The following is a 169,993-nucleotide window of genomic DNA, read 5'->3' as shown; positions in this document are numbered from 1 at the left end:
TATTTATATTTATATTTATATTTATTATATTTTTTGGGCTAGATATATGTGTGTTAAACATAGAGTCTAGCCTTTACTTTATAAAACAGCCAAAAAGTGTTTACAAGAGGGTAATAAATTGCCTAAAGAAAGAATATAAAGGTTATCCATTAAACTAGACTTTATTACGAAATAAAGTCTAGTTATTCATAAATAGCTTTTTACCATAGACGCCATACATGCTGGTAACTGTAGACTTATCAATCAAAAATTTATATCCGAAAACGTTCGTAACCATTAATTCCATAATAGAATTAAAAAGTACTGCTTATTCCAAACTAGCATAAAAATACTTTTTAAAAAGATTGGCTTGTTGTACTAAATCACACTTAAAGAACTAAAAGTTAACAGTAAAATTACATTGAATACAATATACAACGCGATTCGTCGTTAATTTTTAGCAACTCATCGCTTATTTGCTGAGATTTTACTATTATTTTTATATACAAGTAAGGTGGTAGGAAGAGACTTAACGTAGCAAAAAAATTCATCAAATTAAGATGAAAGATAGAAAGTGGATAAAAATGTTGAAATTTAGCCCTATAAATAAAAAGGCGCTGGCTATAAATAGCCAGCGCCTTCGATATTAATATTTAACATTAATTCGCTGGTAATATTACTGCTGATACTGCGCCAAAGCCAATGCGAGCTGCACCATCTTTTTTACACCAACCTTTCATTATTACGTTGTCGCCATCTTCAAGGAAAGTACGTTTTTCACCATTAGGTAAAGTAATAGGGTCAGCACCCGCATTTGAAAGCTCTAACATTGAACCAGCTTCTTCTGGATTGGGTCCAGACTGCGTTCCGCTACCAAACATATCACCGGCACGAAGGTTACAACCGTTAACCGTATGATGAGCAACCATTTGTGCAACTGTCCAGTAAGAGTCTTTAAAATTAGATTGTGACATCTCTACTGCTTCTTCACTTTTCTCACGCATGTTTTGTGTTTCAAGCAGTGCTTGTAACTGAATATCAAATGAACCTATTGCACGATTTTTTTCTGATTCAAGGTATGGCATAGGTTGAGGGTCTGACTCGACGCGAGTCCATGATGAACGATATGGAGCCAGTGCTTCTGTTGTTACAATCCAAGGAGATACCGTTGAAGCAAAGTTCTTTGACAAAAATGGCCCTAAAGGTTGGTATTCCCATCCTTGAATATCGCGAGCAGACCAATCATTAAATAAACATAAACCAAAAACATGGTCTTCAGCGTTATCAATAGAAATGGCATCACCGAGGTCGTTACCTTTTCCTATAAAAATACCCACTTCTAATTCGTAATCGAGACGTTTACAAGGCCCAAATGATGGTTCAGTTGCTGTTGGCGCTTTGGTTTGTCCGCAAGGACGCTTAAAGTCACGACCTGAAACATCAATTGAAGATGAACGACCATGGTAGCCAATAGGTACCCATTTGTAGTTAGGTAATAATGGATTGTCTGGACGAAACTTCAAACCCACAGACGTTGCATGGTGAATAGAAGTATAAAAATCAGTGTAGTCGCCAATATTACAAGGTAATGCATATTCAACATCAGCTTGAGCAATTAAACAGCCGGCTATTTTTTCTTGTAAAGCTGAGCCTTCTTTCAAAGCATTTGAAAGCGCTAAGCGTAAGGCACTCCATGTTGCTTTGCCCATTGCCATATAATCATTTAGCTGCGGTGCGCTACAAGCTTTAACAGCATCTTGAGCAAGGCCATCAAAAACATTAGTATGACCCAGAGCCGTCAAGTCTATAACTTGGTCACCGATAGCGACGCCACCACGAAATGACTCTTCGCTATTTGCTCGTTTGAAAACAGCAAAAGGTAAATTCTGAATAGGAAAATCGGTATCTGCTTGGTTAGCAGTAACAAGCCAGCTAGCTAGGGCTGGATTATGAGTTTCATTTAATAAGTGCTTAGTAGACATTGATTGAACAACTCCTGAAATTTAAGGCTTGCCTTGATAAAACGTCAAAATACGCTTTAAAATACAAGTAAGTATAGAAGATAACGATATAATATTGCGATATTATACCAGCGAGCACAGTAATTGGAATTAATGATAACATTGAGTTATTTTTTTGACGGTTAAGCTGTCAACAAATTGTTGCACCAAAAAGTTTACAGTCTTAGATGCTACCTAAAATAAAGGCTTTGATATGATTTTGTAGGTGGTGGTATTAAGTGAGCGATAGAAAAATATCAATATATATTTTTCGTTAAAAAATGAGATGCATACAAAATAATGCAGCCAAACCTGCAATAATGTCATCTACCATAATACCTAAACCGCCATGTAAGTTTTTATCGATATAGGAAATAGGCCAAGGTTTAAAAATATCAAAAATTCGAAACAAAATAAAGCCAACAACGATACTTTGCCATGACAGAGGCACCATAAACATAGTAATTAAAAAACCAACAATTTCATCCCAAACGATCGCACCATGATCGTGTACACCCGCGTCTTTTGCGGCTTTGCCACAAATATATATACCTGCAATACTCATGATAATAACAATAGTTAAGTAAGTACTCATTGATGTCGGTGCTAACAATAAATATAGAGGGATCGCAGCAAGCGTGCCATAAGTGCCTGGCGCTTTAGGCAATAAACCACTACCAAAACCTAAAGCAAGGAAATGGATTGGGTTTGCTAGACGAAAATTCTCAGTAGATTTGCTCATCAATGCTATCTTAAATTACTTGTTAGAAGGAGTGCCAGAGAAATGTTGGAAACTCTGCACATTAATATTAACCGTTTTTTTATTTAATGTGGTGGTAATTTTTCCTGAGCCATTCAGTTGGCCTATACAAGTAATTTTATTACCGGTATTCGCTAATGCGGTTTCCATACCTACTCGGTTATCTTCGGTAACGCTAAATAATAGCTCGTAATCATCACCACCTTCTAAAGCGATGTTATAGGCATTATCTATACCTACCGTTTCACTTAATGCCAAAGGAAGAGGTAAAGCATCGAGGACAATATTAGCCCCCACACCCGAAGCTTTACAAATATGACTAAGGTCTGCTATTAATCCATCAGATAAATCGATAGCTGATGTCGCGTACTTACGTAATGCTTGCCCTGCTAAGACCTGCGCTTTTGGGAAATCTAAACGCTTTTGTATTTCATCTTGGTATTTAGCCGCTACTTTCACTTTACCTTGAATATGTTGTAATGCGAGCGCCGCGCCGCCTATTTCACCTGTTACGTATAACCATTCTCCGGCTTTAGCACCCGACCGAGAAATATGCTGTTTAAAAGGAATTTGTCCTTGGGCTGTAACCGTAATACTCAGCGGCCCTTGTGTGGTATCACCACCAATGAGTTGTACATTATAAAATTCACAAAGGTCAAAAACACCTTTACAAAATTCACTCATCCAATTTTCATCAATTTCAGGAAGCGTTAAGGCTAAAGACACCCAACTCGGCTCTGCACCCATAGCGGCAAGATCAGATAAATTAACGGCTATTGATTTATGACCAATAGCACGAGCGGATGTATTCAAAGGAAAATGAACACCTGCAACTAATGTATCTGTTGTTACAGCAATATGCTGGCGTTCACCTGGGGTAACTAATGCACAATCGTCACCAATACCTAAATGAACATCTTTACGCTTTACTACTTGTTCAGTAAAATAACGACGAATGAGTTCAAATTCTTTCATAGAACAGCCAATCCTTTGCTTCTCGAATACAAGAATGAATTATTCTTCTGGACGAATAAGTTTAACCGCTTTATCAAGCACACCATTGACGAATTTATGACTATCGTCGGCAGCAAAAGATTTTGCTAATTCGATGGCTTCATTAATAACAACTCGGTATGGCACATCTTTACAGTCTTTCAATTCATAAATAGCAACACGTAATATTGCTTTCTCTACTGGGTCAACATCGTTTAAAGGACGATCAACATGAGGAGAAATAGCTTCATCGATAGAACCAACTGACTTGGTTACACCATGTAATAACTGTTGAAAATATGGAATATCAAAACGGCGTGCACTGTTATCAGTTAAGAAATTAACTTCGATATCAGTCACTGAGTTTTGGCTAAGCTGCCATGAGTAAATAGCTTGAACCGCTAACTCACGAGCTTTCCTTCTAGGAGATGGTTTCACAAAAGTACCCGCTTATATCTTATCTAAAACATTAACCATTTCTAAAGCACTTAAAGCCGCTTCTGCGCCTTTATTACCTGCTTTAAGTCCGGCACGATCTATCGCTTGTTCTACGGTATCGGTAGTAATAACACCAAAAGCAACAGGAATAGTATATTCCATTGAAACTTGCGCTAGGCCTTTGTTACATTCCCCAGCAACAAAATCAAAATGTGGCGTTCCACCACGAATAACAGCGCCAATAGCAATAATGCCATCGAATTGGCCTTTGCTTGCTATACGTTTCGCTGCTACGGGTAATTCATATGCGCCAGGGACACGAACAATCGTAATGTCGTTATCTGCAACATTGCCGTGGCGTTTAAGTGCATCGACAGCACCCTCTAATAAACTTTCAACTACAAAACTGTTAAAACGAGAAACAACTATGGCAAACTTTTTACCTGCTGCGTCAAAATTGGCTTCAATGACATTCATTTATAATTCACTCACAAAAAATTTGCGGCAATTCTACCAAACCCAGAGACAATTCGGTACTTGTTTGCTTAATTATTAACAAAAATACTGTAGAATGCCGCTATTATTCATTAAATATACGATACCTATGGCTTTTATATTTTCTACAAACAAAATCCCTGAACTCGAAAGCTATTCTCTACAGCAACGCCAGCAAATTTTAACATTGGCGGCACATAAATTGACGGCTCCTGAGAAATTTGTTTTGAACATTTTAAAATTAATTATGTTGGTGCCACCCTTTCTTTTTTTGGCGCAATTAGATGGGATATTATTCGTGGTATCGTTGTTTGGTGTTTTAGGTGTTTATTTTATTTTACTTCGCCCGATATCATTACTCTTTACACGTAAGTATCTCAGTGATGCAATAAAGCAATATAATAAATTAGCTTAAGTTAATTGTTTTTGTATTTAATTATTTAGCCTTTGACTCACCTTGCTAGCATTAACTATAACCACGCTTATATAGCAGTGCCAATACTGTAATTACCCAAATCAGTGAAGTTTAGCAAACACCAAACTTCACTTTATTTAAGTATACCGATATATATCGACTACTCTATATCACTCATCGCATCAAGTTCGTCTAAAAACGCATCAATTTCATCTTCACTTTCATCATCGATCACAATAGGCGGGTTGCCATCATAAACCTTAAACTCCATATTTTGAAAATAAGCATTTTTAACAAATTCATAAGGGTCAATTGAATCATTAATAATTTGTTCTTGGTCAGTTAGAGCAACACGTTGTTCGAGTCCAAGTACTGCTTGGCGAAGAAGGTTTGGCCAAAAATCAATAATGGCTAATGGCCAATAGTAGCGGTCAACGTAATCACCCACTTCTTCACGAACTGAACTTGGTCCGAGCCCAGGCACAACAATATAAGGTCCATCGCCTACTCCATAAGAGCCTAATACTTCTCCAAATTCTTCTTGTTCTCGAGTCCAATCGAAATCACTTGCAGGGTCAAAAAAACCAAACAAACCTATTGTAGAGTTAAGAACAAAACGTCCCGTACTTTTCCCCGCCTCGCTAAATTTTCCTTGCAGAAGATTATTAATAGCTGCTGATGGCTCATTCAAATTTAACGCAATATTATGAAGACCTGTTCTAAAGCCTGTCGGCATATACTCAACATAGACCTCTGATGCAGGTTTAAAAACATATTTGTCAGCATAGTCCCATGTAAAGGTCCAAAATGGACGGTTAATAGACTCTAATGGATCTTTAGGATCAGACGTATTAACACCATCGTTAGACGGTGTTGAAGAACAGGCAGAAATAAATAAAGCCAGAAGAATGATAACAATTTTTTTAGTTTGAAGGTTGAACAAATAAGAAAACATAGCGGCGACTTTCACTTAACGTCCTTGAGATGAAAAAAATAAAAATGCAGTTTACCATGGAGAAATGTAATGCAACATAAAAGGTTTAAATATTTACACTTAAAAATAAAGCACAGAACAAATAAAACTTAAGATGAGGATGTTTTATTTCTGTGAACAGAAATTAACATTTCAGCTTCAGCAAGCGGAATATCACATTCACGTACAACTTCTTCAATGTCAGCACCTAGTTCAACAAGTTTAAAGGCACGGGAATAAAGTTTATCTTGGGGTTGTTGATTTTGGAGTTGTTCTAATAAATGTTTTTGTAGCGCACTCTCTTGCTGGAGTGTTTTTATACGGTGTTCAAGCTGCTTACTAACTTGCTCGTTTTCTAGATAATAATTTTTAAGCTTATCTTCGACGTCAACAAACTGATTGTTTACTGTTTTTTGAGCTGATTGTAACTCGTTAATAAACAATTCTTGCGTTTCAATTTGTGTTTTTAGCATCTTATTTATTCGATAAAAATGAGATTTTTGACGATAAATAAACACGCTAAGCACTATAAAAAGCACAAAACATATAGATAAAATAATAAGTGGAGAGAGAATAAACATAAAATCTTCTTGAACAATTACAACTAAATAAAGCCTGAATTAGTCAGGCTTTATTTGTAGAGACCTATCCAACAGTTTTATAAATGGTTAAAACTGTTTAAGCTCATCCCATTCGTCGTCAGATAGTAGCTGATTTAGATCAACCAAAATAAGTAGTTCACCTTCTCTGTTTGAAACACCCTGAATGAATCGTGCACTGTCATCATTACCTACATTCGGTGCATCATCAATCTCTGAATTCTTTAAGTAAACCACTTCAGCAACGCTGTCTACTAAAATACCAATGACTTGTTTCTCAGCTTCAATAATGACAATACGAGTATTATCAGAAATATCAGCAGGTTTAAGACCAAAGCGTTGTCTTGTATCAATAACAGTAACAACATTACCTCGCAGATTAATGATACCTAATACATATGTAGGCGCTCCTGGCACTGGTGCAATTTCACTATAACGTAAAACTTCTTGCACTTGCATCACATTAATACCGTAGGTTTCACTGTCAAGTTTAAAGGTTACCCATTGCAACACTTTATCGTTGTCTACGTTTTCATTTGTATTACGTCTATCATCAGCCATACAGCCTGCCTCTTAAATATCTTATTGAAAATCAATCTGTTTGATTATTCGTCTAGTGTCCATAGTATAATACTATCTTGAGATCTAGCCATTAATCTTGGTTAATATTTGCGCCTGCGTCAAGTAAGTTAATTAAAGACTCCACATCAAGCAGTGCACACATACGTTCTTTGACTAACCCGGCTAACCAAGGTCGCTTGTTCGGTACATCTAACCATTTTACATCTTCTTGCTCTAACGTCACCGTATCTACTAAGGTTTCGGCTGATAATCCCCAATTACTATTACCAAGCATGACGATATATTGATAGTTTAGCGAATTTCTCAATGCTTCGTCACATTTTTCTGGCATTACCCATAAAGCCGTATTTACAACATTGATTTTTTCATCGCGGTGTAGCATTACACCCGTAAACCATTCAGGTTTACCCATCAAACTTGTTGTTTTGTCTTCGTTATGTATTCCACCTAACTCAATTAAAGGTACAGCGATAGTTAAACCTGCGACATTGAAGAACATCGCTTGAAAACTACCCTTACGATAATTTTTAGTTTGCTTAACAATTAAAGGCTGATCACTTTTTCTTGTTTTAAGGGGCTGTTCGACATTCAGCTGTTCTTTAACTTTTTCTTTGATTTTTTCTTTAGCAAGTGGCGGTGCTACTTTCGATATTTCATGACTTACTTTACTCTTAACCGTATGGATAGGTTCATCTGATGGGTCAGCAATATGTTCAGTAATATCAATTTTTTGAAGAAGCTTTTCTAACGGTTGATGTAATTTTTCTTTTACTGGCGTAATTGGCACTTCAGATTCTTGTTGTTCTTCAGTCAACAATTCTGATAAATAATTCTGCATAAGTTTTTTACTTGCAGCGAGTGATTTTGCCATGGGACGATTAACCTAATTTTTGCAGTTCTAATAAACTGCTTAATAATTTTTTATAAGCACTAACACCGCGTGTTAAAGGTGCATAATCTGACGGAACCTGCAGCGAATAGCTCGCATTTCTAAAATTAGTATCTACAGGTATTACACCGGCCCAAACACTGTCATCGTATAACTCTTGTAGTTTTCGGTAAGTCAGCAATGAAGCCTTAGTACGTTTATCAAACATCGTTGGTACTATAGTGTACTTAAATGGTTTATCTTGCTCTACCTGCATAATGTCCATTGTTTTCATCATGCGGTCTAAACCTTTTAAGGCTAAGAATTCAGTTTGTACCGGAACAATGATGCGCTGTGAAGCTGCTAAAGCATTCACCATGAGTACACCTAGAATCGGTGGACAGTCAATCAAAACATAATCATATTCACTGGCTATTTTTATCATGGCTTTTTTCAAAACCAAACCCATTCCACCTTTATTGCCCAAAGATCGGTCTAGCGTCGCTAAGCCCATTGTTGCAGGCAGTATATCGATATTCTCATATTTCGTTGGACATAAACTTTGCATTATTTGTTCTTTAGTTGACACTTGAACAAATAAATCATAAACACTTAATTCAAGATCTTCAGATTCAATGCCAAAATAATAGCTCAAAGAAGCATGTGGATCGGTGTCTACAAGCAAAACTTTATAACCCTGCTCAGCTAATAAGCCGCCTAAGGATATTGTTGTTGTGGTTTTACCAACACCACCTTTTTGATTTGCTACGGTCCATACTACCAAGTTTGTATCCTACTTATTTTGTTACGCTAATTATTGTTCTGCTGAGAAGATGACTTATCATCGTCTCGCGTAGTAATGCGAATACCACCGTTATCTAGTCGTATAATACGAATTTCGTTTTCCTCGTCATTAGCACTATCTATCTGTTTTATTGCCTCAACATCTTGAACACTGATGGTGGGTGTAGCAAGTAAATTTGACTTTTCTAACCCATACTTTGATATAGCTATAACAACGCGTCGATTTTGTGCTCGACCTTCGGCAGTTTTATTATCTTCACGTGGATAATATTGTCCGTAACCTTCAATTGCCATGCGAGCAGGGTCAAGGGTAAGGTCTTCAAGTACTCTTAAAATAGCTGTCGCCCGAGAAACTGACAATTCCCAATTCGATGAAAATATTTCAGTATTTATCGGTTGATTATCAGTATAGCCTCTCACACGAATAAAATTGCTTGAAGAACCAATAACATCATAAATAACAGCTAATACCGTAGTCGCATTGTTTGTTGCTGATGATGAACCACTAGGGAAAAGCATGTTGCTGTTTAATTCTATTTCTAACCAATCACCATCAATTTGTAATTGCGCAAAGCCCGACTCTATTAAATCGTATAGTGCTGTATGCAATTCTTTTTCTAGTGAGGTTAAATTAGTGCCAACTTCGCTGTCAGAAACATTTGAAAGCGTAATTTCACCATTAACGAGTTCAGGTCCGGCAACATCTAAAATGCCATTACCGTATAGGCGTTTATTCGTTTTTGAAGTATTAACATCAAGGATATCGTCGCCATGACCACGGTTCTTAGGTAAGGGTTCTGTTGCCTGAAAAACTTTGCCTATCGACTCCGTCGCCGTTTCAAAAGGCTCTTCATCAACCATTGCCATTGCATATAAAACGACAAATAACGCAAAAAGTAATGTCATATAGTCAGCATACGAAACAAGCCAACGATCGACATTATCATGTTCGACAAAATGCCGACGTTTTCTTAAGTGGTTCATTGCTCTAACCGAAAGGCCGACAACTTATTTTCAATGGCATGTGGGTTTTCAGCTAATGCAATAGAAATGAGGCCTTCAGCAATCATTTCTCGGTACATGGTTTGTTGATGGATAATCGCCTTTATTTTATTTGCAACGGGTAGGTAAATCAAATTGGCAAAACCAACACCATAAATTGTGGCAATAAAAGCCGTTGCAATACCTTGACCTAATAATGTTGGATCGGTGAGGTTGCTCATCGCATGAATCAAACCTAACACCGCACCTAAGATACCAATCGTTGGACTGTAACCGCCCATCGATTCAAAAACATGAGCCGAGCGTAAGTTATGTTCCCGATATAAATCTAAATCTAATTCTAATGAAACACGTAAGTTATCAACTTCAATACCATCAACTAATAAGTTAAGTGCTTTGTTTGTATAGAAGTCCTGTTCTTCCTCTGCAACATTTTCAAGAGATAAATAACCAGATTCTCGCGCTTTTTCTGACCAAGAGACTATGGAATCGATACCTTGATTAATATCATACTTGGGTGGATAGAATATCCATTTCAACAAAGACAACGCATGAAAAAACTGAGCTGATGATGACTGCAACATTACAGCGCCAAGCGTTCCACCAAAAACGATAATAAACGCAGGTAATTCAAATAATGCAGCAAGAGAACCACCATCAAGAATAAAGCCTAAATATATAGCCGTAATTGCAACAAAAAGCCCTGCTATTGTTAGCTTATCCATGATCAATTTCCTTGATAATACTTTGGCTCATGTCTTCTAATGCTAAGGATAAAACTGAAATACCGGCAACTTTTACAGCTTGTGGCATTCCATAAACAACACATGAAGCTTCGTCTTGAGCCCATATTGTTGCGCCTTTACCTTTTAACATTCGAGCCCCTTCCCTACCATCAGAGCCCATACCTGTTAAAATCACGCCAAGTACTGAGCCACCAAAAACTTTGGCTGCTGAGCCGAAACTTATATCAACACTTGGCTTAAAGGCTATTTTTTCTGAATTGTCGTCTATAATTTTTAATTTTGCCAATGTCGCCGTACCATCAATAATCATTTGACGGCCACCAGGCGCAAGATAAGCACAACCAGGTTTTAGAATATCTCCGTTCTCTGCTTCCTTTACGTTAATATTGCATAATGTATTTAGTCGGTTAGCAAAAGCAAAAGTAAAAGCAGCAGGCATGTGCTGTATTAAAATAATAGGTAGTGGAAAATTCTGCGGTAATTGCGTTAATATCTTTTGCAGAGCTATGGGTCCACCTGTTGATGTCCCTATAGCAAGTAACTGGTATTTTTTTCCTGAACTTCTTTTAACGCTCTGGTTGCGAATGCTTTCGCTGTGAGTGGTATCCACTTTTGTAGTACGAAGTGTATTTCTAGGCTGAGTTTCAAATTTACTTACGGGTTTAGCCACAGAGGAAGCCAAGGTGACACGTGAGGATTGCGCTTTGATTGCCAGTTTTCTTTTCAGCGAACCGTTCATCTTTGCTAACTCAACGACGCGCTGACGAAGTAGACTACCGGCGTCGTCTGATGTTTTAGCTATTTCACTGAACTTTTTCGGCAGAAAATCAAGAGCTCCAGCATCTAGAGCTTCTAACGTTGCATTAGCACCTTGATGTGTCAGCGATGAGAACATTAAGATTGATGTTGGCGCTTTTGCCATTATCTGTTTCACCGCTTCAATACCATTAAGCAATGGCATTTCTATATCCATTGTGATCACATCTGGTCTTAAAGACACTGCTTTTTCAACAGCATCTATACCATTTACAGCAACATCAATAACGGTAAGGTTCGGATCTTTATTTAAAATATCCGTAACGCGACGTCTAAAAAAACTCGAGTCATCAACAACCAACACCTTATAGGGCATTTATTCTCTCTTTTGTTTTATAAATTTAAAAGCCCTATTAAAACTCAATAAGGCTTTATTATGTGCTAAGAGTGTAATTTTTTATTAACAACAGCTTTTTTTGCATAGAACTTAAGCATATTAGCAACATCTATAATTAGCGCTATTCCACCATCACTGGTGATTGTTGCACCAGCCATACCTGGAGTACCATGTAATAAACGGTCAAGTGGTTTAATAACAACCTCTTCCTGACCAATTAAACTATCAACAACAAAACCTATTTGTTGATTGCCCAATTGAACGATAACCACATGACCTTTCTCTCTAGGCTTATCAACAAAGTCACGTACTAACCATTTATCTAAATAGAATAACGGAATAGCTTTCTTACGAACGATGATGGTTAATTGCCCGTCAACGACGTTGGTAGTGGTTAAATCAAGATGAAATATTTCATTGACACCAGCAAGTGGTAAAGCAAAAGTCTGCTTTCCAACAATAACCATGAGTGTCGGTAAAATGGCTAAGGTTAACGGTACTTTTATCTCTAGTACTGTACCTACGCCCATTTCAGAATCTATACTTACCGTACCATTTAATTGGGTAATTTTAGTTTTTACTACGTCCATGCCAACACCACGGCCTGAAACTTCAGAAATCTCTGTTTTAGTAGAGAATCCAGGGGCAAAAATCAAACTAAAAGCTTCTTTATCTGTCATTCTAGCGGCGGCATCAGTATCAAGAACACCGCGTTCAATAGCGATTTCTTTTAACTTTTCTGCATTCATACCTGCACCATCATCTTTGATGGTTAACAATATATGGTCACCTTCTTGAGAGGCAGAAAGAACAACGACACCTTCTCTAGGTTTACCCATAGCTTCACGTTTATCAGGTAATTCAATACCATGATCAACTGAATTTCGCACTAAATGCACTAAGGGATCAGCTAATGCCTCAACTAAGTTTTTATCTAGATCGGTTTCTTCACCTACTAGTACTAATTTAATATCTTTATCTAAACTTCGTGCTAAATCTCGGACAACACGAGGGAATCGTCCAAAAACTTTCTTGATTGGCTGCATACGGGTTTTCATTACCGCACCCTGCAAATCTGTTGTTACAGCATCAAGATTAGAAACAGCTTTTGTTAAATCTTCATCTTCTTTAGTCAAACCTAAACTTGTTAAGCGATTTCTGACTAATACTAGCTCACCTACCATATTCATGATTTGATCAAGACGTTTTGTGTCAACCCTAACCGTTGTTTCACCTTGCATTGCTTTAGCAGGTGCTTTTTCTGGAACTGGTACTTTTACTGCTGGCTTAGCAGCGGCAACTGGTGTTGGCTTAGCGGCTTGAGTTTGAGCAACAGGTGCTGGTTTTGGAGAACTGGGTGCAGGTGGCGTAGATAACTTTGGCGCTTGACCTTGACCATGCAATTCATCTAATAAGGCTTCAAAATCATCATCGCTTATTTCATCAGACGACGCACTATTTGATGAGGGTGCATTACCGGTTTTGTTAGTCGCAAGTTCAGATGAAAATGCACCTTGGCCATGCAATTCATCAAGTAGGGATTCAAATTCGTCATCTGAAATATCATTACTGTCTGAAGAAGCTATCGTCGATTTTTCAGCAGGTGCTGGTGTTGAAGCCGCCCCACCACCATGAAGCTCATCGAGAAGACGCTCAAATTCATCCTCTGACATTTCATCACCAGAGGAAGAACTTTCAGTTTCCACAACGGATTGAACAACCTCAGGTTCAGGTGCTTGTTCTTTACCTTCAGGTTGGCTTAGTCGATGCAACTCAGCAAGTAACTCTGCATCGGCTTTATCAAGTTTTTCACCATTTTGGACTTGTACAAACATTTCATTTACAACATCAAGTGCTTGTAAAATAACATCCATTAAGCTTGCACTAACACTACGCTGGTTTGTACGTAGCAGATCGAAAATATTTTCTGCACCATGACAAACATCAACTAAATTATGTAACGCTAAAAAGCCTGCACCACCTTTAACGGTGTGAAAACCTCTAAATATAGCGTTTAATAATTCGGCATTATCAGGGTCGTTTTCAAGTTCTACAAGTTGTTCCGAAAGCGTTTCAAGTATTTCTCCGGCTTCAATTAAAAAATCCTGAAGAATCTCTTCATCTTGCTCAAATGACATCCAGCAACTCCTATTAAAATCCTAAACTTGATAAAAGGTCATCAACATCATCTTGATCAGCGACAACATCATCACGTTGTGCTGCATTAATGATAGGGCCTTCAACTAAGTTATCACCTACTTTGGGTTTACTTCGTTCTAAATTATTTTCTGTTGTAATACCAAAAGCGGTCAGCATACCAATTAAGCTATCTTCTACTTCACGAACTAGATCAATAACTTTACGAATAACTTGTCCGGTTAAATCTTGAAAATCTTGTGCCATTAAAACATCAGTCATTAAATCATGCATGCGAACTGATTCTTTATCTGTCGTTTTTAATAATAAATCTATATCGATACATAAGCTTTTAAATTCAGTTAACTCCAACTTGTTATGCATGAGTTTTTGCCATAACGGGTTAACTGCCTTTATCTGCCGTTGTATCGTATCAACAACTGGGAAAATAGATTCTACAGCATCCATGGTTTTATTAGCGGCTTCTTCCGTGCGGGTAATAACGTAGTTTAAACGTTCTTTAGCATCTGGAATATCTGCTGTCGCTAAATCATTCAACCGAGAATCTAATTGAAAATTATTTAATGAATCATGTAATTGACGCGTTAATTTGCCTATTTCAGCAAACAACTCTGAATTAATTGGGTTTTGAATTTCTGCAATTAATTCATCTGCCTTATCTTGTTGACCACTTTCTAAATATTCGACCAACAGTTTTGCTTCTTCCAAAGAAACATGCACATTTGTATTCACACTCATGCAACAACCTCTCGTATAGATTAATTAATGAACGAGCTAAAGAATTAACCTAAACGTTCAAATATTTTATCTAACTTAGCGTTTAGCGTTGCTGCTGTGAATGGCTTAACAATATAACCATTAACACCTGCTTGGGCCGCCATAACAATTTGTTCTTTCTTTGCTTCAGCAGTAATGAGCAATACAGGAATATGAGATAACTTAGCATCTGCACGAATTGCTTTAAGCAAATCAATTCCTTGCATACCAGGCATATTCCAATCTGTTACAACAAAGTCAAAAGAGCCTTCTTTTAACATGGGTAAAGCAGTGCTACCATCATCTGCTTCTGAAATGTTAGTGAAGCCTAAATCGCGCAACAAGTTTTTCACGATACGTCTCATGGTTGAGAAATCATCAACAACAAGAACTTTCATATTTTTATCCAAGGCACCCTCCGGTGAGAACATTTTAAAATTTAATTATATTTATATTCTACTTAACTTTGCCAAGATTGCATACGTCCTTTTAACCTATGCATTGCTTGGCTATGAATTTGACTAACACGTGACTCACTTACATCAAGCACTTGACCAATTTCACGTAGATTTAATTCTTCGTCGTAATATAGTGACAGTACTAGAGCTTCGCGTTCGGGTAAAGTGGAAATGCATGCCGATAGCGATTTTTTAAAAACTATTTTTTCAAAATTATCATAGGGATCGTTATTATTAACATCTTCCATATTCGACAAAGAATCCTCACCAACACCAAGATCTTCTATACCGATTATTTTACCTGTACTAACTTCACTAAGAATATGATGGTAGTCATTTAACGAAATATCAAGTTTTTCAGCAACTTCAATATCCGTAACATCTCTTCCTAGGTCAGCTTCTAGCTTTTTTATGGCTTCGCTGACCATGCGACTATTCTTATGAACTGAACGAGGAGTCCAGTCTCCACGGCGTATTTCGTCAAGCATAGCACCACGAATACGAATGCCAGCAAAGGTTTCAAAACTTGCTCCTTTGCTGTGATCAAAATTATTTGAAGCTTCAAGCAAGCCAATCATACCCGATTGGATAAGATCATCAACCTGCACGCTAGCAGGCAATCTTGCTAATAGGTGATAAGCGATTCGTTTCACTAAAACTGTGTGCTGCGCAATTATTGCAGATTTATCAGTTTGAATACTGTAAGCATTTGGTTTTACCACTATCGCTCACTCGCTAAAATTATGTGAAAATTAAGCACTTTAAACAAAGCACTCTTATCTTTTTGTTCATTGTTACTAATTTTCTAACAACTGCTCAATAAAAAACTCTAAATGACCAGATGCTTGTTTAGGCATTGGCCATTTAATTAAGTTAGCTGCTAAAGATTTAAACGCAACGGCCGCGGGTGATTGAGGATAAGCTTCAACAATTGCTTTTTGTTTTCTAACAGATTTTCTTATATTTTCATCAAATGGGATCACAGCAACCAATTCGAGTGCAACGTCTAAAAATCGATCGGTTACTTTTGATAACTTGCCAAACAGTTGCTGACCTTCTTTTGGTGTTCGCACCATATTAGCAACAACTTTAAATTTGAATACACCGTGGTCACGACTTAATAGTTTCATTAAAGCGTAGCAATCAGTTATAGAAGTAGGTTCATCACAAACAACTAGCATCACATCTTGTGAAGCGCGACAAAAGCTCAGTACCATATCTGAAATACCTGCAGCGGTATCGACAATAAGTACATCAAACTTTGTGTTCATATCACTAAAAGCGCGAATTAAACCAGCATGTTCAGCAGGCGTTAAATCGACCATAGATTGTGAACCTGACGTAGCAGGAATGATATTAATGCCAGCGGGACCTTCAATAATTATATCGTCTAATTCACATTCGCCAGAAAGTACATGTGATAAATTGCGCTTTACTCGTAAACCGAGCATGACATCAACGTTAGCTAAACCTAAATCGGCATCTAAAACTAAAACGCGTTGTCCTAATTGTCCTAGTGCAATAGCGGTATTGAGTGAGACGTTAGTTTTACCTACTCCGCCTTTACCTCCTGAGACTGCGATGACTTTTACTGGTTCGGAACTTTTCATTTTTCTTAAGCCACTTGCTTGATCATTCATTTATCGTATTTCTCTACTTTCTTACGAAAATCCATCAATTAAATTTAGTATAACCCTATAATCATATAACCTGCATATTTTTATAGGATTAAAATTCACATATTAGAACAAGTTATGGGAATACAGTGATATTTACAGTGATGTACATTTGATTAAGCATGCGCTCAACTTTTTTATGAGGAAAAAAAGATAAACACCTAGCATAAAAGTTGTCTGTAATCATTCTACTGATCAATTGTAATACCTCAGTATTATTCGTTTTAGGTATTAAAAATAAGCCCGTTTATAATCAACTTGATACCATAGGTGCTGTTCGCCAATTTATTGGTTTAGTAACTTGATTTTTCGCTGACATTTTATCTGCTAGCGTAACGAGTTTTTCAGCATTTGCAACTTTAATATCTTCTGGAACTCTTTGTCCATCAGTAAGGTAACCTATCGCTAAGCCATTTTGAATAGAGGTAGAAATAATTTCACCTATACTAAGACTTTCATCAAGTTTAGTATAAATACAGCCAGCCAATGGTACTTTTTTAAAGCGATCTACATTCTCTTGCATCACGCGCTGCTGAGTATTAGCCGCTAACACTAAGTAATTACGAATTCTTACCCGTGCATTTGAAACTAACGTTGTTAAGTGTTTAGCTAAACGCATGTCACGTTGCCCCATGCCTGCGGTATCAATAAGTATCAACTTCTTTTTAGAATATTGTTGTAACAGGGTATCTAACGTTTTTGCATCACCAGCAAGTTTTACTTCGCAACCAATAATGCGCCCATAAGTTGCTAATTGTTCAAACCCAGCGATACGGTAGTTATCGGTTGAAATCATCGCAACTTGGTCTGCACCATGGATCTGTGCAAATCGGGCGGCCAATTTTGCTACTGTTGTGGTTTTACCCACGCCAGTGGGCCCAACTAAAGAAACAACACCACCACGATGAATAATGTCATTGTTTGTGGTATTTATTTGTTGGCTTATAAACTTTTTAGCTAATTGCCATGTATCCTGATCATTCTTTTGTGCGGGGATATAACCGGCAATTTGATCGGAAACTTCTTCATTCATTCCCAATGACATTAGTCGGTTTACCAACATAGCGCGAGCAGGATCCTTTTGCGCCATATCCTGCCACATCAAACCAGAAATTTGATGTTCTAATAATTCACGAATTGAAGACATTTCATGTTTCATTTTCTCTAAGTCTTCGTTATTTACATTTTGTGCAGGTGGCAAATTCATTTCTGAAGTGCGAGACTGCTCCTCAATAGCAGGTTGCTGATATTGACTTGCTGTTTGCTCGTTACCTGTCTCTTGACTACTTTGCTCTAAGCGATCGGTAAAACTTTTAAATTGTTGCTCTATATTACTTGATGGTACTGGCGTTGATGATTGCCCGAGGTTGGTTGTATTATTTTGAGTTAACTTGGCCGCTGCTTGTGAAATTTTATCATGCTGAACTTGATTAATACCCTGGCCATTAAGTGCTGGAGCTTGTTGCACTTGACGATTGAGTAATGCCGCTAGGCTATCGGAGGGGATTACACCTTCTTCTCCACCTCTATTATTTTGAATAGAGGCATTCGTCATTGGATTATTTTGACTAAGGTTAACAACATCATTGTCAATCGCACGGGCTGAGCTATTACTCGCTGTAGCCGTAGATCTATTTTCAGAGGTATGTGTCGCTGCAGCGGTTGGCTTGGTCGCATTAATTTCAACGTTATTATCAACCGCAGCCATTAATTCAACACCTTCAGGCACACGTTTATTTGACATGATCACAGCGTCAGCGCCTAGCTCTTCTTTGATTTGTGTCAGAGCACTTCTCATATCTTTTGCTACAAAACGTTTTATTTTCAAAACTAACCCCTTATCAACTGCAATCGCTGTTAATGACATATTCATTTAACGGCCAAGATTCTCTGCTGTTCATTACCGATATCGTAATTATTGACCAATGGCGCTTACTATCTTTATCTGCTTATCATCAGGAATTTCTTGGTAAGAAATTACGCGTAAGCCAGGAATAGTATATTTAACAAATTTAGCGAGTACTGCTCGTAAAATCCCTGAGGTTAACAATATCGGCGTATCTCCCGCCATTTCTTGTTGTTGAGCACCCTCGGTTAAAGATTTTTGTAACCGTTCTGCTAAACCTGGTTCAATGCCTGCGCCATCGTCTCCAGCCATTTGCATAGACTGGTGCAACATCTGTTCCAACTCTGGCGCCAATGTTATGACAGGTACTTCGGTAACCGGACCTACCAACTCTTGTACGATGAATTTCCGCAAGGTTATACGTACCGCAGCAGTCAGTATTTCGGGGTCTTGAGACTTAGGTCCATATTCAACAAGCGTCTGAATAATGCTGCGCATGTCGCGAACCGCAACACCTTCAGTCATCAAGTTTTGCAAGACTTTAACCAGTGTGCCAAGAGTTAAAACATCAGGGATAAACCCTTCAATTAATTTAGGGTAACTTTTACCAAGCATATCAAGCAGGTTTTGTACTTCTTCATGGCCAAGTAGCTGAGAAGCATTGTTTGTGAGTATTTGACTTAAGTGGGTCGCAAGGACGGTGGAAGCATCAACCACGGTGTAACCCAATGATTGCGCATGTTCGCGCTGTGCGTTTTTAATCCATACCGCTTCTAATCCAAAGGCCGGATCTGTAGTAGCCACGCCATCTAATTTTCCAAAAACTTGTCCTGGATTAATCGCTAACTCATGATCATGGCGAATTTCAGCTTCACCAATAGTGACACCCATCAGTGATATTTGATAAACATTAGGGTCTAAATCGAGATTATCACGAATATGTACGGCTGGAACCAAAAAGCCAAACTCTTGAGAAAGCTTCTTACGTACCCCTTTTATTCGATTAAGTAACTCTCCACCTTGAGATTTATCTACCAGTGGTATCAAGCGATAACCGATTTCCAAACCAATAATGTCAACATGGTTGACGTCATCCCAACCTAAATCTTTAACTTCGGCTTCTTGTTGCTGTGTTTCAACCTCTGCAGCTTCTGACTTATCAGCTAACTCTTTTTCTTTTGCTACTTTATATTTTCCACTAAAAAAGGCTGTTCCTGCTACCATGAAAGCAAATAATAAAAAAGCAAAGTGAGGCATGCCAGGAATAACACCCATTACAAACATAACCGCAGCAGCAATATACAACGAACGTTCTTGGCCTAATTGACTACTGACCTGTTCGCCCATATCTTGTGAGGTATTTTGTCGTGTAACAACAATCGCCGTACCTACGGATAAAAGTAAACCTGGTATCTGAGCAACCAGACCATCACCTATCGTTAACAGCGTATATATTTCAACGGCACTGTCAAAACTTAAGTCATGTTGGACCATACCAATGACCAGTCCGCCAATAATATTAATCAATAAAATTAATATACCTGCAACCGCGTCACCTTTTACAAACTTACTTGCACCATCCATCGAACCATAAAAGTCAGCTTCACTGGTCACTTCAATGCGACGTTCTCTTGCTTGGTCTGCAGTAATAAAACCCGCATTCAAATCAGCATCTATTGCCATTTGCTTTCCTGGCATAGCGTCAAGGGTAAAACGAGCCGTTACTTCAGCAATTCGCCCAGCACCTTTAGTTACAACAACAAAGTTAATAATAATCAGGATAACAAAAACCACTAAACCTACGGCATAGTTTCCGCCAATAACCACAGAGCCAAAGGCTTCAATGACTTTACCCGCAGCATCAGGGCCTTTATGTCCCTCGAGCAAGACAATTCGAGTACTGGCGACATTTAGCGCTAACCGTAGAATGGTCGCTATCAGTAGCACCGCAGGAAAGGAGCCAAACTCAAGGGGTTTTAAGGTATAAACGGTGATCAGTAATACCACCAAAGATAAGGCAATATTAAAAGAAAAGAGTATATCGAGTAAAAATGAAGGCATGGGCAAAATAACCATACCCAGTGCCGCCATAATTAATAGTGGCGTACCTAAACCAGAAAATAAGTTTATTTTATTTTTTTTGAATTTGTTAAATGAAGTAATTAACTGCATATTACTCTTATGATATATTTTTGACGCATACCATGAAATAGCAATAAGCAGACCAACACTCGCTTAAAAGTGGTTGGCTTGGATAATAAACCAACAAAAAAAATTTAAACCATTAATAAATAAGTTAATTAATATTTGAAATCATCAGGGATAGGCAGATTCTTTGCAATAGGTGTTGGTTTTTTAGCCTTACCTTTTTTGTGTTCGTTAAGTTGAAATATAAAAGCTAATACTTGGGCGACCGCAGCAAAAAGTTCTTCTGGAATTTCTTGATTGGCTTCCGCACAATAATATAAAGAGCGGGCTAATGCCGGAGACACAATAATTTCGACATTATTCTCTTTCGCTATGGTACGAATGTGCATCGCCATTTCGTCGATACCTTTCGCCACTAACATCGGTGCTCCACCTTCAGCGACATCATATTTCAAGGCTACAGCATAATGCGTTGGATTCGTGATAACCACATCAGAATCGGGGACTTCTTGCATCATTCTTCGCTGCGACATTTCATACTGAGTGCGACGAATACGTCCTTTTATTTCAGGGCTACCTTCTGAATTTTTCATTTCATCTTTAACTTCTTGCTTAGTCATTTTTAATTGACGGTTGTGGTCCCACGTTTGGTAAGGCGCATCAATAGCGGCAATAATACCAACCGATAAAGCAAGTGCTAGAAACATCCACTGCAATAAAGTTACCGAATGCTCTAAGCTCAACGGTATAAGTTCTAAGCTAAGGCCAAGTATTTCTTCGAATAAGCTACTCAATAATAAATAAGCAACAATAAAAACGACAAAGAATTTCATCAGTGATTTAACTAATTCAACGAGCGCTTTAATACCAAACATACGTTTAAAGCCTGCTAATGGCGACATCTTACTGGCTTTTGGCGCCATAGCTTCGGTAGAAAAACTCATCCCCCCTAGCATGGTATTACCAATAAAAGCGGCAACGATAATGATCGAAAATATCCATAACATCGGTGCGACTAAACTTCCTACTGAGCCTCTAAGTACATTATACAATGCATGAAAGTCCATCACTTCAGCACGGCTCAAACTAAATGAACGCTTCATGATGCCTGCTAAGCTTTCCGTTAACATTCCACCAACCAGCATGATAGCAACAGCACTCCCAACCAAGACAAACATAGTCCCTAAATCTTTAGAACGCGCTATTTGACCTTTTTTTCTGGCGTCAGCAAGTTTTTTTTCTGTAGGTTCTTCTGTTTTTTCACCGCTACCTGCATCAGCCATTAGTTCGCCTTACAATCAATGAGGTAACAACTAAAATCAAGTGCACGTTGCCATTGCAATTCATAGTGCGTAAAAAAGTTGCCCATCGTTAACCACATAATAAGTAATCCTGCACACATAGTGACAGGAAAACCTATTGCAAAAATATTTAATTGTGGCGCAGCACGTGTCATTACCCCAAAAGAAAAGTTAATTAATAACATTGCGGTTAAAGGGGCTAACGCTAATGATAACGCTGTAGCAAACATCCACTCGCCCCATTCAACCACTTCTTTAAACTTATCTGGAGTAAATTTATATTCCCCTATTGGCAACGTGTCGAAACTCGCCACAATAAAGTGTAGATAAGCTAAGTGCCCATCCATTGCCCAAAACATAAGGGTTGATAAAATTAAGAAAAATTGGCCAACCGCAGGGACATTCATACCACTAACAGGATCAACGAGAGAAGCAAAACCTAAGCCCGTTTGCATCGCAATAATTTGACCGGCAAGCGTAAAAGTATTAAGAACCATTACGGTCACAAGACCGAGTGCAATACCAATAACCATTTGTTCAAAAATAAGCAAAGTGGTTTGAAAAGAAAGAAGACTATCGACTTGTGTTGGTGGAATGGCTGGCATAATAGCAACCGTTAATGTCATACACAGAAACACTTTAACTTTTCCAGGTATGATTTTGGAACCAAAGCCGATCATTGACATTATAAGCGCAGAAATACGCGAGAAAGGTAAAATAAAGTCAGCGATATATTGCATAACAACTGACTCGGTGAACTCCACTAGCTCACCACACTGGGAATACTTGAAATCAGCCGGATAGTGAAATCCATTAATTTTTGTACTAGCCAATGTCCTCCAAAAATAAGCGCTAGAAGCGTCACAATCAGGCGAGGCAAGAAGCTTAACGTTTGTTCATTTATCGACGTGGCGGCTTGGAATACAGCAACAATTAAACCCACACATAAACCAGGAATAATAATAGCTGAGACCAGTACAATAACTAAAAAAAGCGCATCACTGAGTATGTCAACAAAGACTTCTGGATTCATTAGCCACTCCCCATTCCGTAGCTGGTAGCAATGGTACCTATCACTAAATTCCAGCCATCAACCAATACAAACAGCATCAATTTAAAGGGTAATGAGACGATCATTGGCGATAGCATCATCATACCCATTGCCATTAAAATACTAGCGACCACTAAATCTATAATCAAAAAAGGAATGAATAACATGAAACCTATTTGAAAGGCCGTTTTTAACTCGCTAATAATAAAAGCGGGGATAATCACTGTCATGGGTAAATCAGTGGGTTCATCAACCGCAACAATTCCCGCCATATTCGCTAACGTTTCCAAGTCTTTAATTCTGGTTTGTTCAAGCATAAAAGCGCGCAAGGGTATTTTGGCACTTTCCATCGCTTGAACAGATGTCATTTGATCAGCTAAATATGGTTCAATCGCACGTTGATTTATTTCGTTATATACCGGCGTCATAATGAACATGGTCATGAACAACGTTAAACCTATAACCACCTGATTAGACGGTGTTTGTTGTAGTCCTATGGCCTGTCTTAAAATGGCCATGATCACAACAATACGGGTAAAAGAGGTCATCATAATAATCGCAGCAGGAATAAAGCCTAATGCGGTCATAAACATTAATATTTGCAGGGTTACCGTATATTCTTGTGAGCCATCAGGGTTAGTGGTCAGCTTTAATGCCGACATACCTAAGTCATCAGCAGCTAATACTGTTTGGCTCGCAAAAAAAGCAACCAACAGTAGAAATAAGAAAATAAAACCTTTAACGGAAAATAATCTGATGAGTAAATTTTCAATAGCATTTCTTTTTACCCTGCTGTTAGCTGGATATGCTGTTTTTTTTGGCGCTTTAGTTAACGGTGGAGCTGTCATGAGAATTTTTCACTCTTGGCTTTATCGGTAGAGTTACGGCTAAATCGCGCTAGCTTTTGGCTAAGTTCTATTGGGACAACGCTTTTAATTTCAATAGGTTCAGCTAAAGTTTCAAGCAAATTAATTTGCTGCCCAGTAACACCCAATAATAATTGTTTTTTACCGACTTGTACCACAATTAATCGTTCTTTAGCGCCTAAATTTAGGCTCGTCACAACTTTAAGACCATTAACGACAGAGCCACCACCTACTTGAAGTTTTTTTAATATCCACGCAACGACCACAATAGCCAATAACACCGCAAGTAATGAAAGTATCATACTGCCAGCATCAAGGTTACCCATAACATGTCGACCTGCTTCAACTGTGTCGGGTGTTGTTTGATTCAAATCAGTGGCAGCGTTTTTTTCAGCAACCGTTGGCACGACTAAATTTTCTTCAGCACTGTTTTGAAAAGTGATAAAAATTAAGCTGATAAAAAGCAATAAGCGCATAAGCTTTACTTCAACTTTTTAATACGTTCAATTTGGCTAATAACATCAGTTAATCGAATACCAAATTTATCATTCACCACAACAACTTCACCATGTGCTATCAACGTACCATTAACTAAGACATCAAGCGATTCACCAGCAACCCTGTCAAGCTCTACAACGGAGCCTTGATTTAACTGTAATAAATTGCGAATACTTATGTGGCTACGTCCTACTTCCATAGAAATAGTCACAGGAATATCTAGAATTGCGTCAAGTTTACGCTTTTCTTCACCTGTGATCGGCGCATCTTCTTCAAGTTCTTCTAATTCAACTGTTTCGGCTTTGGCTGCAGCTTCGGCTTGTTCATCCATAGCCTCGTCCCACATACCTAAATCGTCATCTTTATCGCTCATGCCATTGGCCTCAAATTTACTTTATTATCTACTTTTGCTTTAATAAAATTATTAATAATCAAAATCATCTTCTAAAAGGTGTAACTCTGCATCACTATCTAAGCGCTTACCCCCTTTGGTTAATATGGTTAATTCATTTTTCACTGACTCTGGACGTTTAATTTTTTCAGATATCTTAATCGCAACATTATCACGACTACGTCCTAATTTAGCTCTAAATGACGGTAGACCTTCAATTAACACCGTAATATGCTCTGGCATTTCAATAGGAATAATATCACCCTTCTCTAAATCCATAATTTTCTGTAAAGAAAGATCTACAGAGATAAATTTAGTGGATAGCTCAACAGGTACATCCATGATTTCATCACGAAGTGCTTTTGACCAACGCATGTCAGTGTCTTCTTTATCACTTTGTACACCGGCATCAAGTAACTCACGAATAGGCTCAAGCATTGAATACGGTAAAGCAATGTGAAAGTCGCCACCACCACCATCAAGTTCAATATGAAAAGAACTGATCACTACAACTTCGGTTGGACTAACAATATTCGCCATTGACGGGTTGACTTCAGAATCTAAATACTCAAAAGATACGTCCATAACCGGAGACCATGCTTCTTTGTAATCTTCAAAGATCAACTTTAAAAGCATTTGAATAATACGTCGTTCGGTTGGCGTAAATTCACGCCCTTCAATTTTCGCGTGGTAACGTCCATCACCACCAAAGAAGTTATCGACGAGAATAAAAACTAATCGCGCTTCCATGGTAATTAATGCGGTACCTTTTAGTGGCCTAAAACGAACCATATTCAAACTTGTTGGCACAAATAACGTGTGAACATATTCGCCAAATTTGATCATCTGAATACCATTAATAGATACTTCAGCCGTACGGCGCATCATATTAAATAAACTAATACGCATATGACGAGCAAAACGTTCGTTGACCATTTCCAGTGTTGGCATTCGGCCACGCACAATACGATCTTGTGATGAAAAGTCATAGTCAGACGTACTGCCTTCTTCTTTGGCAAAGTCCTCTGATACTTCCTCTTCTTCAACGTCGTCAACACCATGTAATAGCGCATCAATTTCGTCTTGAGATAATAAATCACTCACTGAATAGTCTCTTTAGTTAAATGCATTGTCTTATCGCATAGTCTTATTGCATTACAAAACCGGTAAATAATACTTTTTCAACCACATTACTACCTTCAACATCTTTCATAATTTTATGAACTTCAACCAAAGATTTTTGTTTTAATGAGATTTTTCCTGCACTGGTTGATAAATCATCAGCATTTGACTGAGAAAAAACCGCCAGCAAGGTACTTTCGATTAAGGGTACATGTTTCTTGGCTGCTTCTTCATTGTCAGAGCCTCTTACTAATAACTGCACTCTTATTTCAACGAATCGATCACGAGAAGCACCCGGTACATTAAAACGGAATGGTCTTGGCATTGGCACATATAATGCTGAACCTGTACTTGGCGCAACAACTTCTTTTGCTTCGCCTTCGGCACTGTCATCGCCACTGTTACCATCAAGTTCAGCTTCAAGTTGTTCTTGAGAAACAGGGTCGTCTCCTCCCATAAAGAAGTAAACTCCACCACCTACAGCAGCCAATATCACAACCGCAGCAATGATAATGATCATTTTTTTGCTTTTGCCTTTGCTGTCTAATTCTAATTCTTTACCTTCGCCTTTTTCATCAGCCATCATCGAGCCTTTAATATCTATTTAAATGTTAGGTTTACGTTTAATCAACTATATCGTTGAATCGCTAACTAGCCAATGAGTTTTCTCATTTAAGCGTAGTAATCTACGCCAGTTGATGAACCTTTAACCAAATTTAGTGTTTGCGTATCACTTAACTCTGATAATTCATTACCGGTAACATCGCCCTCACCACCTTGACCACCACCGCCAAGTTCATCTTCATTATTTTGTTTGCTTTGTTGTTCAACATTGGCATCGCCAACATCAACACCACTTTCAGCAAGCATCTCTTTTAATCGGCCTAAGTTTTGATCAAAAGCTTCTTTTGCTTGCTGGTTTTGCACCGTAAAATTAACAACAGCCTGCTCATTTTGCATATTAATTTTAACGTTAACATTACCTAATTCTTGAGGATCAAGGCGAATTTCAATTTGTTGAAGTTTCTGATTCATCATTACCATGACTTTATCTTTCAACGCGCCAGCAAAATCTTTACGGTATACCGATAAAGCTTCATTTTGTAATGAAGTCGCTTGCTTTGCATTCGTGACTGATTGCGCCGTAGATTGAACATTTTCACTGCTCAGTTTGGTGATCATCTCTTCAGTGAAAGCTGCTGATTTTGTCGCTTCATTAACTTGAAGAATATCCCTGTTAAGCGCATTATCAATACTGGTATTCATTTGTTTTTTATCAAAAATATCACTAAATGGTTTTTCTTTAACTGGTACTTCATTGTTGACCAATTTTTCAGCGTTAGTAAAATTTTGTGCCATTTTCTTGTTTTGTTGCTCTGACGACTGCTCTTGAGATTGTTCGCCGGCACTTGAGTTTTGTGGTTCAAGTACTTTATGGGTTGCTTGATTGATCACCCGGCTTTGATTCTGGTTACTTTCTTGAGCTTGTTTTTCGCCAGGAACACTCACTCCAGCAAAAGCGACTTTATCTGTATTGATATTATTAGCATCAATTTCACCCACCAAATTTTCGTTTTTAACTGTTACAGGTAATGCCGTCTCGGCTCCCTCTTTCGTTACCGAGGTGTTATTTTGCGCTTGACTTTGTGGCGTTTTATCATGGGTTGTCGCTTTATCTTGGCTACCTAAAAACGCTGTTTTGTTTTTTTCTAATTCATCTTCAGTCGCTGTATTTTCTTCACCAACCGCAAGGGTTTCAAGATCACTTGCTGACATTTGCTGCTTTGTAGCATTGTTAACGGCAGTTTCTGTTTTCAATGATGTTTCAGTTTGCGTTGACAGCGGGGTCTTAAGATCAGTCAATTTCATTGGTGAAACTTGCTCATTTCCTGCTTTTTTCTCAACTACAGCAACGTCTAACTTACTTTCACTTTTAACCGCTTCAACGATGGGTAGGCTTTGAGCGTCAGTTTTATTTATCAATGCCGCACTTTTGCTAGCTACCTGCACTTTTAATTGCTCAGCTACGTTTTTATCGGTGTTAGATTTTACTGAATTATCTTCAATTGTTTCTGTTTTTACCTTATCGTTTCCACCAAGTACTTGCTTTAAAAGTACTTCTAATTCAGTTTTTTCTTGCTGCTTACCTGCACTCTCTAGGGTTGATAATTTTTCATTATTTATTGGCGTAACCGTGTTCTCACCTTTTACGCCATCAGATAATATTTTTTGAGAAGCCGACAAGAACGACATAAGTTGCTCGGTACTACTTTCTGTATTTTTAGAAGTCGGCGATTCGTTATTAACATTTACAACTATTGCACTTTTCTGCTCAGGCTCTTCTTTTTGAGCATTTTCTAGCTGATCTTTTCTTTCATTGATATCTTGATCATCACTAGGCAACTTCTCTGCTGATTCACTCTCATCAATTTCAGTATTGATTTCTTCATCAGATACCGTACCTAACTCTTTATCTTTCGATGGAGCGCTTTTATTTACTGGGTTACTTTCTGCATCAACTTTCGTTTTATTGCCACTTGTTTCTTGTTTTTTGCCGCTTTGTTGGTTTTGATAATGTTGGTCAACCATTTGCGCAAAATCTTTATTTGAATTTTTTGACGAGCCTGTTGCTCCTGACTGAACAGAACTAAAATCCTTACTTGGCGCTATATCTATGGCTAATGTATTAACTTGCGGCATAGTAAACCTTTTCATTTCAACGGTAAGTTTGAGCTATATTTAAAAGAGTTATAGCATTTTTTATGGCTAATTTTATTTCTAACACATAAGTAAGCAAGTATTGTTCCAATGAAGATCATAATCTTTTAAAATAGCTTTATCTCTGCATTTTTCGTCGCACAAATTGTTGAGTAGCAATTTCATCAAACATTTTTTGTTCTTGTTTGTTTGCAATAATGACCAGTGCGTCTCTTTTTTTATCAAGAAGTAATTCCACTGCTTGAATTTTTTGTCGCTGAGCAAACCACTGTTGTTTGCTCTGTTCGACTATTGCCTTACTTTGCGTTATGGCAATATCTACTTGCTGAGCTGCGTTGTCTAGCTTGGCAATAAAGGCATGAAAATGGCTAAATGTTGCGCTATCGATACCGACCATTGAACGTTCATTTAACCGTTTCATATACTCAAGCCGATACTCGCTAACACTGTTTAACCGTTCAATATTCTGCTGATATTCAAACTCAGCAGTTTGCAATGCTTGCGCTGCTTTTTTTTCTTTGTCTTGTTCATAACGATGTAAGGTATCAAGTTGCTTTAATGGCATAAGTTACCCTTTTGTAATAGTGAATTGCCAAGAAGCGTTACTACACTTTCTTTAACAACACGATGCTGGAACATTTTATTATCCCTGCGCTGTTTGTGCGTGTGCTTGCGCTGCAGAAAATATTTCTTGGAGTTGCGTTAAACTTTGATCATAAGGAATAACTTCTAGCATTTTTTGTTGTAAGAAAAATTTTATCACAGGCATTAAGTCAATTGACTGATCAATACGAGGATCATTGCCACGGCTATAAGCACCAATAGCAATCAAATCTTTGTTTTGCTGGTATAGCGAATAAACTTGTTTTAATTGTCGAGCGAGTTGCTGATGCTCTTCACTGGTCACCATTGGCATTACACGACTAATAGAACCTTCGATATCAACCGCAGGATAGTGGCCTGAATCAGCTAAAGCACGAGATAAAACAATATGCCCATCTAAGATTGCCCGAGCAGCATCTGCAATAGGGTCTTGTAAATCATCACCTTCTGTTAATACCGTAAAAAATGCGGTTATTGATCCCTGACCCTCACCACCATTACCCGCTCGTTCTACGAGTTGTGGTAACTTTGAAAATACTGAAGGCGGATAACCTTTGGTTGCTGGAGGCTCGCCCACAGCGAGTGCTATTTCTCTTTGCGCTTGTGCATAACGTGTCAGCGAGTCGACCAATAATAAAACATTTAAGCCTTGATCTCGAAAATACTCAGCAATTTGTACCGCTGTTTCACAGCCTTTTAGACGCATTAATGGCGAATTATCTGCAGGCGCAGCAACGACAACAGAACGCGCACGCCCTTCTTCACCTAAAATTTCTTCGATAAATTCTTTAACTTCTCGGCCACGTTCACCAATTAATCCCACCACAATTACATCAGCAGTTGTACCACGTGTCATCATCCCTAACAAAACACTTTTACCGACACCTGAGCCTGCGAACAGACCCATACGCTGACCTACACCTACGGTTAAAAAGCTATTAATAGCACGTACACCAACATCTAAAGGTTCGGTAATTGCCCGTCTCGATAAAGGGTTAATAGGTTTATTATTTATTTGGTAATGACCCGAGTTTTTGATTGGCCCCTTACCGTCTAAGGGTTTGCCTACGCCATCAACGACTCGGCCAAGCAAATCCATTGAAAAAGGTAAGCGAGCTTTTGTTGCTAGTGGCACAACGCGCGCGCCAGGTAAAACGCCTTGTAAGCTTTGTTCTGGCATTAAAAAGGTGATGTCTTTGGAAAATCCGACAATCTCGGCGATTAAATCGCCCTGTGCGGTTTCGACTAGACATTGGCTTCCTACAGCGGCTTTAACACCCACCGCTTCTAAGGTTAAACCCACAACTCGTACTAAACGCCCAGCGACAGAAACTTTATGCGGATGCACAAACTCTTGACAGTTTTTTAGTCTTTCATTTAGGCGAGAGGTATCAACCATAGCGGTATTTTGACTCTTTTATACAAGAAGTTACTGATGTAGTGCATCTTGCAAAAATGAGTCCAATACTTCTTTCATCCGTGATTTAACACTTAAATCTACGTTGGAAGTACTGTTTTCAATTTGACAACTACCGGGAACAAGTTGCGGTGCAGCAAGTAAGCGCCAACCTTGCTCTTGAACATGATCCGCACCAAATTGCTTTTCAACACGTTTAATATCATCTGGGTGCAATAAAATTTGTGTTTGTGCTTCTTGGCTAGGTAAAGCTTTTATGCCAGCAGAAATTGCGCCTATTATGATATCAGGATTTGTTTTAGCTTCTTGTAGGGTAATAGCTTCGGTAAGTTGCACAACAAGATGAAGAAGTTGTTGTTCGACATTTTTTTCTACATCGAGTAACGGCTTATGAAGCTGTTCAGTGAGCGACTGCCATGCGGCGGACTGTTCTTCTATACTTTCTTTTCCCTCTGCCAAGCCTGTTTCAACCCCTTCTTTATGCCCAAGTTCCACACCCTCTTCGTGGCCTGACACCTTTCCTTCCTCATGACCTTTAGCAAAACCTTCTTCTTTACCTTGACTAAAACCTTCGTCAAATGCCGCTTGACGAATGTTTTCAATATCTTCTGCTGTTAGCGGCGCTATTTCCTCTTCAACTATATCTTCAGGGGGTTCGAAGCGCCAAGCAGCTTTCTTACCCATAGCATTAGTGGTTTCATCTTTAACTTTATTTTCAGATTCTACGCTAGGCAATGACCATACATCGGTTTCTTGTTCAAGATTGGGCTTAATAATGTCAGCGTTGGTTTTATTTAATATTTTCATAATATGTTATAACAGTCTTTATCAAACGAACTACATATAGGAGGTCCTAAAGTGGCTTCAGGCGCTAAATGTTTACATGAGTAACGTTATTGGATGACTCTATTTTTAGCACAAGTCATTTGAAAACTGGGGCATCATTGAGTTATAGGAACTCATCACCGCCGCCAGCCCCCCCTAGCATAATTTCTCCCGCGTCAGATAAACGTCGAGCCACAGACAAAATTTCTTTTTGCGCGGCTTCAACTTCACTGATACGAACAGGTCCCATGGCTTCAAGGTCATCGGCAAGCATTTCAGCAGCACGTTTCGACATGTTGGCCATAATTTTTTCTTTCAGAGCATCATCAGCTCCTTTAATGGCTTTCATCAGCGCATCTTGCTGCACTTCACGCAATATTGCTTGGATACCGCGGTCGTCAACATCAGCGAGATTTTCAAAGACAAACATTAGGTCTTGTATTTGCTGGCTCATTTCTTCATCGTGCTCTCGAATAGAGTCCATCAACATACCTTCAACATTGGTATCAAGAAAGTTCATGATGTCGGCAGCTGCTTTCAAACCACCCATTTTAGCGGCTTGTGCGCCCGCTTGACCGGCAAATTGTTTTTCCATAATTTCATTAAGTTCTTGCAGTGCTGCAGGCTGAACTTCTTCAAGGTTGGCAATACGCATCATTAAATCAAGACGTACTTTTTCCGCGAACTGGCTCATAATTTCAGCAGATTGATCAGGGTCTAAATAGGAAAGTACAATGGTTTGAATTTGAGGATGCTCGTTGCGAATAATGTTCGCTACTTGTTTTGAGTCCATCCACTTCAACGAATCTAAACCTTTTGCGCCACCACCCATAACAATTTGATCAATTAAATTGCCGGCTTTGTCTTCACCTAATGCAGCGGTTAACGCTTTACGAACGAACTCTTCACTTTGGAAGCCAATTGTACTAAAGTTTTGTATTTCATGAATAAAAAGTTTATGTACAGCGGTAATCTTCTCTTGCGTGAAGTCTTCCATCGCGGCCATAACCATACCCACTTGTTGAACCTGTTTAGGTTCTAAGTGTTTTAATATTTGCGCGGCATCTTCTTCAGATAAACTGAGTAATAATATCGCAGCTTTCTCTGCGCCATCAAGTTTGTCAACGTCAAACCCTTTAGGTGCAGGGCTTAGCTCTTGCATTTCATCACTCATCTTCGTTCAACCAACTTTTAACTACTTGAGAGGAAAGTTCAGGCTCGTTAGCAACAAGCGCTCGAACAGCTTTTAATATATCTTCATCGCGATGTAGGTCGGGTAATTGTAAACTCCCATCAGGAGCAAACCCTACTGCCGCGGCGTCAAAGTCTGATGTTAGCATATCCATGGTTTCATCACCCAAATCAATATGACTATCAAGCGATTTATCACCGTAGTCGTCAGGAGTTTGGTCTGGATTAATGAGACGTTTGAGCATAGGTTTAACAACAACGAATATCAGTACAATAATAACTAATGCGCCCATACCTAATTTGAAAAACTTCAAGATGGTGGTATTTTCATAAAAAGGTACTTTTGGCGCTGGCTCAAGAATTTCACGAGAAAAGGGTAAAGTAACAACCTCTAAAACATCACCACGTTGTAAGTTAAAGCCAATACTGCCTTGTAATAAGCGGCGAATGTTTGACATTTCTTCCACACTTCTTGGCGATTCTGTAGTCGCACCTTCTGCTCCTGGCACTGACAAATAATCAAGAGCAACAGAAACACTGATCCGGCGAACAACACCTGCTTGTTGTTTAGTATGGCTTATTGCTTCGTCTAATTCATAATTTTTAGTGGACTCGAGATGTTTACGACCTGGCATTGATTTTTGCTGCGCACCACCATTGGCGTTCTCTGGAATATTTGAGTCAAGTGGCGGTTGATTACTCAGCGCACCTGGGATTCCCCCTAATAAACCACCAATAGTGTTGTCTTCAATTTTCATCTCACTGCGCAGAGCAGGTAAATCGGAATTATAGCGACGCTGCATTTCTTCACTTGAGGTGAAATCCATAGTGACATTAACTTGGGCAGTGTAATTTCCTAAACCCACAACAGGGATTAATATACTGTCAATTTTGTTTAAGTACTCATTCTCTCTTTTTTTCTCCATTTCAAATTCTTTGCGTGAACGAGAAGAGACTGAAGTTTGTGAGCCTGAGTTAAGTAAGCGACCATTTTGATCTGTAACGGTTACTCGGTTAGGCTCCATGCCCTGAACCGCAGAAGCAATAATATCGACAACAGAATCAACTTCTTCTTCTGATAACAAACGCCCTTTGCGTAGCGTTAAAACAACGGTACCCGATGCACTTCGGGTGCGTTTGGCAAAAATATTTTCACGCGGTATCGCCAGTAATACTTTTGCTCTAGAAATAGCTTGTAATTCTTCAATGGTCCGGGCGAGTTGTTGTTCACGAGAAAACTTAAGACGTTCTGTTTCAAGGCGTTGACTAACACCAAAGCCCATATCTTGCATAATAATTTCATTACCTGCTGAGGGCTCATCTGATAAACCTTCTCGTGCTAATAAAATTTTAATGTCTTGATATTGATCACTGGGAACTGAGATAGTGTTATTTTCTTGACGGTATTCCACTTGGTTTGCGTCGAGAAAATCCATTGTTTTGATTAGTTGTTCAGTCGGCTGCTTAGCAAGAAATCGGTATTCCGCTTGATTTGCCCACATAATAACAAAGACAGCAATGGCTAAACATATCGCCAGCGCCATAATTAAGGTAATTTGGCGTAACAAATCAACATTACCCATTGCAGAGGCAAAGCCTGACTTTTGTTCATCAGCCATGCTTTCGGAACCGTCGCTTGCCATTAGCCCCGTGCCACCATCTGCAGCAATCATTGAATTATTATCAGTATCAGCCACTTACTCTCTCCACTACCACTTAATTTTTATTATGAAATACGGTCTATTTTTGTTTAATACCAAAGGCTCATTAAACAGGCATATTCATTATTTCTTTGTATGCTTCTACAAACTTATTACGTACTTGTACGGTAGCGTCAAAGGCAATACCCGCCTTTGCAGAAGCAACCATGGTGTCAGCGAGGGTAACGCTCCTGTCACCCATTTCAAAAGCAGTACGCTTAGCACCTGAATCTTTTTGAATATCATTAACATTATTTACAGCATCTTTAAGCATATCGCCAAAGCTACTTGTAGATTTATTGACGGCCGGAGATGCGTTATCTCCCATTGCGAGGTCATTACCCATTTTTTCAAATGAGACACCTTGCGTTGATGAGTTTCCAAGCGACATACTTTGCATTTGTGCGTATAAAGAATTGGTATTGATATTCATGGTCTACTCACCTGTGTCAATTTTTTGCTACTAACCCTGAAAATAACGGCTTAGTTAACGATATAACCAGATATTGCAAGCATGGTGCCAGTATTATAATTATGGAAGAAGTGGTTATTTAAAGGGACTGATAGCAGTAAACCCAACATTTTAATAAAAAAGTTGGGTTTATAAGTGAGGTTTTAATCGTTGTCGTTATCTTATGCGGGTATTTGAATACCTGAATCACGCATTCTGGCTATTTTATAACGCAGTGTTCTTGGGCTGATCCCTAATCGTTCAGCAACATCTTTTCGGCTACCTTGACAGGCGGTCAGCGTATCAAGAATAATTTGATGCTCTTGTAGTTTAAGTTCATTGCCTAGTTTGTCTTCATTATTATTTTCTAACGGTATCTCAGTAACAATTTCACTATCAAAATTTTCAATTAATAGATCACCCGCATCAATAAGGTGGTCACTGTGTAAAATAATAGCTCTTTGAATAACATTGTCTAATTCTCGGACATTACCCGGCCAATCATAACTGGCCAGTTTATTTCTAGCTGAAGCAGTCAGTTCCGGAATTGCAAGACCATTAGCGACCGATGCTTGGGTAATTAAGTGCTTAGCTAAAGGTACAATATCATCTCTACGTTTTTTCAATGGTAACCACGTTAATGGAAAAACATTCAAACGGTAATATAAATCTTCACGAAATATTCCGTCTTTTACCGCAGCATGTAAATCACGGTTACTGGTTGCTATAACCCGAACATCAAGCTTAATCGTTTTACGCCCCCCTAAACGTTCAACTTCTCGCTCTTGCAACACCCGTAAAATTTTTGCTTGTAAGCCAAGATCCATTTCAGTGATTTCATCTAATAAGATAGTACCACCCTGCGCTTGTTCAAACTTACCTGGGCATGCTTGAATAGCTCCCGTAAAGGCGCCTTTTTCATAACCAAATAAAGTCGCTTCAAGCATATTCTCAGGAATTGCGGCACAATTTATAGCAACAAAAGGCATGTCACTTCGGTTTGAATTATAATGTACATATTGCGCAAGTACTTCTTTACCTGAACCGCTTGGGCCAAGCACCATAACGGAAGCATCTGTAGTCGCCACTTTTTTAGCCAACACTAATAATTCAATGCTGCGTGCATCTGCCACTACGGGCTCATGACGTTTCGTCACGTTTAATGGCACATATTGATTAACCATATTTAACAAAACTTCAGGAGCAAAAGGTTTCGCCATATAATTACAAGCGCCATCACGCATTGCTTGTACTGCATCATGAATCGTGCCATATGCTGTCATAATAAGCACAGGTAAATTTGGCCACTTTCTCTTGATACTGTTAAGCAAAGTTAAACCTGACATCCCACCCATTTGTACGTCACTCACCACAAGATCAACACTTTGTTCTTTGAGAATAAGTAAAGCCACTTCACCTGAATCAGCTTCAATACACTGATAACCTGATAATTTTAAGGTATCAATGAGTGCTTCGCGTAGTCCCGCATCATCTTCAACCACTAATATTTTACTCTGATCCATTAGTGTTCTCCCCATTAACATGGTTTGTTTCTAAAATAGGTAAGTGAATACAAAAGTGTGCACCCTCTCCTGGCTTACTCACTAAACGCACATCACCTTGATGCGCCTTTGCTACTGATTTAACAACCGCTAAACCTAAACCTGTACCTTGTGCTCTTGATGTATAAAAAGGTTCAAAAATTTTACTGGCAAGTTCTTCATCAATACCTTGCCCATTGTCTTGTACGCTAATGTAGGCATATTCATTTTGGCAGAAAGTCGTAATCGTAATTTCTGCTCCTTGTTTGATCACTTGCAAACTATTATGAATCAAGTTTTCAATTGCCCCGCTCAAAGCGCGCTTATTACCCAAGATTTGGCAATCATCATCACAAAGTTTAATATTTACTTTCGCTTTAGCCTGCAAAATTAAAGCTTCAACACTGTTAACTGAATACGTAATCAATTGATTAACACAAAGCGGTTCAACAACTTTCTGCTTGCCACTTTTGGAAAAGAGCAACATGTCATTTACTTGTTGCTCTAAGTCGTGCAAACGCGCCATTAATTTTTCTTGAAAACTACCGCGATCATCTGGAGAAAGTTTTTTATTTTTTAAATTTGCGCCATATAACATTGCTGCAGAAAGTGGAGTGCGAATTTGATGAGCAAGTTTTGAAACCAAGTGACCTAATGAAGATAAACGTTGCATATGGCTAAGCTTGTCTTGTAATAAACGTGTTTCCGTGAGGTCGGTGATCATAATTAGCTGCCCTGGTTGGTCACCCAAGGCGGTAATTTCTAGCTTAACTCGGCGACCATCTTTTAATGACACTTCATGCCAATCGTCTGCGCGTGGTTTAAAAGAGCGTTTAATCACATCAAACCACGCTTGACCCAAAATAGGTTCGTCAAGTAACAGGCTAGCAATTTTATTGGTTTTAATCACAATGCCATCACCATCAAGCATTATCATCCCGGTAGGCATGACATCGATAATTTGTTCAAGTTGATTTGATTTTTGACGAAGTAAGGAAAGCTCACCACGGTATGCTTCACTTTCTAAAGTATCACTTGCAGAAAAAGGCTGCTGAGTAAAAGCAAACTTAGCTTGATGAAATAAACTATCTTCCACACAATTAATGGATGAAGATAAGGTTGAAGATGCTAATGAATGTGAAACTGCAACGGTCATATACTTTACTCAATTTAAAAATACCAACTGAATAAAGCATTAACTATGCCAAAGAGGCTTTGTATTAATTTACATGAGGTTACAGGTTGTTTTACGTACAAAAAACGTTGTCAAAGATTTGGCTTTAGCGTGTACTAACAAAAAAAACTCAACGAAGTAGTCGCTAAGTGTCATCCTACGTAAAGATAAAAGCGCAAAAAAAACGGTTAGCCGTTATGCTTTTGTAAACTATACTTTCGCATTTTTTCCACTAACGTGGTTCTGCGCATCCCTAGTAATTCAGCAGAGCGAGCAACAACCCAATCATTTTTATCAAGTGCTTGGTTTATCATCGAAACTTCTAAATCTGCTAAGTACTCTTTTAAATTTAAACCCTCATTGGGTAGCACATCAACGACTGATTCACCTTTAGGTTCATCATCAAAACCCGTGGTGTCTTCTTCGTCATCATCGTAATCAAAACCAGCAAACAGCTCATTTATCGCATCACGTTCTTGCAACTCATCTGGATATGCTGGTTGATACTCTTCAACATCAATATGACGATATTTTGCAGGTAGTTCACTGACATTCACAACTTGCTCACCAAACATAATAATCATACGCTCAATCAAGTTTGATAGTTCACGAACATTACCCGCCCAAGCATGTAGTTTTAACGATTCAATCGCTTGCTCAGTAAAACGAACACTTTGTCCTTGCTCGGCTTCAAAACGAGAAATAAGTTCTTTGATCAGCAAAGGAATATCTTCTTTTCTATCACGCAGTGCCGGTGTTTCAATAGGAAAAACATTCAGACGATAAAACAGATCTTCACGAAAGGTTCCTGCGGTGATCATATCTTCTAAGTGTTGGTGCGTCGCGGCAATGATACGGACGTTAGTTTTAATACTTTTTGCACCACCTACGCGTTCAAAAGTACGCTCTTGTAGCACACGCAGAAGCTTTACTTGCATGGGTTGTGGCATATCTCCGATTTCATCAAGAAATAAGGTACCACCTTCTGCCATTTCAAAACGGCCTTTGCGCGTAGAAATAGCCCCTGTAAATGCCCCTTTTTCATGGCCAAATAATTCACTTTCGAGTAATTCACCAGGAATAGCTCCACAATTAACCGGTACAAAAGGTCCTTTTGCACGATCAGACAAATTATGAATATTACGTGCAACAACTTCTTTACCCGTACCTGACTCTCCTAAAACCAACACACTGGCTTGAGTACTTGCCACTTGCTCAATTAAAAATCTAACTTGTAGCATAGGTTCGCTGGTACCCACCAAAGATCGGAATAACAGATTAGGACCATTGTGGTTTCTTTTTGAAGGTAATTGGTTGTGGTATTGGTGGCAGTGATGTACTTGCTCGGTAAGTTGAGCATAATTCAATGGCACAGCCAAACTGCCTAATACATTTACCGCTTCATTAAGTAAACTAGCATCAAGCACATCATGTAAAATAAAGGGGGTTGCTGGGTGCTTTTTAACAAATTCGACAAGTAACTCACTGACCTTACCGCATAAAATAACGGTAAGAATATGATCAGATTCGTTAAAATACTGATTAATATCTTCTTCAGGGCAAACATAAAAGTGTTCGCCTACAAACGATAATACGGTGGCTATTTGATCGCGCCTGGTAATGTCGTTATCCACGACAAGAACATGTTTTTGACCCTGCATAATCTTGATAAACCAATATTTTTATTAACTAATAAACAGATTTTAGCGTGATATACTAAATAAGCAACAAAAAATTGACGCTACAGGTCATTAATTTGACAACATATCTTTTTTATTGCTTATGACAATATTTTAGGTATTTCAAATTTCATTATGTCAGCCAAATAAATCATATCTCTTCGTTGCTGGGCATCAAGCATTACCTGTAGTAATTGCGATAACGTCTGTATTTTTTCAGCACTGAGCATCGGGGTTATTTTCAGTAATTCATCATATATTTTTGCAAGTGATTTATTTGCAGCTCCCTCTTGTCCACATAAGATCAATCGATAAGTTTCGCTAATCAAGGCGTTGATATGACGTATATTATTCATGGCCACCTGCTCCTGTTTGTGTTTTTTTACAAAAATCAGGCCACAAAGGTGCTCCTATTATATTTGCACCATCAAGGCTACCAGTAAAAAATTGTGTTTGATGCTGTTGCTCAATGTAGCTTTCTAAATCTCGTAAATAACCACGAAAATTTAAATACGTGGGCACTTTCTTTCCGCGACCATTAAAAATCCAGTGTGGTGTATCTTGTGGGGAAAGCAGCTCACGCTCTGAGAGAATTTCAGTGTGACTAACATGAGTTTGTTGGCGAATTAAAGAAAAGTCAGCACCCAACAACAGTATTTTTCGAGCTAAAAGTTTCACCGCAAGGTCAATCGTAGGGTGAATAACACTGCCCGCAGAAAATAACCGTGTGTGTGTAAAGTTTACTGATAACGTGTCAAATTCAGTGTTACTTGAAAGACTAACAAAGCGAGGTCCAGGCCAATTTTGCAAAAATTTATTATCGAGTAAAGGAAAGTAGACTAAGGGGACACCCGCTAATTCTTTCATATTAATATCAGCAAAAAGCTGATGCGCAACTTGATCAATTGAAACAATAATATCTGGGATTATTTTTTCTGCTAAAAGAGGTTTTACACTCGCATCAACAGCAATAATAATCATATTATCTTTATGTTTATTTTGCTTTAACCAATGGTAATGATCACTTAATGAAGGTCCTGCGGCGGTTACAACGACCAGGCTGTCTGGCTTAGACATTTTACTTTTTAGGCGTTCAAGGTTACTCAGCTCTACAATGTCAGCGTCTATCGTCAGTAGCTGGCTGTTTTTATTAATACTATTGACAACTTTTTCGGCGCTGACACTATTGGTTTTACTGATAAATTGCTGATCTAATTCTAAACAAAGGCGATCACGTAACGAGGCAAAGCGATCCTCTACCGTAACCAGCTCTGCCGGTAGTGCAATAAAAGGAAATTTTACTTTTGAGCAACTCGTCGAAATGTGTAATTGAACCCGTTCATCTTCCAACCATTGACATTGATCAACATGAGAAAGACAGAAAGCGAGTAGATAAAAATTCATAACAACAATATCTAAATTTTCTATTTTCTCTCGTGCAAGGAGTAACTGTTGTACCTGACCTAAACCCATGCCATAAAGGTAAGCTTTTTTACTCGCGAGGGGAATTTGCTGACACTGAATTTCAGCTTCAGCATAAGCGTCATAACTACTGCTAATTTGAATACCTTCAAAAACGACAGTATTACATTGCCCCGTTAGCCATTGTGCATCAATTAATGAAAGGTCGATAGCCTCTAATTCTTTAACAATGTTTGGCCAACGCTTGTTAATAATGATCATATTTTTTTCAAAATAATTCATATTATTATTTTTATTTCCTTTTAATTACTGAGACATTTAGCTTAAAAATATATCTTTTTGGACATTGATTTTTGAAGGTATAAATTCACATGAGGGGTGCACGCCAACAACTGCGTGTGCTGATTCAACCTGAGTATTTAAGATAAAGGCATTCGCGCCGACCAAAACATTTTTGCCCAGATGACAATCACCAAGAATGGAAGCTTTTGAATATAGAACACAGCCCTCAGAAAATGTTGGGTATTGTCCTGAAAGCGTAGAGCCCACCGTAACATTTTGATAGACCACAAGGTAGTTTTCATATTTAGCATGACCTAATACAGTACCAACAGGATGAACCAGCATGAAGATCTCTGGTAATTCAATACTATAAAAACAGTCAAAACTATTAAGCGCTTTATTTAAATAAAATAATTTTTCAGCAAGAACAATAGCGTTTTCACGCCACGCTTGGTTACTTAAGATATAAAGAAAACTTGCGTAATGATCACTATTTAAGTGATTAAAGACTGTATAATTTTGGTTGTCACTGGTTTTTTCTTGATAATACTTACGATTGATATGCTTAAAACAGTTATTCAGTCGTTCAAGAGCCTTAGGCATAACCAAGGCTATTTCTGCTTTATGTTCAAACTTATCGGGGAAGAAATTATTCAATTGCGTTAACAAGTAATCCGTTAACGCTTGTTCATTCAAAGAAAGCTTTATCATCTACTTAGCCTTAATATCAAAGTGTGAAACCATCATCTACGATGATATTTTGGCCATTAACAAACGTAGAAGCGTCACTCAATAAATAGATTAAAGAACCACAGATATCTTCAGGAGACAACATACCTTTATTGAGGCTGTTCTCTTTATATTTATCAAGGAATGATTGCGGTTGTGCGTCTAAAATGCCTCCGGGGCTTAACGCATTGACTCTAATATGCTTCCCCTTTAGTTCTTTTGCCATATATTTAGTTAAATGGATTAATCCTGATTTAATCGCTGCGTATTCAACCGGCATGGTCATATTCGTCTCTTGGTAAAGTTCGAACTTTGGTGCTATTACGCCATAAATAGAGGCAATATTAATGATATTACCGTAACCTTGTTGACTAAAATAGCGGGAAAATTGCTGTGACGTGAGAAAGTATCCCCCTAAATTAATATTCAAGTTATCACAGAAATCTTCATATTTAACGTCTAAAAATTTAGCGCCATAATTTTTATTACGCGGGTAAGCATTATTAACAACAGCATCTATACGATTAAATTTTTGCGCGAGCTGGTTTATTAATACCTGTAATGATTCGAGGTTACAAATATCAAGATGATAAAATTCTGCGCGAGCTGATGAATTATTTTTTTTCGCTAAAACATTAAGTTCAAGCGCTAACTGTTCACCTTTTTCTGGGTCAATATCTGCGATAATAACATGGCCATTTTGTGTAATAACACTTTGACAAAAGTGTTGACCTAAATAGCCACACCCTCCTGTAATTACAATCACTTTATCTGATAACAAATGGTATTCTCCTGCTGTAGTCACACTAATTAATTCGGCGAAAAACAGGTTTAATAGCTTCACCGATAAGAAAATTTTCAACACCTTGTTCAAGTGCTTTTTTATATATACTAAATGCTGACGTCAATGCTGTTTTAGTTATTTCAAGTTCAACTTCACCATGACGATAAGAAAGTGCAATCCATGGCATTAAAACGCCTTTTTTGATCATTTCCTGTGAAAATAAGGTTCTCATTGCCAAACAAGGATGACCCTTTTTATCTAAGGTTGTATAACTTGGCGAGCAAGCAATACCCGAACAAAAAATATATTCACTGATACCAAATGAATGCGCTAATTGGTTAAATAAGTCGATGAGCTTTTGTCCATATGTCCAAAGGTGATCGATAACAGGTTGTTCATGCATAAATTTAATTGTTGCGACAAAAGCCCCAAGACAAGACATTTCAGCGCCATGTGTCGTTGATAAGAGAAATAATCGTTCACTTCCTTGTTTCTCGATTGAGCCCAGTGACATTATCTCTCTTTTACCGCCAACAGCCGCCACAGAAAAGCCATTAGCCATCGCTTTACCAAATGTACATAAATCAGCTTGTATATTGTAATAATGTTGAGCGCCCTTTAGATGCCAGCGAAAACCCGTAATCATCTCATCAAGAATAAAGACAATACCGTGTTTATGACATAACCTTTTTACGTCATGTAAGTAATTATCCCCTGCGTGAGTTTGTGAGGCACATGGATGAGTAATAGTACTTGGCTCTAACACCACACAGGCAAATTTTTCTGGATAGTTATCAATAAGTTCAGCAAGGGAAGCTAAGTTATTATATGTAAAAGTTTTAGTCTGTTCTATCGTCGTTTTAGGGATACCAAGCGTGATCGGAGTAGAGGCAATAAACCAGTCGTCATATGAAAAAAATGGATGATCAACACAGCGTGCGATCATTTCTCGCCCAGTGTATGCACGAGCCAATTTAATCGCTGCAGAGACCGCTGTAGAACCATTTTTAGTAAATTTAACCATATCAACAGAATCAATTAAGTCAATTAATAGCTCTGCCGCTTCAAGTTCAACTAATGAAGCGCGTGTTAAGTTGTTACCGTTATTAATTTGCTCAATAGCTGCCATATTAATGGCTTGCTCAGCATAACCTAAATGCACGGCTCTTAAAGCCATACCATAATCTAGAAAACGGTTATTATCTTGGTCAAAAGTGTAAGCACCTAAGCCATTTTTTAAGATTTGTGGAGCGTTTGCTGGAAACTGGTCAAAACCGCGAGAGTAGGTATGAGCGCCACCGGGTATCGCTTTAAGTAATCTTTTTGTATATGCATCATTCATTGTGAGTACTCGGATAAGAGGCTTTGATGAGATTTAAATTATTCATTATGGCCTCAACACAAATAAAATCAGTTAAATCATCAATTTCAAAAGCTTGCCATTTGGGAACAAGGTAACCTATAGTTTGCTGATGATAAAAGCTTTTTTCTTTTTTTAACGTAACAATATCAGAACCATAAAGAGAGCCTTCATAACGATAACACGCAGGTAAATCTTGCCGGCGTAGCACTTCAAAATTTTCTTGATAAGGTTCAAGGAAGCCTTGCCTATTTATTTTAACGCTAAAAGCTGGATGACCTTCTTCATTCGCGCATAAACCAACAATTGCTTTGGCGTTATCTTCGTTATCAATTAAACGCTCTATCGCTAAATCTATATCATTTGTTTGGGTAAGCGGTGAAGTGGGTTCAAGTAAAAAAAGATAATCAAACGTTTCACCTTCAAGCGCCAGTGCTTCAAGAGCATGTGCAATAACATCAAACGATGAAGTACTATCCTGTGCCAGGTGACTTGGTCGAATAAAAGGAACTTCCGCTTGATATTGCAAAGCAACCTCTGCAATTTTTTGACTATCGGTTGAAACAACAACTTTATCAATATATTTAGATAACTGTGCTGATTGAATAGGCCAAGCAATTAAAGGTTTTCCACACAATAACTTGGTATTTTTACCTACGAGGCCTTTACTGCCACTTCGAGCTGGTATCAGCGCAATAATTCGCTTACCCTTTATCATTAGAAGTCTCTTTCATAATCATGCTGTGCGCGCTCAAAGTCATTCATTTTACCGATATCTAACCAATATTCATGTAATGGAAAAATAGCAACTTTTTCGCCTTTTTCCATTTGCAGTTCCAATAAAGTTGGCATATCAACACGGGTATTGGTTGCTAATTGACGGATTAATTTGGGTTCTACAACATAAATACCCGCATTAATAAAATACTTTTGTAAGGGTTTTTCAACCATCCCAGTAACACGTTCACCATCACTTTCTATGACACCGTAAGGTACTTGAAACTCATACTCTGTGCCACACATTGTACAAATAGCATCTTGTTGATGGTGGTAATTAAGTAAGTTTTCAAAATCGACTTTTGTTAAAATATCACCATTCATCATAATAATGGGTGAGTTGGGTAAGTCGTTAGGCAGAAGACTTAATGCGCCTCCTGTACCTAAAGGTGATTCTTCATGGATATAATTTATGATGACATCCCACTTTGAACCGTCCCCAAAATATTCACGGATCATATCGGGTAGAAAATGCGTTGATATATAAAAATTATAGAAACCTGCCGCAATAAAACTCTCTAAAATAGTTTCGAGTATCGGCTTACCTCCCACTTTTAATAAGGGTTTAGGGCAAGCATCGGTTAAGGGTCTGAGTCGAGTACCAAAGCCACCAGCCATTAAAAAGACAGGGGTTTCATAGCGGCGAACATTAATAACGTGATGGAGTGTTTCAAGGTTGGTGAGAACACCTTGCTTATCAATGATGGGAATAGATAAAATATGTTCTCGTTTCATTAACGATAACAATTGTGCACTTGAGCTTTCGATACCGGCTGTTTTGGGATGCGCATTCATTATTTCGGTAACGGGTGTCGTCAAAGCCTTATGAGCAAGCAAAGCACGACGCACGTCACCATCGGTAATAATACCCACTAATTTAAATAATTCGTCAACCACTAGCGCGACACGAAGACCTTCCGCATTGATTGCTTCTATAGCATCGACCATTGTCGATGTTTTCAAGAGTGTGACATTTTTCCACTTAGAGCTCATCAGCGAACCTTTACATCAATGAATTTATTGCTAAATATTTGCCTGAGTAACAATACAGTGTGTTAATAACCAAGGCTTGAATTAATAATGTACTTTTAAATCATAGCATAATATATGCCATTATTTTTCCACTTATTTGACGTTAGACAAGGGCCAAAATAAAGCATATCCGCAACGTTTACTCCAATCAAAAAAATAAAGCCTTTAATAGGTTATTGGCTTAATACTTGCTTTTTTAACTATAGTGATAACAAACAAACTTCTATACGTTTAAAAGGCTAATACATGTCAACATTTGATAGTGCTAAAATAACACCAACGGTTATTGAAGGTATCGATTACTTACTAAAACCCAATGCCGATAAAGACCTAAGTCAATATATGGAAGTTAAACACAATTACCGCGAGTTAGCGCGACAGGCGAATAAAAGCTTTACTCGCCAAAAGCAATGTTTATCAACATCTTTACAAGACGACCATATACATGTGTTACGTAAACATTTCCCTGAAGAACTTTGCCAAAGTATTATTGAAGAGTATGAAAATAACCCTGATGATATAAAGTCATCGAATGTTATTGCTGTGCTGCTACCGCAAGTTTTTAATCAATTACTCGATGAACAAGTTATCTCTTATTTCAACAGTGAGTATTGCATTTTTTGGTGGTCTATTTATAAAATTAACGACACGGTAACGTCAACAGATTATTCGTGTAAATGGCACTGTGATGCAGGACCTAAAAATCACTTAAAAGTACTGATATATCTTAATGGCATTGAAGAACACGGCAGTGACACCAGCTATTTGTCCCCTGAATCAACTCAACAACTCAAAGATGTTGGCTACATTTTCAATGATATAAAAAATCGCGAGACTGATTTATCAGCATTATGCCAACATTTTGACATTGACTTCACCCCTAAATACGCAAAACCCAATGCGGGTGACACTATTATATTTAACCCAAATCAAATAGCACATCGTGCTTTACCAACAAAAGGTGCTAAACCACGTTATGTTATGGATTTTTGTTTATTACAAAATGAAGTACCTTGGCGAGAAACAGTTGAGAATGATTATGTCCCCGTTTATGGTGGCAGACAATTTGAAGGTTTTGCTAATAAGCTGTTGAAATTTAATAAAAGAGCCAATACTGACTCGGTCTCTTATATAGAAATCCCTCAAAAGAATGAAATAAAATATCATCAGCATGTGCAATATTTACTTAATAGTATTTTTTCAGACCAACAAATTTCTACTGCGCTTTTCGATCGTATAAAACAACAAGATACAAAATTACTTGTTTGCACTGATGTCACGGCATTAATCTATTTTTGTAAAAACATACTGCAATCACAACTTAACCCCGATCCGAGCGTTATCATAAACAAAACCATCATTCAGGCAATGATGGATTTAGCTGATTATCAACTCACGTTTAAAGATAGCTACCAACGTTATAGCCCACAGAACAAACCAAATCCTAATGGTATCTTTTGGCCAAACCCTGATCATGCAAAGCACCCGCAGTCTCAGTTTGAACAACTTCCCTATGTGAAAAAGACCCCCATAATGACCCTGAGAACACCCATTGGTTCAGCAGGAAGTTGCTTTGCGTTTGAGATATCAAAATATTTTCAAGAAAATAATTATAACTATGTCGTTACCGAGCGGAATGATTCAATTAATTCTGGTTTAGTGATTGATGGATATCAACCAGGAGATAGCATTGCAAAATTCTGTGCAAATTATGGCATTTTATTTAATAGTCCAAGCTTTAGTCAATTAGCTGAAAAAGCTTTCGGACTCCGTTCTTTTGAAAAATTACTGATCGAATCAGAACAAGGGGTTTACCTTGACCCTTACCGGGAAAATGTTTTCTTTAGATCGCAACAAGCCTACTTAGAAGACTACGACAGGCATATTGCAGCGGTAAAATCATCCTTTCTTAACTGCGAAGTCTTTGTCGTGACCATGGGCTTAAATGAATGTTGGGAATTACATGATGGAACAGTTATGTCGCGTAATCCACGAGAAAACATGTTTCAACTTGTTAAGCATAAAATATTAACCGTAGAAGAAAACGTTTTTCATATTCAACGTTTTTTCGATATTATCAAAGCTCACAACCCTGATTTCAAGCTAATTATTAGCGTTTCTCCCGTACCCTTTCTCGCTACTGGGCGCGCAGATGAACACCATATAATAACAGCCAATGTGCATTCAAAAGCAGTGTTATTGGTTGCAGCAGAAAAGTTAGTTGCAAATAATGCTGATATGTATTATTTGCCAAGTTACGAGTTAGTCACTCAATGTGAGAAAGAGGCATGGCACCCAGACAGACGCCATGTAAAAAGCGAAGTTGTCGCTCGTGTTGTCTCGATGTTTGAAGAAATTTTTGTTAAGTAACATAATGCTTAAGTGACAAATACTTCCATATTAATACCATGTAATAGCATAGAACAAACTTAAAGAGAGGGTTCGTTTAACAGGTCGCCGTGCTGATAGTTTTTACTGGCCGGTTGACCTAATAACGTCCAATAAGCATAGGGAGACATGCCATTTCCTGGACGCATAATGACAACATTTTTGTCATCAAATATATCACCTTTACTAATAGAACCACTAGCAACGAGACTCTTTCGCGCAATAGCTGCATTTTTCAGTTCAATAGCACTGGGTTTTTTGACACCATCACCTAACGCCTGTTCAACGATGCGGATCCCGTGGGTCATTGCCGTTAACTCCTGTGGATCAAGAGAGGCTTTATGATCAGGCCCGAGCATCGCTTTATCTAAGGTGAAATGCTTTTCAATTAATACCGCGCCTTTCGCAACAGCCGCTATAGGTATTTCTATACCTGCGCTATGGTCCGAATAGCCAACACTAACACCAAATTCTTTTGACAAACTGTTCATTGCATTTAGATTTATCTCACAAGGATTTGCTGGATATTCAGTCGTACAATGCAATAAAGTCACATGGTCTATCAATAACGCTTTACCATGTGAGCTATCGAACGCTTTGGCAAATGATTCATTGTTGGGTTCATCAAACAATAATTCGCCGTTAAATTGCAACAAACCAAAAGCGATAACACTTAATGCCTGTTTAACTTCTGCCATGGTTGCCATACCTGTTGACACAATCAACTGGGCTCCAGAAAGTGCATGAGCCAAAACAAAAGGTGCATTGGTTAACTCTCCAGAAGGTATTTTTAAGGTTTTCAAACCAAGATCTTCTATTAAAAAATGTAAACTTTCAAAATCAAAGGCTGTTGACAAATAAGTAATATTTTTATTTTGACAGTATTTTTGTATACGTTGATGTGCAGAAAAACTCAACTCCAATCTACTTAACATTGCATATTGGCTTTCTTTCTTACCGATATTTTTTGTTTGGTATAATGCTTGTTCAGCGGACTCAGTAACTAATTGACTTGCTTTAAAGGTTTGAAACTTAATAATATCAACACCCGCATTAACCGCTGCATCCACTAATAAAAGTGCTAACTTTTCGTCACCATTATGATTAACGCCCGCTTCAGCAATAATAGTGGTACTTTGTTTATTCATCGTATTTTACTCAAAGGTTATTATTTGTCAGTGGTGTTAATGGATTTCATGGCTACTGGTAAATCATAAAAATGTTTGATGGTGGAAAAATTAAATCTTTTTATTTTATCGAGGATCATGTCGCTAGTACTTAATGCCGTTTTTCCTGGGGTTGAATTTACCGAGGCATAAGGATTTAATCCATAGAGGTCAACCTTTCCAGCAAAAACATCCTTAATAGCATTTGTAATATCAGTTTGCTTTACGCCGCAGTGAATCACTGAATGAGCAGACATCCGACCTTGTTGGCGTTGTCCAATATTAATTGTTGGCACACCTAACGAAGGCACTTCAATAATACCACTCGATGAATTACCAATAACCGCAGTTGCATATTTTACCGCAGACAAGAAACGATCTAAGCCCAGCGTGGGGATCAGTAACACTCGGCTTTTATGCTTGTTAGCATATTCATTAAGAAATGAAATTATTTTTCGACCGCCGTCATCAGCATTTGGATAAGTAATGATAACTTGATGGTCAACAAACGACTCCAGTGCGGCTAAAATATTTTGACACGTTTCAACAGGGTCTTCATTTGCGAGTGTTACGCTATGATACGTTACTACGAAATAATGGGTTTTTAAGTCAAAACCAAGCGATGCTTGTAATGCTTTTTTTGATAAAAAAGACTTTTTCAAGGTAATATTTTCTAAGCCTAAAGCGCCAACATTAAAAACACTTTCTGGCGCTTCGCCCATTTGAATAACACGCTGGCGGTAAGCCTCATTCGCGGTGAAGTGCAGGTTAGATAGTTTTGTTATCGCATGGCGAATGGCGTCATCTTTAGCACCTTCAGTGATTTCACCACCATGCAAGTGCGCTATAGGTATATTCATCAGCATAGCGGTTTGCACAACAGCTAGTGCCTCAAACCTGTCGCCAAGGACCACGAGAACATCGGGTGAAAGTCGCTTTAACGCATCAGCAAAACCAATAACACCTAGACCAACGCTTTTAGCGCAACCTGATGCTGTATCTGACGAGAGCAACATTTCAACTTCCTCATCAATATGATACCCATCATTAATAATTAATGATTTTGAAAGACCAAACTCTGGCGATAAATGCATAGCAGAGACCAAAATTTGCAGCGTTAGCTGTTCATCGTGTTTAATTTTAGATAATAAGGGTCCAAGAATGCCATACTCTGCACGGGTTCCAGTAAATACAGCTATTTTTTTCATCGATGAGTCTTATACATTATAAATGGAATGTTTATATTTACTTAGATTTTCAGCTTGAGTAAACCATTGAATCGTTTTTTGTAAGCCCTCTTTAATCGCTATTTCTGGCACAAACCCCGTTAGATTTAAAATTTTACTGTTGTCACACCACAATCGAAAAACTTCTGATTTTTCAGGTCGTAAACGCTGTGACTCGGTAATAAATTCAACATCACTGTGCATTAATTCTTTAATAATCCCTAACGTATCAGCCATACTTATTTCAAAATTTGAACCTATATTAATTGTTTCTCCAATCGTGTTGTCGCTTTCGAGTATTGAAATAAAACCATTACAAGTATCTGACACATAGTTAAAATCGCGCGTTGGCGATAAGTCGCCCAACTTTATTTGTTGCTCACCATTAGCTATTTGACTAATAATTGTTGGAATAATTGCACGTGCAGACTGTCGAGGTCCATATGTATTAAAGGGGCGAGCTATGCTTATGGGTAAATCAAACGCATTAAAATAGCTCATTGCCATAGCGTCAGCACCAATTTTAGAAGCACTATAAGGTGATTGTGCCTGTAAAGGATGTTTTTCATCTATAGGCACATATTGAGCAGTTCCGTAAACTTCACTCGTTGAGGTATGAATAATACGGCTAACACCATTATCTTTTGCTGCTTGGCAAATATTTAATGTGCCGGTTATGTTGGTCGATACATAACTTTCTGGCGCAACATAAGAGTATGGGATAGCGATTAGTGCAGCTAAATGAAAAATAATGTCGACATTCTTAGTAATATGTCGGCAATAATGTGGATCTCTAATATCACCATTGAGCACTTCAATATCATTCAAACAATTAATATCTTCAAGCCAGCCCCAATAATTAAAGGAGTTATACAATGATAAGGCTTTCACTTTATAACCACGTTTAACAAGCATTTCAACTAGATGAGAGCCAATAAATCCGTCGGCACCGGTGACTAAAACCGTTTTTTTCACTGTCTGATCCTTTGATAAAAAGCTCTGCTCGTTAAGCTCAGAGCAGAGTAAACCTTAGTTTATTACTTTCTAAGCGCTTCTAAATGGGAAGTTTCCCGATACATCGGGGTTTTATAATGCGCTAAATAAATAGCTGGTGCTTCTTGAAGAAATTCACGGTAATGTACCAAACCAGCTTTAAAATCAGCTAATGCGACACTTTCATCAGCTGCCTCATACAACAAACGCACTAACATCGCCTGCATATGCAAAACACTGCCATTTATTAATAAAGACAAATGCCTTCTGCCCGACACTTCAACTTCGCGTACAATATGGGACTGACTGCGTAATCGTTGTACGCCATCTTCCATCGTATCTATGGGTAGATCTAAATCATCAATTAACCATTGGCACATGTCTGAAAAACCTTGGGTATCAACGCTAGCATCTAATAATTGATAAAGTTGGCCATCATCGTGATAAGCCGATAATTCATAGGCACGATCAACTAGTTTAGTTTTATCAATATTTTCCAATAAAGCTAATTTATCAATAAGTTGCTTTTGTGATAACGCTAAAGCTCCTTTAATAAAAACACCATCACTGATATTGTTACATTGGATATGCGTATTTTCAGCAATAAAACTTTCAAGTGCGATTTTAGACATATTAAAAATAGGATCTGAAATAAACTCTCCTGAAAAATTACCTTTATTAATAAACTCATTTTCCATTTCAGGGTAAAGATCGATATCTTTCCCTTCTTCATCATAATAAAAACTATGCTTACTGTGGTGCTTACCTGCTTGCTTACGACCTAAGTCCACACCAATAAAATAAAATTGTCTAAAGCCCATCTTTGTTGCTAAAACAAGAGCCGTATTAGCAACAGTAGGTGTTATATTTGTCGCTTGTTCAAATAACGCTTTGCCTATTTCACTTTGCAATAATAAGCTTGTTGACGGTTCACTCGCTTTTGGCGCCATGATTGCTCGAGCAAATTTTTCATAAACGGCAGGGTGAACGGTTGATGGCGCTAGCAGTGTTTGTTTTTTAATATAATCAGCTGGTGCATAGTAGTCGACTTTTTCAGCAACGGCGAAAATTCGCTCTTGTTCGCAATGAAGATCAATATCGACACCACATTTATACAACGCACTTAATGCCGAAGCACAACTGATAATAACCGCCTTGTCACTGTGCGCTTTAATGAAATCAATATTTTCATCTAACGATGGGCCATTACCGACAATAAATACCGGAACGGTGGCAATATCAACATCAAATGGAACTTTTTTCTTAACAATGGGTACACCCATTTTCAAACTGGCTAAAAAATGAGACATAGCCATAATGCCATCATCAAAAAATCCCCAGCCTTGGATCATTTCAAAAAAACGGGCTTTGTATTGTGTCACTAAATTGCTTATTTCTGGTGTATTGTAGTGAACATATAAGTGAGCTTTAGCGACTTCATAGCGACCATTGATATAGGTTTCTTTTAATAACCGTTCAAAAAAATCGTCTTCTTGAGGCCCTAATGAGAAGTGTAAGTTACCGCCTTTTTGATCCAAGGTCATCAGTATACTGTACCAATTGGCACTAAACAGAGAGGCATAAAAAACGTCTAAATCGGGCTCTATAATATAAACAGAACCTACACTGTGCTGTTGCAGTAATAATTCAATTTGGTATCCAAGACCCACACCAAAGAGGGTTAACGCATTTAAATGCTGAGGTAAAACTTTACTTTTTTCAACTTCACTATCAACTCTATTTTGTAGTATTGAAATGATAGGGTTTAATTTCTTAGAATGTAAAAACTCTCCTAACTTTTCGTCATGAAGAAAGAACTTTGATGTCGATGCTAATGGTGAGGCTTGATAAGCTTCGACTTGCGCTAAGGCCATCAAATACCCTGGGAAATCGTACATCATTTTACCCGTTTCATCATCATGAATATTGGCAAAGTTTTCATGAATGCAGAGATGTTTTTTATCGGGATTGTAATTTTCGAAGAATTGGTGGATATCTGGAAAGTGTTGTTCGAAGGCTTTCATATTTAAAGAAAACCGTGTCATTAATGTGTGCTCTTCATCAACAAGCAGTGACATTTTATCAGCTAAAAGTTGTAATTTTTCTTCGGTGTTTTTTTTCGCCACTAACGAATTTTTTAACCGTGTTTCTTGATTTTCATAATCGTGAATTTTATTTAAAATATCTTCACTAATTTCAATGCTCTTAGACAAAATAGCCTCCAATAAATAGAGATTTTGCCAACTGACTCCTGGTCACGAAGTTAAGTTTTAGCAATATCTACTGAGTTGGTTTTATAAATTTCAACGAGATGGTCTCAATGACATATGCTAATATTACTTTGAAAGTAATACGTTATGATAGGCATTCATTGCTTTTTTTACTTTAGATTGATGTTTGAATTTGCCTTGCATTTCTAATCGCTGCTCAGATAGATATAACATCGCCGCTTTATCTTCTAACTTTAACGTTTGAATGAGCTCAACATAAGCACTTTTTACAAGGTTATCGTGATTTAGCAATCCTTGCTGCTCAAGCGTTTTATTCAAACGCTCTAATAGTATTTGTCTTTCCATCAATTTTTCTAAGCAACATTCAAAATCAGCTTGTTTAGCATGTTCTTTAGCTTTATCCGTCAATGTCATGACGGAGTTAAAAAGCGCCTGGTGAGCCAAATTAATTACCCGCAGCGGCTTGTGTTAGATGCTCATCTCTATTTTTCAGCAATGACATACCTTCTTGTTTTGACGCTTCAGGCATTTGTGACCAAGCATCACGTAGTGGTTTAATAAAATCACTAATTGCTTGAAGCCCATCAAGATCAAGTGAGATGCTTAAATCAATTAAGGTATTAATACAGTAAGCATAAAGGTTATCAAAATTATCTGAAATAACAGGTTCAGACTCTTTGTCTAATGACTCTCTTAACGCACTAAAAATGTTTATCGCTTTGGTAATAGCTTTTGACTTTGCTGCTAGATCTTTACGTTCAATAGCACCTTTAGCTTCAGCTATGCCCATGAGAGCACCGTCAAACATCATTAAAATAATTTGATGTGGATCAGACGAGAGTAAACCACTTTCGATATTAACCTGTCTGTAAGTTTTTAAATTTTTTCTCATTAGTATTCCCCTAGTACAAATGAATACCTGTGATTAAGTTTCAGGGTTAGTTCTGTAATAATTAATCTTTATTATTACTTAAACCAGCTAACGCTGAATCAAGGTATGTGCCTGTTGCATTATATTGAGCAACGGTATTATCTAAAAATGTAAATCGTTTTCGCAAGGTATCTTCATAGTTTCTGAGATAAGCTTCTAGATTTTCATATTCAAGTGTAATGCCGCTTAACTGTTCGTTCAAACTCGATTGTCGCTGCGTCAACGTACCACTGGTACCTGTATATGTACTGATAATATCAGTCATACTCGTTGCGACACCATTAGTGGATGCAAATATCTCGCCAACTTCTGACAAATTATTTTCTAAAGCATCCGCCAACCTATCTTTACCGCTGGATAAAGAAGTAGAGCTAGAAGAAGAGACCTCTAACGTACCCGATCTGGTAATGTCTATACCTATTTTACTCAGGGAATCTAAGCCACCGGTAAGTCCTGATACCTTATCAATGACTAAATTAGTTAGCTGCTGTTTTACTTGCCTTAAGTTAGGATCAAAGGCTAATCGCCCTTGTTTTGGAGCGCCAAGCCCCGTTAGATTATTGACTAAGGCATTAAAGCCATCAACAAACTCATTAATTAATTTAGTGCCACTTTCTTCATCTTGCGATACTGAAAGTGTAGCAGGACTACCCAAATTTTCCTTTTTTGCCGTTATCGTTACATCTTCAATAACATTCTTAAATTCATTGCTACTATTGGTGACTTTATTACCGTCAATATAAATTACGGCATCTTCCGCGGTCTGTTCAACGGTATTATTAGTCGATATGCCTGCCAGAGAGGGATCTGACGTAGAGATGGTCAAATTATTGGCAGCGCCTGTTATTTCTGAGTTAAACACCAAAAATGAACCACTATCACTGTTGATAATGTTGGCAGTAACACCAAAGTTTTCACTTTGCTCGTTTATCTTGTCACGAATAGCGGATAAATCATCTGAAGCATCGATCACCACATCAAAAGTATCTGCGCCAGCACCTAAGGTTAAGGTACCTGAACCAACCGTATCAGTAGAACTGCTATATACTTGAGATTGAAGTCTGCTGCCTGTTGCTAAGGTTTCTACCTCAATATTAAAACTACCATTACTTGCGAAGCCGTTAGTCGTCACCTCAACAGCATCAGAACTAACATCAATGATTTGCTTATTGAAAGCGTCAGGAGCAGCTAATTTTTTTAAAATGCTATCAAATTCAGAAAGAGAAGATTTAAAACTTCCGACACCTGATAATTCAAGGGTGAGTTTTTCTTCTTTATTTTGTAAACGAATTTCTCGAGGAACAGCTTCAGCATCAACGAATGCAGTGACAATTGATTCTAAGTCTATGCCTGAGCCTACCCCTAAAGATGTAAGATTCATACTTCCTCCCAATATAAGATAATTTTATAGCAGTAAAACTTGTGAGATACTTATTAATGAAGAGAATTTACTATGACTTAAAAGATAATAACTTTCTCAACCGGTTAGATTCTCTTATCAAGAAATATGCCAGATCTTTCAGCAACTTCTTGATGTAACGTTTGAATTTTTTGCGCTATTGATATTAATTCTTCTGAAGGAAACTGTTTGATTAACTCTTTAGTTTCCAAATCAAATACTTTGATCACTGTTTTACCAGAGTCATTGTCTTTGGTAAAGTTAACATTTCGAGGCGGCTGATTCATAAATGAGGAGACAACTTCAATAGCAGCATCAAGTGCTTCTTCGGTATTTTTGTCAACTTTATCATTTACAGATGCTGTCTCTAAAGATCGGCCAACCGTATTTGAGATAATATCTTGCGCTAATAAGTTAGACGTTTTATTTGAAGTCTCTTCTACTTTACTGTTGTTTTGTTTTTTCCCTCGACCTAATTCATTTTCAGTCGCGGTAGACTTGGTACGTTCGACATCTACAAGCGGTAGCCCCCCCATTGAAGATACTATATTTGACGACATACTGATTCTCCTTCAATAGCGATTTAATCACTATAAAAATGATAATGAGCCCTCATTACTGAGCGCTCATTATTTTCACTTTACTAACCTACATTATAGATGCGGTATTATAATAATGATAACGCTATTTGTGGCTGTTGGTTCGCTTGCGCAAGCATTGAGCTTGAAGCCTGCTGTAATACACTACTACGTGCTAATGATGCTGACTCTTTCGCAAAATCAGTATCTTCAATACGTGAACGTGAAGCTGATAAATTTTCAGTTGTGTTGTCATTACTACGAACAACTGAGCTGAATCGATTTTGTTTCGCACCAAGATCTGCACGAGTCGTGTTTACTGACTTAAGTACAGAATCTAAATCTGTAATTGCTGTCTGTGCAGTAGCAAACGTACTAACCGTAACATCAGCACCGATTGCAGCCGCTGAAAAACTTGTACCGATAGTAATTGAAATAACTTGCCCTGCATCAGCACCAACTTGGAATCGCTCTGTATAAGCACCGTCAAGTAGTTCAACACCACCAAAAGATGTTTGCTCTGAAATACGTGTTAATTCTTTAGTCAGCTCTAATACTTCTGTATTCAATGCCGTTCTATCAGCGGTAGTGTTTGAACCGTTTGAAGATTGAACCGCTAATGTACGCATACGTTGTAAAGTGTTTGTGTATTCATCTAATGCACCCTCAGCTGTTTGCGCTAGAGATATTGCATCGTTTGAGTTACGTGTTGCTTGGTTTAGACCGTTTATTTGTGCGCCTAAACGACTAGAAATTTGTAGGCCAGCAGCATCATCTTTTGCACTGTTGATTCGCTTACCTGAAGACAAACGTTGGTATGAAGTGCTCAAATCATCAGTCGCACGAGACAATTGACGCTGAGAATTAAGTGATGCAACATTACTATTTACTACTAAAGCCATGATTATGCTCCTGGGTTATTTAACCCTTCAAAGTTATTAAGAGATAAAGCGATTATTTAATAATGAATAAATGCTTCATGTATCCTTTATCGGACGTTCATAACTTTACTTTAAAGTTTTTTTACTTTTTTTTATAAAAAAACACAAAAAAAAAGCTAACTCACTAAATATAAAGTATATTTTTATATTTTATAATATCGAATAATTTAATTTTTTGTGGCTGTGGAAGCATATTCATCATAACCATATGAATTTTTTTCTCCTTAACGCAATCATTAGTATTATTTATTTTACGTGTTAAAACAAAAAAACCTCCGAAGAGGTTCTTAAAAATATTAAACAAAAGTATTGTGTTACTAATGCTAGCGCTCTATTGCAGTAAAGATAGTGCAATTTGCGGTTGCTGGTTGGCTTGAGACAACATCGAGCTGGCAGCCTGCTGTAAAACACTACTACGTGCTAACGCTGCCGATTCTGCAGCATAATCGGTATCTTGGATACGCGAGCGTGATGCTGAAACGTTTTCTGCTGTATTAGTATTACTACGAACAACTGAGCTAAATCGATTTTGCTTCGCACCAAGGTCGGCACGGGTCGAGTTGACTGTTGATAACACTGAATCTAAAGCAGTAATTGCTAGTTGGGCAGTAGCAAACGTACTAACTCCAACATTCGCACCAATAACAGTTGATGAAAAGTTTTGTGCTATGGTCAGAGAAATAACCTGTCCGGCATTAGCACCGACTTGAAATCCTACTGAATAAGTACCGTTAAGAAGGTCTACACCACCAAATGATGAATCTGTTGCAATTCTATCGAGTTCAGAAGTTAACTCTGTAACCTCTGAGTTTAGTGCTGCTCGATCAGAGGTAGTATTTGAACCGTTTGATGATTGCACCGCTAAAGTACGCATACGTTGAAGAATATTTGTATATTCGTCTAATGCCCCTTCAGCTGTTTGAGCGAGTGAAATACCATCATTAGCATTTCGTGCTGCTTGGTTTAAGCCATTAACCTGTGAAGTTAAGCGACTTGAAATTTGTAAACCAGCAGCATCATCTTTAGCACTGTTGATTCGTTTACCTGAAGACAGGCGTTGGTATGAAGTACTCAATTCATCAGTTGCACGAGTCAATTGACGTTGAGAGTTCAAAGATGCGACATTACTATTTACGACTAAAGCCATTGCTATCATCTCCTAAGGTTAGGGTGTGGTTCTATTGCTGATAACAACAGTACTTGGAACCACGTTAATATATTTATTGACACATACAGTACAAAGCATATAGCGTGCCAAATAATTTAAATTAGATGTAATTGAATAAAGATAAGTCTTTTATTTGAACAAAAGTTTGTTGCGCAGCCTGTAAAGCCACTTGTGACTGTTCAAAAGTTGCCACTGCTTTGGCAAAATCTATATCTTCTAAGTTTGACTGTCCTTTTGCTAAATTAAGCTCTCTATCTAAATGATTAGAGTCTTGATTTTCAACAAGTTTCAGCCTTACACCTGCATCGGTGCGTCGGCTAGTCATATGGTTTAAACTTTTATCGAGTTGCGTTAAAATACTGCCATAATCAACACCTCGTTGTACGTCGCCCCCTGGTGGTGAGCCCGCATTCATCCAGTCAATCGCACTTTTTATCGTTTCAAAAATACTGATATCTTCTTCTGGTGTTAAGGTAAACTGATCCAACGGCAATGGGTTGCCACTTATTTGAACTTCAACACCACCAAAGGCAATCGTTTGCCCAGCGGTATAAGGTGAATTTGGATATACTACCGTTCCATTGCCGTCAGTAACGGTTAAATTATTCGGCGCTGAAAAGTCAAAGGTAAAATCTGGTGGATTAGTTATATCGTCATACATACTAGGATCAGCAATCACCGCTTTAGTGACTGACAAACCTGAAGTGTTTGTTACATAATTAGGACTAAAGTCTCCAATTGAATTAGGGACTTTTTGAAAAGCGGCATCACCGGGTTGATTAGTTGCTACCGCAACATTTTTAGCTATTTGAACCTCTCGTACTCCACTATCACCCATATAATTAACACTTTTATCAGGCTGAAGAGCGAAAGGTTCTGCATCAATTTGAAAGCCAGCAAAAATATAGCCACCCGTTTCATCTTTACTATTAGCAATATCAAGCAACTGTGCCTGACTATTTCCTGCTAGTTTTCCTAACGCAGCTAAATCTTCATTCGATAATGTACCGTTATTAGCCTGAATAAAGAGTGTTTTAAGCTCTTGCATCAAACCTTCAGCATTCGCAAATGACGTTTCTTGTAAACTATTACGATTTTCCGCTTGCGTTATATTGCGTTGGTACTTTTCAATATTCATCAAGCCATCTTTGTAACCTGATAATGTACCAAAAGAAACAGCGTCATCTTTAGCCGTTAATATGCGTTTTCCGCTAGAAAGATAACCAATTTGATCATTAACATCTGACTGTTTATTGCTCAGTTGTTGGCTATTTTGAAAATAAAATTGGGCAGTAGATACACGCATGATTTTTTCCTAGCGAGACGCTTGTAGTAAGGTGTCGAATATAGTGTTAGCAATAGAAATAATTCTTGAAGAGGCTTGATAAGCTTGTTGGAATCTCATCAAGTTAGCCGCTTCTTCGTCAAGGTTAACCCCTGATATTTCTTGGTTACGGTTATAGGCTTGGGTAAATAGTGCTTCAGCGGTCTCTGATACTAATTCTGCAGAGCTTGCTTTAGCCCCAACATCAGATGTAGAAATAGCTAAGCTTTGACTAAACGTTTCTCTGCCATTATTTACGACACCTTGTTCTTGAGTGAGCGCCATAAAAGCAGCATTACTGCCATTACCTAAACCAAATGCATCACCAATGGTAAATTCTTCGGGTGCTAAAGTACCTTGACCTTTAGGTTGACCCGCGATTTCAATTTGAAAAGCGGCCGTTGCAGGCGAAGGAGGCATATCAATTAATGCACTGTTACCTGATAAAAAGGTACCTGAGGCAATGGCACCAACAACCGATGGGGGGGTTGGTGGAGGTGATAAAGGGTCAGCGTCATAAACACGATAAGAAAAAACACCCGCAGAGCTTTCATAAACATCAACTAATAATCCCTTATTGGTTGTATCAGCGAATGTTCTTGCTGTAACTGGATCGGTAACGTTCACAATACTAACTTTGCCATCACTGACATTATTATCGGAAACAGCCACACCTACCGAGGTGCTAGCCGCAATGCCTTTACCATCAGTTAACGTCACTTTCATTAATGAGGCACTGTTTTCTGTTGGTCTAATGAGGTAGTTATCATCTAACGTTGGTGTTCCTGATAATTCAGTAAACTCAAAGCCATAATCAGGATTTGTTGCATAAGTACCAGAGCCAGGAGGTCCAAGATTTTGCACACTACCGTCATTTAAATTGGTCATCAGATAATCACTACCATCATAACGAATTTCAAATTCATCAGTGGGTACTTTAGAAATATCAGTAATATTGACACTAGCCGCTAAACTGCCCGCATTGGTTGACGGTGAAAGTACACGCCCAGCTTGTAAAGCGGTGGAATTTATATCGGTAAAGATATTAAGTCCTTGTTGAGCATTTATATCTAAACCTTGAGATTGTGCTTGGTTTAGAGTTTGTGAAATAGCCATGGCCATGCGATCAATTTCACGACTTAACTGAGGTAAATGTTGATCTCTAAATTCAATTTTTGCCGCCAGTGAGCCACCCAATGCAGAACCATTTATTGCAACAGAGCTATTGGGACCCATTAGCCTCAACTCTGTAGCTTTAGGATCAGGATCCCCAGCGTTAACCGTTAATGAAAGTGGTGTTATACCTGCAACCAAAGTCGCGCCACTGCCTATCATTACCGTCATAACACCACTGCTATCAACAATCGTGTTGACAGAAGTAAACTCACCCAATTGTCCAACAAGTTGATCACGTTTATCAAGTAAATCATTGGGCTGACCATTTACAGATAAATCTTGATTATTTAATATTTGTTCATTTATTTTGGCGAGTTCGACCGATATTTCCGAAATTTTCTTTGCCATCTGTACGATTTCACCGTTGGCAGACTTTTCTAATTGATCAATATTGGCATTTAATGAACTAAAATCACTTGCCAAAATTTCTGCTTGGTTTAGGGCAATACTACGCAAGCCTAAATCACTTGGATTATCGGCAATACCATTCATGGTTTGATAAAATTTATCGATAGAGTTGTTAATGGCTCCACCTGAGAAGGACATAATTTCGTTCAGTTGATCTAAATCTTTATGCAAAGTATCGGCATTGCCTAAATTACTTTGATTATGTAATTGTTCTTTATAAGTAAATTGATTATAGATGCGAGTAATATCTTGAACATAGGTACCAGAACCAACAAAGTTACCTCCGCTGTATAATCCAACAGATGAATTTTGTTCTGCACGTTGTCGGTTATAACCTTCGGTATTAACATTGGCAATATTATGACCCGTTGTCGCTAGCTGTTGCTGAGCGGCAAGTAAACCACTGACACCTGTGTTATATAAGTTAACCGACATGAATTCACTCCTTACCTAACCAAAACTCAGTTGTTCTGTATGACTGAGCTATCTATTTATTCAATAAACTGGTTACGGTGCGAAGTGTTCCCATAATTTTTTCTGCGTATTTGGGATCCGTCGCATAACCAGCACTCTGTAGGTTATGCAGGAAGTGTTCCACATTATTAGCTTTATCTAATGCACCCTTATAGCGGTCGCTATTTGAAAGGAAATTAATATAGTCATTAACACTGTCACCAATGCTTTCATAGACTCTAAACGGTTCACGTTTTTTAACCATCGCGCCTTGTTCGAATTCTAGTGTTTCTTTATTGGTTTTATCGCCGTCCCAACGTTTATCAGCTTTGATATTAAATAAGTTATTAGAACTTTGACCATTTTCAGTTTTGATTATTTTTTGTCCCCAGCCAGTTTCTAATGCCGCCTGAGCAATAACTACTTCAAAAGGTACATTCAGCTTTTCTTCAACACGTTTAGCATCTTTGACCAATGCAGTTACAAAGTCTTTCGGCTGCTTATACTGAGGTTCTTGCAGTGCAAGTGTTTCATAAACTGATGGTTTATCATTTAACGCATTCACACTATTTGACGATGACGGAGCGCGTTGCGGCATACTAAATAATGCGTTTTGGTTTTTGCCTTGATGACCACCAGAGTCATTAGTTTGACGATCCTTAGCAGAAATAAGGATCCCTTCTGCGACAATAGATTTACCTTGATTAACGTCTTCGGTTAATAAGCCATTATTTTTACTAAAGCGAGTATCGCTGCGCAGAAAAGACTGTGAGGTGAAACTTTCAGTATCACCACCTAATTGGCGAACAATTAAATCAGATAAACCTAATGAGCCATTATTTGATAACTCTAGTGACATTTGTTGGTCGTGCATATCACGGTAGAATTTTGTACTTTCAGAATTAAATGGACTATCCGACTCTAAAACCTCTTGCGCTTTACGCATGCTTTTCATCAGCATTTGCATAAAAATCGCTTCAAACTGCTTAGCAGCTGTCTGCAATGCCGCATCTTTGGAGCCTTTATCAGTTTCTTTAGACTGCTGGCGAATAGAATTCAAGCCATTGATGTCTAAAAAATTCTGCGAGTTAGCTGTCACCGATGCTTGCGGTGCAAATGAAGATAATGAAGATTGAGTCGGTGAAGTCATAAGCGATATTGATCATTAAATAATGATCAATTCTCCTCGAAGTGCACCCGCTTGTGATAAGGCTTCTAATATTGCCATAACATCACCAGGGCCAGCGCCAATTTCGTTGATAGCACGAACTAGGGTATCTAAGCTTACACCGGGGTTAAAAACAAACATTCGGTTATCGTCTTTGTTAACGTTGACTATCGATTGGTTTGTTGCAACGGCATTACCATCGGCAAAGGCGTTAGGTTGGGAAACATCTTGAGTTTCATTAATCGTAACAGTGATCCCGCCATGAGTAATGGCCGCTGGTAACAAACGTACATCAGAGCCGATAACGATAGTGCCTGTTCTTGAGTTAACAATAACTTTTGCGGCTGGACGTGAAGGCTCAAATTCTAGATTTTCTAATGCCGCCAAAAAACTCACTCTTTGGCTTGCATCTCTTGGCGCATTCACTTGAATTGAGGTTGCATCTATAGCACGAGCGATAAAAGTTGCCGGATCGTTAATGTTAGCAAATTCACTATTAATGACTCGTTCTAGACTTCTCGCACTACTAAAGTCAGAGTCTCGAAGATTAAAAGTAATATAATCACCGTTAGTAAAAGGTGAAATAACTTCTCGTTCGACCGTAGCACCATTTGGAATGCGACCCACTGTTGGCGTGTTTACAATAACTTTTGAACCATCTAAACCTTCTGCACCTAAGCCACTAACGACTAAACTGCCTTGGCCTACCGCATAAGCATTTCCGTCAATACCCATCAAAATAGTTTGTATTAATGTTCCGCCACGCAAGCTTTGAGCACTGCCCATAGAGGAAACTGTAATATCTATTCTTTGCCCAGGTTTAGTGAACGCAGGTAATTCGGCATGAACAGCAACCGCGGCAACGTTTTTAATTTTTGGTTTTAAATTTGCTGGCATAGTAATGCCAAAATTACTTAACATCGTTTTAAAACTTTGCTCTGTAAAAGGACTTTGTTCACCTGTACCAGGTAAACCAACCACTAAACCATACCCTATTAGCTGATTACTACGTACACCTGCAACATCGGCTAAATCTTTGATTCGTTGCGCATAGCTCATCGAGCTAAGTAAAAGTGTTACAACTAATAAAGTCACTTTTATGTTTGTTGGAAGAGTTTTCATAATAATACCTATTGAAAGTCTATATTGAGTTAACGCTACAGTGGCCACCAAGAGCTACTAAAGAAACTCGATAACCAACCTTGTTCTTGTACGTCAGCAAAGGTGCCTGTGCCTGCATATTCAATGCGAGCATTAGCAATTTTGCTAGAAATGATGGTATTACCTGCGCTTATATCTTGTGCGCGAATAACCCCGGTCAGACGAATAAATTCATCACCGTTATTTAAGCTCATCCATTTTTCACCACGGATCATCAAGTTGCCATTAGGTAAAACGCGCAAAACATGAACAGAAATATCACCGCTTAAGCTATTGCCTTGGTTTGATTTTGAATCACCTTTAAAATTAGAATCTTGGTTATAGCCAAATTGTATCGCATCATTTTTAAAGTTAACGGCTGCGCCACCTAAACCAATAATAGGGTCTAAGCTGGCACCGTTTTCTTTTTTCAACTCAGTTTTAGCGCTCTTTTGCGCTTGAGTACTTTCATTCAAAATAACTGAAATAATATCTCCAACACGGTGCGCTTTTGAGTCAGAATAAATATTATTGACATAATTAACCCTAAAAAGTGAACCCGTTGGAATAATTGACGCTTCTTCCATTTCTGGCATAATTGGCGCAAAATCAGGATCATCAGGTAATGTTTTTGCTTGTTCAATACTGGCACAGCCCGTCATTGATAAAGACAAAATAAGTAATGCTAAGAGCGTTTTCATAAGAAATTCCTTAAGCGCTATAACTGCTGATTAATATAACTAAGCATTTGATCTACAGCTGAAATAACTTTTGAGTTCATTTCATATACACGCTGGCTTTCAATCAAATTAACGAGTTCTTCTGTTGTATTGACGTTCGAGGTTTCAAGTGCACCTTGAACTATCATGCCAAAACCTTCTAAACCAGGTACCCCTTCTTGTGGTGCACCACTGACTGCAGTTTGAATATATAAATTTTGTCCTATCGGCTGTAAGCCCGTAGGATTCACAAAATTAACGGTGTTGATTTGGCCAACGACAGCAGGATCTGGCTGCCCTTGCAAGGTTACTGAAACTTCACCATCTTGCGAGACAATAATGCTTAAAGCATCTGGCGGAATCGTTATTTGCGGCTGAATTAAATAGCCAGCGCCTGGCGTTACCATATTGCCTTCTTCATCCATGGTAAACTGACCATTTCGTGAATAAGATGATGTACCATCGGGTAGCTGTACTTCAAAAAAACCTTCACCTTGGATCATTAAATCTAAAGCGTTATCTGTGGTTTGCATATCACCTTGGGTATGAATCTTTTGTGTAGCAACCACTTTTGTACCTGCACCAAGCATCAAGCCTGATGGCATTTCGGTATCTTGAGCTGAACGTCCACCTGGTTGATTAATCGTTTGATAGAGTAAATCTTCAAATACCGCACGACTTTTTTTAAAGCCAATGGTACTGGCGTTCGCTAAATTATTAGAAATTACCGCAATATCTTTAGTCTGCGCATCTAATCCTGTTTTACTTATCCATAATGCTGGGTTCATAAATCACCTAAAAAATTATTTATTTAAATTAAAAAGCGCGTAATAAAGATGCAGAACTGGCATCAATTTCTTCGGCCGTTTTCATTAACTTTAATTGCATTTCAAACTGACGTTGCAAAGAAATCATCGCGGTCATTTCCCCAATAGGGTTTACATTACTTGATTCAACCATGCCACTTTCTACTTGGACATTGATGTTTGCCTCTTCATCTTGCCCGTCTTTGCGGCGAAACAAACCATCATTACCTTTGGCTAACTCTTGTACTCTCGGATTCACCATTTTGATTCGACCAACTTCTTCTTGTACAGAACTTGGCGCACCTTCAGGCTGAACCATAATAGTGCCATCTTTGCTGATATTAATGTTATTGACAGGAAGTGGTAAAAATATGGGGCCGGTATTCCCCATAACTAGTTCACCTTCAGCGGTTTCTAAAGCGCCCTCTTCGTTAAGGCGAAACTGGCCATTTCGCGTATAACCTTCGCTACCATCTTCAGCTTGAACCGCAAACCAACCGGGTCCTTGAATAGCGAGATCTAAATCACGAGAAGTTTGCATTAAAGCGCCACTGTCAAAGTTTTGGCTTGGTTTTTCTGTCATGGCAAACACGCGAGAAGGTAACCCTTCTCCAAAAGCTTGCATTGAACGCGCTTGTGCTAAATCAGCCTTAAAGCCTGTAGTCTTAGCATTGGCAAGGTTGTTAGCATTTATTGCAAGCGATTGCATATTTTGTTTTGCACCGCTCATCGCGATATAAAGCATTTTATCCATAACAGTTCTCTGAAATTGTATCTTATCGTTAGAAATGCAATAACAGTGCCAGAAGAAATATAACAAGGAGGAAATAAAAGATAAGCGCTATCGTCGTTCTTTGCCAGCAACATGCGGCAGCACTAATGCAGTAAAGGCATGGATACCTAAAAGCTGTCATAGGCCTTTAACGTAGAGGGATGTACTAATGTATTGAAGACAAGATATCTAAAAAAGACCATCCTGAACATAAAAAGAGATAAAACACTGGCTATGTTTTATCTCTTTATTTTGATGTGAAGATTAAATCACGTTAACAATTTATTTATCGTATTTGTAAAATGGTTTGATTCAGTTGGTTATCAACTTCGAGTGCACGAGAGTTCGCTTGGAAATTTCGCTGGGCTGAAATCAAGTCAATTAGTTCTGTGGTTAAATTAACATTCGATTGCTCTAATGCCGAAGAATTAATCGTACCAAAAGTACCTGAACCTGCTTCACCTGCAAGAGCTTCACCCGAACTGATACTCTCTTTCCAAGAAGAGTTACCAATTTGTGTTAGCCCCTGTTCATTAGCAAAATTAACTAACGAAATACGTGATAATGGCTCAGAAGTACCATTACTATAAGTTGCTCGAATTAATCCATCAGTGCCAATATCTATGCCCGTTAATCGCCCTACTGCTAAACCATCTTGCTCTAGTGCGGTAACTTCGAAGTTTGAAGCAAACTGTGTTGGTTCATTTGGGTTTGGTCCTAAAACATCTAGGTTAAAATCAACCTCAATTGTTTGAGAAGCCTCTGCACCATTTGATAAAATAGTACCACCAAGAGGTTCAGTTACAATGCCGCCTTCGGCTGGCGTTGGTATTTGATTAATAAAATCCCCTGAACTAGAAAACTCTAAACGGGCACCGGTAACACCACCGGGAAATAACCCACCAGAAACAAGACCACCTACCGGGTTTGTTGTGCCACCTGCAGGGTCAACAATGTTAACGGGGATGCCATCAACACCGGCAAACATCATCCACTCGTTCGGATTAGTTGCTGGATTATCTTTAACAAAGTAATAAGTCATAATATGACTATCACCTAGTGAATCAAATGTAGTCACTGAAGTAGAGTGATTAAAGGTCCCTGGATCTTCTGGATCAAAATTACCAGGGGCCCCTGTGATATAGGAGTCGCCTGCAGGTAGATTCATACGAATATCTACTTTGCTACTCGGTGTTGGAGCACCAGAAGAGGTTGGAATTAAAATAGGTTCGGCAGTACTTAAACTCACCGATGAAGAAGACCCGTCTGCATTAACAGGAAAGCCCAATAAGTAACCACCACCAGAATTAACAACAAAATTACTGTCGTTAAGTTTAAATTGTCCAGCACGCGTGTAAGAAGTTTCTAAACTGTCAATTTCAGGCACTGTCGCATAAAAGCCATTACCAGTAATCGCTAAATCTAAAGCGTTGTTAGTAAATTGAATACTTCCTTGGGAAAATTGCTGAGCAACGTCTGCCGTCAAAACACCGTCACCAACCTTAGTTTTACCCGAAGAAAGCAAAGACGATGCATACACATCAACAAATTCAGCACGTGACTCTTTAAAACCCGTGGTATTTACGTTGGCGATGTTATTTGATGTAACATCCAAATCTTTTTGAGCAGCGTTTAATCCGCTCAACGCTATATTAAATGACATAATTGCACCTCATATAAAAACTGTTTATCTTAATTATTTCGAGTATTCACTCTTTCTTGAAATAACAGTGGCGTAAATTGAATTGATCAATTTACCCTTCTGATACTTCCACCACATCTGCTAGTGCCATGGAACTGCCACCATTAAGATTTAATAAAATATTTCCACCTGCTCCTGCCAACGTCACACTATCGACTTTACGATAAGTCATCGCTTGCAACTCTGATGCTTGCCCATCAACTAAACCTGCGATTCTAAAGCGATAGGCGCCTTCTTTAGCCGGCTCTCCGTTGGCCATTTTACCGTCCCAACTAAAGGTAAACTCTCCTGCGGCAACACTGCCAACAGGAACGGTTTGAATAAGTTCACCTGCTTTATTTTCAACATAAATATTAACGTTGCTAGCCGCCTTATCAGTGACCATTTTTCCTTTAACACTGTCACCTTCAGCCATACCAAAAACATTATCATCAACTAATACGCTTCGCCCTACTAATGAAGAAGCTTGCAATGCTTGGCTAGATGACATTGATGCGGCAAATGACGTAAATTGGTCATTTAATGTTGCCACGCCATCAGTGGTTGAAAATGCGGTCATTTGAGAAATCATCTCATTATTTTCAACAGGCTTAGTCGGATCTTGATGTGAGAGCTCTTTTGTTAACAATGCAAAAAAATCTTCTTGCGTTAACATGCCCTTGTTATTATCAGACTTTGTTATTTCTTCCTTCTGCCAGCGCATGCCATCTAAAGGTTTACTTCCACTTACTGTTTCCATTTTTCATTCCACCTTTGATTGTTACTTGCCAAGCTGCAAGGTTTTATTCAGCATGTTTTTTGCTGATTCAGCCAACTGAACATTTGTTTGATACGAACGTGATGCCGAAATCATATTGGTCATTTCTTCAATCACATTCACGTTTGGTTTATAAATATAACCATCTTTATCTGCCATTGGGTGCCCTGGGTTATGTTCAACGGTTAAAGGTTTATTGCTTTCCACAATACCTAAAACTTTAACACCCACTCCTGAGCTATCTTGTCCAGCGGCAGCTTTTTGCATCTCTGCGGCAAAAACAGGGTGCCGTGCTCGATAAGTTTCATCAACACTACTGCTAACACTATCAGCATTAGCTATATTACTTGCTGTGGTATTTAAGCGTACAGATTGAGCGCTCATACCCGTGCCAGATATAGTAAATACGTTAAATAAGCTCATAATTATTGCCCCGATCCGGTAATAGCTTTTTTCAAGCCTTTTATCTTACTACTAAGAAATTGAATACTAGCTTGATACTGCATTGAGTTTTCTAGATACAAGTTTCGTTCCACTTGTGCATCTACAGTATTACCATCACCTGTATCTGGTTGATTAGGTGTTCTAAACTGCACGCCATTGTTGAGTTCAGTGCGAACATCAAAATGTTTTTCATTGGTTCGAGACATACCTGATTGTTGTTTACTGGAGGCTTGAGCTAGGGCCGTCTTAAAGTCCATACCTCTAGCTTTATAGCCAGGTGTATCTGCATTTGCGATATTACTCGCAATAACTTCTGCTCGCTGAGCGCGAACGGCAAGTGCTTGTGGGTGAATGCCAAGTGCTTTTTCAAAACTGATAGCCATAGTGTTACCTCCAAATCAATGAAGATAACTATACAATATTTATGCCATATGAAGTTTTTGAGGGAGGTTAATTCTTTTTCTGGTAAATAATACCGGGATTACAACGAACCATATCAAAATTTTGGTTCAAACCGGTGAGTGATTCTGATGCACCAAGAAAGAGGTATTTTTTAGGGTTTAATACACCTTCAAACTGAGCTATTATTTGTTTCTTTATTTCAGGTGCAAAGTAAATCAATACGTTACGACAAAAAACGATATCAAACTTACCCATCAAACTATAACTATTTAATAGGTTAAGTTGTCTAAAACTCACCATCTTTTTAATTGAATCTTTAACTTTTGACATGCCTTTATCGCCATCTTCAAAAAACATTCTTTTGCGTTCGGGAGATAAACCACGCGACAAAGCTAAGCTGTCATAATGACCATACTTACAATGTTCTAGCATCGTATTTGATATATCAGTGCCAATAATTTGAACACCACCAGAAAACGCGCCAGGATTGCTTTGTTTAAATTCTTGTACCGCCATTGCAATAGAGTACGGTTCTTGTCCCGAAGAACTTGCCGCTGACCATATTTTTAAGGGCGTTCTTTGATTTTTAAACTCTGGGAGTAAGCGCTTTTTCAGCAATTCAAAGGGATACTCATCACGAAACCACAAAGTTTCATTCGTTGTCATCGCATCTATGACTGCCGCACGCAACTGTCTTTCTACGGGGCTGAGAGTACGTGTGACTAAGTCACCCAATGTGGCAACATCGAATTTAGTCATTAAAGGCGCTAAACGGCTTTTTACTAGGTATTGTTTATTTTCACCTAACACGATGCCACATTGTTTCTCGAGAAAAACTCTAAACTGATGATAGCTGCTATCATCAAGCTGTCGGTCTGACACTACGATATTCCACCTTAAATTATTATTGTGCTAGTTTATCGGGTATAAAATACGCTAAACAAAGTACGGGTTAATTGACATCTTTCGCTATTTCATCTTTCTTTAACCATTTTTTTACTGCTGTGGCTAATTCATCAGGATGAAATTTTGGAATAAAGTCTTCTGCACCTACTTTTGCAACCATGGCATTGTTAAAGACACCACTTAGTGAGGTGTGTAAAATAACAGGCATAGCTTTAAGTCGGTCATTATTTTTAATTTCTGCGGTTAAGGTATAACCATCCATTTCAGGCATTTCAATATCTGATATCAGCAGAGCCACTTTTTCAGTTATTGACACCTTACATTCAGCTTCTAAAACGAGTAATTGGTCCAAAGCATCTTGGCCATTTTTAGCTAACAGCATATTTAAACCCAAAGGCTCTAAAGCGCGTTTAACTTGATTTCGTGCGACGGTTGAATCATCAGCGATCATTATGACTCGTTCGCCGAGGCTTTCACCAACAGTTGCATCAGCAACATCTTCACTTAATTCGGTTGAAATGGGGCTAATTTCATTTAGGATTTTTTCTACATCTAAAATAGAGACCATTTTTTTATCTATTTCAGTAACCGCTGTTAAATAACTAGACTTACCCGTACCTTCTGGCGGTGGCATAATATCTTTCCAGCTCAACGTTACTATTCTTTCAACGCCTCCGACTAAAAACCCTTGTACGCTGCGATTATACTCAGCAATAATAACAAAAGAATTTTCATCAGGAATTATTTCTGGCCCACCTGTAGATTTGCTTAAATCAATCACTGAAATGGTTTGACCACGAATATGTGCAACACCTTTAATGAAAGAGTCTTGCCCAGGGAGCAAGGTTAAACGCGGACAAGGCATTACTTCACGTACTTTGAAAACATTAATACCAAAACGTTGTGACCCTATTAAACGAAAAAGTAATAATTCAAGCCTATTCTGCCCAACCAACTGAGTACGTTGATTTACTGAATCTAAAATTCCTGCCATACAAACCTCATTTTACTTAATTCACAAAAAGGCACACTTCTTGATTGTGCTTATATATACGATATTTGACGTTCAATTTTTTGACGTTTGGTGCGTATTCATCTGTTTTTACTTGTTGTTAAGTTTACATATTAATTAAGCATAGACGAGTATTTTAATTTCCCTAGCAAATAGTTGACAAATTTATGAGCATATTAAAGATTTCTATCATTATTTCACTAATATTAGCACTTTTGCCTAATTTAACTTTTGGCCAAACAATTAACCGCGAGCAACTTCAAAATTTTGTCATACAATTTATTGAAAATAACATTGCATTACCGACTCAAGGAAAAATGACGGTATCAGTCTCCACGCTAGATCCTAGAATTACTATCAAACCTTGTTTATCTGCTCTAGAAGCAAATATACCTGAAAATCATAATGGTAGAAACGTAAATGTCAAAATAAATTGCAATGATCCAACACCGTGGTATCTTTTTATTCCTGCAAGGATCCAAGTAGTTGTGCCAGTAGTCGTCGCAAAAAGTATCATTAGCAAAGGGAGTAGAGTTGATGCATCAAATGTAATCATTGAATATCGTGACACACTCAGGATACGCGGTGAGATCCTCGATGATACCAAAATTGTTATTGGTACTAGAGCCAAAAGAAAAATATCTGCAGGTGCTATTCTGACCAGAAAGAATATTTGTTTCGTTTGCAAAGGAAGCCATGTCACGCTTATTGCTAAGTCAGGAACGTTAATGATAAAAACTTCAGGTATAGCCCTTAAAGACGGTGCTCTTGGAGAACAAATACAGGTTGAAAATGACAGCAGTGGCCGAACGGTAACAGGGCGAGTATCCGCTATCAACAAAGTTGTAATTAATTTATAATAATGGTTAAGTTATTAGGTTAATTGCCGATAACAAGATAGTGAATATCAACCCGTTATATTAGGATAGTATTATGGCTATAAATATCAATAACTTGTCAAACAATAATCAAGTAAAGCAAAAACTTGATCAACAAGTACAAGTAAAACAGCAAGCCACACAAAATGCAGCCAGCAGTGAACAAGGAAAATCTGCAGGTAAAGATTCGGTGTCTTTAACGCCACAAGCTCAGCAACTGAATGAGTTACAAAAGAAATCGAATGATGCACCGGCAGTAGACCAGAAAAAAATTGATCAACTGAAAAAAGCGATTGCAAATGGTGAGTACAAAGTTAATCCAGAAAAGCTTGCCGCCAGCATAGCAAATTTCGAATTTAAACTAGGTTAATAGTAAGCTGTTAACCTAATCACAGGAGTTCATAAGTGATGGCAGCGTTAGCAGCAGAGCAATTAATTGCCCAACAATTACTTAACCTACAGCAGCTTGAACATCTGCTCAGCGTTGAAAAAGAAATATTACAACAACAAGACCCCGAAGCCTTAATTTCTGTCACTGAGCAGAAAAGAGCTTTGCTTGAAGCCATACAAAAACTTGATGAGCAAAATGCTCAAAACATACTTGTTAAAAATGAAATAGCATCAGGTATTCATCATAAAGACATTACTGAAATTGAAGCTATTCTTCTCCGTTGCAAAGACAAAAATCATATCAATGGTCAGATAATACAACACTCATCGCTTGCCGCTGAACGCATGAAAAACTCCCTACTTGAGAATCACAACCGTTCATCAATGACTTACAATAGTAAGGGCAAAAAAAGTGGTGGTCTCAGCAGCTTAGGCATTAAAGCTTAATGGTTAATAAAGTAAACGTTGATACCATCGCTCATTCCCCCTAGCTCTTGCGTCATTGCATTCATTCTGAATATAAAAAGCCTCAACTTAACAATAAGCTGAGGCTTTTTTATAGGTATATTATAGTAATTTATCTCATTTACTGTCCCGTTCACTTCGACGGAAAACAAGTCAATAACACCGAGTCATATATCGCGTGACCCTTTTTAAAGGGTCGAACTAAATGTCTAACCAAATAACTTACCTAGTTTTTTCTTTACTTTATCTTCGAGCTTTTTCTTTTGCTTGTCTTCAAACTCTTTCTTTTTCGCTTTTACAACATCTGAATTAATCAGGTTATCTAAAGCTTGATCAGTCTGACTAATCAGTCCTTCAACATCGACTAAAGACTGCGCTTCATCATTACTCATTCCTAACGCTTTACTGAGTTTAGTATTCAAACCTGCTTTAACATCCGTTTTAAAACTCGTCAGTTTATTTGATACCTGCTTCACCATTGAATTTTTTAACTGTTTATCAAGTGGCGATGAAATAGACAGCTTTGGAGCCGTCATTTTACCTTTTGCTGTAATCGTTAACGATAATGTCTTTAAAGACTGAACTGTGTCAATAAAGAGCGTACTTAAATGAGATGTACCCGCACCACTATATTGAGTATTATCAAGGCTTAGGCTATTTTCACTATCAAGTTGTTCATCAAGTAATGAAAAAGTCCCCTTTCCTGACAACAAGCCACTATCAAGTTGCAAAGTAAAAGCGCTTGATTCCTGGAGTGAAACCGCATTCAAATCAACATCTGAGAGTTTCCATATACCATTACCACTTAAAATACGCTGCTTGTCTAATGAAAAATCGAGTGCTAATGCTAATTTCCCAGATCCCTGTACGTTGTCGCTCTCAACGTTAACTACGCTGTTGTTGCCACGAACCCAGTGTTGATGTGTCAATTCTTTGCCGCTGATGGCAAATTCACCTTGCGGTAAAATCAAAGAAAACTTTGCCTGTTCAATCAGCACATCAGGTAAAGGTGTGTCATCGTTAAAATGTATATAGCGCCCTTCACTTGTTGTTTTTTCAGCTTGCTTATCTACTTTAGAAGATTTAATTAATGGGGCTATTTTTTGATAAACCGCATCGGCATAGCCAAAATATTCACGTGCTTGCTCACCAAACAGCATATGTGCAAAATCAGCACCTTCTACGCTATCAAGTTGATACTTACTTTCAATGATTTTCCAATCAGCTGAAGGTGCCTCTTTCAATGCCTGTGTTTGCTTGGTCAATAACGCTTTAGAAGTGCTGACTTGTTCTTTAGCTTGTTTAACAATCGCTTGGTCAGCATCAAACTGTGCCTTCAGCGCTGTAAAGTCTTTATTAAGCTTTTCAAGATCGGCTAAGCTGTTAATCTTTATATTTGTGAGTGCTTCAACTTGTTTTTTGTAGTCAGCTAACGTGTCTTTATTAGGGAGCGTCTCATAAATACCTTGCAGCTTTTTCTTTTCTATTTGATAACTTTGTTCTAAAATTTTACCCTGCTTAACCGTTAATAAATCGCTATTATTAAGTAATTCATCCACTGTAGGCAAGCTAACATCAAGTCCGGGTAAAACAGAGTTGTCCGCCCCTTTGTTGCCATTTTCAGCATTTTGGTCAATAAGAGTGAATACTTGCCCTACCGACAATCTTGGCTGATCTATACGTAACTCCGCAACGGTTAAGTCACTGATGTATAGTTTGCCAAATAAGTATTGCCATACATCAACACCGGCTGACGCTTGAGAAAAACTCACTAAATTATGCGTTGGTTTTTCTGGATCTGTTGCTTGAAAACCTTCAATATTGAGTGTTAACGGGGCATACATTATTTCAACATTTTCGACATTAACTTCAGCACCTAAATACCATTCTCCTGACTTCTCTATACCTTTCTTAACTAACGCATCAGCAAAAAAATATATAAAAGTCATGATTAATGCTATCACCACAAAAAAACTAACTAACCCTTTCCAGCGAATAAAACGACTCATGACAATTCTCCTTGACCAGAAACTTGGCAATAAAGACGATAAAACTTGGATGCTTTCAATGCTTTCACAATACGGAATTTTTCAAAGAAGGCTTTAATATGCAGACGATATTTTTCAATTAAAAAATTACTGATAAAATAAAGTGGAATAGCCAATAAACAACCAATTACTAGGGCACCTAAAGTGTAGGTATGATGTAGATGAGCGAGCTTGAACAATGAAAATTGGTAAAACGCATCAAACATTGATTGTAAAGACTCAGCCGTAAGTAAAGATTCACCCACTTTAACAATTAACGGTGATAATAAGTAACTTAGCCCTTTAAAAAATCCCCAAGCGACTATAAATCCACCTATATTGACTCGTAAAAATAAAACGATAAACAAAAAAACGATATTATGTAAGGTTAATAGTGGAGATAAACCCACAATAAAACCTAACGCAATGGCCAATGATATTTGTCTAGTTGAACTTTCTGAGTTCAATGCATTAAACAGTTTAGCGAGTAATGAAAGCATTCCTTTTCCTTTTGTTGTTTTCTTTTTCTATAAGTTATCACTGTAATGATAATGGGTAAGTAACTAAGCGGTTCCTTGCCCAATAATTTCAGCCGACTATTCAGTTTCTTTGCGGGTAAATACCCAATCATTCCCTTGACTCAAATCTTCACTGTATTGATAACCTGCAACATCGAATGCTTTAAGTTGTTCTACATCAGTTAAGCGATGCTCAATAATATAACGTGCCATTAGACCTCGTGCTTTTTTAGCAAAAAAACTGATCATTTTAAATTGACCGTTCTTCCAATCTTTAAAAGCGGGAGTTATGATCTCACCTTTAAGGTTTTTCTTTTTCACTGACTTAAAGTATTCGTTTGATGCAAGGTTAATTAATACGTTATCACCTTGTTCTTCTAAAGCTTGATTAACGCTGTCTGTAATAATATCACCCCAAAACTGATATAAGTTACTGCCACGTTCATTCGCTAACCTTGTGCCCATTTCTAAACGATACGCTTGCATTAAATCAAGCGGTTTAAGAAGGCCATATAAGCCAGACAAAATTCTCATGTGTTTTTGGGCAAAATCAAAATCGTCAGCACTAAACGTTTTTGCGTCTAATCCCGTATAAACATCGCCATTAAAAGCTAATACTGCTTGGCGGGCATTATCAACCGTAAAAGGCATCGACCATTCACCAAATCTAGCGGCATTTAACCCGGCAAGTTTATCGCTAATGCCCATAAGTGTTGATATATCAACAGGCGTTAATTTTATACAATGCGAAATCAATGTTTTACTGTGCGCTAAAAGCTCTGGTTGAGAATATTTATCAGTAGGTAATGGTGACTCAAAGTCTAAATTTTTAGCCGGGGAAACAACAAGTAGCATAAAGGATCCGTTTATTGACTGTATCTGAATATATAAACCATATAATACAATAAAACCGCTAAACATGAAGCGAAATGATAAGCCAATTGAAATAGCTTTAAAAAAATGTCAAACATACTTGCTATATATTGAAAATTTGTTACAAATATAGTCATATCAGGCATTACATCAATGATTTATCGCTTTTTCAGCCATTTATGTTGTAATAATACTCCAATCTCAAGTTTCACGTTAAAAAGGTAAAGGACATGACAAATCAGCTTTCACAATTAAAAAAAATGACCACAGTAGTCGCTGACACTGGCGATATTGAAGCGATCGCAAATTTTCAACCGCAAGATGCAACGACAAACCCATCATTATTATTAAAAGCAGCTTCATTAGAAAGCTATCAGCATTTACTCACAGAAGCGGTTACATGGGCAAAAGAACAATCATCAAGTGCAGAACAACACGTTATTGATGCCGCTGATAAATTATCAGTATTGATCGGCTTAGAAATTTTAAAAACAGTCCCTGGGCGTATTTCAACAGAAGTTGACTCACGCTTATCATTTGACACCGAAGCTTCAATCGCCAAAGCGCATAAGCTAATGGCGATGTATAAAGAAGCGGGAATTAGTAATGAACGTATTCTTATTAAGCTTGCGTCAACTTGGGAAGGTATCAAAGCTGCTGAACAACTCGAAAAAGCAGGCATTAATTGTAACCTAACATTATTATTTAGTTTTGCTCAAGCACAAGCCTGTGCAGAAGCCGGTGTTTATTTAATATCGCCTTTTGTGGGCCGCATTTTAGATTGGTACAAAAAAGACAGCGGTAAAAGTGAGTACGCTGGCGATGAAGACCCTGGTGTTATCTCAGTCACTAGTATTTATAACTACTACAAAGGTAAGGGTTATAAAACAGTAGTGATGGGGGCAAGTTTTCGCAACATCGACGAAATACGTCAACTGGCCGGTTGTGACCGTTTAACAATTAGTCCTAATTTATTAGATGAACTATCAAAATGTCATGAAACACTTGAGCAAAAATTATTTAGTGAACAACCTACATTAGCCAGCCAAGACAAGTTATCAGAAAGTAGCTATCGCTGGGCAATGAATGAAGATGCCATGGCGACAGAAAAACTTGCCGAGGGGATCAGAAATTTCACCATTGATCAGATCAAATTAGAAAAACAACTTGCTGAGCTACTTTAACAGCTAATTATCATACAGTTAGTTCAAAATAAGACCTAAACCGAGCTACTTTACCATCAAACGTTGCGGTTTTTTATTGCTTTAATTATTTGCTTATCACCTTGAATGTGTTATTAAAAAGATGCTGTTAAATAAAAAGGAGTGTTCTATGGAAAAACTTCAACAAGTATTGGGCTCATTTGGTAAAAGATCTAAGCCCTCAGAAAGCACTAATAAGAAAAGAAAATGGCGTGAAATAGAACTAATAAAGGAAAGGTTCCAACTTGAAAAAGAACTGAAAGCGTATGAAGACTCGTTAGAGTTTATGTTGGAAGATTTCTAGCTTTATTTCAAAATGAAAAAACCCAGTTTTTTAACTGGGTTTTTTATTATTTACACTTGGATGAATTAAAAACTAAGCTTGCTCTAAAGTTTGATGAGTGGGTTTCACACCTATTAATTCCTTTAGTCGCTCAACAATTAAATAGTTCACTGGCACTAAAATTAACGTAATAAAAGTCGCAAACAAGATACCAAAACCAAGAGAAACAGCCATTGGAATAAGAAACTGTGCTTGTGTCGATTGCTCAAAAAGTAACGGCATTAAGCCAATAAAAGTGGTTAAGCTCGTTAACATCACCGGACGAAAACGCGAAGCACCCGCGGTAAGCACCGACTCCATAAGTTTTATCCCCTCTGATCGCTTTTTATTAATAAAGTCAACTAACACTAGAGAGTCATTTACCACAACACCAATGAGTGCCAACATCCCCAGCAAACTCATAATAGTTAACTCCATACCCATTATCCAATGACCTATTACCGCGCCTATCATGCCAAAAGGAATAACACTCATAACAATAAGGGGCTGTATGTAAGATTTAAATGGAATAGCCAGTAAGGCATAAATAATAAAGAAAACAAAGAGCAATGCCCAAGCTAACGAACCAAAAGATTCACGTTGCTCTTTCGCTTCTCCTTCTAGAGAATGACTGACACCAGGATATTGTAGCAGCAGTTCATCTAAGTAGGTTTTAAGATCAGCCTGTAATATTGTCATGTTGATATTCTCTTTTTCAACATCAGCACTAACACTAGCGGTTCTGTAACGATCAATTCTAGAAATAGTTGAAGGACTCTTTCCTGGAATTAACCTAGCCACATGTGCCAGAGGCACCGAACCACCATTGGGGGTGCCAACAAGAATACTTTCTAAATCAGCGGTCGTTCTTCGTTCATTTAATGGTAGTCGCACCATTACACGTACATCGTCTCTACCTCTTTGAATACGCTGAACTTGTGATCCAAAAAAAGAACGGCGTACTTCATTAGAGATACTCACTCTGGTTAGCCCCAAAGCTTTGCCTTGCTCAGTTAACTCAATTTGTAGCTCTTGCTTACCATCTGACAAGCTATCTTCTATATCAAAAACGGTTGGATATGTTGCTAAACGCACCTTAACTTTATCAGTAATTTCTTTAAGTGAGTCTAATGAACTTGCTTTCAATTGCACTTGAATAGGATTGGATGACCGACCTATTTCAGCTCTAAAAGTCATACTTTCAGCCCCAGGAATTGGCCCAATCATTTCCCGCCACTCCCGCACTAATTGCGCAGAGCCAATAGATGAGTGCCTAGACTCTGGCGGTGTTATTTCAAAGCGCACACTTCCTTGATTTGTCGTACCACCTCGACCACCAGTCGTGGCTAAAATATTAATGATGATGCTTTCATTAGTTTCTTCATCAATATATTTAGCACGTAACACTTCTGCTTTTTCGGTCATTTTTAAGATATGTTTATTGGTTACCTCAAATGGCGAGCCCGCGGGTAAAGTTAATGACGCACGTACAGTTTCACTGGGGATTCTGGGGAAGAAAATAAATTTAGTCCAGCCACTCATGACCAAGGTAATAATGATTAAGAAAATCCCGACAAAACCAAAAAACGTAGCCGTTTTAAAATTAATCGCTTTTTGTAATAACGGCTGATAATAACATAATATTGTACTTTCAAAGCCATCGGCAAAACGTTGTTGAAATTGACTAAATTTAGATGTTTTTGTTTTTTGACTACGTAACTTTAAATGCTTTAAATGCGACGGTAAAACAAATTTTGATTCTATTAAGGAAAACAATAATACCGGAATAACAATGACAGGAATTTGTGCAAACAATGCGCCTCGTGCACCTTCAATAAACGCGAGAGGCAAAAATGCAGCAACGGTGGTTAATACCCCAAAAGTGACCGGAGTTGCCACTTCTTGTGTGCCTCTAATAGCCGCTTCTTCACCTGAGCTAGCTGTTTTTAAATGGGTATAAATATTTTCTCCGGTGACAATGGCGTCATCCACCACAATACCGAGTACTAAAATAAAGCCAAACAAACTCATCACATTAAGCGTAATACCAAAAAATGGCATCGCGATAAAAGCGCCCATAAACGAAATAGGAATACCAAGAAATACCCAAAACGCGATCGATGGGCGTAAAAATAAGCTCAATAATGCGAGGACTAAAATGCCCCCTTGCAGCGCACTTGTTGTTAGCGTGGAAATACGATTTTTTACCACTTGGGAATCATCATCCCAATAGCTGAGTTCCACACCTACAGGCACGTTACCTTGTTGTTCATCAATATAGTTTTTTACTGCATCAGCAACATCGATAGCACTTTGTGGGCCAATACGGTAAATATCAATAAAGGCTGCTTGTTTGCCATTAAACCTTGTTCTTACCGGAGTTTCTTCAAAAGCGTCGGTGATCAATGCAATGTCAGACAAGCGTAAAATAGAACCGTCAGTGTGGGTCTTTATTGCTATCTCAGCAAACTCATCTTTACGATAGGCTTGGCCTTTGGACAACAATAAAATATCACCACCTTGTGTTCTTAAATTACCTGCAGAAACGTCAGTGCTAGCATTATTAATTGCAGCTGATACTTGGGCAATAGTTAAGTTATATTGTTGTAATTTGTCTTGCGGAATTTCAATAGAAATTTCGTAATTACGTACACCACTCAGTTCAGCCTGGGTAATTGAAGGTACTTTTAACAGCTCGTCACGTACTTTTTCTGCGTACTCTCGTGTTTCTTTTTCGCCATATATACTCGCGACACTTACCGAAATAACTTCCCGCTTTCGCGTAGCTAGAGAAACAACAGGCTTTTCAGCCTCTGCTGGGAAAGTGTTAATAGAGTCGACTCGGCTTTTAATGTCAGCCAATACTTCTCGTGCATCATAACCGCTTTCAACTTCAATATTAACAGAAGATGCCCCCTCAGAAGAGCGACTAGATATTTCTTTAATACCCTCTAAGTCTTGTATGGCCTCTTCAATACGAATAGAGATACTTTTTTCTACATCTTCGGGTGTCGCGCCACGTAATGAAACGTTTACGTTGATACGATCAGAGGCAAATGAGGGAAAAACCTCTACGGGTATCCTTACGGAAAGACTAAACAAACCTAAAATCAATATGGTTATTAATAATAGATTCGCCGCTACGTGATTTCGAGCAAACCATGCAATCATTGTGATTCATCCTTTGCTTGTTTAGCTGCTTTACGTTTCTCTTGTTTATCTGCTTTACGTTTCGCTATTTTATCTTGTTTTTTTGAGCCTTGTTTATTACCTTGGCTTGACACACTGCCTTCAATGGCAACAGGCGTTCCTGAACTTACTTGACCTAACGACGTTAGCACCAACTCGTCACCAGCAACGAGCCCAGACTCAACAATTGACTGTTTACCATTTTGCCAACCGAGAGTAACTTCTTTACGCATCAACAAGCCCTTTTCTACCGTATAGACATAACTGCCTTGATAAATAGCACTGCTAGGTATAACCAACGAATTACTTAATGCTTTACCTTCAATTTCAGCGGTAACATATTGGCCTATTTTTATCGGTGATCCATCAGAAGTTTTTGCGTCATAGGGGCGATTAATTTGTGCAACGACATAAAGTTGCTGCGACTGCTCATCAATAGCACTTTCTGTGCGAATAATTTTACCATTCCACGATTGATGTCCAATTAGATCAGAGGTTAATTTCACGTCATTTTTACGGCCCTGTTCGCCAATATCACGATACACTTCAGGTAAGTTCATCAGGGCAAGATCTTTATTTTGAATCGGGAGTCTAATTTCTACATAATCGACAGCAAAAATGGTTGCAAGTTGACTATTGCTTGAGACAACTTGACCAATACCAACTTGTTTTTTTAGAATTCGCCCAGCATAAGGGGCAACGATTGCCGTACGCTCGAGTGATAACCTTGCTTTATCTAATTGTGCTTGAGCAGAAAGCATTTTTGCTTTTGCAGATTCAAGCTGCGGCTGTCTTAGCACAAGCACATTAGCCGTTTTACCATTTCCTAAACGTTGCCAGTCGGCTTGAGCTTGTTGCACTCGAGCTTTTTCTTCAAGTAAGACTTGGTTGGCAGACAAAAGGTTTGCTTGAGAGACTTTAACTTCTGACAGGTAATCTCTATCATCAAGTTGAACTAATACATCGCCTTTCTCAAAAAAACCACCATCACGAAATTGCTCACTTACCTGGGTAATTTGTCCTGAAACTTGCGAAAAAAGTATACTTTCAGTGCGAGGTTTTACCGTACCAAAACTTTCTACCATCACTTGATAACTTTCTGGTACTAAAATTTTTGTTTCCACGGTCATCTGGGGTGCTTTCGAGGGTTTAAAGCGTTTTGATTGTGGCGGATTATTAAAAATCAAAGCAACTAACAGCAGTGTCACACCAATAATTGCGGCTAAGAGTATCAGTTTTTTCTTTCTACTTGGTTTTTGAACTGTTGCATGATTTAGAGAAGAGTGTGAAGACATAATTATTTAGCCTTTGTATAAGTAGTAGTGACAATTTTTTCAGACACAGTGAAGTCGCCACCGAGTGCTAAGTGAAGCTGTATTCGATTGGCAATTAAGCGATTTTTAATTTTGATCAGTGTAGTTTGTGCGTCAAACGAACGCGTTTGTGCATCAAGTACCGTGGTATAATTGACTAGACCACTTTGATATTGTTCAAAAGAAAGTGTAGCCGCAACCTTGGCATTTTCTTGTGCTGCCAACATACTTTGATAACTATGCTTTAAGCTTTTCTCTTGTGTTATGGCGTTTTCAACGTCAGTAAAAGCACTATATAAATGATCAAGGTATTGCTGTTCGTTTTGTTTTAGCGATAAACGTGCTTTCTCTTCATTAGCCGCTAAGCGACCTGCATTAAACAACGGGGCAGAAATATTACCAAGTAATGACCAAGCTAACGATGAACCTGAGAGTAAATCATCAATATCAGTTCCACTGTCCCCTAGCGATGCTGTTAAACTCAAACTTGGAAAACGCTGCTTATGTGCATAAGCAAGGCCGGCATCTTTAGCAAGAAGCTGATACCAGCTTGCTATTAACTCAGGTTTTCTGCTGATAAGTTCTGATGGAAGTCCTAGCGGAATATCTGAAGTTAATAGCGGTAAATCAGCATCAACTCGTAGCTTTCCTGCGGGGTAATCACCGACTAAACGCTCAAGTTGTCTCACTAACTGCTTTTTTGTAGATTTTTGTTCTGAAACACGAGTTAGCTCATTGTTTAATTCATTACGAGTTAAGTAAACATCGAGCGCCTCTCCTAGCCCGCTGTTGTAACCTGACTCAATAATATCTAAATTTTGTTGTGAATTGTTAACTCGGCTTTCATACAAGGATAATAGTTTTTCAGCTTCTACTACTGCAAACCAAGTGGTTACTACATTAACAACCAATTGCTGCTTACTTTGCTCAAAACGTGACTGCTCAGCCATAAAAGTTAAGTTAGCTTGCTGGTCAGCTGCAGAAAGCTTCCCCCATAAATCAAGCTCATAAGTCAAATTCAAATTAACCGAACTTGAATTAGCGTAACTATCATTGTTATTATTTTTATTTCGACCTGAACGCAAAGATAAATCAAGGGACGGCCACAACGAACTACCCGAAATAATCAGTTGCTGCTTTTGTATTTCAACATCATACGCTTGAATGCTTAATTGATGATTAGAGGCGAGTGCAGATTTCACCAGCTGGTGAACTTGCGGACTATCTAATTGATATAACCAATTGTCTTCAACAGGTAACTTTTCATTACTTTGCTGCCAAGTTGTTGGTAAGTTGATATTTCTAATATTTTCATCAAGTTCTGAAGTACTAGAGCAAGCTAACAACAGACTTGTTGTTAGGCCAACAATAATACCTTGTTTGACATTCGTTCTCAGACGATTTTCCATAAAATATGAAACCACTACTGCTATTTTTAATGGCTTAATTGTATTCAATAATGATAAAAAATAGTAATGACTTTACAAAAGTTTACTTTCAGTAAAAGTGTTGCGATGAATAGCAGATATTAAAAGGTGAGTGGTAATTTGTTACGCTATTAACTTAGTGGGTGCAGTAAAGAAAATAAACGTAGATATTGAATTCACTTAACATAAAACGAAAAAAGCCCACAATCACTTGTGGGCTTTTTAGTCTCAATAAAGAGAAATATGGTGCCTTGACCCGGAATCGAACCAGGGACACGAGGATTTTCAATCCTCTGCTCTACCGACTGAGCTATCAAGGCAATTTGAATTTCTGATGAATTTCAAAGAAGCGCCATAATATAGGGTAATCATCTTTCAGGCAAGCATTACCTAACCACTTTTAAATTATATTGCTCTCTAACCAAGCAGTTAATCATTTCGCTATTTTTTAAAATATTATCAATAAAAAAACGACTGTACGTAAACTTTTTATTTTACTATTTAAAGCCCATAAAAAAACCAGCATCTCTGCTGGTTTCTTAAATTAACATCGTTAAATGTTAGGTGAAAATTGCCACCATTCCCCAGAAGAAAATAATGGATAAACCAGCACCTACCGGTAAAGTAATAACCCACGAAACAACAATATTACGTACTACGGTTAAGTTAATTGCCGCAATACCACGCGCCATTCCTACACCTAAAACAGCACCCACTAATGTTTGTGTGGTTGAGATAGGTAAGCCTGTACCTGAAGCAATAACAACCGTACAAGCAGCCGCTAACTCTGCTGCAAAACCACGGCTAGGTGTTAAATGCGTAATACCATTACCAATGGTTGCAATAACTTTATGACCAAACAAAGCCAGACCAGCAACAATACCAAAACCACCTAGCGGTAATATCCACCATGCAATAGCAGATTTAGCCGCAATTTCGCCGTCATTACCGACAATACTTACAACAGCAGCTAGTGGACCAATAGCATTGGCTACATCGTTTGAGCCATGAGCAAATGCCATTGCACACGCAGTAACAATCATTAGAAGTGCAAATACTTTTTCTACGTTAGCATAATGCGTCTTCTTCGCTGCATTCTCATCAAACTTTAAGCGGTTGATAAAAAGCTTGCCAATAAACGCAACTAAAACAGCAACGATAATAGCGTACATATAACCTTCAACTGAACCTATATCTAAACCTAAATGCTTTAAACCTTTCTTAATAGTGACTAAAGCAAGTACGAAGCCCGCTAAAAACATGTAAAAAGGTACCCAACGTTTAGCTTGTATCAGAGGATTTTCTGTATCAAAAATTAATTTTTGTGCGCTGTTAAAAATAAGAAACGCAATAATACCAGAAATAAGTGGTGTTACGATCCAACTACCCACAATGCCAAGTACTTTGCCCCATTCAACTGCATCAGGACTTACACCAACAGCAGCAAAACCAACAATAGCACCAACAATTGAATGTGTAGTAGATACCGGCCATCCTAAAATAGAAGCAATAAGTAGCCAAGTAGCCGCAGCAAACAAGGCAGAGATCATACCAAATACAAGTAATTCAGGGCTGTCAACGAAGTAAGCAGCGTCAATAATACCTTTTCGAATCGTTGAAGTAACTTCACCACCTGCTAAATAAGCACCGGCAAATTCAAAAACCATTGCAATAAGAATCGCTTGTTTAATCGTTAGGGCTTTAGAGCCAACTGATGTACCCATCGCGTTAGCAACATCATTCGCACCGATGCCCCACGCCATAAAAAAGCCAACTACGCCAGCCATAATGACCAACATTGGGCCATGTGTTAATATAATATCCATGAATAACCTTTATTTTCTAGCGAGTAAAATTTCTAATCGGGCACCAACACGCTCGGCTAAATCAGCTAAATCACCTATCCATTCAATAATTTGATATAGAAACATTACATCAATTGGATTTAAGTCATTTTCAATAGCCAACAAGTCGCTACGCAATTTAATTTGCATACCGTCAGTATCATCTTCTATTTCATCTAATTGATTGATCATTTTTTCAACCAATGCTACTTCTCGACCACGAAATCCAGTTTCTAATAAATCGTCTAATTCATTAATAGCGTCAGCTGCTTTTTCCGCTGCGTCTATATTTCTAGCTACATAAGTCACAAAAGATGCTTGTAGTGTTTCAGGTATAACAAGTTTACGCCCTAAAATACGTCCGGCAATATCTTTTGCTTTGTTAGCTATTTTATCTTGTTGGGAAAGTAATTCTAATAAGTCTGCTCGGTCAACCGGCATAAACAAGCCACCCGGTAATTCTAAACGGATTTGGCGTTTTAAGGTGTCAGCGTCACGTTCATATTTTGAAATTTTACTGCGAAGCTTTCCTGCTGTAGACCAATCTTGTGCAGCACAAGCAGCAAAAAAAGGAGTGAGTTGATTACAACACTTAGTGACCAATCGAATGTGTTTTTCTAATGGTTTAATAGGTGACTTTGCAAAGACACCTAGTATTGAATTTGTAGCCATAATTTATTCCCAGAGCCAAATTGCTCTTTGTTATTATTCGCCGCGGATATTAACCCATTTAACACGATCTTCAAGCGTTTTATGACGATCACGTGACAATATCTGTACTTTTAGATAGATATACCTATCATTTGTTAAAACAGTATAGGTATATATAAAGTTATTTAAACGTAGCGGCTTTTTATAAATTTACAAAGATTTAATATCTTCAGCTGTTGTGTGGCGCACATCTTTGCCTTTAACGAAATAGATGATGTATTCGCAAATATTTTGACAGCGGTCACCAATTCGTTCTAAAGCTCGTGCTGACCATATAACACTCATTATTTGTGGAATTGAACGTGGGTCTTCCATCATATAAGTCATTAATTGACGCATTAACGCTTCATACTCACGGTCAATTTTCTCATCATTGCCGTGTGTTTTAACCGCAGAATCTACATCCATTCGAGTAAAGGCATCTAAGGTCGCTTGCAAAAATTCTAAAACTTTACGCCCTAAATTGTCCAAATTAAGTAGCAGCGCTTTTTGCTCCCCAGAGAAACTCTCTAAAGCAACCCGAGCAATTTTTTGTGCTTCGTCGCCGATACGCTCTAAATCTGCAATTGTTTTTACAACTGCCATAATCAAACGTAAATCACCTGCGGCTGGCTGACGTTTAGCAATAATGCGCGTACATTCATCGTCAATACTAACTTCTAAAGCATTAATTTTATAATCGTTCGCTAAAACATTTTTAGCCAGTGCTTCATCTGCATTATAAACAGCAGTAAGTGAATCACTTAATTGCTTTTCAACTAAGCCACCCATGTGCATGACATGGTTAATGACATTTTCTAAATCTTCATTAAATTGGCCTGAGATATGACGACCAAGATTGATGTTATCCATTATTTTTCCTTACAATTCTACAATAAAAGTAGCATGTTAATCGTCTGTGTTAACCGTAACGGCCAGTAATATAATCTTCAGTTTTCTTTTTCGCGGGTGTAGTAAACAGCGTATTCGTATCGCTGTATTCAATTAAGTCACCCATGTACATAAAAGCGGTTTGATCTGAAACACGTGCTGCTTGTTGCATATTATGCGTAACAATCACCACGGTGAACTGCTTTTTCAAATCGTTAATCAATTCTTCAATGGTTAAGGTTGAAATAGGATCGAGTGCAGAGGTAGGTTCATCAAGTAACAGAACTTCGGGCTTAATCGCAATGGCGCGAGCAATCACTAAACGTTGCTGTTGACCACCAGAAAGTCCTAAAGCACTGTCGTGCAAACGGTCTTTTACTTCATTCCACAATGCGGCACTGCGTAATGCTTTTTCCGCAGCTTCATCTAGAACACGTCGATTATTTTCACCCATGATGCGCAAACCATAAACAACATTTTCATAAATACTTTTAGGAAATGGATTCGGTCGCTGAAATACCATACCTACTTGGCGACGTAACGCTGCAACATCAACTTGTTTACCATAGATATTTTCGCCATGAAGATTAATTTCACCTTCAATCTTACAAATATCAACCAAGTCATTCATGCGGTTAATACAACGTAAAAGTGTCGATTTACCACAACCACTAGGGCCGATAAACGCAGTAACTTGCCCTTTAGGAATAGACATACTGATATTTTGTAGTGCTTGTTTGTCACCATAATAAAGGTTCAAATTCTTAATTTCTAGCGCCACTTGCTCTGGCGATAAGTTATTGAGATCAAGTTTAACTTTTGGGTCTAATGTTCTTGGCGTGACTGAAATCATAATATTCTCTTTCAATGCTTAAATTTTGTTCGTTACGGTTAAAGTGTTAATTATTAATATTTTTTCCTATTGAAATAAGAGGAAAGTGTCACCCTGACTAAGCCTAATAATGAGGGTGAACGATAAAATTAATGCTCTAACATGCGATATTTTTCTCTTAAACGGTTACGTATAGTAACAGCTGTCATATTCAGTGAAACAATGATGGTCACCAATAAAAATGCAGTAGCAAACACTAATGGACGTGCCGCTTCCACATTAGGGCTTTGGAAACCGACATCATAAATATGAAAACCTAAATGCATAAACTTACGATCTAAATGTAAGTATGGAAAGTTACCATCAAGCGGTAAATTCGGCGCCATTTTTACAACACCTACTAACATTAACGGAGCAACTTCACCTGCTGCACGAGCAATAGCTAAAATAATACCGGTCATAATCGCAGGGCTGGCAATAGGGAGAATAATACGCCATAACGTTTCTGCTTTTGTTGCCCCTAAAGCTAAAGAACCATGACGCATTGCTGATGGAATGCGAGACAAACCTTCTTCGGTTGAAACAATAACCACTGGTAATGTTAATATCGCTAATGTTAATGCAGACCACATAACCCCTGGCGTACCAAAAGTTGGGCTAGGTAAGGTTTCAGCGTAAAACAATTGGTCTAAACTACCACCCACCATATAAACGAAGAAGCCTAAGCCAAATACACCATAAACAATTGACGGTACACCCGCTAAGTTAATTACCGCTATACGAAGTAATTTCGTTAGTGCATTCTTTCCAGCATATTCATGCAAATAAATTGCGGCCACCACCCCAAGAGGAGCAACAACAACTGTCATCAATAAAACCATTAATACTGTACCGAATATAGCAGGAAATACGCCACCTTCCGTATTAGCTTCTCGAGGGTCATCAACTAAGAAGCTGCCGATTTGCTGAATAAAGACAGATGCACGACCAAAAAAAGATAATTTATTGTTATAAGTTACTTTGAGTATTTCTTCAAAATTTATCTCTATAACTTCGCCACCCATAGCACGAACCACTAATTGGTCACGAGATACTTTGTCGCGAATAGCCATTAGCTTAGTTTCTAATACTTGGTAATCAGCGTTATAACGAGCAACTTCGTCATCAATTTCTTTTTCACGTTCTAGCGTTAATGTTTCATCAAGTATGTGCTTACGTTTTTTCAAACGTAAGCGCTCTATTTGATAATTAATAGCGCCAATATCAACTTTTTGTAATTCTTCCATTTCTTCTTGAAAGTCATCAACGCGCTCAACCAGCTCAGCCATTTTATCAATACTTTCAGGCTTACCGTCTAAAACTATCCCTTCAATGTAGCCATAGAAATTACCATTGGTACGACGTTCAACCACTACTAACTCTTCAGGTTTCGACGTTTTGTTAATCAATGGTATTAACAACCAACGAAAATCTAAATTGACTAATTCACGGTTACCCGTTTTAACCAAGATACGTTCAATGGTTTCTTTATTTGGATCTAAGCCTAAATTTAAATGCGACAACTGTTTAGTCGGCAAGCTCTCACGATCGTATATCTCGCCGATAACCGTGACTGCTTGTCCTTTTTCATTGACCGTCTCAAATTGATAAATGTCTGCAGGCCAAAAGTACGATAATCCGCGTGAAGCAATTAACCACAATAAACCCAGAACTGAAATTAAACTGATACTTACTCCGCCAGCAGATAACCACACCCACGGAGAACCAGATTTAAACCAACTATTCATAAACTCAGTTCCTTAACTATAACGAGCTGTATTTTTCACGTAAGCGCTGACGTATCAGCTCAGCAAACGTGTTAAAAATAAAGGTGAAAACAAATAAAACAAAAGCGGCTAGAAATAGAATTCGATAATGCGAACTACCGACTTCGGACTCTGGCATTTCAACAGCGATATTGGCTGCTAACGTACGCATGCCTTGGAAGATACTCCAATCTAAAATTGGGGTATTACCTGTTGCCATAAGAACGATCATAGTTTCTCCTACAGCGCGACCTAATCCCATCATTACCGCAGAAAATATACCTGGGCTAGCAGTTAACAAAACCACTTTTGCAAGCGTTTGCCACTGCGTTGCACCGAGCGCTAAAGAGCCACTGGTTAAGTGTTTTGGTACACTAAAGATTGCATCTTCTGCCATAGAAAAAATGGTTGGTATTACAGCAAAACCCATTGCTAAACCAACAACTAATGAATTGCGTTGGTCAAAGTCAACACCAAGGTCATTGGTAATATACTGACGAACATCACCACCAAAAAACAAAGATTCGAAGAAGGGTGATAACAAAAAGGCACTGCCCCCTGCAATCAATAACACAGGAACAAGTATGATCGGTGCCCATGTTTCAGGAATAGTGTTTTTCATTTCTTTGGGCAATTTATGCCAAGCAAATGCGGTAACAAATACCGAAAGTGGCAACATAATTAATAGCATTGCTATTGCAGGTAAGTAATTTTCTATTATCGGTGCTAACCATAGACCCGCCAAGAAGCCTAAAATAACAGTAGGCAATGCTTCCATTAGCTCAATAGTCGGCTTAACTTTTCGGCGCATGCCTGGTGTCATAAAGTAAGCGGTATAAATAGCAGCACTTAACGCGATAGGAACAGCAAATAACATCGCGTACATGGCTGCTTTCATGGTACCAAATGAAATAGGTACTAAAGAAAACTTCCCTTCAAAATCATCAGAGCCCGACGTTGATTGCCAAATATATTCAGGCTCTGGATAACCCTCGTACCAAACTTCTTCCCATAACGCGCTCCATGTAACTTCAGGATGCTCATTTTCAACGCTAAATATTTTTAACTGCTTATCATCAATAATCACTAAGCCATCAGCACGAGGTGAAATAGCAAATACTGTTGGTTCACTCGTTGTTAATTGGCCACGCCATAAATCAGCTTCACTGGTGGTGTAAAAAACACCTATATTTCCAGATGGCGTTAGGGTGTAAAAGCTTTTACGAAATTGTTCGGTATGAATTTGGGTAATAGCTTCAGTATCACTAACGTCAAAAGTACGAACATTTTTAAATTGACGACCATTGTCAGTGGCTACTTCAAACCACTGCGACACTTTACCGGCACTACTGCCCAGTAAAATGGAGCTACTACCTGAAAGTAATGCCATGGAAGTAATATGATGAGGTTTAGTGCTCGTTTGCTCTAATGATGGAATAATTGTCGCTTTAAGTTCAACATCGTTTTCATCCGAGAGATCAAAAACAAAAATTTGATCATCACTGCGAACAAAAGCTAACCGCATATCTGGTGTAACCAAAATGTCGCTAACATGATCAACTGGAAAATCAATTTCTTGATAAACCGCCTCAAAAGCGCTGTCGTAAGTAAAGTCATCTTCGGCGATTAAACTTGTTTTAATTAAGCGCTGGTCTTGGGTAAAAGCAACAAAAACTGCTTTTTCATCATTCATGCTAAAGGCAAGTTCGGTAAAATTTTCGCCGTTCTCATCAACAGGTATTGAATTCTCACCTAATGGATAAGCTACGCTTGGAATAATTTCACGCGTACCAGAGTCAAAATTTGAAAAGAATTTAGCCGCAACAAGTTGTACGCTACCTTCACTATCAATCAGTAATTTATTTTCTCTACCTGCATGAATAACTTTAGCGAGGGTCCTATTATCACTCAATAGTTTTTCATTGAGTACTAACGTCCCTTTTTCATGAGCAGCGCTTTTAACTAATTGATAAAAATTAATATCACCTTGTTGGGTAATTTGAAAAGCAACTTCTTTGAGTTCATCAACACCTGTAGATAACGTGGGTGCAGCCGTACTTATTTCAAATTGACTAACAGGTTCTATTGTTGCCGACTCAAAAATAGGTTTTATCACATAGAGTAAATATAAAAAGATGAGCACCAGTGTAAATAAAACACTTATGCCACCTAATGTTATTAACCATTGTGCTAATGTATTTTTCAACTGACGTGGGCCAGTCGATTTTAATGCAATTGCCACTTAAAACACCTTCAATTATGGAAACTTTAGTACGATGCAAATTATAAGACAGTTGTATGACATTTTTGTTACAGCCAGCAATTACTTTAAATATAAATTATAAAACCTGTTATTTTAGTCAAAAGGTGATTGTTAACTAAGAAACTTTTGTTTATCTTGATGATGAGATAAAAATAAAATATGAGGATGAAATAATGAGCTTAAGCAAAGTCATGTCGACAAAATTAATTACACTCGAAATTGATGACGATTTAAGTAAAGCAAAAGCAATATTTGACCAACATAACATTCACCATATTTTAATAATCTGCGATAAACAGCTGGTTGGGGTAGTGACAGATAGAGATTTATACAAGCATTTAAGTCCAACCATTGGCACTAAAAACGAAACACCTCGTGACCATTCAATGTTACAAAAAAAACTGCACTTGATCATGAACCGCAACTTGATAACTGCCAAAAAAGAGACGAGTTTGAATGACGCTGTATTACTGTTTTATGACAACCGTATTTCATGTTTGCCCATTGTCGATGATAACATGCAGCCTATTGGAATTATTAGCTGGCGAGATATTTTAAAAGTTCTCGCTCTGCAGTACAGACTTAAGTTAGCGACGACTAAATAATTGCGGTGATAAATAGTAGAGTGGCTTATTTCACTTTAGCCAAGTAACAAATAAGGCCAATTGAGTGCGGTGCATTCACTTAAATAATCTTTCACACAGCTGTTTATCCTCACGATTTCTTATGAACACGCTTTAACAAAGGAATAATAATGTATTTTACGCTCACTTCCTCTCCTTATGGCGACATAGCTTTAACGGCTAATGAACAAGGTTTAACCGCTCTAGCTTTTCAAGAAGGCGCACTGCCCTTGATCATTAATGACAATTACACCGAAAGCCCCAGCCACTTCATCGAAGTATGCCAACAACTTAAAGAGTATTTTTTAAGTAAACGAACCACTTTTGATGTACCTCTTGCGCCACAAGGCACTCCTTTTCAACAAAAGGTATGGCAAGCATTACTTACGATTAAGCAAGGTGATACAAAAAGTTACTTATGGATAGCCAAAAAAATTAATAATGAAAAAGCCGTAAGAGCAGTAGGTGCGGCAAATGGCAAAAATCCTATCGCGTTAATTATACCTTGTCATCGCGTTATTGGTGCCAACGGAAAGTTAACCGGTTATGCCGGTGGTTTAGCCTTAAAAGCAAAATTGCTGATGCATGAAAAAGCACAATTTAATGTTTAATTTAGGCCATAAATAGTTGAAAAAGCAGCCTATTTAACGTTAACTCAAGTCAACGCTATAAAATAAGCTTTAGCCAAATTGAATTTGACTGATAAGATGCTTATACCAATTTCATAACGCCGTAGTTGGCGATTTTAACCGGTATAAATGATCACATAATGAGTGAGATTTGGTATTAATATTTTTAGAGAATAAATAAGTCATGAGTATAGATATTGTATTTTTTTTTGCCATAGCCGTTATATTGTGGATGGCGTGGTTATTAGTTAAAGCAAAACGCTTTACTAAATTTAAGCAACGAATCGAAGAAGAACTAAAACCGAAAGTCATCGCTGATATCTTAGCTGAATTAGAAGAAAGTAGAAGTGAGGTATTTCCAAATAACGAGGCTCATCAACAGGCGACTATTTATTATTGGTCACAGTATAAAGCACGTATTTTACAAGCCGCTTTACAGCGAGAGATTATTAGCACGCAATGGTTAAAAGATACTGGCAACTTACGTAATAGCCAGCATCTTTTTCACGTTGAACAAGAATACTTAAATTAGTTGTTCACTTTAGGTTAATCTTGGCGTTTAAATTGAATATCCCAAACGCCATGGCCTAAATTATTACCGCGGTTCTCAAATTTTGTTAATGGGCGAGAATCTGGGCGCGGTACAAAATCACCATCGGTCGCTAAATTTTTATAGCCCGGTGCTGAATTCATATCTTCTATCATACATTCCGCGTAATTTTCCCAGTCAGTAGCCATGTGAAAAACACCACCTACTTTAAGCTTTTGGCGAATAGTTTCTACAAACTCTAAAGAAACAATCCGACGTTTGTGGTGCTTCTTTTTATGCCACGGGTCAGGGAAAAATAATTGCACCGTCGTTAGCGAACTATTAGGAATACAATCAGCGAGCACTTCTATCGCGTCGTGTTCAAAAACCTTTAAATTATCAACGCCTTCTTCTTTTGCTAATGAAATACAAGCGCCAACGCCTGGACGATGTACTTCAACACCAACAAAGTTTAGCTCAGGGGCATTTTTTGCCATCTCAACTAAAGATTTCCCCATACCAAAACCGATTTCTAAAATAACAGGGTTACTGTTATTAAATAGCTGAGCAAAATCAATCATTGCGTCTGAATGGTTCAAGCCCATTGTTGCCCAAAACTGCTCTAAAGCACTCGCTTGTCCTTTTGTTAAGCGCCCTTCGCGCTTAACAAAACTACGCACTTTACGAATATATTTGCCTTCTTTCTCAGCTTGTTCAACGGTTTTGTGGCTATTTTCTGTTTTATCTGTCATACATTTCTTCAATATAATCCAAGTTTAATTCTAAATAAATGCGCTTTAAACAAAGCTGTGAAAGTTTCAGAGCCTGCGCTTATGCTACATAAATAATGGCACTAAAAAATGCTAACAGTGCCAAACAAAGCTCATTTATGAAAAATAAAGTTATTCAGCCCACCAAACATCGTAAAGCTCGCTAACAGCGACGGCTGTAGCGCCATTTTTGTTTAACCATGATTCAACAGTAGTACGATGTTCATCGGTACATTTACCAATATTTTGAGTACATACGATACCGTGCCATAACACGTCGCCTTCGCCGCCAAAACCTAAGCCGTTAGGTTGGATAACTTCATTGAAGAAGTCATTTAAAAACGTATCAACGGTATCATTATCAGTGCCGTCAGCTAATTTAAAAGCAACATCAAAACCTAATTCTTGATATTCATCAACACGTAATTTTTTACGTAAACGGCGGTTACGGTTTTTAGCATTTAATTTCATTTTAATTCCTTAAGACTTGGGGAGTAAATTTCGAGTAATAATCTCGATGTTTATATGGACGAGAGCATAATGGCATTATAAATTTTTGCAATAAAAAATGCACATTTATTCGTGTCCACTTATTAGGTAAACTAAGCGCCTATGACAAATAAAACTCAAATATCATCAAAATCAGCGCAGTATTTTGCCACGCAAACACTCGACTGGTACCAAGCCCAAGGTCGAAAACATTTACCTTGGCAGCAAAATAAAACCCCATACCGCGTATGGATCTCAGAAATAATGTTGCAACAAACCCAAGTGGCAACCGTTATTCCTTACTATCAACGTTTCATGGACAGTTTTCCAACCATTGCAGATTTGGCCAAAGCAGATGAAGACAACGTGTTACATCACTGGACAGGTTTAGGTTATTACGCTCGAGCACGTAACTTACATAAAACAGCAAAAATCATTCATCAACAATTCCAAGGGAATTTTCCCGAAGACATTGAGCAAGTGATTGCCCTACCCGGCATTGGCCGCTCGACCGCTGGTGCTATTTTAAGTTTGGCGCTCAACAAACATCACGCCATTCTAGACGGTAATGTAAAACGTGTGTTAGCACGTTGCTATATGGTTGAAGGCCATAATGGCCAAAGTAAGTATGAGAAAGCCTTGTGGCCTATTGCTGAAGCACTAACCCCCAAAGAAGGTGTTGCGCAGTTTAACCAAGCGATGATGGACTTAGGCTCACTGATTTGTACGCGCAGTAAACCTAAATGTGAACTTTGCCCATTAAATGAAGGTTGTTTAGCTTTTTCGTTGGGCGAACAAAGTAGCTATCCACAAAAGAAACCAAAGAAAACCATTCCTGAAAAACAAACGATCATGGTAATACCTCGTATTAACCATCAAGTTTTATTAGAAAAACGTCCACCGAGTGGAATATGGGGTGGCTTATGGTGCTTTTTAGAAGTTCAGCACGAAGATGAGATTGCCATTTTATTAGCAAAACTACACCTGAAACAAACTTCAGTGCAATCGTTAACAAAGTTTCGTCATACCTTTAGCCATTTTCATTTAGATATTGAGCCAATAGTGATTGACTGTGAACAATTACCTATAAAAGAAATCAACGAAAACAGCCAACAACAGTGGTACAATTTAGCCACAACAGCATCGGTTGGCTTAGCAGCATCAACACAAAAACTGATCACTTTATTAAAGCCATGATGTTTTCGAGTAGTATTTGTCGAAAATTTATAACCAAGAACAAGAGAAATAATTTATGAGCCGTATAGTATTTTGTCAAAACTTAAAAAAAGACGCTGAAGGATTAGGATTTCAACTTTACCCAGGAGAAGTGGGTAAACGTATTTTTGATAACATTAGTCAAGAAGCATTTAAAAACTGGCAACAAAAACAAACCATGATTATTAATGAGAAAAAAATGAACATGATGGAGCCAAATGACCGTGCTTTTTTAGAAACAGCCATGATCGCTTATCTTTTTGAAGGAAAAGAACCAGAAATTGAAGGCTACGTTCCACCTAAAAAGTAGTGACGGAACAACTTTTTTTATTGAATATTTTGATTAAATGACGATTTTACGCTGACTATTCCGACAATAAGCAGAAAAAACAAGCAAACAAACATTTATTTAAAAAAAAGGGTTGACGAACAAAACGAAAAACAGTTTAATACGCCCCGTCTTCAAGGCAAAGCCGAAAAGACAGCAGATTAGACACTGCCTCGATAGCTCAGTCGGTAGAGCAGAGGATTGAAAATCCTCGTGTCCCTGGTTCGATTCCGGGTCGAGGCACCATCTATTCAAACAATATTTGAATATTTGTTGCTTAGTTTTAAAAGAAACATTTATTCGGTGCCAAAGTATTATTCGTAACTAAATAATACTGCACACGTTCTTCGTGTGCCGACTTAGCTCAGTTGGTAGAGCAACTGACTTGTAATCAGTAGGTCGCCAGTTCGACTCCGGCAGTCGGCACCATTCCTTCGTAGGAAGCAATAAGCCCTAACCTCGGTTAGGGCTTTTTTGTATCTATCGATTGGTCGAATTCTATAGTAGATTCTATTAGCACCAATAAAACCACCTACCCCACCTATTCTGCACGCTATACGTGATTTAACCCTGTCATACAGATAAGTTAATAGGCACGAAAACCACGCCTTTTTGAATTACCCTGACTAGGGCACTAATTTTAATTAGGGTAAATCGGTTTGGTTTGATTAGTTTATCTATGGATATAATGTTTATTTGGTAATTTTAGCGAGTAAAAAAGGATTTAATCCGTTGGTTAGGGTAAATGGGTTATTGTATAGCCCACTAAAACTGCGGGTGTTATTTATTAGGGTAAGTTAATTGATGGTGTAAATATCCGAACTGGGTATTAACACCAGTGATAGCCGTTGGTGTTCATGTTAAAGCTTATCGTTATTTACCGTTACGGATTAGTTTCAGAGCCAGCCGTTGAACATCTTCAACTGGTAACTTGGATTCATCTGTCAATCGGCCATGAGCTATATCATTTCTAATACTAATTAACTTATCAAACAAAACTAAATCATCATCTTCTACATCTTTCCAAATAGTAAGAGCACACCATTTAAATTTAGCTTTAGGTGCATTAGCATCATCTTTTAATTTATTAAGAAAACCTCCCCCTTGACTTGATAACCTGTCAGGAGACTTAAACAAAACACTAACATCTGCATTATCAATCTTTGTGTATTGAGCATTTATAAATTGCTCTAAAAAGAAAAAATAAAATAGAAACTTTTTAAACCCATCTTTTTCAGCTAATGCTGCTGCTATATGGCGCTGAGATTTATCTTTAACCTTGCCATAAAGAGAGGTAGATTTAATCATTAATTTTTCAATATCATCAATACTTTGATGTTCTACTCTTGATAAAGTTACAGGGCCTATTGTTACCTTAATATTATGCACTGTGACATTTTCAGCAGTTAAACCAAACCGAGTGACATCTACTGGTTTTATTTTAAAACTACTAAATATTTCTGAAAAAATAGCTGATGTTGAAGACAATATATTAGGAAGTTCATTCTTTTCCCATTTAGTAACATCGTTAGTCTTATCATCAATAAAAGCATCATAAATGTAAATATCTCCATTTAATTCTGTTTTTCTATATTTTCCTTCAATTATTCGAGGTACAGATTCCTTAAAATAAATAACCAAAAATGGAGCCTGAGCTTTTTTTTGTTTTATGTAATCTTCAAGATCATCTTTAGAGTCACTAAACATACCACCAGTTAAGGCTATACAAGCTTCATCAATGCAATCTGAAAATATGGCTTTGCAGTTTAAACCAAAATCAAACGGCTTGGTTAAAAACCCGATTGAATCATCAGTAGTTAAATACGGGCCTTCGATAGAATATATACACAGTGCACCAAAGGTAGCTTCCAAAATATTTTCATTAGGGTATTTTTCAAACCCCATACTCACAATACCAGCTTCTGTTATCATTATTGTTCCTTGTTCATAAATTAATACCCATAATAAAGAATCTTAAATTATTGCTAAATAAGCTAAGATTCTTAACAATAAACAAACTTACAATTCAATGATATTGTTACATAAAAAATATCTGTCAGGAATATTATTTCGCCGCAGACAAAACAGATGGAATTTTTATAAATTACTTCCATTTATTAACGTAGTATCACTTTTTATTAATAAGTTTATTAAAACTACTGTCTGTTTCATCTGCTTGAATAATTTACTAAGTTAGTTGTTTATTAACTAAATTTTTAATACATTAATTCAACAACAATAATGGATCTGTAAAAAACTCAAGGAAGCGGTAAATGAAATGGATGTTGTTATGCTTATTCTTCATATCAGCTAATACATATGCAGCTGAACAGTTTACAGAAGCTGAATGTATATTACTCAAGCATCATATAACCGATTATAAACGTCGTTTAGGTGTTAACTCACCTCTTTACCAACAATCAAATACAAGCGCTAAAAACCATTGTAAAACGCCTATATCAACAGTTAAAAAAACCAGCCCAGTATTAACCACATCACTAGTTAAGAATGACTCTTCAATAACCACCAACAGCTCTGCATTATCATTAGTTGATACTAAAAATCCTAATAGCTCCATTGCTTTCAATCCGCTAGATATGATTATTAAAGTATTTTCATTCAGTTGGCCTATTTGGATAGTGTTGTTGCTGCTTACAATTTTAAGGTCACCTTCTGTTAAAGGTAAATTAGGTGAGCTCTAGTCAGTAAAGGTTTAAGAAAGAAACTGCCTAGTAATCAATACAGCATTATTAATGATGTTACTTTACCGCTAGATGATGGCGGCACAACACAAATAGATCACATTATTGTTTCACCATTTGGTGTTTTTGTTATTGAAACTAAAAATATGAAAGGTTGGATCTTTGGCAATGAAAAACAAGCAAAGTGGACGCAAACCATTTACCGCACTAAGCACTCTTTTCAAAATCCATTAAGACAAAACTACAAACATGCTCAAACACTAGCTCAACTATTAAACTTACCAGCAGAGCTATTTCATTCAGTAATAATTTTCACGAAAAATGCTGAGTTTAAAACCAATATGCCACTTAATGTAGGGCATTTGAAAGGTATGATAGCTTTCATCATGAGCTTTAAATCAAGCTTAATTAAACCTGAAGTTCAACTAGAGGTTGAAGAATGTATAAGCAATACTAGCTTAAAGCGTGGATTTAAAACCAATAAAAACCATGTTAATTACTTGAAATCAAAACATGGATATTCTAATAACAAATAAACGTGAATAATTAAAAATGTCATTTTCTACTAATGCTGAGAACATAAGACGCAGTCTTAAAAAATATACTAAAAACTCTATCATTCATGGAGAGATAAAACGATTATCAAAATCGACATCTGATGGATTTGAAGAAACAAAGAAGATGCCTTGGCTATCTTTTTTGTTAATAGAATGGCTCTACCAGGTCGAAGAAGCTAGTTATGCGATAGATGCTACTGATAAAGATCTCTATAACATTTTAAATAGTATGTATAAATTGCAAGACGAAGCATCAAACTTTAAAGATGATGTAAACCTTCATTTGGCATTAAGGCGCATGCTTCTTGGGCAATTGTGGTGTCAATTAAATCCGTTGTACCATCAATTCACCTTAATTCGCCTTTACAGTTTGATGATCATTGATGGTAAGACACCATATTTTCAAAAAACCTTTAAAAAAATAACCGGTATTGAATTATTTGATTTTTTTCAAGTTTCTCTTTGGCTAAGTTTTGCATCAGTACAGCAAAAAGGAATTATTAAATATGATCAAATACTGAAAGAATTTTATCCTAAATATTCTACACATTACCTTGCTACTATACTGAAGTTAGTATCCGGTGGACCAGCTAAACTGACTAAAGTAATGAATGCGGTAAAGTTACCTAAAATATCTAACGAACGTTACTTTGCTACCCCCACGTTATTAGACGTCCCATTTTTTAAATTTGAGGATAGACTCGGCTCCTTGCATAATTCAGTATCTTGTAAAGGGTTAGCTGAATTCGTCTTAAATCTATTTAAAAGCAATGATCATGAAAAATTTAGACAGCACTTTTCACGTCATTTTGAAGCATATGTCGGCACAATTATTGATGAATCAAAACTAACTTACATCAATGAAAGAGATATTGAAGCAATATATAAAGCTAATGGCTTAAAAGGTAAGGTTATCGATTTTTTACTTACAGATATAGATTCAAGTATTTTTATTGATGCAAAAGCGATAGAACCACCGTTAAAGTTAATGGTATCTGATAACCCTACAATAATTAGGCAAAGGCTCAAGGGGAGTTTCACGAAAGGTATTGAACAGTCCTTTGAATGCGCACAATTATTAATGAACTGTAAAGAAATTCAATTAAGCAAACAGGAAGATAGGTTCGTTATCGTTGTAACACATCAGGATTTTTACCTTTCAAGCGGGGCTTCATTAAAAGAGCATATTTCCAATGATTTTTTCTCTGATTTAATAGTTAAATATGGTGATCATATTCCTATTGAAAATGTTCACTTTTGTTCTATTGAAGATTTTGAAGGAATAATGATGATGTGCTCAGATCATAGTATTGAATTACCAGAGTTTTTAAGATTCTGTAGTGTTCAAGACTCTATAGCACAAACAAGAAAATTTGATATTCGACAACATTTGCAAAGTTTTATGACTGAAAAGGGAATAGTTAAAAACTCCCCTATAGGTACTGATTATTTATTGAAAAGAAAAGACGAGTTGTTTGGAGCACTAGAAGAAACATTAAAATCAAACGGTAAGTACTGGAAAGTAAATGGTATTAATGCAATCCCTGAGTACCTTGAAAAGTTTTCTGAACTTAAAGAGTTGGTGCGTTTATAGGACAGATAATCACCTGCCCTATCATATTAACTAATCATTAAACCGATCAATCACTGCTTTCATTTTCTCAGCCACCTGATTCTTCTCAAGATGCGCATAGCGCATGGTGGTTGCGATATTTGAATGCCCTAAAATATGTGCTGTTTCCTGAACCGTCATACCATTTTGTACTAATCGACTAGCACACGTATGACGAAAATCATGTACTCGAAAATCTTCTATACCAGCATTTAGAATTGCTCTACGAATAGCGATAGTAGAATGCTTACGTGGATTATTACCGCTTTTATCAGTGAAAACCCATTTGTGATGTACCTTCTTATCATTTCTAGATTTCAACACCTGATACACGCGATTTGACATGTATAACACCGCTTCATTATTTGTTTTTGAACGTTTTAAAAGAATAGTTTTCTCTTTCAGATCAACTTGCTGCCATGTTAACTCAGCTATCTCACTGTAACGTGCGCCTATATCTAATAACATGATCACTAAGTCCCAATTATCTTGACGTTGCTTCATCAATTCTGGTTTATCGGTGAATGGTGTTAGTTTTTTATAATATTTGGTGTTATCTGGTACTAACTCCGCTAATAAACGAATTTCTTCATCACGACTTAATGAACGTATACGCTGGTTTTGTACCTTAATTTTAGGAAACTTAATTATTGGTACTTGGTAATCCAAACGATCCATATATTCAACACAACCACGTAGCTGAATAATTCCATGTTCGATTGTTTGTGCTGCCCTTCCTTCTTGTCGACGTGTAAGAACATAATGCTCAACATCAGAAGTAGATAATTCATGTAGTGGTTTGTCATCAAAATACAGCTTTACACCACGAACTTTATTAGCAATATCATCGTAGCTCTTTAATGCTATTTTAGATGTTAGAAACGTGTCTAACGCGCTATACAAGTTAATTGAATCCTTAGTACCAAGTAACTTTTTGTCTAGTATTTCTTGATGATATTGACGCTCTACTTGTTGTGCTTTGGCTTTGTTTTTTGATTGTGATGATTTCTGATACGTTTTACCGTCAACCATGAAGCGTACTTGAAATATACCCGATTTTTGTTTAATTAATGTCATTACTTTATTCCTGAATTATCCGTTGTTATGACATTACTATCCCTCCGTTGCTCGGCTACTGACAACAGCTAATACAAGGAATTACTTACCCAATATTTAGTGAATATTCGTTGTCTAAATAACCAATCGGTTTGATGCTTACCCTAGTTAAAACAAACAACACAGGTAACTTATGAATCCAACAATATTAAGAAATGCAGATGCTACAGTTCGTGGTTATATTCATTATTTAGGTGATCACAGAACTGAAATTAGAAACGCTAACGGTCAAACGCTTGGATGGTATAGCCCATCATCTAATATCACGTATTACATCAATGGCTATATGGTAGGTTTTGGTAACTTACTAGCAAGTCTGGTTTAACTCATTTATCTATAGATAGTTATGTTGTCGCTAACGCTCCAACAAGTGACGATAGTTGTACCAACTACCACCACTGCCTTTTATAAAGGAAGGCATACCCGACATACTCGAGTAAATACGGATTTATCTTTAAACTACTTCCATTAAAAAAGTAAATAATAAAAAAATATATAGTCGAGTATGTTGGGCGATTAAATTTATATTGGTAGATTTAAGTAAGTCATTGGATAAATAAAATAATTATCAAGTCAGTTATATTAGAAATTAACAGAATTTGTTAAACTCTTGCCTAATAATACCGAAAATAAGAAACATACTTGAATAAATTAAGAACAGGGGAAACATTGTATTCCATCGAAAATATCATTAATGGGACAACGTCTTTTGAGAAAATCAAACAAGCATTAATCACTTCTAATCAAGCCCACTTTAGCCAGCTCATTGATGAAGCTTTATTAATAATCTTTGGCAATAACAACGTGGATATTGAAATAATTGAAGCATTACATCGAGGTCTAGAAGAAGTTTCTATATACGGTGTTTACAATGATTCAAGAATGAACGATGAGTATTATCACATTGATCAAATATTATTTACACAAACTAATAACAAACTTAGCAAGCTAATTCACCAAGATTTACCAGCAATAGATAGCCCTTACCTAGCTTTGTACTCAATAAACTTATCAATAACTGTACTAAATGATCATGTTCAACAATCATTATATATATATAAAGAAGCAATAGAGGCATTGTCTATTGCACGATATTCATCAGCCTATTTAGATTTATGTGATTCATTGTATGTGGAAATACACCGAGATCGCCTTAAAAAAGAATACAACATTAAAAAAAGCCAGAGACTTAAGGCAATTAAAAAAGCTAAAGATGAACGTGTTATGCGCGACAAATACGCAAAAAAAGTTTATCAAATAGCTGAAAAAGTTTGGCAAATAGAGCCTTATGTTCCCATTGGCATCCTTGCAGATGAAATTAATCAACAAATGTTTGTGAATAGCGATGCATATAGCAGGGGCTACTTAAAAATGGAAAGTAGTAAACTTATAAAGGCATTCAAAACTTATCCTAATACACCATCAACTGCAGTTATAACAGGACCGCCATCTAAACTAAGAAAACAAAATAAACATTTGGGGAAATCATTTATTGATTTTGTTCCTGAACTAGTCAAATTCAATCTAGTAAGTCTCTGAGCTGCCCAACCACCATTCGGTAGTCACAATATTTAAAGTCATATAAATCCTTAATATACGTGTTGTCAAAACAACATTATCAAAAGGAGATAAATCATGACGACACAAACTAACACTACACCTGTTCCAACCTTAACATCTAACCAAACAGTGGGTAACGTTTTTGAACACCCTTCAGATGTTTACAATATTATGAAAAAACATGGCGATGAACTTTGGCAACTTACTCCTGTTCAATACCATGAACCTTATTGGTTAAGTGCTAACTCTGAAACCAAAAAGTTGAAATTTGACTTATCTGCTGCTCCTATTTGTTTTTCAATGGAGTTTTGGGAGTGGATACAACTGGTACTTAAACCGCAGTTAGAAGGTGAGTTTGAAGGGTTGCGATTAATCGATTCCTACTCTAGAACCCCCATTGAATATCAAATACACAACCTAGAATCACCTTCATTACAAATCATTGTTTTATGCTACGAAACCGATGCAGAAAACGAAGTAATAGAAGAGACGCACGATTTAGAAATTAGTATCCATTGGCATAAGGATATGACCAACACAGATAATGCCATTTTAATTGAAAATCTATTATCTGAAATGTGCAACGATGATTTTACTATCGCAGAACTCAACCACTACTTAGCACTAATCGGTAATCCTGACGAATAGTGTTATTCACTAAATAATTTAACTAAATGAGCGCAATTACTCTGACATTGAGTAAGGGGTAATTGCATCAAAAACCGCCAATAATGGCATGAACTAAGGCTTAATCAGGTGGTTAAGCCTTTACAAACAAAAGGTAAATATCATGAACATAACTAAAAAAGCAATCGTAGAAGCAATCGAAGCTGGCATTAACCCACAACCTGAGCAACAAGTAGCAAATGTTGCAGTTGAGTCGGCTAACGACGATAAACCGCTAACATTAGAGCAGGTTAAAGAAAGAATGACTGAATTTAACGATGCGGAACGTCCCGCTGGTATTCGAAACGTACAACTTTCAGAGGCTATATCTAGAAATGGCAATCCATTCATTAAAATACAGTGGCAGAGTATGTACCTTGATATACAAACGCCTGAATGGCGCGATAAAAAAGGCGTAATATTTGATGGTCAAGGTAAGTTAGTGTTCGAATACCTTTCTGAGTTTGGAATTGACGAAAATGAAACTTATATCGTTAGAAGTAAGAAAGTAAAAGGTGCTGATGGTCGAGAGTATAGCCAGTGGGTAAGCTTGTGTCATATATCAGCATTTGACGAGGCTGCATAATGTCCCTGATAACGAAGCACACTAGGGGCAAGCTACAAAACTTGGAAACAGGTGATACTGATTCTTTGATATTAGCTAAGCGTGAATGCATGAAGTTAGGATTGCCTTGGCAATCAGCGTTAGATTGTATTCCAAAAGCAACCTATGATTCGTTATCTCCCGCTCAGCTAGAAATAGCTGAGTCGGGGCTTGAATCTAGCGTAATATCCCCAGAACTAAACAGCGACAATCCCGTTTCAATGAACATTGCCGCAAGCTATTTACTATCAAATTTTAAATTAAGTGAGGTAAACGGCCAATTAACACTATATTCGGTAACATCCGAAAAAGATAAAACATTACTACCACTATATGAACGCGATAACGATAAATTACTTGTACGTGAAATATCTACACGTTGGTTAAAAGAGGCTGGAGTACCGTTACCACCTAGAAAAGCTAATGAGCTAGTTAAATATTGGTTTAATCATACTGAACTCATTGAAGTACCGAACATCATGGGGTTACTTGGTGATGATCATTGGTGTTTGCATCGAAGCAATTACTTCCCTGACCCAACAGTAGAATATCCAACATGGAAAAAAATACTTACCAGAATGAATGATCCTGAAGCATTTTCTTCTTGGCACTATGGGGTTTACACCGGTGATTATAAAGGTCGTCAAATGATGTGGTGGCAAGGAATTCACGGTGAAGATGGCAAGTCAACCGTTGCCAAAGTTATAGGTCAGAAACTGTATGGCCCTGCTCACAATGCCATATCAAATGCGTCGATTAGTTCAAATGAAAAACGTTTCCTTAATAGTTTTTTCGAACATGCTGCATTAGTTATATACCCTGATGCCAGTAACCGTAAATGCTTAGCAAGTGAAGAATTTAAAACTCTAGCTTCTGCTGGTTCAGATCCTGTGCTTATTGAAAGAAAAGGTAAACCAGCTTATACCGCATATTTAAATGCAAGGATGTGGATTTGCTCTAATTTTGCACCCGAAGTAACCAACGATAATTTTATGACTAGCCGTTTGCTATACATCAGTATTAGTCCACTGGTAGATGAGGCTCCTGATCCTTCTATATCAGAACGATTAATAGCTGAATTATCTGGCTTCTTAGCGTATGCCAAAGAATGTTATGAAAAACGTTGCCCTGATAACTACCGTATACGGACAGATACGGATAATGCAGTGAAAGAACTAGCTGATAATTTTTACGAAGATTATGACATTATTTTTGGTAAGTATTGGCAACAAACCGATAAACAATCTGAAGTTGAAGCATCAGTACTTAAAAACACTTTGTTTAACGAAGGTATTAAAACTAATGTGCAATATAGTAAATTCGTAGAATGGTTAGTGAAATACAAGGGTGTAAAAAAACAAAAACGTTCAAGTGAAGGAGGTCGTATATTTTACACTGGTATCAAACCTATCATAGAACGAAAGTTATCTTTAGCAGAAGTCATCGCAATAACCGATAAGCAAGGGCAATAATATGAAAACTTTGTCACTTGTCATTAAGAAAAAACAGCACAGCAATAACTTATTACTCAGTTATTGTTGCGCTGAATCCCCTATCGTTCAAGTTGATATAAACAACAAGGATGAATTATTAAACGAGCTAACAAAGTTAAAAAAAATTCATGGAAGCAAAGTATGGTTAAGTGAAAATTTGAGCAGACTATTGGAATTTAGCTACAAAGCAGGTTTTTACTATAAAGATACCAATATGATTGATATCTCAACTGAAGTTAATATGCTGATGCAAACTCACCATGACTTTGTAGATAATGCCCTACCTTCGTGCGTTACAAAGACAATTAATTTATTAGATAAGGTAATAAGTACTCACTTACAAGCCAAAGACCAACAGATAGCTAAACAAGTATTATTCGCTCAAATGATAACTAGAGCTGATTACATTAAAGCTATCGTTAAATTGACTGTTAATGGCAAAGGTTTCCCCATTGATGAACATGCATTAAAAGCAATATTCACTAAGAAAGAGCAAACGATTAATGCGATTCAAGAACAGGTCAACGATCACTACGGCACTTTATTTTTAAAAAATAAAGCAAATAATATTAAAGCACTTGCTCACGATAAATTGAAGATATTAGCTAATAATGAAGGCTATCAATGGCAAGCATCTGTATCTGGTCATTACCTAAAAATGGATAAAAGCTACCTAAAACAACTAGCAGATCAATATCCAAAATTACGCTTTTTCTATGATGCACTGACCACGATAAGGAGTATTCTGTCTACTGATTTACTTAATTTAGAAGCTGATGGATTTATTAAACCTAGTTTACACTTGATGACTCAGAAAACAGGACGTAACAGTCCAAAACCGTCAGAAGGTTATTTGCTAAATGCCAGTCATTGGATTCGAACGTTAATTAACCCCAAGCGGGATCACTGCATTATTGCGATTGATTGGTGCCAGCAAGAAATAGGCATCGCTGCGGCACTATCCAATGATAAAAAGCTTATTGATATCTATAATGCACCTGAGTGTGATGTATATTTAGCCCTTGCTAAAATGGCTGACTTTGCACCAAACTCTGCAACTAAGAAAAGTCACCCTGAAATACGCCAGTTATTTAAAACAATGCAAATTGGTTTAGGTTACGGTAGAACAGTTTGGTCATTAACAAAAGATATAAAACAACTATCTAACAGCATTACTTTCTCTGATGCGTACAATAAGGCTCAACAAATTCATCATTGGCATAAGACGACTTTTACTGGTTATTGGCAATGGACAGAAAACACTATTAACCAAGCAAGACAATCTGGTTTTATGCAGTCGATAGATGGTTGGACTTACTTTGTCAATGACGCTGTTCGAGATACACAACTGCTTAATTTTCCGATGCAAGCCAATGGCGCAGCGTTAATGCGACTAGCTATTTTGAACCTAGCAAAATACCAAGATATTGATTTAATTTGCACTCAACATGATGCCATTTATGTTAATACTGATGTTTGCAATAAAGAACGTGTTATAGAGCATATACAACAGAGCATGGACAAAGCTTGTATTGATTTATTCAAAGGTAAAATTACGCTAAGAACAGAGCTAACCATTTATGATGAATTTACAGGCTTTAATCAAAATAAAGCGACAACACCTTTTGAACGGATCATTAATCAATTAAAAGCTGTCGCTTAGCCAATGAAGCGTACCCGACATACTCGATGAAATTCACATTAACTAATAATATATTATTAAAAAAATTTAAAGTTAATAAATGGCAATATACTTGAGTACATAGAGTATATTCGGCAAAACAATACTGGGGGGGTCGTCCGCAGATTTATCGATGATTGATACGGTTATCGTTACTTAATGGCAAGGATTTAGTCAACGGATCTCGATATCCGCGATAGGTAATAAAGCACACGCGTTTATATACGACTACGTGCTAGGGCGGGAAAGGTTTTGTAAGCAATTTAACTGTTTTTCAAAGCTGATTGTACATTCATTTGTATCTTCGTTAGTTCATCTTCAGTTATACACTCAAAACCAGCGATATCTTCGAGTAACAAACCAAAATATTCATTTACTGCATCAATGTTTTGTACATCAATTTCAGCTTCATTAACTAGCTCTGCTAATTGTTTTATTTGTGATGGTGTTAGCATAGAAATGTCCTTTGATTAAGTCAGAACACTATCCATTGATTAACTTTTAAAGCCAACAATCAAACCGTTGTCTTTTATCCTTATTACTTTGATGGTAGCCCTAACAAATAATTAAGGAGTTACCATGACAAAATCCAACCCACTACAAGGATTAACTTTTACAACAAAGCCAAAGGTCGAAACTGTCAACCCTATCGAAGTAAAACGAGCTAAGTTAATCATCCGATTAAACGAACAACGCGCTATGGTCCAATGTTTATTAGAAAACACCGAATTCATTGCCTATAAAGATGTTTACGTTATTGACGAAGAAACCAATGAAAAACGAAAAGTTAAACGCCCTAAACGTATTCGCCCTTGGTTTTATCAATCTGCTGATAAGTATTACTTTGAAATCAAATACGGCACTAAATCGCTAGAAATTCAGAAGAACAAACCAGCAATTGATGTTGGCAGTAAGGATAATTTGTTAACGGTGATTAATGCCGTTATAGATGCTGTTAAACAAGGTTTTTTAGATGTTGAATTGAAAGCCGTTAAAGGGCCAACTAAGAAGTAAATAATACAGACGAAACAGAAAAAATTTTCAAAATTTTTATTAATTAACTACTAAATTATTTTTATTAGAAATAGTTTACTTAAAAACTGTCTGTTTCATCTGTTGTTTTATTATTTTTAGAATCATCTGGTTTAACTGGAGTAATTAATTTTCTAGGTTTAACTGGTTTTTTCGGTTTTACAGTTTTTATCAATTTAATTTCTATAAGTTTCATATTTGTTGGCTATGTGATTGCTGATAATGGTATTTATAGAAATCATACCTAACAATTTTAAAAAAAAAGTGGTCTAATTAACTATAATTACTTAAACAATAATGCATGATTATGAGAGCTATTAACTCAATTTTAATGAGACTCGCTAAACGAGCAGAGAAGTTACAACCGGAGCATTTAGTTAAGTCATTTGTTGATGTTGGCCCTACATACATGTTGCTCTCAAGCACAGACAATCAAATTATGTTTGGGCGAAGAGGAACAGGGAAAACTCATTTTTTAGCTGTGCTTAATAATGAAATTTTTAACAAGGGCATTATCAGTGTCCCTATTGATATGCGATTAATCGGCTCCACTGGTGGTATATTTTCTGATCAAAACATCCCTCTAAGTGAGAGAGCCACAAGACTTCTATCGGATACATTATGCATTATTCATGAAGTAATTCTTGAGTATGTTTTTGAAAATAATTTAGAAAACTCAACCGAAATAGCACAACTATTAAATGATTTTATCGAACAGGCAACAGCCTTAAGTATCGATGGTATATCAGAAGATGAAACAGGGTCATCTAATCAGTTTACTAATAACTCGACAGCAAAAGCTGGTTTTTCGAACACTGGTATATCTGTTGGATTATCTGTTTCAGAGCAAGCGAAATCAGGTGATACCTCAAAAAACAAAGTCACAGGCAAAAAAGTTCTAAGAATTCACTTCGGTGCAATAACTAAATTACTTAATAAAATCGTTTCAAAATTACCTAATAAAGAACTTTGGATCTTAATCGATGAATGGTCAGAAACACCGCTAGATCTTCAACCGTATCTTGCTGAACTTTTACGCAGAATTTTATTTCCTATTCCTGGGATCACTGTAAAAATTGCTGCTATAGCTCACAGATGTAACTTTATGGAACATGACTTAGAAACAAACGTTAGTATTGGTATAGAGTTAGGGTCTGATACTTCATCTGTAATAAATTTAGACGAATATATGGTCTTTGATAATGATAGTGAAGCCGCTAAAGAGTTCTTTAGAAATTTACTTCATCGACATGCCATTGCTTTAGATAAACACTCGATTTGCGATCAGGAAACTAGTCTATTCATAAATGATGTTTTTAGCCAAACTTCAGCTTTTGATGAATTTGTTCGTGCCGTCGAAGGTGTTCCACGTGATGCTATAAACATCATATCATTAGCAGCACAAACAGCCCTTGCTAGTAAAATATCAATTGCACATATTCGTAAATCTGCACAAAAGTGGTTTCAAGTGAATAAGCACGCCGCACTTAACAGCAGACCAGCTGCAGTTTCATTATTAGATCGAATTATCAATGAAGTCATCGGTCTTAGAAAGTCTCGTGGTTTTTTAATTAGTAATGATAAAAGCTATGAATTAATTGACTATCTTTACGATATGAGAATTATTCATGTGTTAAAGCAAGGCATATCAGCACAAAATGCTGTAGGTAAAAAATACACTTTATATGCTTTAGATTACGGTTGTTACGTTGAGTTAATGTCATCTAGAAATGCACCACTTGGTTTGATTATTGAATCTGATGAAAATGATGAAGTTCAATATATCGAGGTGCCTAAGTCAGATTATAGATCTGTCAAAAACTCAATATTAGATTTAGAAATTGATCATGGGCAATCAAGGCTTGAGTTAGTAACTTCTACAGAGCATTTACAATTACCAAACAAGCAAAAGAGAACTACGATAGCTGTTGAGAAACCTCTTGATAAAAAGCTTCTCAGTGCTATTCCCAAAAACATTGGCACTTTAAAAATCACTGGCACTATCTATATTCCTATTATCCTAGTTGCATTAGTCCTAAGAAAAGCCAAAGGTTTTGATACTAGTTGTGCTTCTGATTTAACTAAAGTAATCAATGAACATATAGTTATCAATATCAACAGGCCTAAAATCGCTACAAATAATATGTCTCGTGAACTAAGAAAGGATAATACTTTAGATTTAGATTGGTTGGTTTTTCAAAAAAATGGTAGAAACCCATTATTTTCCTTAAACGACAAATGGAGGAAATATTGGAAGCTATATTTCGGAAAGACACCACCAAAACTTTAAGTAATTGTTACTCGCTTAATTATCTCTTTAGGTATTATTTTTGATAATGTCATTATTGATACCTTTTAAAGATTTACTAAGGTGTTTATGACAATCAGAGGTGATTTTACCGCTAAAAATAGGGTCTTGGTGCCAGAATTAGTGTTACCTAGCTTGAACCGCCAGTGTTTATGCTAGTAACTAACGGATTGGATGTCAGTTGTTCGGTATAGCTAGGGTAAATATTGTAGCTTCAAACTAAGATCAATCACCTACCACACAACCAAGTAGCTACTTAGGAATCAGTTACTTTCAGTTTTAGGGCTTCAAACTAATATCAATCACTTACCACGCAACTAAGTTGCTACTTGAGTATCAGTTACTCTGAATTACTAATGAAATTTTTAATACCTCAAGTTAATATCAACCATTTACAATCATAAAGTTGAGTAAACTTGGATCTCCTATGCATTTTTCTCAACTATCAAAGCAATTGTTATAATTAACTACTCAAGAATAAACTCAGTGTGCGATAAAACTATGAATCACACACTGTATAACTAACAACTAAAATATTAAATAATCTTCTTTTAGGGTATCTATATCCACTGTATCTTTATTAAAGTGAATATTTTTCGATAGTAGTTCACTTACTTTTTTTCTATCAGATCTTTTAAGCGATATTCGCATCGATTCTAAGTTTATTAAGTTGGGAAAGATGCTTAAGTTATTCTTAAAATATATAAATTGGTTGTTGATCGATGTTTGTTTCTTATCCCAAATATCAGTTACTTTGTAAGATAGACCGAATTTTGAGTTTAAGTCATCAATCACTGTCTTTTTATTACTTTGACTTAAACTTTCAATCATTGGGTAATTATCCCTTATATAATCGATTATTTTTATTGAATTCAACAGTTCTGTTCGGCTTGAGCCTTGAGATGAATATAAAGCATAGACAAACTCTAAGAATGTTAATCTTTCTCTTTCATACAAAACATACAAACATACAGCATACGGAAACAAAACACCTTCTTTCCCAACAATATGGTATAAAACCAACTGCCTTTGATACAACCCTTCAAATGTAATTTTTTTATCAATTAAATCTTTTGTTATTTGGGTAACTAAGTATTTTCCTCTACCGTTTTCTTTAAACATACCTATTTTGGTACAGTGAGATAAAGCATTTCTATGAACATTCATTTGCTTGGTTGTGACTTCGTCACCAACTTTTGCTGATAAATCTATTAGCCTATCTAAAGTAGGAGTTATGAGGTTATTTTTAAATGCTTCTGTCCCGTAATCTGCTATCGACTTAAATATCCTTTTAACAGAAGCTTTTCGATCATTTTTCCCATAAACCTTTAATTGTTCATACTGGCTCGAATGTGACTTTGCATTAATAGTGGCGATTCTTAACGCTATTTGAGATGAGAAAGCCTCTAGATTCAAACTGTAACCTAAGATCTTAACTTTGTTATTCGATTGTGTATTTTTTCCCGTAAATTGAGGACAAGATACAGTTCTTCCCGCAACATGATTCAAGTTAATTTCTTCAACCCAATCCGCGAGCCTTGAATCTTCATCTCTCAATGCCTGAATAATATTATGTATTGTCGTGAAGTCTTGTGAATTAATAAATTCTTCTTCTGAAACTGAATCATCAATCAATATAGGTATTACAAAATATGCTTTGTCCTTATTTTCTCCATTTCTACTTTTTCGGAGAGCCCTTCCACAAGCTTGTATAATATCAATCATGGAATGTTTAGAGTCGACAAAGTATACACAATCAACTTGAGGTAAATTTACCCCTTCTGTAAGGCACTGTGAATTGGAGACTAATGACAACGAAGCATTTTCGAATTCATCTAATATCTGTTTCCTCTGTCCCGCCGACATCCCCCCATTAACATGGCCAAAAAAGAACTCATTGCTATTTTCATTTCCAACTTCCATTTCGACAAAGCTTTTCAATTCATAATCACCAACACCAGAGCCTGTAACGAATGCTTTAGCTTGATTAATACTTGAATGAAAAGATATTGCTTTCTTGATATTCAATTCGTCAAAACACTTTGCAATCAACAGCTGTTTAAAAATAGATTGAGCATGAGTAAATACATTATTAGAGCTGAACTCTTTTGCTATAAACTTAGGGTTATTTTTGACTTGATCAAATATTTCTGAACTTTTAACTGTAGCTATTACAATTTCATAATCAGATATTATTTCTTGTTGAATTGCTTGTCCAAAGTTGAGTTTAGAAAAAACTTTCCCATACTTGTCTTCGTCATTCATAGAAAACAATTCAACTTCTTCTATATTTTCTTGTGCTCGCTCCAGCACTCTTGGTTTGATAAGCTTTTCAGTTGCTGTCATAAACAATCTTTTAGTTATTTTAATGTTATCATCGCTTAAACCATAGCTGAACATACCAGAAGCTTTAATACCTGCTGTTCTATGAGCTTCATCAAAAATAGAGAGATCAAAACTGAAATCAGATAGATCTCTTGTCGCCTCTCCCACTGAAGATAACGATTGATATGTACTAAATACGATGGAAGTAATTCCAATATCATCATGCTTTGAAAGAAACTTGTTTAAATCATTACTATTTGTTGTGACAGAGAAGTCTACATCTTGGATTTCTAAATCACCTATTTCATCATTAAAGCGATCTTCATATTCACTTGCCACTGTCCTATCAGAGCAAATACAGACATACCTAAACGGTTGTTTTATTTGATCGCTCCATTCCATTAATGTTTGCTTTATTAATGATAAACTAGGTGCTACAAATAAAATGGTCTTAGAATTTAGTGCTTCGGATATCCAAAGAGATGTCAATGTTTTCCCTGTGCCACAAGCAGCAATGACTTTACCTCTATCATTTTCTGAAAAACCATGAATCACATCAGTGATGATCTTTTTCTGATGAGGCTCAGGATCAAAAAACAAGTGTTTTTTCTTGGAGACTAATATTAGCGATCTAACTTCATCAAAAAATGAAGCAGGTAAGCCATCAAATGTATCAACTAATATTTTATAGTTTTCATCCTGTTGCTCAGCTAAAACAGTTATTGAGTCGCAGTTTGCAATACAATATGTAGCGTCTGCTTTTTTTGCTTCTGCCCATAACTTTGCCCATTCTTCATATTTAGGTTTTGCTCTGTCTGTTCTAAACTTCACCTGGTAAGCAGCTAATCTACCATCAATAAATTCTATGACTCCATCAATGCCTGCATCATATTTAACTATACCTAACTTATCTTTTATTCGGATAGGTATAGGATGCATATACACTTCTTTTATTTGATAATAATTCTTCTTAAGTAAAAGAAATAAATATACAAATTCTTCGAATGCATCCCCTTTGTCTTTAGTGCTAGACAGTAATTCAATTTTTTTCTCAAGCTCTTTCCAAGTTGAGACATCAGATAAAAAAAGTCCCTTAAATCGAAGATTCATATTTACTTTATTTCCTTAATTTTATAATACTTTCCCTCATATTAAGTAAACAAGTATCTTTTACAGACATTTGCTGACTAGAAGCTCTTATCTTTCTAACTTCTTCTATACCTTCAACTTTAAAACCAATATTGTGTCCAATACTAGCCAATAACGCATCAGTCGGGATCAATACACTTTTATAACATGAGTTTGCCACTATAATATAAACTGGACTATTATTGTGTAATTGATCGTACAATTTCATTAAAACCTTTGTCATATCATCAAAATAGCCTTTAATCATCAAAGGTATTTTTTCATTCCATATATCAAAAGTTGATAAATAATCACAAATCAAATTAACGTGATTGTTCGGATGTTCAATTGTATGACTAAACTTACAGTTGATTGAAGATCTAATCATAATATCTCTATAAGCTCTGAAATCTTTGACATGCGAGACAAATCCACCTAACCACATCTCTAGTTTGTATACTTCAGTGTAATCAAAGCAATTAGGATATGGCGGAGAAAAAATCACTCCATCAAATTTATCTTTCGAGTAGATAGAGTTATTAATATTGAGTATAGAGTCATTAACACAGTTAGTAATTACCGGTTTTGGTTCTATTGGCAAAATATTAATGTCTTGGAGGTATTCATCAATTTTACGTCTAAAAATGGGCATCAACGAACTGGGTGGATTATATTTTTTTCTCTTTTTAAGCCCATTCCCATCTTTAACTCTATTGCTAAATTCACCAACAATACTTAAATATGCAAGTTTAAATAAATTCTTAGCTTTTTCATTTAAGCAGCTTTCATAAAAGCCTTTTATTCTCAATAAATCTTTTGTTAAGTTTTCTGGAAATAGGTCATTAAATTTCCCATAAGGTGGCTCATTTTTACTGGGAGATAGTGAGTCGTCGAAATATTGTTCCATATAATCACATATGAACTCAACATCTTTAGAATCATAATTATTACATTTAACATTGCTAACAAAGCTAGCAACTGGCGACATATCAAAACCTACAGCGTTAACTCCATTTTTCTTACACTCTAATAATGTTGTACCTACCCCACAAAATGGATCTAATATCGATTGACCTTCAGATATTTGATTTTCTCTGAGAAATTTTTCGACCACTATAGGTGAATATGCCTCTTTATAATAAAACCAACGAGCGATAGGGATGTTTTTATTACCTGAAAAATTAACTCCTTCCTTAGTAATATCACTTTGATTAACTGGGTATTGCCTATACAAGCTTTCAATTAAAGAAACATATTCCGGATATAAGGATTCATTCAAATCTAAATGACGTACAACATTAACACTCATACTTTCGACTTCTCTTCGAATAACTCTAAAGTTATTTCATCAATTGATTTATTTTTATCAATTGAATTTAAATAAATCCATAGTTTTGGTAGTAACTCTTTATAGTAAAATACAAAGTGTGCCTTATATTCTTCTGGTTCTATAAAGCTTTCTGAATTAATTGCTAATAAACTACTTTTAATACTTAAAGATAGTCCTTCCAAGTTCTCATTTTGGATTGGTAATTTTTTCGATAAATCTTTTTTAAAAAATAAAATAAAATCGCCATGTATAGTGCCATTAGAAATGGTGTGTGCTGTTTGTTTATAATTTTTTATACCTGTTTGAAAGTGCAGTTTATCTTCTTCAATTAAAAAACCAGCTTTACAAATAGAAAATAAAATACTTATCCAAGATTTAAAATTATTATTATTAAAAGTTAAGATCATATAACTTTTATTTTTAAGTACTTCGTAGTTTTTCATCATTATATCTGTCAGTACAGCTTCGTAATGTTCAAAAGTCTTACTATTAGGTATATTTTTTTTCCTGTTAACTACAGCTTCCCTAGGTTCATAATAAGTACTTTCATAAAGATCTTTATTCCAGACATGCCAATATGAGCTCAATTCATTATATTGTACGTTACTACCGTATGGAGGATCAGTTAAAATCAAATCGACCGATTCCGCTGGAATATTTACACTTGCTGAATCTTGATTTAGCAACAATGCGGAGGTACCTGAAGAGTCAAAAAAATCAGATGTATTATTAAATAATGTTACTTCATCTAGATTGTCTTTATTGTAACGGCATGATTTTATAAATCTATCTGTAGCTCTTTTAAAAGCACTCTTTACGTTTACTTCACAAAATTGAGATGGTATCCAGTAAGCATGTTTAGACCAAGTTACTGGTTTACCTTGCTGCCAATCATCTGTAACCATACTAAGCCTGCTTGTATCCTTCAATGAGGAACTAAAAACAAGCCTAAGGTTTTTATATGTATATTCAGATACATCAATTTTTTTTATTTCATTTAATAGACATGCATTTATTAATAAGTTCTTTTGAGTAAATAGGTCACAGAAAAGACGAAAGCCTTTCTTTCTTAAGCCATCTTCGGCTTGCCGATCCCAGTAATCAGGAATTTCATCCTTTGGCCAATAGATACCTTCCTTCTCACAATGATTTCTTAACTCCTCTACGCCACTTATCACTTTTTCAATTTGTATTTGAGTAAGTGATTTTTTATGAAATTCTTTTTGACAGCTACAATAGTATTCAGCAGTAAGATAGGCATCTCCTATTCTCTTGCACTTGGATGCTGTTGAATCAAATGAACAGCTCTTACAATGGTAAGTAGCTGTTTTAACTTTGTTCCTGTTACTAAACTCTATGGGTTCTTGACAGTTTGAACATTCTGCAATGTAGCACGCCTCCATTAGCTCTGGAGCAACATTTTCCCCACATTCACATTCAACAGAACAATATTTTTCATATAAATTATCTAAAAAACCATATAAGTAATCGATTTTTTCATAAAACAAATCGCCTTCATCTCTTAAAACCATTGTCTCAATAATAAACTTTGACAGTGGGTTTATATCACAACCAATACCTTTCCTATTCTGGCGTACAGACTCATAAACAGATACACCACCACCAGAAAAAGGATCATAAATAACATCACCTTTTGACGAATATTCCGTGACGAGATGTTCAAACACACTGTAGGGCCTTCTCGCAAAGTACTTATGAATGATGTAGGGGGCTGTATGAGCTTTTGATTTTACTGATTTCATTTTTAAAATTCTATAATAGTACCGTTACGTACTGTGTCTGTTGTTAATTTAAAAGCGGACTCGTTCGATTCTAACTGCAATTCTAACTGCAAATCTGAATAATCTAGCTCCGACTCAATTCGTTTAATAGCGCTTTCTATATAATAAGGATCCAATTCTATACCGATGAATTTTCTTTTCTCTTGTAGACAGGCAATAGCGGTAGAACCACTCCCCATAAAAGGATCCATTACTGTTTCTTCCTCTCTAGTAGATAACCTAATTAACCATGAAGGTAACTCTATAGGGAAAATAGCTGGGTGAGACAGTCCACTTTTTACCTTTTGTGTACCAACACTTATATAGTCTTTAGTACGAGAAATCCCTTTTTTTAAACCGGTTCCATTTTTAATGTCAGGCTGATGTTTTTTAGATGAAAGGAAGCCAATTCTCTGACTAGCAATCTTATCACATTTTGTATCACAGTATACTCCTCCCGATTGCCCGTACCATAGAATTGATTCCCAACTTCGTCTAGGTCGATTTATTGAACCTAGTGGAGCGCTATTAGGCTTTATCCATATTAATTCTTCACATTCTGTCCACTTCTCTCTAATCTTAAGTCTCGTTCTTAAGACGAAATCATCAATCTCTCCTTTACTTATATTTGGCCTTATCACCACAAAGATACTTCCATCTATATTTAATAATGGCCTTATTGCTTCAAAATACTCAGAAGTAAACGATGGATAAGAATCAGGAGAAATACTACTATATTCAGATTTTCTTTGATTTGCATAAGGAGGGCTTGTCACTACACTAGATATCCTTAAACTTTTGTTTTGCTTAAGGCTATGCATTACCTCAATGCAATCTCCCTGATAAATATTTATTCCTCGATTTGAATATACCGGTTTCATTTTAAGCACCACAAAGACTGTACATAAACACAGTATATTACTATTTTACGATCTGGACAATTAACTTACTATTTATATTTTATTATCAGGTAAAAATACAAATTAGAATGTTAGGATACGAATTACTAAACAATGATTTAGAGCACTTGTCATGCAGAACTCAAAATACTCTTAATGAATTGCAATTAGTTAAACGACATATCGATGGATTTAAATCGCAGCTTACAAAACGTGATAAACAACCTATCTATTCAATTAGAATCAAATAAGTTATGAGCATGACAGAGCTATCAATAACTTTAATTTATAAGTATAAAAATAGAGGTCCGTTTCCTAACCCGATACAATTATTTTCTCATTATGTAGCATGGGTTAGAGCTGATGTTGAACAATTAATTTTAGATAAGATAAATCAAATATACTGATTATATGAGCCCTTGCTGTTTTAGCTTTTCCAACATAAGTATTAGCTCTTCATCTTTTTTGTAATCCAAAATAATTGGAAATGAATGCGCATCTCGTTGCTCGTAATTTAATCCTGTGCGAGTCGATTTAAGCATGTGTTGTATATTACATACCTTACATTGAACGACCTTTTTACCGTTCGTCATACCATAATCTTCTTCTATCGATTTGGCTTGTTCAGCTTTTAGGTTAGGATGTGCTTTAAATGTTAATTCAACGGTATCATTCCATTTATCATCATTGTCTAATGCACCAGAGGCATCATAAGTTAACTCTGATTTTTGGTACTGATTCATTCTGCTTAGCACAAAATCTCTATACCTATCTTCGCCTACTACATAAGATCTAACATGCCAACGAAAGCCATTGTGAACCAGTGCTAATGGTTGAATATTATAATGTGCTTCCTTTTTTCTTAAGCCTGAATAGTTAATGCTCAATACTTGTTTTCTAGTTATCGCCCTATTGATTACAGCCCATAAATCGATACTGGGTGCGGTTAAGAATGGTTGAGATATATGCTCTACTTGATGAAATGGACTAACTTCATCATTGTTTGCTATCAAGTCATCAACATACTTTTGATAGGCAAGTAGAGCTTGAGGATTATCAGGCAGAAACTTAGGTGTAAACTCACTGGTTGGTATGTATCGCTTCAACGATTTATCGTATTCGATATTATCATTACATTCGTCTTCATATGCCCTTAAGTCCTTTCTATGCTGTGCCTTTTGCGTATCAAACAGCAAATGAAAGTAACCCTTTTTAAATTCACCTAATAAGAGTAAGCACAACTCCAGAAATTTTAATCGTTCTTTTATATCTGCTTTCATTTTGATTACACACTAAGAATTAGTACTTAGCATTGTAATCATTATTAAGAACAGAATAAACAAAATGGTGCTATTTAATGACATTATTATTGACAATCAAATTATGGTGCTATAAAGTGACACCAAGATAACAACTAAGCGCTGATTTAAACACAAATTGCTGGCGCATAAACCAAAACAGCTAAAAAGTGAGATAACTATGCAACAAGTAATACTAGAATATTTTTGCGGTGATGATGAATGGACAGATGAAAAAAGAGAAGTGTTACCAGAAGTTATTCTTAACGCTGGCTTAGAATATCCTGAGGAGCATTACCTCATGCCAGTATCGGAGAGTGAACTTGATATTGAGCAATTACTAAAAGTAATAAAGGATTGGGAAGAAGCAGTAAACACTACAGTTGATTGGTATGAGCAAGGTCAAGAAAGTAGAGCAAACTTTCATTTGATGAGAGTGCTAACACCATTAAACGAAATGGTTGAATTAAATCAAGTCAAACACAATGCAACAGCACTAATTTCTGCTCAAGGCTCAAAGCTTCCCCGTGATGCCAGAAATGATTTCATCCGTAAACCCACTATTCTTCATCTAGCGCTACTTACCATCGCACTTAATCACAATATAGATAATGAAACGCTTGTGCCATTATTTGAAGAAAGATTGCAATCCGTTATTCAGTTAGGCTTATCGGGTGGTGGACGTTCACCAGAAGATTTATTGTTATGGGCAATTGAAGTACTTTCTGTAGCAGGAACTTTTACCCTAATTAAAGAACGTTTTGCTAAAGAAAAACATCTTAATTGGATATATAAACTAACCGAACACTGTAAAAATATTAAAGCGCGTAATACTGATACGCTAGAGCCTATGAGCGTAGGTTACGTTAATACTAATGATAAAAATTTAGCTGCATTTGGAATTGATAATTTAACCAAAAGCATGGAGCCAATGTCTCGCCTTAGGTTTCATCACGAAAGAATCAGTGATTATGAAAAGTCTGTTCAACACTCTCTTTTACTGCAACTTATAAGCGAAGAATACAAATCAAATGTATTTGATTTGGCAAAAAGTTACGTTGCTGAAAATAGGAATCAATTACTTGATTCAGCAGAGCAAGTTCGTCCTAAGCATCAAGTGCTTTCATCAAAGCGACATGAAGTGTTTTTAAAACCAATATTAGCTAACAAAATTACCGATTTTGAAAGCCGATTCTCAGTGTTACTTGAGAAAGTTCCAGAAGGTAGATTTTATAACATTAAGCATAACGTTGAAGAAACAAAAGCCTTCCTAAAGCATCAAGACTTTATTGGTATGGGTTGTGGTTTTTTCGATTGGCAAAACCTATTTGAAAATGCACCTAAACATACAAAGATTTATATTCGCCATGTAGCAATGGAAAATGATTGCAGTTTAGGTATTTACTTGCAACTAGTGGTTAGTTGATAACGGTTATATTGATGATCATTTGTCTTCAATATCTAAGTAGTATCCATCGTCAGCATAGAAGAACAATTCACCATCCGTTAATTGGTAGTCGTTAGTCACATGACTAACATCTTGCCAAAAAGTCGATGTATTGATGAGCTGCTGTTTTAAATCAAGCAGCTCTGGTGTTGATAGAACAGTTGATATTTCATCACTACTTAGTAAGGGAATGAATAGCTGTCCACAAAGTTGTTTATTCTCTAACGCACTATCAAGCCAGTTTTGGCCTAGATACTTTGTTATAAGGCGTGGAAGCTTTTTTACATCAGGGTGAAGTTTGGCATCTTGGTATTGACTTATTTGCACAACATTAGCTTGTCCTGCGAACCTAATTGAACAGAGTAAATCGTTAGATGTTGCATACTTAAGCGCTAGTTCTTTAAAAGGTGAAGCACAAACAGTTAAACGACGAGTTGGCATATTATCAGGGCGTAACCATTCCCAGATATTATCAACAACGTATGGCACATTGCTTGGTGCTCGTTTAGTTGTTTTATGATGCTTCAAGTCATTAGAGTACGAGCTTTCAGACAAACTACGGAAAAATTTATTAGGCATAATGCACAGTACTGGTATTAATTAAGTTACTAATAATGCTTCATTTTCCAGAGAAAAAGCAAGCTATTTAAATGCAGCTTATTACCTGAAGTTAAATCCTTAGCAGTACGTAATTAAAGGGGTGAACGATAAATGCAAGAAGATAAAGATATAACTATCTATATTGGTGTTACTGATAACTGTGATGGAGTAATAGTTGAAGAAATCAATAAATGTTGCCATCAACTTACCAGTAAAAATTCGAATGGAGGACAGTTCCTTTTAGCACATGAAAGTGACAGTAACTACTTACTAGCAGACTACATCATAAACATTGAGGAAGGTGAAATATTCCTTACAAGGGGTGACAAAGCGTTTAACGTTAAGTTACACAGTAATAATTCACTTTCTGATGTATTACATGCCCTAACCGCTTCTTGGTTTTTAGCAAACTTAGTGGGTCATGATTATGCTGATTATGTTAGTTGCTTTAAAGCAAGTAAAAGCTCACAACTTGATATTATTGAAGTTAACAACGCCGATGATTTAAAGTCTTTCTTACTAGTAAATAAACGAGGCAGATCACCTTCTGCGATAACTTGTTATATTGAAGCTGTTGAAAAAAACATGACATACGAATGGTTTGAAGAATTAGCAGTAGCTTTACAGCCACTTGCCTTTGATGATGAAACATTATGTGTCATGACTTTGTCAGCAAAACCAATTCAACATTCTAAGAGTAAAGTTTATTTAACTTGGTTTGATAAGTGAGGTCATTGTGAATAAATTAAAGATATGGTTTGAGCAGCAGCTTCACGATTTGGACGTTACCAAAGTAGAAGTAGTTAAACGAATGAATTACCAAAACACTGATAAAGGGTTAAGGCGACTTAGTGAATTTCTAGAATATCCGAGTAAATCTACCAATGAATTCATTCAGCAACTGTGCTCTGTGTTAAACATTGAGTTAGCCGTATTACATCAAAAAGTAATTCAGAGAAAAAAACAGGTTAAAGGTATTCGTAAAGCCTTTATTCAATTAACTTACCCTAGGCTTGATAGCATATCACCATTATTTCACAGGGGCTGGTTAAGGGAGTTTCTTAGGGAAGATGTTCCTGAAATAATTCAACGATTACCATTTAATGAAAGAAAAAAGCAATTGAAACACCTTTATGAAAGAAAACTGAAAACACTTGATAACAGCTTATCGTCTACCATTACTGGTTTCACTTATTATGATACTTAGTGATAAAGTAATCGTAGCCGTTTGAACAAGCTGTCAAACTTTGGTTTAATTTATGCACACAGCTAAACACTAATCGATTAAAGGACTATTTTACAATGAATCGACAAAAACAAGAAGAATTGAAAAACTTCCGTAATGATACCAAAGGTATGAGTCCTTCAGAAATCGAAAAATATAAATTAAATCTGGCTGAAGATAAGGAACGTCAAAATCATATTCACTTTCTTCATGTAGCTATTTTTCCTGAAGAATATAGCTATCAAGGTGATAGTTACTCAGCTACCAAAAAACGTAAACGAGGTATTAACCCTTTATCTGAAATATACATAAAAACTGTAGATGAACGCAGATTGAAGCTTGGTGTTGAACCATATATTTGTAACCAAGAGCATTATCAATCAACTAAAGATTACTGCCTACAAAAAGCAATAAACCTCAGTAATGATGAAATTAAAGCATTAACCAATGAAGTTAAAAAAGAATATCAAAACAACAATCCTGCAAGTGTGACTTTGTCATCAAAGCCAATGACTGAAGCTGAAGAAGATATGCATATGTGGCTTTCGTAACATCTATGATTTCTGTGGATAAAAACACAAAGACTAAAACTTATTAGTTAAATACCTAAATTACAACGATAGTAAAAGCTTTTGATATGAAGGCACCTGACATGAATAATTTAGAGTTTGAACTTCTTAATGGGTATTTAGAACAACTATCATTTAAAACCCAAAACACTATCAATGAGCTACAGTTAGTCAAACGACATATTGACGGGTTTAAATCACAGATCACAAAACGTGATATATCTGAACAAACTCGAGCAAGTATTCCTGAACAAATACTGAGTATTGAACAAACTCAAACTCGTGATAAGCAACCCAGTGATTTAATCCGAATTAAAGAAGTAATGAGTATGACTGGGCTATCAAGATCTTCAATTTATACTCAAAAAAATAAAGGCGAATTCCCTAGACCAATACATTTGACTTCTCACTCGATAGCATGGGTTAGATCAGAAGTTGAACAGTGGATTTTGGATAAGATAAACAACAGGTAATCTTGTCAATAAATCATAGGGCTATTATTGTATTTTAAGCAATTATTCATGTAGTTAAACCTCATATTTAGTGGTGTTACCAATACCAAGCCGCTACCTTGTAATCAGTAGGTCGCCAGTTCGACTCCGGCAGTCGGCACCATTTATTCTCTTCGGAGAAGAAACGAAACCTTAACAGCAATGTTAAGGTTTTTTTTCGTCTGCAATTTAACAAACTATAGAGAATATCTCAGTAGTAACGATTAGCACCTTTACCTCACCTACTCTGTACTTTGTGCGTTATTTACATCGTTTATACTAATAAGCTAATAGTCACGACACACTTTACTATCCACTCCCCTGCTAGGACACTGCATTTCTCTTAGTCCAATTTTCAGTACTAAAAAACGAATGTTGTGTAAATGATGCTATTCAACCCAGAACATTAATATATATGTTAAAGTTTTATTTTCTGTTTATTAACTAAAAAGTGATTAATGTACCTATCATTTGCTGATATTTTTGACCTTTTCCTGAGATTTTTAGCTGTAGGTCAACTTTCTTTATTGTGCCATTACATATTATCAAAGAACCAAAACTTATCTTCTGCATTAGCTGTTTCAGTTAATATTTGTTTATGTGCTTATCTTTTGCTGACAGCCCCCATACCTGATCACTATTACGGCGTATTAAGAGGCATACTTTTATTTTTCACCGAAGTTGCACCTTATTTACTTTGGTTGCTCGTTTTATTACATTTCAAAGATAATTTTCAACCAACGAAATGGTCCATTTGGATTAAAGTTAGCATTGGATTAATGTTACTTTGGTTTATATACTTTTTTGGTTACATCAAAGGAAGTGGCAGTTTTCATCAAGTTAACCATTTAATACAGCTCTTTTTTATCATCCATATTATTTATGTTGCCGTACAAGAGTTTCCAGATGATTTAGTTCAAGCGAGGCGAAATGCTAGGTTAGTCACGATAATTTACACTTGTATATATTTAATATTGATATTGATATTGGAGTTAGGTAATGCGGTAATAAGAGACTCTTCTATTTTTAGTATCGTAAACGCAGGACTCGTTTTAGTTTCGACTTCCTTTTTTAGTTGGCACTATTTTAATAATAGATTCACAGAAAAAACTAAAACCGCATCAGTCGAAGAAATAAAAGACAATGATAATTATCCCCCTTCTATCCCGCTAGTTTTTAAAAATGTTTATCAACAACTTAATCAATTAATGCAAGATGGCTTTTATACGGAAACTCAGTTATCAATTAAACAGTTGGCAAATAAACTTAAAATGCCAGAACATCAATTACGTGAATTAATTAATAAACATTTAGGCTTTAGAAATTTCTCAGACTTTCTAAGCAGCTACCGAATTCCCGCGGCATGTGCACAATTTGAAGATATAACGTTCATTCGAAAACCTATTTTGACAATAGCTTTAGAGTTAGGTTATGGGTCAATTGCCACCTTTAATCGTACATTCAAAGCGCAAAAGGGCATAACACCTAAAGAATATCGCAATAAATTTCAAAAATGATCAGTGTTTTTTAGTTTTGATAAGTTTTAATACATTGAATTATTTAACATTGGGGGAATCTATTCTAAAGAGTTACTTAAATGTTAAGAGTTACTAAAATTAAAATAATTAGTCTTGGCTTATTGTCAGCCATCGTAATATTAGGTTGGCCTATCTATGAGAGTATGGCCCACAAAAACAAGGTGAGTTTTCTTCCATTTTATCAATTTGATGAAATACCGAAAACTAGCCCAACCGACCAAATACTCTATCAAGAGAACTACACAGAAGCAGCAAACAAAGCATTAGATGTAATAACAACACATAAAGTCGCGATTAATGCGCCAGCAATTTCAGCTGCCGTATCTATTGACGGTAAATTAGTTTGGGCTGGTGCGTCTGGTTGGTCAGATATAGAAAATAAAACGCCGGTTACTACGAATACCCAGTTTAGAATTGGCAGTACCGCAAAGGCATTAACAGGAACGGCTCTTGCAAGAATGTATGATGTAAAGATGATTGATCTTGATAAGAATATTTCTAGCTATATGAAAAACTTGCCTAATGATGCTTGGAAAGACATCACTAGCCGTCAACTTGCTTCACATATGGCAGGCCTGCCACACTATAAACAAAATACTGATTATGTAGGATTATACAAAACGTTAACGTTATCTACCCGCTATGAAGATGTTGAAGATTCACTTTCGATATTTGATAGTAGCGAACTTTTATTTGAGCCCGGAACACAATTTTCCTATTCAACACTTGGCACAGTTTTACTTAGTGCTGTTATGGAGAATGCCGCGAATATGCCTTATCTTGAAATTATGAAAAATCAAGTCTTTGACCCGCTTAAAATGAACGCGACCTTGGCTGAGTTTCAAGGAGAAAATTCTAAAAATTTAGCCAAGTTTTATTGGAATAATAACGGACGTTCGACCCAAGTCAGACAATGGCGCGATGTTGACCTTAGCCATAGATTAGCAGGAGGCGGTTTTATATCCACTTCTTCAGATCTTGTTAAAATGGGCAACGCTTTCTTAGATGATGAATTTATCTCAGCAAAAACACGTGGTATTTTTTGGACACCGCAAAAATTACCAGACGGAAGCGAAACCCCCGATGGCTATTCACTAGGTTGGCGAGTTTTGACAAGAAACATTGACCCAGAAGTTGGAGAAATAACCTTTGCTAACCATGGAGGGGTTTCAAGAGGCGCTCAAAGCTGGTTGATGGTTTTGCCTGAGCATAATATATCGGTTGCGATTAACATTAATTCAAATACTAAAGTTTTCTGGGATTTTGGCAAAGTATCGATGCAAGTGTTAAAACCTTTTTTATTGGCAAAAATTGCAATGGAGCAAAGAGTACCCATTTCACAATAAACATAATTTAGCATTCCCCTAAACTATAGATATTTTGGAAAACTGATTTATGATTTCAATCAGTCTTCAATGAACTAAAACAACGTTTTGCATCATTAGTACAAAATCCTACTTTAAGCGTCTAGGGCTATTATTTTATAAAGGCACGTCATTCTATACACTGAAGTTATATTAACAGTAGAGAACTCTTCTCAAGCGTTACCTTGGAATCAGTAGGTACTAATTAGACTTTTGTTGTTGGCACTATTAATTCAGAGACGAATAAAGCCTAGTGATAAATTTATCACTAGGCTTTATTAAAACATTTAGACGCTTTAGTTTATTAGAATGGACCTGTAGTTATTTCAGATATTTGCCAGAAGCTTTTCCAAATACTATTACCGTGCAGATAATAAATATCATCATTGTGGAATATGGCTCGATCATCCCACCCCGAAACATAATTCGCTTCCGAAGGTTCTGAATTTACGACTGGTTTAACGCTACCTATTTTAAGTAAGGTTGCATCAACATCGTTACCAGTAACTTCAATTAGCTCTAGGGAATTGTCTGGCATCCAAATGTTAAACTCTTGCCCTGTTAAACGATCCACTACACTTTCTGATAACCACCTTTCTACCGGTAAACCAAAGCGATGGATATTATTTTCGGTTTTTAGTTAGGTTAACGCATGATAATCAAATTCAATAGGGGTATAACCGTTTTCATAAAAAATAGATTGAATTTCAAGGGGATTATTCATATTACTTACGTCAAATAAACTTATTTTGGCGCTTTCAATAATAGGCGTAATTCCATCATCTTCAGCGAGAAAAAGTCTATTGGGGTCAACGTTATGGCCTATTCTACAAGTAAGCGTTTTGATATCGGGTGTAAGTATGATGAATAGCCTGGAATTTCAAGTGCACCCGTAATTTGTGAATGGCACAAAGCGAGCTGTAAACTTAGCAGATCAAAACTAGCAGGACGTAAGTTTATCATTGAGCTACCTAAAAGTGAGATTGTATAACGGGCTGGGCAACAAAGTAAGTTACAAGACGCTTAGCTATTTCAAAAAATTCACTTTAACCTTCCCCTCGTGCCTCTTTTTTCATTTTTGGCCATTTTATCAAGAATCTTTTGTTCAATATCTATCTCTTGCCAATGGGCAATATCTAACACCCTAAGAATAATGTCGGCTAATTCTTCTCCAAAAGCATCCGTAGGCTTTTCGTTTCGACACTCATTGATCGCTTCTCCTACTTCGGAGGCAACTAAAGCAAGGGCTTCTAAAGTCGTTTTATTGTGCCAGCCCATTTTTTCTACCCAAAGATAGTTCTTTTCAGCTATATCATTAATATTCATGTCTTTCACTCACTAAGTTTAACTACTGGTTAACTTACTATCATATCTAAGTGAATTCACTCTAAAAATAAAATTTGATACTTAGTTGCCAAATGAAAAATAACGTTATAAGCAATCTAGTGATTTAATTAGAATCAAAGAAGTTATGAGCATAACAACTCCGGCAGTCGGCACTATTAATTCTCTTTTGCAATTTGTCGTTTATTATTTTTTGTTTGTTCTTGAGTTATTTAGAAATCAAGAGCTGACACCTACTGACAAATCATTCTATAAGCCAATTTAACCGACCAACCCACAACTATGTACTGCAACTTCAAAAACTGACACAACTCTAACCCTACGTACTGCTGGGGGCGTTGTGCTACATTTTTTTAATATGCTTGTATAAGTTGATTTTTTGGTATACAAATCACAATAATCGTCTTTTTGCACTCTACGATGAGAGAAAAGAATGATTATTACCAATATCGATTAGGAATATAAATGGAAGCAAATAGCGTTACCGTCCGTCATTTAACTTTACAAGATATGACAGAGCTTCGACACGCAAGTGAATCAGTTTACCTTAATAAAGAATTAGCAACGTGGAATGAATCTACGGTAAAAGCCTTATTAACTAAATTTCCAGAAGGACAAATCTGTGTGGTTGTTGATGGCATTGTAGTCGGTTGTGCCTTTTCATTAATCATTGAATATGCTGATTTTGGTGATGAACATACTTATGCTGAAATCACGAGCGATATGACCTTTGACAATCATGATCCTAAGGGTGATTCTTTGTATGGAATCGAGGTATTTATTCACCCTGATTATCGTGGTTTACGTTTGGCTAGACGTTTGTACGATGCGCGTAAAGAACTTTGCGAAAACTTGAATTTACGCGCCATTGTAGCGGGTGGCCGTATGCCTAACTATGCGCAGCATTCAGAAAAAATGAGTGCAAAGCAGTATATTGAAAAAGTTAAAATAAAAGAGTTATATGATCCCGTATTAAGTTTTCAGCTTGCTAATGATTTTTATGTACGCAAGTTACTGACCGGTTACTTATCGGGTGATAAGGAATCAATGGAATATGCCACGCTACTTGAATGGCCAAATATTTTTTATACTAAATCAGTAAAACTGATCAATGCCCCGCGCTCAGAAGTTCGTTTAGGTTTAGTGCAATGGCAAATGCGTTCCATGAAAAGCATTGATGATTTATTTGAACAAATGGAATTTTATGTCGATGCAGTCTCAGATTACAAAAGTGACTTTGTCTTATTTCCAGAATTGTTTAATGCGCCATTGATGGCCGAATTTAATCACTTACGTTTAACTGAAAGTATTCGCCGATTAGCAGAATATACTGAACAAATTCGCGATAAATTCATCGAATTTGCGATTAGTTATAATATTAATATTATTACCGGTAGTATGCCGTTTTTTGTTGATGGCAATCTTTATAATTCCGGCTTTTTGTGTCGCCGGGATGGTTCATGGGAGCGTTACGATAAAATTCATTTAACGCCAGCAGAAGTACGTAGCTGGTCTATGGTGGGTGGTAAAAACCTTAAGGTGTTTGATACTGACTGTGGCAAAATTGGTATCATGATTTGTTATGATGTCGAATTTCCAGAGTACTCTAGAATACTTGCTGATCAAGGGATGAATATTTTGTTTGTGCCCTTCTTAACCGACACCCAGAATGGCTATACACGGGTACGTCACTGTGCGATGGCAAGAGCGATTGAAAATGAGTGCTATGTCGCCATTGCTGGCGCAGTAGGTAATTTGCCCAAAGTGAATAATATGGATATTCAATATGCACAATCTGCCGTTTTTACGCCGTCTGATTTTGCTTTCCCCACTACAGGTATTAAAGCGGAAGCAACACCAAATTCAGAGATGACCGTTATCGTCGACGTAAATATAGATTTATTAAAGCAGTTACATAGCCATGGCTCTGTGCATACCATGCGAGATAGACGTCACGATTTATATAGCATTACCGAGCATAACAAAGCTTAGTTGGTCATTTTTTATTGATAGAATACATTAACCACTAGCATATCTGCACAATCAAAGCGCCTGAATCGAATGTATAACGGTTCAGGTGTTACTTTGAAATACAAAGATTATTTTATTTTATAAGTCTTCGATAAAACAACTGAATTTACATGACGTTCACGCTACACATCACAACATCGCTATTTCTTGAGTATGGCTAATAAGCTTTTCTCACTTGTGAACTTTTATCTTGTATGATGCATTTTAATAAATGAGAAATCCTTATAGCGCTTCATGCTATTTAAAAGGAGAAGCCACAGCATTATGCTGCTTAACCAATAACTCGCTATATTCTACTGAGTAAAATTAGGCTACCCTGTTAGGTGTTTCGACAATAAAGGTATTGCCGACAAGCCAGCATCAGATTTTTATCTCAATTAATATATTTTTTCTACTTTGGTTCAAAGACAAAGTAACTATGGCAAGGGAGCCTAAGTGCGATTTTTTAAATTAATTTTAATTGCTGTTCTCATCTTATTAACTACGTTAACTATTATTTATAGTGCACGAGTCTCCATCATCAATAACGTCGCACAAGCGCAACTGAGCTCGCTTAACATAGATATTACTTGCCTAGATATCAGCTTTGCCCGCAATTTGACCATCAGCGTCGATAAGTTATGTTTACAATCGTCTCAAGCTGATATTGAAATGGTTGATATGACCATACAATGGCGGTATTCCCCCCATTTTAAAATAACCGATATTGATGTTGGTCGGGTAAAAATCAAAGGCACAGATCACTTATTTTCCAAAGTAAGTGACCTTCCCTCAATTAATAAAAACAATGAAAATTTGAGCCAATTATTGTCAACAACATTACGACCTTATGCTGAGCAGATTACACAATTCAAATTACCGATAACCATTAATATCGACAGCATTTCCTATTTACCATTTATTGTTCTTCATAAAGCGAACACGCCCGATAAAAAAACCATAAAGCAAGACGAGCATTTATATACGGCTAAACTATCGATACGAGATAACACGTTATCATTTTCATTAAAAAACACTGAAAAAATACCATTTATCAAGGCTAAATTAACCCAAGTAGAAAAAGGGTTTTCCGTTACGCTATCAAGTCAATTAAATTTACTGAAAAGCTTCGTTAGTACTCATCAATTACCTATAACGACAGCATTAGCAAACCACTTAGCTACTATCGATGTATCAGGTAATATCGACTCACTCATAAAATATCAGGCAAATGTTTTTACTCTACAAAATAATATTACCGACATCTCAATAAGTTCTGCTGTAGGCATTGATAATAGCGGCGCTTTTAAGCTTTCTGGGGCACTAAACGTTAAGAGTCAATTCAGTTTAATTCCCCAAAAAGCGCCTAAAGCAATACCCCGTCAGATTAAAAATACCCTAGCCGATGAGAACAACACAGAAGTAGCGTTAACCTTTACCGGAAAAAATGAATTAATATTGGAATATAGTCAGCTACAGTTTTTAAAAACCTTAGAGCAAATCGAACTCCCCCCCACTATTATCTCAATACTTAAAGATAACCCTTTAAGAAATTTAACCTTAAAGTTTCAGGGCAATGGCTTAGTAACACTTAATGAGAATAAAGTTTACCTTAGTCACCTTGAAGTAAATGCGCGTAGCAATGAACGACTTCATCAAATTAAACTTGATGATATTACTTTTATCCAACCCTACTCAAATATAACTCTCGATGGTAGCGCTATGGCATACACGAAAGTTAACGCGGATAACAAGGTTGCTAAAAGCAGCATTAAAAGTGATGAAACACCTTCTATATTGGCAATAGGTCGTTTTACTATTGATAGTCAACTTAAACTGTTAAGCATGGCTAAATTTACCACGGCGCCGGCCGTTATTCACCTAGCCGGCTCACTAAAACGAACAAAACAAGAAACAACGGTTATATTAACTGAACATTCCTCAATCACCTTGAGCAATATTGTTGTACTTAAACAAATAACTGCTCTTAAAAGTAGCATTCAACAGAAAAAAGAAGAGCACACTACCATCGCTTCAGCGATAAGGAACCCAAAAGCGCTGGTAAGCCTAAAAACATTGATAACAACGCTAGAGGGTAGCGTACAACGCTTAGAAAACAACACCCTTAATATAAATTTAAAGGTTAATAACAGAGCTTCACAAGTGAATGTGCCCAATACATTGAAAATAAGTTCGTTTAATCTTTTTAGTGAAATTAAAGGCAGTCTTAATGACATAAACCTCAATGCGAGCGCAACGGCAGACGGCGTTAACCTCGGTAACCTTGTTATTACTGGCCCAGTAAAGTCGCCTAACGTAGAAATTTATGCAAAGAAGTTACAACTCACTGATTTATTATCCTTAAATATACAATTACCCACTAAAATTGAACTAATTGACGGCAGACTAGATTACAACATATCAGGGCAAATAAACGCGTTAAGTAATATTGAAAACACACCACTTAGTGTTTCGGTTGCTATAACATCACTCAGTGGTGAAATTAATGGCATCTGGCTGCAAGAATTAAACTGGCAAGAAAATTTATCGATACATGCAGGTAAAATAACGACAACACCTAATGTAAAAGACAACTTAACCATTGAATTAATTGAAACCGTTACCCCTGTTTCAAAGCTTTCCATCAACACGAGTTGGACTGTAGACAAAACCTTTACGCTTTCAGCAAACAAACTTAAAGCCGATGTTTTAGGCGGCAGTTTTTTTATTCCAACTATAAACTGGCCTTTCGAGCATGGGCATTCAGTTAACGTTCAGCTAGACAGTATAGACTTAGAGCAAGTCTTAGCATTAGATAAAAAACAAGGTATTGTGGTGACAGGTAAAATATCAGGTCAGCTTCCCATTACTTTTGATGGTGACAAATATATGATTAAAGAAGGTGAACTACACAATTCTAGCAACGGGCTAATACAGGTTATTGACAATCCAGCAGTAGCAGCTCTAAAAGCCAACAACAGCCAGTTAAAACTAGCATTTGATGCATTGCAGAACTTGCATTACCATCAGCTTTCATCAGCAGTTTCAATGGCAGACGACGGATACATGCAGTTAGACACGGTAATCAAAGGTCGTAATCCAGATATTGATAACGATGTAAATTTGAATTTGAACTTGAGTTACGATTTACTGGGTTTACTCGAGTCATTGTCAATAACACAACGTTTTGAAGAAAGTATTCTCAAAGGTTTACAAAAAAATAAGGAATAAGTATGAGTAAAATACTCACTGTAGTATTCACTGTTTTTATCATGAGTGCCTGCACCCATAAGATAGAAGTTAGCGCAAAAGAGCCGATCACTATTAATTTAAATTTAAAAATTGATCATGAAATAAAAGTGAAAGTAGATAAAGAACTAGATGATATATTTAGTGCTGAAAGCGACATATTTTAAGGAGATATAATGAAAAACTTAACGAACAAAATTATAAAAAAGCTCACCTGTGTTCTGTTTATTTCTACCCTGGCTTTTTCTGCTTGGGCTATTTCACTTGACGAGGCAAAAAAGCAAGGCTTAGTCGGTGAAATGTCTAATGGTTACTTAGGCCTAGTTGTTGATAACGCAGAAGCTAAAAGCTTAGTCATGAGTGTTAATGAAAAGCGTAAGAGTATCTATATGAATTTGGCGCGTCAAAATAAAATTACCATGGAGCAAGTAACGGCTTTAGCGGGTAAGAAAGCTTTTGCTAAAACTCAGTCGGGGCATTTTATCCAAAATAGTACTGGGCAATGGGTTAAAAAATAGCACAGTGCCCGTAACACTGGTCACCTCTCTATTTAGCAATAAACTGACAAAACCTTAATAGCAATACTAAGGTTTTTCTTTTTTACGCTGAAAAAACACCTTAGCCCTGTAACGTAAACCGTTAAAATCCCTTTAAATACTTGCCCTTCAGCCACTCATCAATAATAATTTTCATAAGCGATTATTTTTTTTGTTTGACATTAATCTACTCTTAAATTCTAATTCGCCTTAATTACCCAAGAAGAATTCCCATTCTATTATTCAGTAGAAAGCGTAAAGGAAAGTTAATGAACAAAGATAATCTTGATCACGCACGTGCACACTATAATGTACGTCATTGGAGTCAGGGCTATTTCGGTATCAATGATGCTGGAAACGTATATGTTGCACCGAAAGTTGATAATCAAGAACACACAGTAGATTTAATCAGTATCGCTAAAATGATTGAAGATAAGGGCTTAACACTCCCTGCACTGGTGCGTTTTCCACAAATAATTCATCATCGCATTCACAGTTTGTGTGAAGCTTTTAATAAAGCGATAGCAGACTATGATTATCAGGAAAAATATTTATTAGTTTATCCGATTAAAGTAAATCAACAGCGTGAAGTGGTTGATGAAATTTTGGCTAGCCAAAATAACAAAGAGTTCACGCAGCTAGGCCTTGAAGCTGGCAGTAAAGCAGAATTATTGGCTGTTTTGGCGATGGCTCAAAAGGTTTCATCGGTTATTGTTTGTAATGGCTATAAAGACCGAGAGTATGTGCGTTTAGCGTTAATTGGCGAAAAGTTAGGACACGAAGTTCATATTGTTTTAGAAAAAATGTCTGAATTGGCGATGATTTTAACGGAAGCAAAAAAACTGAATGTAGAACCTCGATTGGGCATACGTGTTCGCTTAGCCTCTCAAGGTAAAGGTAAATGGCAAGCCAGCGGTGGTGAGAAATCAAAGTTTGGTTTATCAGCCTCACAAGTACTCAACGTTGTTAAAGTACTCAAAGAAGAAAACATGCTTGACGCGTTAAAACTTGTGCACTTTCACTTAGGCTCACAAATAGCCAATATAAGAGATGTTAGATTGGGCGTTAGTGAAGCCGCGCGCTTTTATTGTGAGCTTCGCCAACTTGGTGCAGGTATTTTATGCATGGATGTCGGTGGTGGTTTAGCCATTGACTATGATGGTACACGAAGCCAATCGCATAACTCAATGAACTACAGTGTTGCCGAATACGCTAATAATATTGTCCATACTATTGGTGATATTTGTAAGAGTTATCATCAACCTATGCCTATGATTATTTCGGAGTCAGGTAGAGCATTAACCGCACATCATGCGGTACTTATTTCCAATGTTATTGGTGCTGAGTCTTATGAGCCAGAAAACATAACAGCACCAACACCTGATGAATCTATTTTATTAAGTAATATGTGGCGTTCGTTAGCGCAATTAAATGACCGTAATGATGATCGCGCCCTGATTGAAATTTATCACGACACACAAAGTGATTTAGCTGAAGTACATAGTCAGTTTTCGATGGGATTATTAAATTTAACTCAACGCGCTTGGGCTGAACAAATTAACTTACGTGTTTGTTACGAATTAAATAAATTAATGGATGGTAAAAATCGTTTTCATCGTCCAATAATGGATGATTTAACCGAAAAACTTGCTGATAAATTTTTTGTGAACTTTTCTTTATTTCAGTCACTTCCGGATGCATGGGGGATCGATCAGGTTTTTCCCGTATTACCATTAAGTAACTTAGAAAAATCACATGAAAAACGAGCCGTGTTATTAGACATTACTTGTGATTCTGATGGCACTATTGATCATTATGTTGATGGACAAGGTATTGAAAGCACACTACCCGTACCCGCATGGACAGAAGATGAGCCTTATTTATTGGGGTTTTTCTTAGTTGGTGCTTATCAAGAAATTTTGGGAGATATGCATAATTTATTTGGTGACACTCATAGTGCTGTCGTATTCGTTAATGACGACGGTGAAGCAGAAATCACTGAAATTAATGAAGGTGACACCGTTGAAGACATGTTGAATTATGTGCATTTAGACGCAAAGTTATTTCAACAAACTTATGCCGAGCTTATCGATGCTAGATTATCAAAAAGTGAAGGTGAAGAAGTTTATAAAGAGTTAGTTGATGGCTTAAAAGGCTATACCTACCTTGAAGATTTGTAGAGAATAAGCGACATGAAAAATATTTTCAATCAAGTTGATGAGTCTATTTACTCAAATGCAATGACATTTTTACGTCAGCCTTTGGTGCAAAATCCCATTGAGTCGGCTGCTGATATTGTTGTTTTAGGCTTGCCGTATGATATGGCAACCACTGGTCGTTCAGGCGCTCGAATGGGCCCTATGGCTATTAGGCAAGCATCGATTAATTTGGCTTGGGAAGGTCGACGATTTCCTTGGCCTTTTAGCCTATTAAAACATTGTAAAATAATTGATGTGGGTGACTTGGTTTTTTCTCCTGGGGACTCAGCGCACTTTTGTACGCAAGTTGAAACGGCTGTAGGCCAATTACTTGAAGCAGATAAAACCGTTTTATCGTTAGGTGGCGATCACTTTGTTACCTTGCCGATACTACGCGCTTATGCAAAGAAATTTGGCACGATGGCACTGATACATTTCGATGCTCATACCGATACTTATAGTAATGGTAGTTGTTATGACCACGGCACTATGTTTTATCATGCGCCAAAAGAAAACCTTATTGATAAAGATAAATCTATTCAGGTGGGTATTCGCACGAATTACAAAGAAAAAGACCATGGTTTTTCTGTCATTAATGCCATGCAAGCCAATGATCTGAGTGTCGATGAGATAACAAAAAGGATTAAGGAAAGAGTCGGCGATATGCCTGTTTACTTAACCTTTGATATTGATTGCTTAGATCCCGCCTTTGCTCCAGGAACAGGCACGCCAGTATGTGGCGGTTTAACCACAGATAAAGTGTTGAAGGTATTGCGAGGTTTAGTGGGCATTAACCTGATTGGTATGGACGTCGTTGAAGTCGCTCCTTCTTATGATCACAGTGAAGTTACCGCATTAGCCGCGGCAACAATAGCGTTAGAATTAGCACATCTTTGGACAGCTAAACATAAAATCGTCTAACAAAATGTGTAAGTTATTGTTGCTTTGTAACTTACGCATTCACTTGGAAAACCTCTAGCATAAGTGCCACTTGATTACATTTACCTAAGCCAACCAATTACATTTAATTATGCCAGAATATTTTGGCCTTATTAAAGCTGTCGTCTTTGGATAAATTGAACACGGCTAATGCTCACTTCTGCCACATTCGAGACATTAGCTATTAAAGATTATCAATACTTTGGATTAGGTTTTGTATCGATAATCCCCTCCTAAACGGCGATTAAAAGTTGGCAATAATTAGCGAGGAATGATCGTAAGCCAACTGTTGAACGTCCGTTATTGAGGCGTATTTTAGGTGTTCAATCTATTATTAAATTAGAGTTTAGATCAACAATTACCTTTATATCATCACTGGCTGAAAAGGTCATTTGGTAAGTTATTTCACCGTTTCCTTGTTTCACACCTGTAACTATGTTGCGCATTCTCGTATCTGAAAAAAGTTTATCTAAGCTCTCTTCGGTTAACTGTTGAAAGGTTGTGAACTTTGCAATACACAATGCTTCATAGCACCCAATTTTATCGACATACCCCATAGCCTCATTACTCATATTGGCTTGTAAGGCTTGTCGCATATTTCCCGAGAACTCTATACTTTCCGAACTATTATATTCGAGTAGTTCGACGAGTTGACTGAAGTTATCTTGTGCGTAAATATTATTTAGAACACTAAGATGGACGCCATGTGCAGCTTCATCGTAAATCGAATCATAGAGTTGAAGTGCTGTTGATGGAGTAAATTTTTGCTGTATCTCCTCATCTATTATATGTTCTGACCTTTCGACTATAGTAGCTGCTGATGAGTGAACCGCATTCACTTCTATTGGCAACATAGACTTAAGCTCTTTTGCATTTGACGAAGAGAATGTATTTAGATCACTATAGTCTTCAGGTGCTAGGAAATTTTGTTTGATTAAGGTCGCCACTACTACGAGAATGATTAATAACCCTAAAAGCTTTTTCAATGGAACACTCCTATGATGTACTTAACGCCCCATTAAGAGGCTAAAAATAGTTGGCTATAATTTGCGAGGTACGAGCACAGCCAGCTGTTATTCGTCCTGCTTGAATAGCTTGTTATGTGGTTTTTAACTGCAGCCTGGTATTTTCTTTATATCAGAAACATAGTTCTCATAAACTTTACACGAGCATTTTACAAACGGGGAATCACTTGATTCAATCATTGAGTCAGGAAATTTTTCTGGTAACTTAGAAACACATTTATTAACTATTTCATCAGTCATAGTTGAGCACTCCTTACTAGTAACCCCCAAGCTATAAAAACCAGAGTCTTGCAAACACATTAAGTTTTTAACACCCAATTCAATGTCTGACCTTTTTGTAAGATCCTCTGAATGAGTATTAAAAGACAATATTGTGAGAATAGATAATACAGGTAAAAAAATGGTAAATTTCATGAGTAATCCTTTAGTCATTTTAAAAAATATAAATGTAGCAGCTAATACACGCGTGAACCACATAACGCCTCGTTAGGGGCAAGTAATTGTTGGCTAAAATAAGTGAAGAAGGAGCAAAAACCAACTGTTTTTTGTCTTGCTTGAATGCCTTGTTATGTGTTTTTTGCACTCCACTTGCCAGAGAGAATAATGACATAAACACCGACGGTAATTGTACCAAGCATTAATCCTATAAAAGGCGATGAGCTCCCAACAAATATAGACATGCCTAGTGAAGTACCTAAACATAAAGTTACAGCACTTAACTGTGCTCGATTAAGTTTATTTTTGAATTTCATTTCGGACTCCTCATCCTTGAAGTTATTGTAAATAGTCGAAACACTTAACAGCTTATTATGGAGACTTCTCAGTAATGTCCATCCCATAAGCTTTATTTAATTTCCATTAATATCCCATAATTTCAAAGCTTTAGAAACTATAAGTTTTGTAAGTTTGTCAGAACTTGGATATTACTTAGACTTATCAGTAATATCCAATATAAAATTCGAGGCTATTACCCATAAAATCAATGGATTAGGATATTATCTGGGTGTTTTTAGATTATTACTAAGACTTCTCAGTAATAATACACGAATAATTCATTAGAAAATATATCGCACAAAGTGAACATATTTATTAGTGGCAAGCCTAATGTTATTCAGTGGTCGCAGTAAATGTTATTAGGTGACAGTATTAGATGATAATGACTGACAGTTTTAATGCATTAGGTGGCACAACTGATGTAATTGTCCATTCATCTATCTAACACCTAAATCAAACCTTAACAATACTGTTACTAATCAAGTTAAAACTTTTAGTCTGTACTTTGATGGGTAAGGCATTTATAAAAATTGGCGAGTTAGTGTTTTGTCGTTCATCTTCATCGACTCCCGAAATATAATCAGTAATTATGGCAGATATATTTGATGACACTAAATGAAGGTATTGTTTAATAAAAGCTAAATAGGAATTTATCTACTTGCCTCTCATTAAGCCACTTGCGATGAGTTAACAAAATTTTTTAATCGAAATGACAAAAATATTTTACTGTCAATTTTTAATAAAAATGGCGAGTATCATAAAAATAGTATTTATTAACCATTAAAGAGAACATCATGAATACTTACTCTGTTTCACCATCGAGTAATGACAACGCGTTGAATAACGAATTAGCTGAGTTTGACTTATCTCACCAAAGCCAATTTGCTCATTTAAAACATTCCAGAGACAGAGCAAATGTGGCGGGTCATTATAAACAAGCAAGTAAAAAAGCGCGTAAAAAGTTACGTAATGTTTTTGACGACGATGACTATGAAATTGAAGAGTGAAGTTTTTCCAGGTATATCAAAGTAAAAATTAGTCTTCTATAAAATAGCGATTAAGATCATTAAGCGAAAGATTTTGCTCCCTGATGATCTTTAGTTTATTAGCTAAATCAGTAAAACTTCTCAATCGATACTAGAGCCTTAACCTTCCTTATGGCTTTACCCCCATTAATCAAGTGACAATAGCATTCTTAGAAAGGTATCAAAAATACCAAATAATCGCCCTATGCTAAGTGTTCCTATCGAGAGCTGAACTTACTTTTATACGAAAATATATTTGACACATATCACACAAATTTAAATTACTGTCACGCGTATATTACTTCAACCTAAGACAGGTGAATATAAGCTGATAAATATTTTTAATAATTGAATTGGTAAAACAATATTGTTAATGTGTTGTAATAAATAAGTATTAAGCCTTTCAAAATAATTAGTTAAGCAAAGTTTGATAAAGCTTTAACGGAACAGTAAATGAAAAAAACAGTTATATTTTTATGTGTACTCACACACATCCTTTTGTCAGCAATTATAAACTTAGCTAATGCTCAACAAGCAAAATTAGTAAAACAAGGTGAATGGGGATCAGATCTATACAGACAGATTATTACGCTAAATAATTATTATTATGCAACCACTAATTCAGATCAAATTGACATTATTGATCCAAGTAAAACAGGGGTTGAATCATTTATCGGACAAATAGACTTAGGGTCTGAAATTTTTTCAATACAAGCACACAATAATCAATTAGTTGTGGTCACTGAAACTAAATTATCAATATACGATATATCAAATACTAAAGACTTAATCCTAAAATATTCGATTGCTGTAAAAGGACATTCTAATCATACGGCTTTGTTGAGCAGTGATAACATTTATTATTTAGATGCAGATAATAAATTTTATGTCATCAAGGAAAATAATGACGCATACAGTATTGAAAAGGTGATTAACTCAACGCTCACCAATGACTATCACGCAATTCATCTTTTTTTGAGTGATAGCTATTTTTATGCTTTAGGGCAATATAATGAAGATAGTAAGTATATTACCAAAATAGAGAAGTACCGTATTTCAGATAATAGCTTTATCGAAACGGTTGAGTCAGAGGCTATCGGTTATTTATATGATATAACATATGCAAGCTCAGAACGTTTTATCATTGCAGCAGCTAATAAGTTGAGCTTGGTAAATATCACAAATAATAAGCTTAATATATTAACCAGTTTTGCCGATGATGGGTACTCAAAGGTTTTCCAACTGGCGTATAAAGATAAGGTACTTCATGCTTTAAGCTGGAGCAGAGAGCTATACACCTATGCTATCGCCGATGATAACCTCGTTACTTTACTCTCAGAGGATCCCTTATACAGCTACTTAGCTGATGCTAGTTCTTTCTCTCAATTAAAGTGGTTCGGTGAGAAGTTAACTGCACTATCAGTTAATGAAGGCATTATTGAAGTTGAATTCTTAAACGGTGGCTTTGACAACATTAAATATTTTTACAACCAAACGGGAAGAAGTTTAGGTAGAGGTATTATTAAAGATAATCATTATTTATTACCTCGTACCAATCGGATTGATGTGATTAATATTTCAGACAAAGAAAACATTACTTTGCATAAACAACTTAATACCAATGCTCAGAAAATCACCCCGCATCAAGGCAGTTTTATATTAAATAATAATGACTCGTTAGCACGACATAAATTAACAGACGAATTCGACCTTATTCAAGAAAGCACTGTAAATTATAATAATGACGAGTATTTATATAAATCAATTCAAAGTGAAAACTACATCTATAACCTCACAGATAACGGTACTCAATATTTATCGAGGTATGATATTTCAACACTGAGTTCTATTTATGAAAGTGCTGTTAAAGCAAATTTTCCCAGCTTAAATAACATTGCTTGCCCTGGTGTTAGTGCTTTGGGGTTCGTCAATAATAAAATACTCGCATTTGATAATTGTTTAGTCGGTATGCATGTTTTCAAAAATATTGATAATGAAAACTTTACCTATGATCAATTTATAACCATGCCTGATAGCTATTTAAAAGGAGTAGTATCAAAGAATATTATTTACATGGCCGCAGCAGATAAACTCACTACCTTTTTACTTTCAAGTGAAAATGAGCTTGTAGCGATTAATACCTACAACATAGTTTGGGATGCTAATTATAGCAACTCGATAAATATTGAAACTGTTGGAGATTATTTAATTGCCTATGTATTTGATAAAGTGCATTTATTTGATCTAACAATCAAAGAAGAACCTAAATTCCTTTCCACGTATACAACTCAAGAATGGGAGTTTATAGAGACTAAATTTCAATATTTGGACGACACATTAATCACTATGGCGAATGGCAGTATTCAATTTTATCAAATCAATAAAGCACCTACTGCACATATAGACCAACTGACCATCAGCGAAGATTCATCTTCTGAGCCCTTACTAATCTTCGCTGATCCTGAATCAGATGTGATGACATTTACCATTAGCAAGGTAACAACTAACGGAGAAGCTACTGTTGATGAGCTTGGCCTTGTTTACACACCAAATAGCAACTTTAACGGTACAGACACCATCACGATTAAAGCTCAAGATATTCATGAAAACCACATTGAACATCAAGTTAATATAACCGTCATCCCCGTTAACGATGCACCTACAATAAGCACAAGTAACCTCATCACTAATGAAGACACTGACTTGGTTGTACAAATAGAAGCAGGTGATGTTGATGGAGATGTCTTAAGTTTTACTTTAGATAAAGCGCCATCGCATGCAAGTGCATCACTTAGCGTTACAGGTGAATTAAGCGTACAACCTGACGCTAACTTTAACGGTAGCGACGTTATCTCTATCACAGTTACAGACACCAACGGTGGAAGTTATAGTACTGATATTTCCTTATCAGTTGCCCCTATTAATGATTCTCCTATAGCGAGTAATCTTAATTTCACCTTAATAGAAGATAGTATTCTAGAGACGACACTTGAGACTAGTGATATAGAAAATCAATCAATTACAGTTGAAGTGTTAGATAAAAGCTCAGTTAATGGCGAGTTAACCTTATCAAGTGAAGGTGCAATTTATTACACACCTCTAGCGAACTATCATGGAGGTAGTAGTTTTAAAATTCGTTTAATCGATAGCGAAGGTGCAAGCTCTGAACATGATGTTTCGTTAACTATAACCCCTGTAGATGATCTGCCTGTGGTATCTGATGAGAGTTTTTCATTAGTACAAGGTGGTATTAAATCCGGTGGTTTACCTGTAAAAGATATTGATGAAGAGACTCTGACTTATACTGTCGCCACTAACGTTAGTCATGGCACATTAACGCTGTCAACCAGTGGTAAGTATAACTATACTCCTGAAGCAACATACTCTGGCAGTGATTCATTTACTTATAATGTTTCAGACGCGGCCAACACTGTACAGGGTAAAGTAACGTTTAGTGTGCAAGCCAAGTCAGTAGAAACTGAGAGTTCAAGTTCTGAAGGTGGCGGTAGTATTAACTTTGCACTGATACTTTTATTAATGTTGAATGTCGCTTATCGTTATAGAATAACAAGCGTATTTAAATAAAAACTGATGAATAATTATTAGCAATTCAATTTAGATAGTTGTCCCACCCTTTCGATAAAAAGCCTTAACAGAAATGTTAAGGCTTTTTTTTGCTGAAATAAAGCTTATGGCTACACTAAAAATTATTAGGTATGGCCGCAGACTCATAAATTGACTCAACTACATGTTACTTTGGTGCATCTGTGCATCATAAACTGACAAAAGTTGTATAAAAGATCTTAAAATAAATTCAAGCACTTGATATTAAACAACTTAATTTACTGGCATGAATACTGCGTTATTCTTTTAAATATATCCTCTTATTTCCTTTGATTTGAATAAAGTGAGAAAAAAAATATTATCTTCACCAAAAATAAGTAATAAAAATCAAGATATAACTGCCAAATTAAAAGTATTACTTGCAGAAAATAACCCTATAAAAGCACAAGCATTAATGAGCGTTCTCTCTAATGCAGAATATGACATTTATCACATTGCTCATTCTGGCGTACCTTTGCTTAGAGATGTAGAACAACTAAACCCTGATGTCATCATTATAGATATTGAATCACCTAATAGGGATATGCTTGAAAACCTTAATCAAATTTCTCAATTCGCTCCTAAACCTATAATAGTTTTTTCAGAACAACAAAACACTCACACCACCATTAATCAGATGGTTAAATCAGGTGTCAGTGCCTATGTTGTTGGGGAAGTTAACCAAACAAGGGTGAAATCTATTATTGATGTAGCGATAGCAAGATTTGAGGTTTTTCAGGGGCTCAAACGAGAGCTTGCTGACACCAAACAAAAACTATCTAGTCAAAAAAACATTGATAAAGCTAAGCGTTGGCTAATGGAAACCAAGCAACTATCTGAAATAGATGCTTATCATTTCATTCGAAAAATAGCGATGGACAACAGTCAAAAAATGGACGACGTTGCTAAGAATATTCTATCTGTCGCCAGCATTTTTTAGTGGGTTTAAAAAATTTAGAGAATAAAAATTATGTTTACTATTGAAAAGAAAAATATAACGCTCGGTTTCATGCCATTAACTGATAGTGCTCCGGTAGTCATTGCTTATGAAATGGGTTTTTTTCAAAAATGGGGGCTTAACGTTAACTTAACCAAACAGAACTCTTGGTCAACGTTAAAAGACAAACTACATACTGGAGTCATTGATGCTGCACAAATGTTAGCACCTATGCCCATTGCCAGTAATTTAGGTTTATACGGTAAAAAATCAACGGTGATCTCTCCAATAATATTAAGTCGCAACGGTAATGGCATAACATTATCGACTAAACTCTATCAAAAAATATTATCACAACATCAGAGTAATGAAATCAGCATGCCATTTACGGCAAAAATTCTTCGCCCGGAAATAGAACAGCGTAAGAAATCAGGCGATAAATTAACTTTTGCAGTCGTTTTTCCTTATAGCTGTCACTATTATCAACTGATTGAGTGGCTTAAAAAAAGTGAGATTAAACTCACAGACATTACTTTATTAATTGTTCCTCCTTCAGACATGGTGCCTGCTATGCACTCAGGTGATCTCGATGGCTTTTGTGTGGGTAGTCCTTGGAATGCCAAAGCCGTAAGAGAAGGTGTGGGTATTACCGGTGTTACTTCCTCTGATTTATGGCAAGACTGTCCTGAAAAAGTCCTGGGATTAATGTCTGATTGGCAAAAACAACACCCGCAAACAACATTAGCTTTGGTGTCAGCTTTATATGAAGCATGTCAGTGGCTTGAGAATATCCCTAATCGTTTTGAAGCAGCTCGATTATTGAGCCGCGCAAAATATTTAGATACCCATATCGACGTAATCGCGCCCTCGTTACTGGGCAGTTGCCTAACTATTAATAATTCCGCGCCACGTAAAGTGCCCACTTATCAACAATTTTCTACGTTAGGCGATCCTAAGTTCAACACGCCAGCTCATCATTATGGTGAGAACATTGCCCAACTAATGCAAGCGTGTGGCCATATAAACACGCAACAAAGAGCAGGTTTAAACATTGCTTCAATCTACAGAGAAGATATTTATCAAACGGTTATTAATACCCTTAAACCGAACAAGCCCTAATATTGACCACAACTGAAAAACCAATATAAACACCAAAACAGTGCAAATGCTCCCCTATCTTGCGCCAAAACAGGTAAAACGTTTAACTAAAAAACCAACAAAGCCACTAAGCTATTGATAAAAATCAATATAATTTATTGGCACTAAATGTGCTGTATTACTTGTAGTGTTTTCATGTTGATTCAACCAATAAAATTGAACATAAATGAAAACTGACTAAAAAATTTATTTCGTTAAAACTAATCGCACTGCAACGACGTAGTCATTATTAGTTTGGCATTGAAGCCCACAGTATTCGGATTTCCTCCGATGTGCTGTGGGCTTTTTTATTTGGAGAAAAGTATGTTTCAAGCAACTTTAAAGAATGAATATAAAAAATTATGCCTTACTGTCCTTACTGGGCTATGTCTATCAGGCTCATTACTCACCTCATCTTTACAAGCGACAGAGTTAGGTTATCCAGAAAAAGAAGAACTAAAATTTGGCTTTATTAAATTAACCGATATGGCGCCTATCGCTATCGCTTATGAAAAAGGTTTTTTTGAAGATGAAGGGCTATATGTCACGATTGAGTCGCAAGCGAACTGGAAAGTATTGCTTGATGGCGTTATAGATGGTCGATTAGACGGTGCACACATGCTTGCTGGCCAACCCATTGCAGCAACTATTGGTTATGGCACTAAAGCTGAGATTATCACACCTTTTTCAATGGACTTAAATGGTAATGCCATTACTGTTTCTAATGAAATTTGGAAACAAATGAAGGTAAATATTCCTAAGCAAGCTGATGGAAGACCTGTTCATCCGATTAAAGCAGATGCTTTAAAGCCTGTTGTAGAGAAATATCTTGATGAAGGTAAACCTTTCAATATGGGAATGGTGTTTCCAGTATCGACTCATAACTATGAATTACGTTATTGGTTAGCGGCTGGTGATATTCATCCGGGCTTTTATGCTCCACATAAAGGTGATACTTCAGGAAAAATTAACGCACAAGTTTTGTTGTCAGTAACGCCTCCTCCACAAATGCCAGCCACAATGGAGGCCGGTACTATCTATGGATATTGTGTAGGTGAACCTTGGAACCAACAAGCTGTATTTAAAGGTATTGGTGTACCCGTTGTTACCGATTATGAAATATGGAAGAACAACCCAGAAAAAGTATTTGGCATAACTAAAGCCTTTGCTGAGAAATACCCCAATACCACCATTCGCTTAACACGTGCTCTCATTCGCGCAGCAAAATGGTTAGACGAAAACAACAATGCTAACCGCCCTGAAGCGGTGAAAATTCTATCTCAATCGAACTATGTCGGTGCTGACTACGATGTTATCGCAAACAGCATGACAGGGACCTTCGAGTACGAAAAAGGCGATGTGCGTTCAGTACCTGATTTCAACGTATTCTTTCGCTATAACGCCACTTATCCTTACTACTCAGATGCGATTTGGTATTTAACGCAAATGCGTCGTTGGGGACAAATTAGCGATGACATGCCTGATAGTTGGTACAAAGATATTGCCGCAAAAGTTTATCGTCCTGATATTTACATGGCGGCAGCGCAATCATTAGTTGATGACAAGATATTATCTAAAAGCGACTTTTCAGACCTCGTCGGTGAAGACGGTTTCCGTGCTCCTCAAAAACACTTTATTGACAATATTGTTTATGACGGTACTCATCCAAACGCCTATATCAACAAGTTTAAAATTGGTTTAAAAACCGGTGACAAACTCTAGTGAGCTCGAATGTGTTGCTTGTGTAGCACTTTAGGAGAAAAAGATGACCGCTTTAATGAGTAAAAAAATAGTAGGTATTGCCCCAATGAATAGAAACAAAATGATCATGTCTTTTATTGCAGAAAAAACACAAGCGTTGATCTTACCCTTGGTCGGTATCTGCTGTTTTATGCTGCTCTGGTCGTTCACCGCAAGTAGCATTGATACTTCTCTTGGTAAGTTTCCTGGGCCAAGTGCCGTGGCCACTCAAGTGGTTAATTTAATTGATGAGCACAATGCTGAACGCAATAAAGAAGACGCTTTTTATATTCGTCAAGACCAGCGAAATGAAATGCGTCTGGCAAAAGATCCCAGTTACCAAGCTAAAGTGCGTGCCTATACCGGTAAAGAAACCTTCTTAGACCAAATAGTCACCAGTGTCGTGACGGTCATTAGTGGTTTTTTATTGGCTGCTGTTATTGCTATTCCGTTAGGTATTGCCATTGGTTTAAGTAAAAATTTAAACACTGCCATTAACCCCATAATACAGATTTTCAAACCTGTATCTCCTTTGGCGTGGTTGCCATTAGTAACCATGGTGGTGAGTGCGGTTTATGTTTCTCCTGAGCCTATGTTTGCTAAATCATTTATCACCTCTTTAATCACCGTCACCTTATGTAGCATTTGGCCGATGGTTATTAACACCTCTTTTGGTGTGGTTTCAATGAATCAAGACTGGGTAAATGTCAGTAAAGTATTAAGCCTCCCTAAACTCGTCCATATACAAAAAATTGTTTTACCTGCGTCCATTCCTGCCATTTTTACAGGCATGAGAATGTCACTGGGTATTGCTTGGATGGTATTGATTGCTGCAGAAATGTTGGCACAAAACCCTGGGTTAGGAAAATTCGTTTGGGATGAATTTCAAAACGGTAGCTCGCAATCACTCAGTCGAATTATGACCGCTGTTTTCGTTATTGGACTTATTGGCTACTTGCTTGATCTTGCCATGTTGCAACTACAAAGAGCGTTGTCTTGGGATAAATCAAGCGCGCAACGCTAGCGAATAAACACGAAGGAAAAAAGATGAGCATTATTTTAGATATCAGCAAAGTAGACATGGTATTCCCTACTCCTAAAGGCGACTTCACTGCTTTGAAGGGAGTTGATTTACAAATTAAAAAGGGTGAATTCATTTCACTGATTGGCCATTCAGGTTGTGGTAAATCGACGGTGTTAAATATTGTTGCTTGTATTCATAAAGCAACAATGGGCGGTGTGATCCTTAATAATAAAGAGGTGACGGAGCCCGGACCTGAACGTGCGGTCGTTTTTCAAAACCATTCATTATTACCTTGGTTAACGGCATATCAAAATATTGAGTTAGCGGTAAAGCAGGTCTTTAAAAATAAGATGTCAAAGGCTGAGATGAAAGAATGGATTGAGCACAACTTACGTTTAGTGCATATGGATCATGCGAGAGATAAACGCCCTGATGAAATATCAGGTGGTATGAAACAACGTATTGGTATTGCCAGAGCGCTAGCGATGAAACCTGAAGTACTGTTAATGGATGAACCTTTTGGTGCGCTCGACGCGTTAACACGTGCCCATATGCAAGACTCATTAATGGAAATTCAACAAAAACTCAATAATACCGTAATTATGATCACCCATGACGTAGATGAAGCCGTTTTATTATCTGATCGTATCGTCATGATGACCAACGGACCCGCTGCAACGATCGGTGAGATTTTAGACGTTAACTTACCCCACCCAAGAAATCGTTTAGCCCTAGCAGAAGATGTTGAATATAACCGTCTTCGCTCAGCTGTTCTTACTTTTCTATATGAAAAACAACGAAAAGTGGAAGTTATTCCGAAAGTTGAAGCGACTGAAAGTAAACAAAAAACATCGGATGTTGCTTAATACCGATTAAGTACTTAACCAATAATTAAAATAGCTTTAATCCGATTTTAAAAAGACATTTAAGGAATAAACCATGCAACGAGTACGTAAACTTTCAACACTTACAGCATTGATTTTACTAACAAGTTCAAGTATTTCAGTTAGCGCAATTAGCGAGAATGAGACTGAAAGCAACGCTAAAGCCAGCGTCGATTTCAACTTACGTTACGAAACAGTTGATCAAGACAATACCGCTAAAGATGCCTCCGCATTAACATTACGTAGCCGATTAAATTATACCACGGCTATCTACAGTGGTTTTTCAGGTGTCGTTGAATTTGAAGACTCTCGCCAAATAGCAGGTGTTGACGATTATAACGATACCGTTGGCAACAATACGCAATATTCTGTTATTGCCGATCCAGAAACCACGGAATTAGATCAAGCTTTTGTTCAATACAAACACGATAAACTTACCGCTAAAATTGGTCGCCAAATTATCACTCTAGATAACCATCGCTATGTCGGTCATGTTGGCTGGCGTCAAGACAGACAAACATTTGATGCTGTTACCATAAATTATGCCGCCTTAAATAACCTAAAAATAAGCTATAGCTACCTAAACAAGCGTAACCGAATTTTTGCCGAAGTAAAAGATCTTCACTCAAAAGATCATCTACTTAATCTTGCCTACAACACAAACTTTGGACGACTAACCGCGTATAGCTACTTACTAGAAGTTGATGAAGGTACATCAAACGGTTTAGACACTTTTGGTATCAGCTTTAAAGGAAAAAAAGATAACTTTTCATATTTTGCTGAATTTGCCACGCAAGATTCTGAGACTGCTGGCACTGATTATTCTACAAGCTATATAGCGATTGAAGCTGGCTACAGCTTTGATGCAATAACCATTAAATTAGGCGCAGAAATACTGGGTAGTGACAAGGCAAGGTATGGATTTTCCACACCGCTAGCCACACTACATAAGTTTAACGGTTGGTCAGATCAATTCTTAGGTACACCAAAAGAAGGCTTAGTAGATTTGTATGCCTCAGTTTCAGGTAAAGCATTTAGTGGTAGCTGGACAGTAGCCCTGCATGACTTTTTTGCTGACGAAGCAACAGACACGGTTGACGATTTAGGTAGTGAAATCAATGCTATTTACGCTAAGCGTTTTTCTAAACACTATAAGGCTGGCTTGAAGTATGCGGCTTACTCTGCAGGTGATTCGTCTGCGGGTAAAGTCGACACCGATAAAGTATGGCTGTGGATCAGTGCAAATTTTTAACTGACCAGCACACACCATAACGGTAATTTTTAGTCGTTTAATTAAGTGTTACCAAAAGTTGTAAAACCCCTATTAATATTGAAGCAGGTATAAAAATGAGCTCAAGTAATCAGCAATTAGTAGAAAAACAAAAAGTGGTTGTTGTCGGTAACGGCATGGTAGGTCACCATTTTGTTGAGCAATTGGCTCAATTGAGTACAGCTAACCCAGCCATTGAAATCACGGTTTTATCAGCAGAATCTCGTCTTGCTTATGACCGTGTTCACCTTTCAGAATATTTTAGTGGCAAAAAAGCTGCAGACTTAGCGATGACTGACGAAAAAACCTATCAAGAGTGGGGGGTAAAATTCCAGACAGATGCCAAAGTTATTTATATTGATAGAGCAAATAAACAGATTGTTACCAAAAACGATGAAGTCATCGAATATGACAAACTTATTCTCGCCACAGGCTCTTACCCTTTTGTTCCACCTATTCCTGGAAAAGACCGTGACCACTGCTTAGTTTATCGCACTATTGATGACTTAGACGATATTCAAGCCAGTGCCAATGTTAGTAAAGTCGGCGTTGTTATCGGGGGAGGTTTATTGGGTCTTGAAGCAGCAAATGCCTTAACTGCCTTAGGCTTAAAAACCCATGTAGTCGAATTTGCACCACAATTAATGGGCGTTCAAATTGATGCCGGTGGTGGTCGATTATTAAAAGAAAAAATTGAAGCTTTAGGTGTGCAAGTGCACACATCAAAGGCCACCCGTATTATTGAAGATGGTGATGAATGTCGTTACAAACTGTGTTTTAGTGATGACACCGTACTTGAAACTGACCTTATTTTATTCTCAGCAGGTATCCGCCCTTATGACAATTTAGCTAAGTCTTTTGGACTAGAGATGGGCGAACGTGGCGGTATTGTTATTAATAACCAATGCCAAACTTCAGATGAAAACATCTATGCCATTGGTGAGTGTGCGCTATGGAATAACTTTATTTTTGGTTTAGTGGCACCTGGTTACAACATGGCTAAAGTGGCTGCAAAACATATTATGGGTGAGCAAGCATCTTTTACCGGTGCAGACATGAGTACAAAACTAAAACTGATGGGCGTGGAAGTGGGTTCAATTGGCGATGCACATGCAAAAACCACTGGCGCGTTAACCTATACCTATGAAAACCAACCAGAAGGCGTTTATAAGAAAATTGTCGTCTCTAGCGACAAAACAAAAATGCTTGGCGCGGTGTTAATTGGCGATACCAGTGAATATGATTCTTTACTGCAGTACATGCTTAATGCAATAGATTTACCTGCCTCACCAGAAGCGCTGATCTTGCCTTCATCTGGTGAAAAGCCCACGTTAGGTGTAGATGCACTGCCCGATAACGCCATTATTTGTTCATGTCATAACGTGACTAAGGGCGATATTATTAGCTCAATCGACCAAGGTGCGTGCACACTTGGGGATGTAAAAACGTGCACGAAAGCGAGTACGGGGTGTGGCGGTTGTACCGCTTTATTAAAAAATGTTGCTGACAAAGAATTTTCCAGTCGTGGTGTTGAGGTTAAAAAAGATATTTGTGAACATTTCGCTTATTCACGCCGAGAAATTTTTGACATTGTTAACGTTGAAAAAATTAAAACCTTTGATGAGCTTTTAGCTTCGCATGGCAAAGGTCATGGCTGTGAGGTCTGTAAACCACTTACCGCGTCTATATTAGCTTCGGTGTGGAATGACTATATTCTTAAAAAACCGCATTTATCGCTACAAGACACCAATGACACCTACCTTGGCAACATGCAAAAAGATGGTACTTATTCGGTTGTGCCACGCGTTGCTGGCGGTGAAATAACCCCAGACAAGTTAATTGCTTTAGGACAGGTGGCAAAAAAATATAAGCTCTACACCAAAATAACTGGGGGGCAACGTGTCGACCTCTTTGGCGCACGTGTTGAAGAACTCCCACCTATTTGGCAAGAGCTTATTGATGCAGGTTTTGAAACAGGTCATGCCTATGGCAAATCACTGCGTACCGTTAAATCTTGTGTTGGCTCTATTTGGTGTCGCTTTGGTGTACAAGACTCTGTTGCCATGGCTATTGCTTTAGAAAATCGCTACAAAGGTTTAAGAGCGCCACATAAAATCAAGTTTGGTGTTTCTGGGTGTACCCGCGAGTGCGCCGAAGCACAAAGTAAAGATATTGGTATTATCGCCACAGAAAAAGGCTGGAACTTATATGTTTGTGGTAATGGTGGTATGAAACCTCGTCATGGCGACCTCTTTGCCATAGACATCGATGATGAAACCTTAGTTAACTATATTGACTGCATTTTAATGTTCTATGTGCGCACCGGTGACCGCTTACAAAGAACTTCCGTGTGGATGGACAATATGGAAGGCGGCTTAGCCTACTTACAATCAGTTATCATTGAAGACAGCCTTAAACTTACCGATTACCTGCAAGCACAAATGGCCACAATTATTGGTACTTATCAATGCGAATGGAAAACCACCTTGAGTGACCCGGAAGCCTTAAAGCGCTTTAAGCCTTTTGTAAACTCGTCAAAACCTGACAGCAATATTATTTTTGTACAAGAACGCGATCAAATTCGCCCAGCAACTACGGATGAAAAAATAGCACAACGTTCGCAAACAGTAAAAATAACTAACGCCGGCAAAATTGCTGAAGAAGCTTAAGGAAATCATCATGTCAGAGCAAACTATCTCAGCAAAAAACAAGCATTGGTTAACGATATGTCAAACCAGTGATTTAATTAAAGATTCAGGAATTTGCGCCTTAATAGAGCAAGAATTTGAAGAGAAACAGGTCGCTATTTTTCATTTACCTAATACCGAAAAACAAGTGTACGCCGTTGGCAATTATGATCCCATTGGTCAGGCTAATGTACTGTATCGGGGTATCGTCGGTAGTGTCGGAGACGACATTGTCGTTTCCTCGCCTTTATATAAACAACATTTTTGTTTAACGACCGGAAAATGCTTACAAGAAGATAAATACATTGAAGTTTTCCCAGCGCGAATTATTGATGACTACGTGCAACTTTTTGTCTAAATAAAATAAATAACCGCCTGAGTAAAAATAGGCTATTCAACGATATATATTCTGTTTTAAAGGTAAATTTTATGAGTTGTTCTCAATCATCACATATTGTTCAATCTACTTGTGCATACTGTGGTGTAGGTTGTGGTATTGATATTACCGTTGAAGATGGCAAAGCCAAGGCGTTAGTGGGTACAAAAGAGCACCCCGCCAATTTTGGGCAACTGTGTGTTAAAGGCACCAATTTATTAGCAACCACGGATTTAACCAACCGCCTACTTGAACCACAGATAAATAACCAAGTGGTTAATTGGTCAACCGCCACAAAACATGTTGCTGATAAATTTTCACAAATTATCAATGCTCATGGTCCAGACTCAGTCGCTTTTTATGTTTCAGGGCAATTGTTGACCGAAGATTACTACCTTGCTAATAAATTAATGAAGGGCTATATCGGCTCTGGCAACATTGATACTAATTCTCGTCTTTGTATGTCTTCAGCTGTTGCCGCTTATAAACGTAGTTTTGGTGAAGATGTTGTGCCCTGTAGCTATGACGATTTAGACACAACTGAGCTATTATTAATTACTGGCTCTAACGCTGCTTGGACACATCCGGTATTATTTCAGCGCATTGAACGTGCTAAAAAGCGTAATCCAAAAATGAAAGTGGTGGTTATTGACCCGCGTAAAACCGCAACCTGTCAAATTTCTGATTATTTTTTACCATTAAAGCCCGGCAGTGACGCGGCATTCTTTAATGGTCTGTTAAATTATCTAGCAGAGAATAATGGCCTAAATCGCAACTATATTGAGCAACATACAGAAGGCTTTGAACGAGCATTATTAGCCGCAAAAAAATGGTCTATTGCCGAAGTATCAGCCTATTGCGAACTTGATCAAAAAACCCTCGAAAGTGTTTATCAATTATTTACAAGCACAGAAAAAGTACTGAGTTTTTATTCAATGGGCATCAATCAATCGAACTCTGGTGTTGATAAATGCCAGAGTATTATTAATTGTCACTTAGCGACAGGAAAAATTGGCAAAGACGGTTGTGGACCTTTTTCTATTACCGGACAACCCAACGCGATGGGGGGCAGAGAAGTCGGCGGTTTATCTAATCAATTAGCCTCACACATGGACATCGAAAACCCTGATCACAGATCAACTGTGCAACGCTTTTGGCAATCGCCAACAATGGCTGATAAAAGCGGCTACAAAGCGGTAGATCTCTTTGATGCTATAGATAAAGGCAAAGTGAAAGCGGTTTGGATAATGGCTACAAACCCAATGGTTAGCTTGCCAGATCGACAAAAAATAGCCCGAGCATTAAGTAAGTGCGAGTTTGTTGTTGTTTCTGATTGTGTTGAAAACAATGACACCTTAGACCTTGCTGATGTTAAATTACCCGCGACACCTTGGTTAGAAAAAAACGGTACAGTTACCAATTCAGAACGTCGTATTTCACGGCAAATAAATGCCATAGCAGCTAACGGACAAGCAAAGCACGACTGGCAAATTATTGCCGAAGTTGCCACAGCCATGGGTTTTTCAGGTTTTGATTATGCGCATGCTAGTGAGGTATTTCGAGAATTCGCTCAATTATCAGGTTTTGAAAATAATGGCGAGCGTGTTTTTGATATATCCGCCTTCTCCGCTATTTCTCCTGCACAGTATGACCGCTTAAAACCCGTACAATGGCCAGTTAACGACACCTACCCTGAAGGTAAAAAGCGTGTTTATGAAGACGGAAAATTTTCGACTCCTTCAGGTAAAGCACTTTTTTTTCCTATTACACCACGCCAGCCAGCACAAGAAATCTCAGCAAAATTTCCCTTTATATTAAACAGCGGCCGCTTAAGAGATCAATGGCATACTATGTCTCGCACGGGTAAAGCGCCGCAACTTACTGCACATACCGATAAATGTTATCTCTATATTAACCCTAACGATGCTGCACGATTAAATATCGTTAATGATGAAATAGTCAATGTTACCTCTAGCACCGGGCAAGCAACCGTTCATACAAAGTTAGATGAAAATCAAAGAGCCAATGAATGCTTTATGCCCATTCATTGGAATAAACAATTTGCTTCTAGTGCCAATGTTAGCAATTTGTATGCGAGTGTTACCGACCCTATTTCGGGTCAAGCTGAAACTAAACATGGCGCAATTTCGTTAAGCAAAACAACCTTTACGCAATTTGGCCAGCTTCATATTAGCGAAGAATTTATTGTTCAAACACAAGTCAGTAATGAGTTTTGGAGCAAAGCTCGAACGCCTTATGGCATGAGTTTTTACTTTGCGAACACTCAGCTTGAAACACAATGCTTACACTGGTGCCAAGCAACCAGTCAAATACCGGGTGAGTGGATGCAATTTACCCAAGGAGACACAAGTTATATTATCTGCATGCAAGAGGGGCAGTTAGTTTTCTTATGTTATATCTCATCAACGCCACCAAAGACCGAAAGCGCATGGCTTGAACATGTTTTCAATGAAAAGAAATTGCCTGAACACGATATTCAATCATTATTGTCAGGGTCTTCAAGTGAGATATTCGCTAAAGGTAAACAAATTTGTAGTTGCTACAACATAGGTGAGAAAGCCATTATTAATGCCATTAAAACGGGCTGTGATTCGGTTGAAAAATTAGGCGAAAACTTAAAATGTGGAACAAATTGTGGTTCGTGTAAATCAGAATTAAGCGCTTTAGTTCATGAGTATAAAATCAATAAAGTAAAAATAATAAAGACCTCCTTTAGAGAAACAGTGACGTTAAGTGAAAGTGATAACTAATTGTCACTTTCTTTTTACAATTATATACCCAGAACACGTCAAAGTGCAGTTTCAGCCTTAAAGGTGAAGTCTCTCGGGTATAGCATGACATTTTATCTATTATTCGATAAAATGTTAGCAGACTTAAACAAACTGGCTCGTGTCAGTTGCTCCTAAATATGAAATATAATGTCAACTCAAACAACTGCTAAACGTCCTAATGCTTTTTTAGAAATTATTTTTAATATTGCTATTCCGTCACTTATTTTAATGAAATTATCGGGGGATGAATATTTAGGCACTGTACCCGCTTTAATCGTAGCGCTATTATTTCCATTGGGTTATGGGCTATCCGATTTCATTAGAAATAAGTCGATGAACTTTATTTCCTTACTGGGATTTTTGAGTACGTTGTTAACGGGCAGTATTGGTTTATTTGAATTAGATGTGGAATGGTTAGCAATTAAAGAAGCCGCAATTCCAGCCGTTATTGGTTTAGTTGTCTTAATATCTGGCTTCTGGGGTAAACCCCTCATCGCCAAAGTGATGTTAAACCCACTTTTATTTAATTTAGATTTGATCTACCAAACACTTGAAAATAAAAATAAAACCCAAGCGTTTAAAGCAAGAATTCAGTGGGCAAATCACCTATTATCTTCAACCTTTGTTTTTTCGGCTGCCATGAATTACCTGTTAGCGAAATGGATTGTCGTTAGCCCTGCTGGTACAACAGAGTTTAATGAGCAGCTAGGTGAAATGACACTACTAAGTTATCCCGTTATTGCGATACCTTCTATGGTCATGCTGATAGCGATTATGTTTTATGTGGTAAGAAGCTCGATGAAATTAACCGGTTTAACGTTAGATCAAATATTAAACGGTAAAAACTAGCAGTAGACGTAACCTTTAAAATAAACCTCATAAATTACGTTTTGAGCCTAGATACTAAGGTGTAAATATCGAGATTTGATATTTACACCCGCCATCGTTTAAATCAGTGATCTCAACTTAATGAAAGATCAACGATTGGCCCATTACTTTTCTTTGGTCATTAACCATTGTGACAATAACCGCACACCAAAACCAGTGCCTCCCGTTGGGACTTCATTTTTTGCTTTGCTGCTTAACGCATTGCCAGCAATATCTAGATGTGCCCATCGAACATCGCCGACAAAGTGCTGTAAAAAACTTGCTGCTGTTGTTGCGCCGGGTCCGCCTGTACCTATATTTTGTAAATCAGCAATATCGGTTTCAAGCATATCTTTATAACCTAGCGGTAAGCGCCATAAATTTTCATTCACCTGCTTTCCTGCAAAAGTTAATTCTGTAACTAAGGCTTCGTCGTCTGAAAATAAGCCCGCATAACGATCACCCAGCGCTCGAACTTTCGAACCTGTTAACGTTGCTACATCAACCATTATTTCTGGCTTATAAAATTCACGCGCATACCAAAGTGCGTCAGATAATACCAAACGCCCTTCTGCATCAGTATTAACGACTTCGACCGTTAAGCCTTCGGCTGTTGTAACTACGTCACCGGGTGCAATTGAAAATTGAGAAACCATATTCGCCGCCATTCCCATCACAGCAACAACATTTACTTTGCTTTCATTGAGGGCTAAAGCTTTTATGGTACCTAATACAGCAGCGGCGCCAGCCATATCTGACTTCATTCGAGCAATAGATGCTCCAGTTTTAATGCTGTAACCACCAGAATCAAAAGTGATCCCTTTACCCACTAAGGCAATAGGCGCTTCATCACTGCCCTTGTAATGCGCAACCACTAAACGTGAACCGTCTTTACTACCACGGCCAACAGCCTCTAAAGCTCCCATACCTAATTTTTTAAGTTGCTTAGGCGTTAACACCTTAATTTCAACACCAAGCTTTTTAAGTGCTTTTGCCGCATTAGCAAAATCAACAGGTGTCATTTCAGTAGGTACTTCACTGGTTAAATCGCGGGCTAAAAACACACCCTGCTCAATATTGGCTAAAGGAGTGTAAGCCACTTGTGCTGCTTTGCCATTTTCAACGTCAAAAACAAACGTTTTTTCGCTGCGTTTTTCATTATGATATTGTTCAAACCGGTGAGCGCGCAAGCTTACGCCATGGGCTAATAAAGATGCAGAGGTATTGCTGTTAGCCAAATTATCTGTAGAAACTTCGATGATTTTAGTTAATTTGGTATCTAACTTAGCCAGTAAATTACCTCCCAATGCGGTTAACTTGTCTTTAGTTAATTGTTCCTGCTCACCTGTTCCGACGATTAACACTCGGTCATAATCTAAGCCAAAAGGCGCAACAACTTGTAAGAAGCTACCGTATTCACTGGTGAAACCTTCTGCTTTAACAGCCTTGGTTAAGTGACCTTGGCTTTTTTTATCAAAAGTAGAAAAATCACCGTTATTACCATCTTTACCGTGAAAAACCACTAAAGTATCTGCTGATACGGTTACAGAATCTGCAAAACTTATTTTTTCAGCAAATACTGATGTACTTGAAAGAACAACAGCCAATGCAACTGAAATGGTGGTGCGTTTAAATGACATAAAAACCTCTATTAAAGTGTAAAAAATATTTATAATTTAATTATATCCTATACATACGATAGTAAAACCATATTAGTTCAGTGCCTTACTTTGAGCTAAAAACCTGAGTAAGCTTCAACGCGAAAGGTTCGGCCTCGCTATATTGTTACATAAAGAGGCCTATTTTTTTATATCTTTTAATCGGTAAACCGTTCGTTAAGTTGTTTGCGGCTTCATTTTAAAAATAAGGTTATTTCTCTATATTATCGCCAGTATAACCGTTTATACTTTGTGGCTATTAATACTTTATTTGGATGTAAAATGATTGATTTTCGCTCTGACACCGTAACCCGCCCCTCTTTAAAAATGCGAAATGCAATGTCTCAGGCTGAGGTCGGTGACGATGTTTATGGCGACGACCCAACGGTAAATGAATTAGAACAATGGTCGGCAGTGCGCCATGGTTTTGATGCCGCACTATTTTGTAGTTCAGGCACACAAGCTAATTTATTAGCACTTATGGCCCATTGCGAACGTGGTGACGAATATTTGTGTGGTCAACAGGCCCATAACTACAAATTTGAAGGTGGTGGTGCTGCGGTCCTTGGTTCAATTCAGCCACAGCCGATAGAAAACGAGAAAGATGGCACCATTTGCTTGAAGAAGCTAGAACAAGCGATTAAACCTGATGATTCCCATTTTGCTCGTACCAAACTGGTTAGCATTGAAAATACCATTAATGGCAAAGTGCTCCCATTGAAATACTTAGCCAGGCTGCGAACCTTTGTGAACAAACATCAATTAAGTTTACATTTAGACGGTGCTAGAGTTTATAACGCCGCGACAGCTTTAAACGTAGATATCACTGAAATAGCACAATATTTTGACACAATGTCGGTGTGTTTATCTAAGGGGTTGGGCGCGCCTATTGGCTCATTATTATTAGGTTCAACTGAAGTCATAGCCAAAGCCCGACGCTGGCGTAAAGTGCTGGGTGGTGGTATGCGCCAAGCCGGCATTCTCTGTGCTGCTGCTAAAATAGCCTTAACTGAAAATGTTGAACAGCTTAAAGTTGACCACGAAAACGCACAACATCTAGCAAATCAACTGAATAGTATTTCAGGCTTTGAGGTTAATCTCGCGCAAGTTACCACTAACATGGTTTTTGTTAAGGTAGACGAATCAATCGATATTCACGCCATTGCCACCAAACTAAAAGATCAAGATATTATAATATCACCGAGTACCTATATGCGTTTGGTTACGCATTTAGATCTGAGTAAAGCAGATATTAATAACTTTATTTCAGCATTAAAAGTGGCATTAAATAAATAACAGTAAATTTTTTATATTAAAAGGTTATATCGTGTGGTTATCATTAGATTTTTTGTTTCTATTATCTATACTCGATATATTACATAAATTACATGCGAAAAATCAAATGGATAAGTCTCGTAGAAATGCTATAAAGAAAATTGCACTTGGTGGCGCTGCCGGTATAGCCATTGCCAAAGCACCTTATGTATTTGCCCGCAATAAAGTAACCTTACGCATCTTGGGTACGCATGTAACATTACAAGAAGAACTAAGACAAAAAGCCATGGAAGACCTTGGCATCAACTTGATCTTTGAACCCAAAGGTAGCGCAGCAGTTTTACAAAAAGCATCAATGTTTCCACAGTCATTCGATTTATACGAACAGTGGTCAAATAGTATTAATGTACTTTGGCGTTCTGGCGCCATTCAATCTATAGACAAAAGAAGAATTACCCATTGGGATGAAATTAATAACTTAAGTAAGACGGGGAAAATAACACCGTCAGCAAGACTGGGTGACGGTGATGCTCCTTATAAGATATTACATGTTCAAAAAAACAATCAACTCGGTGAAAACCACACCAACGACATCAGCTTTTTACCATATGTTCATAATGTTGACTCGTTTGGTTACAACACTGATTTTATTAAAGAAGGCATACCTTACGAAACCGAAAGTTGGGGGTGGTTATTAGACGAAAAGTATAGTGGTCGTGTGGGTGTTATCAACGCGCCTACCATTGGTATTTTTGACTTAGCGCTAGCAGCACAAGCTAACAACCTTATGTCTTTTAATAATATTGGTGCGATGACCAAGCTTGAATTAGATAAACTGTTTGGTATATTAATTGGCTTAAAACAAGCGGGACATTTCAGTGGTTTATGGACTTCAGTCCCTGAATCAATTCAATTTATGAAATCAGGCAGAGTCATTATAGAAAGTATGTTTTCTCCTGCCGTCGCATCCTTAAATGGTATGAATGTTCCCATTACCTACGCTGCACCTAAAGAGGGGTATAGAGGTTGGCATGGCGTAATGTGTTTATCAAAGGCGACAACAGGTAAAGTAAAAGATGCGGCTTACGACTATATGAATTGGTGGCTATCGGGTTGGCCAGGCGCTTATATTGCTAGACAAGGCTATTATATTTCAAACCCGCAACGTACCGCTCGTTACTTGTCACCACAAGAATGGGACTATTGGTATGACGGAAAACCCGCCTCAATCGACTTAAAAGGGATTGATAATAAAGTATCGGTCTATCAAGGAAATGTTCGCCGAGGAGGTAGTTATGAAAAACGATTTAGCAATGTCGCTGTCTGGAATACCGTTATGCCAACCTATGATTATAGTATTCAAAAATGGTATGAATTTATTAATGCATAAACAATCTACTTTTCATCCAAGCGTGTTAAAAAATAAAACCTGGTGGTGTTATAAATGTTTCGAAGCTTAAAAGCACAGCTAATACTTTCTTTAACGATTATAATTTTACTTTTTATTGGACAAGAGTATGTATCGTATCAAAGCCAAAAACTGTTAATTACGGGCATAACCTCTAACCAAGAAATAGTTGATGCCGTTATTGAAGTTAAAACATTAGAGAAAGATGTTTTAGATTTGCAAAGAAACGTACTTATTTATAAAGAAAATCAAGCATCTTCAGTGTTAAAACGATTAAATGACATTATGACCTTGGTAACGCGTAAATTAGATATGACGTTATTTTTAATCAAAAAAAATGAAATTGGCAACAATCAAGAGGTCGCCATAGAGAGTATGCGTAATCATTTAAAAGATTACCGAGAAAACTTTGATTCTGTTGTTTTACTTATCGATAAAAAGGGTGAATTGTTTAATCAAAAGATAGTCACTCGATTAACTCACTTAAAAAGCATCACGTCTAAAGTATCGGATGATACAACGACTATACCCCTGCTTAATGCTACGCGTATAAATAACAAAAAGCTTAATAATTTAACATCTGAATTACAGCTTGCTGCTTATCAATATTTTCTTTTACCTAATACTGAAAACATCAACAATTTTCAAGATATTCTCAATAAGTTAGAAGCTGTTGCTACAGCATTAAATATCAAAGAAATAAATTCAGATTTAGCTATTATCTCTAGCGAAATGAAATTATTAACACAAGTAACCCGAAATTATAACTATCTAGTAAACGTTGTGATGTCTGGCTCTGCAAACGAATTTCTATATTTAGCGAAAGGTTTAAGTGAAGTCGTCTTACAATATCGTGATTCCAGTAACTCAAACCTTAATGGGATTGTTGACGAGTCTATTTTACGTGGCACTATCATGTTTCTTTTTGGTATATTCTTTACTAGTCTTATCACCTTATATGTACTCAAAAGACTCATATTTCCGATAGAAAAAGTGACCCAAGTATTCAATACACTCGCAGAAAATAAAGAGCTTAATCAGGGCCTTGAACTTGAAGTGAATCGAGCTGATGAAATAGGTCATTTAATGAAGTCAGCCACTATATTTCAATTCAAAAACCAGCAAACAAATGACTTATTAATACAATCACAACAATTAAATCAACAACTTGTTTTATCACAAAAGAAGGCTGAAAAGGCAACCCAAGCAAAAAGTATGTTTTTAGCGAATATGAGCCATGAAATTAGAACCCCCATGAATGGCGTTGTTGGTATGCTCAGCTTATTGTCAAACACACCTTTAACGGATGAACAAAAAGAATACATTAGTCTTGTCAATTCTAGCTCTGAATCTTTATTGACTTTAATTAACAGTATTTTAGACTACTCTAAAATTGAATCAGGCAAACTAGAAATAGAGAGCATTCATTTTAATATTGCTGATATTATTAACGAAGTTGTCATGATTATGGCTGCTATCGCCGAGAAAAAGTCGTTAGGGCTCACTATTAAATCGATCGAACTCTCTCAAAAGACAGTAATAGGTGACCCTACTCGTCTTAAACAGATACTGATAAACCTGATCAGTAATGCGATTAAATTTACCGAGCAAGGAGGCATTGAACTTGAAGTTTTGCTTGTTGAGGTAAACAATGAACAACTTAACTTTTCCTGTAAAGTAAGAGACACTGGCATAGGTATTTCTCAAGAACAGCAAGATAATATTTTTAGTCCTTTTTCTCAAGCTGATAATTCAACAACACGAAAATATGGTGGTACAGGTTTAGGCTTGACCATAGTTAAACAGCTTTGTGAACTTATGGCCGGAGATATAAAGATAGACAGTACATTAACCAAAGGCAGCTGCTTTTCTTTTAACTTGCTTTATCAAAAACCAGAAAACGATATTTCTGAAAAATCAGAGGAAAATACCCCGATTAAAAATGTTAACTTATTATTTAAAAAAATACTTCTTGTTGAAGATAATAGGATAAATCAAATCGTAGCAACGACTATTCTCAGCAAATTAAAGCTTAAAGCTGACATAGCAGATAACGGTATTAAGGCGATAGAAAAGCTAAAATCAGCATCCTATGATTTAATCTTAATGGATTGCCAAATGCCTGAAATGGACGGTTATGAAACAACTAGAGCGATTAGAGCTGGAAAAGCAGGAAAGGAGCATCAAGATATACACATTATCGCGATGACCGCTAATGCGATGAAAGGAGACAAAGAAAAATGTATGAATGCTGGCATGAACGATTACTTAGCTAAGCCAATAGATATTGATAAATTACATCAAAAACTTACCACTAGGTAACAAAACAACCCCACATTAAAAACCATTAAGACGCTTGTTAACTTAAAGGTATCATTCATTACCTATCTTATAAAAGCCAATATATTAGCTTTTATAAGATAAAATCGTTGAACTCTAGCATTAAAACCCTTTATTTAAAAAAGTAACGTTTAGGGCTACATATCAAGTTTATTTTGTGCATAATAAGCGCCTCTTCACTTTACTATCCGAACCTTTATATGAAAAACAACATTGTTGATTTACAAGGTAAGCTAAATACATTATTGCTTACTCATCGCGATAGCTTTGTAGAAGGTGCCGTAGCGGATTACATTCCAGCTCTCGCTAGTGTTAGACCTGATTTTGCAGGTATATCTGTCGCTACCATTGACGGAAAAACAGTAGGCGCGGGTGATTATCAGCAGTCTTTTTCTATTCAAAGTATTTCAAAAGTATTTGGTTTAGTCATGGCAATGAATCGTCTGGGTGAGTCATTGTGGCAACGTGTAAGAATGGAGCCTTCAGGTCAACCTTTCAACTCTATTATTCAACTTGAGTGGGAAAAAGGTATACCCAGAAATCCGGTCATAAATGCCGGAGCGTTATTAGTTGCTGACGTATTAACCAGCCATTATTCCGCCAGCAAACTCGCTTTCTTAGGCTTTGTAAGAAAACTTGCCAACAACGAAGATATTCGCGTTGACCTTGAGGTTTACCAATCTGAATTCACCCATGGTAACCGTAATGCCGCCCTAGCCTACTTAATGAAAAGCTTCGGTAATATTGAAGCCGAAATTCCTGACGTACTTAGCCATTATTTTACCCAATGTTCAATCGCTATGAGCTGCGAGCAACTAGCTCAAAGTTTGCTTTTTTTAGCTAACAAAGGTGTCGACCCTTTAACAAAACGGGTTATTTGTAGTCCAAAAGATGCGCATCGCGTTAATGCGATATTATCAACCAGTGGTATGTATGATCAATCCGGTGAGTTCGCTTTTTCTGTTGGTTTACCCGCTAAAAGTGGTGTCGGTGGTGGTTTAATTGCTATTGTGCCAAATTATGGCGTGATATGTACATGGAGCCCACCGTTAAACAGTTTTGGTAATTCTGTTGTTGGCATGAAATTAGTAGAAGGTATTGCAGAAGAATTAGGCTTGTCTATTTACCATTAAAGCCCATAACAACACTAATTAACCGATGACATCCAATAAAGCAGTAAGTTGACCGACATAAAGACTTACTGCTTATAAAGGGGGATTTTTATTCCTCTGATAAATTATTGCTGAAAGCGATAAACAGACCCTAAAGATAAAAGTTGAGACAGTTCATCTAATGCAGTACGTGACTCAATAATTAACTGAGGATCTCGTAAATCATCAAGCACTAATTTATCACGATAATGGTCGTTAACCCATGCAACTAATTGAGTATATAACGCGGGTGTTAATAAACAATCAGGATTCACTGCAAGTAATTCTTCTTTCGTGAGGGCAACCCTTAAACGCAAACAGGCAGGGCCACCACCATTTTTCATACTTTCGTTAACATCAAAAAATTCAACATGGTTTATTGGATTATCCGCGGCGATTAATGTTTGTAAATAGTCATTAACTTGAGTGTTTTCACGACAGTGCGTTGGAGCAATAATGACCATCGTATTATCCTGTAACGTAACAATTTGCGTATTAAACAGGTAGGTATTAACCGCATCTTGAACAGACACTTGTTCGGTTGAAACTTCAAGAAAATGCAGCTTTTCGCCGCTAAACTTACGTGTGACCTCGGCTTTAAATTCAGCGGTATTTAAATACGCTTGCTCATGGTAAAGAAAGACATTTTGATTTCCCACCGCAATGACATCATTATGAAAAACACCTTGATCAATAATATCGGGATTTTGTTGTACAAAAACAGTTTTATCTTCAGGCAAACCATGTAGCCTTGCAATAGCCTGGCTTGCTTCAAAAGTTTGACGGGCAGGAAACTTAATTGGCACCGGTTTATTGCGGTTAAAAGCATAACGACCATAAGTAAATATTTCTAGACCTGCATCACCGTAGCCTTCACATAAGCGTGTATGGTTGGCCGCACCTTCATCACCAAAATGTTCATTATCATTAAGATGCTGGTGATGCTGAAAATATTTTTCGTCCTTAAACATCGCTTTAAGAATTTTGCTGGTTGTTTCAGGCTCAAGTGAGCGATGGAATTTGTTCGCTAAGTTAGCAGAAGTAAAATGTACTTTTTTATCAACAGTATCGGCTGATGGCGACACTGTTGCTGCATTTGCTGTCCACATCGTTGAAGCAGAGCAACAAGAAGCGAGCAGGGTTGGCGAAGCTTTATAGGCTGCAGCCAAAATTTGGGCATCGCTGCCATGAAACCCCAGTCTTTTTAAGGTATACATATCAGGGCGTTCTTGAGGCGCAAATACGCCTTGCTTTAATCCCATGTCATGCAAGGCTTTCATTTTTTTTAAACCTTGCAAGGCGGCTTCTTTAGGGTTTGAGCTGTTATGAGTATTCGATAATGACGCAACATTACCCTCTGAAAGGCCCGCATAATTATGAGTTGGCCCCACTAATCCATCAAAATTTACTTCAACACTTTTCATCATTATCCTTACACTTTTATCATTATGCTAATAGCATAGCAAAATACACACCAATCAAAAATAAAACCACCTATCAATAACTTACAGTTTTTGGTGATATTAATGTTTGTTTAATGCATCATGATGATCCATTAATTTTTTATAACGTGCAGTGTTTGCTCAATAGAAATAAAGCAACGGTGGTCTGTAAAAAGAATAGCAAGTGATCTCCCTATCATCAATCATTTCTAACCGTAAAATTCATAGGTGAAAAGAATTAAGGTATAAGATGAATTTATCTCATTTGCCGTACTCATCGAATAAATTTACAGTGATCTTGTTTTTTGAATCACCCCCTGTCCTTAATAACAATATCTCTGATTCTTTAATAACACTTTTTTGTATTGCTAAACTGCTTCATTTTAAGGACATCATTTGATGTCCTTTTTTCTGTCTTTTTTTTGACTGATAGGTGAAAAAATCTCATCTGTCGAATGAATTTATCTCGTTTGCGGGGTTTGATGAATAAACGTAAAGTGAAGGTGTATTTTGAATCTCCCCCGATTCTTTAATAACACTTACTTATATTGTTAAACTGTTTCATTTCAAGGACATCATTTGATGTCCTTTTTTTCTGCCTTTTATTTGACTAATAAGTGAAATAAACTCACCTGTCGGATGAATTTATCTCGTTTGCGGTGTTTGATGAATAACCTTAAGGTGAAGATGTATTTTGAATCTCCCCCGATTCTTTAATAGCACTTAGTTATATTGTTAAACTGTTTCATTTCAAGGACATCATTTGATGTCCTTTTTTTCTGCCTTCATTTTTTCTTTCTTTTACTGTCCTTTTAGTGCAAACGAACCAAAGTAGTGCAAGCAAGGCTTCGCCACCTTGTAGATAAAAACAAATAACTAATAATATCAATAAATTAACTTTCGGTATAAGTATTGCTATTCACCTTTGTCTTCATCAATTTATTTTACTTATATGCCTATTCAAACACCCATACGTGGTTTACGGTCATTCTGTGTGGCCTCAAAATGTTTAAGTTTCAAACATGCCGCCGCACAATTATTTTTAACCCCTTCAGCGGTTAGCCATCAAATAAAACAGCTAGAAGAACAGTTAGGTTTTGTCCTTTTTAAAAGAGGTACACGATCAATAGAATTAACCAGTTCAGGGAAACAGTTTTATCAGTCTATTCAACCCATTATTCATCAGCTTGAGTCGACAATTTCAGAATTTACTCATAATCAACAAAACAAGACAATTGTCATTAGTTTGCCTGAGTTTTTTGCCAGCGAATTATTCATTCCTCAATTAAGTGAATGGTCTGAAAAGAACCCTGAGATCAACTTACAATTAGAGACAATAAAGTCGGGAAGTGAACCCTCCCAGGTTGCTGACTTATCAATCGTACTCGCCAATGGTAAGCCTAATGCCAGTATTGTTCATGAATTATTTCCTGTTCGCTACACACCAGCTTGCAATAAAAAACTATATAAAAAACTTAAAAGTATGGGGGTT

The 169,993-nt window shown here is 37.1% G+C and carries 154 protein-coding genes and 3 tRNA genes (1 of these 157 only partly in view); 56 read left to right on the top strand and 101 right to left on the bottom strand.

Going from position 1 to position 169,993, the window contains the following annotated elements:
• Positions 1 to 638 precede the first annotated feature (638 nt).
• The 5 genes from fahA to ribE form a co-directional block, all read right to left on the bottom strand.
• Positions 639 to 1,961, bottom strand: coding sequence for a fumarylacetoacetase (fahA, locus tag H4J39_RS11560; RefSeq protein WP_182228403.1), 1,323 nt, complete (start codon positions 1,959 to 1,961; stop codon positions 639 to 641).
• A 292-nt stretch (positions 1,962 to 2,253) separates the two neighbouring features.
• Complete coding sequence (locus tag H4J39_RS11555; protein WP_182228401.1) at positions 2,254 to 2,721, bottom strand: phosphatidylglycerophosphatase A; 468 nt, start codon at positions 2,719 to 2,721, stop codon at positions 2,254 to 2,256.
• 15 nt (positions 2,722 to 2,736) lie between these two features.
• A complete protein-coding gene (thiL, locus tag H4J39_RS11550; RefSeq protein ID WP_182228399.1) occupies positions 2,737 to 3,714 on the bottom strand; it encodes a thiamine-phosphate kinase in 978 nt (325 codons plus the stop codon).
• 39 nt (positions 3,715 to 3,753) lie between these two features.
• A complete protein-coding gene (gene nusB / locus H4J39_RS11545; protein ID WP_182176932.1) occupies positions 3,754 to 4,170 on the bottom strand; it encodes a transcription antitermination factor NusB in 417 nt (138 codons plus the stop codon).
• 12 nt (positions 4,171 to 4,182) lie between these two features.
• The gene (gene ribE / locus H4J39_RS11540; protein ID WP_182228397.1) at positions 4,183 to 4,647 is read right to left on the bottom strand and encodes a 6,7-dimethyl-8-ribityllumazine synthase; all 465 of its coding nucleotides are present in this window, start codon (positions 4,645 to 4,647) and stop codon (positions 4,183 to 4,185) included.
• 127 nt (positions 4,648 to 4,774) lie between these two features.
• Between ribE and H4J39_RS11535 the strand changes: the two genes are divergently transcribed.
• A complete protein-coding gene (locus H4J39_RS11535; RefSeq protein WP_182228395.1) occupies positions 4,775 to 5,080 on the top strand; it encodes a DUF6170 family protein in 306 nt (101 codons plus the stop codon).
• 160 nt (positions 5,081 to 5,240) lie between these two features.
• Here H4J39_RS11535 and H4J39_RS11530 read toward each other — a convergent pair whose 3' ends face one another.
• From H4J39_RS11530 to H4J39_RS11335, 40 genes are all read right to left on the bottom strand, one after another.
• Positions 5,241 to 6,050: a VacJ family lipoprotein gene (locus tag H4J39_RS11530; protein WP_310649744.1), complete on the bottom strand. Its 810-nt coding sequence runs from the start codon at positions 6,048 to 6,050 to the stop codon at positions 5,241 to 5,243.
• Positions 6,051 to 6,163: 113 nt separating this feature from the next.
• A complete protein-coding gene (locus H4J39_RS11525; RefSeq protein WP_182228393.1) occupies positions 6,164 to 6,526 on the bottom strand; it encodes a DUF2802 domain-containing protein in 363 nt (120 codons plus the stop codon).
• Between the two features lie 195 nt (positions 6,527 to 6,721).
• Positions 6,722 to 7,213, bottom strand: coding sequence for a chemotaxis protein CheW (locus H4J39_RS11520; protein ID WP_182228391.1), 492 nt, complete (start codon positions 7,211 to 7,213; stop codon positions 6,722 to 6,724).
• Between the two features lie 91 nt (positions 7,214 to 7,304).
• Positions 7,305 to 8,105: a chemotaxis protein CheW gene (locus tag H4J39_RS11515; RefSeq protein ID WP_259368814.1), complete on the bottom strand. Its 801-nt coding sequence runs from the start codon at positions 8,103 to 8,105 to the stop codon at positions 7,305 to 7,307.
• A 7-nt stretch (positions 8,106 to 8,112) separates the two neighbouring features.
• A complete protein-coding gene (locus H4J39_RS11510) occupies positions 8,113 to 8,886 on the bottom strand; it encodes a ParA family protein (protein WP_182228389.1) in 774 nt (257 codons plus the stop codon).
• A 26-nt stretch (positions 8,887 to 8,912) separates the two neighbouring features.
• A complete protein-coding gene (locus H4J39_RS11505) occupies positions 8,913 to 9,890 on the bottom strand; it encodes a flagellar motor protein MotB (protein WP_182228387.1) in 978 nt (325 codons plus the stop codon).
• A complete protein-coding gene (locus H4J39_RS11500) occupies positions 9,887 to 10,633 on the bottom strand; it encodes a flagellar motor protein (RefSeq protein WP_182228385.1) in 747 nt (248 codons plus the stop codon). Before H4J39_RS11500 ends, H4J39_RS11505 begins: the two co-directional genes overlap by 4 nt.
• Positions 10,626 to 11,786, bottom strand: coding sequence for a chemotaxis response regulator protein-glutamate methylesterase (locus H4J39_RS11495; protein ID WP_182228384.1), 1,161 nt, complete (start codon positions 11,784 to 11,786; stop codon positions 10,626 to 10,628). Before H4J39_RS11495 ends, H4J39_RS11500 begins: the two co-directional genes overlap by 8 nt.
• 65 nt (positions 11,787 to 11,851) lie before the next feature.
• A complete protein-coding gene (locus tag H4J39_RS11490; protein ID WP_182228382.1) occupies positions 11,852 to 13,945 on the bottom strand; it encodes a chemotaxis protein CheA in 2,094 nt (697 codons plus the stop codon).
• A 13-nt stretch (positions 13,946 to 13,958) separates the two neighbouring features.
• Entirely contained in the window at positions 13,959 to 14,702 is a 744-nt protein-coding gene (locus H4J39_RS11485; RefSeq protein WP_182228380.1) for a protein phosphatase CheZ, read from the bottom strand.
• A 44-nt stretch (positions 14,703 to 14,746) separates the two neighbouring features.
• Positions 14,747 to 15,130: a chemotaxis response regulator CheY gene (cheY, locus tag H4J39_RS11480; RefSeq protein ID WP_070374617.1), complete on the bottom strand. Its 384-nt coding sequence runs from the start codon at positions 15,128 to 15,130 to the stop codon at positions 14,747 to 14,749.
• A gap of 50 nt (positions 15,131 to 15,180) precedes the next feature.
• A complete protein-coding gene (locus tag H4J39_RS11475) occupies positions 15,181 to 15,900 on the bottom strand; it encodes an RNA polymerase sigma factor FliA (protein ID WP_182228378.1) in 720 nt (239 codons plus the stop codon).
• Between the two features lie 75 nt (positions 15,901 to 15,975).
• Positions 15,976 to 16,818: a MinD/ParA family protein gene (locus tag H4J39_RS11470; RefSeq protein WP_182228376.1), complete on the bottom strand. Its 843-nt coding sequence runs from the start codon at positions 16,816 to 16,818 to the stop codon at positions 15,976 to 15,978.
• 289 nt (positions 16,819 to 17,107) lie between these two features.
• On the bottom strand, positions 17,108 to 18,682 hold the full coding sequence (flhF, locus tag H4J39_RS11465) for a flagellar biosynthesis protein FlhF (protein ID WP_182228468.1): 1,575 nt from the start codon (positions 18,680 to 18,682) through the stop codon (positions 17,108 to 17,110).
• 87 nt (positions 18,683 to 18,769) lie between these two features.
• Positions 18,770 to 20,872: a flagellar biosynthesis protein FlhA gene (gene flhA / locus H4J39_RS11460; protein WP_182228374.1), complete on the bottom strand. Its 2,103-nt coding sequence runs from the start codon at positions 20,870 to 20,872 to the stop codon at positions 18,770 to 18,772.
• A 128-nt stretch (positions 20,873 to 21,000) separates the two neighbouring features.
• Complete coding sequence (gene flhB / locus H4J39_RS11455) at positions 21,001 to 22,131, bottom strand: flagellar biosynthesis protein FlhB (protein WP_182228372.1); 1,131 nt, start codon at positions 22,129 to 22,131, stop codon at positions 21,001 to 21,003.
• On the bottom strand, positions 22,131 to 22,913 hold the full coding sequence (gene fliR, locus H4J39_RS11450; protein ID WP_182228370.1) for a flagellar biosynthetic protein FliR: 783 nt from the start codon (positions 22,911 to 22,913) through the stop codon (positions 22,131 to 22,133). The genes flhB and fliR overlap by 1 nt, the downstream gene beginning before the upstream one ends.
• Positions 22,913 to 23,182, bottom strand: coding sequence for a flagellar biosynthesis protein FliQ (fliQ, locus tag H4J39_RS11445; RefSeq protein ID WP_182228368.1), 270 nt, complete (start codon positions 23,180 to 23,182; stop codon positions 22,913 to 22,915). The genes fliR and fliQ overlap by 1 nt, the downstream gene beginning before the upstream one ends.
• Entirely contained in the window at positions 23,182 to 23,862 is a 681-nt protein-coding gene (gene fliP / locus H4J39_RS11440) for a flagellar type III secretion system pore protein FliP (protein ID WP_259368826.1), read from the bottom strand. Before fliP ends, fliQ begins: the two co-directional genes overlap by 1 nt.
• 182 nt (positions 23,863 to 24,044) lie before the next feature.
• Complete coding sequence (gene fliO, locus H4J39_RS11435) at positions 24,045 to 24,542, bottom strand: flagellar biosynthetic protein FliO (protein ID WP_182228364.1); 498 nt, start codon at positions 24,540 to 24,542, stop codon at positions 24,045 to 24,047.
• A 5-nt stretch (positions 24,543 to 24,547) separates the two neighbouring features.
• Positions 24,548 to 24,937 carry a flagellar motor switch protein FliN gene (gene fliN, locus H4J39_RS11430; RefSeq protein WP_182176951.1) on the bottom strand — a complete coding sequence of 130 codons (390 nt, stop codon included), beginning with the start codon at positions 24,935 to 24,937 and terminating at the stop codon, positions 24,548 to 24,550.
• A 51-nt stretch (positions 24,938 to 24,988) separates the two neighbouring features.
• Entirely contained in the window at positions 24,989 to 26,059 is a 1,071-nt protein-coding gene (gene fliM, locus H4J39_RS11425) for a flagellar motor switch protein FliM (protein ID WP_182176952.1), read from the bottom strand.
• 43 nt (positions 26,060 to 26,102) lie between these two features.
• The gene (fliL, locus tag H4J39_RS11420; protein WP_182228362.1) at positions 26,103 to 26,660 is read right to left on the bottom strand and encodes a flagellar basal body-associated protein FliL; all 558 of its coding nucleotides are present in this window, start codon (positions 26,658 to 26,660) and stop codon (positions 26,103 to 26,105) included.
• 89 nt (positions 26,661 to 26,749) lie between these two features.
• A complete protein-coding gene (locus H4J39_RS11415) occupies positions 26,750 to 28,777 on the bottom strand; it encodes a flagellar hook-length control protein FliK (RefSeq protein ID WP_182228360.1) in 2,028 nt (675 codons plus the stop codon).
• A 136-nt stretch (positions 28,778 to 28,913) separates the two neighbouring features.
• On the bottom strand, positions 28,914 to 29,360 hold the full coding sequence (gene fliJ, locus H4J39_RS11410) for a flagellar export protein FliJ (protein ID WP_182228358.1): 447 nt from the start codon (positions 29,358 to 29,360) through the stop codon (positions 28,914 to 28,916).
• Between the two features lie 78 nt (positions 29,361 to 29,438).
• Positions 29,439 to 30,797: a flagellar protein export ATPase FliI gene (gene fliI, locus H4J39_RS11405; protein ID WP_182228356.1), complete on the bottom strand. Its 1,359-nt coding sequence runs from the start codon at positions 30,795 to 30,797 to the stop codon at positions 29,439 to 29,441.
• 30 nt (positions 30,798 to 30,827) lie between these two features.
• Positions 30,828 to 31,622, bottom strand: a complete 795-nt coding sequence (gene fliH, locus H4J39_RS11400) for a flagellar assembly protein FliH (RefSeq protein ID WP_182228354.1) — start codon at positions 31,620 to 31,622, stop codon at positions 30,828 to 30,830.
• A 142-nt stretch (positions 31,623 to 31,764) separates the two neighbouring features.
• A complete protein-coding gene (fliG, locus tag H4J39_RS11395; RefSeq protein ID WP_182228352.1) occupies positions 31,765 to 32,814 on the bottom strand; it encodes a flagellar motor switch protein FliG in 1,050 nt (349 codons plus the stop codon).
• Complete coding sequence (gene fliF, locus H4J39_RS11390; protein WP_182228350.1) at positions 32,807 to 34,528, bottom strand: flagellar basal-body MS-ring/collar protein FliF; 1,722 nt, start codon at positions 34,526 to 34,528, stop codon at positions 32,807 to 32,809. Before fliF ends, fliG begins: the two co-directional genes overlap by 8 nt.
• A gap of 70 nt (positions 34,529 to 34,598) precedes the next feature.
• Entirely contained in the window at positions 34,599 to 34,964 is a 366-nt protein-coding gene (fliE, locus tag H4J39_RS11385; RefSeq protein WP_182228348.1) for a flagellar hook-basal body complex protein FliE, read from the bottom strand.
• A gap of 200 nt (positions 34,965 to 35,164) precedes the next feature.
• Complete coding sequence (locus tag H4J39_RS11380) at positions 35,165 to 36,505, bottom strand: sigma-54 dependent transcriptional regulator (protein ID WP_182228346.1); 1,341 nt, start codon at positions 36,503 to 36,505, stop codon at positions 35,165 to 35,167.
• Positions 36,492 to 37,679 (bottom strand): PAS domain-containing sensor histidine kinase, encoded by a 1,188-nt coding sequence (locus tag H4J39_RS11375; RefSeq protein ID WP_182228344.1) that lies wholly within the window; start codon positions 37,677 to 37,679, stop codon positions 36,492 to 36,494. The genes H4J39_RS11380 and H4J39_RS11375 overlap by 14 nt, the downstream gene beginning before the upstream one ends.
• A gap of 206 nt (positions 37,680 to 37,885) precedes the next feature.
• A complete protein-coding gene (locus tag H4J39_RS11370; protein WP_182228342.1) occupies positions 37,886 to 39,358 on the bottom strand; it encodes a sigma-54 dependent transcriptional regulator in 1,473 nt (490 codons plus the stop codon).
• Positions 39,359 to 39,477: 119 nt separating this feature from the next.
• Positions 39,478 to 39,732: a hypothetical protein gene (locus H4J39_RS11365; RefSeq protein ID WP_182228340.1), complete on the bottom strand. Its 255-nt coding sequence runs from the start codon at positions 39,730 to 39,732 to the stop codon at positions 39,478 to 39,480.
• The gene (locus tag H4J39_RS11360; RefSeq protein ID WP_182228338.1) at positions 39,725 to 41,080 is read right to left on the bottom strand and encodes a motility associated factor glycosyltransferase family protein; all 1,356 of its coding nucleotides are present in this window, start codon (positions 41,078 to 41,080) and stop codon (positions 39,725 to 39,727) included. Before H4J39_RS11360 ends, H4J39_RS11365 begins: the two co-directional genes overlap by 8 nt.
• Positions 41,081 to 41,116: 36 nt before the next feature.
• Positions 41,117 to 41,791 (bottom strand): serine acetyltransferase, encoded by a 675-nt coding sequence (locus tag H4J39_RS11355; RefSeq protein WP_182228336.1) that lies wholly within the window; start codon positions 41,789 to 41,791, stop codon positions 41,117 to 41,119.
• Positions 41,792 to 41,807: 16 nt separating this feature from the next.
• The gene (locus H4J39_RS11350; protein ID WP_310649743.1) at positions 41,808 to 42,614 is read right to left on the bottom strand and encodes an oxidoreductase; all 807 of its coding nucleotides are present in this window, start codon (positions 42,612 to 42,614) and stop codon (positions 41,808 to 41,810) included.
• A gap of 1 nt (position 42,615) precedes the next feature.
• Positions 42,616 to 43,935: a glutamate-1-semialdehyde 2,1-aminomutase gene (locus H4J39_RS11345; RefSeq protein ID WP_182228334.1), complete on the bottom strand. Its 1,320-nt coding sequence runs from the start codon at positions 43,933 to 43,935 to the stop codon at positions 42,616 to 42,618.
• Positions 43,928 to 44,671 (bottom strand): cytidylyltransferase domain-containing protein, encoded by a 744-nt coding sequence (locus H4J39_RS11340; RefSeq protein WP_182228332.1) that lies wholly within the window; start codon positions 44,669 to 44,671, stop codon positions 43,928 to 43,930. Before H4J39_RS11340 ends, H4J39_RS11345 begins: the two co-directional genes overlap by 8 nt.
• Positions 44,671 to 45,723 carry a nucleotidyltransferase family protein gene (locus H4J39_RS11335; protein WP_182228330.1) on the bottom strand — a complete coding sequence of 351 codons (1,053 nt, stop codon included), beginning with the start codon at positions 45,721 to 45,723 and terminating at the stop codon, positions 44,671 to 44,673. The genes H4J39_RS11340 and H4J39_RS11335 overlap by 1 nt, the downstream gene beginning before the upstream one ends.
• A 285-nt stretch (positions 45,724 to 46,008) precedes the next feature.
• On the opposite strand from H4J39_RS11335, the gene H4J39_RS11330 reads away from it, so the two are divergent.
• Positions 46,009 to 48,132, top strand: a complete 2,124-nt coding sequence (locus H4J39_RS11330) for a GSCFA domain-containing protein (RefSeq protein WP_182228328.1) — start codon at positions 46,009 to 46,011, stop codon at positions 48,130 to 48,132.
• Between the two features lie 59 nt (positions 48,133 to 48,191).
• Here H4J39_RS11330 and neuB read toward each other — a convergent pair whose 3' ends face one another.
• From neuB to H4J39_RS11215, 23 genes are all read right to left on the bottom strand, one after another.
• Entirely contained in the window at positions 48,192 to 49,298 is a 1,107-nt protein-coding gene (gene neuB, locus H4J39_RS11325; RefSeq protein ID WP_182228326.1) for an N-acetylneuraminate synthase, read from the bottom strand.
• A gap of 20 nt (positions 49,299 to 49,318) precedes the next feature.
• Positions 49,319 to 50,524, bottom strand: a complete 1,206-nt coding sequence (gene neuC / locus H4J39_RS11320) for a UDP-N-acetylglucosamine 2-epimerase (protein ID WP_182228324.1) — start codon at positions 50,522 to 50,524, stop codon at positions 49,319 to 49,321.
• A 9-nt stretch (positions 50,525 to 50,533) separates the two neighbouring features.
• On the bottom strand, positions 50,534 to 51,517 hold the full coding sequence (locus tag H4J39_RS11315; protein WP_182228322.1) for an NAD-dependent 4,6-dehydratase LegB: 984 nt from the start codon (positions 51,515 to 51,517) through the stop codon (positions 50,534 to 50,536).
• Positions 51,518 to 51,579: 62 nt separating this feature from the next.
• On the bottom strand, positions 51,580 to 53,748 hold the full coding sequence (locus tag H4J39_RS11310; RefSeq protein WP_182228320.1) for a 6-hydroxymethylpterin diphosphokinase MptE-like protein: 2,169 nt from the start codon (positions 53,746 to 53,748) through the stop codon (positions 51,580 to 51,582).
• Between the two features lie 123 nt (positions 53,749 to 53,871).
• A complete protein-coding gene (locus H4J39_RS11305) occupies positions 53,872 to 54,180 on the bottom strand; it encodes a hypothetical protein (protein ID WP_182228318.1) in 309 nt (102 codons plus the stop codon).
• Between the two features lie 31 nt (positions 54,181 to 54,211).
• Positions 54,212 to 54,658: a flagellar export chaperone FliS gene (gene fliS / locus H4J39_RS11300; RefSeq protein WP_182228316.1), complete on the bottom strand. Its 447-nt coding sequence runs from the start codon at positions 54,656 to 54,658 to the stop codon at positions 54,212 to 54,214.
• Between the two features lie 61 nt (positions 54,659 to 54,719).
• Positions 54,720 to 56,078, bottom strand: a complete 1,359-nt coding sequence (gene fliD / locus H4J39_RS11295) for a flagellar filament capping protein FliD (RefSeq protein ID WP_182228314.1) — start codon at positions 56,076 to 56,078, stop codon at positions 54,720 to 54,722.
• 104 nt (positions 56,079 to 56,182) lie between these two features.
• Positions 56,183 to 56,656, bottom strand: coding sequence for a flagellar protein FlaG (locus tag H4J39_RS11290; RefSeq protein ID WP_182228312.1), 474 nt, complete (start codon positions 56,654 to 56,656; stop codon positions 56,183 to 56,185).
• Between the two features lie 107 nt (positions 56,657 to 56,763).
• A complete protein-coding gene (locus tag H4J39_RS11285; RefSeq protein WP_182228310.1) occupies positions 56,764 to 57,576 on the bottom strand; it encodes a flagellin in 813 nt (270 codons plus the stop codon).
• A 370-nt stretch (positions 57,577 to 57,946) separates the two neighbouring features.
• Complete coding sequence (locus H4J39_RS11280; protein ID WP_182228308.1) at positions 57,947 to 58,762, bottom strand: flagellin; 816 nt, start codon at positions 58,760 to 58,762, stop codon at positions 57,947 to 57,949.
• Positions 58,763 to 58,883: 121 nt separating this feature from the next.
• On the bottom strand, positions 58,884 to 60,089 hold the full coding sequence (flgL, locus tag H4J39_RS11275) for a flagellar hook-associated protein FlgL (RefSeq protein WP_182228306.1): 1,206 nt from the start codon (positions 60,087 to 60,089) through the stop codon (positions 58,884 to 58,886).
• Between the two features lie 9 nt (positions 60,090 to 60,098).
• Positions 60,099 to 62,126 carry a flagellar hook-associated protein FlgK gene (flgK, locus tag H4J39_RS11270; protein WP_182228304.1) on the bottom strand — a complete coding sequence of 676 codons (2,028 nt, stop codon included), beginning with the start codon at positions 62,124 to 62,126 and terminating at the stop codon, positions 60,099 to 60,101.
• A gap of 52 nt (positions 62,127 to 62,178) precedes the next feature.
• Positions 62,179 to 63,294, bottom strand: a complete 1,116-nt coding sequence (flgJ, locus tag H4J39_RS11265) for a flagellar assembly peptidoglycan hydrolase FlgJ (RefSeq protein WP_182228302.1) — start codon at positions 63,292 to 63,294, stop codon at positions 62,179 to 62,181.
• Between the two features lie 15 nt (positions 63,295 to 63,309).
• Positions 63,310 to 64,434 carry a flagellar basal body P-ring protein FlgI gene (locus H4J39_RS11260; RefSeq protein WP_182228300.1) on the bottom strand — a complete coding sequence of 375 codons (1,125 nt, stop codon included), beginning with the start codon at positions 64,432 to 64,434 and terminating at the stop codon, positions 63,310 to 63,312.
• A gap of 35 nt (positions 64,435 to 64,469) precedes the next feature.
• A complete protein-coding gene (gene flgH / locus H4J39_RS11255) occupies positions 64,470 to 65,153 on the bottom strand; it encodes a flagellar basal body L-ring protein FlgH (RefSeq protein ID WP_182228298.1) in 684 nt (227 codons plus the stop codon).
• 17 nt (positions 65,154 to 65,170) lie between these two features.
• Positions 65,171 to 65,959 (bottom strand): flagellar basal-body rod protein FlgG, encoded by a 789-nt coding sequence (gene flgG / locus H4J39_RS11250; protein ID WP_182176992.1) that lies wholly within the window; start codon positions 65,957 to 65,959, stop codon positions 65,171 to 65,173.
• Positions 65,960 to 65,987: 28 nt separating this feature from the next.
• On the bottom strand, positions 65,988 to 66,731 hold the full coding sequence (gene flgF / locus H4J39_RS11245; protein WP_182228296.1) for a flagellar basal-body rod protein FlgF: 744 nt from the start codon (positions 66,729 to 66,731) through the stop codon (positions 65,988 to 65,990).
• A gap of 304 nt (positions 66,732 to 67,035) precedes the next feature.
• A complete protein-coding gene (gene flgE, locus H4J39_RS11240) occupies positions 67,036 to 68,412 on the bottom strand; it encodes a flagellar hook protein FlgE (protein ID WP_182228294.1) in 1,377 nt (458 codons plus the stop codon).
• A 91-nt stretch (positions 68,413 to 68,503) separates the two neighbouring features.
• Entirely contained in the window at positions 68,504 to 69,190 is a 687-nt protein-coding gene (locus H4J39_RS11235; RefSeq protein ID WP_182228292.1) for a flagellar hook assembly protein FlgD, read from the bottom strand.
• 21 nt (positions 69,191 to 69,211) lie between these two features.
• Positions 69,212 to 69,631, bottom strand: coding sequence for a flagellar basal body rod protein FlgC (gene flgC / locus H4J39_RS11230; RefSeq protein WP_182228290.1), 420 nt, complete (start codon positions 69,629 to 69,631; stop codon positions 69,212 to 69,214).
• Between the two features lie 2 nt (positions 69,632 to 69,633).
• Positions 69,634 to 70,035 (bottom strand): flagellar basal body rod protein FlgB, encoded by a 402-nt coding sequence (gene flgB / locus H4J39_RS11225; RefSeq protein WP_182228288.1) that lies wholly within the window; start codon positions 70,033 to 70,035, stop codon positions 69,634 to 69,636.
• Between the two features lie 67 nt (positions 70,036 to 70,102).
• The gene (locus H4J39_RS11220) at positions 70,103 to 70,936 is read right to left on the bottom strand and encodes a protein-glutamate O-methyltransferase CheR (RefSeq protein WP_182228286.1); all 834 of its coding nucleotides are present in this window, start codon (positions 70,934 to 70,936) and stop codon (positions 70,103 to 70,105) included.
• 70 nt (positions 70,937 to 71,006) lie between these two features.
• The gene (locus H4J39_RS11215) at positions 71,007 to 71,954 is read right to left on the bottom strand and encodes a chemotaxis protein (RefSeq protein ID WP_182228285.1); all 948 of its coding nucleotides are present in this window, start codon (positions 71,952 to 71,954) and stop codon (positions 71,007 to 71,009) included.
• A 185-nt stretch (positions 71,955 to 72,139) separates the two neighbouring features.
• Here H4J39_RS11215 and flgA point away from each other — a divergent pair, with 185 nt between their 5' ends.
• The 3 genes from flgA to flgN all read left to right on the top strand — a co-directional run bounded on the left by flgA (position 72,140) and on the right by flgN (position 73,687).
• Entirely contained in the window at positions 72,140 to 72,832 is a 693-nt protein-coding gene (gene flgA, locus H4J39_RS11210) for a flagellar basal body P-ring formation chaperone FlgA (protein ID WP_182228283.1), read from the top strand.
• Between the two features lie 73 nt (positions 72,833 to 72,905).
• Positions 72,906 to 73,220 carry a flagellar biosynthesis anti-sigma factor FlgM gene (flgM, locus tag H4J39_RS11205; RefSeq protein ID WP_182228281.1) on the top strand — a complete coding sequence of 105 codons (315 nt, stop codon included), beginning with the start codon at positions 72,906 to 72,908 and terminating at the stop codon, positions 73,218 to 73,220.
• A gap of 38 nt (positions 73,221 to 73,258) precedes the next feature.
• Positions 73,259 to 73,687, top strand: a complete 429-nt coding sequence (flgN, locus tag H4J39_RS11200; RefSeq protein WP_182228279.1) for a flagellar export chaperone FlgN — start codon at positions 73,259 to 73,261, stop codon at positions 73,685 to 73,687.
• A gap of 227 nt (positions 73,688 to 73,914) precedes the next feature.
• Here the strand turns inward: flgN and H4J39_RS11195 are convergent, their stop codons facing one another.
• From H4J39_RS11195 to yaaA, 3 genes are all read right to left on the bottom strand, one after another.
• Positions 73,915 to 75,714, bottom strand: coding sequence for a TIGR03545 family protein (locus H4J39_RS11195; protein ID WP_182228277.1), 1,800 nt, complete (start codon positions 75,712 to 75,714; stop codon positions 73,915 to 73,917).
• Positions 75,711 to 76,232 (bottom strand): TIGR03546 family protein, encoded by a 522-nt coding sequence (locus H4J39_RS11190; RefSeq protein ID WP_182228275.1) that lies wholly within the window; start codon positions 76,230 to 76,232, stop codon positions 75,711 to 75,713. The genes H4J39_RS11195 and H4J39_RS11190 overlap by 4 nt, the downstream gene beginning before the upstream one ends.
• Positions 76,233 to 76,328: 96 nt before the next feature.
• On the bottom strand, positions 76,329 to 77,105 hold the full coding sequence (yaaA, locus tag H4J39_RS11185) for a peroxide stress protein YaaA (RefSeq protein WP_182228273.1): 777 nt from the start codon (positions 77,103 to 77,105) through the stop codon (positions 76,329 to 76,331).
• A 248-nt stretch (positions 77,106 to 77,353) separates the two neighbouring features.
• Here yaaA and tal point away from each other — a divergent pair, with 248 nt between their 5' ends.
• Together tal and H4J39_RS11175 are read left to right on the top strand one after the other, a co-directional pair.
• Positions 77,354 to 78,307, top strand: coding sequence for a transaldolase (tal, locus tag H4J39_RS11180; protein WP_182228271.1), 954 nt, complete (start codon positions 77,354 to 77,356; stop codon positions 78,305 to 78,307).
• A gap of 148 nt (positions 78,308 to 78,455) precedes the next feature.
• Positions 78,456 to 78,629, top strand: coding sequence for a DUF3545 family protein (locus H4J39_RS11175; protein ID WP_182177007.1), 174 nt, complete (start codon positions 78,456 to 78,458; stop codon positions 78,627 to 78,629).
• 72 nt (positions 78,630 to 78,701) lie between these two features.
• On the opposite strand, the gene H4J39_RS11170 is transcribed toward H4J39_RS11175, so the two are convergent.
• The 10 genes from H4J39_RS11170 to H4J39_RS11125 form a co-directional block, all read right to left on the bottom strand.
• Positions 78,702 to 81,818 carry an efflux RND transporter permease subunit gene (locus tag H4J39_RS11170; protein ID WP_182228269.1) on the bottom strand — a complete coding sequence of 1,039 codons (3,117 nt, stop codon included), beginning with the start codon at positions 81,816 to 81,818 and terminating at the stop codon, positions 78,702 to 78,704.
• Positions 81,815 to 83,131, bottom strand: coding sequence for an efflux RND transporter periplasmic adaptor subunit (locus tag H4J39_RS11165; RefSeq protein WP_182228267.1), 1,317 nt, complete (start codon positions 83,129 to 83,131; stop codon positions 81,815 to 81,817). Before H4J39_RS11165 ends, H4J39_RS11170 begins: the two co-directional genes overlap by 4 nt.
• Before the next feature lie 2 nt (positions 83,132 to 83,133).
• A complete protein-coding gene (locus tag H4J39_RS11160) occupies positions 83,134 to 84,558 on the bottom strand; it encodes a TolC family protein (RefSeq protein ID WP_182228265.1) in 1,425 nt (474 codons plus the stop codon).
• Between the two features lie 262 nt (positions 84,559 to 84,820).
• Positions 84,821 to 84,896: transfer RNA gene (locus H4J39_RS11155), tRNA-Phe, on the bottom strand.
• A 240-nt stretch (positions 84,897 to 85,136) separates the two neighbouring features.
• Positions 85,137 to 86,402 (bottom strand): inorganic phosphate transporter, encoded by a 1,266-nt coding sequence (locus H4J39_RS11150; RefSeq protein WP_182228263.1) that lies wholly within the window; start codon positions 86,400 to 86,402, stop codon positions 85,137 to 85,139.
• 9 nt (positions 86,403 to 86,411) lie between these two features.
• Entirely contained in the window at positions 86,412 to 87,092 is a 681-nt protein-coding gene (locus tag H4J39_RS11145; RefSeq protein WP_182177012.1) for a TIGR00153 family protein, read from the bottom strand.
• Between the two features lie 189 nt (positions 87,093 to 87,281).
• Positions 87,282 to 87,983, bottom strand: a complete 702-nt coding sequence (gene phoU, locus H4J39_RS11140; RefSeq protein ID WP_182177013.1) for a phosphate signaling complex protein PhoU — start codon at positions 87,981 to 87,983, stop codon at positions 87,282 to 87,284.
• A gap of 49 nt (positions 87,984 to 88,032) precedes the next feature.
• Complete coding sequence (gene pstB, locus H4J39_RS11135; RefSeq protein WP_182228261.1) at positions 88,033 to 88,854, bottom strand: phosphate ABC transporter ATP-binding protein PstB; 822 nt, start codon at positions 88,852 to 88,854, stop codon at positions 88,033 to 88,035.
• Between the two features lie 128 nt (positions 88,855 to 88,982).
• Entirely contained in the window at positions 88,983 to 90,620 is a 1,638-nt protein-coding gene (gene pstA, locus H4J39_RS11130) for a phosphate ABC transporter permease PstA (protein ID WP_182228259.1), read from the bottom strand.
• Between the two features lie 16 nt (positions 90,621 to 90,636).
• Positions 90,637 to 92,880 (bottom strand): ABC transporter permease subunit, encoded by a 2,244-nt coding sequence (locus tag H4J39_RS11125; protein ID WP_182228257.1) that lies wholly within the window; start codon positions 92,878 to 92,880, stop codon positions 90,637 to 90,639.
• A gap of 194 nt (positions 92,881 to 93,074) precedes the next feature.
• Between H4J39_RS11125 and H4J39_RS11120 the strand changes: the two genes are divergently transcribed.
• From H4J39_RS11120 to H4J39_RS11110, 3 genes are all read left to right on the top strand, one after another.
• Positions 93,075 to 93,506, top strand: coding sequence for a CBS domain-containing protein (locus H4J39_RS11120; RefSeq protein WP_182228255.1), 432 nt, complete (start codon positions 93,075 to 93,077; stop codon positions 93,504 to 93,506).
• A 149-nt stretch (positions 93,507 to 93,655) separates the two neighbouring features.
• Complete coding sequence (locus H4J39_RS11115) at positions 93,656 to 94,135, top strand: methylated-DNA--[protein]-cysteine S-methyltransferase (protein ID WP_182228253.1); 480 nt, start codon at positions 93,656 to 93,658, stop codon at positions 94,133 to 94,135.
• A gap of 202 nt (positions 94,136 to 94,337) precedes the next feature.
• Entirely contained in the window at positions 94,338 to 94,685 is a 348-nt protein-coding gene (locus H4J39_RS11110; protein ID WP_220462178.1) for a hypothetical protein, read from the top strand.
• Between the two features lie 14 nt (positions 94,686 to 94,699).
• Here H4J39_RS11110 and trmB read toward each other — a convergent pair whose 3' ends face one another.
• On the bottom strand, positions 94,700 to 95,434 hold the full coding sequence (gene trmB / locus H4J39_RS11105) for a tRNA (guanosine(46)-N7)-methyltransferase TrmB (protein WP_182228251.1): 735 nt from the start codon (positions 95,432 to 95,434) through the stop codon (positions 94,700 to 94,702).
• 150 nt (positions 95,435 to 95,584) lie between these two features.
• Entirely contained in the window at positions 95,585 to 95,923 is a 339-nt protein-coding gene (locus H4J39_RS11100; protein ID WP_182228249.1) for a 50S ribosome-binding protein YggL, read from the bottom strand.
• Between the two features lie 141 nt (positions 95,924 to 96,064).
• Between H4J39_RS11100 and mutY the strand changes: the two genes are divergently transcribed.
• From mutY to H4J39_RS11080, 4 genes are all read left to right on the top strand, one after another.
• Positions 96,065 to 97,138 carry an A/G-specific adenine glycosylase gene (gene mutY / locus H4J39_RS11095; protein ID WP_182228247.1) on the top strand — a complete coding sequence of 358 codons (1,074 nt, stop codon included), beginning with the start codon at positions 96,065 to 96,067 and terminating at the stop codon, positions 97,136 to 97,138.
• Between the two features lie 55 nt (positions 97,139 to 97,193).
• On the top strand, positions 97,194 to 97,466 hold the full coding sequence (locus H4J39_RS11090) for an oxidative damage protection protein (protein ID WP_182177022.1): 273 nt from the start codon (positions 97,194 to 97,196) through the stop codon (positions 97,464 to 97,466).
• 188 nt (positions 97,467 to 97,654) lie between these two features.
• Positions 97,655 to 97,730: transfer RNA gene (locus H4J39_RS11085), tRNA-Phe, on the top strand.
• 107 nt (positions 97,731 to 97,837) lie between these two features.
• A tRNA-Thr gene (locus tag H4J39_RS11080) sits at positions 97,838 to 97,913 on the top strand.
• Positions 97,914 to 98,357: 444 nt separating this feature from the next.
• Here the strand turns inward: H4J39_RS11080 and H4J39_RS11075 are convergent.
• Positions 98,358 to 99,416 carry a hypothetical protein gene (locus tag H4J39_RS11075; protein WP_182228245.1) on the bottom strand — a complete coding sequence of 353 codons (1,059 nt, stop codon included), beginning with the start codon at positions 99,414 to 99,416 and terminating at the stop codon, positions 98,358 to 98,360.
• Between the two features lie 341 nt (positions 99,417 to 99,757).
• Between H4J39_RS11075 and H4J39_RS11070 the strand changes: the two genes are divergently transcribed.
• The 3 genes from H4J39_RS11070 to H4J39_RS11060 are packed head-to-tail and all read left to right on the top strand — an operon-like array spanning position 99,758 to position 102,337.
• Positions 99,758 to 100,186, top strand: coding sequence for a hypothetical protein (locus tag H4J39_RS11070; RefSeq protein ID WP_182228243.1), 429 nt, complete (start codon positions 99,758 to 99,760; stop codon positions 100,184 to 100,186).
• Between the two features lie 23 nt (positions 100,187 to 100,209).
• A complete protein-coding gene (locus tag H4J39_RS11065; RefSeq protein WP_182228462.1) occupies positions 100,210 to 100,722 on the top strand; it encodes a nuclease-related domain-containing protein in 513 nt (170 codons plus the stop codon).
• Positions 100,723 to 100,738: 16 nt separating this feature from the next.
• Positions 100,739 to 102,337, top strand: a complete 1,599-nt coding sequence (locus H4J39_RS11060) for a hypothetical protein (protein ID WP_182228241.1) — start codon at positions 100,739 to 100,741, stop codon at positions 102,335 to 102,337.
• Positions 102,338 to 102,367: 30 nt separating this feature from the next.
• Here H4J39_RS11060 and H4J39_RS11055 read toward each other — a convergent pair whose 3' ends face one another.
• Complete coding sequence (locus tag H4J39_RS11055; protein WP_182228239.1) at positions 102,368 to 103,432, bottom strand: site-specific integrase; 1,065 nt, start codon at positions 103,430 to 103,432, stop codon at positions 102,368 to 102,370.
• 172 nt (positions 103,433 to 103,604) lie between these two features.
• Here H4J39_RS11055 and H4J39_RS11050 point away from each other — a divergent pair, with 172 nt between their 5' ends.
• The 6 genes from H4J39_RS11050 (at position 103,605) to H4J39_RS11025 (ending at position 109,457) form a co-directional block, all read left to right on the top strand.
• Positions 103,605 to 103,796: a hypothetical protein gene (locus H4J39_RS11050; RefSeq protein ID WP_182228237.1), complete on the top strand. Its 192-nt coding sequence runs from the start codon at positions 103,605 to 103,607 to the stop codon at positions 103,794 to 103,796.
• Between the two features lie 317 nt (positions 103,797 to 104,113).
• Positions 104,114 to 105,010 (top strand): hypothetical protein, encoded by an 897-nt coding sequence (locus H4J39_RS11045; protein WP_182228235.1) that lies wholly within the window; start codon positions 104,114 to 104,116, stop codon positions 105,008 to 105,010.
• Positions 105,011 to 105,106: 96 nt separating this feature from the next.
• Positions 105,107 to 105,679: a hypothetical protein gene (locus tag H4J39_RS11040; protein ID WP_182228232.1), complete on the top strand. Its 573-nt coding sequence runs from the start codon at positions 105,107 to 105,109 to the stop codon at positions 105,677 to 105,679.
• Between the two features lie 142 nt (positions 105,680 to 105,821).
• Complete coding sequence (locus H4J39_RS11035; RefSeq protein WP_182228231.1) at positions 105,822 to 106,283, top strand: hypothetical protein; 462 nt, start codon at positions 105,822 to 105,824, stop codon at positions 106,281 to 106,283.
• Positions 106,283 to 107,773, top strand: a complete 1,491-nt coding sequence (locus tag H4J39_RS11030) for a DUF5906 domain-containing protein (RefSeq protein WP_182228229.1) — start codon at positions 106,283 to 106,285, stop codon at positions 107,771 to 107,773. The genes H4J39_RS11035 and H4J39_RS11030 overlap by 1 nt, the downstream gene beginning before the upstream one ends.
• Before the next feature lies 1 nt (position 107,774).
• Complete coding sequence (locus H4J39_RS11025; protein ID WP_182228227.1) at positions 107,775 to 109,457, top strand: DNA polymerase; 1,683 nt, start codon at positions 107,775 to 107,777, stop codon at positions 109,455 to 109,457.
• A 281-nt stretch (positions 109,458 to 109,738) separates the two neighbouring features.
• On the opposite strand, the gene H4J39_RS11020 is transcribed toward H4J39_RS11025, so the two are convergent.
• Positions 109,739 to 109,930 (bottom strand): hypothetical protein, encoded by a 192-nt coding sequence (locus H4J39_RS11020; protein WP_182228225.1) that lies wholly within the window; start codon positions 109,928 to 109,930, stop codon positions 109,739 to 109,741.
• Positions 109,931 to 110,054: 124 nt separating this feature from the next.
• Here H4J39_RS11020 and H4J39_RS11015 point away from each other — a divergent pair, with 124 nt between their 5' ends.
• Both H4J39_RS11015 and H4J39_RS11010 read left to right on the top strand, forming a co-directional pair.
• On the top strand, positions 110,055 to 110,489 hold the full coding sequence (locus H4J39_RS11015; RefSeq protein ID WP_182228223.1) for a DUF6641 family protein: 435 nt from the start codon (positions 110,055 to 110,057) through the stop codon (positions 110,487 to 110,489).
• Between the two features lie 325 nt (positions 110,490 to 110,814).
• Positions 110,815 to 112,797 (top strand): hypothetical protein, encoded by a 1,983-nt coding sequence (locus H4J39_RS11010; RefSeq protein ID WP_182228221.1) that lies wholly within the window; start codon positions 110,815 to 110,817, stop codon positions 112,795 to 112,797.
• Positions 112,798 to 113,343: 546 nt separating this feature from the next.
• On the opposite strand, the gene H4J39_RS11005 is transcribed toward H4J39_RS11010, so the two are convergent.
• The 4 genes from H4J39_RS11005 to H4J39_RS10990 are packed head-to-tail and all read right to left on the bottom strand — an operon-like array spanning position 113,344 to position 120,260.
• A complete protein-coding gene (locus H4J39_RS11005; RefSeq protein ID WP_182228219.1) occupies positions 113,344 to 116,250 on the bottom strand; it encodes a DEAD/DEAH box helicase family protein in 2,907 nt (968 codons plus the stop codon).
• A 7-nt stretch (positions 116,251 to 116,257) separates the two neighbouring features.
• Positions 116,258 to 117,577 carry a DNA methyltransferase gene (locus H4J39_RS11000; RefSeq protein ID WP_182228217.1) on the bottom strand — a complete coding sequence of 440 codons (1,320 nt, stop codon included), beginning with the start codon at positions 117,575 to 117,577 and terminating at the stop codon, positions 116,258 to 116,260.
• On the bottom strand, positions 117,574 to 119,361 hold the full coding sequence (locus H4J39_RS10995; RefSeq protein ID WP_182228215.1) for a DNA methyltransferase: 1,788 nt from the start codon (positions 119,359 to 119,361) through the stop codon (positions 117,574 to 117,576). The genes H4J39_RS11000 and H4J39_RS10995 overlap by 4 nt, the downstream gene beginning before the upstream one ends.
• Before the next feature lie 2 nt (positions 119,362 to 119,363).
• On the bottom strand, positions 119,364 to 120,260 hold the full coding sequence (locus H4J39_RS10990) for a site-specific DNA-methyltransferase (protein ID WP_182228213.1): 897 nt from the start codon (positions 120,258 to 120,260) through the stop codon (positions 119,364 to 119,366).
• A 272-nt stretch (positions 120,261 to 120,532) separates the two neighbouring features.
• Here H4J39_RS10990 and H4J39_RS19350 point away from each other — a divergent pair, with 272 nt between their 5' ends.
• Positions 120,533 to 120,685: a helix-turn-helix transcriptional regulator gene (locus tag H4J39_RS19350; protein WP_404842689.1), complete on the top strand. Its 153-nt coding sequence runs from the start codon at positions 120,533 to 120,535 to the stop codon at positions 120,683 to 120,685.
• Here the strand turns inward: H4J39_RS19350 and H4J39_RS10980 are convergent, their stop codons facing one another.
• The gene (locus tag H4J39_RS10980; RefSeq protein ID WP_182228209.1) at positions 120,686 to 121,558 is read right to left on the bottom strand and encodes a WYL domain-containing protein; all 873 of its coding nucleotides are present in this window, start codon (positions 121,556 to 121,558) and stop codon (positions 120,686 to 120,688) included. It abuts the gene before it with no gap.
• A gap of 199 nt (positions 121,559 to 121,757) precedes the next feature.
• Between H4J39_RS10980 and H4J39_RS10975 the strand changes: the two genes are divergently transcribed.
• Entirely contained in the window at positions 121,758 to 123,002 is a 1,245-nt protein-coding gene (locus H4J39_RS10975) for a hypothetical protein (protein WP_182228207.1), read from the top strand.
• A gap of 18 nt (positions 123,003 to 123,020) precedes the next feature.
• Here the strand turns inward: H4J39_RS10975 and H4J39_RS10970 are convergent, their stop codons facing one another.
• Complete coding sequence (locus tag H4J39_RS10970; protein ID WP_182228205.1) at positions 123,021 to 123,602, bottom strand: hypothetical protein; 582 nt, start codon at positions 123,600 to 123,602, stop codon at positions 123,021 to 123,023.
• Positions 123,603 to 123,734: 132 nt separating this feature from the next.
• Here H4J39_RS10970 and H4J39_RS10965 point away from each other — a divergent pair, with 132 nt between their 5' ends.
• From H4J39_RS10965 to H4J39_RS10940, 6 genes are all read left to right on the top strand, one after another.
• Entirely contained in the window at positions 123,735 to 124,352 is a 618-nt protein-coding gene (locus H4J39_RS10965) for a hypothetical protein (RefSeq protein WP_182228203.1), read from the top strand.
• Between the two features lie 7 nt (positions 124,353 to 124,359).
• Complete coding sequence (locus H4J39_RS10960) at positions 124,360 to 124,830, top strand: hypothetical protein (protein WP_182228201.1); 471 nt, start codon at positions 124,360 to 124,362, stop codon at positions 124,828 to 124,830.
• A gap of 95 nt (positions 124,831 to 124,925) precedes the next feature.
• Positions 124,926 to 125,399, top strand: coding sequence for a hypothetical protein (locus H4J39_RS10955; RefSeq protein ID WP_182228199.1), 474 nt, complete (start codon positions 124,926 to 124,928; stop codon positions 125,397 to 125,399).
• Positions 125,400 to 125,485: 86 nt separating this feature from the next.
• Positions 125,486 to 125,890: an AlpA family transcriptional regulator gene (locus H4J39_RS19320; protein WP_310649742.1), complete on the top strand. Its 405-nt coding sequence runs from the start codon at positions 125,486 to 125,488 to the stop codon at positions 125,888 to 125,890.
• A 476-nt stretch (positions 125,891 to 126,366) separates the two neighbouring features.
• Positions 126,367 to 127,425 (top strand): helix-turn-helix domain-containing protein, encoded by a 1,059-nt coding sequence (locus tag H4J39_RS10945; protein WP_182228197.1) that lies wholly within the window; start codon positions 126,367 to 126,369, stop codon positions 127,423 to 127,425.
• 80 nt (positions 127,426 to 127,505) lie between these two features.
• Positions 127,506 to 128,792 carry a serine hydrolase gene (locus H4J39_RS10940; protein ID WP_182228195.1) on the top strand — a complete coding sequence of 429 codons (1,287 nt, stop codon included), beginning with the start codon at positions 127,506 to 127,508 and terminating at the stop codon, positions 128,790 to 128,792.
• 322 nt (positions 128,793 to 129,114) lie between these two features.
• Here H4J39_RS10940 and H4J39_RS10935 read toward each other — a convergent pair whose 3' ends face one another.
• The 4 genes from H4J39_RS10935 to H4J39_RS10920 form a co-directional block, all read right to left on the bottom strand.
• Entirely contained in the window at positions 129,115 to 129,384 is a 270-nt protein-coding gene (locus H4J39_RS10935; protein WP_182228193.1) for a hypothetical protein, read from the bottom strand.
• A 66-nt stretch (positions 129,385 to 129,450) separates the two neighbouring features.
• Positions 129,451 to 129,585, bottom strand: a complete 135-nt coding sequence (locus H4J39_RS19345) for a beta-propeller domain-containing protein (protein WP_404842691.1) — start codon at positions 129,583 to 129,585, stop codon at positions 129,451 to 129,453.
• A 47-nt stretch (positions 129,586 to 129,632) separates the two neighbouring features.
• Positions 129,633 to 129,773, bottom strand: coding sequence for a beta-propeller domain-containing protein (locus H4J39_RS10925; protein ID WP_182228191.1), 141 nt, complete (start codon positions 129,771 to 129,773; stop codon positions 129,633 to 129,635).
• A gap of 78 nt (positions 129,774 to 129,851) precedes the next feature.
• Positions 129,852 to 130,136 (bottom strand): MazG nucleotide pyrophosphohydrolase domain-containing protein, encoded by a 285-nt coding sequence (locus tag H4J39_RS10920; RefSeq protein WP_182228189.1) that lies wholly within the window; start codon positions 130,134 to 130,136, stop codon positions 129,852 to 129,854.
• Between the two features lie 483 nt (positions 130,137 to 130,619).
• Here H4J39_RS10920 and H4J39_RS10915 point away from each other — a divergent pair, with 483 nt between their 5' ends.
• From H4J39_RS10915 to speB, 6 genes are all read left to right on the top strand, one after another.
• Positions 130,620 to 132,146, top strand: coding sequence for a carbon-nitrogen hydrolase family protein (locus H4J39_RS10915; RefSeq protein WP_182228187.1), 1,527 nt, complete (start codon positions 130,620 to 130,622; stop codon positions 132,144 to 132,146).
• 474 nt (positions 132,147 to 132,620) lie between these two features.
• Positions 132,621 to 135,395 (top strand): YdbH domain-containing protein, encoded by a 2,775-nt coding sequence (locus H4J39_RS19315; protein ID WP_182228185.1) that lies wholly within the window; start codon positions 132,621 to 132,623, stop codon positions 135,393 to 135,395.
• Between the two features lie 2 nt (positions 135,396 to 135,397).
• A complete protein-coding gene (locus H4J39_RS10905; RefSeq protein ID WP_182177028.1) occupies positions 135,398 to 135,580 on the top strand; it encodes a YnbE family lipoprotein in 183 nt (60 codons plus the stop codon).
• 9 nt (positions 135,581 to 135,589) lie between these two features.
• Positions 135,590 to 135,931: a YdbL family protein gene (locus tag H4J39_RS10900; protein WP_182228183.1), complete on the top strand. Its 342-nt coding sequence runs from the start codon at positions 135,590 to 135,592 to the stop codon at positions 135,929 to 135,931.
• Positions 135,932 to 136,218: 287 nt separating this feature from the next.
• Positions 136,219 to 138,129, top strand: coding sequence for a biosynthetic arginine decarboxylase (gene speA, locus H4J39_RS10895; protein ID WP_182228181.1), 1,911 nt, complete (start codon positions 136,219 to 136,221; stop codon positions 138,127 to 138,129).
• Positions 138,130 to 138,141: 12 nt separating this feature from the next.
• A complete protein-coding gene (gene speB / locus H4J39_RS10890; protein ID WP_182228179.1) occupies positions 138,142 to 139,068 on the top strand; it encodes an agmatinase in 927 nt (308 codons plus the stop codon).
• A 341-nt stretch (positions 139,069 to 139,409) separates the two neighbouring features.
• Here speB and H4J39_RS10885 read toward each other — a convergent pair whose 3' ends face one another.
• The 3 genes from H4J39_RS10885 to H4J39_RS10875 form a co-directional block, all read right to left on the bottom strand.
• Positions 139,410 to 140,072, bottom strand: coding sequence for a hypothetical protein (locus H4J39_RS10885; protein WP_182228177.1), 663 nt, complete (start codon positions 140,070 to 140,072; stop codon positions 139,410 to 139,412).
• Positions 140,073 to 140,195: 123 nt separating this feature from the next.
• Positions 140,196 to 140,525, bottom strand: a complete 330-nt coding sequence (locus H4J39_RS10880) for a hypothetical protein (RefSeq protein ID WP_182218599.1) — start codon at positions 140,523 to 140,525, stop codon at positions 140,196 to 140,198.
• 152 nt (positions 140,526 to 140,677) lie between these two features.
• A complete protein-coding gene (locus H4J39_RS10875; RefSeq protein ID WP_182228175.1) occupies positions 140,678 to 140,863 on the bottom strand; it encodes a hypothetical protein in 186 nt (61 codons plus the stop codon).
• A gap of 816 nt (positions 140,864 to 141,679) precedes the next feature.
• Here H4J39_RS10875 and H4J39_RS10870 point away from each other — a divergent pair.
• The 12 genes from H4J39_RS10870 (at position 141,680) to H4J39_RS10815 (ending at position 159,209) form a co-directional block, all read left to right on the top strand.
• The gene (locus H4J39_RS10870) at positions 141,680 to 141,892 is read left to right on the top strand and encodes a hypothetical protein (RefSeq protein WP_182177033.1); all 213 of its coding nucleotides are present in this window, start codon (positions 141,680 to 141,682) and stop codon (positions 141,890 to 141,892) included.
• A 471-nt stretch (positions 141,893 to 142,363) separates the two neighbouring features.
• Positions 142,364 to 145,495, top strand: coding sequence for a tandem-95 repeat protein (locus tag H4J39_RS10865; RefSeq protein WP_182228173.1), 3,132 nt, complete (start codon positions 142,364 to 142,366; stop codon positions 145,493 to 145,495).
• Positions 145,496 to 145,817: 322 nt separating this feature from the next.
• Positions 145,818 to 146,453 carry an ANTAR domain-containing protein gene (locus tag H4J39_RS10860; protein ID WP_310649741.1) on the top strand — a complete coding sequence of 212 codons (636 nt, stop codon included), beginning with the start codon at positions 145,818 to 145,820 and terminating at the stop codon, positions 146,451 to 146,453.
• Between the two features lie 30 nt (positions 146,454 to 146,483).
• Entirely contained in the window at positions 146,484 to 147,569 is a 1,086-nt protein-coding gene (locus tag H4J39_RS10855; RefSeq protein WP_182228171.1) for a CmpA/NrtA family ABC transporter substrate-binding protein, read from the top strand.
• Between the two features lie 342 nt (positions 147,570 to 147,911).
• On the top strand, positions 147,912 to 149,309 hold the full coding sequence (locus H4J39_RS10850; protein WP_182228169.1) for a CmpA/NrtA family ABC transporter substrate-binding protein: 1,398 nt from the start codon (positions 147,912 to 147,914) through the stop codon (positions 149,307 to 149,309).
• A gap of 85 nt (positions 149,310 to 149,394) precedes the next feature.
• Positions 149,395 to 150,351 (top strand): ABC transporter permease, encoded by a 957-nt coding sequence (locus H4J39_RS10845; protein WP_259368822.1) that lies wholly within the window; start codon positions 149,395 to 149,397, stop codon positions 150,349 to 150,351.
• Positions 150,352 to 150,374: 23 nt separating this feature from the next.
• A complete protein-coding gene (locus H4J39_RS10840; protein WP_182228165.1) occupies positions 150,375 to 151,217 on the top strand; it encodes an ABC transporter ATP-binding protein in 843 nt (280 codons plus the stop codon).
• A gap of 73 nt (positions 151,218 to 151,290) precedes the next feature.
• A complete protein-coding gene (locus tag H4J39_RS10835) occupies positions 151,291 to 152,487 on the top strand; it encodes an alginate export family protein (RefSeq protein WP_182228163.1) in 1,197 nt (398 codons plus the stop codon).
• A gap of 95 nt (positions 152,488 to 152,582) precedes the next feature.
• Positions 152,583 to 155,174, top strand: a complete 2,592-nt coding sequence (gene nirB / locus H4J39_RS10830; protein ID WP_182228161.1) for a nitrite reductase large subunit NirB — start codon at positions 152,583 to 152,585, stop codon at positions 155,172 to 155,174.
• Between the two features lie 10 nt (positions 155,175 to 155,184).
• A complete protein-coding gene (gene nirD, locus H4J39_RS10825; RefSeq protein WP_182177040.1) occupies positions 155,185 to 155,550 on the top strand; it encodes a nitrite reductase small subunit NirD in 366 nt (121 codons plus the stop codon).
• Positions 155,551 to 155,621: 71 nt separating this feature from the next.
• A complete protein-coding gene (locus tag H4J39_RS10820) occupies positions 155,622 to 158,339 on the top strand; it encodes a nitrate reductase (protein ID WP_182228159.1) in 2,718 nt (905 codons plus the stop codon).
• Positions 158,340 to 158,507: 168 nt separating this feature from the next.
• Complete coding sequence (locus H4J39_RS10815) at positions 158,508 to 159,209, top strand: VC0807 family protein (RefSeq protein ID WP_182228157.1); 702 nt, start codon at positions 158,508 to 158,510, stop codon at positions 159,207 to 159,209.
• A 143-nt stretch (positions 159,210 to 159,352) separates the two neighbouring features.
• Here the strand turns inward: H4J39_RS10815 and H4J39_RS10810 are convergent, their stop codons facing one another.
• Positions 159,353 to 160,867 (bottom strand): leucyl aminopeptidase, encoded by a 1,515-nt coding sequence (locus tag H4J39_RS10810; protein ID WP_182228155.1) that lies wholly within the window; start codon positions 160,865 to 160,867, stop codon positions 159,353 to 159,355.
• A gap of 300 nt (positions 160,868 to 161,167) precedes the next feature.
• Between H4J39_RS10810 and ltaE the strand changes: the two genes are divergently transcribed.
• The 4 genes from ltaE to glsB all read left to right on the top strand — a co-directional run bounded on the left by ltaE (position 161,168) and on the right by glsB (position 167,041).
• The gene (ltaE, locus tag H4J39_RS10805) at positions 161,168 to 162,181 is read left to right on the top strand and encodes a low-specificity L-threonine aldolase (protein ID WP_182228153.1); all 1,014 of its coding nucleotides are present in this window, start codon (positions 161,168 to 161,170) and stop codon (positions 162,179 to 162,181) included.
• A gap of 106 nt (positions 162,182 to 162,287) precedes the next feature.
• Entirely contained in the window at positions 162,288 to 163,550 is a 1,263-nt protein-coding gene (locus H4J39_RS10800) for a PotD/PotF family extracellular solute-binding protein (RefSeq protein WP_182228454.1), read from the top strand.
• 54 nt (positions 163,551 to 163,604) lie between these two features.
• The gene (locus tag H4J39_RS10795) at positions 163,605 to 165,890 is read left to right on the top strand and encodes an ATP-binding protein (protein ID WP_182228151.1); all 2,286 of its coding nucleotides are present in this window, start codon (positions 163,605 to 163,607) and stop codon (positions 165,888 to 165,890) included.
• 218 nt (positions 165,891 to 166,108) lie between these two features.
• A complete protein-coding gene (glsB, locus tag H4J39_RS10790; protein ID WP_182228149.1) occupies positions 166,109 to 167,041 on the top strand; it encodes a glutaminase B in 933 nt (310 codons plus the stop codon).
• A gap of 104 nt (positions 167,042 to 167,145) precedes the next feature.
• Here the strand turns inward: glsB and astB are convergent, their stop codons facing one another.
• Positions 167,146 to 168,483: an N-succinylarginine dihydrolase gene (gene astB, locus H4J39_RS10785; protein ID WP_182228452.1), complete on the bottom strand. Its 1,338-nt coding sequence runs from the start codon at positions 168,481 to 168,483 to the stop codon at positions 167,146 to 167,148.
• A 976-nt stretch (positions 168,484 to 169,459) separates the two neighbouring features.
• On the opposite strand from astB, the gene H4J39_RS10780 reads away from it, so the two are divergent.
• On the top strand, positions 169,460 to 169,993 hold the 5' portion of the coding sequence (locus H4J39_RS10780) for a LysR family transcriptional regulator (protein WP_310649747.1). The gene runs 348 nt beyond the window's last position; the window shows 534 of its 882 coding nt (coding positions 1-534); its start codon is at positions 169,460 to 169,462; its stop codon lies off the right edge, out of view.

This window comes from Colwellia sp. Bg11-12, from assembly GCF_014076955.1.
GTDB lineage: Bacteria > Pseudomonadota > Gammaproteobacteria > Enterobacterales > Alteromonadaceae > Colwellia_A.
This window is presented reverse-complemented; position numbering and strand designations above follow the sequence as displayed.

Bases quoted from the DNA above. Each gene is read 5' to 3' on its own strand.
- fahA (WP_182228403.1), bottom strand. From the start codon at position 1,961: ATGTCTACTAAGCACTTATTAAATGAAACTCATAATCCAGCCCTAGCT.
- H4J39_RS11555 (WP_182228401.1), bottom strand. From the start codon at position 2,721: ATGAGCAAATCTACTGAGAATTTTCGTCTAGCAAACCCAATCCATTTC.
- thiL (WP_182228399.1), bottom strand. From the start codon at position 3,714: ATGAAAGAATTTGAACTCATTCGTCGTTATTTTACTGAACAAGTAGTA.
- ribE (WP_182228397.1), bottom strand. From the start codon at position 4,647: ATGAATGTCATTGAAGCCAATTTTGACGCAGCAGGTAAAAAGTTTGCC.
- H4J39_RS11535 (WP_182228395.1), top strand. From the start codon at position 4,775: ATGGCTTTTATATTTTCTACAAACAAAATCCCTGAACTCGAAAGCTAT.
- H4J39_RS11525 (WP_182228393.1), bottom strand. From the start codon at position 6,526: ATGCTAAAAACACAAATTGAAACGCAAGAATTGTTTATTAACGAGTTA.
- H4J39_RS11520 (WP_182228391.1), bottom strand. From the start codon at position 7,213: ATGGCTGATGATAGACGTAATACAAATGAAAACGTAGACAACGATAAA.
- H4J39_RS11515 (WP_259368814.1), bottom strand. From the start codon at position 8,105: ATGGCAAAATCACTCGCTGCAAGTAAAAAACTTATGCAGAATTATTTA.
- H4J39_RS11505 (WP_182228387.1), bottom strand. From the start codon at position 9,890: ATGAACCACTTAAGAAAACGTCGGCATTTTGTCGAACATGATAATGTC.
- H4J39_RS11500 (WP_182228385.1), bottom strand. From the start codon at position 10,633: ATGGATAAGCTAACAATAGCAGGGCTTTTTGTTGCAATTACGGCTATA.
- H4J39_RS11495 (WP_182228384.1), bottom strand. From the start codon at position 11,786: ATGCCCTATAAGGTGTTGGTTGTTGATGACTCGAGTTTTTTTAGACGT.
- H4J39_RS11490 (WP_182228382.1), bottom strand. From the start codon at position 13,945: ATGTCATTTGAGCAAGATGAAGAGATTCTTCAGGATTTTTTAATTGAA.
- H4J39_RS11485 (WP_182228380.1), bottom strand. From the start codon at position 14,702: ATGAGTGTGAATACAAATGTGCATGTTTCTTTGGAAGAAGCAAAACTG.
- H4J39_RS11470 (WP_182228376.1), bottom strand. From the start codon at position 16,818: ATGAATGATCAAGCAAGTGGCTTAAGAAAAATGAAAAGTTCCGAACCA.
- flhA (WP_182228374.1), bottom strand. From the start codon at position 20,872: ATGCAGTTAATTACTTCATTTAACAAATTCAAAAAAAATAAAATAAAC.
- flhB (WP_182228372.1), bottom strand. From the start codon at position 22,131: ATGGCTGATGCAGGTAGCGGTGAAAAAACAGAAGAACCTACAGAAAAA.
- fliQ (WP_182228368.1), bottom strand. From the start codon at position 23,182: ATGAATCCAGAAGTCTTTGTTGACATACTCAGTGATGCGCTTTTTTTA.
- fliP (WP_259368826.1), bottom strand. From the start codon at position 23,862: ATGTCGGCATTAAAGCTGACCACTAACCCTGATGGCTCACAAGAATAT.
- fliO (WP_182228364.1), bottom strand. From the start codon at position 24,542: ATGCGCTTATTGCTTTTTATCAGCTTAATTTTTATCACTTTTCAAAAC.
- fliN (WP_182176951.1), bottom strand. From the start codon at position 24,937: ATGAGCGATAAAGATGACGATTTAGGTATGTGGGACGAGGCTATGGAT.
- fliL (WP_182228362.1), bottom strand. From the start codon at position 26,660: ATGGCTGATGAAAAAGGCGAAGGTAAAGAATTAGAATTAGACAGCAAA.
- H4J39_RS11415 (WP_182228360.1), bottom strand. From the start codon at position 28,777: ATGCCGCAAGTTAATACATTAGCCATAGATATAGCGCCAAGTAAGGAT.
- fliJ (WP_182228358.1), bottom strand. From the start codon at position 29,360: ATGCCATTAAAGCAACTTGATACCTTACATCGTTATGAACAAGACAAA.
- fliI (WP_182228356.1), bottom strand. From the start codon at position 30,797: ATGGTTGATACCTCTCGCCTAAATGAAAGACTAAAAAACTGTCAAGAG.
- fliH (WP_182228354.1), bottom strand. From the start codon at position 31,622: ATGAAAATATTAAATAAAACCAACGCTGACATTATTAAGCCCAATCTT.
- fliG (WP_182228352.1), bottom strand. From the start codon at position 32,814: ATGAGTGATGAAATGCAAGAGCTAAGCCCTGCACCTAAAGGGTTTGAC.
- fliE (WP_182228348.1), bottom strand. From the start codon at position 34,964: ATGAATATCAATACCAATTCTTTATACGCACAAATGCAAAGTATGTCG.
- H4J39_RS11380 (WP_182228346.1), bottom strand. From the start codon at position 36,505: ATGGATCAGAGTAAAATATTAGTGGTTGAAGATGATGCGGGACTACGC.
- H4J39_RS11375 (WP_182228344.1), bottom strand. From the start codon at position 37,679: ATGACCGTTGCAGTTTCACATTCATTAGCATCTTCAACCTTATCTTCA.
- H4J39_RS11370 (WP_182228342.1), bottom strand. From the start codon at position 39,358: ATGCAGGGTCAAAAACATGTTCTTGTCGTGGATAACGACATTACCAGG.
- H4J39_RS11365 (WP_182228340.1), bottom strand. From the start codon at position 39,732: ATGAATAATATACGTCATATCAACGCCTTGATTAGCGAAACTTATCGA.
- H4J39_RS11360 (WP_182228338.1), bottom strand. From the start codon at position 41,080: ATGAATTATTTTGAAAAAAATATGATCATTATTAACAAGCGTTGGCCA.
- H4J39_RS11355 (WP_182228336.1), bottom strand. From the start codon at position 41,791: ATGATAAAGCTTTCTTTGAATGAACAAGCGTTAACGGATTACTTGTTA.
- H4J39_RS11345 (WP_182228334.1), bottom strand. From the start codon at position 43,935: ATGAATGATGCATATACAAAAAGATTACTTAAAGCGATACCCGGTGGC.
- H4J39_RS11340 (WP_182228332.1), bottom strand. From the start codon at position 44,671: ATGATAAAGGGTAAGCGAATTATTGCGCTGATACCAGCTCGAAGTGGC.
- H4J39_RS11335 (WP_182228330.1), bottom strand. From the start codon at position 45,723: ATGAGCTCTAAGTGGAAAAATGTCACACTCTTGAAAACATCGACAATG.
- H4J39_RS11330 (WP_182228328.1), top strand. From the start codon at position 46,009: ATGTCAACATTTGATAGTGCTAAAATAACACCAACGGTTATTGAAGGT.
- neuB (WP_182228326.1), bottom strand. From the start codon at position 49,298: ATGAATAAACAAAGTACCACTATTATTGCTGAAGCGGGCGTTAATCAT.
- neuC (WP_182228324.1), bottom strand. From the start codon at position 50,524: ATGAAAAAAATAGCTGTATTTACTGGAACCCGTGCAGAGTATGGCATT.
- H4J39_RS11305 (WP_182228318.1), bottom strand. From the start codon at position 54,180: ATGACATTGACGGATAAAGCTAAAGAACATGCTAAACAAGCTGATTTT.
- fliS (WP_182228316.1), bottom strand. From the start codon at position 54,658: ATGAGAAAAAATTTAAAAACTTACAGACAGGTTAATATCGAAAGTGGT.
- fliD (WP_182228314.1), bottom strand. From the start codon at position 56,078: ATGAATCTTACATCTTTAGGGGTAGGCTCAGGCATAGACTTAGAATCA.
- H4J39_RS11290 (WP_182228312.1), bottom strand. From the start codon at position 56,656: ATGTCGTCAAATATAGTATCTTCAATGGGGGGGCTACCGCTTGTAGAT.
- H4J39_RS11285 (WP_182228310.1), bottom strand. From the start codon at position 57,576: ATGGCTTTAGTAGTAAATAGTAATGTTGCATCACTTAATTCTCAGCGT.
- H4J39_RS11280 (WP_182228308.1), bottom strand. From the start codon at position 58,762: ATGGCTTTAGTCGTAAATAGTAATGTCGCATCTTTGAACTCTCAACGT.
- flgL (WP_182228306.1), bottom strand. From the start codon at position 60,089: ATGCGTGTATCTACTGCCCAATTTTATTTTCAAAATAGCCAACAACTG.
- flgK (WP_182228304.1), bottom strand. From the start codon at position 62,126: ATGTCGGTTAACTTATATAACACAGGTGTCAGTGGTTTACTTGCCGCT.
- flgJ (WP_182228302.1), bottom strand. From the start codon at position 63,294: ATGACTTCACCGACTCAATCTTCATTATCTTCATTTGCACCGCAAGCA.
- H4J39_RS11260 (WP_182228300.1), bottom strand. From the start codon at position 64,434: ATGAAAACTCTTCCAACAAACATAAAAGTGACTTTATTAGTTGTAACA.
- flgH (WP_182228298.1), bottom strand. From the start codon at position 65,153: ATGAAAACGCTCTTAGCATTACTTATTTTGTCTTTATCAATGACGGGC.
- flgG (WP_182176992.1), bottom strand. From the start codon at position 65,959: ATGAACCCAGCATTATGGATAAGTAAAACAGGATTAGATGCGCAGACT.
- flgF (WP_182228296.1), bottom strand. From the start codon at position 66,731: ATGGATAAAATGCTTTATATCGCGATGAGCGGTGCAAAACAAAATATG.
- flgE (WP_182228294.1), bottom strand. From the start codon at position 68,412: ATGTCATTTAATATAGCGTTGAGCGGATTAAACGCTGCTCAAAAAGAT.
- H4J39_RS11235 (WP_182228292.1), bottom strand. From the start codon at position 69,190: ATGGAAACAGTAAGTGGAAGTAAACCTTTAGATGGCATGCGCTGGCAG.
- flgC (WP_182228290.1), bottom strand. From the start codon at position 69,631: ATGAGCTTATTTAACGTATTTACTATATCTGGCACGGGTATGAGCGCT.
- flgB (WP_182228288.1), bottom strand. From the start codon at position 70,035: ATGGCTATCAGTTTTGAAAAAGCACTTGGCATTCACCCACAAGCACTT.
- H4J39_RS11215 (WP_182228285.1), bottom strand. From the start codon at position 71,954: ATGGCAGGAATTTTAGATTCAGTAAATCAACGTACTCAGTTGGTTGGG.
- flgA (WP_182228283.1), top strand. From the start codon at position 72,140: ATGAGCATATTAAAGATTTCTATCATTATTTCACTAATATTAGCACTT.
- flgM (WP_182228281.1), top strand. From the start codon at position 72,906: ATGGCTATAAATATCAATAACTTGTCAAACAATAATCAAGTAAAGCAA.
- flgN (WP_182228279.1), top strand. From the start codon at position 73,259: ATGGCAGCGTTAGCAGCAGAGCAATTAATTGCCCAACAATTACTTAAC.
- H4J39_RS11195 (WP_182228277.1), bottom strand. From the start codon at position 75,714: ATGAGTCGTTTTATTCGCTGGAAAGGGTTAGTTAGTTTTTTTGTGGTG.
- H4J39_RS11190 (WP_182228275.1), bottom strand. From the start codon at position 76,232: ATGCTTTCATTACTCGCTAAACTGTTTAATGCATTGAACTCAGAAAGT.
- yaaA (WP_182228273.1), bottom strand. From the start codon at position 77,105: ATGCTACTTGTTGTTTCCCCGGCTAAAAATTTAGACTTTGAGTCACCA.
- tal (WP_182228271.1), top strand. From the start codon at position 77,354: ATGACAAATCAGCTTTCACAATTAAAAAAAATGACCACAGTAGTCGCT.
- H4J39_RS11175 (WP_182177007.1), top strand. From the start codon at position 78,456: ATGGAAAAACTTCAACAAGTATTGGGCTCATTTGGTAAAAGATCTAAG.
- H4J39_RS11170 (WP_182228269.1), bottom strand. From the start codon at position 81,818: ATGATTGCATGGTTTGCTCGAAATCACGTAGCGGCGAATCTATTATTA.
- H4J39_RS11165 (WP_182228267.1), bottom strand. From the start codon at position 83,131: ATGTCTTCACACTCTTCTCTAAATCATGCAACAGTTCAAAAACCAAGT.
- H4J39_RS11160 (WP_182228265.1), bottom strand. From the start codon at position 84,558: ATGGAAAATCGTCTGAGAACGAATGTCAAACAAGGTATTATTGTTGGC.
- H4J39_RS11150 (WP_182228263.1), bottom strand. From the start codon at position 86,402: ATGGATATTATATTAACACATGGCCCAATGTTGGTCATTATGGCTGGC.
- H4J39_RS11145 (WP_182177012.1), bottom strand. From the start codon at position 87,092: ATGGCTACAAATTCAATACTAGGTGTCTTTGCAAAGTCACCTATTAAA.
- phoU (WP_182177013.1), bottom strand. From the start codon at position 87,983: ATGGATAACATCAATCTTGGTCGTCATATCTCAGGCCAATTTAATGAA.
- pstB (WP_182228261.1), bottom strand. From the start codon at position 88,854: ATGATTTCAGTCACGCCAAGAACATTAGACCCAAAAGTTAAACTTGAT.
- pstA (WP_182228259.1), bottom strand. From the start codon at position 90,620: ATGAATAGTTGGTTTAAATCTGGTTCTCCGTGGGTGTGGTTATCTGCT.
- H4J39_RS11120 (WP_182228255.1), top strand. From the start codon at position 93,075: ATGAGCTTAAGCAAAGTCATGTCGACAAAATTAATTACACTCGAAATT.
- H4J39_RS11115 (WP_182228253.1), top strand. From the start codon at position 93,656: ATGTATTTTACGCTCACTTCCTCTCCTTATGGCGACATAGCTTTAACG.
- H4J39_RS11110 (WP_220462178.1), top strand. From the start codon at position 94,338: ATGAGTATAGATATTGTATTTTTTTTTGCCATAGCCGTTATATTGTGG.
- trmB (WP_182228251.1), bottom strand. From the start codon at position 95,434: ATGACAGATAAAACAGAAAATAGCCACAAAACCGTTGAACAAGCTGAG.
- H4J39_RS11100 (WP_182228249.1), bottom strand. From the start codon at position 95,923: ATGAAATTAAATGCTAAAAACCGTAACCGCCGTTTACGTAAAAAATTA.
- mutY (WP_182228247.1), top strand. From the start codon at position 96,065: ATGACAAATAAAACTCAAATATCATCAAAATCAGCGCAGTATTTTGCC.
- H4J39_RS11090 (WP_182177022.1), top strand. From the start codon at position 97,194: ATGAGCCGTATAGTATTTTGTCAAAACTTAAAAAAAGACGCTGAAGGA.
- H4J39_RS11075 (WP_182228245.1), bottom strand. From the start codon at position 99,416: ATGATAACAGAAGCTGGTATTGTGAGTATGGGGTTTGAAAAATACCCT.
- H4J39_RS11070 (WP_182228243.1), top strand. From the start codon at position 99,758: ATGAAATGGATGTTGTTATGCTTATTCTTCATATCAGCTAATACATAT.
- H4J39_RS11060 (WP_182228241.1), top strand. From the start codon at position 100,739: ATGTCATTTTCTACTAATGCTGAGAACATAAGACGCAGTCTTAAAAAA.
- H4J39_RS11055 (WP_182228239.1), bottom strand. From the start codon at position 103,432: ATGACATTAATTAAACAAAAATCGGGTATATTTCAAGTACGCTTCATG.
- H4J39_RS11050 (WP_182228237.1), top strand. From the start codon at position 103,605: ATGAATCCAACAATATTAAGAAATGCAGATGCTACAGTTCGTGGTTAT.
- H4J39_RS11040 (WP_182228232.1), top strand. From the start codon at position 105,107: ATGACGACACAAACTAACACTACACCTGTTCCAACCTTAACATCTAAC.
- H4J39_RS11035 (WP_182228231.1), top strand. From the start codon at position 105,822: ATGAACATAACTAAAAAAGCAATCGTAGAAGCAATCGAAGCTGGCATT.
- H4J39_RS11030 (WP_182228229.1), top strand. From the start codon at position 106,283: ATGTCCCTGATAACGAAGCACACTAGGGGCAAGCTACAAAACTTGGAA.
- H4J39_RS11025 (WP_182228227.1), top strand. From the start codon at position 107,775: ATGAAAACTTTGTCACTTGTCATTAAGAAAAAACAGCACAGCAATAAC.
- H4J39_RS11020 (WP_182228225.1), bottom strand. From the start codon at position 109,930: ATGCTAACACCATCACAAATAAAACAATTAGCAGAGCTAGTTAATGAA.
- H4J39_RS11015 (WP_182228223.1), top strand. From the start codon at position 110,055: ATGACAAAATCCAACCCACTACAAGGATTAACTTTTACAACAAAGCCA.
- H4J39_RS11010 (WP_182228221.1), top strand. From the start codon at position 110,815: ATGAGAGCTATTAACTCAATTTTAATGAGACTCGCTAAACGAGCAGAG.
- H4J39_RS11005 (WP_182228219.1), bottom strand. From the start codon at position 116,250: ATGAATCTTCGATTTAAGGGACTTTTTTTATCTGATGTCTCAACTTGG.
- H4J39_RS11000 (WP_182228217.1), bottom strand. From the start codon at position 117,577: ATGAGTGTTAATGTTGTACGTCATTTAGATTTGAATGAATCCTTATAT.
- H4J39_RS10995 (WP_182228215.1), bottom strand. From the start codon at position 119,361: ATGAAATCAGTAAAATCAAAAGCTCATACAGCCCCCTACATCATTCAT.
- H4J39_RS10990 (WP_182228213.1), bottom strand. From the start codon at position 120,260: ATGAAACCGGTATATTCAAATCGAGGAATAAATATTTATCAGGGAGAT.
- H4J39_RS19350 (WP_404842689.1), top strand. From the start codon at position 120,533: ATGAGCATGACAGAGCTATCAATAACTTTAATTTATAAGTATAAAAAT.
- H4J39_RS10980 (WP_182228209.1), bottom strand. From the start codon at position 121,558: ATGAAAGCAGATATAAAAGAACGATTAAAATTTCTGGAGTTGTGCTTA.
- H4J39_RS10975 (WP_182228207.1), top strand. From the start codon at position 121,758: ATGCAACAAGTAATACTAGAATATTTTTGCGGTGATGATGAATGGACA.
- H4J39_RS10970 (WP_182228205.1), bottom strand. From the start codon at position 123,602: ATGCCTAATAAATTTTTCCGTAGTTTGTCTGAAAGCTCGTACTCTAAT.
- H4J39_RS10965 (WP_182228203.1), top strand. From the start codon at position 123,735: ATGCAAGAAGATAAAGATATAACTATCTATATTGGTGTTACTGATAAC.
- H4J39_RS10955 (WP_182228199.1), top strand. From the start codon at position 124,926: ATGAATCGACAAAAACAAGAAGAATTGAAAAACTTCCGTAATGATACC.
- H4J39_RS19320 (WP_310649742.1), top strand. From the start codon at position 125,486: ATGAAGGCACCTGACATGAATAATTTAGAGTTTGAACTTCTTAATGGG.
- H4J39_RS10945 (WP_182228197.1), top strand. From the start codon at position 126,367: ATGTACCTATCATTTGCTGATATTTTTGACCTTTTCCTGAGATTTTTA.
- H4J39_RS10940 (WP_182228195.1), top strand. From the start codon at position 127,506: ATGTTAAGAGTTACTAAAATTAAAATAATTAGTCTTGGCTTATTGTCA.
- H4J39_RS10925 (WP_182228191.1), bottom strand. From the start codon at position 129,773: ATGATAAACTTACGTCCTGCTAGTTTTGATCTGCTAAGTTTACAGCTC.
- H4J39_RS10920 (WP_182228189.1), bottom strand. From the start codon at position 130,136: ATGAATATTAATGATATAGCTGAAAAGAACTATCTTTGGGTAGAAAAA.
- H4J39_RS10915 (WP_182228187.1), top strand. From the start codon at position 130,620: ATGGAAGCAAATAGCGTTACCGTCCGTCATTTAACTTTACAAGATATG.
- H4J39_RS10905 (WP_182177028.1), top strand. From the start codon at position 135,398: ATGAGTAAAATACTCACTGTAGTATTCACTGTTTTTATCATGAGTGCC.
- H4J39_RS10900 (WP_182228183.1), top strand. From the start codon at position 135,590: ATGAAAAACTTAACGAACAAAATTATAAAAAAGCTCACCTGTGTTCTG.
- speA (WP_182228181.1), top strand. From the start codon at position 136,219: ATGAACAAAGATAATCTTGATCACGCACGTGCACACTATAATGTACGT.
- speB (WP_182228179.1), top strand. From the start codon at position 138,142: ATGAAAAATATTTTCAATCAAGTTGATGAGTCTATTTACTCAAATGCA.
- H4J39_RS10880 (WP_182218599.1), bottom strand. From the start codon at position 140,525: ATGAAATTTACCATTTTTTTACCTGTATTATCTATTCTCACAATATTG.
- H4J39_RS10875 (WP_182228175.1), bottom strand. From the start codon at position 140,863: ATGAAATTCAAAAATAAACTTAATCGAGCACAGTTAAGTGCTGTAACT.
- H4J39_RS10870 (WP_182177033.1), top strand. From the start codon at position 141,680: ATGAATACTTACTCTGTTTCACCATCGAGTAATGACAACGCGTTGAAT.
- H4J39_RS10865 (WP_182228173.1), top strand. From the start codon at position 142,364: ATGAAAAAAACAGTTATATTTTTATGTGTACTCACACACATCCTTTTG.
- H4J39_RS10855 (WP_182228171.1), top strand. From the start codon at position 146,484: ATGTTTACTATTGAAAAGAAAAATATAACGCTCGGTTTCATGCCATTA.
- H4J39_RS10850 (WP_182228169.1), top strand. From the start codon at position 147,912: ATGTTTCAAGCAACTTTAAAGAATGAATATAAAAAATTATGCCTTACT.
- H4J39_RS10845 (WP_259368822.1), top strand. From the start codon at position 149,395: ATGAATAGAAACAAAATGATCATGTCTTTTATTGCAGAAAAAACACAA.
- H4J39_RS10840 (WP_182228165.1), top strand. From the start codon at position 150,375: ATGAGCATTATTTTAGATATCAGCAAAGTAGACATGGTATTCCCTACT.
- H4J39_RS10835 (WP_182228163.1), top strand. From the start codon at position 151,291: ATGCAACGAGTACGTAAACTTTCAACACTTACAGCATTGATTTTACTA.
- nirB (WP_182228161.1), top strand. From the start codon at position 152,583: ATGAGCTCAAGTAATCAGCAATTAGTAGAAAAACAAAAAGTGGTTGTT.
- nirD (WP_182177040.1), top strand. From the start codon at position 155,185: ATGTCAGAGCAAACTATCTCAGCAAAAAACAAGCATTGGTTAACGATA.
- H4J39_RS10820 (WP_182228159.1), top strand. From the start codon at position 155,622: ATGAGTTGTTCTCAATCATCACATATTGTTCAATCTACTTGTGCATAC.
- H4J39_RS10815 (WP_182228157.1), top strand. From the start codon at position 158,508: ATGTCAACTCAAACAACTGCTAAACGTCCTAATGCTTTTTTAGAAATT.
- H4J39_RS10810 (WP_182228155.1), bottom strand. From the start codon at position 160,867: ATGTCATTTAAACGCACCACCATTTCAGTTGCATTGGCTGTTGTTCTT.
- ltaE (WP_182228153.1), top strand. From the start codon at position 161,168: ATGATTGATTTTCGCTCTGACACCGTAACCCGCCCCTCTTTAAAAATG.
- H4J39_RS10800 (WP_182228454.1), top strand. From the start codon at position 162,288: ATGGATAAGTCTCGTAGAAATGCTATAAAGAAAATTGCACTTGGTGGC.
- H4J39_RS10795 (WP_182228151.1), top strand. From the start codon at position 163,605: ATGTTTCGAAGCTTAAAAGCACAGCTAATACTTTCTTTAACGATTATA.
- glsB (WP_182228149.1), top strand. From the start codon at position 166,109: ATGAAAAACAACATTGTTGATTTACAAGGTAAGCTAAATACATTATTG.
- astB (WP_182228452.1), bottom strand. From the start codon at position 168,483: ATGAAAAGTGTTGAAGTAAATTTTGATGGATTAGTGGGGCCAACTCAT.